Source organism: Candidatus Poriferisocius sp. (assembly GCF_965208475.1).
Lineage (GTDB): Bacteria > Actinomycetota > Acidimicrobiia > Acidimicrobiales > Bin134 > Poriferisocius.
This window is the reverse complement of sequence record NZ_OZ242338.1, coordinates 3,140,822-3,371,507: the sequence shown is the minus strand read 5'-3', so window position 1 is coordinate 3,371,507 and position 230,686 is coordinate 3,140,822. Positions and strand designations below refer to the sequence as shown.

Sequence of the window (230,686 nt, the reverse complement as noted above, 5' to 3'; positions counted from 1 at the left end):
ACGCCATTGCCGCCCTGGTCCGCAGCGCCGCCCCCTCACTGGCCGAGCGAGGCATCAGCCTCAACGCCATTTGCCCGGCCACCGTCGGTACTGGATTCTTGGGCGGCAATAGAGACCGTCTAGAGGCCGCGGGCATGATCATCATGGACTCCGAAGAGGTGGCCGAGGCCGCCATGGCGATCCTCGATTCGGGCCTCACCGGCGAGTGCTTCGCCCTGTTCAAGGGCCGAGAGCCCGAACCCTTCCCGTTCGCCACCGTCCCCGGCAGCGACTACCGATCGCGCCGCTGACTTCCCATGCCCACTCAATCGTCGCTAAGCACCAATATCGGCCTGACCGTCGCAGAGTCCACGCCCCGCCCCCCGGAATTGCCCCGGGCCCCTGAGGGGGCGCCCAACGTGCTGGTGATCCTGCTGGACGACACCGGGTTCGCCCAACTGGGCTGTTTTGGCGCCGATTTCGCCACCCCCAACATCGACCGGCTGGCCGCTGGCGGCCTGGCCTACAACCGATTCCACGTGATCGCCCTGTGCTCGCCCACCCGGGCCGCCCTCCTAACCGGGCGCAACCACCACGCGGTGGGCATGGGCTTTCTGTCCGACATGACCATGGGTTTCCCCGGCTACACCGCCCGCATCCCCCCCTCAGCCGCCATGCTTCCCCGCATCCTGCGAGACGCCGGGTGGGGAACCATGGCCATAGGCAAATGGCACCTCGCCCCCCGAGGCGAGCGCAGCGCGGCCGGGCCGTTCACCCTGTGGCCCACCGGGGTGGGCTTCGAGCGCTACTACGGGGTGCTCCATGGCGGCGCCAACTGCTGGACCCCCAACCTGGTGCGCGACCAGCACTACATCGACCCCCCGGCCCATTACGACGACGGCTACCACCTCAGCGCCGATCTGGCCGATCAGGTGATCGCCACCATCACCGACCAAAAGCACGCCGCCCCCGACAAGCCGTTCTTCTGCTACTACGCCGAGGTGGCCACCCACGCCCCCCACCACGTGTCCCCTGAGTGGGTGGAGCCTTATCGGGGAAAGTTCGATGACGGGTGGGACCGATGGCGGGAGCGGGCTTTCGAGCGCCAGCTGGCCTCGGGCATCGCGCCTAAGGGCACCACGCTCACCGAACGGCCCTCCTGGGTGCAGCCCTGGGAGGACCTCGATGAAGATGCCCGACGGCTGTTCGCCCGCATGCACGAGGTGTACGCCGGGTTCGTCACCCACACCGACGCCCAGATCGGTCGGGTGATCGACCACCTCGAGGCCATCGGCGAACTGGACAACACCGTGGTGATCCTGTGCTCCGACAACGGGGCCAGCGCCGAGGGGGGCCACGTGGGCTCGGTGAACGAGCACCGTTTCACCAAGGGCCTGCCCGAGTCGGTGGCCGCCAACCTGGAGTGGTTCGACGAGTTGGGCGGTCCCCGCACCTACAACCACTACGCCTGGGGCTGGGCGTGGGCCGGCAACACCCCGTTTCGGCTGTGGAAGCGCTATGCGTGGCTGGGCGGCACCCGCACCCCGCTGGTGGTGTACTGGCCCGCGGGCATCGCCGCCCAAGGCGAGGTGCGCTCCCAGTTCTGCCATGCCATCGACTTGGCCCCCACCGTGCTAGAGCTGTGCGGGGTAGACGCCCCCGAGGCGGTGGACGGGGTGGCCCAGATGCCGATGCACGGGGCCAGCCTGGCCTCCACGTTCGACGACGCCGATGCCCCCTCCCCCCGATCCGAGCAGTACTTCGAGGTTCAGGGGTCGCGGGCCGTGTACGTGGACGGCTGGAAGGCCACCACCGACCACGTGGGCCAGGCCCACGGCGACGAGGTCGCTCTGATGGAGGGAAGCCGCTCGTTTGACGACGACACCTGGGCGCTGTTCTGCCTCGACGACGACTTCTCCGAAGCCCGCGACCTGGCCGCCGAGCATCCCGAGAAGCTGGCCGAGCTCGAAGCAGCCTGGTGGGCGGCGGCCGAGCGCTACGGCGTCCTGCCCCTCGACGACGGCTACACCGGAAGGATGCCGGCCATCTACCCGCCGGCCTATCCGCCCCCCACCCAGGCCCGGTACCGCCCTGGCGCCGGCCGGGTGGCCGACGAGGTCATGCCGGTGCTGGTGCGGGGGTTCACCATCGACGCCGCAGTGTCTTTGGGCCCCGCCGGCGCCGAGGGCATCGTGTGGGCCATGGGCGACTGGACCAGCGGCTTGGCCCTCTACGGGTTGAACGGCGAACTGGTGCTCGGGCTGTGCCTTTCGGGCGACCAATTCCGGCTGGCCACCCCGCCGGTTCCCGCGGATGCCACCAGCCTGGGATGCCGCTATCAGCCCACGTCACCGGCCTCGAGCCTGGTGGAGCTGCTGGTGGACGGCGAGGTGGCTGTCCGCCTGGAGTTGGACCGCACGCTGCCCAACTCCTGGCAAAACGGCGGTACCGGCCTCATCATCGGCCACGACACCGGCTTCCCGGTCAACGACGACTACCAGCCCCCGTTCCCGTGGACCGGCACCATCGCTCACGTCGATGTCATCACCCCCAGCGCCGCTCCACCCAACCCCGCCCAAATCGCCCGGGAATCCCTCAACGCCGACTGACCGTTGTGACCGTTGGGCTGGCCGTGAAAAAACTGCTAAACCTCAGCCGTCAGCCATCACAGGAGGCACCATGAGCAGCGACACCCCATCTGAGCGTCTCGACGTCAACGGCATGGTGGCGGTGGTCACCGGCGGGGCCGGCGGCATCGGCAAAGGCATCGTGACCGCTCTCTTGCAGCGGGGCGCCACCGTGGTGGTCGCCGACATCGAGGCCGACACCACAGAGGCCACCGTGGCCGAGTTGTCGGGGCTGGGACCGGTGTCGGGCTGCCCCACCGACGTGGCCGCCGAGGATTCGGTGGCCGCGCTGGCCGATTACGTCTACGACGCCCACGGCCGCTGCAACCTGCTCTTCAACAACGCCGGGGTGACCTCGGGAGGGGGCGGCAAGCCCTGGGAGCAGGAGCCCAACGACTGGCGGTGGTGCTTCAGCGTGAACGTGTTCGGCGTGGCCATCTGCACCACCGAGTTCGTGCCCCGGATGCTGGCCGGCGGCCTACCCGGCCAGATCATCAACACCTCCTCGGGCGACGGCGGGTTCGCCCCCGTTCCCACCGCCTCGGTGTACGCCGCCTCCAAGGCCGCGGTGAGCTGCTTCACTGAGACCGTTCACACCAACCTGATCCGCGAGGGCAGCGACCTGCGGGCCTCGGTGCTCTACCCGTCAGGCGGCATGCTGGACACCGGCCTGTTCACCGCTCAGCGCAACCGCCCCGCCCACTTCGCCCGAGTGGGCGACGCCACCGGGCGGCGCAGCATGACCTTCCAAGAGCTCAAGGACATCATGACGGAGATCCGGGGCTACGAGCCCGAGTTGGCCGACCTGCTAGAACATGGCAACTTCGTAGTCGACTGCGTCGAGGAGCGCCGGTTCATCATCGGCCGCAACATCGAAGACACCGTTGCTCTCCTCCACCGCCGAGCCGAAGCCATCAGCCGCTACGAAATGCCCGACTACCACGACATGGGCCTCTGATCGCACAAATCGTCGCTCAGAGGCCGAAGCACCTTTGGGCATTGAGCCCCAAGATCTTGTCTTTGCGGACGTCGCTCAGGTCTTCCCGTTCGGCCAGTGCCTTCACGACACCGGGGAAAACGCCGTCGGGGTGAGGGTAGTCGGTGGCGAACACCACGCAGTCGTCGCCCAGGCTGTCCATCACGGCGGGAACGGTCCGCTCCTCGGGGTCACAGGAGATGAAGCACTGCCGCTGGAAATACTCGGTGGCGCTCAGCTCCAGCGGGGCCGAGGCGTGACCCCAGGAGTCCAGGTGGTCGTCGATGCGCTCCAGCCAGTGGGCGGCCCAGCCGCAGCCCGACTCCAAGAACACCACCCGCAACTCGGGGTGGCGCTCCAGCACCCCTCCGGCGATCAGCTCCAGACAGCCCATCTGCTGCTCGTGGGGATGGGAGCACACGTGGCGGAACATGAAGTTGTCGTAGCGGTCTAACCCCGACTGGGGCACGTTCTGGGTGGTGCCCTCGTGCAGGGCGGCGGGCACGCCCCGGTCGGCCAAGAGCGACCACAGCCCGTCGTAGGCCGGGTGGTCGAGGGTCCGGCCGGCGATGACGTTGGGCCGCAGCATCACGGCCGCGAACCCCAAATCGTCGATGGCCCGCCGGGCCTCGGCCAACATCAGTGCCGGATCCACCTGGGGCACCACCGCCACCCCCAGCAGCCGGGAAGCGTCGGTGTCGCAGTAGGTGCGGAGCCAGTCGTTGTAGGCCCGGCACAGGGCGTTCTTCACCGCGGCGTCGGCGATGCCCCCGAACATGAGCCCGGTGGTGGGGAAGATCACCGAGATGTCCATGCCCTCGCTGTCCATGTCGGCCAATCGAGCGTGGGGATCGACGCCCCCTTTGGGGCGCTCCTTGTCGTAGGCCTCAGAGTCGAACGGGATGTAGGGCGCCATCTCCCCGCCCACGAAAGTGCGGGGCCGACCCTGGCTGTCCAGCACCCGCCGGGGGGCGAACGCCAGGAACTCGGGATCGCAGAACTCCTCCCACAGCTCAGGCGGCTCGCTGATATGCCCGTCGGCGTCGATCACCAATCTGCTCATGGAAATTCTCCCCCTCTGCTGCTCACCGCAGCGTGGCCCGGCCTTTGTCGAAGACGGTGGTGCCCCGGTTGGAGACCACTCGGAACAGCACCCCGTTCTCTTCAGCGGGATTGTGCCAGATCTGGGTGGTGAGCACGTCGCCGTTGTAGCCGGGGGAGGCGAAACGACCGGCCATCGAACCCAGGGCCAACGGGTCGCCCCCGCATACCGTCTCTACTAGGGCTCGGCAGGCGAAGCCGTAGGTGTTGAGTCCCATCAAGATGGGTTCTTCGAACCCGGCCGCCGCAGCCACCGCAGGGTCATAGTGGATGAGGTTGGGGTCGTTGCCCCCGTGCCGGTATAGGAGCGATTGCATCGGAAGCGTCTGCCAGTCCACGGTGGCATCGGGCGGAGCGTCGCCCACGTCCCAAACCGGGGCCCTCGGGCCGGGATCGCCGCCGAAACCCCCTTCACCCATCACGAACAGCTTGGAACCGGTGGTGAACAACGGCTCACCGGTGGCGGAGTCCACCGACTCGCTCTCGGAATGGACCACCGCGCCAGAGCCCTTGTCGTAGATGCCCACCACCGTCGACGTGCTCACCACTGACCCCTTCGGGGCGATCTCGCCGTGAACGGTCAGCTCTTGCTCACCGTGAACCAGTTGGTGTACCTGGTAGTCGCCGAACTGGAACATGGGATTCCCACCGCTGCTGGGCTTGTCCGACCGGCCCCCCGAGCACACGAAGCTGGGGTACACCTGCTGGGGGTGCCCGGCGGCCTGCTCGCCCACGAAGGCCAGGTCGTCGAACCCCGCCCCCACGCTGAGGGCATACAGGGTGCAGTCCCGGGGCAGCCACCCCCGCTGATGCGGCTCTCCGCGGTGCCCGATCATGTCCAAATTCATCGCCATGGGTGCCATTGTGTCCCAAATCGGCCCCATTCTTCCCGCCGTTGCGCAGGGGGATACGGTGAGGCCATGGCCGACGAACGAGTACAGCTCACGAGGGACGGGCACATCGCCGTCATCACCAACAACAACCCTGCAAAGCACAACGCCTTCGACGACGAGATGGATTTCGCCCTGTTCGAGATCCTCGACGAGATCAAAGCCGACAAGTCCATACGGGCCGTGGTGTGGCGGGGTGAGGGGAAATCGTGGTCGTCGGGGCGCGATGTGGCCGCCATCGGCGGAAAGCAGGTGGAAATGGCCCACCACGCCCTCATGGAGCGGGGCCAAAGGGGCATCCAACAGCTTTGGGAAATCGATGCCCCGGTGATCGTGGCCATACAGGGATGGGCCATCGGTGGCTCCTTCCAGCGGGCCCTTTTGTGCGATATCCGGGTGGCTGCCGAGGGTGCCCGATTCATGCTCCCCGAGGTGACCCACGGGGTGATCCCCGACACCGGCGGGGTGGGCCGCCTGTTCGAGATATGCGGTTCGGGCCTGGTCAGCGACATGGTGCTCACCGGCCGGATCCTCAGCGTCGAGGAGGCCCTGACCCATGGCATCGTGTCCCGCATCGTGGCCCCCGAGGAGCTGGACGACACCGTGATGGAGATGGCCGCCAAGGTCGCCGCCGCCTCGCCCTACACGGTGCAACTCGCCCGCCGGGTGATCCGCAACCTGGCCGACGAGAACCTGCGCCGCTCCATGAACGACGAGTACGCCTACCAGACGCTGATCAACCGCTCCGACGACTACAACGAGTTCCGCGCCGCCCGAGCCGAACAGCGCGAACCCGAATACCAGCGATCTTGAGGCGCGACAGTGCCCAACCCCCAACACCAGCGATCTTGAGAATCGACCCGAAGGAGGACTTGAGCCATGGCTGAGATCATCGGACTGCCCGAACCCGCCCCCGAGGGCGCCACCGCCCTGGTGCCCGGCGCCTACGAAGGCCAAACGGTGTTCGTCACCGGCGGGGGCACTGGCCTGGGCAAGGCCATCGCCACGGAGTTCGCTCGGCTGGGGGCCAACCTGGTTATCGCCAGCCGCAAGCCCGAGCACCTGGAAGCCGGCCAAGCGGCCATCGAGGCGGTCGGCGCCGAGGTGCTGGTGGTGGGCTGCGACATTCGCCAGCCCGAGCAGGTCGCCGCGGCCTTCGATGAGGCGGCCGAGCGGTTCGGCCTGCCCAATGTGCTCATCAACAACGCGGCGGCCAACTTCCCGGTGCCGGCCGAGGACATGTCGCCCAACGCCTGGCGCACGGTGGTGGACATCACCCTCAACGGCACGTTCTTCTGCGCCCGGGAGTTCGCCCGCCGCCATCTGGCCGCGGGAACACCGGGATCGATCGTCAACATCGGGGCGTCCTACGCCTGGACCGGCGGCCCCGGCTTCGCCCATTCGGCCGCGGCCAAAGCCGGCGTCAAGTCGATGACCGAAAGCCTGGCCGTGGAATGGGGGCCCTACGGAATCCAGGTGAACGGCCTGGTGCCGGGGCTGTTTCCCCACGAGGACATGACCGCCGATATCCGCTCCAGCCTCGACCGGACCCACGAGAAGGATCCCTGCCAGCCGGCCATGAGGGTGGGGCGGCTGCGGGAGTTGGGCTGGGCGGCCACCTTTCTGGCCTCCCCCTTCGCCCAGTTCATCAGCGGCCACACCATGGTGGTGGACGGGGCCAACTGGCAGCGCCGCTCCATGACCAACCCGGCGGTGACCACCATCCGCGACCAGATGGGCAAGGGTCCCTTCGAGCCCTGATCGGTGCTCTGAATGCCATGGATATCGCCCCATTGAGCACCGGCAACCGGCCTTCTGATCCCATTGCACTAGAGGTGGTCAAGAACGCCCTGGCGGCCATCGCCGAGGAGATGGGGCTGACCACGGTGCGTTCGGCCTACTCCTCGGTGGTCAAAGAAGGCGGGGACTCCACCGCGGCGATCTTCGACCACCAGGGCCGGTTCATCGCCCAGTCGATGGGCGCGCCGCTCATGCACTTGTCCAGCTTGCGGCCGTCTCTTCGCTCCCTGCTCGACGACTTCCCGCCCGAGTCGATGGCCGACGGCGACGTGTACGCCTCCAACGACCCCTACCGGGGCGGCATCCACTCCAACGACGTGATGGTGTTCCGCCCGGTGTTCATCGACGCAACTCTGGCGTTCTTCACCTGCGCGCTGCTGCATGTGGCCGACTTAGGGGGCATGGCCGCCGGCGGTCTGCCGGCCAACGCCACCGACATGTTCCAGGAGGGCCTGGTGCTGCCCCCGGTGCCGCTGGCCACGGCCGGCCAGCCCAACCAGCCCATCCTGGATGTGATCGCGGCCAACAGCCGCACTCCCGAGAAGGTACTGGGCGACATCCGGGCCATGATCGCCGCCACCAACCTGGGCGCCGACCGGCTGGCCGACCTGGCCGGTCGCTACGGCTTGGAAAAGCTGCATCAGATCACCGGCGAGCTGTTGGACTACACCGAGCGCCGGACTCGGGCGGGCATCGAGGCCCTGGCCGACGGCACCTACACCGGCTCGTTCATCATCGACGACGACGGCGTGAACCCCGGCGCCGACCACGAGGTGCAGGTTGCCCTCACCGTAAGCGGCTCGACCATCACCGCCGATTTCGAGGGCACCTCACCCCAAGCGCCCGGACCCATCAACGCCGCGGTATCTCAGACCACATCCGGTGTGCTGTTCGCCGTCCGCTGCCTGTTGGCCCCCGACATCCCGGTTAACGACGGCGCCTTCCGCCCCCTGGAGCTTCGCCTGCCCCGGGGCACGCTGGTGAATCCAAATCCGCCCGCCGCACTCAACGCCCGCATGGCCACCGTCATGGCCGTGGTGGAGGCCATGTTGGGGGCATTCTCGCAGCTAGACCCGGCCCGAGCGATGGCCGCCTCGTGCAACGTCCATGTCTACATCATGAACGGCGTCGGATCCGATGGCCGGCCGTGGGCGTTCATGGACCCCCAGTTCGGCGGATCGGGCGCCCGCTCCGACCGCGACGGCGTGGACGTGACCGGCCCGCTGGTGCTCGGCGCCGGAGGAGCGTTCCACACCGTGGAGGCCTACGAGCAAGAGCACCCGGTGCGCTTCGAGCGATTCGAACTGTGGACCGACTCGGGCGGGCCGGGCCAGTGGCGGGGCGGCACCGGGGCGCGCCGCGACATCCGCATCCTGACCGACGGCCAATTCACCGGGCGGGCCACCGACCGCTGCCGTCGCCCGCCCCCGGGCATCTGTGGGGGCTCTTCTGGCGCGGGCGGGGGCTGGGTGCTCAACCACGGCACCCCCGATGAACAGCCGCTGCCGGCCAAGGTCACCGCCCACCAGCTTCGAGCCGGCGACATGATCACCATGCTCACCTCGGCCGGCGGCGGATTCGGCGACCCGTATGAGCGCGACCCCGCGTTGGTGGTTGCCGATGTGCGCGATGGCCGAGTGTCGCCCGAGGCCGCCCGCCGGGATTACGGCGTGGTGGTCGACCTAGAAACCGGGGAGGTGGACCTAGCGGCCACCGAGGCGTTGAGAAGCCGATGACCGTCGCCCTGGGGATCGACATCGGCGGGACGTTCACCGACGTGGTGTTGATCGACCGCACCGACGGCAGCATCTGCGCGGCCAAGGTGCTCACCACCCCCGACGACCCCGCAACCGGGGTGCTGGCCGGAGTCGCCGAGCTGTTGGGTGACGCCGGGCGCGACCCACAAGAGGTGTCCCAGGTAGTCCACGCCACCACCCTGGCCACCAACTTGATCTTGGAGCGCAAGGGGGGTCCGGTGGCCTACGTCACCACCGCCGGGTTCGGCGACATCTTGATCATCGGCAACGAGCGCAAGGGCGACGCCGAGAAGTACGACCTCTTCTACACCAAACAGGCGCCCATCGTCCCCCGGCGGCGCACCGTGGACGTGGTGGAGCGCACCGCAGCCGACGGCTCGGTGGTGGTGCCGCTCAACCTCGACCAAGCCCGTACCGCTCTGGCCGATCTTTTGGCCCGCGAGCCGGTGGAAGCCGTGGCGGTGTGCTTCCTGCACTCCTATGCCAATGGGGAGCACGAGCGCCGGGTGGCCGACATCATCGCCGAGCTGAACTCCGACCTCTATGTGGCGGTTTCCAGCGAGGTGTGGCCCGAGTACCGGGAACTGCCCCGAGCGTGTACCACGGTGATGTCGGCCTACGTGGGCCCCACCGTCACCCGCTATATAGCCCGGCTGGACGAAGAACTGGCCCAACAGGGCATCGGTGCCCGGCTTCAGATTATGGGATCGTCAGGCGGCATCATCTCGGCGGCCACCGTGGCCCGGCGGCCGGTGCAGCTGGTGGAGTCGGGTCCGGCCGCCGGGGTGATGGCCGCCGCCCATATCAGCCGCCTCAGCGGCATCGACAACCTGATCTCCTTCGACATGGGCGGCACCACCGCCAAAGCGGGGCTGGTGCGCAACGGCCAATCGGCCATCGCCCACGAGTTCTTCGTGGGGGGCACGGCTTCTTCGGGCGTGAAGCAGATCAACACCGGCTATCCCATCAAGATCCCGGTGATCGACTTGGCCGAGGTGGGCGCCGGCGGCGGATCGATCGCCTACCTCGACAGCGGCGGTGCATTGCGGGTGGGGCCGGACTCCGCCGGGGCCGAGCCGGGACCAGCCTGCTATGACCGGGGCGGCACTCGACCGACGGTGACTGACGCCGACCTGGTGCTGGGCTACCTGAACCCGAACTTCTTTCTCGGGGGCCGCATGACCATCCGAGCCGACCTGGCCCATGGCACCCTGGCTGAGCTGGCCGAGCCCATGGATCTGAGCCCGGAGGAGACCGCCGCGGGGGTGTACGAGGTGGTCAACGCCACCATGGCCGCCGCAGTGCGGGTGGTGACCCTGGAGCGGGGCATCGACCCCCGCGACTTCACCCTTTTGGCCTCAGGCGGCGCCGCCGGTGCGCATGTGGCCCGCTTGGCCGAGGAGTTCGGCATCGCTGAGGTGGTCATTCCGGCCAACCCCGGTGTGGGCTCGGCGGTGGGCCTGCTGGCTTCCGACGTGGTGACCGATCATGTCCGTACTCAGGTGATCGACTCGGTGGGCGTCGATGCCAGCGTCATCGAGGCCATCTACATCGAACTGGAAGCCGTGGCCACCGCCGAGATCGGCGCGGAGGGGTTCGCCGCCGACGAGATCGTGCTCGAGCGCGAGATCGACGTCCGCTACCGCCACCAAGCCCACGAGCTGACCGTCCCCCTCCACGGCGGCGACATCGACGGGGCCGCCACGGCCTTCGGCGATCTCTACGAACAGCTCTACGGCATCCGCCAAGACGACCCGGTGGAGTTCGTCAACTATAGGGTGAGGGTCATCGGCCCAGTCCCGAAACCCGACTGGTCAACCGACGAAGTAGCGACCCGACCCCCCGTGCCCCTCTCCTACCGCCCCGCCTGGTTCAACGGCAAAATGGCCGACACCCCCGTCTACCGCCGCCACACCCTCCTGCCCGGCCCCACCATCGCCGGCCCCGCCATCATCGAAGAGACCTCCTCCACCGTCGTCGTGCCACCCGGCTGGGCCGTGTCAACCGATCGCCGCCTCAGCCTGGCGCTGCGGCCCGACTAGTGCCATTGGACGCGGCGGTGTTCGTGGCCCATGGAGCGCCAGGAAGCGGCGATCGGCGATCCCTCCTCCACATCACAGTGGCCGCCCCTTTGGGCTGCTAAGTTCGCCAAGCCCTATAACAGCCTTTATCTCACTTGGAAATCCGATCTTCTATGCCCAAGAGGCCTTCTTCCCTTCGACCCCTGTGCCTGGGCCTGGCCATGCTCGCCTTGCTGGCATCAGGCTGCGCCTCAGAGAGCGAATCCGCCGGTTCTCCCCCGGTGGTCGAACCTTCCCCCGAGCTGCCCGCCCCAGACAGCCCGCCGACTACCGCCGCTGCGCCCGAACCTGAACCCGCAACCGAACCCGAACCCGCAACGCCGCCCCCAACCGAACCCGCAACCGAACCCGCAACCGAACGCGAAACTGAACCCGCATCCCCAACCGAACCCACCGCAACGCCTGCAACCACCGCAACGCCTGCAACCACCGCAGCGCCAGCCGAACCCACCGCAACGCCCGTAACCACCGCAGCGCCAGCCGAACCCACCGCGCCGCCAATCCCACCGGTCACGGCTAACACCCCGACTTCGACCACGGCGCAAACATCAGGAAGCGGCCTGGCAACCCTGGCGGAAATGCTCGAACTCGCCACAATCGCCGACGAGGTGGCGGCCGGTTACAGCCGCGACGACTGGAACCACTGGATCGACCAAGACGGAGACGGCCTAGACACCCGCCAGGAGGTGCTCGCCGCCGAATCTCTGCAAACCCCGGAAATTTCCGAGAATCGCGTGCGAGACGGCCAATGGGCGAGCTTCTACGACGGTCGGCAAACCAGTTCGGCCAGCGATTTCGACGTGGACCACGTTGTCCCCCTCAACGAGGCCCACCAGTCGGGGGGCTGGGCCTGGGATGCCCTCACCCGGCAGCTATACGCCAACGACCTCACCTTTCCCGACCATCTCATTGCCGTGTCGGCCAGCTCCAATCGCAGTAAGGGGGCCCGCGACCCGGCCGAATGGCTTCCTTCCAATCCCGAAGCACTCTGTACGTATCTGGCCTGGTGGACTGCGATCAAGGTCCGATGGGAACTGTCTATGGACCCTGCTGAGCATCAGACCATCTCCCGTTACGCCGACAACCAATGCGCTGGTACCCGCATCGACCTAGCCGCCGCCGACGCGGGCACCGTCCAAATCACGGTGGCCGCCCAGACGCCGCCCACCGACGCCCAAACCCCTTCGGATGGCTCCGACTGCCACCCGGCCTACGACCCCTGCCTGCCGATCGTCGACGACCTCAACTGCTCCGACGTGAAGGAACTGGGCCAAGCCCCAGTGACCATCATCAACATTGGCCAAGATCCCTACCGCCTCGACGGAAACCGAGACGGCGTCGCCTGCACATAGGGCACCGACGCCATCGGGCTGGCCGGTCAGCCGACACCCAACCCCGGCGAGTTCCTCCGCCGATTGCCCGCTAGCGGGGCAAGACAGGCCAGGTGATCTCAGTGACCGGACCACCAGCCGACTGTATTGCCTGCCACACCCGCTCGGGAGTGAGCGGCAGGTCGATCGATGAGCCCAGGCAGTAGTAAGCGCGCAGGCCGAAGCCGTTGTGCTGGCTGACGTCGCGGGTGAGATCCAGCCGGTCAGGCTCGGCAAACGCCTCGGGATCCCGATTGCACGCCCCCAGCATCACCACACACAGGTCGCCCCCGGGAATGGTTTGGCCGGCCACCTCCACTTCGCTGGCGAGGACCCGGCGGTTGATCTGCACTGAGCTGTCGTAGCGCAGGAGTTCCTCGAAGCCGTCGTCGATCATCTCGGGGGCAGCCTGCAACTGTTCCAGCTAGCCGGGGTTCTCCAACAGCGCCTTGGTGGCGTTACCGATGATGTCGGCGGTGGTCTCGTGGCCGGCTTGGAGCAGGATTATGCAGGTGGGGACGATCTCCTGGTCGGTGAGCGGCCCCCGCTCGTCTTCCACTGTGACCAGCTTGGTCATGAGGTCGTCACCGGGGTTGGCCCGGCGCTCGGCGGCCAACGGCGATGATTTTCTCAGGATTGGCGCTCATAGTGAGAGCCAAGCAATGGCCGGCTCGGGATCACCCGCCGACTGGATGGCCTGCCATATCCGACGAGCCTCGGCTTGCCTACGATCCGACCGAATTGGCAGTAGGCTTGACGGGCTGGATTCCCAATTCCGCGCATCCGTCGAGATAGGCATCTACTGAGAAGCAGAACTCCTGCTCGATCCCCTCCATATCAGCCGCCTCGGCGTTCGCTATTGGGTATGGGCCGCTGTTGATAACCCTGGCATGCAGAATCTTGGCCTCATCATCGTATACCACCTCGCCGACGTAGCCCTTGTGCTCCAGCATCAGCTTTATCCTATGCGCTCCATAAACTTGACAATGTCACGAACAGTATCGCGCCTGGTCACAGGCCGGGGGTGGGGTCTGTGGACGACAATCGAATCTGATCCCTTTACCAGCTGAACCCTGGAGCCAGCCCGTTCAACCACGGCGACTCCAAGCGCTCCCAGCAACGACTCGATATCCACCCAACGGATGTCCGTCGGCGTAGGCACGGTTCGCATCCGTTCCAGCGTTCGACGGTGACGCTTTCTCATTTCTCGGATTCTCTGCCACTCCTTCGCCTACCCCGACAAGTATAATCATTAACATTGATATTAGATAAATATAGTTGAAATATAATAGAACTGCTCTACAGGGTGGGCCAGGTGATCTCAGTGACCGGACCACCAGCCGACTGTATTGCCTGCCACACCCGCTCGGGAGTGAGCGGCAAGTCGATGTGGCTGATGCCGAGGTCGCTCAAGGCGTCGATCACCGCGTTCTGCACGGCCGGGGTGGCACCGATGGTGGCCGCCTCACCGATGCCCTTTACCCCCAGGGGATTGAGTGGGGTCGGGGTGATCGTGCTCTCAACGGTGAAGTCGCAGAACTCAGCGGCCGACCCCATGGCGTAGTCGGCCAATCCGGTGGTGAGCGGGTTGCCGGCGTCGTCGTACACCACGTGCTCGTACAACGCCTGGCCGATGCCCGAAGCCACCCCGCCGTGCTGCTGGCCGGCCACGATCAGCGGATTGAGCAGGTTGCCGGCGTCATCCACCGCCACGAAGCGCAGCAGGGTGACCCTGCCGGTATCGGCGTCCACCTCCACCACGCAGATGTGGGTGCCGAACGGGAAGGTGGGGCCGTCGGTCGCGTGGTCCAGTTCAGCTCTCAGCGGCTCGTCGGACGCCGCAGCTACCTCGGCCCAGCTCACCGATGCGGAGGGCACACCCGCCACCGCCAAACCGCCGTTATCGCCAACCACGATGTCGTCTGCGCTGGCCTCCAGCAGCCCAGCAGCCCGCAGGCGGGCGGAATCCAGCACCTCGCCGCAAGCGGCATGAATGGCGCTGCCCCCGAGCTGCGCACTTCGGGAGCCGCCGGTGCCGTCGCCGCGGGCCACCAGGGCGGTGTCGGACTGCACGTAGGCGATTCGATCCATGTCGATGCCCAGCCGGTCGGCAGCGATCATGGTGAAGGCGGTCTCGTGGCCCTGCCCGTGCGAAGCCGTGCCCACCGCCACAGTGGCCGACCCATCGCGGTGAACCTCTACCACGGCATGCTCAGACTGCCCAACCGGTGCGGTCACCTCCACATAGCTCGACACCCCTATCCCCAGCCGACGGGGGTCGCCCGCGACCCGGCGCTCAGCCTGCTCGGCCCGCATCTCCCGGTAGCCGACCAGATCGCAGGCCCGATCCAGCGCCTTTTCATAATCGCCGCTGTCGTAGGCGCCGCCAGTAGGGGTCACCAGCGGAAAGCTCTCAGGGGCCAGATAGTTGCGCCGCCGCAATTCCACCGGGTCGATGCCCAGTTCCGCGGCGGCCAAGTCGGCCATGCGCTCGATAGTGAGGGTGGCCTGAGGCCGCCCCGCTCCTCTGAACGCCCCAAGCGGCGCCCGGTTGGTGGCCGCCACCGCATAGTCGAACTGCACCTTGTCGATGCCGTAGACCCCCGGCGCCATGAGCCGGGTGGCAAACGGCAGCACACCTCCCATCCCCGGGTAGGCACCGGCGTCCACCACCGCCACCACCTCCAGCGAAACCATGCGCCCACCATCGGTGACGCCCAGCCTGGCGTAGTGGACATGGTCGCGGGCGTGCATGGAGAGGAGATTCTCGGCCCTGGTCTCGTTCCACACCACCGGTCGGCCCAGGTGCCTGGCCGCAGCTACTACCGCGACGTGCTCAGGGCTCCATCCGCCCTTGGCCCCGAAACCGCCTCCCACCCAGGGGGCGATAACCCGGATCTCATCTTGGGCCAGACCCAGCGATTCGGCCAAGCCCCCTCGGGTGGCGTGTACGCCCTGGGTGGATACCCACACTGTGAGCTGATCCCCGGTCGGATCAGCCAGCAACGCGTGGGGTTCCATCGGGACGACCGCCATCCGATTGTGGACGATTCGAGCCTCCACAACCCGGTCGGCGCCGTCGTGGAGGCCGTCGACCGGGCCGAACACCCGTACCATCGTGTCTGATCCCCGCTCGGGGAACAGCGTTGCGCTGCCGGCGCAGACAGCCGCCTCCGCGTCCATCGACACCGGTAGCGGCTGATAGTCGACCATCACCAGATCGGCGGCGTCTTGGGCGGCCGCCGCCGACTCGGCCACCACCATCGCCACCGCCTCGCCCGCGAAGCGAACCCGCTCTGAGGCGAGGGCTTCCCTCTCGAAGTGGGGGTCGAGCGACATGCGAGATTTCACCTTGCCCACGCCCAGCGAGGCCGCGGTGTGTACCGCCACCACGCCGGGATGGTCGACAGCCTCGCCGGTGTCGATACCGACCACCTCCGCATGAGCCGCCGCCGAGCGCACAAAGCAGGCGGTCAGCAACCCATCGGGCCTAATGTCGCCGGTGTAGCGTCCCTCTCCCGTGAGCAGGGTGCCGTCCTCCCGGCGTACAACTTCAGTCCCCAGAATCGATCCAGCCATAGAGTGCCAATTATGGTGGACGGTTTGGACATTCTCTCGTTCCTAGCCGCCTGCTCGAATACAGGAATCCTGGCCCGCGCCTAGTTGGTGAGGGCCCAACACAAGGCAAGGCGGTTATGAAACTGCGTGAGATAGTCGATCCGGCGACCACTGCTTTGGTGCTTCAGGAGTGCCAGAACGGGGTGATCGGGGAGCTGTCGGCCCTGCCCGCGCTGGCCGAGGCAGCCAAGAAGGAGCTGATCCCCAACGCAGCGGCATTGGCGGCCGCGGCCCGGACCGCCGGCGTGCGGGTGATTCACTGCACGGCCCAGCACCGGACCGACGGGTGGGGCGGCAACCGCAACGCACGCCTCTTCCGAGCCATGCCCAAGATCCCGGTGCAGTTGCACGTGGGCACCCCGGCGGTGGAGGTGGTTCCCGAGATCGGGGTGGCCGACGCCGATGTTGTGCTGCCCCGCCACCACGGCCTGTCGCCGTTCGAGGGTACCGAGCTCGACTCGCTGCTACGCAACGAGGGGATCCGCACCATCGTGGCGGTGGGGGTGTCGGTGAACGTGGCCATCACCAACCTGGCCTTCGACGCCGTCAACACCGGCTACGTGGTGGTGATCCCCCGCGACGCGGTGGCCGGCACCCCGCCCGACTACGTGGATGCCGTGTTCGAGCACACCTTGGGCATCGTAGCCACCGTCACCACCACCGCCGAAGTGGTCAGCGCCTGGACCAGCTAGAAGGCCCTTTCAGGATCAGCCCAACCCGCCTCGAACGTAGGCCACCACTGCGGCGATCTCGACATTGTTGAGTTTGGAGGCGAACTCGGGCATCTCGCCAAGGCCGTAGCGCACCAACACCTCCATCGCCTCGGCCGACGCGTACTTGTCCAAGACCTTGCCGGGGCGGATGTCGGGGCCGACGATGCCGCTCCCATCGACGGCGTGGCACCCCACGCAGCGCTGCAAATACACGCTCTTGCCGACGGAGATATCCCCGGGGGCTGCTGGCTCGGTGACCTGGAGAACCGTCGGAGCAGCTGCCTGTTCAGGGTCTGCCCCTCCGCTGCACCCCGACGCCATCAACGCCAAACAGCCGCTCAGCAGCAGGGCTCCCAGTCTCCTCCACCACCGGGGGCGAGACAGGCTCAACCTCCCATCGGGGCGCTGGGGGTGAACGTCACCGGCATTCCCTCGGGGCCCACGATGAAGTTGGATGCCCGCCAAGGCAGCGGCTCCTCATTGGCCAGCTGCAAGTCGGGCATCCGCTCGGCCAGTCGCTGGAACATGATCTTGAGCTCCAGGCGGGCCAGGGACGACCCGAGGCAGAAGTGGGTTCCCCAGCCGAAGGCCAAGTGGTGGTTGGGGTCCCGCTCCAAGTCGAACTTGTAGGGATCGTCGAACACGGTTTCGTCACGGTTGGCCGACGGATAGAGCAGGATGACCTGATCGCCTTCCCCGATGGTTTCGCCGTGCATCTCCACGTCCCGAGTGGCGCTGCGGGACATGTTCTTGATGGGGGTAACCCAGCGCAGCATCTCCTCCACCGCCCGCTCCATCCAGGCATCGTCTGCGGCCTGCTGGTTGAACAGCGCCTTCTGGTCAGGATGCTCCATCAGCGCCAGCATCCCCCCGCTGATCACATGGCGGGTGGTTTCGTCGCCCCCGATAAGGATGAGCAGCGTCTCTTGCACCAGCGACTCATCGTCCAGCTTCTCGCCGTCTACTTCGGCGTGGCACAGCACGCTTACCAAATCGGATTGGGGCGGACGCGACCTGCGGTCGGCGATCACTTCAAGCTGGAACTCCCGAAAGGCGATGCCGGCCAGCATCCCCTTCTCCGCCGCAGCCGGGTCGGTTTTGGTGGTCGCCCGGATCATGTCGTCGGACCACTCGAGCAGGTCGTCGTAGCTTTCCCGGGGAAAGCCCAGCATGTCGCCGATCAACATCAAAGGCAGGGGGGCGGCGATGTCCCAGACAAAGTCGCATTCGCCCCGCTCGCACACTTTGTCGAGGATCTCGTCGCAGATGGCCGCCACCTCGGCAGTGCGATCCCTCACCCGCTTGGGGGTGAAGCCTCGATTCACCAGTTTCCGGCGCTGCTTGTGCAACGGGTCGTCCATGGAGATCATCATCGGCAGCGGGTCGCCATGGGGGCGGGGGCTGCGCCAAGAGGAGAACGTGCTGGGGTCCTTCTCGACCTCCAGGATGTCGTGGTAGCGGGTGATTCCCCACACGTCGCTGTCGGCGTCGTAGTACACCGGCGCGTTCTCCCGCATCCACTTCCAAGTGTCGTGGGGTTCGTGCTGGTACCAATACCCGTCGAGGAAATCGATGTCGTCTCGGGTGGGGTGATTGGGCATGGTTCGCCTCCTGTTGTCGGATTGCCCGCGGCTGGGCTACGCCTCGCCCATGAGCCGGGCAATCATCCTGTCGCCCTGCTCGGCATCGTACGCCGCCACCATGTCGTCGATCCCCTCCTCCCACGAAACCGTGCATGGACCCGTGATGGAGATGCGCTTGGCGCTGTCGAATGCCCGGCTGTGGGTGCCCACCGGGAAGTACTGGAAGTCGGGGGCCACCCCGACCTGTTCTCCCATACGCCGGCACATGTCCTCGATGCTCACGTTCTGGTCGCCGCCCCAGTTGACAACGGTGGCCGGCACGGTGGCCGCCTCCAAGAACGCCTCGGCGTGGGCGCACATGTCTTTCTCATGCACCGGGGCGAACATGTTGGGCTCTGCGTCTTTGAGCATCACCGGCATGCCGTTGGTCATCATGGCCAACAGGATGGCCGGCAGCCCCCCGTTGCGGCCGTAGGCCACGTTGATGCGGCCGATCACGGTGGGCAGTTCATAGAGCCGGCACATGGTCCGGGCCACCGCCTCAGCGGCCAGCTTCGACACCGCGTAGGTCTCCGAATAGGGCTGTTCGCTGTCGCCCAGCGGATCACCCTCGGTATAGGCGTGGGTGTGATCGGGGTTGTTCTTGTAGGAGGCCGCGGTGGCCGCATGCAAGAAGCCCTTGGCCTTGCGGCAATGGGCCATCAACAGGCCAGTGGCCTCGGCGTTCTGGGTGAGGGCGAAGTCGTAGTCGGGGCTCGCGGCCATGAACGCGGCCATATGGATCACGTAGTCGAAGTCGTCGGGCAGCCCGTTCAAATCGCCGGCGGCGAGGTCGGCGGCGTGGGGAGTGGCCCCGGCCTCCTCCACCTGCTCCCGCGATCCCGGCTGGCTGAACCGGGCCAGCCCCCACACCTCGTTGCTCTGGGCGAAATGACGGGTCATGGGCAGGGCGATCTGGCCTGCGGTCCCGGTGATAAGAATCTTCTGGCCTTCCACAGTCATTCCTCCTAAACCATTGCTGACCCTGTACTAGCACGGCGAGCGTGCAGCGTTGACATGATAGGGATAGAGACATGATTCGCACCGAGCCCATCGATGCCCCCCTGGGTGCGCTGGCCACCGGCTGGAATCCGGGCACCCCCTTGTCCAACGACGACCTAGCGACGCTGCGCCAGGCGCTGGCCGACCGGTTGGTGGTGGTGCTTCGGGGCCAGCGGGAGTGCGACGCCGATGAACTGGCCGCGCTGGCCCACCAGTTGGGCGAGCCCTTCCCCGCCGATGAGCTCTACAACATCCCCACCGAGGTACCTGAGGTGCTGGCTGTGTCCAACGAGTTGAACGACGGTGGCCACGAGATCGGCACGGCCGGCAGCGGTCCCCTGCCGTGGCACACCGACTATGCCTTCTTGGACACCATCGCCCGGGAGTCGCTGCTCAACGCCCAGCGGGTGCCCGCCGACGGCGGGGCCGACACCTCGTACTGCGACATGTACACCGCCCATGAGACCCTGCCCAGCCATCTGGCTGAGAAGCTGGCCGGGCGCATCGGGCACTACACCATTACCTCGGAGAACAACACTCGGCTGCGCCAGAACCACCACGACGAAGATCCCGCTGCGACGGCCGCCCGCCGGCGGCGGGCCAACCCCGACATCGTCTATCCCGGATCGGGGGAAGTGGTCGAGCATCCTGTCGAGATGCCCCACCCCGACACCGGGCGGGTGGCGCTGTACGTCTCATCGTTCTCGTGCGGCTTCGAGGGCATCGACGACCCCGAGGAGGCCTTCGCCCTCACCCAAGCGGCCATGGACCACGCCATAGTCCCCGAGCACACCTACACCCACCGCTGGCGCCAAGGCGACGTGGTGATCTTCGACACCGTGGGCACCGTCCACCGCCGGGAGATGCCCCACAGCCCCGGCCCCCGCTCCCTTCGCCAGTTGTCCATCAAATACCGTTGACCTGCATTGGCTCGAAGCGGCAGCGGCGCGGTCGAGTGTCGTTAGTCTGACGCCATGCCCGAAACCGTGCTGTATGAGCAATCCGGCCATGTGACCACCATCACCTACAACCGCCCCGAGGCGCTCAACGCGGTCAACGGCGAGCTGCGCCAAGACTTGAACGCGGCCTGGGACCGGTTCCGGGGCGACAATGACGCCTGGGTGGCCATCCTCACCGGAGCGGGCCGGGCGTTCTGTGCCGGGGCCGACATGCGCGACGGCGCCGGGTCGGTGGGGGTGTTCAAGGGCACGTTCTGGGAGAAGCCCACCATCAATTCCTTCGAATCGGGCTTGGAGTTGTTTAAACCCACCATCGCCGCGGTGAACGGCCACTGCCTCGGCTACGGACTGACCGCCGCTTTGTCCTGCGATTTCCTCATCGCCAGCGACCGGGCCACGTTTGGCTTCCCCGAGGTGCGCTTGGGGGTGCCCACCATTGTTGGCGCCATCATGCTGCCCCGACGGGTGGAGTGGGCCGACGCCATGGAGCTGCTGTTGACCGGCGAGCGGGTTGACGCCGAGCGGGCCCGACAAATGGGATTGGTATGGCGGGTGGTGCCCCACGACCAGCTCATGGACGAAGCCGGGGCCCTCGCCGAGCGGCTCGTCGCCTCGGCGCCGCTGGCCGTGCGGGCCACCAAAGAGGTGGCCACCCGCACCCGGTCAATGTCCTGGGTGGAGGCCGTGCGCTTCGGAGAGACCATGCGACTTGTGGCCGGGGCCACCGAGGATGCCACCGAAGGCCTGACCGCCCGGGCCGAGGGCCGTCGCCCCGACTGGCAGGCCCGCTAGATGGGCATTCGGGCCATCGTGTTTTGCGTGGCAGTGGCCGGTTTGGCCTTCGTCGCTCTTTCCTTGGCCGGCATCGTGTCCACGTGGGGGTTCGACTGGGTAACCATCGAGTCGGAGGAGCCTGAGCCAGACTCAACCCCCGAGGCAGCCCCCACTGCCACCGCGGAACCCCTGCCCGAGCCGGTCGTGGCAGCCGAATTGGAGATCGACCCCCGCTATCCCCCCGACACCCAGTGGAGGGTGTTCGATGTCCCCTCGGCCCTCAACGTGCGGGCCGGCCCCAACACCGCCCACGAGGTGCTGGGAACAGCCAGTTTGGATTCAACCGTCACCCTCACCGGACAAGTGGTGGAGTCGCCCACCAGCGGCACCTGGGTGCAAGTCCGCACCAACACCGTCACCGGCTGGGTCTTCGCCGCCTACCTAGCCCCCGCCGGCTGATACCCATTGCCCCCCAGATGGGGGCTATGAGGTCCCCAGGGAGCCGACAACGGGAATCTGGTCGTCGGGGATGGGCGCCATGGGGGTGCGGCGGGCCAGGGCGGCGCCGATGTGGGGGGCGAGGCGGTCGGCCTTGGCTGCTTCCCGCTCGTCCTCGCCCTCTTTGAGGACGGGCATGACCTCTTTGGCGAACATCTCCAGCGACTGACAGATGTGCTCATGGCGGTTGCGGCCCGACTGCTGGATGAACATCACCTGGTCGACACCGGCTTCGGCGTAGCCCTGGAGTTGCTTGGTGACCTGCTCAGGAGTGCCGATGCCCAGCGTCTCGCCCAAGCCATCAAATGATTCCTTGGATTCCTGGAAATTTTCCCAAACATTGGTCCGGCCCGGTCGGTGCTGGCCGACCGCGTAGTAGTGCAGCAGGCCGTGGCCGAAGAACTGGAACCCCTCAAGGCCCCGGCGCTCGGCCTCGTCTCGGTCGTGATGCATCGACAGGCCCACCACCATGGCGATGTTGGGGTTAACGGTGTGGCCGATGGGCACGCACTCGGTCGACAGGATCCGGTAGTAGTCGTCCACCCACTGGGCGGCCTCGTCGGGATCGACGAAGGCGAACGTCAAAGCGCCCATGCCCAGGCGGGCAGCCAGCTTGATGGTGTCCCGGTTGGAGCATGCCACCCACAGCGGCGGGTGGGGCTTCTGCGCCGGCTTGGGCACCACGTTGCGGCACGGCATGGAGAAGTACTCGCCCTCGAACCCCGGATAGGGGTCCATCACCATCATGTTGCAGCACTGCTCGGTGGCCTCGGCCCACGCCGGGCGCTTATCGGCGTGCTCGATGTTGAACCCGCCCAACTCCACCGCGGCCGACGACTCCCCGGTGCCGAAGTCCACCCGACCGTTGGAGATCAGATCGAGGGTGGCAATGCGCTCGGCCACCCGGGCCGGGTGATTGTACTTGGGGGGCATCTGCACGATGCCGTGTCCCAGCCTGATCCGCTCGGTTCGCTGGCTGGCCGCGGCCAAGAACACCTCGGGGGCCGACGAGTGGGAGTACTCCTCCAAGAAGTGGTGCTCCACCTCCCAGGCGTAGTCGTAGCCCAGCCGATCGGCCAGCTCCACCTGCTCGAGGGCCTCGTGCAGCAGCCGCTGCTCATCGCCCTCTTGCCACGGACGAGGCAACTGATGCTCATAGAAAACGCCGAACTTCACGGTTTGAGCCTATGCCCTGCCCGCCCCGGGAGCGTCACCCGCCCTCAGATGCAGTCAACCGCCACTTCCAATGCGGCGCACACTTCGCGCATGCGCTCATCGCTCAAGCGGCCCAGCCGCTGCACCAGCAGCGCCAGCGGCGCATTCTCAACCGAATCGAGATTCACCGCCGACACGGCCGGCACCGGATCATCGCCAGGCTCAAGCAACACCTCGCTCGGCAGACCCCTGATGGTGGTGGTGCAGGGGGCGACGATTGCCATCTTGCGCCGATCCGTCGCCGCATCCCGCGACAAGACCACAACCGGTCGCCGGCCCGTATGGGGCGCCTCCCACCACCACACCTCGCCCCGCCGAGCCGAATCAGCCATCAACGTGGCACGCCAGCGGTGCGCGGTCGGTCGTCTGCAACTCCCGCCTCTTGGCGGGCCGCCCGGTTGGCCCCGTGGAACGACGCCAGATCGCCCCACTCATCGGGCTCGTCGAGGGGATGGCGGTCGTAAGCCTCGTAGGCGGCATCGATCACCGCCTCTCGATAGCGGGCCACGAGCGCTTCGAGAGCGGCATCCAGCATCGCCGCATCGTTGGGCCACGGCTCAAGATGGCGGGCCCGGTCGAGCAGAATGCCGTCCACCGTGGTGCTTACCCGCTGTCGACCCATGCCATAACTATACCACGACTATGCTATAACAGCTCCCCACTACCACAGAATGCCGTTCTCCAACCCATTGACCGCAGGGACGGGTGGCCTAGCATCGCCGCGGTGGGAATTGACGGGGCGAGCGATCGGGCACCGGTGATAGTGGGCGTGGCCCAGTATGTGGGGCGGGAGACCGGCCCCACAGCCGCGCCCGATCCGGTGACCATGCTGGCCGACGTGGCCGTCCGGGCCGCCGGCGATGCCGGAGTCGGCCGCCGGCTGTTCGACCATGTGGACGCCTACTTTCAGATTCCAATGGCCCACTGGCGCCCCGCCAACGGCGCCCGACTAACCGCCGAGCGCCTGGGCATCGACCGCCGGGCCCGGGTGCAGAACACCGGCGGGGGCGGAGAGATCGGCGTTCTGGCCGCCAACCATCTGGCCGGCGAGATCATGGCCGGGCGCATCGAGGCCGCTGTGGTGGCCGGCGGCAATATCTGGAAGACGGCCGAGCGGGCCGGCAAGGCCGGCATCAAGCTGGAATGGCCTGCCGGGGGCGATCCCGAAGGGGCCGACGACCGCTTCGGCCAACCGGCCAAGGCAATGGTGTCCGACGTCGAGAAGCGCCACGGGCTCACCGATCCCATCCAGGCCTACCCCCTGTTCGAGAACGCCCTGAGAGCAGCCCAGGGGATGACCCTGGCCGACCACGCTCTGCGGCTGGGCGAGGTGATGACCGACTTCACCACGGTGGCCGCGGCCAATCCCTACGCCTGGTTCCCCACCGAGCGCAGCGCCGAAGAACTGGCCGCCCCCACGCCTGAGAACCGGATGATCGGATTCCCCTACACCAAGTACCTGAACGCGGTCATCAACACCGACCAGGCCGGGGCCTACGTGATTGCATCCGCAAACAAGGCCCGTGAACTGGGGATCCCGACTGACCGGTGGGTTTACTGGTGGGGCGGCCACCACGCCGCCGAGGAGGCCTGGTTCGTCAGCACCCGGCCCAACTTCGCCGAGTGCCCGTCGATGAAGGACTCGTCAGTGGGGGCGCTCGACCAGGCCGGTGTGGGAGTGGACGACATCGCCATGTTCGACTTCTACTCCTGCTTCCCCGTGGCGGTGCGAATGGCCTGCACCATGCTCGGCATCGACGAGCTCGACCCCCGTCCCTTCACCGTCACCGGCGGCCTGCCCTACGCCGGCGGGCCGGGCTCGGCCTACACCCTGAACTCGATAGCCGCCATGGTGGAGCGGCTGCGCGACGACGACAACTCAATTGGGCTGGTCACCGGCAACGGCTTCATTCTGACCAAACACGCCGCCGCGGTGCTGTCTAACAAGCCCAAACAAGGCGGCTGGGACCGCCCCGACGGCCCGCCTCCCTCCGCAGACATGGACACCGCCCCGGCCAACCCCGACGAATCGGCCACCGGCCCCGGCACCATAGAGGCCTACACCGTCATGCACAACCGCGACGGCCAGCCGACCACCGGCTACATCTGCGGACGCCTAGACGGCAACATCACCGACGGCCGCCGCTTCCTGGCCAACACCCCCGAAGACCCCGACCTGCTCCACGACCTGCTGGCCTCCGAGGCCATCGGCCGGACCGGCAGCGTTCGTCAGGACAACGCCACAAACCGCGGCATCTTCACCCCGGCCTAAGAAGTTTCAGAATCGGTTCAGAAATTCCTACTACACACACCTATGATGTAGTCATGTGTGTGATGTCGCTCCGCTTCCCCGATGAGTCGACTCTCGACCGGCTTAGGGATCATGCCCACCGACGCGACTCTTCGATGTCATCACTGGCTGCGCGCCTGATCGAAGAAGGTCTCCGAATGGAAGAGCACCCTGCCATCTGCTTTCGAGATGGACCTGCTGGCCGCCGTGCCATATTGGTCGGAGGTCCCGAAGTGGCCGATGTGGTGTCTGCCCTTATTGGCGGAGACGTGCCAGTCGAGCAACGCCGATCCAGAGTTGCCGAGATGATGTGCCTGCGCCAATCCCTGGTGGATGCCGCTCTGGCCTACTACGCCGAGCACACTGCGGAGATCGACGCCGAGATCGACGCTCAGGAGGAGGCCGCCGAAAGGCATCAGGCGCTTTGGGAGCGCCAACAAACGCTGCTTGCCCGGTGAAGCTGCTGCTTGACGAAATGCACAGCCCGACGGTTGCTCGGGTACTGCAAGAGGCTGGTCACGATGTCCATGCGGTATCGAGCGATCCACTGCTGCGAGGTATGGACGACGCGAATCTCCTCCAATTTGCTGCTGATACAAACCGAGCCATCGTCACCGAAAACGTGCGCGACTTTGCCATATTGATTTCACGGTGGGCGACCGGCGATACTCCCCATCCCAATGTTATCTTCACCGGTCAAAACAGATTCAACCGCCGCACAGTTGCCTACCCCGCCAACCTCATCGCCGCCCTCGATCAATTCCTACGGCAACCACCCGTCAAGGGCCACAGCTGGGTGTGGTGGCTCCAGCCACCTCCCTAGTCAGTCGGCTACCAGGCCGACGGGGCAGGACACGCCGGTGCCGCCTAAGCCGCAGTAGCCGTTGGGGACTTTGGCCAGGTACTGCTGGTGGTAGTCCTCGGCGTAGTAGAAGGGCGGGGCGGCGATGACCTCGGTGGTGATCTCACCGTAGCCCGCCTGTTGCAGCCGTGCGCCGAACCGCTCCCGTGACGCCTCGGCGGCCACCTTCTGGTCGTCATCGAAGTAATAGATGCCGGAACGGTACTGGGTGCCCACGTCGTTGCCCTGGCGCATTCCCTGGGTGGGGTCGTGGTTCTCCCAGAAAAGGGCCAGCATCTGCTCATAGCTGGTGGCCTCGGGGTCGAACACGGCCAGCACCACCTCGTTGTGGCCGGTGAGGCCGGTGCACACTTCTTGGTAGGAGGGGTTAGGGGTGAACCCGGCGGCGTAGCCCACCGCGGTGGTGAACACGCCGGACGCCGACCAGAACACCCGCTCGGCCCCCCAGAAGCAGCCCATGCCCACCATGATCTGCTGCATGCCGTCGGGAAACGGCGGCTTCAGCGGGTTGCCGTTCACGAAGTGCGATTCCGGCACCGGCATCTCTTCGTCCCGGCCGGGCAGCGCGCCAGCAGGCTCAACCATCATCGTCTTCTTCATCCCGAACAATGCCATGCCTCGAAGTGTAGAGGGTGTTGGCGGCGTTCCCATCCGGGCATCGATCCTCTCGGTGACAGCGCCCAATCCGAGCCATCACGCAGTTCCAGTGGTTGCGCTGTCACTGATGCCGAATATTCTTGTCACCGCGTCTAGAACCACAACCGGGTTCGATGGCAATTGGCCGACAGGGAGAACCACAGTGAAGCGAGCAACAGCGGGAACGCGGGCAGTGACAACGGCTGGCGTGGCCGTCGCCCTAGTGGCCGGACTACTGGCCTTGGTGGGGGCGGGAACCGCCTCGGCCCAGGAACCGGTTCCAATCCAAGCCGAGGTGACCACCCAAGAAGAAGCAACTGCTGAAGAAGGGGCGAACTGCGAGGCCGTCGATCTGGGCATGCTGGACAGCACCCCGGGCAGCGCGCTTCGGGCGAGCGGGCGCTGGAGCGCCGAAGACTGCGACTCGCGATTTCGGAGCAACAGCGATGCCCACACCTTTCGGTTCGAGATAGCCGAAACGGGGCGGATCAGAATCGCCCTTACATCGTCCGATGCCGATTCCTACCTCTACCTGCTCGATGGGGAAGGGCGCCGGATCACCGAGAGCGATGACGGCGGTGTGGGGGGCCTAGATGCACGCATTGAAAGAGAGCTTGAGGCGGGGGTATACCAAGTGGAGGCCACGACCACCGCGGGCCGTGCCCGGGGAGCGGCTGACTTCGAGGTTGTAGTGTCGCAGGTGGCCACCTGCGACCCGCAGGCGCTGGGCACCTTGACGCCCGAGGAAGACATCGAGGTGACGGGCTTTTGGACACCCGAGTCCTGCCAGTCGGTCTTCCTGACCGGCCACCCTTCCCACTACTTCGTGTTCACCCTGTCCGAAGGCGCCCGGGTGCGCGTCGACCTCGAATCTGAAGCTGGCGATCCCGTGCTCATCGTCGCCCCTCTCGTGGCACTGCGGTCGGTGGTTCCGGGCCAGGTCGCCCACAACGATGACGCCGGGGGCACCCGCAACTCCCGCATCGAGCAGTACCTTCCGCCCGACGCCTACGGAATAGAGGCAACCACCTTCCGCAACAGAGACCTGCAAGGGCCCCAGATCGATTTCACCCTCACCCTCACCATCGTGGAGGAGGAGGCATACCAAAGCAGTCCCCTGCTGAAAATCGAGGAGATCGACATCCCCACCGAGGTCGTGGCCGGCGATCCCCTCCCCATCAACTACCGAATCGGCAACCTGGGCGGAGACCTCCCCGACGAGGCCAGTAGCGCCATCTTGTACACCACTGGTCCCGGGGTGTTCGACCGGATCGGACCATTGTCCTCGCAATTCTGGCCGGCTGGGGTCGCTTATCACACCAATGAGGAGACAGCCAGCGCCACGAGCACGACGACGGCGCAGGTAGCCCCGCACTCGGTGACATTCCACAGACCTGGTCCCACATGGGTGTTTACCGCCGTCATCACGTTCGACGGCAACGGCGGAGAGCTTGGATTCCACGGCCTGTGGCACGACCTCTTGGTGCTGAGCAATCCGACCTACGACTCCGTGCCGGTGGATGTCGACGGTGTGGTCTATTTGGTCTCGGCAGAACTCGCCGAGGTGGTTCTAGGCGATGAAGATGAAGAAGGAGTTGAAGAGGGAACGGTAATCACCACCGTGTCCTCCGTGGCCGACCCAGAAGCTGAAATCGACCTCGAGACACGGGAGAGGGCTCAATTCGCCGCGGGGGTGCGCACCCAGCTGCTCGACGGCATCTTCGACCGACCGGCGATCGCCGGGCTGCCGGAATCGGCCGAGCCGGTTTCGGTCACGGTGGCCGGCCCCTCGTCGAGCGGGCTCCTTCAGACGGCCGCGCCGCGGTACCAGTCCCTGGTCCAGGCTTCGGGACTGCTCGAAACTCTGGCCGCCGGAGAGGCGATCAGCCCCGTAGCCGTTGAGAATCTGGTGCTCGCCTTTGCCGAAGGGGCGTCAGGGGCCTATGCGTCTCTGGCTGAGTCTTGGCGGGGGCTCTTGGAGCGGATCGACAACGGCGGAACGCTGTCGTTCGACGAGGCATCAGCCGTCCAAGCCGAGTTGGCCTACGTCGAGCACGTCATCGCCCCAATAGTGTCGGCTGGAGAGATCGTGGCCTCGGCCCGGGCTGCCGAGCTGGGCTGGGATGATCCAGAAGTCCGGGCAATGCTGTCTGCCCAGCCGAGCTGCCACACCGGCGATGATCCGCTGAGCGAACCGCTGGCGCTTGCCGGCATCGAAGACGGCGACTCCCTCAGGGAACTCGATGCCGAAATGAGGGCCGCCCTGTTCGCCTACATCGTTGCCATCGACAATGTGCTCTGCGGGATGGAGAACGCCGATGCCGCCAACTCCCGATTCCTCGAGCGCCTGGGCCTCGATCACAGCGAGCAGCTTCTGGCATTGATCGAACCCGAGTCGCTACCCGAGCCCGAGCCCGCGCCCGAAGCGGATCCGACTCACCGTCTGCGCATCATGGCCCGGCTCGGCGAAGACGGGCGCATCGAGCACGGTGCGGAGCTCTTCAGCGGCCTCCAGATCCTGCCCGAGGGGCGCTTCTTGCCCACTGAGACACAGATTGGGAGGTGGCACTCCACCCAAAACGTGGAGCTGGACGGCAGTTCGCTCGGCCGGATCCGGGCCCGTCGTCTGGGCGACGGTCGGATCGAACTTGGGTTCCGCAACGTCGACGGCGACGACGCATCCCCCGACATCGCCTACCTGCCCGCCGACCTCGACGAAGGGGTCTGGTACCGCAGCAGCCTGATCGAAGTGCCGCAGCCCCCCACAACACAAGAAGCAACCGACTCCTCTGCCCCAAGCCAATAGCCCCGGCCATCTTCAGCCAACACCGAAGACCTCCCTATGCCCGCCATCATCAACACTGCGGGGCCCACGGGCCATCCCCGGCCAATTTCCAACACCCCTCATGGGATCGAGCCCGCGGTTGGCGGTAGGCTCAGCGGCCTACTGCTGAGAGAACCCAGAATCCATTAGGGGGATGTCGATGGCTATCGCACCGGAGAAGATCCGCAATGTCGCGCTGGTGGGGTCGCAGGGGTCGGGAAAGACAACACTGGCTGAGGCGCTGCTGTACCGGGCCGGCGTCATCGACCGCACCGGCCGGGTGGAAGAGGGCACCACGGTGTGCGACTTCAGCCCCGAGGAGAGGGCCGCCACCCACAGCCAGTCGCTGTCGCTGGCCAGCTTCGAGTGGCACGGGCACAAGATCAACCTGCTCGACACCCCCGGCGCCCCCGACTACGCCGGCGAGCTGCACGCCGCCCTCCAAGTGGCCGACCTGCTGGTTTTTGTGATTGACGCCTCCAGCGGCGTGGACCACCGCACCACCGCCATCTGGCGCCAGGCGGCCGACGCCGGCCTGCCCCGCATCGTGTTCGTAAACAAGCTCGACCGGGAGCACGCCAGCTTCGACAACGTGCTCTCCGATCTGCAAGACGCCTTCGGCACCGGGGTGGCCCCCCTGGAACTGCCCATCGGCACCGGGCCGGGCTTCCACGGCATCGCCGATCTGCTCACCGACAAGGCCTACATCTACGACAGCGGCGCCGCGGAGGAAACCGACATCCCCTCGGAGATGGAGGACCAGGAGTCTGAGGTCCACGAACATCTGGTGGAGAACATCGTGGTGGCCGACGACGACATGCTGGAGCAGTATTTCGAGGGCAACATCCCCAGCCCGGCCGAACTCGAGGTGGTGCTCGGCCGGGGCGTGGCCGACGGCTCGGTGTTCCCCGTGGTATGCGGTTCGGCCACCGGTCCCATCGCGGTGGACCGACTGGCCAACTTCCTGGTGGAGATCGGACCTCCCCCCACCACCCGCGCCATGACGGTGACCATGAGCGACATCGACTCCGAGCCGGCCTGCGATCCCGACGGCGACCAGCTTGCCTGCGTTTTCAAGACCATCAGCGACGACTACGTGGGCCAGATCTCCCTGTTCCGGGTGCTGTCGGGCACCATCCGCCGAGACGACAACCTCACCAACTCCACATCCGGCGACAGCGAGCGGCTACGCGGCCTTGTGAACCTGGTGGGAGGCAAGCAGGACGACATCGACGGCATCTCTGCCGGCGACATCGGAGGGGTCACCAAGCTCCAGCACACCCGCACCGGCGACACCCTCACCAACGCCGGGCGGGCCGTCGTCCAGCTCGAGCCCTGGCCGGATCCTGTTCTGGCCTATGGACTGCTTCCCAAGACCCGGGCCGCCGAAGACAAGCTGGGCACCGGTCTGCGGAGGCTCACCGATGAAGACCCGTCCCTGCAACTGGAGCGCAGCGAGGAGACCCACCAGACATTGCTGCGGGGTCTGGGCGAAGCCCACCTGCGGCTGGCCATCGCCCGCCTCGACCGCATGGGCATCGAAGTGGAGACCGAAGACCTGCGGGTTCCCTATCGCCAAACAGTCACCGGCACCGGCGACGCTGAAGGCAAGCACAAAAAGCAGTCCGGCGGGCACGGGCAGTTCGGGGTGGCCTATGTGCGCATCGAGCCCCTGCCTCGGGGCAGCGGATTCGAGTTTGTGGACGCCATCAGCGGCGGCGCCATCCCCCGTTCGTACATTCCGGCCGTGGAGGCCGGCATCCGTGACGCCATGGCCGACGGCGGCGATTTGGGCTTCCCCATCGTGGACATCAAGGCCACCGTGTACGACGGCAAACACCATTCGGTGGACTCTTCGGAGTTCAGCTTCAACATGGCCGGCAAGCTGGCGTTCAACGCCGCCTTCGCCCAGGCCAACCCGGTGGTTCTGGAGCCCATGGCCCGAGTGGAGATAACCGTGGCCCCCGAATATCAGGGTGACGTGATGGGCGACTTGTCGTCCCGGCGGGGCCAGGTGCAGGGCACCGACGCAGGACCATGGGGCGAGCAGGTCATCCACGCCATCGTCCCCGAGGCGGAACTGGTGCGCTACGCCATAGAGCTGCGGTCGCTCACCGGCGGCCGGGCCCGGTTCAAGTCTGAGCGGGTGTCCTACGAGATTCTGAGCGGCGCCCTCCCAGAAGCAGCCACGGCATAGCCCGGTAAACTGCAACGATGCCCGAGTCGGAGGAAGCCGAGGATCTGGAGACGAGACTGGGGCAGGAGGAAGCCGGATCCGAGGATCTGGAGTTCCAGTGGAGTGATCCCCGGGACTACCAGCCTCCAGAGGGAATGATGCGCAAAGCCGCCGGAACCTCAGCCGGCTCCGCTGTGGGCGCGGCCATGGTGGCGCTGGGCGAGATCTTGGAGCCAGAGAAGACCCGGGTGGAGATCCAGCAGGAAGACGACGAGCCCGAGCCCGACCTTCCCTTCACCATCGACTTCGGCGACCTGCCCCCGCTCACCTAGGAGTCATCAGCTTCAACGACCACCGGGCAGCGATGCAGAACCGGCGCTGGGTCCGAGCTTGGCCCTGAGATCGTCTTCGACGGCCTTGATCAACTCGCCGGCGTGCTGGTCGCGCAGTTCGGCCAACCGGGGCGCCCCGGCAGCCGACTCGGCATCCCACTCGTCGGCGAACCGGCCCGAGGTGATGTCCTCGGCCAGCTCCTGCATGGTGGTGGTCACGTCCACATTGTCGAACCGGCCCCGCCGGGAGAGCTGGCCGTACTGGCTGGCCGGGGAGTGGTGGTCGAGTTGGGCCACAAAGCCCTCCTCCCGCAGCAGCCGGTAGTTGCGCTCCACCTCGCCGGAGTAGAACAGCTCGGTGGTGATGGCCTCCAGCGGGATGCCCAGCTCCAGCATCACCATCACAAACGACGTGTTCACGTGGGTCAGCACCGGCGACAGGAGCTGCTCCACCGCCAAGTCCAGCACCGCCTCCTGACGGGGGGTCATCACGATGGCCCCCTGCTTCAGGCCGCCCACTGCCTGGGCCACGGCCAGCATCCGGGCCTCGGCGGTTCCGGTGGCGTCATGGTGTACCCCCACCGCGGTGATGAACCCCACTCCCTCCTCGTAACAGCGACGCACCTCGGGGCCCAGCATCCGGGGAGCGATCATGGCGATGTCGCCTTCCGGGGTGAACCGGTCGAAGGCCAGGGTGTAACCGCTGGCCACGATGGTGAGCGAGTCCGGTCGGGGGGCCAGTCCCAGCCCGGGTATGGAGTCGTCGGGAATCAGCACACAGATGACGTCGGCCGACGAGGCGTCGGCGATTGCCCCCGCTTCGAAGCCGTCCGCTATGGCCTGCTCCCGGGTCTGGTCGGCCCGCACATGCACCGACACCGGCAGTCCCGAGTCCCGCAGGTTGAGCGCCCACGGCCTCCCCTGGTTCCCGTAGCCGACTACGGCCACCCGCTGGCCGTCGAGAGCGGCGAGATCGGCATCGTGCTCATAGAAAAATCCGGTCATGGCTCCACTCTCCCAAATCGACGGTCAACCAGCCGAGGCGGGCCGGTGCCTTCGCCGGGCCTGTGCCACTATTTGGCATGGACGCTGCTGCCACTTCCGCCATTGCCCTGGAAGCTTCAACGGTGATCGATCCGGATGTCTGGGCCGATCCCTACCCGTTCTACCAGAGGCTCCGCCAAGAACATCCGGTGTGGCTGGTGCCGGGACTCGATTTGGCCTTTGTGGCCACCCACGATCTCATCGTGGACGCCCTCCGCCGGATCGACGACTTCTCCAACCACCTCGACGTGCTGGTGATCACCGGCGACGACGGCAATCCCGCGCTCTTTCGCACCGATGAGTTCGGCGAGGGCACGACCACCCTGGCCACCGCCGACCCTCCTGAGCACACCGTTCACCGCAGCGTGGTGTTCCCCGAGCTGGTGGCCAAGCGCATGGAGGCCATGCGACCGGAGATCGAGGCCTTCATCGACGAGCAGTTCACGGTGGCCCGCGCCCAGGGAGCCAAGCTCGGCGCGACAAGTGCGCCTGGGGCCAAGACAATCCAGTCGGCATCCCATACCTCCCGAGTGGAGTGGGCCAGCACCGTGGCCCATCCCGTTCCCGCCCGGGTTATCGGCCGGCTGATCGGGCTGCCCGACGAAGACTGGCCCAACGTGATGAAGTGGGCGCTTCATGGCGGGCTGCTGCTGGCCGGCTTCCCCACCCGGGCGAACTTGGCCGCCATCACCGAGGAATCGATCGAGGCGGGTGGCTATTTGTTCACCAAGCTGATGGAATCTGGCCGCGAACCGGGTGACGACTTGGTGGGGGTGTGCGCCAAGGCGGTGGCCAACGGCGACCTCGATGTGGGCGATGCCATCGGCACCCTCACGGTGCTGCTCGGCGCCGGCGGCGAGTCCACCGCTTCGCTGATCGGCAACGCGGTGCGAATGCTGGCCGACGATCCCGCCCTCCAAGCCCAGATTCGGGCCGACCACAGCCTCTTGGGGAACTTCATCGAAGAGGCTGTGCGGCTGGAGTCGCCCTTCCGGGGCCACTACCGGCAGGTCAAGCGCGACTGCGAGCTGGGAGGAGTGGCCCTCAAGGCCGGCACCACCGCCTTCTTGCTGTGGTCGTCGGCCAATCGTGATCCCGCGGAACACGACCGGCCCGACGAGGTGGTGCTGAACCGCCGCATCCCCCGCAGCCACCTGGCCTTCGGCCGGGGCATCCATCACTGCGTGGGCGCGCCGCTGGCCCGATTGGAAACCCTCTGCTCGCTCGAGCGGCTTCTCCAAGAGAGCTCTTGGTTCACCCTGGCCGACGACGACCCGCCCCGGTGGGAGAACAGCATCTTCGTCCGCCGCCACGAGCACCTGCCGCTGGACGTGACCTGGAACTAGCCGACCACACAGCTTGCGGCCCTAGGGTTGCAAGCTATGAGTGATTTCTCAGGCCGGGCCGGCGGGGCGCTGGTCACCGGGGGCAGCGGCGGCATCGGCGCGGCCATCTCGGTGATGCTGGCCCAGCAGGGCAGCCCGGTGGCATTCACCTACCGGTCCAATTCAGAGACCGCCGAGGAGGTGGCCGCCACGGTGCGCGCCGCCGGCATGGATGCCCACATCGGAAATCCGGCACTGGAGGACGCCGACGCCATGCAGGCATTTGCCGACGAGGCTGCCGAGCGGCTCGGCGGGCTGCACACCGTGGTTAGCGCGGCCGGGCCCCATGTGCCCCAGATGTACTTGTCGCAGACCGACCCCGCCCTGTTCGCCAGCCAGATCGAGGCCGACGTGATCGGTGCGTTCAACCTGACCACCGCCACCCTCCCCCATTTGCGGGTTTCGGGCGGCAGCATCGTGTACATCACCACCGCGGCCACCACCGTCTTCCCCAAGCGCGATGCCCTGTCGTCGATCCCCAAGGGCGCAGTGGAGTCGCTCATGCGGGCCGTGGCCGTTGAGGAGGGCCGCTTCGGTGTGCGGGCCAACTGCGTGGGGCCGGGAATGCTGGAAGACGGCATGGCCGCCCGGCTCATGGCCGATGGCGATCTGGACGAGCGGGCGCTGGAGGTGGCCCGAGCCAACATCCCCCTGGGCCGCTTCGGCAAGGCGGTGGACGTCGCCGAGGCCGCCTGCTTCTTGGCCTCCGACGCCGCCAACTACATCAGCGGCCAAAAGCTCGACATCGACGGCGCGTTCACCATCTAACGCTGAGCGCCTAGTCCCACTCCTCCACGGTTACCCGGTGCATGACGCGGCGCTCGGTGTAGTCGGGGACGGCAAAGTGCTGGACGGCGCGGTTGTCCCAGAAGGCGATGGAGTCGACAGCCCATCGGAATCGGCACTGGAACTCAGGGGAGCGAACGTGGTTCAACAAGAACGGCAGGAGCGCGTTGCTCTCGGCCTCGGTCACCCCCACTAGGCGGGTGGTGAAGTTGCTGTTCACGAACAACGCCCGCCGCCCCGTCTCGGGATGCACCCGAACCACCGGGCGGATCAGCTCCGGGTATTCGGCCTGCATGGTGTCGAGGTGCTCGCGGGCCAGTCCCTCGTCGATGGCCCGGGTGAGGGTGTAGGTCAGGTCGTGGGCCGCGTCCAGCCCGTCGACCAGCGCCCGCATCGGCTCAGAGAGCTCATCATAGGCCTTGTACATGTTGGCGAAGCAGGTGTCGCCCCCCACATCGGGCATCTCCACCGCCCGGAGAACGGAGCCCAGCGGCGGGTTGGGCATGTAGGTGTTGTCGCTGTGCCACCGTGCGGCCAGTCCCCCCACCGGCGCCACTTGATCGAGCACGGTGATGGCCGGGTGGGTGTCTAGCTTGGGGCCGAACGGGGCCACGTTGATGGGGCCGAAGCGCTGGGCGAAGGCCAGATGCTGGTCGGGGGTGATGGCCTGGGACCGGAAGAACACCACCAAGTGGTCGAGCAGTGCCTGGCGGATGGCGGCCACCACGGTGTTGTCGAGCTCTTCGCGCAGATCCACTCCGTATATCTCAGCCCCGATATCGGAGGTCAGCGGGCGGATATCCAGGCTCGACATGTTGCTACTCGACAAAGTCTGCCACTTCTCGGCGCAGCGCACGGATATCCAAGGCAGCCATGGTTGAGTTACTCGGCAAAATCCCCTGCGTCGCGGCGGAGCGTGCGAATGGCGTCGTCCAGGGCCCTGAGGGTATCGGCCGACAGCCTGGCCAGACCGAACTCGATGTCGGCCAACGCGTCGGCGGCTTTGGCCACCACCCCGCGGCCCGCTTCGGTGATCTCGGCCAGCACGGTGCGGCGGTCGCCGGTGTGGGGCACACGGCGAACCAGCCCGTCGCGCTCCAAGCGGTCGATGGCGTTGGTGACGCTGGTGGGATGCACCATCAACCGATCGCCCATCTTTCCCAGAGGCAGTGAGCCGCTGCGGGAGAACTGAAGCAGGGCCAGCGCTTCAAACCGGGAGAAAGTCAGGTCGAACGGCACCAAAGCTTCGTTGATCCGCCCGATCACCAATTGGTTGGCGCGGGTAATGGACGTCGCCGCCGACATGGCGTCAACTGCTCGCCAGTCGTTGGCCTCCCAGTTTCGCCGGGCCTCGCCGATGGGATCGAACGGCAGCATTCGACCGCTACTCTAGGTGACCATTGATCGGCCCACGGTTGTCGGCGGGCGATCCGTCCACCAGCCTCCCCTATGGCTACTCTTTGGCCGGTTGCCACACCAAAAGGAGCTTCCATGATCGTTGTCGCCGGTTCTGTTTCCGTCCCGCCCGAGCACTCGGAGGCATTCACGGCCGCCGCCACGGAAGTGTCCGCAGCGTCGCGAACTTTGGACGGCAACATCGACTACTGCATCTCGATGCAGACCCCTGGTGTCTTCCGCTTCTTCGAGTGCTGGGAGACCGAGGAAGCCATGATGGCTCAGTTCGCCGCTCCCCCCTTCGGGGCATTCCAGGCCGCGGTCAGCGATCTGGGCATGGCCGGGATGGATGGCAAGAAGTACGAAGTCTCCTCGGTCGGCCCGCTGTTCGGTTAGCGGCTAAGGCAGCCAGCCCGATCCCGGTTCCCACCGTCCCTGTGGCTACGCTGTGACCGCTCATTGCAACTTTGAGGAGATCCCATGATCGTTATAGCCGGCACCGGCACCCTTCCCCCCGAGAACACCGAGGCGTTCATGGCGGCCGCCAACGAGATGGCCGCCGCGTCCCGGGCTGAGGACGGCAACATCGAGTACGTATTCTCGGTGGAAGCGCCGGGCAAGATCCGCTTCTTCGAAATCTGGGAGGGCGAGGAGGCACTGGGCGCTCACTTCACCGCCCCGCATATCGCGGCATTCGGCGCGGCCATCACCGAATTGGGCATCACCGGGATGGACGGGAAGAAGTACCAGGTATCCTCGGTCAGCCCGCTGTTCGGTTAGCCCGCTCGGCCACCCGTCGTCCCGGGTGGCATGAAGAACCAACTGAAGACGGGCAGACTGGACACGGTGGAGGACTATTTCCAGCACCTAGTGCGCTCTTGGCGCAGCGTCACCTCTCGGACGGTGCGCGAGGCCGTGTCGGTGCTGTTGCTGCTGATAGTGGTGTTCGGCTCGGGGTTCTCCGCGCTCACCACCTACGCCCATCTGGTGGTGTTCGACGAAAACCGCTTCACCGAGGAGCTCGCCGGGATCTTCGATAACGAAGATGTCCACAATGTGGTGGCCGCTTCATTCACCGACACCACCGTGGAGATGGCCGAGCTGCCGGTCACGCCCGCCGGCGCCGCCGGCGCCCAGCAGACCATCCAGCAGGAGATTCCCGAGGTGGTCGCCGAACTGCTCACCGATGAGGCCAACAGCCGGCTGCTCGAGCGGGCTATTCGACAGACCCACGGCGATGTGCTGGCCGCGGTGGGCGGCACCCGGGTGGCCAACCCGCCCGTCCGCAGCGTCGAAGTCGATCTGGAGCCGATCTTCAGCCAGATGCTGGCCAGGATCGCCGCCAACGAGGATCTGGCCTTTTTGGACAGCGTGACCCCTCCGTCCGACGCGGGGACGGTGACCGTGCTCCAGCGGGCCCAACCCGGCGACCGATTCTGGGAGTTCCTGGGCCAACTCCAAGATCGGCGGTCGTCCACCATCACCCTGATCCTGCTGTGCGGCATCGGGGCGCTTTTGATATCGCCGTCTCGCTCTCGAGTGGTGTGGAGCATCGGCACCGGCATCGTGGCCATGGCCGGCATTCTGGGGGTGGGCATCTACGGCTCTCGGGCGCTGCTGGCCGTGCTGATCGACAGCACCGACACCGTTCGGTCCGCCCAGTCGATCCACGAGGCCCTGTTGGACGATCTGGGCGGTCGGCTGTTGGACATGGCCCTCATCGGGGTGCTGATGATCGTGATCGGCGCGGTAGTCGGCTGGGGGTGGCGCCGCTTCGGCCCCACCCCCCCCGAGGAGAAGGCCCAGGCCGTCCCCGAGAACAACCCCGTTGTCTGAAAGACAGGCAGCCCCGGCCCGATGACCAGGCGGCGGTGCCCAGTCATCGCCGGCGCATCCATCCCGCTCAGCAGACGCCCAGCCATCGCCGACCCATCTCGAAGTGGCACACTCAGGAGATGTGGGCCGCAACCATCGGGGCGTCGGGCCGGCGGTTCTCTGACCGTCCGGCCCTGGTGGCAGAGGAGGGTTGGAGGATCAGCTTCTCCGACTTCGACCGGCTGACCGACGAGGTTGCGGTGGGCCTGTCCCGTCGAGGCGTGAGCCACGGCGAGGTGGTCGCCCTGCTGGTGCCGTCGTCGGTGGATTACATCGTTCTCTACGGGGCGCTGGCCAAGCTGGGGGCCATCACCGCGGGGGTAAGCAGTCGTCTGCCCGCTCCCGAGCGCACCGTGCTGGTAAGCGAAGTGGCCGGCGCCGACCGGGCCATCGCCACCGCGGCGATGGCCGACGGGATGGCACTCGACGCCAGCACCATCGAGGTATCCCTCGCCGACGGACCGGGTTCACTGTGCGCCGATCTCCGGGTGCGCGACGAGGCGCCGCCGCCCCTGCCCCCCGACGGCGACCGGACGGTGGCGGTGGTGTTCACGTCGGGAACCACCGGCGTGCCCAAGGGGGCAACGTTCACCGACCAGATCTTGGCCGACATCGCCGTCGTCGACACCGGCAACGGCTGGGGGGAGGGCGGCCCCATCACGTCCAACACCCAGATGTCTCACATCGGGGTGATGGGCAAGGTGCCGGCCCAGTTCGCAGTGGGCACCACCCTGCATGTGATCGACAAATGGAGCGCCACCTCGGTGTTGCAAGCCGTGTCCCGCTACCGGATGCCCGCCATTGGCGGGGTAGCCCCACAGATCGCGCTCATGCTTCGTCACCCCGACTTCGATCAGTACGACTTCTCGGCGGTCAAGCTCGTCGTCACCGGGGGAGCGCCATCTCCCCCCAACGTCATCGCCGAAGCCCGAGAGCGGTTCGGGGCCGACTGGACCCAGCGGTACGCCTGCACCGAGGCCGGCGGGGTCGGAACCTTCACCTGGATCGACGCCCCCATGGAGGAGATGCTCTACACCGTGGGGCGGCCTCGGCCCGGTATCGAGGTTGAGGTGCGCGACCCCGACCGCGACGGTGCCGTGCCCGCTGGGACAGTGGGAGAGGTGTGCTTCCGGTCCCCCACAGTGATGGCCGGGTACTGGCGCAACCCGTCGGCCACCGCTGAGGCGCTGCGGGGCGGCTGGCTCCACACTGGCGATGAAGGCTGGATCGACGACACTGGCAGCCTGCGGCTGGTGGGCCGTCGGGGAGAGGGCTTTCACCGGGGCGGCTACGTGGTGTTCCCCGTGGAGGCCGAGAAGGTGCTGGCCTGGCACCCCAAAGTGGCCGGGGTGTGCGTGGTGCCCCGGCCCGACGACGTGATGGGCGCCGTCGGTGTGGCCGTGGTCATCCCCGCCGACCCCGCCGAACCGCCCACCTTGGAGGAGCTGCGAGCCTTCGGCCAGCAGCACATCGCCGCCCACAAGCTCCCCGAGCACCTCCGTCTCACCACCGCCTTCCCCATGACCCCAATGTCCAAGATCGACCGCAAGGCCCTAGAGCAATCAGAATTGGACTGACCTCTAGTTGGTGATGGTGGCTGTGGCTTTGGCGGTGTTGTTGGCGGCGCCTATGAGGTACACGATGTGGAACTCGATGTCCGCGTCGATGCCCGCGGTGGGGACGTTGACGGTTGCGCCGGTTTCGCCGCTTTCGATGGTGATGGTGATGACGCTGCCGAGGCGGCGGTCGTGGGCGACGGCGTAGTAGACGGTGACGTCGCCCGTTGAGCGGCAACTCAGGCTGATCTCGAAGTGGAGGTCTTCGCCTTGTTGGGCGGCGGCGTCGGCCACCGACACGTTGGGGTTGCCGGCGCAGTCGGCGATGGCGGGCTCGGGGGGCGGGTCGTCGTCGTCAGCGATGGGCGCGGCCCGCGACGCCTGGGAGCCGATGGTGTAGCCGCTGCCCGCTGCGATGGTGGCGGTGATCGACCCGTCGGGCTCGTCCGCGCTGTCGTCGACGGTAGCAACGGTGAGGGTCGCCTGCGTGGCGCCTTTGAGGATCATCACTGTTCGCGTGCCGACGGTTGCGCCCCACTCGCCGGTTGAGGCTATGTCCACGCCCACGTCGAGATCGGCCGCGGTCGGCGACGACGCGGTGATGGTGAACACAGCATCTGTGCCTTCGGTGCCGCCTGCGGCGGCGGTGATGTCGATCTGCGGCGGCGGCTCGTCGCTGTCGATAATGACGACGGTGGTGGAACCGTCGGCGCGCTCGACGCCGTCGGGGCCCCACGAGATGCCCAACGTCACCCCCTCGGTGCTGCCGTTCAGCGTCGGCGCCCGACTGCCGGTCCCATAGGACACAGTGATCTCCTGATCGACCCAGTCGCTGTCAGCCACAGCCGTCAACACCAACTCAGCACGCTGATCACCCGGCTCCAACACAACACCGTGATCACCCGGCCCGAACCTCACCTCGAACTCATTCGCGAACACCGCATCGGGATCGTTCAGGTCGCGCATCGTCCAATGCGTGCCCTCATCGCCGCCGACCACGCTCAACGGCACCGTGAGCGTCTCCCAAGACCGCAAAGCGCGCGTCGGGGCGATTCTCAGGTGCGCCTGATTGCCATCGCCGGTGCCGTCCTCAGCGATCGACCTCGAAAAGAAAATCATGTACACCGTCAACGGATCCACATCATCATCGGACACCGCGACGGTGGCCTCTCCCTGGGCGGACGAAACCTCATAACCAGCGTCCGCACCCGGCGCGTCCAACGTGGCGGTGACAGAGCCGTCGACCTCGTCTGTGCTGTCGCCCGTGGTGGCGATGGTGAGCGTCGCGCTGCCGCCCGCAGGCACGTCTACGGTGCGCGCCCCGGCCGTGGCCCCATAGTCGCCCGCCGCGGTCACCGTCACCGCCACCTGCACCGCCGCCGCGGGGGTGGCGGTAACCGTGAACACCGCGTCGGCCCCCTCGGTGACGTCGCCTGCCGCCGCGATGCTGATCTCGGGGATCACCAGCGGCGGGTCGTCATCGTCGAGAACCTGCACCGTCTCCGACGACGACGGGCCGACGGTGTATCCGCTTCCCGCAACCAAAGTCGCGGTCACCGACCCGTCAGGCTCGTCGTCGCCGTCATCGACCGTGGCGATGGTCAGGGTCGCCTGAGTGGTGCCCGACAAGATCATCACCGACCGCGACCCGGCGGTGACACCGAAATCGCCCGACACCGAAATGGCCACGCCCACAATCAGATCGGACGCCGGCTGTGACGCCGCGGTGATGGTGAACACCACATCTGTGCCCTCGGTCCCCCCCGAACCGGCAGTGATGTCCACCTGCGGCGGGGGGTCGTCATCGTCAGCCACATTCACCGTCGCCGACTTGGCCGCGCCCAGCTCATAGCCGGCGCCGTCGACCAGCGTGGCGGTGACCGACCCGTCGGCCTCGTCGGCCGAGTCGTCAGCGGTCGCGACCGAAAGGGTCGCCGACCCGCCGCTCAACACCACCGTCCGCTGCTGCGCGGACACCGCGAAATCACCGACCTGCGAGACATCCACCGTGACAGAGACCGGGCTCGCCGGCACCGGAACCGCAGTCAAAGTGAACGCCGCGGCGGAGCCCTCGGTAATGTCGCCGCCTGAGGCGACGCTCACCACCGGCAACGCCTCCACGATGACACCAGTCGCTTCAGGCACCCTGAACGCGTTCGCCGCGCCCGGGGCCCACGCCACGGTGAGCGACACCTCAGACGAACCCGCAACAGGCACGCTCACCGACACCGACGTCACCCCCGCAACGAAACGAGCCGACGCGGTATTCCCGTCGATCTCGCCGTCACGCACGAGGTAGTAATGCGCCACCACCGAACCAGACGCACGACAACTCAAACTGAACCTGAACACCAAAGCCCCGCCCCGCCCCGCGCTCGCATCAGCCACCGACAACGTCGGCCTTCCCACACACGCAGGCAGCAGATCGTTGTTGGTGATGGTGACGGTGAGCGGCGAGCCGAGCGTGATGCCGGCAATCACGCCGGTGTGGGAGGGGGCGCGGGCGCCGGTGCCGAACGCGAACGTGATCGGCCGGTCGACGGTCGCGTCGTCGTCGACGGCCTCGAAGCGCAGCACCGCTGTGCGCCCGCCCGGGCCGAACTCTACCGCGGTGGTTTTGCCGTAGCCCGTGCGGGTCACGCCCGGACCTGTCGGGTCGCCCAGGGTCCAGTCGCTGCCCGGCGTCCCGGTCACCGTGGTCGGCACGCTGACCGTCTCGCCGGCCAAGAGCGTCCGGCTCAAAGCGATCTCCACATCAGTCCAGCCGCCGTTCTCGGAAACCGACGCGTCCGCCGACGACAGCGAGACCCTCACCGGCACCGAGCCGCCGTCGTCATCCCTGACTCCGACCGTCGCGGCCGCCGACGGGGCGAGGTTGTAGTCGAGGCCGTCAACCAGCGTGACGGTGATGGTCCCGTTGGGCTCGCTGATCGAATCGCCGGCGGTCGCGACCGACAGCACCGCGCGGCCCGACGCGGGAATCGTGACCGTCCGCGCGCCCACCGAGACGCCGAACGCCCCCTGTTGGGCCACCGTCACGCTCACCGCCAGATCATCCGAAGGCGTCGGGCTGGCGGTGAGGGTGAACTGCGCGGCAGAACCCTCCGCGACGGCGGGGCCCGCCGCGATGGAGACCACCGGGGCGGACTCGTCGTCGTCGATCCTCACCGTGATCGCCGCGGGGTCGGCTACGCCGTTGCCGCCGCGGACAGCGGTGGACACCTCGAATGTCTTGGCCGCCGACCCGGCCAACTCGTACACGTTGTTCTGTGATGCCGTGAACGCCACTGACCCCGAACTCTCCGTCGAGCCCGCCGAGATCGTCAACACAGCAGGCGAGCTGAGCCAACCATCGCCGGCGACCGCCGGTGCCACCGCGGCCGCGGACAGGTTGGCGGTCACATCCTTCGATGACAAGCCGCTGAGGCGCGCCGTGACATCCACTGAGCCGCCCTCGGCCACCGACGCGCTCGCGGCGTGCAACGACATCACCGGCAGCGGATCGTCGTCGGTGATCGTCACCACCACCAGCCCCGATTCGGGACGATACCCCAGCGGCAGACCGCGCAGCCCGACCGCGAACGTCTCGAGGCCCTCGTACACGCTGTCCTGGGCGATAGATATCGTCGCGGTCGCCGACGACGAACCCGCTCGCACCGTCATCGACGCGGGCGCCGAGTAATCGGTGCCGGCCTCAGCACTCACACCGACGAACGCCAGCGGCACCACCAGATCGGTGGCCGGGGCGGGGCCGCCCACCGACACCGTCACATCCACACTCCCGCCCTCAGCGACGCTCGCCGCCGCGACCGACAGCGAAACCGGCTCCGTGGGCACGCCCGTGTGCCCCGTCACCACGACGCTCCATGAGCTGAGGATCTCCCTGAAGCCGTCGACGCAGTACAAGTCGTACCAACTCCTTGCCAAGCTGCGCGTGAAAGTGGCAAGACTGGTGCAGTCGGGCAGCGTAGGCATGTGCTGGATTCTCAGCTTCCATGTTCCCCCCGGGTTCTCGCCCAGATGGCGCGACGACCCGAAATCGAACGAGCCCCGCAACGAGCACGCATGCGCGCGGCACCCGTCAGTCGCCGGCAACAGGAGGGATTCGGTGCCTGTCGGCGACACCAGGGTCCACCGGTAGGCGCGGACGTCAGATATGTCGCCGGCGACTGTGACCTTGACGTGCTCTGTGAAATCGATGGCCGTCTGCACATCAAGGGTCAACTCGATCTCCGCTCCGCGCCCCGGCAGCGACACATCGCCGGTGTGCGAAGCCGTGTAAGTCTGCATCGGAGGCAGCAGCGCCCAGGCGGCCGCGGCATCGACCGCGGCATCAGCGTCGACCAGACCGAAGCCGTACTTGTAGCTGAACGAGTACGACTGCGGCACCGGCCCCGTCGAGGTGTATTTCTGGGCGCCGCCCATCCAGCCCGAGTCCTGCGGGTCGACCTTGCGCGCGGTGTCGGCCAAGATCACCTTCACGTCCCGCCATGTCAAATCGGCGTTCACGCTGCGCATCAACGCGATCACCCCCGACACCATCGGCGCAGCGAAGCTGGTGCCCTTGAGGTCGTCGCGGTAGTGATTGTCGCCCACGGGCGCCAAGACCCCCGCCTCGCCGTAGTCCCCTGCGAGTCCGCACACCCACGTACTGGGGCCTTCTTCGGAGTAACTTGCCAATAGCCCCGAGGGTGCCACCGCGCACGCCAAAATGATGCCGCGATAATTGTTGGCAGCCTCCAGGCCCGACCAAACACGTCGGGAGTTAGCAACGCGGCCGTTGCCGGCTGACTTCACATGGGGAGTCCCCTTACCGCCGAATCCCTGTTCGAGGCTGGTCTCCAGTGCCCGCTGCCAAATGGAGCCCGCCCGATCAAGTCCTCGTTTCTGAGGGGTGCCCCAGCTGTGGTTGGCCACCGCCACCGTGCCTATGTTGAAAGTCAGTGCCTCGGCTTTTCGAGCTGCGGAGTAGTTGTCCAGGAGGTTGTAGTTCACCAGCGTGGCCCGGGGGGCGACGCCGCGCCCGCCCACGGTGTTGTCGCGTGCCCCCACAGTCCCGGCAACCATGGTGCCGTGAGGTCCGCCACTCCACCCCTCGACTTCTGAGGTGTAGCCGCCCCAGTTCGTGCTCCGGCTGGTGTCCGCGTTGTCGCGGAGATCCTCGTGGGCCGGATTCCAAGTGTGGTCCACCACCGCCACCGTCACCCCGGCCCCCATCGTCGTGGACCACGCATCGCCGAGGTTGATGTCGACCACAGGATCCCGCCGACGGAGATCATTGGTCTCGTCATACCGGTAGTCGCCGGACGCGTCCAAGTGCCACAAGCAGCTCGACAGCTCGTCGGGCCAAAGGCTCGCGTACTTGGTACACCGCCGCCTCGCAGCCGCCGTGTCCGAGGCAACGCCGTCCGCGGATATCAGCGAGTCCTGCCCCACCTCGAGCGGCGTGAACGTGTTGGGAACCGCGGCCTCGACACCCGGCTCGGCCGACAACGCGTCGGCCAGACGCAGCGACTCCGCGTCCGACACCGTCTTCACCAAGAACCCGTTGGGCAACCCGCCCAGCGGCGACACCCGCCCCGGCGCGACACCATGGCGGCCCCACACCTCATCGACCGCCGCTCGGCCCACCTGCGGACCGAACAGCACCATCACACCGCCCACCAACAGATGCGGCTGCCCGGTATCGGACACGAACCAGGTATCGGGCTTCTGAGGCCCCCCCCCCCCCGACGCATTCCCTGCCGCTCCCGGTGCATAGGCGGTCGCCGCCACAGATGCTGCCAACGACCGCTCTTCGCCCAGCGTCTCGACCTCCCCCTCGTCCAGCAGACGCAGCGGTACCTCGCGGCCGCCGTCGCGCATGATCCAAACGCCGTCAGGGCCCACCAAATCCAAGACGCCCAACTCCTGCACCGCCTCACCCAGTTCTGGACCGCCCAACCCGTCCTCTGGCGCCAGCCCGTCCCCTAACCCAAGCTCCCCGCCAGCCGCCGCCGGGGCGATGGGCAGCACCGCGCCCAAAAGCGTCAGCACCAAACCCACAGCCCCCACCCGCAATGCCAAAACAGAGCCGAGGCCACGCCGAATCCTCACCGCAAACACCCTAGGCCAACCACAAAACACGGGGTGATTCAAACGCTGTTCAGAGACTGCCTGGGTTCGCACCCACCTGGTACATCTCGAAATGGCACACTCGTGAGAGGTGGGTGACCTCGCTCCTAGCGAGGTGTCGGGCGCCCGCGGTGCCGAGCCAATAGAGGTTAGGGGGTGATGGTGGCTTTGGCTTTGGCGGTGTTGTTGGCGGCGCCTATGAGGTACACGATGTGGAACTCGATGTCCGCGTCGATGCCTTGGGTGGGGACGTTGACGGTTGCGCCGGTTTCGCCGCTTTCGATGGTGATGGTGATGACGTTGCCGAGGCGGCGGTCGTGGGCGACGGCGTAGTAGACGGTGACGTCGCGCGTTGAGCGGCAGCTGAGGCTGATCTCGAATTGGAGGTCTTCGCCTTGTGTGGCTGTGGCGTCGGCGACGGTGACGGTCGGCTTGCCAGTGCAGGCCGCGATGGCGGGCTCGGGGGGCGGGTCGTCGTCGTCGGCGATCGGCGCGGCCCGCAACGCCTGGGAGCCGATGGTGTAGCCGCTGCCCGCCACCAGGGTGGCGGTGATCGACCCGTCGGGCTCGTCGGCGCTGTCGTCGACCGTGGCGACGGTCAGGGTGGCCTCAGTGGCGCCTTGGGGAATCGTCACCGTCTGCGTGCCTGCTGTGACACCCCAGTCGCCCGCTGACGCGATGTCCACGCCCACGTCGAGGTCGGCTGCGACCGGCGCAGACGCGGTGATCGTGAAGGTCGCGTCGGTTCCCTCGGTTCCGCCCGTGGCGGCGGTGACGTTCACCTCGGGCGGCGGCTCGTCGCTGTCGATAATGACGACGGTGGTCGAACCGTCAGCGCGCTCAACTCCGTCGGGCCCCCACGAGATGCCCAAAGTCACACCTTCGGTACTGCCGTTCAGCGTCGGCGCCCGGGTGCCGGTGCCGTAGAACACGGTGATCTCGTGATCGTCCCAGTCGCTGTCGGCCACAGCCGTCAACACCAACTCAACACGCTGATCACCCGGCTCCAACACAACACCGTCAACACCCGGCCCGAACGTCACCTCGAACTCATTCGCGAACACCGCATCGGGATCGTTGAGGTCGCGCATCGTCCACTGGACGCCCTCATCGCCGCCGGTCACGCTCAACGGCACCGTGAGCGTCTCCCAAGACCGCAAAACGCGCGTCGGCGCGATGTTCAACCCCGCCTGATTGTCATAGCCGGTGCCGTCCTCCGCGATCGACCTCGAAAAGAAAATCATGTACACCGTCAACGGATCCACATCATCATCAGACACCGCCACCGACGCCTCTCCGCCGCTCGCCGACACCGTGTACCCCGCATCCGCGGCCGGCGCGTCCAACGACACCGTGACACTGCCGTCGGCCTCGTCGACGCTGTCGTCGACGGTTGGGATGGTGAGCGTCGCCGTCGCCGCGTCCGCCGCGAAGCTCACCGTCCGCGAGCCCGCAGCCACACCCCACTCGCCGGACGCCGACACCGTCACGCTGACATCGAAAGCCGCAGGTTTCGGCTGGCTCGCGGTCACCGTGAACACCGCACCAGAACCCTCGGTCACATCCCCAGCAGCGGTAACGGAGATCTCGGGGATGACCGGGGCCGGGTCGTCGTCGTCGGTTATCGGCGCGGACTGCGACGCCTGCGGGCCGACGGTATAGCCGCTGCCCGCAACCAGTGTGGCGGTGACTCTGCCGTCGGGCTCGTCGTCGCCGTCGTCGACCGTGGCGACAGTGAGGGTCGCCTGGGTGGCGCCCGACAAGATCGTCACCGTCCGCGTTCCGGCGGTGACGCCGAAATCGCCCGAAGCGGTGATGGCCACGGCCACATCGAGGTCGGCTGCCGGTTGCGGCGCCGCGGTGATCGTGAACACCGCATCTGTGCCCTCGGTGCCCCCCGAACTAGCAGTGATGTCCACCTGCGGCGCCGGGTCGTCATCGTCAGCCACATTCACCGTCGCCGACTTGGCCGCGCCCAACTCGTAGCCGGCCCCGTCCACCACAGTCGCTGTGACCGACCCGTCGGCCTCGTCTGCGCTGTCGTTGGAGGTCGCAACCACGAACGTCGCCGACCCCGAGGTCGGCACCGTCACCGTGCGTGCGCCGGTCGCCGCGCCGAAGTCCCCGACCGCCGACACCGTCACATCGACCGCCATCGGGCTCGCCGGCGCGGGAGCCGCGGTGACGGTGAACGCCGCGCTGTGGCCCTCGGTGACGTCGGTACCGGCCGCGATGGTGACCACCGGCAGCGGGTCGTCGTCGTCGGCGACGATCACCGTGGCGGTGCTGCTGGTGCCCAGGTCGTAGCCGGCGCCGTCGACCAGCGTGGCGGTGACCGACCCGTCCGGCTCGTCGACCGCGTCGTCTCGGGTCGCAACTGAGAAGGTCGCGGATCCGCCGGTGAAGCCGAGGATTTGACGCCCGGTATAGGAGGCGAAGTCGCCGGTCTGAGCGATGTTGATGGTGACGGTGATCGGTCTTGTGGGTGCGGGAGCCGCGGTGACGGTGAAGGTCGCGCTGTGGCCTTCGGTGACGTTTCCGAAGGCGGCGATGCTGACTAGGGGGGAGGTTCCGGTGACGGTGCCGGTGGCCGCGGGCACACTGAGGGCGTTCGCGGCGCCCGGCGCGTAGGCCACCTTAAATTTCACCTTGTCGGAGTCCTTGGTGGGCACGCGCACCGTCACCGATGTGTCGCCGGGCCCGAACGTGACGCTCCGGGTCGACCCGTCGATCTCGCTGCCGCGACCGATGTAGTAGTGGGCCACCAAGGCACGGCTGAATCGGCAGCTGAGGGTGACGCGGAACTCGAGGTCCTCGCCCCGCAGCGCGGTGGCGTCGGCCACCGACACCGTCGGCCGGCCGGCGCACACCGGCGGGAGGTCGTTGTCGGCGATGGTGATGGTGACCGGCCCGCCTGCCGTGACGCCGCCGGCGACGCCGACATGGGTGGGCGCGCGGGCACCGGTGGCGAACGCGAACGTGATGGGCCGGTCGAATTCCGCGTCGTCGTCGATCGCCTCGAAGCGCATCACCGCGGCGCGCCCGCCCGCGGTGAACTCCACCGCGGTGGTGCTGCCGTAGCCGGTGCGCTTCACGCCCGGCCCGGCCGGGTCGCCCAGCCGCCAGTCGCTGCCCGGCACACCCGACACCGTTATCGGCACGCTCACCACCTCGCCGGCCACCAGCACCCGGCTCAAAGCGATCTCGAAATCGGTCGCGCCCCCGTTCTCAGAAATCGAGGCGTCCCCCGCCGACATAGAGATATCCACCGGCACCGGCCCGCCGTCGTCGTCAGCCACCACGACCGTCGCGGCCGCGGCCGCGGCGAGGTCGTAGTCGAGGCCGTCTACCAGCGCAACGGTGACCGAACCGTCGGGCTCGCCGAACGAGTCATCTGTTGTCGCCACCGGCAGCACAACCCGGCCCGAGGCGGGGACCGTCACCGCCCGCGAACCGGTCACGGCGCCGAAGGCGCCCCGCTGGGCCACCATCACGCCCACCGCCAGATCGGCCGACGGCGCCGGGAACGCGGCGAGGGTGAACTCCGCCACCGAGCCCTCCGCTACGGCGGGGCCCGCGGCGATCGAGACCCGTGGCCTCGGACTGTCGTCGTCGAACACAGCTACGCTCGCTGTCGGCGGCGTCGGCGGCGTGTAATCGGCGCCCGCGGTGACCGTGACGGTGACCGACCCATCGGTTTCCACCGCCGAGTCGTCAGTGGTCCTGATGGCCAGCGCGGCGCGACCCGTAGCAGGGATCGTGACCGTCCGCGAACCGGTTGTGACGCCGAAGGCACCCTGCTGGGCCACGGTCACGCTGACCGCCAGATTGGCCGACGGCCTCGGAAACGCGGTGAGGGTGAACTCCGCCACCGAGCCCTCCGCTACGGCGGGGCCCGCAGCGACAGAGATGAGGGGCGCGGGGTCGTCGTCGTCGATCCTCACCGTGATCGCCGCCGGGTCGGCCACGCCGTTGCCGCCGCTAGCGGCAGCGGACAGCTCGAACGTCTTGGCCGCTGACCCGGACAGCTCGTACACGTCGTTCTGCGACGCCGCGAACGGCACCGACCCCGAACTCGCCGTCGAGCCCGCCGGGATCGCCAACACCGCCGGCGAGCTGAGCCACCCATCGCTGGCCACCGCCGGCGCGACAGCAGCCGCGGACAGGTTGGCGGTCACATCCTTTGACGACGCGCCGCTGAGGCGCGCCGTGACCGCCACCGAGCCGCCTTCGGCCACCGACGCGCTCGCGGCGTGCAACGACACCACCGGCAGCGGATCGTCGTCGTCAATCGCCACCACCGCCAGCCCCGACGCTGGCCGGTACCCCAGCGGCAAAACGCCCATCCTGACCGCGAACATCTCCTCCCCCTCGTGCACGCTGTCCTGGGCGATCGAAATATGGGCGGTCGCCGAAGACGACCCCTTGGGAACCGTGATCGACGTCGTCGCCGAGAAGTCGGTGCCCGCCTCAGCGGTCACGCCGGCGAACGCCAGCGGGACCACCAGGTCCTCAGTCGGCGCCGGGCCGCCCACCGACACCGTCACATCCACGCTCCCGCCCTCGGCGACGCTCGCCGCCGAAACCGACAAAGAAACCGGCTCAGTCGGCGCGCCCGTGTGCCCCGTCACCTCGACGCTCCACGAGACGACCTCCCTGAAGCCAGTGCCGCAGTACACGTCGTACCAAAGCCGGCTCCTGAAGTTCGAAGGGCTGGAGCAGTCGGGATACGTCGGCATGCGCTGGATTCTCAGCTTCCAGGTGCCCCTCGGGTTCTCGCCCAGATGGCGCGACGACCCGAAATCGAACGAGCCCCGCAACGAGCACCAGCCCGCTATGCACTGGTTGCCCTCCGGGGCCAGAAGAGACTCGGTGCCCGTAGGCGACACCAGCGTCCACCGGTAGTCGCGGAAGTCCGATATGTCGCCGGCGACGGTGACCTTGACGTGCTCCGTAAAATCGATGGCCGTCACCAAATCCAGGGCCAACTCGATCTCCCCGCCGCTTCCCGGCAGCGACACGTCGCCGGCGTGCGAAGCCGTGAAGGTCTGCATCGGGGGCAACAGCACCCAACGCGCCGCGGCAGCTACCGCTGCCTCGGCGTCCACCAAACCGAAACCGTACTGGTAGTTGAACGAGTAGGACTCGGCCACCGGCCCCGTCGAACTGTACTTCCGAGCGCCGCTCATCCAGCCTGAGTCCCCCGGGTCGACCTTGCGCGCCGTGTCGGCCAGGATCACCTTCACATCCCGCCACGTCAACTCGGCGTTCACGCTGCGCATCAATGCGATAACACCCGACACCATCGGCGCAGCCGCGCTGGTCCCGCCGAAGGTGTCGCGGTAGTGATTGTCGCCCACGGGCGCCAAGATCCCGGCATGGCCCGCGTACCTTGATAGCCCGCACACCCACAGATTCGGGCCCTCCTCGGAGAACCTCGCCGATGTCCCCGCCGAGTTCACCGCGCATGCCGAGATGATGGCGCGATAGTTGTTCGCGGCCTCCAAGGCCGACCAGTAGCGCCGTGAACCAAAAGAGCGGCCGTTGCCGGCCGCCTTCACATAGGAAGTCCCCTTGCCGCTGAACCCCTGCTCGAGGCCGGTCTCCAAAGCCCGCTGAAAAATCGAGCCCCCCGGCGAGAGCCCCGACCGAGGCCGAACGCCATAGCTCATGTTGGCCACCGCCACGGTCCCTATGTTGAGCGTCAGCGCCTCGGCTTCTCGCGCGGTGGAGAAGTCGTCCAACAGGTTGTAGTTCACCAGCGTGGCCCGGGGCGCGACGCCGCGCCCGCCCACCGCGTTGTCGCGGGCGCCCACAACCCCGGCAACCGCAGTGCCGTGATAGGCGCCGCTCCTAGAGGTCTCCGAGGTGAAACCGCCCCAGTTCGTGCTCCGGCTGGTGTCCGCGTTGTCCCTGAGATCCTCGTGGTTCGGATTCCAGGTACGGTCCACCACCGCCACCGTCACCCCGGCCCCCATCGTCGTGGACCACGCATCGCCCATGTTGAGGTCGGCCACCGGATCCCTCACCTGCCAGCTGGGATTGGTGGCCTCGTCATACCGGTAGTCGCCCGACGCGTCCAAGTGCCACTGGCAACTCGACAACTCGTCGGCCCAAAGGTCGCCATATGCGTTGCACCGCCGCCTCGCAGCCGCCGTCTGCGAGGCATAGTCAGAAGCCTCCACATCCACGGCGACCTGACCTACCTCGAACGGCGTGAACGTGTTGAGAACCGCGGCCTCGACACCCGGCTCCGCCGACAACGCGTCCGCCAGACGCAGCGACTCCGCGTCCGATACCGTCTTCACCAAGAACCCGTTCGGCAACCCGCCCAGCGGCGACACCCGCCCCGGCGCGACACCATGGCGGCCCCACACCGCCTCGATCGCCGGCCCGCCCACCTCCGGACCGAACAGCACATTCACACCGCCCACCAACAAATGCGGCTGCCCGGTGTCAGACACGAACCAGGTGTCCGGCTTCGCCGCCGCACCCGCCCCCGACGCCGAAGCACCCGACGCGTTCCCAACCGCCCCAGGCGCATACGCGCTCGCCGCCGCCGACGCCGCCAACGACCGGGCATCACCCAGCTCCGCTATCTCGGCAGTATCCAACAGGCGCAGCGGTACCTCACGCCCACCGTCATGCATTATCCACACGCCGTCGGGCCCCACCAGATCCGTGACCCCCAACTCCTGCACCGCCACGCCCAGCTCCGGAACGCCCAAACCGTCCTCAGGCACCAAACCGTCCCCCGCACCCGGCGCGGGTTCCGTCGGCGCAGGATCGTCGTTGGACGCTGAGGGCCCAACACCTGACGCGGACGGCCCCCGATTCGCCGCCGACTCGGCGGTTCGGAGGGCGGCGCTGTTCGGCTTGCTGTCGGCGTCAAGCGGGGTCCACAGCTGCGGTGCCAATGTGGACTGCGGTGACGCGCCCGCCGCGGGCACGCCAGCGAGCACCCCGCCCAACAGCGCCAACACCAAGCAGAATATGTTGAATCGCACAGCCCGGGCCTTGACCACCATGATCCCTCAACCCTAATTCACTCACGGCTGCGGACTGACAGTTCTACCCGCCGCGCGGTTCGGCCGACGGGCCCCCACGCCGAGTCAGTCGGTGATGGTGGATGTGGCTTTGGCTGTGTTGTTGGCGGCGCCGATGGTGTACAGAATGTGGAGTCCGATGGTGCTGGTGACCCCGTCGGTGGGGACGGTGACGGTGGTGTCGATGTCGCCGCTGTCGATGGTGATGATGTCGCCTGCGCTGAAGCTGCCGCCGTGGGAGATGAAGTAGTAGACGGTGACCGCACTCGTCGAGCGGCAGCTCAGGCTGATCACGAACTCGAGGTCGTCGCCTCGTGCGGCTGTCGCGTCGGCGACGGTGACCGTCGGCTTGCCGGTGCAGGCTGGGACGGCGGGCTCGGGCGGCGGGTCGTCGTCGTCGGTGATGTGAGCGGTCTGTGTTGCTTGCTGGCCGATGGTGTAGCCGCTGCCCGCCACCAGGGTGGCGGTGATCGACCCGTCGGGCTCGTCGGCGCTGTCGTCGACCGTGGCGACGGTGAGGGTCGCCTGGGTGGCGCCTTTGGGCACCGTCACCGTCTGCGTGCCGACGGTTGCGCCCCAGTCGCCCGCTGACGCGATGTCCACGGTCACGTCGAGATCGGCTGTTGTGGGTTTCGACGCGGTGACCGTGAACGTCGCAGCCGTGCCCTCGGCGCCGCCGGTCGCGGCGGTGATGTTCACCTCGGGGGGCGGCTCGTCGCTGTCGATAATGACGACGGTGGTCGAACCGTCGGCGCGCTCAACGCCGTCGGGACCCCACGAGATGCCCAAAGTCACCCCCTCGGTGCTGCCGTTCAGCGACGGCGCCCGGGTGCCGGTCCCATAGGACACAGTGATCGCCTGATCGTCCCAGTCGCTGTCGGCCACAGCCGTCAACACCAACTCGACACGCTGATCACCCGGCTCCAACACAACACCGTCAACACCCGGCCCGAACGTCACCTCGAACTCATTCGCGAACACCGCATCGGGATCGTTGAGGTCGCGCATCGTCCACTGGACGCCCTCATCGCCGCCGGTCACGCTCAACGGCACCGTGAGCGTCTCCCAAGACCGCAAAACGCGCGTCGGCGCGATGTTCAACCCCGCCTGATTGTCATAGCCGGTGCCGTCCTCCGCGATCGACCTCGAAAAGAAAATCATGTACACCGTCAACGGATCCACATCATCATCAGACACCGCCACCGACGCCTCTCCGCCGCTCGCCGACACCGTGTACCCCGCATCCGCGGCCGGCGCGTCCAACGACACCGTGACACTGCCGTCGGCCTCGTCGACGCTGTCGTCGACGGTTGGGATGGTGAGCGTCGCCGTCGCCGCGTCCGCCGCGAAGCTCACCGTCCGCGAGCCCGCAGCCACACCCCAATCGCCGGACGCCGACACCGTCACGCTGACATCGAAAGCCGCAGGTTTCGGCTGGCTCGCGGTCACCGTGAACACCGCACCAGAACCCTCGGTCACATCCCCAGCAGCGGTAACGGAGATCTCGGGGATCACCACCGGCGGATCGTCGTCGTCGAGAACCGGCACCGTCCGCGACGCCAGCGAACCGACCGTGTAACCGCTGCCCGCCGCCAACAACGCGGTGACGCTGCCGTCGGGCTCGTCGACGCTGTCGTCAGTGGTGGCGATGGTCAGGGTCGCCTGGGAGGTGCCCGACAAGATCGTCGCGGTGCGTGTTCCGGTAGTGACCCCGAAATCGCCCGAAGCGGTGATCGCCACGGCCACATCGAGGTCTGCCGCCGGCGCCGACGACGCCGTGATAGTGAACACTGCGCTTGTGCCCTCGGTCCCCCCTGAACTGGCCGTGATGTCCACCACCGGCGGCGGCTCGTCGTCATCGGCGACGCTCACCGTCGCAGTGCTGCTCGTACCCATGTCATAGCTTGCGCCGTCGACGAGCGTGACTGTCACCGACCCGTCGGCCTCGTCGGCACTGTCATTGGAGGTCGCGACCGAAAGGGTCGCCGGCCCTGCCGTCGGGATCGTCACCGTCCGGGCGCCGGTCGCCGCGCCGAAGTCCCCGACCGCCGACACTGCTACATCGACCGCCATCGGGCTCGCCGGCGCCGGCGCCGCCGTCACCGTGAACACGGCATCCGCGCCCTCGCTCACACCGGCGCCCGCCGACACGCTCACCACCGGCACTATCTTCACGATCCGGCCCGTCGCCTTAGGCACCCTGAAAAGGTTCGCCGCACCCGGGGCCCACGCCACATTGAGCGTCACTTCAGAAGACTGCGCAGCAGGCACGCTCACAGACATCAGCGTCACCCCTGGGGCGAATCTCACCGACCGTGCATTCCCGTCGATATCGCCGTCGCGCACGATGTAGTAATGCGCCACCACCGAACCAGACGCACGACAGTTCAGACTGAGCCTGAACACCAAAGTCCCACCCCGCACCGCACTCGCATCAGCCACCGACAACGTCGGCCTGCCAGTACACGCAGGCATCTGGTCGTGGTCGGTGATGGTGACAGTGAGCCCCGCACCGAGCGTGATGCCGGCGATCACACCGGTGTGGGAGGGGGCGCGGGCGCCGGTGCCGAACGCGAACGTGATGGGCCGGTCGACGGTTGCGTCGTCGTCGACGGCCTTGAAGCGCATCACCGCGGTGCGCCCGCCGGGGCCGAACTTCACCGCGGTGGCCGTGCCCTGGCCCGTGCGCGTGACGCCCGGTTCTGCCGGGTCACCCAGTGTCCAATCGCTGCCCGGCGTCCCGGTCACCGTGATCGGCACGCTGACCGTCTCGCCGTCCAACAGCGCCCGGCTCAAAGCGATCTTCACATCCGTCCAGCCGCCATTCTCAGACACCGACGCATCCGTCGACGACAACGAGACGTTCACCGGCACGACAGCGTGGACATCATCCACGACAGCGACCGTCGCGGAGGCCGACGGGGCGAGGTCGTAGCGGAAGCCGTCAGCCAGCGTGACGGTGATGGTCCCGTTGGGCTCTCTGATCGAATCAGCGGTGGTCGCGATCGCGAGCTCCGTGCTGCCCGACGCTGGGATCGTGACCGTCCGCACGCCGGTTGTGACACCGAACGCCCCCTGCTGGGCCACCGTCACGCCCACCGCCAGATCAGCCGACGGCACCGGGCTGGCGCTGACCGTGAATTTCGCCGACGAACCCTCAACGACGGTGCTGCCCGCAACGATTGACACCAACGGCCTCGCGGTGTCGTCGTCGAACACCTCCACGGTCTTCGACGACGACGGCGGCGGTGTGTAATCGGTGCCTGCGGTGACTGTCACGGTGATCGACCCGTCGGCTTCCGCGTCGGAGTCGTCAGTCGTGCTCAGCGCCAACACCGCGCTGCCCGACGCGGGGATGGTGACCGTCCGCACGCCGGTTGTGACACCGAACGCCCCCTGCTGGGCCACCGTCACGCCCACCGCCAGATCAGCCGACGGCACCGGGACTGCGGTGAGCGTGAACTCCGCCGCCGAACCCTCGGTGACCGCCGGTCCCGCGGTGATGGAGATGCTCGGGACAGGGTCGTCGTCGTCGATCCCCACCCTTATCGCAGCCGGATTGGCGACGCCGTTGCCGCCCGCCGCGATCCCCGTCACCATGAACGTCTTCGCCGGCGCCCCCGAGAGCTCGTACACCTCGTTCTGCGACGCCGCGAACGCCACCGACCCCGAGCTCGCCGTCGACCCCGCTGGGATCCTCAATACGGCCGGCGAACCGAGCTGCCCGTCCGACGCCACAGCCGGCGCGACCGGCGTCGCAGACAGATCCACAGCCACATCCTTCGACGACATGCCGCTCAGGCGTGCCGACAGCGCCACCGAGCCGCCCTCGGCCACCGAAGCGCTTGCCGCATGCAAGGTCAGCACCGGCAGCGGATCGTCATCGGCGATGGCCACCGTCACCGGCTCCGACGCGGGCCGGTATCCCTGCGGAACAGGCCCCAGTCTCACCGCGAACGTCTCGGGGCCCTCATGGATGCTGTCCTGGGCGATAGAGATCGTCGCAGTCGCCGACGTCGACCCCGCCGGCACCGTCACCGACGCGGGCACCGAGTAATCGGTGCCCGCTTGCGCACTCACACCTGATGACGCCAGCTGAACCACCAAGTCCTGGGTCGGCGCAGCACCGCCCACCGACACCGTCGCATCCACGCTCCCGCCCTCGGCAGCACTCGGCGAAGCCACCGACAGGGAAATCGGCCTCGTCGTCGTGGTCGAGTGCCCAGTCACCTCCACGCTTAACGAGCGAAGGACCTCCCTGAAGCCGGCGTCGCAGAATTCGTCGTAGCGGGAATGAGTCTTGAAGACGGGGTCGGCACAGTCAGGGTCCGTCGGCATGTGCTGAATTTTCAGCTTCCACGTACCCCGCGCGTTCTCGCCCAGATGACGCGACGTCCCGAAATCGAACAAGCCCCGCATCGAGCACGATCTCACATCGCAGGTTTCGGCTTCTGGCGCCAGGAGAGATTCGGTGCCTGTCGGAGACACCAAGGTCCACCGGTAGTCGCGGACATCGGCTGTGTCGAGTGACACGGAGACCTTGACGTGCTCAGTGAACTCGATGGCGGTCTGCAGGTCGAGCGCCACTTCCACCGTCTGGCCGCGCGCCGGCAGCGACACCTCGTTGTTGTGTGCAGCCGTGAAGGTCTGCATCGGAGGCAACAGCGTCCATCCGACCGCGGCATCCACAGCAGCCTTGGCATCCACCAGTCCGAAGCCGTACTTGTAGCTGAACGAGTACGTCTGGGCCACCGGACCCGTCGAACTGTACTTCTGGGCGCCGCTCATCCAGCCCGAGTCCTGCGCGTCGACCTTGCGCGCAGTGTCGGCCAAGATCACCTTCACATCCCGCCACGTCAACTCGGCGTTCGCGCTGCGCATCAACGCGATCACGCCCGACACCATCGGCGCAGCCGCGCTGGTTCCGCCGAAATGGGCGTAGTAGACGTCCTGGCCCACGGTCGTCAAGATTCCCGCCTGGCCCGCGTCTCTTGCCAGCCCGCACACCCACAGATTGGAGCCTTCCTCAGAGAAACTTCCCGAGAGCCCCGAAGACGCCACCGCGCACACCGAGATGATGCCGCGGTAGTTGTTCCCGGCCTCCAAGGCTGACCAGTAGCGCCGGGAATCAGGGTCGCGGCCATTGCCGGCCGACTTCACGTGAGAAGTCCCCTTGCCGCCGAACCCCTGCGCGAGGCTTGTCTCCAGTGCTCGCTGCCAAATCGACGGCTCCGGAGCAAGCCCCGACCGAGGCCGAGTGCCATAGCTGTGGTTGGCCACGGCCACGGTTGCCTTGTTGAGCGTCAGCGCCTCGATTTCCCTCGCGAGGGAGTAGTTGTCCAACAGGTCGTAGTTCACCAAGGTGACGCGAGGCGCGACGCCGCGCCCGCCCACGGTGTTGTCGCGGGCGCCCACAACGCCGGCAACCGCGGTGCCGTGATAGTGGTGCCGCCGGTCCGCCTCTGAGGTGAATCCGGCCCAGTTCGTGCTGCGGCCGGTGTCCGCATTGTCCCTGAGATCTTCGTGACTCGCTGTCCAGTTGCGATCCACCACCGCCACCGTCACCCCGGCCCCCATAGTCGTGGACCACACATCGCCGATGTTGATGTCGATCACCGGGTCGCTGACCCGCACCGCCTCCGAACGCCTGGAGAACCTGTAGTCGCCAGACGCGTCGAGGTGCCACGAGCAACTCGACAGCTCGTCGGCCCAGAGGTCGTCGTAGAGGTTGCATCGCTGCCTGGCATCGGCCAACGTCGACGATGAGCTGTCCGGCGCCTTCAACGGGGTCTGCCCCTCCTCGAACGGCGTGAAGGTGTTGGGAACCGCGGTCTCGACATCGGGCTCGGCCGACAACGCGTCCGCCAAGCGCAGCGACTCGGCGTCCGACACCGTCCTCACCAAGTACGCGTTGGGCAGCTCGCCCAGCGGCGACACCCGCCCCGGCGCGACCCCGTGGCGCTCCCACGCCGCATCGATGTCGAGAGCGCTCACCTGCAATCCGAACAGCACATTCACACCGCCGACCAGCAGGAGCAGCTCACCGGCATCGGACACGAACCATGTGTCCGGCTTCGCCGCCGAACCTGCCGCGGGCCCGGACGCATTCAAGTCGCCCGCACCGGGCGCGTACGCAGTCGCCGCCACAGACGCCGCCAACGAACGCTCCTCGCCCAGCTCCGCTATCTCGGCCGCGTCCAACAAGCGCAGCGGAGTCTCGCCCCCACCGTCACGCATGATCCAAACGCCGTCAGGGCCCACCAAATCCAAGACGCCCAACTCCTGCACCGCCTCGCCCAGTTCTGGACCGCCCAACCCGTCCTCTGGCGCCAGCCCGTCCCCTAAGCCGAACTCCCCGCCCTCGCCATCCAGCCCGTCCCCTAAGCCAAGCTCCCCGCCATCCACAGGCGGCGCCTCAACCCCCGCCACCACAACCTCACCCCCAGCAGCAAGAGCCGACTCCAACTGCACAGGCTCGCCCGCGGCGAGCGCGGCGGACAACAACACGCCCAACAGTGCCAACACCATGCCGGCTGCTGTGAATCGAACAGTCCTGCCCGCGTTTCTCACGATCCCCATATCATAGTTAACGCCTGCGGGGGCGCGGGCCTGCTGGGAGCTCGATATTTCCGATCGACCCTCGGCGCGCCTTCAGTTGGTGATGGTGGCTTTGGCTCGGGCTGTGTAGTTGGCGGCGCCGATGAGGTACACGATGTGGAACTCGATGTCCGCGTCGATGCCTTGGGTGGGAACGTTCACGATTGCGCCGGTTTCGCCGCTTTCTATGGTGATGATGACGACGTCATCCAGGTCGTCGTCGTAGGCGACTGCGTAGTACACGGTGACATCACCCGTCGAGCGGCAACTCAAGCTGATCTCGAAGTGGAGGTCTTCGCCTTGGCGGGCGGCGGCGTCAGCCACCGACACGCTGGGGTTGCCAGCGCAGTCAGCGACGGCGGGCTCGGGGGGCGGGTCGTCGTCGTCGGAGATCGGCGCGGCCCGCGACGCGTGGGAGCCGATGGTGTAGCCGCTGCGCGGGGCGAGGCTGGCGGTGATCGACCCGTCGGGCTCGTCGACGCTGTCGTCGACGGTGGCGACGGTCAGGGTGGCCTGGGTGGCGCCTTGGGGGATCGTCGCGGTGCGGGTGCCGGTGGTTGCGCCCCAGTCGCCGGTTGAGGCGATGTCCACGGCAACTACGAGATCTGCTGCGGTCGGCGCCGACGCGGTGATCGTGAACGTCGCGTCCGCGCCCTCGGTACCGCCGGTCGCGGCGGTGATGTCGATCTGCGGCGGCGGCTCGTCGCTGTCGATAATGACAACGGTGGTGGAACCGTCGGCGCGCTCGACGCCGTCGGGGCCCCACGAGATGCCCAACGTCACCCCCTCGGTGCTGCCGTTCAGCGTCGGCGCCCGAGCGCCGGTGCCGTACCACACAGTGATCTCCTGATCGTCCCAGTCGCTGTCATCCACAGCCGTCAACACCAACTCAGCACGCTGATCACCCGGCTCCAACACAACACCGTGATCACCCGGCCCGAACGTCACCTCGAACTCATTCGCGAACACCGCATCGGGATCGTTGAGGTCGCGCATCGTCCAATGCGTGCCCTCATCGCCGCCGGTCACGCTCAACGGCACCGTGAGCGTCTCCCAAGACCGCAAAGCGCGCGTCGGGGCGATTCTCAGGTGCGCCTGATTGTCATCGCCGGTGCCGTCCTCAGCGATCGACCTCGCAAAGAAGATCATGTACACCGTCAACGGATCCACATCATCATCAGACACCCCCACCGACGCAGCGCTCTGGGTCGCCGACACCGTGTACCCCGCGTCCGCACCCGGCGCGTCCAACGACACCGACACACTGCCGTCGGCCTCGTCAACGGAGTCGCCAACGGTCGGGACAGTGAGCGTCGCCGTCGCCGCGCCCGCCGCGAAGCTCACCGTTTGCGAACCCCCAGCCACACCCCACTCACCGGACGCGGAGACCGACACAGCGACATCGAACGCCGCAGACTTCGGCTCGCTCGCAGTCACCGTGAACACCGCACCAGAACCCTCGGTCACAGCGCCACCAGCAGTGACCGAAATCTCGGGAATCACCGGCGGCGGGTCGTCGTCATCTGCGACTTGCACCGTCCGCGACGCGACCGGACCGACCGTGTAACCGCTGCCCGCCACCAACGACGCCGTCACACTGCCATCAGGCTCATCGACGCTGTCATCTGCCGTTGCGATGGTCAGCGTCGCCCCGGAGGTGCCCGACAAGATCGTCGCAGTACGCGTCCCGGTAATGACCCCGAAATCGCCCGCAGCGGTGACCGCCACGGCCACATCAAGGTCCGCCGCCGGCTGCGGCGTCGCAGTGACGGTGAACACCGCGCTGGTGCCCTCAGTGCCCCCTGAACCGGCCGTGATGTCCACCTGCGGCGGCGGGTCGTCGTCATCGGCCACAGCGACCGTGGCGGTTTTGTCAGCACCCAGGTCGTAACCGATTCCGTCCACCACCGTCGCGGTGACCGACCCGTCGGCCTCGTCGGCAGCGTCGTTGGAAGTCGCGACCGAAAGCGTCGCCGACCCCGACGTCGGGACCGTCACCGTCCGGGCGCCGGTCGTCGCGCCGAAGTCCCCGACGGACGACACCGTCACATCGACTGCTATCGCGCTCGCCGGCGCAGGAACCGCGGTGACGGTGAAGTTCGCGCTGCCACCCTCGGTGACGTCGCCGCCGGCCGCGATGGTGACCACCGATGACGGGTCGTCATCATCGGCGACTGAGACCGTCGCAGTGCTGCTGGTGCCCAGGTCGTAGCCGGCGCCGTCGACCAGCGTGGCGGTGACCGACCCGTCGGCCTCGTCGACACTGTCATCCCGGGTCGCAACGGGGTAGACCGCGGCACCGTTGCTCAAGACCAGGGTTCGCTGTCCCGACCGATAGGCGAAGTCGCCGCTTTCGGAGATGTCCATGGTGATGGTGATCGGGCTCGCCGGTGCAGGGACCACGGTCACGGTGAACGCCGCGGCGGCGCCCTCGGTGATGTCGCCGCCGGCGACGATGCTGACCACCGGCAGGGTGGTGATGATGGTGCCGATGGCCGCGGGCACACGGAAGGCGTTCGCTGTACCGGGGGCCCATGCGACCGTCAATTCCACCTTGTCGGAGTCTTTGGTGGGCACGCTCGCCGTCGCGCGTGTGTCGCCGGGCTCGAAGGTGACCGTTTGGGTATTCCCGTCGATCTCGCTGTCGCGAGCGGTGTAGCGAGCGATGTAGTAGTGAGCCGCCACCGAACCAGACGCACGACAACTCAAACTGAACTCGAACACCAACGTCCCACCCCGCGCCGCACTCGCATCAGCCACCGACACCGTCGGGCGGCCGTCGCACACCGGCGGGAGGTCGTGGTCGGTGATGGTGACGGTGAGCGGCCCGCCGAGCGTGATGCCGCCGGCGACGCCGACATGGGTCGGCGCTGTAGTCCCGGTGCCGAACGAGAACGTAATGGGCCGGTCGAACGTCTCGTCGTCGTCGACAGCCTCGAAGCGCATCACCGCGGCGCGCCCGCCGGCGGTGAACTCCACCGCGGTGGTCGTGCCGTAGCCGGTGCGCGTCACCCCCGGCCCGGCCGGATCGCCCAACAACCAGTCACTGCCCGGCACACCTGTCACCGTTATCGGCACGCTGACCGTCTCGCCTGCTCTGAGCGCCCGGCTCAAAGCGATCCTGAAGTCTGTCGCGCCGCCGTTCTCAGACACCGAGGCGTCCGCCGCCGACAGCGTGATCGCGACGCTCGCCGGGCCGCCGTCGTCGTCGGCCACCGCGACGGTCGCGGTCGCGGCCGCGCCGAGGTCGTACTCGAGGCCGTCTGCCACAGTCACGGTGACCGATCCGTCGACCTCGCCGGCCGAGTCGTCGGCCGTCGCGACCGACATCACAACGCGGCCCGAAGCGGGGACCGTGACCGTCCGCGTGCCGACAGTGACGCCGAAGGCGCCCTGCTGGGCCACCGTCACGCTCACCGCCAGATCAGCCGAAGGCACCGGGTCGGCGGTGAGGGTGAACTGCGCGGCGGAACCCTCGGTGACCGCGGGGCCCGCCGCTATGGAAACCCGAATCCTCGAAGCGTCGTCGTCGAACACGGCCACGGTCGCCGACGGAACCGGCGGCGGCGTGTAGTCGGTGCCTGGGGTGACTGTGACGGTGACCGAACCGTCGGCTTCCGCATCGCTGTCGTCTGTCGTGCTCAGCGCCAACACCGCGCTGCCCGACGCGGGGATGGTGACCGTCCGCACGCCAGTGACTACGCCGAAGGCGCCCTGCTGGGCCACCGTGACGCTCACCGCCAGATCAGCCGATGGCGCCGGGTCGGCGGTGAGGGTGTACTGCACGGCGGAACCCTCGGTGACCGCGGGGCCCGCCGCTATGGAGACCAACGGGGCGGACTCGTCGTCGTCGATCCTCACCGTGATCGCGGCGGGGTCGGCCACGCCGTTGCCTCCGCGGGCGGTCGCCGACACCTCGAAGGTCTTCGCTGCCTGCCCCGAGAGCTCGTACACGTCGTTCTGAGACGCGGCGAACGCCATAGACCCCGAGTTCGCGGTCGAGCCTGCCGGGATCGTCAACACCGCCGGCGAGCTGAGCCACCCATCGCTGGCCACCGCCGGAGCAACAGCAGACGCGGACAGGTCGACGGTCACATCCTCGGACGACAAGCCGCTGAGCCGCGCGGTGACCTCCACCGAACCGCCCTCGACCACCGACCCCGGGGCGTGCAACGCCAGCGTGGGCAGCGGATCGTCGTCGGCGATCGCCACCACCACCAGCCGCGACGCGGCCCGGTACCCCACCGGCAAAGAGTGCAGCCTGCCCGCGAACGTCTCGGGGCCCTCGTGGACGGTGTCTTGGTTGATCGAAATCTGGGCGGTGGCTGACGACGACCCCTTGGGCACCGTGATCGACGTCGGCGCCGAGAAGTCGGCGCCCGCTTCAGCCGTCACGCCCCCGAACGCCAGCGGGACCACCAGATCCTTCTCCAGCGCCGGGCCGCCCACAGCCACGGTCACATCCACACTCCCGCCCTCAGCGACGCTTGCCGCCCCGACTGACAGCGAAACCGGCTCCGTGGGCACGCTCGTGTGCCCCGTCACCTCGACGCTCCACGAGCTGACAACCTGCCTGAAGCCAGTGCCGCAATACGCGATGTACCAAAACGGGTTCGAGAGGAAGAAGGAGCGGTCAGAGCAATCCGGCCAAGTCGGCATGTGCTGGATTCTCAGCTTCCAAGTGCCCCTCGGGTTCTCGCCCAGATGGCGCGACGACCCGAAGTCGAACGAGCCCCGAAACGAGCACGCGGCCGCAAAGCACGAGTCCCTCTCCGGCGAAAGGAGCGACTCGGTGCCCGTCGGCGACACCAGCGTCCACCGGTAGGCGCGGAAGTCCGACATGTCGCCGGCGACGGTTACCTTGACGTGCTCTGTGAAATCGATGGCCGTCTGCAAGTCCAGGGCCAACTCGATTTCATCGCCGCGCCCCGGCAGCGACACATCGCCGGCGTGCGAAGCCGTGAAGGTCTGCATCGAGGGCAGCAGCGTCCAGCCCGCCGCGGCATCCACGGCGGCCTCAGCATCCACCAAACCGAAGCCGTACTTGTGGTTGAACGGGTACACCTCGGCCACCAGCTCCGTCGAGCTGTACTTCCTCGCACCGCTCAGCCAGCCCGAGTCCCGCGGGTCGACCTTTTGCGCCGTGTCGGCCAAGATCACCTTCACATCCCGCCATGTCAACTCGGCGTTCAAGCTGCGCATCAGCGCAATCACGCCCGACACCATCGGCGCTGCCGCGCTGGTGCCCCCGAAGGCGTCGCTGTAATAGTTCTGGCCCACCGGCGCCAAGATCCCCGCTCGACCCGGAGGGCCGTTCGACAGCCCGCACACCCACAGATTGGGACCCTTCTCGGAGTACCACGCCAATTTCCCCGTCATGTCCACCGCGCACGCCGAGATGATGGCTCGATAGTTGTTCCCAGCCTCCAAGCCTGACCAACCGAGCGGGCCGCCGTTGCCGGCCGCCGTCACGTAGGAAGTCCCCTTGCCGCCGAACCCCTGCTGAATGCCGGTCTCCAATGCCCGCTGATAAATCGAGCCCTTCTTCGAGAGCCCCGGCCAATTGATGGCGCCGTAGCTCATGTTGACCACCGCCACCGTCGCCATGTTGAGCGTCAGCGCCTCGGCTTCTCGCGCGGCCGAGGAGTTGTCCAACAGGTTGTAGTTCACCAGCGTGGCCCGGGGCGCGACGCCGCGCCCGCCCACCGCGTTGTCGCGGGCGCCCACAACCCCAGCAACCGCAGTGCCGTGAAAGGCAGCGTCTCGGGTGGTCTCCGAGGTGAAACCGCCCCAGTTCGTGCTCCGGCTGGCATCCGCGTTGTCCCTGAGATCCTCGTGGTTCGGATTCCAGGTACGGTCCACCACCGCCACCGTCACCCCGGCCCCCATCGTCGCGGACCACGCATCGCCGAGGTTGATGTCGATAAGCGGTTCCCTGGCCCCATAGTAGAAACCGGCAGCGTCGTCATACCGGAAGTCGCCAGACGCGTCCAGATACCACTGGCAGCTCGACAGCTCGTCGGCCCAAAGGTCGGTGTATGCGTTGCACCGCCGCCTCGCAGCCGCGGTCTGCGAAACGTAGTCGTCCGAGGCGTCCAACAGGTCCTGCCCCACCTCGAACGGGGTGAACGTGTTGGGAACCGCGGTGTCGACACCGGGCTCGGCCGACAACGCGTCCGCCAGACGCAGCGACTCAGCATCCGACACCGTCCTCACCAAGAACCCGTTCGGCAACTCGCCCAGCGGCGACACCTGCCCCGGCGCGACGCCATGGCGGCCCCACGCCGCATCGATTGCCGATCCGCCCACATGTGGACCGAACAGCACATTCACGCCGCCCACCAAGAGATGCGGCTCGCCGGTGTCGGACACGAACCATGTGCCCGGCTTCGCCGCCGAACCCGCCGCGGACGCAGACGCATTCGAGGTTCCCGCGCCGGGCGCGTACGCAGTCGCCGCCACCGACGCCGCCAACGAACGCGCCTCGCCCAGCTCCGCGACCTCGGCCGCGTCCAACAAACGCAGCGGAGTCTCGCGCACACCGTCACGCATGACCCACACGCCGTCGGGCCCCACCAGGTCCAAGACACCCAACTCCTGCACGGCCTCGCCCAGTTCCGGACCTCCGAGCCCGTCCTCTGGGGCCAGCCCGTCCTCTGGGGCCAGCCCGTCCTCTGGGGCCAGCCCGTCCTCGACGCCGAGCGGGGTCTGCTGCTGCGGCACCGACGAAAACCGCTGTGACGCGCCCACCCCAGGCACACCGGCCAGCACTCCGCCTAACAGCGCCAACACCACGCCAACCGCCGTGAATCGCACAACCCGAACTGCGTCTCTCACGGTCCTCAAATCATGATTCATACCTGCGGTCCCGCCGGCCTGTTTGGCACCCGATATTTCCGATAGATCATGGGCGGGAGATTAGTTGGTGATGGTGGCTGTGGCTTTGGCTGTGTTGTTGGCGGCGCCGATGAGGTACACGATGTGGAACTCGATGTCCGCGTCGATGCCCGCGGTGGGCACGTTGACGGTTGCGGCGGTTTCGCCGCCTTTGATGGTGATGGTGATGACGCTGCCGAGGCGGCGGTCGTGGGCGACGGCGTAGTAGACGGTGACGTCGCGTTTTGAGCGGCAGCTCAGGCTGATCTCGAATTGGAGGTCTTGGCCTTGGCGGGCTGTGGCGTCGGCCACCGACACCCTGGGGCTGCCGGCGCAGTCTGGGATAGCGGGTTCGGGCGGCGGGTCGTCGTCGTCTGCGATCGGCGCGGCCCGCGACGCGTGGGTGCCGATGGTGTAGCCGCTGCCCGCCACCAGGGTGGCGGTGATCGACCCGTCGGGCTCATCCGCGCCGTCGTCTGTGGTGGCCACCGTCAGGGCGGCCTGGGTGGCACCTTGGGGGATCGTCACCGTCTGCGTGCCTGCTGTGACACCCCAGTCGCCTGATGAGGCGATGTCCACGGTGATGTCGAGAGCGACTGCGGCCGGCGACGACGCGGTGATGGTGAACACGGCGTCTGCGCCCTCGGTCCCGCCTGTGGCGGCGGTGATGTCGATCTCGGGGGGCGGGTCGTCGCTGTCGATGATGACGACGGTGGTGGACCCGTCGGCGCGCTCAACGCCGTCGGGACCCCACGAGATGCCCAGCGTGACCCCGGTTGTGCTGCCGTTCAGCGTCGGCGCCCGGGCGCCGGTCCCAAAAGACACAGTGATCTCGTGATCGTCCCAGTCGCTGTCGGCCAAAGCAGTCAACGCCAACTCGACGCGCTGGTCGCCGGGGCCGAAGACCACCTCGAAGTCGTTCGCGAACACCGCGTCTGGATCGTTGAGATCGCGCATCGTCCAATGCGTGCCCTCGTCGCCGCCGGTCACGCTCAACGGCACCGTAAGCGTCTCCCAGTCGCGCATCGTCCGCGTCAGACCGATGTTCAGCCCGGCCTGGTTGTCATAGCCGGTGCCGTCTTCCTCGATCGACCTCGAGAAGAAGATCATGTACACCGTCAACGGATCCACATCATCATCAGACACCCCCACCGACGCAGTTCCCTGCGCGGCAGAGACCGTGTACCCCGCATCCGCGCCCGGCGCGTCCAACGACACCGTGACAGAACCGTCGGCCTCGTCCACGGAGTCGCCGGTCGTGGCGACGGTGAGAGTCACCGTGCCGCCCGCAGGCACGTTCACGGTGCGCTGGCCGACCGTGGCCCCGTAATCGCCCGCCGCGGTTACCGTCACCGCCACCTGCACCGCCGCCGCAGGAGTGGCGGTAACCGTGAACACCGCGTCGGCCCCCTCAGTCACATCCCCAACAGCAGCGATGCTGACCTCGGGGATCACCAACGGCGGGTCGTCATCGTCGAGAACCTGCACCGTCTCCGACGCCAGCGGGCCGACCGTGTAACCGCTGCCCGCAACCAAAGCCGCGGTGACCGACCCATCGGGCTCGTCGACGCTGTCGCTCGCGGTAGCGATGGTCAGCGTCGCCGCTGAGGCACCCGATTGGATCGTCACGGTGCGCGTTCCAGGAGTGACGCCGAAATCGCCCGATGCGGTGATGGCCACGGCCACATCGAGGTCGGCCGTCGGCTGCGGCGCAGCGGTGATGGTGAACACCACATCAGTGCCCTCGGTCCCCCCTGAACTGGCCGTGATGTCCACCTGCGGCGGCGGATCGTCGTCGTCGGCCACGGCGACCGTGGCGGTCTTTTCAGCTCCTAGGTCGTAGCCGGCGCCGTCCACCACAGTCGCGGTGACCGACCCGTCCGGCTCGTCGACATTGTCATCCCGGGTCGCGACCGAGTAGACCGTGGCCGCGCCGCTCAGCACGACGGCTCGCCGCCCTACGCCATAGGCGTAGTCGCCGCTTTGGGAGACGTCCATGGTGACGGTGATCGGTCTTGTAGGTGCGGGGACCACGGTGACGATGAACGTCGCGGCGGCGCCCTCAGTGATGTCGCCGTCGGCGCCGATGCTGACCACCGGAAGGGTTTCGGTAACGGTGCCGGTGGCCGCGGGCACACGGAGGGCGTTCGCGGCGCCGGGGGCGTATGCCACCTGAAATTTCACCTTGTCGGAGTCCTTGGTGGGCACGCGCACCGTCGCGGATGTGTCGCCGGGCCCGAACGTGACGCTCCGGGTCGACCCGTCGATCTCGCTGCCGCGACCGATGTAATAGTGAGCCACCAAGGCACGGCTGAATCGGCAGCTGAGCGTGATGCGGAATTCGAGGTCCTCGCCCCGCGCCGCGGTGGCGTCGGCCACCGACACCGTCGGCCGGCCTTCGCACACCGGCGGGAGGTCGTTGTCGGCGATGGTGACGGTGACCGGCCCGCCCAACCCGAGGACGCCGGCGACGCCGGAATGGGTCGGTGCCCGGTCGCCGGTACCGAACGCGAACGTGATGGGCCGGTCGAACATGGCGTCGTCGTCTATCGCCTCGAAACGCATCACCGCGACGCGCCCGCCCGCTGTGAAATCAACCGCAGTGGCGCTGCCATAGCCGGCGCGCGTCACGCCCGGCCCGGCCGGATCGCCCAACAACCAGTCGCTGCCCGGCACACCCGTCACCGTGATCGGCACGCTGACCACCTCGCCGGCTACCAGCGCCCGGCTCAAAGCGATCTCCAAATCGGTCGCGCCCCCATTCTCAGAAATCGAGGCGTCCCCCGCCGACAAAGACACCGCCACCGGCACCAGGCCGCCGTCGTCGTCGGCCACCGCGACCGTCGCCGTGCTGCTGGTGCCCAGGTCGTAGGCGAGGCCGTCGACCACACTCACGATGACCTTCCCGTCGGGCTCGCCGAGCGAGTCATCTGTTGTCGCCACCGACAGCACAACTCGGCCCGAAGCGGGGACCGTCACCACCCGCGGGCCTTCAGCGACGCCGAACGCGCCTCGCTGGGCCACCATCACGCCCACCGCCAGATCAGCCGCCGGCGCCGGGTCGGCGGTGAGGGTGAATTCCGCCACCGAGCCCTCGGCGACGGCGTCGCCCGCGGCGATCGACACCCGAAGCCTCGCAGCGTCGTCGTCGAACACAGCCACGCTTGCTCTCGGCGGCGTCGGCGGCGTGTAATCAGCCCCCGCTGCGACCGTCACGGTGACCGACCCATCGGGCTCCGCAGCCGAGTCGCCGGTCGTCCTCACCGACAGAACGGCGTTGCCCGAAGCGGGAATGGTCACCGTCCGCACGCCGGTGGTGACACCGAAGGCACCCTGCTGGGCCACCGTCACGCCCACCGCCAGACCAGCCGACGGCACCGGAACGGCAGTGAGGGTGAACTCCGCCGCGGAACCCTCCGCCACGGCTGGGCCCCCGACGATGGAGACCACCGGGGCGGACTCGTCGTCGTCGATCCTCAACGAGATCGCTGCCGGGTCGGCCACGCCGTTGCCGCCGCCGCCGGTCGCGGACACCTCGAACGTCTTCGCCGCCGACCCGGAAAGCTCATACACATCGTTCTGCGACGCCGCGAACGCCACCGACCCCGAACTCGCCGTCGACCCCGCCGGAACCCTCAACACCGCCAGCGAGGCCAGCCACCCATCGCTGGCCACCGCCGGGGCGACAGCAGACGCAGACAGGTCGGCGGTCACATCCTCAGACGACAAGCCGCTGAGCTGTGCGGTAATCGCCGCCGAACCGCCCTCGACCACCGACGCGGCAGCATGCAGAGTCAATGTCGGCAGCGGATCGTCGTCGTCGATCGTCACTACAACCGGCTGCGACGCGGACCGGTACCCCCGCGGCAAAGCGCCCAGCATGACCGCGAACACCTCCTCCCCCTCGTGCACGACGTCTTGGGCGATCGAAATCTGGGCGGTCGCCGAAGACAACCCCTTCGGCACCGTGATCGACGCCGGCACTGTGTAGTCGGCGCCCGCCTCAGCGGTCACGCCAGCGAACGCCAGCGGGACCACCAGATCCTCAGTCGGCGCCGGGCCGCCCACCGACACCGCCACATCCACGCTCTTGCCCTCCGCAACGCTCGCCCCCGCAACCGTCAAAGTGACCGGCTCCGTCGGCCCGCGCGTGTGCCCCGTCACCTCGACGCCCCACAAGCTGATGACCTCCCCGAAGCCAGTGCCGCAGTACGGGCGGTTCCAGGATGGGAAACGGCCGCAGTCCGGCCAAGTCGGCATGTGCTGGACTCTCAGCTTCCACGCGCCCCTCGCGTTCTCGCCCAGATGGCGCGACGACCCGAAATCGAACGAGCCCCGCAACGAGCACCCGCCCGCCAAGCAATAGCTGGCTTCCGGCGCCAGGAGCGACTCGGCGCCCGACGGGGACACCAGCGTCCACCGGTAGTCGCGGACGTCCGCTATGTCGCCGGCGACGGTGACCTTGACGTGCTCGGTGAAATCGATGCTCGTCTGCAAATCCAACGTCAGCTCGATCTCCCCGCCGCGCCCCGGCAGCGGCACATCGCCGATGTGCGAAGCCGCGAAGGTCTGCATCGGGGGCAAAAGCGCCCAGGCGGCCGCGGCATCAACCGCGGCCTCGGCGTCAACCAAACCGAAGCCGTACCGGTGGCTGAACGAGTAGGACTCGGCCACCGGCCCCATAGAGCTGTACTTTCGAGCGCCGCTCAGCCAGTGGGAGTCCTGCGGGTCTACCTTGCGCGCCGTGTCGGCCAAGATCACCTTCACATCCCGCCACGTCAACTCGGCGTTCACGCTGCGCATCAGCGCGATCACCCCCGACACCATCGGCGCAGCCGCGCTGGTGCCCCCGAAGGTGTCGCTGTAGTGATTGTTGCCCACCGGCGCCAAGACCCCTGCTTGGCCGTCATCCCTTGACAACCCGCACACCCACAGATTGGGACCCTCCTCGGAGTAACTCGCCAATCTGCCCGTGGACGCCACCGCGCACACCGTGATCATGCCGCGATAGTTGTTCGCGGCCTCGAAGGCCGACCAGACGCGTCGTGTGTTAGCTTCGCGGCCGTTGCCGGCCGACTTCACATGGGGAGTCCCCTTGCCGCCGAACCCCAGTTCGAGGCTGGTCTCCAAAGCCCGCTGAAAGATCAAGCCCTCCGGAGCGAGCCCCTGCTGAGATCTCTTGCCGTAGCTGTGGTTGGCCACCGCCACCGTCTCCATGTTGAGTGTCAGCGCTTCGGCTTGCCTCGCGTCGGAATAGCTCCTCAACAGGCCGTAGTTCACCAGCGTGGCCCGGGGGGCGACGCCGCGCCCGCCCACCGCGTTGTCGCGGGCGCCCACAACCCCGGCAACCGCAGTGCCGTGAGAAATACCCCCTTCGCCTGGGGTGCAGCAGCCCCAGTTAGTGCTCCTCTGGGTGTCCACGTTGTCCCTGAGGTCCTCGTGGTCCGCATTCCAAGTGCCGTCCACCACCGCCACCGTCACCCCGGCCCCCATCGTCGTGGACCACACATCGCCGATGTTGATATCGATCACCGGATCCCAGGCCTGTAAACGGCGATCGGCAACGTCGTCATACCGGTAGTCGCCAGACGCGTCCAGATACCACTGGCAGCTCGACAGCTCGTCGGCCCAAAGGTCGGTGTACGCGTTGCACCGTCGCCTCGCAATCGCCGTCTTCGCGCGATGTCTGAACGAGTAACCCGACGAGACCTGCCCCACCTCGAATGGCGTGAACGTGTTGGGAACCGCGGCCTCGACACCCGGCTCGGCCGACAATGCGTCCGCCAGACGCAGCGATTCGGCGTCCGACACCGTCTTCACCAAGAAGGCGTTCGGCAGCTCGCCCAGCGGCGACACCTGCCCCGACGCGACACCGTGGCGGCCCCACACCGCCTCGATATCCGGCCCGCCCACCTCCGGAGCGAACAGCACGTTCACGCCGCCCACCAACAGATGCGGCTGTCCGGTGTCGGACACAAACCAGGTGCCCGGCGTCGCCGCCGCTGCGGCCCCCGCCGCCGAAGCCCCCGACGCGTTCCCGACCGCCCCCGGCGCATACGCGCTCGCCGCCGACGAAGCCGCCAACGACCGGGCATCGCCCAGCTCCGCTATCTCGGCCGCGTCCAACAGACGCAGCGGAGTCTCACGCCCGCCGTCGCGCATGACCCACACGCCGTCGGGCCCCACCAGGTCCAAGACACCCAACTCCTGCACGGCCTCGCCCAGTTCCGGACCGTCCAACCCGTCCTCAGGCGCCAAACCGTCCTCCAGAGCCAGCCCGTCCCCCGCACCCGGCGCGGCTTCCCGCGGCGCAACATCGCCGTCACGCGCTGAGAGCTCACCACCTGACGCGGGCGGCCCCGGCTCGACGGACCAGAGCGCGGCGCTGTACGACTCGCCCTCGGCGGCAAGCGGAACACGCGGCTGCTGCGCCGACGCCGATTGCGGTGACGCGCCCGCCGCGGGCACGGCCAACACCCCGCCCAACAGCGCCAACACCAAGCACAAGGCGTTGAATCGCACAACCCGGGCCTTGACCACCATGGTCCCTCAACCCTAATTCACTCACCGCAGCGAACCCGCAGACCACGCCCGCCAGACAACCAACGGCACTCTGACGCTCACGGCTTGACACGACAGCATCTGACAGGCCCCGCGGCGAGGAAGCCCGTGAGCAGGCAGCGGCCAAGCCGCTGCATGACCGCGGACGCCGGCGGAGCGGCACCCGTCGCCGACGGATCAGTCGGTGATGGTGGACGTCGCCTTGGCCGTGTTGTTGGCGGCGCCGATCGTGTACAGCACATGAAACCCGATGGCCTTGTCCACCCCGGCGGTGGGCACGCTCACGGCGGCGTCGGTGTCGCCGCCGGCGATGGTGACGATGTCGCCCGCGCTGAAGCTGCCGCCGTGGGAGATGAAGTAGTAGACGGTGACCGCACCACTCGAGCGGCAGCTCAGGCTGATCACGAACTCGAGGTCATCGCCTCGTGCGGCTGTCGCGTCGGCGACCGAGACCGTCGGCTTGCCGGTGCAGTCGGCGACGGCGGGCTCGGGCGGCGGATCGTCGTCATCAGCGATCTGCGCTGTCTGCGTCGATTGCCGGCCGACGGTGTAGCCGCTGCCCGCCCTCAGCGTCGCGGTGATCGACCCGTCCGGCTCGTCGACGCTGTCATCGGTCGTGGCCACCGTCAGGGTGGCCTGGATGGCGCCTTGGGGGATCGTCGCGGTGCGCGTGCCGGTGGTTGCGCCCCAGTCGCCGGTTGAGGCGATGTCCACGGTGATGTCGAGAGCGGCTGTTGCGGGCGCCGACGCGGTGACCGTGAACGTCGCAGCCGTGCCCTCGGTGCCGCCCGTCGCGGCGGTGACGTTGATCTCCGGCGGCGGCTCGTCGCTGTCGATGATGACCACGGTGGTGGACCCGTCGGCGCGCTCGACGCCGTCGGGACCCCACGAGATCCCCAAGATCACACCCTCGGTGCTGCCGTTCAGCGTCGCCGCCCGGCTGCCGGTGCCATACCACACAGTGATCTCCTGATCGACCCAGTCGCTGTCATCCACAGCCGTCAACGCCAACTCGACGCGCTGATCGCCCGGCCCGAAGGTCACCTCGAAGTCGTTCGCGAACACCGCGTCGGGATCATGGAGATCACGCATCGTCCAATGCGTGCCCTCATCGCCGCCAGTCACCCGCAACGGCACCGTGACCGTCTCCCACGACCGCAACGTGCGCGTCAAACCGATGTTCAGCCCCGCCTGATTGTCATAGCCGGTGCCGTCCTCGTCGATCGACCTCGAAAAGAAGATCATGTACACCGTCAACGGATCCACATCATCATCGGACACCGCCACCGTGGCTGTGCCCTGTACAGCGGAAATCGTGTAGCCCGCATCCACCGCGGGCGCGTCCAAAGAGACCGACACCGATCCGTCGGCCTCGTCGACGCCGTCGTCGACAGTTGGGATGGTGAGCGTCGCCGTCGCCGCGTCCGCCGCGAAGCTCACCGTCTGCGAACCGACCGCGGCACCCCAGTCGCCCTGCGACGACACCATGACAGCCACATCGAGCCCTGCGGTCGGCGGCGGATCAGCGATCAGCGTGAACACCGCGCCGCCGCCCTCGCTCACATCGCCGCCCGCCGCGACGGAGACCACAGGCACCACCACCGGCACCGGCACATCCGGCGGCACCGGAACGTCCTGCGGGGTCGCCGGGGCATCGTCCGGCGGCACCGGAACATCCTGCGGCATCGCCGGGGCATCGTCCGGCGTCGTCGGGGCCTGCGCGGCTTCGAGCGCGGTGAGCTCGACGACTACCTCGTCCCACACCGGGCTGCTGTGAGTGTCAGCCATCTGCTGGGCCTGGGCGGCGGTCATCGCGCCACCCGCAACGCCAGCTGCGTCGAGCACCCCGAACGCGACCAGCACCCGCTGCCAGCGATTCACATGCGCCGAGCCGTGATGGGTCTGCGAAGCCAGGTACTCCACCTTCGCTACCACACCGGGATCGACCGTGTAACCCTGCGGCGCCGCGTCGCCTTCGCCGTCGCCGCTGTCGTCGAGGGACCCGGTCGGCTCGTCGTCGTCGACAATGTCCGCGCTCAGCGACGACACCGCGCCCACCGTGTACCCGTCGCCGGGCTGCACGCTCACGGTGACCAACCCGTCCGCCTCATCGACATCATCGTCTGTGGTCGCGACCGTCACCGTCGCAGAGCCGCCAGCGCCGATCGTGACCGTACGCGACCCGACCGCCGCGCCGAAATCGCCCGAACCGGTCACCTCGACAGTCACATCGAGATCGGCCTGAGGCGCCGGGACAGCCGACAGCGTGAACACCGCATCAGTGCCCTCGGTGCCGCCCGACGCCGCAGACACCGACACCGCCGGCTCCGGCGTGTCCGCGTCGCTGGTGATCCCCCCCGCCCGCTGCCCGGCCGGATCCAGAGGGCAATACGGCTCACCGTCAGCAGTGTCGATCCCCGACTTGTCCCCACAATACTTCAACACCGGATACTGCGACGACGACCCGAAATCCCACGGATCATCACCGGGGCCGATCTCGTCCCAGTCCGCGTAGATGCCCGTATAACCCGTGGGGGCCTGCAACTGCGCCGTCGTGTAGCCCACCCCCAACCCCGGGCTAGCCGCCTGACCGGATGTCTCCACATCCCAGTAATTCGAACCCTCACCAGACGGGATGGGCGAGTGGATGATCTGACCGCCCAGCCCGCCGACGTTGATGGCTCCCTGCGGCGCCGAGACCTGCCCGATCGCGTAGCTGGCACGCGGCCAGTCGACCAGAGCGGGTGCCCACATCGATCCGAGCAAGCCGCCGACAGATCTCACGAACACGCCGTCCACCGTGCATCTGCTTGTTCCGGTGGCGGTCACCGAACCGGTGGCATAGGCCGCCCGGATGTGGCCGTCGATCCGCCGCCCGATGAGCCCTCCCCCTACGCAGTGTGCCGTCACGTCGCCGGTGGCGTAGCTCGCAATAGCACCGGGTCCCGCGTTGAGGATCCCGATCAAGCCGCCCACAAGCGCCATGCCGGTCACGTCGCCGGTGGCGTAGCTCTCGACCACAGCGCTGAAGTTCCAGCTCGCCCCGACCAGGCCCCCGACTTCGGTCCTGCTGCCGGTCACGTCGACATCGGACCACACACCGCTGACAATGCCCCCCTCCACCGTGCCTGCCAACGCCCCCACATGACGGTTGCCGCGCACCCCGCTGTCGGAGTTGGGGGCCGGCAGCCCCACATTGCGCACATGCCCGCCAGGGCCGACATAGCCGAACAGCCCCACATACCGCCGATCAGGATCGTCGATGAACAAATTCGAGATCGTGCGGCCGTTGCCCTCGAACACCGCAGTGAACATGCGAGCACGCGAATTTGGCCCGCTAGTACCCGCGTAGTCCATAAAACGCCAATCCGTATCCCAATCGCGGATCGCCTCGCCGCCCATCAACGGGAACCAGCCCAGGCCGCCGTTCCAGAAGGCGTCACCCGCGTCGGCCTGCCCGTTGGCGTTGGTGTCGAAGTCCAAGTCCGCGGCCAGCTCATAGCCGACACACCCATCAGACGTGCAGCCCATGCCCGCCACCGCGTTCGGGAACGCTGCCGCATGCTTCGTAGCGCCGTCGGGGTCATGACCGGTGCGGCCCGCACTATCGGGCGGATACACGTCGGCTGCGCCGTCGCCGTCGAGATCCCACCGGATCGCGTTCAACTGCGCCAAGCTCGACACCTCGATCAAACCGTCATCATCAACGTCGTAATCCACCGCCGGAGGGGGATTCTGCGCCCACGCCGGACCCGCCGACACTGGCACCACCAACCCAGCCGCCAACACCACAGCCGCCAAACCCTTGGCAACCACACCGCCGATCCTCATTAACAACCTCATTAACAACCTCTCTTCGATTAGGGGGACTTCAGTCAGGGGGTGATGGTGGCTTTGGCTTGGGCGGTGTAGTTGGCGGCGCCGATGAGGTACACGATGTGGAACTCGATGTCCGCGTCGATGCCCGCGGTGGGCACGTTGACGGTGGCACCGGTTTCACCGCCTTTGATGGTGATGGTGATGACGCTGCCGAGGCGGCGGTCGTGGGCGACGGCGTAGTAGACGGTGACGTCGCCCGTCGAGCGGCAGCTCAAGCTGATCACGAACTGGAGGTCTTCATCTTGTTGTGCGGTGGCGTCGGCCACGGTCACGGTGGGCTTGCCGGCGCAATCGGCGATTTCGGGCTCAGGGGGCGGGTCGTCGTCAGCCACTGCCGCGGTGGCGGTGTTCTGGGTGGGCGACACGGTGTATCCCGCGTCGGCGGCGGGCGCGTCGAGGGTGGCGGTGACAGAGCCGTCGGCCTCGTCGACGCCGTCGCCGGTGGTGGCCACGGTGAATGTCGCGGTTCCGCCGGCGGGGATGTCGATGGTGCGCGGCCCGGTTGTGGCGCCGTAGTCGCCGGTCGCGGTGACCGTGACCGCTACCTGTGTCGCCGCGGCGGGATCAGCGGTGACAGTGAACGCGGCTGCGGCGCCCTCGGTTATGGCGCCAGCGGAGGTGATGGAGATCACGGGAATGACGGGGGGCGGGTCGTCGTCGTCGGCGATCGGCGCGGCCCGCGACGCCTGTTGTCCGATGGTGTAGCCGCTGCCCGCCACCAGGGTGGCGCTGATGGAGCCGTCGGGCTCGTCGGCGCCGTCGTCGACCGTGGCGACGGTGAGGATGGCCTCGGTGGCGCCGGATGGGATCGTGGCGGTGCGCGCTCCGGTGGTTGCGCCCCAGTCGCCGGTTGAGGCTATGTCCACGCTCACGTCGAGGTCGGCTGTTGTGGGTGCCGACGCGGTGATGGTGAACACAGCGTCGGTTCCCTCGATCCCGCCCACGGCGGCGGTGATGTCGACCTGCGGGGGCGGTTCGTCGCTGTCGATGATCACCACCGTGGTGGAACCGTCGGCACGCTCGACGCCGTCGGGACCCCACGAGATCCCCAACGTCACCCCCTCGGTGCTGCCGTTCAGCGTCGGCGCCCGACTGCCGGTCCCATAGGACACAGTGATCTCTTGGTCGACCCAGTCGCTGTCAGCCACAGCCGTCAACACCAACTCAGCACGCTGATCACCCGGCTCCAACACAACACCGTCGACACCCGGCCCGAACCTCACCTCGAACTCATTCGCGAACACCGCATCGGGATCGTTCAGATCGCGCATCGTCCAATGCGTGCCCTCATCGCCGCCGGTCACGCTCAACGGCACCGTGAGCGTCTCCCAAGACCGCAAAGCACGCGTCGGGGCGATTCTCAGGTGCGCCTGATTGTCATCGCCGGCGCCGTCCTCGGCGATCGACCTCGCAAAGAAAATCATGTACACCGTCAACGGATCCACATCATCATCGGACACCGCCACGGTGGCCTCGCCCTGGGAAGCCGACACCTCATAACCAGCGTCCGCGCCCGGCGCGTCCAGCGCGGCGGTGACCGAGCCGTCGGCCTCGTCTGTGCTGTCGCCCGCAGTGGCGATGGTGAGCGTCGCGCTGCCGCCCGCAGGCACGTTTACGGTGCGCGCCCCGGCCGTGGCCCCGTAGTCGCCCGCCGCGGTCACCGTCACCGCCACCTGCACCGCCGCCGCGGGGGTGGCGGTAACCGTGAACACCGCGTCGGCCCCCTCGGTGACGCCGCCTGCCGCCGCGATGCTGATCTCGGGGATCACCAGCGGCGGGTCGTCATCGTCGAGAACCTGCACCGTCTGCGACGCCAGCGGGCCGACCGTGTAGCCGGTGCCAGCGGTCAGCGTGGCAGTGACGCTGCCGTCGGGCTCGTCGTCGCCGTCGTCTGCGGTGGCGATGTTCAGCGTCGCCTGGGTGGTGCCCGACAAGATCACTGCGGTGCGCATTCCGGCGGTGACGCCGAAATCGCCCGATGCGGTGATCTCCACGGCCACATCGAGGTTGGCCGCCGGCTGCGGCGTCGCGGTGAAGGTGAACACCACATCAGTGCCCTCGGTTCCCCCCGAGCTGGCCGTGATGTCCACCTGCGGCGGCGGGTCGTCGTCGTCGGCCACGCTGACCGTCGCAGTGCTGCTAGTGCCCACGTCGTAGCCGGGGCCGTCTGCCAGTGTCGCCTTCACTGACCCATCTGCCTCAACTATCGCATCGTTGGAGGTCGCAACCGCAAACGTCGCCGACCCCTGGGTCGGGACCGTCACCGTCCGGGCGCCTGTCGTCGCACCGAAGTCCCCGACGGCTGACACCGACACCGACACCGCGACCGGACTCGCCGGCACGGGAACCATGGTCACAGTGAACGACGCTTTGTGGCCCTCGGTGATGTCTGCACCGGCTGCGATGGTCACCACCGGCGGGGGATCGTCGTCGTCGGCGACGCTGACCGTCGCGGTGCTGCTGGTGCCCAGGTCGTAGCCTGCGCCGTCGACCAGCGTGGCGGTGATCGAGCCGTCGGCCTCGTCGATGCTGTCGTCGCGGGTCGGGACGGAGAAAGTCGCCGTGCCGCCGCTCAGCACGACGGTCCGCTGTTGCGTGGAAGCAGCGAAATCGCCGGTCTGCGCGATGTCCACGGTGACGGTGAGCGGGCTCGCCGGCGCGGGAACCGCGGTGACGGTGAACGACGCGCTGGCACCCTCGGTGATGTCGGCACCGGGGGCGATGCTTACCACCGGCACGCTGTCTTCCGACGCTGTGTCTGCCGTAGAAGTGTCGGTGACGGTGCCGGTGGCCGCGGGCACACTGAGGGCGTTCGCGGCGCCCGGCGCGTATGCCACCTGAAATTTCACCTTGTCGGAGTCTTTGGTGGGCACGCTCACCGTCGCGTGCGTGTCGCCGGGCCCGAATGTGACGCTTCGGGTCGACCCGTCGATCTCGCTGCCGCGACCGATGTAGTAGTGGGCCACCACGGCACGGCTGGACCGGCAACTGAGGGTGATGTGGAATTCGAGGTCTTCGCCCCGCACCGCCGTGGCGTCGGCCACCGACACCGTCGGCCTTCCGTCGCACACCGGCGGGAGGTCGTTGTCGGCGATAGTGATGGTGACCGGCCCGCCTACTGTGAGGCCGCCGGCGACGCCGACATGGGTCACAGCTCTGGTTCCGGTGCCGAACGCGAACGTGATGGGCCGGTCGAACTCAGCGTCGTCGTCTATCGCCTCGAAGCGCATCACCGCTGTCCGCCCGCCGGCGCTGAACTCCACCGCGGTGGCCTTGCCGTAACCCGTGCGCACCACGCCCGGCCCGGCCGGGTCGCCCAACAACCAGTCGCTGCCCGGCACACCCGACACCGTTATCGGCACGCTCACCGTCTCGCCGGCCCTTAACGCCCGGCTCAAAGCGATCTCCACATCGGTGGCGCCGCCGTTCTCAGACACCGACGCGTCCGCCGCCGACAACGACACCGCCACCGGCACCGGGCCACCGTCATCGTCGGCGACGGCGACGGTTGCGGCCGCTTCCTCGACGGTCGCGGACGCGGCAAGGTCGCCGTCGGCCCCGACGGTTGCGGTCGCGGAAGCATCGATGTCGTAGGCGAGGCCGTCGAAAACCGTGACGGTGACCGACCCGTCGGGCTCGCCGAACGAGTCGCCGGTTGTCGCGACCAAAAGCACAACGCGGCCCGAAGCGGGAATGGTGACCATCCGGTTGCCTTCTACAACGCCGAACGAGCCCTGCTGGTACACCTCCACGCTCACCGCCAGATCGGCCAATGGCACCGGGTCAGCGGTGAGGGTGAACTCCGCGGCGGAACCCTCGCTGACGGCATCGCCGGCGGTGATCGAGACCCGCGGCCTCGGACTTTCGTCGTCGAACACGGCCACGCTCGCCGACGCCGACGCCGACGGCGTGTAATCGGCACCGGCGACAACCGTCACGGTGACCGACCCGTCGGGCTCTGCTGTCGAGTCGTCAGTGGTCATCACAGCCAGAACGGCGCGGCCCGATGCGGGGATCGTGACCGTCCGCGCCCCGACGACGACGCCGAATGCTCCCCCTTGAGCCACCATCACGCTCACCGCCAGATCGGCCGACGGCACTGGGTCAGCGGTGAAGGTGAACTCCGCCGTGGAACCCTCGGAGACGGCGGGGCCCGCCGCCATGGAGACCACCGGGGCGGACTCGTCGTCGTCGATCCTTATGGTGATCGGCGCCGGGTCGGCGACGCCGTGGCCGACGCTGGCGGCGGACGCGGACACCTCGAACGTCTTCGCCGTCGACCCGGCGACCTCGTACTCATCGTTCTGCGACGCGGTGAACACCACCGATCCCGAACTGGCAGTCGAGCCCGCCGGGATCGTCAACACAGCCGGCGAGCCCAGCAGCGACCCATCGCCGGCGACCGCCGGCGCCACTGCCGCCGCAAACAGGTTGGCGGTCACGTCGGTGGACGACACACTGCTGAGCTGCGCGGTGACATCCACCGAGCCGCCCTCGGCCACCGACGCGGCGGCGAGCAGAGTCATCACCGGCGGCGGATCGTCATCGTCGATCGTCACCACCACTGGCTTCGACGAGGAGTGGTGCGTGCGCGGCAAGGAGCCCAACCCGACCTTGAACGTCTCGGGGCCCTCGTGGACGGTGTCTTGGGTGATCGAAATCTGGGCGGTCGCCGAAGACGACCCCTTCGGCACTGTGATCGAAGCGGGCGCCGAGAAATCGACGCCCGTCTCAGCAGTCACGCCGGTGAGCACCAGCGGGACCACCAGATCCTCGGTCGGCGCCGGGCCGCCCACAGACACCGTCACATCGACGCTCCCGCCCTCTGAGGCGCTCGGCGCCGAGACCGACAGCGTGACCGGCTCCGACGGGGCGGTGGAGTGCCCGGTCACCTCGATGCTCCACGCGCTGATGACCTCCCTGTAGCTGTCGTCGCAGTACCTTTTATACCGAGCCTGGAGATCCAAATTGGGATAGTACGGGTTGAACAATGCAGCAGGGCCCCCGGCGCAATTCGGCCTGTTCGGCTCATTCCGGATTCTCAGCTTCCACGTGCCCTCCGGGTTCTCGCCAAGATGGCGCGACGACCCGAAATCGAACGAGCCTCGCAACGAGCACTTACCGGCGTCGCACCAGTTGGTCGGCACCGACAGGATCGACTCGGCGCCCGACGGCGACACCAGCGTCACCCGGTAGTCGCGGATATTGGACACGTCGCCAGCGACGGCGACCTTGACGTGCTCTGTGAAGTCGATGGCCGAAGACACGCCCAGGGCCAGCTCGATCTCCTCGCCTCGCGCCGGCAGCGCCACATCGCCGGTATGCGACGCGGTGGCGGTCCGCATCGGGGGCAAAAGCGTCCAGCCCGACGCGGCGTCCACGGCGGCCTTGGCATCCACCAGGCCGAAGCCGTAGCTGTGGCTGAACGAGTACGGATCTGCCTCAGGCCCCGTCGAGCTGTACTTCTGAGCGCCGCTGAGCCAGCTCGAGTGCTCCGGGTCGTTCTTCTGCGCGGTGTCGGCCAAGATCACCTTCACGTCGCGCCAGGTGAGGTTGGCGTTCACGCTGCGCATCAGCGCGATCACCCCCGACACGATCGGCGCAGCCGCGCTGGTCCCGCCGAAATGGGCGGTGTAGTGATCATCGCCATCCTCGCCTATCGGCGCCAGGATCCCCGCCTGGCCCCTATCGCTCGTCGGCGCGCACACCCACAGGCTGGGGCCCTTCTCGGAGTAATACGCCAAACTGCCCGCCGAGTTCACCGCGCACGCCGAGATCACGCCGCGGTAGTTGTTCGCGGCGTCAAGGCTCGCCCATTGCCAATCGCTTATGCCGCCGTTGCCGGCTGCCTGCACGTGGGAAGTCCCCTTGCCGCCGAACCCCTGTTCGAGGCTGGTCTCCAAGGCCGCCTGCCACAACCTGTCCCTCGGAGCTAATCCCCGGCGGTGCATGCCGTAGCTGTGGTTGGACACTGCCACGGTCTCCATGTTGAGCGTCTTCGCCGCGACTGCATTCGCCGAGGATATGCAGTCCATGAAATTGTAGTTGACCAACGTGGCACGGGGCGCGACGCCGCGCCCGCCCACCGTGTTGTCGCGGGCGCCCACAACCCCGGCAACCGAGGTTCCGTGACTATTGCGTATCCGCTGCCCGGTGTAGCCGCACCAGTACTGGCTCCTCGCAGAGTCCACATTGTCGACGAGATCCTCGTGGGCCCGATTCCAAGTTGTGTCCACCACAGCAACTGTGACTCCAGCCCCCATCGTCGTGGACCACACGTCGCCGAGGTTGATGTCGATGCTGGGATCGCTGACTTTCAATGTCTCCCGATGCCGGTAAAATCTGAAGTCGCCGGACGCGTCGAGGTGCCACTGGCAGCTCGACAGCTCGTCGGCCCAAAGGTCGGGAGATGCGTTGCACCGCCGCTCCGCATCCGCCGTCAGCTCAGCACCGCTCGGGAAGGGCCCTAGCGAGCCCGACGAGAACGGCGTGAACGTATTGGGAACCGCGGTGTCCACACCGGGCTCGGCCGACAACGCGTCGGCCAGACGCAGCGACTCGGCGTCCGACACCGTCTTCACCAAGAACCCGTTGGGCAACTGGCCCAGCGGCGACACCTGCCCCGGCGCGACACCGTGGCGATCCCACACCGCATCGATCGCCGGCCCGGCCATATGCGAACCGAACAGCACATTCACACCGCCCACCAACAGATGCGGCTGCCCGGTGTCGGACACGAACCAGGTGCCCGGATTCGCCGCCGAACCCGCCCCCGACGCCGAAGCCCCCGACGCGTTCCCAGCCGCCCCCGGCGCATACGCCGTCGCGGCGGTAGACGCCGCCAACGACCGGGCATCGCCCAGCTCCGCAACCTCCGACTCGTCCAACAAGCGCAACGGAACCCCACGGCCACCGTCATCCATGGTCCAAACGCCGTCGGGACCCACCAAATCCAAGACGCCCAACTCCGCGACAGCCTCGCCCAGCCCCGGACCGTCCAACCCGTCCTCAGGAGCCAGACCGTCCCCAGCGCCAAGCTCCCCGCCCTCGCCTTCCAACCCATCCCCGGCACTGAACTCCCCGCCCTCCGGCGGCGGCGCCTCAGCCCCGACCACGACGGAGTCGCCCCCCGTGGCAAACGCCGACTCGAACTGTGCCGCCGGCGGGTGCGGCCCCGGCTCCGCGCCTTCGGCGAGCGCGCCGTTCAGCACCCCGCCCAAAAGCGCCAACACCAAGCCCACTGCCCCTAACCGCAGCACCATAAACCTACCGACTCCCCGCCTTTTCCTCACCAGGATTACCTTAACCCACAAGCAAGCTAGCAGCGCAAATACCGTTTTTCTAGTCACCCAGCCGGTTGCGGTGACGCCGGGTTGAGCTTGCCTCCGCGCCCAGCCTGCACGCTCCTAGCGCGGCTCCTTCGGCAAACCCAAAACCGCTTCTCCTACGCCATTTTTCATGACCTCGTCGGTGCCGCCGCCTATGCGGATGGCGCACGCTCCCAACAGCAGCTGCTTCCAGGCGTAGGTGCCCCATTCGCCGGTGTCGGCGCAGATGCAGGGGCCAAGCAGGCGAGCGATCATTGACGCCGCCCAGTTCATGTGCCGGGCGGTGGCGTACTTGGCCGCTGCCGGGGCCAGCGGAGGCCGCCGGTTGGCGTTCCACTCCACCAGTCGGTAGCCGATGTAGAGGCGGGCCAGGTCTTGGCGCACCACCGGGTCGTCGGCCAACCCGAAGTGCTGGGCCATCTGGACGACTTTCTCCGGGGCGACCAGTCCCACCAGCCCGCTGCCGCCGTAGCCCGCACCCCTCGACCCGATCGAGGCCCGCTCCGATTGCAGCGTGGTGCGGAACACCGACCAGCCCGCGTTGATGTCGCCCACCCGGTAGCGGTCGCTGATGCGGGCGTCGTCAAGGAAGACCTCGTTGAACTCCGATCCACCGGTCATCTGCCGCAGGGGGCGCACATCGGTTCCCGGCGTGTCCATCGGATAGATGAAGGCGGTTATTCCCTGGTGCTTGGGGGCGTTCGGGTCGGTGCGGGCCAGCAGCAGGCCTATGTCGGAGTAGTGGGCCCGGGAGCTCCACACTTTTTGGCCGCTTATCACCCACTCGTCGCCGTCGGCAGCGGCCCGGGTGCTGAGGGAGGCCAAATCCGACCCGGCGCCCGGCTCGCTCAAAAGCTGGCAGGCCAGGACCTCCCCCCCGTGCAGCCGGGTCAGGTACCGCTCTTTCAGCCAATCGGAGCCGTGGGCCAAGATGGTGGGGGCTACCACCCCCAAGGCGGTACCGAACATCGTCTGCGACGGCACCCGATAGCCGGCCTCCAGATCGAGATAGGCCCGCTCGTACTCCGGGTCGAGGCCTCGTCCGCCATACTGCGGAGGCCCGGTGATCCACCCAAAACCCGCCTCCCACATCTTGGCCCGCCACTGCTGGGCGGCTTTGACCGCGGCCTCCTCCTCTGCTGCGCTCTTCTCGGCATAAACGGTGATCTCGTCGGAGCCGACACCCCAGGTGAACTTGTCGCGCACAGCCCGCTCGGCGTTGGCGTCCAAGAACGCTTGAGCTTCGGCGGCAAACTCGTCCAGAGTTGGCTTCACATCCCCATTCTGCACTGATGAGATGCTAAGCAAGACCCCGTGACACCGCTGATCTCCATCAACCTCCGCACTTTCGCCGCCGCCGATCCCGGTCCGGGAGGCTGGCAACCCGTGCTGGATCTGGCCAAAGCGGCCGATGCCGCCGGAGTGGACAAGGTGGTGGTCAGCGACCATGTGGTGTTCGGCGACCGCTTGGAGGCCTACGGCCAGCCCGAACTGGGAGGCATGGCCGGTGGTCGCCAGCCCACCGGCCCCGACGGCCACTGGCTGGAGCCCACCACCGTGTTGACGGCGCTGGGTGCCATCACCAGCAACCTCCGGCTGGGCAACAACATCTTGTTGGCCGCCCTGCGGCGTCCGGTGATCCTGGCCAAGTCTCTAGCCACCCTCGACGTGCTCACCGGCGGCCGGGTTGACCTCGGCGTGGGCGTGGGCTGGCAGGCCGAGGAATACGAGGCCGCCGGGCTGGATTTCGCCGAGCGGGGCCACCAGCTCGACCACACCCTGGCAGTGTGCCAAGCCCTGTGGGGCGCCTGTCCAGCCGACTTCAGCGACGACCAGCTCGAGTTCTCCCGCATCTACATGCAACCCCAGCCGGTGCAGCCCGGCGGGGTGCCCATCTGGGTGAGCGGCACGGTGAACCCCCGGGCCATGCGCCGACTGGCCCGCTTCGGCGCCGGCTGGATCCCCTGGGGCGACTACATGGGCGGCGACATGGCTTCCCACATCGACCAGATGCGGGAGGCGGTGGCCGGTTTCGACCGCGACCCGACGGGCCTCGGCGTAGTGGGCACCCTGCCCATCGTGCGCACCGACGACGGCGTAGACCTGGCCGCCACCATGGACGCCGTGCCCGCCCTGGTAGAAGCCGGCGTCACCGACTTCCGAGCCCACCTCCCCATCCCCTCCGACGCCGCTGAGGCCCACGACTACCTAGCCGAGGTAGTCACCGCCTTCCGCCCCGCCGCCGGCCGCTAAGGGAACCGCGCAGGCACCCGGGGATGACAGAATCAGCTGCTATGGCCAAAATGGATCGGCTCGCAGTGTTCATCGATCATCAGAACGTCTACAGGGGGGCACGAGATGCTCTTGGCGCCACAGATGCTGATCATCACACCGTAGGTCAATATGACCCGATCAAGCTCGCCAATCTGATCGCGGAGCGCCACCCGAGCTACCGGGGGGCGAATCTACGCAAGCTTGTACAGGTCAATATCTACAGTGGTTTGCCAGGTTCGTCGAGAAACCCAAAGGGATACGCGGCCTCTCGAAAGCAGTTCAAGCGCTGGGAAAGCGCAACCAGTGGGTCCGACCCCAAGGTTGAGGTCTGTACTCGGCCGCTGGACTATCGAACTGGATACCCCCGCGAAAAAGGCATCGACGTGTTGTTGGCCCTGGATCTCGCATTTGGCGCAGCCGACAAAGACTTCGATGTCGTTGTGCTGTTTTCGGGCGATTCTGACCTCCTGCCGGCACTAGAAAGAGTCCACGCCGTTGGGGTCATGTGTGAGGTCGCGGCATGGAAGGGGGGCGGTCGACAGCTCCCCAAGAAGGACTACATCAAATGGGAACATCGCCTCTACAAGCGTGACTACGAACAGGTTCACGATTCCTGCAACTATCTCTAGGAGTTGCGCTCGTCGCTTCTAGCGCTACACTTTGGACCAATCCTCCCCGCCGTCCACCACGGCTTGTCTGTGGTGCACTGGCGGGGCTTTTTTGTGCCCTATAGGCAGTGATCCCCGGATTCTCGGTGGTTGTCACTCCCAATTCCCTGTAACTGTGCCTAGCCAGATGTTCTTGCCGAAGGTGGCGAGGACAGTCTTGTGGGTTTCGTAGGCGGGCATGAGGCGGGCGACGGTGGACCAAAATCCGGAGGTGTGGTTGGTTTCGTGGAGGTGGGCGAGTTCGTGGACAACGATGTAGTCGATGAGGCTGGGCGGGAGCTGGAGGGCGGCCCAGTGGACGTTGATGCGCTGAGGGCCTTCGGTGGGACGGGCTGAGCCCCAGCGGTAGCCGAGGTCCCGAACGGTGACATCGATGGAGTCCTCTCCCATCCGGGCGGTCCAAGGACGAATTCTCTTTCGGAGCCATTGAGTGCCGGTGCTGGTGTACCAGCGGCGCATAGCGGCCGCACCCTGATCGACCTGAGATGGGTTCATGTGGAAGCGGCCTCGTTCAAGGCGAACGCCGGCAACCTGGTCAGTGAGGGTGAGGCGGTAGCTGCGACCGAGATAGGCAAAGCCCTCCCCTTCGACGAATTGCTTCGTGATCGGTGGGCCAGTCAAGGCATCCTTCTCAGCCAGTTTGCGGTACACCCACTGGCGCTTGTCGATCACAAACTGGGTCGCCCGTTCGATGGTTGTGCCATCAGGAGCTTTGAGCACTAGCGAGGCATCGCGCTCAACGGTGATCTCAATGGTGGTGCGGTCGCTGGAGGGAGCGATCGCCAATGCAAGGTCGCCCACAACAAGCTCAGGAAGCTCGTGGAGCGGGACGACGGCAGCGGCCGTCATGCCAGCCGCTGCTGGTTGGCCTTGGCCAGGTCGACGAGCTCAACGGCCAACTCGTCGAGGCTGTTGTAGTCGAACAGGTCGCTGCTGTCGAGCTTGCGCTTCACAGCCTTGCGGAGTTCGTCCTGCTTGGTGGGGTTGTCCCAAAATCCAACGGTCTTTATGGTGCGGCGGATATCGGAGACGATCTCGCGGGTCTGCGCGATGAGCTGTTCGGAAGCGTCGGGATCGGAGCTGGCCACTTTCTCAGCCATCTGCCCGTGGAAGGGCAGTTCGGTAGTCGGGTCGAGCCCGGTGTTGTCCTCATCAGTTCGTCCGGCGTTGATCTCGGCGATCAGCTCTTCGAATTCAAGGGCAATCTGATCCCACCGGCCTTCAAGCCGCTCAAGAATCTCGTCGATGCGCTTGGAGAGCTTGCCGTAGTAGGCGGGGTCTTCGTCAAGGTGCTCACGGATGTGGTGGCGGGTCGCGTGCTCCATCTCGGACGCCTTGGCCCGATCAGAGTTGAATTCCTTGATTCGGCTTCGGAAATCGGGGTCGGTGATCCTCAAAGGCGCGATCTTCTGAGACAGGTCGAGCACCGTGACGTGCTCGTCGATCAGCCGACGGACCTTCTCCTTGTACTTGAGCGGGTCGAAGTCGCCATCGGGCGTGTCCCGGTAGCGGCGCCGGGTGGCAACCTGGATCTCGCCGAAGAGGTTGGCGTCGTCCACGAACCGAAGAGCTTCGGGCCGGGGCAGCACGGTGTCGAAGGTGGTAAGGAACATCCGCAGCGCCACATCGAATTCGGCTCGGAGCCGCTCATCACCAAGAAGGTGGACGCAGTCTTCGATGGCATCGACGGTTGCAGCCGGCTCGATCCCTCGCTGTACGAAGATCTGGCGAACCCGTTGGCGCTGCGGCTCCAGCTTTTCGATCTCAGCGGCCAGCGGACGAAGCGCACCTTCCACATCCGGATCGATCTCGCCATCGTCACCGGCGTAAGCGGACAGTGCCTGGGTGAGCTGAGAAGACACCCCGTAGTAGTCCACCACCAGTCCGTAGGTCTTCTTCGGTGCCGTCCGATTGACCCGAGCGACTGCTTGGAGCAATTCGGCCTCTTGGATCATCCGGTCGAGATACAGAACTTGAGCCCAAGGTGCGTCGAATCCTGTGAGCAGCATCGACTTCACAATCAACAGCGACAGTGGACTGCGATTGTCGCCCTCATGTCCCAACGGCAACTTGAAGCTGTTGATTCGGGCCTCTTGGCCCGGCTTGTCGGTCCACTCCGCATAATGCGGAGGATCGTTGTGATCGCCCGAGATCACCGGCGCGAATTCCAGAGCACGGATCAAATCCACCCCACCTACTGCTGCCCGCAGAAACGACTCCTCAGGATCGAGGTGGCGAGAGTCGCTTGAACGGTCCAGCAAGTCGTTCCGGCGCTGGTCGAGCTCTATGACCAACTCGTCTCTGGCTGTGTTCAGCGCGTCGTAGTACCGCAGACACGCCTTCCGGCTGGTGGCCACGATCATGCCCTTGAACCCGTCGGGCATCACCGTGGATAAGTAGTGGCGCAAGACGTCTTTCGCCTTGGCCGCAATCAACTCCGGCGCCTCCAGCACTTGGGCAGTGGTGGCGTACTTACTCTGGAGCACTTCGCGCTGGTGATCGGTGAGATTGCGGAACCAGCGGAAGAACACCTCGTCCATCCTCGACGCACCGCTGACCGCCGCGTCGGTGGTGCGTCCCTCGTAGAAGATAGGCACCGTCGATTCATCGGCCTCCGATTGGGCCAGTGTGTAGCGGTCGATGTAGCCGCCGAAGATCTCCAGCGTCTTTTTCCGCTTGCCCATGATGATCGGTGTGCCGGTGAATCCAATCCGGGCCGCGTTGGGAACCGCACTCATCAAGTTGGCATGCAGCGTGGACGCCTGAGAGCGGTGGGCCTCGTCCACCATCACCAGAATCGACTCAGAGTCGTTCAGCACCCCGAACGTCTCTTCAGCACCCAAACCATCACCGCTCCCACCGTTGGTGTCGCGATACTTCTGGATCATCGCCATCACCACACCTGGACCGGGCTGGGACAGAAGTTCACGCACCTGAGCCGCGCTCTTGGCCACCTTCACTGTCTCACCAGCAAGCGCCGCCGTGTCGCGAAGCTGAATCTCCAAATCGGTCCGGTCGGTGACCAGCACAATCTTGAATTTCCGCAGCTCAGGATGGCTCCGCATGGCACGAATCAAGAACACCATGGTCAAGCTCTTGCCCGATCCCTGGGTGTGCCAGATGATACCGCCTCGGCGATCCACATGGCCGTCCTCTGCGCGAGTGGCCCCAGTCAGTAGCCGCTGCAACGCTTTCTGTACACCTCGATACTGCTGGTACCGGCTCACCAGCTTGACCGTCCGGCCTGAGCCGGTCTCCTTGAAGAGCGTGAAATGCCGAACGATGTCCAGCAACCGCTCCGGCGCCAACATCCCAGCAGTCAAGACCTCCTGCTGGGTAACCGCCTCAACCAACATCCCCAATGACGCGGCAATCTCTTCCCTTGACGTCGGGTACGGGTCCTTCCAAGCCAGATAGTGCTCAGGCAAGGCAGAGAATGTGCCTGCTTCAGCCCTCTCCCCAGTCGTGGCCACCGTGAATTGATTCGTCCAGAACAATTGCTCCGCGCCCTCGACTGATTCGCTGCCTCTCTGGTTGGCATAGCGACGCAACTGATCAATGGCATCAGTGAGACCACTCTCCGTCCCTGGCGGCTTGGCCTCGATCACAACAAGCGGGATGCCATTCACAAACAGCGTCACATCCGGCCGAATGTCCGGCCGGCTCCCCGGTGTAGCCACCGGAAACTGCGACACCGCCAGAAAGTCATTGGCCGACCAGTCGCCCCAGCAGATGTAGTCAACCGTCTGCTCCCGACCCCCATCCCACCCTTCCAATCCCGAAACCGAGAACCCGCCCAACAACAGCTCGGTCGCCTGCTGGTTGGCTTCCAAAAGCCCAGGTCCCGCTGGCACCGTTCGTAACTCCGCTATCGCCGACTTGACCCGACCCTCATCCAGCCAGGCCTGCCCACTCGGCCCTACATTAATCCGCCCCAGCGCCTCACCCAACCGCTGCTCCAACAACACGTCCCGTTCCGAGACCCGAATTACGGCATCAGCCTCCTGGCGTTCTTTCCAGATCAGTGCCTCCCATCCCATAGAACTCAGGTGCTCAAGTAGCGGCCTCTCAACCCGCTCCCACTCCGGTCCTGAGTTCACGCAGCCACCGTTCGAACCCGCCCAGACAGCAGATCAGCAGCAACGCCAGCACGTAGCATCTTCAGTTTCTCTAGCCCTGATTGTTCATGAGTATTGGTGGTTCGCTTTGGCCGGGTGTTCTGTGTGTGGGTCGGGCGGGGTTCGGGGTTGGGGTTCGGGTGTTGGGGGTGGTTGGGGGTTTGGGGGCGGTTGCTGTGGGGTGTCGGGGTCGGGTTGGGGCGCGCTGGGTCGGGGGTCGGGGGGCGTCGGGGTTGGCGGGCGGGACAGCGGGCGGTGTTATGGGGCGTGGGGCTGGCAGGCGTGGAGGAGTTGCGGGGTTGTGGGCCACCAGTCGAGGAGGCGCAGGGTCTGTTTGCGGGAGGAGCGGACGAGGCGGGCGGGTGCGTGCCATAGCTGCCATCTGAGGCGTTTGGGGGCGGCTTGGGCGAGGGGTCCGGTGAGGCGGAGTTGTTGGAACCATCTAACGAGCGCCAGGCTGAGCGCGACGAGCTGCGCCCATGCGGCGTTGGCTTCGTAGTCGGTGAAGGGCATGCGTTTTAGGCCGGAGTCTTTGAGGTCTGCGATGGTGTTCTCGATGCGGGCGTGGGCTCTCATGTGGGCGTCGAGTTCGGCGGGGCCGCCTTCGGCGTCGGTGTAGAACCCGCGGTAGCGCCGGTTGCCGGAGTCGAACAGGGTGCGCTGCGCGCCGGGGTGCAGCGGCTCGCGGCGGGCGATGAAGCGGGTGCCGGCGGGCCAGCCGGAGAGGTCGACGCTGTCGGTGAGGTCGGCCACCTGGGCCCGCCTCGAGGGCTCGCCTCCGGCGCCGAGCGCCGGCTGCCATGCGCCGGCGTCGAAGCGGTTATGGTCTATGGCCGCTTCGACCTGGTGGTTCGAGCGGGCTGTCATGAAGAACCCGATGTTGCGGGCCCGGCAGGCCTCGGCGATGCCGACAGAGCAGCCCGCCGCGTCGACCCGCAGGTGCACCTCGCGCAAGGGCGCCTGCCCGTCGCCTTCGCGGTGGCCCCCGGCGACGGCGGCGGGGAGCTGCGCGATGGCGGCGTCCAGGACCTCTATGTGGTCGCAGATGTCGTTGGCCGCGGCGTTTCCCGCCCGCAGCTTGATCGACAACGGCTCGCCCTCTGAGGTGGCGCACAGCATCGGGTGGAACCCGAACCCGCCCTTGAAGTGCGCAGCCGCGCCCTGCTTGTTCTCAGAGTGCACCTCCACCAAAGTCGAGTCGATGTCCAAAACCACCGGACCGGACCCCTCGCCGCGGCGCTCCCACACCCCGGCCCGCACACCGGCCACCGCCCCCAACAGGCCCTCCACCACATCAGGGCCCAAACCGCGCAGCGTGCGGTACAGGGTCGAGTCAGACGCCACCTCGCCGAACAGCACCGGCTGCGCCCTCAGATGCTCGATGTCGCTGCACGCCTCCCCGCCACCGGCCAACATCAACAGCAAATGCGCCAGCACCTTGCCCCGGTCGTGCGACGGCGCCCGCTCGCCGCCCGGCGGCACCGCCGCCGACAACGCCTCCCCCAGCCCCAAACCGTCGGCGAAACGCCCCAAAGCGAACAAACCAGAATGCGCCGCCACCTGACCGCCGCCGCCTTCCACCCTCACATCGCAAGTGCTGCTAGCCTGCATCTCGGAGATGCCCCTCCCTGTGGAGCCGATACGTGCCCATCAACACACATCGTCCCACACCAGAGGGGCTTTTCCGCGGACGCGCACCCCCCAAACACCACACCCCATGAACAATCAGGGCTAGCTCTTTCTCCCTAGTAGCCCACGCTGCACGTCCAACTTCATGTCTGCGGACTACTTCCTGCTGCCTAGAAATGTCTGGGCAAGAAATGCGAAGGCTTGCTATGCGATGTAGTGCAAGCTTTGGCACACCACTACCAGTCCCAATCTCAGCTCTAATCTGAGAAACAACCTCTGCGGAGTTCATATGCAAGGCCAAATACTCTGGAACGAATGACTTAGACGGCACAATTTTAGCAGCGTTCTCCGTCAGAATCGTCTTGAGACCTACTGGTGGACAATTGATTCCTACATATCCAATCGATCCGGCAATCGACATGAACAAGTCACCATATTCAATTTCGTACCGCTTCAAAATATCAAATGTAGCATAACTGAGGGAACGTAAATCACTGTAGTTCACACTCTTCTGGAAAAAGTCTTCGACTCTTAGATAACGATATTGTGTCTCATGAGAGACATATGAATGTCCACCTGGAAGACGCTTTCCTCCAAACACCTTGCACATTTCGCCTAATCGAACAGCTTTGCTGTCCACAATATTGGCCATTTGTTCCTGAACATACGCCTGGTTAACCGCCTTCAATTTGAAGACGACTCGTTCGGTGGCCTGAATGGCCTCATCAATCGTGTCGAGGACCTCTGCAATCCTGAACTGTTCCTCCAATGGCGGCACCCAAACTAGAGCCTGCGATACCGCGAGCCAAGATGTCCTCGGCATACCTGTACCGATGGAATTACGTTCAGCGTGTCGAAAAACAGTTTCACTGGCTACGGCATGACTTGCATACCGGGGATCAACACCAGCCTTGGGACGCAGGATGAGGAAGTCGGTTGAGCAGTAGCCTTCGCAATCAACCTGGACAGCTTTGCGCAAGTTTGGTCGCAGCTTCCCAAACAGTATGTCTCCTCTTGCGAAGACCCCATTTGTGCTCTCTGACGCGGATGAGGGCGCGACACCCATCAACGTCCGAGCACTAGCCCTGATTGTTCATGAGAATTGAATAGTCCCGGGTTTCGTGGGGGCTCTGTTCTTTGGGCGGGTGGGGTTTGTGTGTTTTCGTGTGGTTTCGGTGTTGGGGTTGGGGGGTTGGTGAATTCCTCTGGTGGTCGGGGGGTCTGGTGGGGGGTTTGGGGCGCGTCGGGTCGGGGTTTGGGGCCGGGGTCGGGGTGGGAGCGGGGCGTGGGGCTATGGGCCGTGGGGTTGGCAGGCGTGGAGGAGTTGGGGGGTTGTGGGCCACCAGTCGAGCAGGCGCAGGGTCCATTTGCGGGAGGAGCGGACGAGGCGGGCGGGTGCGTGCCATAGCTGCCATCTGAGGCGTTTGGGGGCTGCTTGGGCTAGGGGTCCGGTGAGGCGGAGTTGTTGGAACCATCTCACGAGAGCCAGGCTGAGCGCGACGAGCTGTGTCCAGGCGGCGTTGGCGTCGAAGTCGGTGAAGGGCATGCGTTTGAGGCCGGAGTCTTTGAGGTCTGAGATGGTGTTCTCAATGCGGGCGTGGCCTCTCATGTGGGCGTCGAGTTGGGCGGGGTCGCCTGCGGCGTCGGTGTAGAACCCGCGGTAGCGCCAGTTGCCGGAGTCGAACAGGGTGCGCTGCGCTCCGGGGTGCAGCGGCTCTCGGCGGGCGATGAAGCGGGTGCGCTCGGGCCAGCCGGCCAGATCGACGCTGCCGGTGAGGTCGGCGACCTGGGCCCGCCTCGAGGGCTCGCCGTCGGCGCCGAGCGCCGGCTGCCACTTCCCGGCGTCGAAGCGGACGCGGTCTATCGCCGCTGTGACCTCGAAGTTTGAGCGGGCTGTCATGAAGAACCCGATGTTGCGGTCCCGGCAGGCCTCGGCGATGCCGACAGAGCAGCCCGCCGCGTCGACCCGCAGGTGCACCTCCCCCAAGGGCGCATGCCCGTCGCCTGGGCGATGGCCCCTGGCGACGGCGGCGGGCAGCTGCGCGATGGCGGCGTCCATGACCTCTATGTGGTCCAAGATGTGGTTGGCCGCGGCGTTGCCCGCCCGCAGCTTTATCGACAAAGGCTCCCCCTCGTCTGTGGCGCACAGCATCGGGTGGAACCCGAACCCGCCCTTGAAGTGCGCAGCCGCTTGCTGCTTGTTCTCGGAGTGGACCTCCACCAAAGTCGAGTCGATGTCCAAAACCACCGGGCCCGCAGCGTCGCCGCGGCGCTCCCACACACCGGCCCGCACACCGGCCACCGCCCCCAACACAGCCTCTGTCGCGCCGGGGCCCAAACCGCGCAGCGTCCGGTACAGAGTCGAGTCAGAAGCCACCTCGCCGAACAGCACCGGCTGCGCCCGCAGATGCTCGATGTCGCTGCAAGCCTCACCGCCACCGGCCAACATCAACAACGAATGCGCCAGCACCTTGCCCCGGTCATGAACCGGCGCCCGCTCCCCGCCCCGGGGCACCGCCGCCGACAACGCCTCCCCCAGACCCAAACCATCGGCGAAACGCCCCAAAGCGAACAAACCCGAATGCGCCGCCACCTGACCGCCGCCGCCTGCCACCCTCACATCGCGCGTGCTGCTAACCTGCATCCCGGAGATGCCCCTCTCTGTGGAACCAAAACGTGCCTAACAACACACATCGTCCCACACCAGAGGGGCTTTTCCGCGGACGCGCACCCCCCAACACCACACCCCCATGAACAATCAGGGCTAGGAGCAATGTGCTCAAGACCCACGTAAGGGAATCCAGCTGGCTTTCGGCCAGTCGTCTTCGCGGTGACCTGATCCACCAGGTCATCAAGTCGGCCCCTATCCATACCCTAGCTCCTCAAGGAGCTGGTTCAGCCGTGTGGCAGAGGTGTTTCGATCGGCTTGGAACTCACTGAGGGTGATGCCGTACTTGCTGACGAGGTTGTCGTACCAAGAGAGCATGCCTCGCTCTATTGCGGCGTAGTGGTCGGCTGCGAGTGCTTCAATCCGACTACGTAGCACTGCAACGGCATCGGCAGGGGCATCATCTGCCTGCATGGCCTGGAGGGCTTGACGAGCTTGCGTGATCAGCGCGTTGTCGACAGATTTGAGCGCCTTCTTGACTCTCGTGCGCTCAGCCTTCAATTGCCTTATCTTCGATGAGTTGACTTTGTCGACGCCGGGACCTTCATCGTCTTCTGGGGTTTCGGCAGCATTGATCTCAATGACCAAGCGGGCGTGTTTGAGCACAAGGTCGACCCGCTCGGCGAGTTGGTGGCCCGCGAGCAGTTTGATAGCGGTCTGATCAGCCAGATCGGGGGCGTTCTTCTCGCTCTGGCTGGCTTCAGCAGTAGTGAACCATGCTTCGATCGCTGCCTTCCACCCTCGATTGGCAGCGGTCTGAATCTCGTTGATGCTCTGTTGCCACCACTCTGCGACCATCCCCGCAGCCTTAAAACGGTCCAATCCAGCAGACGTCATGCAGATGGTGAAATTGTCCACAAAATGGCGACGCAGACCAGCGAGGTCGTCGGCGGCATGTAAGGCCAAAAGCCTTGGCTCAACGGTCTCGGACCACCACTGAGGCCAGGGACTTGCGGCAGCCTGTTTCGAGACGGCATACCTGATTGCGCTTCGGGCAGCCTCCCGTCCATTGTCGGAGGCGATGTTGTGGCACCACTCGGCATAACCGTCGCCCCTGTCGGCAAAGAGGATCTCAGCATCCAATCCTGCTCTTTGCAGCAGGTCCTTGGCGGCGTCGATCTCGGCCATGGGCACCCCGCCGTGGATGTGGGCTCGCACATCTTGCGGCTCCGGCGGCGGGGCGTTGTCGGCGTAGCGGCGGATGTTGCAGTTGAAGTCGTTGTCGGCCAGTTCGTCGATGGTGACGACCTTGGCAAACCCCTCTACATCTAGGAAGTCGTGATAGGTGACGGCGATCTTCTCTTCATCTTGAGGTCGCAAGTAGTTCTGGGCCCTACCCTCCCCAAATTCGCGATCGGCGTTGATGAACAGCACCTTGCCCAATCGCTCCCGAGGCTTCGAGCCTTTGGCTCGCAAGATCAAGATGGCTGCGGGTATGCCAGTGCCGTAGAACAGGTTCGGACCCAGCCCGATGACTGTGTCGAGCAAGTCGTCCTCGATGACCTTCCTGCGGATCTCGCCCTCTGCCCCGCCCCGGAACAACACACCGTGGGGCATGACGGTCGCGACAACGCCATCCACCTTCAGTACGGCCAACATGTGCTGCAAGAACATGAGGTCGGCCTTCTTGCCACCCTCGGGGGTGTAGCCGTAGCGGAACCGCTCGGTATGGGTCAGGGAGTCCTTGTCATAGTTCTGGCTGAACGGCGGATTGGTGATCACGCAGTCAAACCGCTTCAGCTCCCCACCCTTGGTGTGCTCCGGTGTGGTCAGGGTGTCGTTGTTGCGCATATCGGCGTCCCGGATGCCGTGCAGGAGCATGTTCATCTTCGAGATTGACCATGTCGTGCCGTTGTTCTCCTGGCCAGCGAGTTCAAGGTTGTCAGGATTACCGCCGTTGTCGGCCACATGGTTGCGGGCGTAGATCAACATGCCGCCCGACCCCGAGCACGGATCGTACACCGACATCCCCTCCTGGGGGTCCACAAGCCTCACCATCAGTTGCACCACTTGGCGGGGTGTATAGAACTCGCCACCCTTCTTGCCAGCCGAGTCCGCGAAGTCTCGGATCAGGTACTCGTAGGCCGCACCCAGCAGATCGGGAAACTCGAAATCCTCGTTGCGGAGCCGGAACTTCGAGAAGTGGTCGATCAGGTCACGCCACTTCTTGTCTGTCACGGTCGTGTTGCCCACTCGCCGGTTGAAGTCGATGTGCTGCAACACCCCCTCCAGCACTGGATTCCACTCCTCCAGCGCTGCGAGCGCCTTGTTCAACCCATCACCCACCTGATGATGCAGCTCGTCCCGCAGGTACTCCCACCGAGCCACCTCAGGCACAAAGAACGCGTCTTCATAGAAGTCAGAATCATCAGCCCGCCTCTCCGCCTCCTCCTGCGAACGCCCCCGATCCAGCTCCCTCTCAACAACGCGCCGTCGCTCCTGCTCGAACACATCGCTCGCCCGCTTCAAGAACAGAGCCCCGAAGATGTACTCCTTGAACTCCGACGCATCCATCTTCCCCCGCAAGATGTCCGCCGCCGCAAACAAATGCCTCTCAAGCTGGGGCAACGTAAGCATGCGGTTACACTAGACGGCCCCACCATGCGAAGCCCTAGAAGTAGCTCTGGAAGCAAGGGCCCTATTCGCGCACTGGTAGGGGCTTGAGTCCGCCCATCCCAAGTCTCCCCACGCATTCGGGGCACACGGTGTCTTGGCGGGGAAGCTCGATTGCCGGCTGGGGGTCCAGTGGGCGGCACTTCGTCCATGTGACCATTTGGTCCGCATCTAGCAATCCCAAGACAGCAAAGAGGTAGTCGTTTACGGCATGGGCTACTGCTACAGCGTTGAGGGTTATGACGCTCGGAGCGGGAACTTCGTCTACGTAGCGCTGAGCTTGGCGTTGCTCAGGTGATGCTGCTTCCTCAGCAAGCCTGGTCGAGTCGATCAGCTCATTGCACCAAAGGCATGTCTCACCAGGTACGAGCTGGCGTACGACTGAGAAGACATCTTGGATCTTGCCTGTCGGTGGGTCGACTTGCACCTTGGCTCCGACCTGCCATGTTGGAATCAGATACTGATGGCAGAGCGCATTGACCACCAAGCGTGCCTGCATCGTGTCAGCAGCCAGGAAAATGGCGTCGCAGTCAACCAACCGCTGGGCCACTGCTGAATCAGTTATGTCTCCAGCAATCGCCTCGAACTGAATTCGGGGATTTGCTTCTTGAGCCACTCGCTTGGCTATGTCTACCTTGTGCTTTGCCTTGTAGCGCAGCAGTCGGGCAATTGGAGCTGGAAGCCATTTTGGCCGAAGGTCGCTTCGCTTTGCCCCCACAACCCTCGGGAGGTTCGTAGCATCGAGCCGATCGAAGTCGACGACGACAAGGTGGCCAATACCCAGACGAGCAAGGTATTCGCTGATCAGCGAGCCAGCGCCTCCCGCTCCAATGATGCCGACCTTTTGAGCCGAGAGGATGTCTTGGCCGCGTTCGCCTAGTAGCCGCACCTGACGGTCATACTGCGGATCAGTTCCGCTAAGTGTCCTAGGGGATGGGTACATCGTTTCTTGGGTTCTGCCAACCACCACGGCGTGATCAAGCTCAAGTTGATTCTGTTTTGAGAGCCAGATGTCGCCGGCCACAGCCTGGTGGGCAAAGACCAGGGCACCGACCGGCGACCCGTCGAGGATGTCGAGAAGCGCTGGGTAACCCCGGCGGTGTGATGCCATGTCATCACCAGATAACGCGACGCTGTCGGTTCCAGGGTGATTGTGGACAGCCATGTAGGCGAGGCCGTCATCTGCGCATGCAAGAGCGCACTGCCTCACAAAGTCGGCTGTGAGCATGCGGTAGCCCCGGTGGCCTGGTAGGTAGTCCACACCATCGACGGCGAGAAAGAGGCGACGCCCCAGAAACCGGAGTCCACGAGCCGTCGCTACAGCCGAAGCTCCAATAACCGCTCCATGCTCATCCCCGTCGCCCTGAAAGAGATGGGCACGCAACTCAGACATCATGGCTTTAGGCAGTCGAATGCTGATCGGACCCTTCATTGCGCTCTCATCCATGCCAGCACCTTGTTGACCTTGAGGCACGCGGTATCGATTGCAGGGTTCAGGCGATTGCTCCGCCGAGACAGTTGCAGTGCCGCCTCCCCGTTGAACTCTGCTCTTGAGAATCCCTCCCCATGCTCCCCATCATCCACCCGAGCCAAATCAGGACGGACGAACAATGGGTAGACGTCGGCGGAGGGGTATTGGAAGCTGATGGCAAACTTGAGCCACGTCTCCTGTTGGACGTATGCCGGGCCTGGGTCAACAGGATCTATCGAAACGAAGACACCACCGTCTTCGATCCCGACAGAGACCACCTCCGAATCGGGAAAGCACTCCTTGAGCTCCTCGAGTGCCTCCTCTATCTCAGGCTTCACAGTCCATGCTCCCAGTAGGAGTTGTCGTCAGAGGCAGTGGCAAAGAACTCCGACTTGTCGCTCACCTCAACGACGTCGTTGTCGCCAATGATCTTTTGCTTCCCCTCAGGGTCAAGCATGGCTAGCTGAAAATCCAGAGCAATGTCCACGCCCTGCTCAATCGCAGCTTCCTTGATCTCCAGACCACTGTCTCCTGGGCCATCGATTTCGATGTCCTGACGGTTGACTGTGATATGCACCTGCCCTCTCCGTCTGTCTCCACCCTTGCTGGTTTCTGGCTCATTCATCAGTTATCCTCACCTTCGTGATTGTTCTTCCGACGCTCAGTTGCTACTGAGCGATTGCATAGTAGCATGTCAATTTCATTATCGCAATCATCGGAGAGGGCCGTGACCGAAAAAATTGGGTGGTTCGACATCGAAGCATTCTTCGATGCTCTCGACATGACCCGGCAGACGAGAAGCCTGAACTGGAAGCAGGTGGCGGCCGAGTCAGGCGTCAGCGCTTCAACCCTCACCCGAATGGCACAGGGCAAGCGCCCCGATGTTGATGGTCTCGCAGCCCTGGTCACATGGTCAGGACTCCAGACAAACGACTTCGTGCGGTCCGACTCTGCTCTGCCTGACCCTGAACCCCTAGCTGCAATTTCTACCTACCTGCGATCAGACAAGAACCTCACGCCAGAGGCAGCGAGCGCCCTCAACCAAGTCATCCAGGTGACCTACGAACAGCTACGAACGCAGGGGTAATTTGTGCAACTTCGACGAGGCTTCAAGGCGGAGGCTGCGGATCTTGCTAGCGAGATTCGGGGCGAACTGGAACTTGGCCCATTTGACCGCCTCGACCCACACGCCCTCGCCCAACACCTCGCGATCCCCACTCTCCGACTTAGCACCCTAGAAGATCAGTGCAATGGCGCCTACTACCTCCTCTTCAAAGAACCAAGAGCATTCTCTGCCTGCACAGTTTTTGACGGCCGCCGCAGGATCATCGTGTACAACGATTCGCACTCCAAGGCACGGCAGAACAGCAGCTTGGCCCATGAGTTGAGTCATGGCCTCCTCCTCCACGAGCCGACTCCTGCACTTGACGGAATGACAGGATGCAGGATTTGGGACCCCACCAAAGAAGATGAGGCTGGCTGGCTGGCTGGAGTAATGCTCGTCACCGAAGACATGGCCCTCGCCGTTGCGCGTGGGCGATTTACAAAGCAAGATGCACAAGAACGGTGGGGGGTCAGCAAACAAATGTTGACTTGGCGCCTCAATATGACCGGCGCCTACAAGAGAGTCCAACGGGCTCGCGCTGGCTGACAGCCAAGTCGGTTGACTGCCAAGCAACAACTTGCGGGCATAGTTTCACGTCGTTGCCCCATCCTTCGGGGCCTCGTGCAATTGCCGCCCTAAGCCCCGGAACCGTCCCTGCTTCGGCAAACGGCCGGGGTTACGCCTTTGTGGGGGACTTCTTGCCCGCTGCGGCAAGTGTGTTGGATTCTGCTTCGAAGAGCCAGCCCACGCTGCGGGTGGGAGATCATCCTCAGTAAGCACATCACCCCATACCAGCCAAAGGTCACGAGGCAAGGGATCGTCGAGGCGATCTTCCTTGCCAAGCTCGTAAAACCTGCGCAAGCCAAGCCCGGTCGCTTCCGCATTCCTCTTCAATATCTCAACGATGTCCTCTCGTGGAGCAGTCAAACTGGCCATGGGGTCTCCTCGGCGTCTCCCCAGGTTGTGGCACTTGGGGAGCATCTGCTTAGAGTTTGCTAGCGGTAGCCGCAGCCAGTACCACCGCTTGTAGAGCGAGGATCCGTCCTGAATTGAACCGAGGTCCGAGACCGGGGAGTCGGCTGATGGCGTCGCTGCCTTCCAGCCCTCTGCTGGTTGCTAGTGGTGTGTCGCGGGTTTGTTTGCGCGGTTGAGGGCTGTTTGTGCTCGGCGGGTTTTGGCGATGATGGGTTCGGCGGTTTTGGTCCAGCGCAGGGGTTTGGGGTTCTGGTTCCAGTGTGATGTCCAGGTGTCGATGGTGTCCTCGAGGTCTTTGACCGAGGTGTGGGTCCGGTGTTTGAGGGCTTTGCGGGTGAGTATGGAGAACCATGTTTCGACGAGGTTGAGCCATGACGCGGATGTGGGGGTGAAGTGCAGGTGCCAGCGGGCTCGTTTGGGGTGGGCGAGCCAGTCTTTGACGGGTTTGGACTTGTGGGCTGAGAGGTTGTCCAACACGATGTGGATGTCGAGGTGGCGCGGTGTGTGCAGGTCGATCCATTTGAAGAACGCGAGCACGTCTTTGCCGGTGTGGCGCTTTCGGGTCTGGTGGAGCACCTCGCCGGTTGAGACGTTGAGGGCGGCGAACAGGTCGAGGGTGCCGCGTCTTTTGTAGTCGTGGGTGAGGGTGCGGGCCCGGCCGGGTACCATCGGCAAAGACGGCTGGGTGCGGTCTATGGCCTGGACCTGGGTCTTCTCGTCGAACGCGAACACCGCGGCGGCCTCGGGCGGGTCCAGATACAGGCCGACGACGTCGACGAGCTTGGCCTCGAAGCAGGGGTCTCGCGACAGCTTGAACACGTCTGAGCGCCACGGGCGCAGACCGTTCTCGCGCCACACGCGCGCCACGATGTCCTTGCCGACGCCGTGGCGCTCGCCCATAGAGCGCGTCGACCAGCACGCCGACCCGTCCGGGGGCTCCTCGAACAGCGTGTCGGACACGATCTCCGACTCCCGGGCCGCGCCCAGCGACCGGGCAGGCCCCCGGCCGCCCGCAACAGTGCCCAGCCACCCCAGCCCCCCGGCCTCGAACCCGCGCCGCCACGCCCGCACCGTGTTCGGAGCCACCCCGCAACGCCGCGCGATCTCCTCATTGGCCAAACCATCGCAAGCCGCCAGCAACACCCGCGCCTGGCGGGCCACCCGATGCGACACACACCCCGAGCGCGCCCAGCGCTCCAACACCTCCCGATCCGCATCCGAGACCCCCAACGCAACCGCAGCCGAAACCATCCCCCCACACTACACCACCCCGCAACACAACCAACGACACACCACTAGTGCCGAATCGGCCTCCGCCGCCGATAGCCTCAATTCGGCTGCCCGATGGCGCCAACAGCGGCCTCCCGGTCGCCCTCACTTCCCCCACCAAGACGTAACCCCGGCCGTTTGCCGAAGCAGGGACGGTTCCGGGATTTAGGCAAGTGAGGATACCGCCCGATGTCCAACCCGTCAACATTCGATCCCGCGATCATCATGAATCGCCTGAACCCAGACCGACTGAGGTCGTACCTCGAGGACTGCGACGACGACCTAGGCCGGGCACTCGACCTCTACGCTTGGAACGCGCAGATTGCTGCCGCCTTCCTCGAAGACCTTGGGCGGCTCGAGGTCGTACTTCGCAACCGCTTCGACGATGCCCTAACCGGGTACGTCTCATCGGCTGGTCACGCATCCCACTGGTTCGACCAAGCTGCCCTGTTCCCTGGAAAAGCAGCGGGCACATTCTCAAGGTGATCGAGAAAGCAAAACGAAGAGCTACAAGAGACGAACGGCAACCCATATCTCATGCCAAGGTGATCTCCGAACTCGGATTCGGATTCTGGAGATTCCTCTGTTCACCGCGTTATCACACCACTATGTGGGTTCCTGCTCTTGCTGCGCAGTTTCCGAACCATCCATCAACCGGACACGCGGCTCAAGTACGGGTTGACGTGGAATCTAGAATGAGGCCACTCCACTTCCTCAGAAACCGGGTGGCTCATCACAAGCCCATCCACCGCCGTGCGTTGGCAGATGACGCCGCAATGATCTTCGAACTCGCTCAATGGATGTGCTTCGACACCCACGCCTGGATGACTGGTCTTTCCCACATCCCCGGCGTTCTGGCCTCCAGACCATCCTGAAATCGACCAAAGCTCAGACCACCGGCGCAAAGAGCGTTGACCCAGGCAACAGTGCCTCGTACAGTGGTAGGTCAAGACCCCGGAACCGTCCCTGCCTCGGCAAACGGCCGGGGTTACGCCTTTGTGAGGGACTTCTTGCCCGCTGCGACAAGTGTGTCCGATTCTGCTTCGAGGAATTCGCTCACGCAGTGGGTGGTAGGTCTTCCTCGGTTAGCAAGTCACCCCAGATCAGCCACAGGTCACGAAGCAAGGGATTGTCGAGGCGATCTTCCTTGCCAAGCTCGCAGAACCTGCGCAAGCCCAGCCCGGTCGCTTCCGCATTCCTCTTCAACATCTCAACGATGTCCTCTCGTGGAACAGTCAAACTGGCCATGAGGTCTCCTCAGCGTCTCCCCAGAGTGTGGCATCTGGAGCGCCTTCGTTTGGAGCCTATCGACGGCAGCGACAACCAGCGCCACTGCTCTTTCAACGAGATCTTGAGCTGAACTGGGGTTCATGGTCAAGGAGTCTGCTGATGGCGTCGCCTCCTTGTGGTCCGCCGCTGGGTGCTCGTGCCGAATCGGCCTTCGCCCCCGGTAGCCTCCATTCGGCTGCCGAAGGGTACCTATCGCGACTTTGAGTCGCCCTCACTTCCCCCTAAAGGCGTAACCCCGGCCGTTTGCCGAAGCAGTGACGGTTCCGGGGTTTTCACAAGTGAGGATACCGGCCGATGCCCGCATCGTCAACGTTCAATCCCCAGGTCATCCTAAGTCGCCTGACCATCGACCGAATGAGGTCGTACCTCGAGGACTGCGACGACGACCTAGATCTGGCACTCGACCTCTACGCTTGGAACGCGCAGATTGCTGCCGCCTTCCTCGAAGACCTTGGACGGCTCGAGGTGGTACTCCGCAATCGATTCGACGAGGCCCTAACCGCCCTGGCCGCATCGGACGGCTTGCCTCACCCCTGGTACGACCACCGCACGCTCTTCCCCGGCCGCGGCAGCAAGCATATTCTCAAGGTGATCGCGAAGGCGAAAGGGCGGGCTACCCGACATGGGCAGCCACATCCACCCCAAAGCAATGTGATCGCCGAGTTGGGATTCGGGTTCTGGCGCTTCCTATGCACAGAGCGCTATCTCACTTCACTGTGGAGCCCGGCCTTGGCCTCAAGATTCCCGCACCATCCCACACCAAACAACGCTGTTCAGATTCAGGTCGACGTTGAGTCACGGATGGATCGTCTCCACTTCTTGAGAAACCGTGTCGCCCATCACGAGCCCTTACACCGTCGGGAATTGGCAGCTGACGCTGCGTTGATCTTGGAGCTCATACGATGGATGTGCTCCGACATGTATGCCTGGATGGCTGGCTTGTCCCGCATCCCTGCCGTATTGGCGTCCAGACCTGCCTGACAATCTGCTCAGCCTAAGAAAGTCGTTGCCCCAAACTTCTGCGCCTCGTAAACTTGGTGCCCTAAACCCCGGAACCGTCCCTGCCTCGGCAAACGGCCGGGGTTACGCCTTTCTCCGGGAAAGTACCTGCTCAGGTCGCTGTAGATCGAAGCCCGGGGTCGCGGTCGATGTAGGTGCGGACGAGGGTGATGAAGATGAGCATGACGGCGGAGAGGGCGGCGCCGGACCAGAGGACTAGGCGGGTGTCGCCGACAGCTAGCAGGCCGGCTACGACGGCGGGGCCGCTGACCTGGCCGATGCGGATGGCGGTGCCCCAGGCGGCCACCATGACCGCTCGGTGCTCCTCGGGGGCCAGGGAGGCGGCTCGGCTTTGCAGGGGGACCACCACCAGTTGGTCGGCGGCGCCCAGCACCAGCACGGGGGCGATTATCACCGCCAGCGAGGGCGACAGCGCCATTCCGGTGAGGCAGATGACGAACCCGATGTAGCCGACCCGCACCATCGTCGAAATGGAATGGCGACCGGCGATTCTTCCCATGCTGAGGGCAATCAATCCCGCTGTCACCGCAGGGAGCGATTGGATCACGCCACGGATCCCGACCGAGGCTCCGAACTCGTTCTCCAGGTGGATGGGCATGGTGGTGATTCCCACGGCGAAGAACACCAGGAACGTGAACGGTGCCACCAGTAGAAGCACTCCGACTTCGGGCTGCATCAGGTGGGGGCGGGCCTGGCGGAGTTGGTGGCGCAGCGGCTGGGGAGTCCGGCGCTCGTCGGGGGGCAACAAGGTGGCTGCGAACAGGGCCAGCACGATGGTGGCGGCGTGCATCGCGAACGGTCCCCGCCAGCCGAACAGCTCGGTGAGCAAGCCCCCGGCGGCGGGCAGCAGCGCCACGCTGAGGTTCATGGCCAGGGCGTTCTGCCCGATGATCCGGGTGCGCTCCACCCCCTCGTAGTTGTCGCCGATGATGACCAACGCCAGGCTCAGAAAGCCCGAGGAGCCCAGCCCCTGGATGAACCGGAAGGTCAACAGCATGGCCAGGTTGGTCGACGCCATAATGACCAGTCCGGCCAGCCCGAACAGCATCAAGCAGGGCACGATGATGCGCCGGCGGCCGTAGCGGTCGGCGGCCACCCCGATCACCGAGGCCATGAACAGGCCGGGGGCGTGGGCGGTCATCAAGATGAACACCGAGGTCTGGTCGGAGATGTCGAAGGCGTCGGCAATTTCGGGAATGGCAGGAGCGATAGAGGCGTTGGGAAGTATCACCGCGGCGCCGATCAGCCACACCACCATGAGCTGTGACCGCCGGAGTCCCACGACTCGACGGTATTGCCCTGCTCCGGCCAGTGGCATGATCTGGGGATGGAGATGGCGACGACCCGGGCCGAGGAGTCGTGAGCTTCCGCCGAATCGCGCTGCTAGTGGTATTGGTGCTGTTGGCCGCGGGCTGTACTACCAAGACCAAAGAGCTTCCCCAGGGGCCGCCCCGAGAGATTCGCATCATCAACAACGTGGAGGTGGCTGACGACGACCGCACCCTCACCGTCCGCTACTGGGGCACCGAGTGCGAGGAGTTCAGCGACGCCGAGATCGACTACGGCATCACCCAGATAGAGATCGCCGTCTACGCCCTAGTCACCACCGAAGAGTGCCAACGCTCCGGTCTCCAACAATCCGCCACCATCACCCTCGACCAGCCGCTGGATAACCGCATAATCATCGACGCCAACACCGACACCGTGGTCTGGGAGTTCTGAGAACCCGTCTAGGTAGGAATCAGCTCAATGCTGTCACCGTGAAGCGCGGCCAGTCCCCTGTCGAGCGTCACAAGCGATCCATCGAAATGCGAAGCCAGTTCAACCAAGTACGCATCCGTTACCTGCCGATGGCCGATAACACCGGTCATCATCGAAGCGCCATAGCCGATCTCATCGGGCCAAAAGACATGCTGGGGAAGTTCAACGATCTGATGTAGCGCCCCGAGCGCTACTTGAGCCGTCTCTCCGGCACGCATGAGATACCGCAGAAGAGTTACCTGGGTCATCGGGCAGGTCGCGAATCGGTCGTTTCTGGGGTCGAACCAACCCCACGCCTGACCGTGATGGACATGTTCTGAAACCGTCAGAGCAATGAGGACGTTGCCGTCGAGCAATGCAGTTGTCATTCATCTTCCAGCGAACGGACATCTTCGGCGGTAACAGGACGGCCCACGCTTATGATCGGCCAGCCTGACCGAGCAGTTTCAGGAGCAGCCTGGGACGAGATGCCCTGGCGGATGAACTCAGTCAGCACCTCGCTCATGGTTTTTTGCTGTTGGTGGGCCAATTCACTGGCAAGGGTGTGAACGTCATCAGGGAGATCAACCGTCGTTCGCATCATTGCATCATAACATCAGTACATCATTGTTCGCTCAGGTTGAGGTCTACAGCGATCGGACTTTGGGGCGATAGGAGGCAACAGCCTTCGGCAACGGGCGGTGTCTCGGCGATGTCTCGGGTGAAGAGACCGGGGGTTACGGCGCCGTGGACTTGTGGGGGTCCGGGGAGGGCGGCGGCAACGCTCAGGGCGGCGTGTTGGCCGATGGCGGAGTCTAGGTAGTTGGTGACGACGACCTTGCGGCCTTGGTCTGTCCAGCGGCGGGCGGCGGCGTAGGCGGTACGGGGGCCGCCCAGGGCCATGGGCTTTACCACCACGACGGCGATTGCTTCGGGAACTTGGTCTTGGGCTGCACTCAGGCTGTCGTCCACCGCCACAGGTACCGGGGACTGCTCGGCTATTTTGGCTAGAGCCTCAATGCCAACCACCGGCTCCTCGACGTATTCGATGTCGTACTGTTCGAGCTGGGTCAAGACGGTGACCGCTTGCGCCATGGTCCACGCTCCATTGGCATCAAGGCGCAGTCGAGCGGCGGTGCCGATAGCGCCGCGCACCGCGGCCACCGCGGCCATTTCCTCATCCAGATCAGACGCACCTACCTTCAGCTTCACCGTGCGATACCCATCGACTACCGCAGCAGCCGCGCCATGGGCGTCGCTGACCAGGGCGTTCAACTCCACCGAGCCGGATACCGGTCGGCCGGCAGCCAACACCTCAGACTGCCTTCGACCGGCGCGCTGGGCCTCCAAATCAAGCAGAGCCAGCTCGACAGCACCGTGGGCGAACCGTTCGCCGGGCAGAATGGATGATTCGGGTCCCGCCGCCCATGCTTCCAACGCTCGTCGAGTTGCCGATAGGTCGGCGCCTGGCCATCCGGGCAAGGGCATGGCCTCTCCCCAACCGCTGAGGCCGCCATCGAAAATCTGCACCAGGATCCCATCTCTTCGAGTGATCGCTCCCCGGCTTGTAATCACCGGATGGCGCAGCTCTAAGGAAACCTCGGTCAGCTCGACACGCATTGGATTACCGCGGCTGCGGTTGCGTCGGGGGCTTCAAGGTGGGTGGCATGGCCGGCGTCGGGAATCACACAGACATCAGCCTGGGGTATAGCTGCGGCCATGTCACGGGCGATGGCCGCGAACTTGGTGTCGTCTTCGCCGACGATGAGGGTGCAGGACATGGACAGCTCCCGCAGGTGGCACCCGATGGGCTCGACCGCTCCGGCTCCCATGCCCCGCAGGCTGAGGGCCAAGCCTCGGGGGTCGCAAGCCAGCCGCTGTATCCGAAGCCCGGCTCGCTGGACGACTGACAGCCGATGGCGCTGGGTGGCGAACAGGGGGCGGTCGGCCCAGTAGTCGGCGAACCACTCGACACCCTCCGATTCGATTCGGCTGGCCAATGCCTCGTCGGCGGCTATGCGCTCGGCTCGCTCGGCGGGATCGTCGATACCGGCTCGAGCGCCGATGAGGGCCAGCGCCACAACCCGGTCGGGACAAGCCAGCGCGATGTGGAGCGCCACCCGGCCCCCCATCGAGTAGCCCACCAGGGCGAACCGCTCCAGGTCGGAGGCTGAGGCAAGTACCCCGCTTACCGCAGCGGCCATGGTGTAGTCGGCTGGGTCGTTGGAAATCAGCCCTGGTCCGTGGCCGGGAAGATCGAGGACCACAACTGGATCGGGCAAGCGACTGGCGAGCGGGGCCATTGCCGCCGCCGATCCGGTGAATCCGTGCAGGACCACGGTGGCCGTCTCGGTCATATCGACAAGTCGGCAAGCAGACGGCGTTGACTCATGGCCGCCTTGTGATCGACCGGTACCTCGATCACGGTCACCCCGGTGGCCTTGGCCACCGCGCCGGATAGGTCATCAGCGCGCTCGGCCCGGCAGTAGTTGACGCCCATGCCTCGCACCAGTTCGCCCAGATCGACTCCATGGGGGGTATGGAACAGTTCTTCGAAGTGGACCTCGCGGCTGCCACTGGCCACCGGCAAGAGCGAGAAGATGCCGCCGCCGTCGTTGTTGGGCACCACCATGGTGAGGTCGGCATCAGTTAGGGACGCGGCCAGCAGCCCGCCGATGTCGTGCAGCAGCGCCACATCGCCGACCAGGGCAGCAACGGGCTGGCCGAGGGCCAGGGCTGCCCCCAAAGCCGACGACACCACGCCGTCTATGCCGTTGGCCCCACGATTGGCCAGCACCCGGCGGGGCAGGGCGTCTGGGGGCCAAAAGGTGGTCGCGTCCCGCACCGGCATGCTGCTGGACACATACAGCGCCACCTCCGGTGGCAGAGCCCGCAGCAAGGTGGCGGCCAGCAGCGGCTCCAGCAGATCAGAGGAGCCCAAGACCTCCGCCACCCCATCCCATGCTTCGGCGGCCGCTTCGATCCAGCTCGCGGCCCAGGCATCATCGGCAGAGCCCATTCGGGCCGAGGCCGCACCCAGCAGCGCCACCGGATCAGAGGGCAGTGCTTGCGTCCATCCGAACGACGGGTCCTCCCATCGACGGCGAGGGTCCACCAACAGCCGATCAGACGCCGGGCAGGAATCCACAACATCGACGACCGCCCGGTTGCTGGGCGGTCCGCCGAGGCGAACCAGCACATCAGGAGCCAGATCAGCGCGGCCTAGCACCCACTCGGCTCCGTCCAAGACCAGCGGCCTTCGACCTCGGAGCTGGGATCCGACATCGGCCACCACCGGCCATCCGGCCGCTTCAGCAAAGCCGACAATGGCCGCCGCGCCGGCGTCGTCCACGTCCAGCGCCCCAGAAACGATCAGCCCCCGACGACCGGCCAGGCGGCTCACTGCCTCCACGTCGGCGTCGACCAGGGGGCGGACGGGAACGACCGGTCGGCCCACCGTTGACGACAAGCGGGGAATCGGACCCTGGGGCTCCAACGGCTTGCGGAACGGCCAGTTCAGGTGCACCGGGCCGGGGTTGGGCCCCGCGCCAGCGGTGGTGGCCGCCCGCACGGCCAGGCGGGCAAAGTAGTCGGGCTGGTCGAGATCGCAGGGCGCTTCGGCGAACCAGCGAACGTGGTCGCCGTACAGCTTCACCTGGTCGATGGTCTGGCCCGCTCCGGCGTCTCGGTGCTCAGGCGGGCGATCGGCGGTACACACCACCAGCGGCACTCCGCTGTGATGGGCCTCCACCACCGCGGGTAGATAGTTGGCTGCCGCGGTGCCCGACGTACACACCAGGGCCACCGGACGGCCCGAAGCCTTGGCCATCCCCAAGGCGCAGAACCCGGCCACCCGCTCGTCGAGCAGCACGGTGATCCGGAGGCCGTCCTGGTTGCGGGCGGCAACCGCCAGCGGGGTGGAACGGGATCCAGGCGAGATCACCACGTCGGTCACCCCGCTGGCCGCCAGCTCGGCCCAGAATCGGCCGGTGGCCCGGTAGGCGAGATCGGTCATGTGACCACATCCAATATCGCAGCCAGCTTGATGTCGGTCTCGGCCAGTTCTTGCTCGGGGTCGGACCCGGCCACGATTCCGGCCCCGGCGATAAGCCGCATTCCGCCGGGACTGATCAGCGCCGATCGCAGGGCCACGTAGAACGAGCCGCAGCCCCGATGGTCGATCCACCCCACCGGGCCGGCGTACCACCCTCGGTCGAGCCCTTCATTCTCTGCGATCCACTGTTGGGCGAACGTGCTCGGCGTGCCCCCCACTGCGGGAGAGGGGTGCAGGGCGCCCACCAACCGCAGGGCCATGCCTGGCTCAGGAGCGATCCGCCCAGAAACCATCGTGCTCAGGTGGTGAATGCCGGGCAGGGTCAGGACCTCGGTTTCGCCGGTGGGATCCAGTTCCACGCCAGCCAAGGCCAGCCGCGTCCGCAGATATTCCACCACATAGTGGTGCTCGGCCTGCTCCTTGGGATCAGACGCCAACCGCTGGGCGTTGGCGTCATCACCAGCCGGAGTCGAGCCCCGGGGAGCGGTACCGGCCACCGCGAAAGTTGTGACCACATCGTCGTCAAGCTCCACCAGCACCTCGGGGCTAGCCCCCACAAAACACGGCGCCCCCCGACCGAAGCCGAACACAGCACACGAATCGAAGCGGCTCGACAACCGGGCCAAGACCGCCGCGGGGTCGATGCTGCCAACCGCCTCCACCTCCCGAGCCACCACTACCTTGGCCAACTCTCCGGCATCGATGGCACCGGTGGCCTGCTTCACTGCATCCCGATATGAGGGGCGGGTACCGTCCTCAACCCGAAGCGCACCGCCTGGCCAGATGTCATCAGTGCCCGGTTCCGTCCCCCGTACCAACCGCTCCGGTACCACCAGTCTCCCGCTGGGAAATCCGGCCCACGCTCCCGATGCCGGCTTGTCGGCGAACCCGAATCCGGCAAACGCGATCTCCCCCTCATCCAACAAATCAGCAGCGGCCCCGGCTGCGGCATCAAACCGCCAAGCACCATCCACCTCAACGGCCCGGGCCGCCCCCAAACCGGCCATCGCCTCATCCCCAGGAGCACGCCAATACACCCGGTCGCCGCCCGCCCAGTGGGCGAACTCATCCAGAGGCGTCATTGCACCCGCTCCGCCAAGCGGGCCGCGGCCCTGCTCAGCAAGGTCCGGCGGAAGTGCTCGCCCACCAAAGCCACCACCTGGGGCACCAGCGCCTCCACCAACGGGGTCAGGTTCTCCAAGTCGTCGCTGTCCAAGTTCTCGGTACCCATAGCGGCCAAAAACAAATCAACCGCCTCGTCCACCACTGCCTCCACGTTGCGGGCATGGCGAACAGCCAGACGAGCCAGGTCCGGCACGCTCACCCCAACCGAGACGAGAGCGGCTCCGGCTTGCAGCATGGTGACCGCGTCTTCTTTGAACCGACCAAAACCGTCGGGGATCACCAGTCCGGCATCAATGGCCAAGTCCACCTGCTCGGACATCAAGCCCGACACTTCGATCAACTCAGCCCGGCTGAGCCCCTCTTCTGCCATCCCCAAAGCGTAAACCCAACAGAACCAATAGCCATCTCGCAGCAAGAGATCACCATCGCCGAAGAGCCGCCACTGTGAGCCGATGTTGGCGGCTCTGGTGTGGGTTATCGTCAAAACGCCATGAGCTTCGCATCGCTCCTTCTGGAGCCCGAACTGCCCGTCGGGCCGGACACGCCCGGGGTGATAGTTGCCCGGCCCGACGGCGACGAGGTGACCTCCTACTTCGATCTGGTGGAAGCAGCCCGGCGACTGGTGGCCACCCTGGTCGATGCCGGAGTCGCTCCCCGCACGCCGGTGGCCTGTCTGCTTCCGCCCAGCGCCGACGTGGTGGCTGCTTTTTTCGGCACGTGGGCAGCCGACGGGGTGTACGTGCCGGTGAACCCCCGCCTTTCCGACCCCGAGATCGACCACATCCTCAACGATGTGAGCCCCGCCGCGGTGATCGGGCAGCCCGAGCAGCTCCAACGGGTGAAGGCGCCCATCACCCGGATCGCAGCCGATGGCGAAATGGGATGGTCTGTGGCGGAGCGCCGGACCACCAATCCGGCCTTCCATGATCCGGGCATCGCCACAGTATCGTTCACCTCAGGCACCACCGGCAGGCCCAAGCCCATCGAGCTGCAATCCGACGCGGTGCTGCGACTGATGGACACGATCGTCTCCACGGTGCGCAAAGGCCGAGAACCCACCGAGCGGCCGACCATGCCAAACGTCATCCCGGTGTCCACCTCGCTGTGGGCCGGGATCTACAACGTGATCTTCGCCGTCCGCACCGGAAGCCCAGTGCTGCTGATGCCCACCTTCGACGCCTTGGAATACGCCCGAATCGTGAGCCAATACCAGATCGCCTCCACCGTGCTGCCGCCGGCGGCCATCACCATGCTCAACGACGAGCCAAGCATCGACAGCCTCGAACCGCTGAAGATCGTCCGCTCCATCACCGCACCCCTGTCCCCCTTGCAGGCCCGCCGCTTCTTCGGGCGGTTTGGCGTGATGGTGCTAAACGGTTATGGGCAGACCGAAGTGGGCGGCGAGATCGTGGGCTGGACCGCCCGGGACTTTCGGGAGCATCCCGAGAAGCTAGGCGCCGTTGGCCGTCCCCACGACGGAGTGGAGCTGCGGTTCGGCGAAAACGACGAGCTGTGGGTCCGCACCGCCTACACCGCATCTTTGGACAAGAAGGGGCGAATGGGCGACCGCCTCGATGACGAGGGCTTCTTTCGCACCGGCGACATCGCCCGCCTCGACGCCGACGGCTTCTTGTGGATCGAGGGCCGGGAGTCGGACATGATCAACCGGGGAGGGCTCAAGGTATTCCCCGCCGAGGTGGAGGAGGTGCTGCTGCTGTCAGAGGCGGTGTCCGACGCCTCGGTAGTGGGAGTGCCCGACGACCGGTTGGGCGAGGTTCCCCACGCCTACGTGGTGCCCGCCAGCGGCCGCGCCGCCCCCAGCGGCGACGACCTGAAACAGCTGTGCCGCCAGCACTTGGCCCCCTACAAGGTGCCGGTGGCCTTCGAGGCGCTAGAAGCCCTGCCCCGCAACGAGGTGGGCAAAGTGCTGCGCCGAGTCCTCATCGACCAAGCCGTCGGCCTCCCATACTGAGCTGAGGCTTCAATGCCCATTTCAGTCGATTGAGCCTTCACTGATTTCTTTTTCTTCACTGATTTCACTGTCTTCACTGTTTTCTTTTTCTTCCACAATGGCCCAACAGACCCCGAAGCCCCCTCAACCTGGCCCGCCCTTGGGTTCTATGGGCCAGTTATCAGGTCAACCACGATTATCTGGCCAAGCAACTCAGACAATGGGGCACGAGCCATACGAGCGTCAAGGGTCAGCAGGGGAGCGGCAAGCACAGCGGCGAGCGCAACGAAAGCAGCGTCATATGCCGTGAGGTTGCTGCGAAGCCTCCAGATCAGAGGCAGTAGCAACTCGTGGGTGTACCGCACGGCGTCCAGGTCGGCGAGGGCGCTCAGGGCACGCTCGCCCGTCTGTGCCGTAATCTCGCCCGAAGCTGTATAGCGGCGCACTACTTGGGCCACCTCCACGTCGAGCAATGCTGGAGCATGCAAGGAGTCGGTCGCCATGATCCGATCACCGACCTGATCAGCGAGGGAAAGGCCGAGAAGCCACTCCACTGCGGCCGAGGAGTCGAGGACGATCACCTCGCGTCGCGCTCAGCCCGAACGGCGTCGGCCGCCGATTCGGTGACGGTTATGCGCTCGAATGCGGCCACCCGCTCGACCATCTCGCGGCGAGTGGGCCGCTGCATGGCCCGACTCAGCTCACTGAGCGCATATTCGGAGAGTGACTGGCCCTCAAGGGCGGCCCGGGCCTTCAAACCCCGGTGGAGGTCGTCGGGTACATTGCGGATCTGAAGCGATGCCATGCAATCAGCATACTTGCATGCAGTCTGCTGATCGAGAGTGTGGCCCACGCAGTCCCGGCAGCCTCACGAAGTCTTGGGCGAGGGGGTGTAGTTCTCTAGTTCGGGGATGATCTCTTTGCCCAGAAGCTCGATGGTGCGCATGATCGACTCGTGGGAGTGGTAGCCGAACTGCACGTAGCAGATGAGCTGGTCGACGCCGAGGTCGGCGTAGTGCTTCATCTTCTCGTAGCAGGTGTCCACGTCGCCCACCACGATCATGTCGGCCTCGTCGAAGTGGTGGATTAGATCGTCGATCCCCTCCTCCATCAGCGGCTTGAGCAGCGGGAAGGTGGCGTCGCGCTCCTCTTGTGACAGCTCGGGCAGCTCCCAGTCCAAGGTGAACTGGGCCAGGTTGGTGTACCACCACTCCACCGACTTCCACACCTCGTTGTCCAGCACCTGCTGGGGGGAGTCGGCGCAGTGAACCAGGGTGTAGGCCGCAGTGGCGTTGGTGGTCACGTCGGTGATGGGCTCGGGATTCTCGGCCGCGGCCCGGTAGTTGCGGATGTGGCGGCCCATGGCCTCCAGCGGCTGCATGATGGAGAACGACAGCATGCCCATGCCCGCCTTGCCGGCTACTGCCGCGGAGTTCTCCGAGGCGCACGCCATCCACGCCGGCGGGTGGGGGTACTGCATCGGCTTGGGCGTCACCATTCGCTTGGGGAACTTGAACCGGGGCGAGTCGTACTCGAAGTACTCCTCCCGCCACATCCCGCACACGATCTCGATGGCCTCTTTCCAGTCGTCGCGAGACTTCTCCCGGTCGACGCCGAAGGCGATCTGCTCCATGGGGGTGGACCGACCGGTGCCCCACACCGCCCGGCCGTTGGACAAAATGTCGACGGTGGCCACCTTCTCGGCGATTCGCTGCGGCGGGATGAACCCGAACGGGGTCAGGGTCACGCCGAAGCCCATCTTGATGTTCTCGGTCACCATCGACAGGGCACCGAGGAACACCTCGGAAGCAGGGCAGTGCGAGCGTCCCTCACGGAAGTGATGCTCCACCGCCCAGATGGTGTTGAACCCGAAGGAGTCAGCCAACTTGATCTGCTCGACGGCGTCCTTGTAGGCCTTCTGCTCCCGCTCCCTTTGACCCCAGGGATGGGGCTTTCCCCATGGCTTGGGCGCATCAACCTCGTACAGCAAGTCCAACTTCATGGCGGTGACGTTACCGACCAGCCTCCGATCAGCGCATCTTGGAGCCGACACTGGGGCCGACCTCGGCCTCGGCGTCGGCGGCCAGCCGGAATCCCATGTGCCCGGTGGTGGAATCGGGGCCGTTGGCGTGGCGGGCGGCCACCCGATACCGGTTGCAGTAGGAATCGTGGCACAGGTACGACCCGCCCCGGATGGCCCTGACCCGGCCCTGGGGAGGTCCCATCGGATCGACTAGCGGCCTCTCGGAGGGGAACCGGTTTTCGAACCAGTCAGCGCACCACTCCCACACGTTGCCCGAGCAGTTATAGAGGCCGAACCCGTTGGGCTGGTACTCGTCCACCGGGGCAGTGCCCACGTAGCCGTCCTCGGCGGTGTTGTGGCTGGGGAACTCGCCCTCCCAGATGTTCAGCCGGGGCACCCCGTCGGGACACAGCTCGTCGCCCCAAGGCAGCCGGGCCTGCTCCAGCCCGCCCCGAGCGGCATGCTCCCACTCGGCCTCGGTGGGCAGCCGGGCCCCGTACCAACCCGCGCACGCGGCGGCGTCAAACCACGACACATGGACCGCCGGGTGGTCGCCCCGTTCCTCCACCGCCGACTGTGGCCCTTCGGGCCGGGACCAACAGGCCCCTTCCACCTGCCGCCACCACTCGGCACCCACCACCCCTCGGGTGGGCTGGAAGTCGTCGGGCAGCAACCCGCCGAACACGAACGACCATCCCTCCCGCTCGGCGATGGTCACGTGCGCGGTGGCTTCCACGAAGGCGGCAAACTCGGCGTTGGTCACCGCGGTGGCCGCGATCTGGTAGGGCCTCAGCACCACCTCGCGCACCGGTCCCTCGCCATCGCCTTCGAACCACACCTCGTCGGTGCCCATCAGGAACGACCCGCCGGCCAGCGCTACAAACTCCACCTCAGGGTCATACCATGAATCCATGAAGACAACCGGAATCATCTTCGCCGGCCTCGACTGCGACGCCGACGCCATCGAGGGCTGGAACCGCTGGTACGACCTCGAGCATCTGCCTCCCAACATCGCCCTCCCCGATGTGATGCACGGTCGCCGCTATGTGGCCCCGCCCAGCCACCAGGCGCTGCGACCCGACGGCTGCGACGAGGCCTTCTCGGAGGGCCGAAGCGCATTTCTCACGGTCTACTGGCTGTGCGGAGACGTGGACGGGGTGATGGCCACCATGACCGAGTACCGAGAAGTGCTGGTAGAAGCCGACCGGATGTTCCCCGACGAGAAGAAGGCCGTGAGGCTGGGCGACGCCCTGGCCCTCGATTGGGCGGTGGCTGATCCGGCCCTGAAGGCCGACCCCGGCGACATCCCCCACATGTCCCACACCAACCTCCACATGGTGCTGCGCCGAGGCCTGGGCGACCAGAATTGGCACCGCGACGTATACGCCCCTGCCGCGGTGGCTGTCGACGGTGTGCATGCGGTGGTGTCGTTCACCTCCCGATTCGCCCCCGACACCGCTATCGACCTGCACATGATCGAGGGCGATCCCAACGAGGTGGTACCCGCACTGCGGGCCGCCACCCCCTCCCGGCCCGCCACCACCGATGTCGGCATGGACGGGCCGTTCCAACTCATCGAGCCGCTGCGCTACCCGTGGGCTGAGCAGATCCGCGGGTCATGGATGCCCCAAACGGTCGCCTGAGCGACCCGGCCTCCCATAGGGGAACCAAGCGGCGGGCCACCGGGGACTCCCCGTCGCTTCGCCGCGCCAAGCGCCGGGCCACCGGCCTACTGCTAGCGGCCGCCGCCCTATTCGTGGTCATTCGCCTGCTCACCGACGGCAACGGCTGGGCCGGCTACGTGGAAGCTGCCGCCGAGGCCGCCATGATCGGCGGGTTGGCCGACTGGTTTGCAGTGACCGCCCTGTTCAAACACCCCCTGGGCATCCCCATCCCCCACACCGCCATCATCCCCCGGCGCAAAGACGCCATCGGCGCCAGCCTGGGCGAGTTCGTGCAGGACAACTTCTTCGACCCCGACGACCTGGCCCGCTGGGTGGCCGATCGGGCGCCCGCCGAGGCTCTGGGGCGATGGCTAGCTGCCGAGGGAGACACTGGGCTGGTATCGGCTCCCGCCGTGGGCCGCCTGCTGGAATCGCTGGTGGACGGCGGGCACCACCGCTCCATGGTGGACGCCGCCGTGGAGCGGGCCGACCGCTTCCTGGTGGACAACCACGACGTACTGAGGGACCGCATCGTCGAAGAAGCCCCCATCTATACCCCCAAGGTGCTCGACCACCACATCTTCAACCGACTCCATCGGGGGGTGCGCGGAGTGCTGGCCGATATGGCCGACGATCCCGAGCACGAGTTGCGCCTGCGCATCGACGCCGGACTGCGAAGCTACAGCCAACGACTCCAAGCAAATTCGGCACTAGGCACCCGGGTAGAGGCCGCCCTGGTCCGAGTCGGACAGTCGTTGCAATCCGAATCCACCCTTCAGAACCGGGTCGACAGGTGGCTCGTCTCGGCAATGAGCTTGCTGGCCCGTCATGCCCAAGCCGAGGTGGCCAACGTGATCGGCACCACCGTGGCCCGCTGGGACGCCGACGACACCAGCACCCGCATCGAACGCCGAGTAGGCCGCGACCTCCAGTTCATCCGCATCAACGGCACTCTCATAGGCGCCCTAGCCGGCCTAACCATCCACGGAATCAAGCAGGTGCTCTAGTCGCTGAACTGAGCCCGCAGCTCGTGCTTCAGCACCTTCCCGGTCGCATTGCGGGGCAGCGAGTCCACGATCTCTAGCTGCTCGGGGATCTTCTGGGGCATGATCCCTGACGACCGGAAGTGGCCCCCCACCTCGGCCAAAGTAAGGCCGTCTGCTCCAGTAGCCAGCTCCACTACCGCGCACACTCGCTCGCCTCGCTCTTCGTCGGGCAGGCCGATCACCCCGGCGTCCAACACCTTGGGGTGGGCGAACAGCAGGTCCTCGATCTCGGTGGCCGAGATGTTCTCCCCTTTGCGGATGATGATGTCTTTCACTCGGCCGGTGAGCGTCACGTACCCGTCGGCGTCCAGACGACCCACATCGCCGGTGTGGAACCAGTCCCCGTCGAACGAGGCGGCGGTCAGCGCCTCGTCCATGTAGCCCCGACACACCATGGGCCCCCTGATCCACAACTCCCCCTCTACGCCGACCTCGGCCGGGCCGCCGTCGAAGCCCACCACCTTGATCTCCGCCCCGGCCAGCGGTCGGCCCTCGGTCTCCGCCAGCTTCTCGTCGGGGTCGTCAGGAGTGTTCTGGGCGATGATCGGCGCCTCGGTCATACCCCAGGCGTGGCCGCACCCCTGCCCGCCCATCTCGGCCATCACCTCGTAATGCTGAGACCCAGGCATAGGGGCTCCTCCCCCCGAGCAGAGCCGGAGCTGAGGCAGGATCGGCTCACCGGGCTGCTTGCGCTGCTCGGCCAAGAACGCCATGAAAAAGGCCGGACCCCCGCCCACCAGGGTGACGCCGTGGCGGGCGAACAACGCAGTGGTCCCCGCCGGGTCGAACGTCTCGGCGATCACCAGGGTGCAGCCCGAGCTCAACGACACCGACAGGTTGGACACTCCGCCGATGTGGGCAAACGGAAAGGCCAGCCCGAACTTGTCGTCGGCCGTGACGTGCTGGCGCTCCACCATGGCAATCCCCGACGCCATCACCGAGGTATCGCAATGACGAGCACCCTTGGGGTTCGACGTTGTGCCCGACGTGTAATACACCCACCGGATTTCCTCGGCGTCCTGCGGGGCAGGAATGTCGTCCAGCACCGACGGATCCCCGGTGGGCAGTTCTCCATCGCACACCACAACGTCCAGCCCGTCGACCTCGATGGCAATCCCCTCCGCCATGGCCTGGTAGTCGAACCCCCGCCACACCGACGGCACCAAGAACAACTGCGCCCCCGTCTGCCGAATGCAAAACCCCACCTCTCGCTCCCGATAAACCGGGATGATCGGATTCTGCACCGCCCCCAACCGGGCCAACGCCGCCTGCAACACCAGCGTCGAAGTCCAAGTCGGCAACTGCCAAGAAACCGAAACCCCCGCCCCCGCCCCCAACTCAACCAACCCCGCCGCCACCCACAACGCCGATTCCCGATACCCCCCAAACGAAAGCACCCGATCCCGATCATCAACAATCATCGGAGCGTCGGGCGTCAACTCCGCCCGCCTCTCCACCATCCCCCAAAACGTCCCGCCTGTGAGCATTCGATCAGAATAAGGGCATGGCCACGCTGTCAGTAACCCTTCCGTCGTTCGGCCCCATCTTCCGAGACAACAACTTTCACCAGATCGCCGACCTCGCCCAGATGGCCGAACAAGCCGGAGTCGACCGCATAATGCTCACCGACCACGTAGTCATGGGCGAACACACCGACCGCTACCCCTACGGCCCCTTCCCCTTCCCCCCCGACACTGCCTGGCTCGAACCCCTGGCCTCCATAGCCCACATGGCCGCCGTCACCTCACAGCTTCGGTTCAGCACCAAGATCCTCATCGCTCCCCTGCGCCCTGCCGCGGTGCTGGCCAAGACTCTGGCAACCATGGACGTGCTGTCGCAGGGCCGCATGGAGGTGGGCGTGGGCACCGGCTGGCAGCGCGAGGAGTACGAAGCCGCCGGCATCCCCTGGAACCAGCGGGGCCAGCGCCTCACCGACACCATCGCGGCTTGCCAATCGCTGTGGCGAGACTCCCCCGCCTCGTATCACTCAGCCACCGTCAACTTCGACAACATCTGGTGCGAGCCCAAGCCCGCCCAGCCCGGTGGCATCCCCATCTGGGTGGCCGGTGCCCTGCACCCCAACAATCTGGCCCGTCTCGTCCAGCACGCCGACGGCTGGATCCCGCCCCCCTATGCCGACCTCCAAGAGTTGGCCGACGGAGTACACACACTCCAAGACGCCCTAGCCGCCGCCGGCCGCAACCTCGACGGGTTCGGCATCCAGGGCGACATCGACGCCGTGACCGACGAAAACGGCCGCCCGTCAATCCGGCCCAGCATGGACGCCGCCCCCCGATGGGTTGCTGCCGGCGCCACCACCATCAACGTGGTCATGTCCCTGTTCTGCTGGCGCATGGACCGAGCCCAAGGTTGGTTCGACGATCTCGCCCAGAGCTGGGAACACCTCGCACTCCGCTGACCTCGGAGGCATTGTCCATTCCCACCCTTATGCTCCGATCATGAAGTTCCTAAACGCCCGGGAGCTTGATCGGATCCACTTCGAGGCCGCCCTGGAACTTCAGCAGAGGCTGGACTGCGCCCGCGACCCGGGGATTCCCGTAACCCCAGCCGGCGAGTTGCGGGCCACGTTTGACGACAACGCCAGCGAGAACGCCCGCCACGAGCGCATTGTGGCGTTCGACGACGTAGGAGCCGTCGCCATTGGCCACTTGGAACTTCCCTGCGATCCCGCCAACGCGACATTGGCAATCGTGGAGATAACTCCAGTCCACAGCGACGCGTCAACGACGGTGTTGAGCGAACTGCTGAAAATGGCACTAGCCGATGGCCGAGCCTCGGTCATCGCCTGGGGCGACTGCACGCCCGAAGCTGATGCATTCTGGACCGGGCTGGGAGCCGAGTTGCGCTCCACCGAGCAGGAGTCCGATTTGGACCTGGCCTCGGTGGACGCCGACCTGATGAGCCATTGGATCGACGCCGCTCCCGACGACTACGGACTAGTGCACTGGAAGGGCCGCTGCCCCGACGAGCACATCGACGCGCTCGTTGCCACCGCCAACGCTATGAACGATGCCCCCACCGACGACCTCGAGATCGCAGATACCGTCTACGACGCGGTCACTCTTCGAGCCGACTTCGACGCCCGCGACGCCTCAGGTATCGACTATCTGGGCATATTGGCCGTCTGTGCTGACGGGTCGGCCGCGGGCGCCACCGAGATTTTCTTCAACCGCTTCCGACCTGCCTTCGCATGGCAGTGGAACACGGTCGTGCTGCCCGCCTACCGGGGCCGGGGCATCGGACGCTGGATGAAGGCGGCAATGTGGAGGCGGCTGCGCGCCGAAGCCCCCGAAGTAGCCACACTGCGCACCGGCAACGCCGAGAGCAACGCCGCCATGCTGGCCATCAACACTGAGATGGGCTTCCAACAGTCACACCTAATGGGGTGCTGGCAAGCCGACGTTCAAATGTTGAATCAGGGGATGTCGCCATCCGCTCGGAAACGCTCCACCGCTTCGGCAGGACGGCCGGCGATGACACCGTCCACCGGCAAATCGATGAGCTCGGCGTAGTAGTCGGGGTGTTCTTGATAGTCCTCGTTGGGCCACACCCATACCGCTAGGCCTTCGTCGGCGGCTTTGCCCAGCAGGTCGGGGGTTAGCACGTCGAGGCCACTGAAGGAGGGGGGCACCTGCAAGATGAGGTCGTTGGGGTGTAGGGGGACCGACGCAAAGGCCCACGCCGGCAGGGCATCCTGGCCGGGGCTGGTAACCACCTCGGGGGCCAGCTCTCGGAACCCGACCAGCGCCTCGTCCCTGAACGAGACCACCACCACCGAGTCGGTGCGGCCCAACTCCTCTATATCGGCGGCCAGCACTGCTGCCATCTCGAGAATGAAGTCGATGTCGTCTTCACCGTCGTCGCCTGCGGGGGTCTTGATCTCCACGTCCAGCACGTGCTCGGGAAACGCCTCTGCTACCGCTCGGAATGTCTCGATCCGGAAGTCGTCGGGGCCATACCCGTCGGGCGCAGCAATGTCACCAGTGCGAATGCCCCGATAGGTGTAGGCCTCGGGAGCAAGGTCGTGGCTGGGCCACTCCTCCGACCACCAATAGCCGTTGTCGAGCGCCTGAAGCTCCTCATAGGTCATGTCCCTGACCCGTCCGGTTCCCTCGGTCGTGCGATCGACCGTGTCGTCGTGATGAACCACCAACACTCGGTCGGCCGTCATCTGCAAGTCCATCTCCAGCACGTCCACACCCGCGTAGGCCGCCTGGGAGAAGGCATACATGGTGGAGTGGGGCCATGAGCGGTCACCGCCGGCGTGGCCGATTACCAGGGGACGCCCCAATGCCAGCAGCTCGCTAACCGTGCTGGCCGCCGGAGTCGGGACTGGCGGGAGCAAGGCTGTTTCCTCGCTTTCAGACTCCTGCACGTCATCGGCAACCGGCGTCGGTTTGCTAGTCGGCTGCTCAGCCGGGATGGCGACCACCGTGGGTTCTGGGGTCGGCTCCGGTTCGGCGCGATCCCCCACCACAGCCTCAGGTGTGGCCGACATCGTCGCAGTAGGAACCACCTCAGTCGGGGAAGAAGCAGGTGGAGCAGTAGCCACTTCTGCGCTCGGAACAGACTCGTCCCCTCCGCCGCACGCAGTCAACAACGCTCCCACCATGATCAACGCCAACAATGCGAGAGCAGGTGACAACGACGCCGCTGTACTCGGCAACCGATGCACGCAGAAATCCTAGGCGTTCTCCAGGAGACTCGCCGCGACTAGCGAGCCTCTAGTACTGAGGGGCTACTACCACCCCGTCGCGCATAGAGCCGGTGACGCCGGTGCGGGCGGCGCAGCAGTGGCCGGTCTCGTTCATGCTCATCAGCATTCGGCGGTCGTCGTCCACCCACAATCGGCAGATGCCGGTGTAGGACACATGGAGGTGGACCCGCTCCGACGCCATCACCAGCTCTGACACCACCCGGTTGATCACCCCGCCGTGGCAGGCCACCGCTATGTGCTGGCCGGGGTGGGCCTCGCACAATCGCTCGAAGGCGGCCATCACCCGCTTGTGGAACTCCTCGGGAGTATCCCAGCCGATGGCGGCATGGTCCCCGGCCCGGATGGCCTCGTAGTACTCCCCGCCCTCAGTGGCCAGCAGCTCGGTGGGGAGGTACACCTTGGAGTTGCGGTCGATCTCGGTGAAGTCCTCTTCGAGCTCGATGCCCATGCCCAAACGGGCGGCCAGCGGCTCGATGGTCTCGATGGCCCGCCGTTTGGTGCTGGAGATGATGTGATCGAAGGGCTCGTGCTCCAGCCAGTCGGCCAGCCGCTCGGCCTGCCACTTACCCAGCTCGCTGAGGCCGGGATTGGCAACCTTGTCGGTATTCCACTCTCGTTCGGGCTGCCCGTGGCGGATGAAGGCGATCTGCACCGCGACAGCCTACGCTGCCCTGATGGACAACAAAGAAGCCGATCGTGTCGCCTGGAACAACATCATGCTGGACGATCCCCCCGACCACGACGACCTGTATCTCCGGTTCACCAAGCGGGTGTTCTCCGACGTGTGGGCCCGTCCCCGCCTAGGACGCAGGGAGCGTCGCCTCACCACGCTGACCGCCATCGCCGCCACCGGCAACGGCGCCATCCTGCCCTTCCACATGAAGCCGGCCCTCGAAGCGGGCGATCTCACCACCGACGAGCTGGCCGAGTGGGTAGTACACCTAGCCCACTACGCCGGCTGGCCGGCCAGCGCCCAGGCCTACACCGCGCTTCGCACCGTTGCCGCCGAACTCGGCCTTGAGTTCGAAGACGAGTAATAGGCCGGCCGAGGCAACCCGGCAGAAGCGGCCGCGGCCTAGCCCGCGCTATTCCAACTCCACTTCGGTGCAGCGTGAAGGCGCGTCTTGCGGGGTGTATATCCGGGGCTGTGATTTGACCTCGGTACCGGTCCGGGTGGTGTTCAGATATGCCTCGATGGCGTTGGCCGTGGCCTTGGCGGACACGCTGTTGTACTCGGCGGTGGCAAATAGTGCGGCTTCGGAGGGGTTGGTCAGATATCCGTATTCCACCAGCACGGAGGGCAGATTGGGGCGGCGGATGATCCCGTAGGCGTCACGGCCGGCAGGCACCAGCACCCGCAGCACACCTGCGTTGGACACACGGCTCCATCGCACGTTCTTGAATCGGCTCAGGGCCTCGGTTATCTCGGCGTGCAGCAGCCCTCCCAGGCGGGCGGAGTCGACGCGGGCCACATGCTGCGAGTCCGATTGCACAAACACCTCGGTGCCCGGAGTTGATCCGGTGGCGTAGGTGGGGCCGTTGTGGTGGAGCGAGACCAGAGCCTCGGCTCCCAGTGCGTCGGCAAAATCAGCGCGAACCGAGAGCTGGGTGTCGTAGTCGCCGGTTCGGGTTGTTGAGGCCATAATGCCGCGGCCGGCCAGCTCGTCCAGCACCGCCTGGCTGAGGGTCAAGTTGAGATCCTTTTCTGCCAATCCGTTCGGCCCGTAAGAGCCGATGTCGAAAGCACCCCCATGGCCGGGGTCGATCACCACCCTCACGCCCCGCAGAGGCTGCCCATTGCCGACGGTGGCCAAGTTCCCGCAGGGAGTGACCACCCTGTAGCTGTCGCCGTCACGCCCAACCACCGAAACGGTCACACCGGTTGGGGTGATGATCCCCCTAGGAAGGCCTCCGGCGGCAATGGCCTCGCTGGCCGACATGAGCTCGCCGGGAGATTGAGAAGCCGAAGCCCCCTTGGCATGGTGCTCGCAACCCCCTGGCACTGCAAGGGTATCTATGCCGTAGCGACAGCGGTACGTGTTGAGCACTGATTCTTGGACTGCGATCAGCTCGTCGCGCACCTCGATGTCCACCAGGCTGGGGGCGCCTTCGAACGGCCCGGGCCGGGAAATCCCCTCGATGGGATGATCGCCGGCACAGCCGCCCCGCACTGCCATCAGATCTACGCCGAATCGGCAGCGAGCCACGTTGAGCAGCGATTCCTGGGCGGCAATCAGATTGTCGCGCACCTCGATGTCTGCCGGGGTAAACGCGGTATCAGCGGGGCTCTGCGCGCTCAATCCGCCAATGCCAAGGGCCAGCGTCAGCAGGCCGGCCGCAACCATTGCTATCACCTTGCCAGCGCGGTTCAACGCGCCTCCGCAAAGGCTGGAATCAGGCACCGCAAGAAAATATACGAATCAGCACCCATAAGAAATGCCGAAAGCAGCCCCGATTCAGACGAAGGCGATCTCACCGGCGGCATCCAGACCGGCGGTGGCGGTAGAGCCCTCGGCGATCGTCCCGCTGAGAACGGCCTCGGCCAAGCGGTCGGCCAGCTCCCGCTGGACCAACCGTTTGAGGGGGCGGGCCCCAAAAGCCGGGTCGTAGCCGTCGGCAGCCAGCTTGGCCCTCACCTCGTGGGCCACCTCCAGATGGATGCGCCGGTCGGCCAAGCGATCGGCCAAGCGATCGATTTGGAGATCGACGATCTGGCCCAAGTGCTCGGGCCTCAGCTCGCCGAACGTCACGATGTCGTCGATGCGGTTCACGAACTCGGGGCGGAAGTACTCCTTGGGGTCAACCGCGAGGTTGGACGTCATGATCAGCACCGCGTTGGTGAAGTTCACCGTGCGCCCCTGCCCGTCGGTCAGCCGGCCGTCGTCCATCAGTTGCAGGAGAACGTTGAATACTTCTGGATGGGCCTTTTCGATCTCGTCCAGCAGCACCACCGCGTAGGGGCGCCGCCGCACCGCTTCGGTGAGCTGGCCCCCTTCGTCGAACCCGACATAGCCGGGGGGTGCGCCGATGAGGCGGGACACGCTATGGCGCTCCATGTACTCCGACATGTCGATGCGGACCATGGCCCGCTCATCGTCGAACAAGAAGTCGGCCAGCGTGCGGGCCAGCTCGGTTTTCCCCACTCCGGTGGGGCCGATGAACAGGAACGTTCCGATGGGCCGGTTGGGGTCAGACAGCCCGGCCCGGCTGCGGCGGATGGCCGAGGCCACCAGATGCACCGGCTCGGCTTGGCCGACAACCCGCTGGCCGAGCACCGATTCCAGGCGCAGCAGCTTCTCGGTCTCGCCTTCCATCAGGCGGGCAGCCGGCACTCCGGTCCAGCGGGACACCACCTCGGCCACGTCGTCGGGGTCGACTTCCTCCTTCAGCATCCGTCGGTCGGCCTGAAGCTCCGCCAGCCGCTCGTCGGCTTTGGCGATCTGGCGCTCCAAGTCGGGAAGCTTGCCGAAGCGGATCTCGGCGGCCCGCTCCAGGTCGGTTTCCCGATCAAGGGCGGTGCTAAGGGCGTCATGCTCTTCTTTCAGCGCTCGGATGGCGCCGATGGCCTCCTTCTCCGACTGCCAGTGGGCCTGCATGCCGGCCAGTTCCTCTCGCAGGTTGGCCAATTCCTCTTCCAGAGCCCCCAAACGCTCGGCCGATGCCGCGTCGGACTCCTTGGCCAGCGCCACCTGCTCGATCTCCAGCTGGCGGATGCGGCGGTCCACCACGTCGATCTCGGTGGGCATGGAGTCGATCTCGATGCGGAGCATGGACGCAGCCTCGTCCACTAGGTCGATGGCCTTGTCGGGCAGGAACCGCCCGCTCACATAGCGGTCGGAGAGCACGGCAGCCGAGACCAAAGCGGCGTCTTGGATGCGAACCCCATGATGGACTTCGTAGCGCTCCTTGAGCCCACGCAAGATGGCCACTGCGTCCTCCACCGACGGCTCGCCCACGTACACCTGTTGGAAGCGGCGCTCCAGGGCGGCGTCCTTCTCGATGTGGGTGCGGAACTCGTCCAGCGTGGTGGCGCCGATCATGCGCAGCTCGCCTCGGGCCAGCATGGGCTTGATCATGTTGCCAGCGTCCATGGCCCCCTCAGCCGCGCCGGCGCCCACGATGGTGTGGAGTTCGTCCATGAACGTGACCACCTCGCCATCGGCATCGGTGATCTCCTTCAGCACCGCCTTGAGCCGCTCCTCGAACTCACCTCGGTACTTGGCCCCGGCCACCATGGCCGACATGTCCAGCGCCACCAGCCGCTTGTTCTTAAGCCCCTCGGGCACGTCTCCATCGGCGATCCGCAGGGCCAGTCCCTCCACGATGGCGGTCTTGCCCACGCCGGGCTCGCCGATCAGCACCGGGTTGTTCTTGGTGCGGCGGCTCAGCACCTGAATGGTGCGGCGGATCTCCTCGTCTCGGCCGATCACCGGGTCGAGCTTGCCGTCGCGGGCCAATACCGTGAGGTCGCGCCCGTACTTCTCCAGCGCTTGGTAGGAATCCTCGGGGGTGGTCGAAGTCACTCGGTGCGATCCCCGCACTTCGGCCACCGCCTCCAGCAAGCGGTTGCGGCCCACCCCCACCCGGTCGGCCATGGCCAAAATCAGGTGCTCGGTTGACAGGTACTCGTCACCCAATTCGGTTCGGGCGGCGTCGGCGGTCTCCATGGTCTTGACCAGATCCCGGGCGGTGCGCACCTCGGTTCCATAGGCCGACGGCAACTGGCCGAGAGCTGCCTCCGTCTGGTCCCGCAGGTCGGGTAGCGCCACCCCTGTGCGCTGCAACACCGGCAGCACCACGCCGTCGGTTTGGCCGATGAGGGCCAGCAGCAGGTGGTTTGGGGTCACCTCAGGATGGCTCTTCGACTGGGCCATGGCGGTGGCGTCGTTGAAGGCCTCCCTGGTCTTCAACGTCCAACGGTTGGGGTCAAGCATGGGCGTGCTCCTCGCTCTGCCTCAATTCTCTATCTCTTCTATGGACAACCGCCAAAAGTTGAGGGTATTCCACTCAATTTTCTTTATTGCCCGTTGCCATGCCTAATGCGGCCATACCGGCCAGTCCTGCTGAGGCGGCTAGGAAAATGAAGAACGTGTCATAGTCATCGAAATCCCCACCCCCGACCACAGCCACCCCCACGGCCACTCCCACCGCACCACCGATGCGGATGACGGTTTGCACGGTGCCGGCCGCCAGTCCGAGTTGACCGGGGGCGAGGCCGTGGGCGATGGCGCTGTTGACCCCAGGAAAAACAGTCCCAATCCCCAGCCCCATCACCAAAACCGCGGGAAACCACACCAGGGCCAACTCCCGGTCCAACCCGGCCATCGCTGCCATCCACACACAACCCGCGGTAATGCAACCCGCCGCGGGCACCATCACCACCCGGTGGCCAAATCGCTCCATCAACCGGCCGGAGGCGTAGCCCATAATGCTGGTCACCGCGGTGAGCGGAGTGAGCAGCAGTCCAGCCGCCAACGTGGAGTATTCCCAAGGTCCTCGCAGAAACTGCACCAGCGACAGGAACAGCCCGTAGAACGCCAAACCGACCAACGCGGCCGCCGCCGCGGTGGATGCGAACACTCGATTTCGGAACAACGCAAGGTCGATTACCGGCGCCGGATGTCGATGACATCGGACCAAGAAGAGGGCCAGCCCTGCCGCCGCGGCCGCCAGCGCCCCGATCACCCGGGGGTCATCCGACCCCCACTCGTTGAACTGCACGATGCCCAGCACCAGCGCGGCGGTGCTGAGACCGGCCAGCACCACCCCGACCATGTCGGGCAACTCGACATCGGCGTCCACCGCCGACTCGGGAATGAGGTTGCGACGGACCAGTGTCGCCGCCCCTACCGGGATCATGATGAAAAACCCTGCCCGCCAAGAGACGAACTCAATGGCCACCGCTCCTAGCGAGGGGGCCAGCGAGGCCACCACCCCGGCCACCGTGGCCCACACCCCCACCGCCACCGCCCGGCGCTGCGGGCCGAGGGTGGTCATCACCAAGGCCAATCCCGAGGTGATGAGGCTGGAGCCGCCGAAGGCCTGGTAGCACCGGGCCGCAATCATGAACGGAGCGTTGGGCGCCAGGCCCACCGCCATTGAACCGGTCATGAAGATGGCGATGGCCCACAAGAACACCCTCCGGTGGCCGAAACGGTCGGCCAGTCGCCCGGCCGGAATGAGCAGGGCGGCCACCATGATGTTGTATCCGCTGATGACCCACGACACCTGGGTGGCCGGGGTGTCGTTGAACGTGTCGAGGATCTCCGGATAGGCCACGAACATCAAAGTCACGTCCAGGGAACTGGCCGCTGAAGCCAGCGACACCAGCCACAACGCCTTCCATTCCCGGCTCACTGGTCCAGACCGATCATCCGATTGCCGCTCGGCATCTGTCGGCGTCGCTAGTCTCCCCCACTGGTCACGACGGTACTCTCAGGCCATGGACACCAAGCCCGTCATCATCGAAGTGGCCCTGAACGGCACCACCACCCGGGACCGCAACCCCCATGTGCCCATCAGCCGGGAGGAGCTGATCGACGAGGGGTTGGCCTGCATCGAAGCTGGGGCCACCATCATCCACTGCCACATCGCCAACATGCGGGTGCCGGCCGCCGAGGCCGCCGCCGAGTACCGGGCCACCTTCGAGCCGTGGGCAGCCGCCGACCCCGACGTGCTGGTGCTGCCCACGCTGGGCTGGGGCCAGAACATGGCAGAGAAGCTCGGCCACTTGGACTACCTGGCCGAAGGGGGATTGCAACGTCTGGGGTTCATCGACCCCGGTTCCATGATTTTGGGCAAGGCCGGCGCCAACGGGCTGCCCGACCCCGACAGCTTCGTTTATGTCAACTCTTTCGCCGACATGGAAGTGGCCATCGAGCAGTGCAACCGGCTGGGCCTGGGCATGCACTTCGCCATCTTCGAGCCCGGATTCCTCCGCAACGTGCTATCGTATTGGCGCTACGGCCAGCTCACCCCCGGTTCGTTCGTGAAGTTCTACTTCGGCGGGCCGGGCGGCTACTTCGCTATCGGCGACAGCGTCAGCTTCGGTCTGCCCCCCACCGAGAAGGCGCTGGACGCCTATCTGGAGATGCTGGAACTGGTCGGCTGCGACCTGCCCTGGTTCGCCGCGGTGGTGGGCGGCGACCTCATCGAATCCCCGATCCCCCAGCTCGCTCTGGAACACGGCGGCCACCTCCGAGTGGGCCACGAGGACTACGCCGGCGACCGCCCCCGGCCTAACCACGTCTTGGTGGCCGAAGTCGCCGCCCTAGCCGCCGACATGGGCCGCCCCGTGGCCACCTCCACCCAAGCCGTAGAGATTCTCGGCCTCCCCACCCGCCAAACCGCCGGCGTCTAGCCAAGAGCGGAGTTTTACGACGGTTTACAAAACTATACGCACTTTTATTCTGTTTTTCTAATTCGTAAAGACTGCGTTATAGTTTCTCTGTGGGGCCCAGCGACCTAGAGAAAATTATCGCAGCAGGAGAGACATACACCGTCGAATTCAAGAGCGACGCAAACGACGACGAACTCGTTGAGGCCGTCGTTTGCCTTGCCAACGGCGACGGTGGATGGCTCCTCATCGGCGTCAGTGACAACCGGGATGTCATCGGTGCCCAACCCCGACATGGCAATACGACGCATAGCCAGCGGATTGTGGCCCTCGTCTCCAACAAGACCACGCCTTCTCTTGGAGTCGAGGTCAGCGTTGTACAGCTCGGCAGCAACGATGTCGTGGCTATAAACGTGCCCAAGGCGTCAAGGGTTGTCGCGACGACCTCGGGCCGCTATTTGCGCAGGGCTACCGATGTGCACGGAAAACCCGAATGCCTGCCCATGTCCCCTCATGAGATCCAGACCCGAGCCAGTGCGCTGGGGGCGCATGACATTTCGACCTTCCCTCTCGCCAATCTCTCTGTTGAAGATCTGGACCCCGCGGAACTTGACCGCTTTCGCAACCTTGCAGCAAGCGGCGGAGATTCGGTCCTCGCAAACCTCTCCGCCAACGATCTGTTGTCTGCCCTTGGGTTTCTATCTGTCAGCGATACTCCGACACTAGGTGCAGCCCTCTTGTTCGGCACTCCAACCGTGCTTGATGCTTTTGCTCCCACCCACGCTGCCATCTTCCAGGCGCTTGACTCCCATGACGCCGTTCTGGCCAACCGCAACCTGCGAGCACCACTGATCAGAGCCATGCTCGAGTTGGTCGAAGCGGTGATGCCCTATAACCCTGAAGAAGAAGTTCAAGACGGGCTTTTCCGGCTAGGCCTTCCCCGATTCTCCGAGGTCGCGATCCGAGAGCTGATTGCCAACGCCCTCGTTCACCGCGACTACTCCCAAAACGGTCAAATCCGCGTAGCCGTTGAAGACACAACGCTCTCAATCAGCAGCCCGGGTGGATTTCCCGAAGGCATCACAATCAACAACCTCCTCACCGCGCCACCGCAAGCACGAAACCCCCTGATCGCCGACGCCTTCAAGCGAGCCGGACTCGTTGAACGCACTAGCCGGGGCATCAATCGCGTCTACCGCCACCAGCTAGTTCTCGGGCGACCACAACCCGACTACTCACGTTCAAATCGAGCATGGGTTGAGGTACGGGTTCCGGGCGGGGCTGCTGATCGAGAACTCGCAGTCTTCGCAGCGGCCGCGGCGCGTGATGACAACGTCCTAGACCTTCGAACTCTCCAAGTTCTCCATGAAGTGCGCTCTGAAAGTCGGATTGCTTCAGAGCGCGCTGCCGAGCTATTGCATATCGCAGTCGCCGAAGCACGAGCAGCACTAAACAATCTGGTCGAGCGAGGACTGCTCGAGGCCCGCGGCGAGGGCAGAGGGCGCACCTATCACCTGGCTGCTGAGCTCTATCGAGAAATCGGTGAGCCAGCCGCATATGTGCGCAGTCGCGGATTCACGCCAATCCAACAAGAACAAATGGTGCTGACCCACACCGCTGAGCACGGGTCTATCGGGAGGAGTGAAGCGGCCGAGCTCTGTAGACTTTCCCCAGACCAAGCCTCTCGCCTGCTACGACGATTGGCCGCTGAAGGCGCACTCCGCATGACTGGCCAACGCCGAACCGCCCGCTACCTCCTTGCATCTGACACCTCCGCATAGCAGCATCGACGTCCCCTGACCTTCCACGGGGTACGCAAAACCCCGAGCTCTGAAACGACGGTGAAATGGCGGTCGAGACGGACGGCACTGGAATTGAACTCGTTCAGGCATCGATCGGCATCGGCAGTCATCAAACGCGGCTACCGGTCAAAGCTGGATGGGTCGATTCGGGCTCGGCCCCGCTTGGTCTCGGCTCGACGGCGCTTTTCGTCGAGGCGTCGCCGTCGAGCCCGTCGTGACGGGCGGGTCGCCTTGCGGGGCTTGGCGGTCACCATCCCGCGGCGAAGGCGCTCCTCCAGTCGGTCGAGGGCGATCTCGCGGTTGCGGGCCTGAGATCGGGTTTCGTCAACCACCACTCGCAATTCGTTGCCCAGTCGGTCGATCAGCTGCTGGCGGACTTCGGGAGCCATGTCGCCAGCCGCGCCAAGATCGATCGTCGCCTCTACCCGGGTATTCGCCCGATTGGCATGCTGGCCCCCCGGTCCACCCGAAGGATCAAAGCGCCAGGCGATCTCCGACACCGGCACCGTCCCGCCCGAAAACGAGAGCACCCGGTCCACCCCACCGACCCTACCGCCAAGCTCTTCTCTGTTCAGCGAGCAATCGTGCGATAGTCGCCAGCGAGATCGGCCATTGCCGCCCGAATGCCCGGGCCGTCATCTCCAACCCAAACACAGAGTGGACCCCCAAAATGCTCCGCGGCTGCCACCGCCTCAGCTCCAAGGCTTGAAAGTCGGTGGGCGTCGGCAAGCTCGGCCATCCGGAAGGCAAGGCTTCGCATTGGGACGACCTCGATGTCTTCGGGAAGGGCGAGGAGCTGTTGGCCCAGTGCCCGACGGGCGCTGGCCGACCATGAGCCTGTGAGCGTCCCACCGGCAGCAGACACCACGCTCCGGCACAGCCGCAGGAGGTACATGTTGGTCGTCGCCGGCTGATGGTCGGCCAGCATCTGATGCAACTCGCCGCTTGCCTCACCCGCCAGCAGATCCCGGAGGAGATGGTCGTCGAGAACCGTATTGGTCATGTAGTGGCAAGGTCGGGATCATCATCCAGCGATCGCACAAAGGCCGCGTGCTCATCGCGGCTAAGCAAGTCACCAAGCAGGTGCCGCCCCTCTCCCTGAGGCACAGTGAGCACACCGAATCCGAGATCGAGCACATCGACCGGGCCTCCCTCGTTGAGGTTCCAGCGGCGGCGGACCTGAGCGGGGAGAGACATCTGTCCCGATGACGACACAAGGAATTCCAACACGGTGGCCATGTTCGGCAGTGTACTTGGTAAAAGAGTCTCTTTCACCAAGCAACGGACCCGGGATGATGCTGAGGTTGCTCATGTGTTTTCTGCGGGTTCCCCTGTGCTGGCCTTGGCTTCTAGGGTTTGAGGCATGGCCAGCGTTTACCTTGACCGTGCTCGGGAGCTGCGCTCGTTAATCGACGAGAACGCGGCCAAGACCGACGGGCTGCCCATACCCCAGGAGACGGTCAGCGCCTTGGAGGATGCTGAGCTGCACAAGGTGATGGTGCCCGATGCGGTGGGCGGGCTCGAGTTGCCGGTCAACGAGTGCATCGACATCTGGGCCGAGATCTCCCGGGCCGACGGCTCGGTGGGGTGGTGCCTGATGGCTAGCTGTGCGGCCACGGCTTATTTCGCGGCCTGGTGCCCCGACGAGCACATCGAACGCATGTTCTCCGACGGGGTGCCCATGTCGGCCGGGCAGTTCGCCCCCAACGGCACCGCCACCCCCGACGGCGACGGCTTCCGCCTCAACGGCCGCTACTCGTTCGGCAGCGGCATCAACCACGCCCAGTGGGCCGGCGCCGGGGTTTTCACCACCGAGCCCGAGGGCGTCGACCCCCGCTTCCTGTTCGCCATCTACCCGGTGGAGAAGGCCCAGATCACCGGCAATTGGGACGTGATGGGCCTCCAGGCCACCGCCAGCTACGACTACACCCTCGAAGACGTGTACGTGCCGGCCACCTCCACCTTCGACATGTTCGATCTCACCGTGTACCGGGGCGGACCCCTCTACAAACTGGGCGTGATGCCGCTCACCGCCGCCGGCCACGCCGGATTCGCCATCGGAGTGGTGCAGCGGGGACTCGACGAACTGCTCTCGGTGGCCCGCTCCAAGCACCGCATGGGCGACGCCACCCCGCTGGCCCAAAATGACCGTTTTATCCATGAGATCGGAGAGTTGGAGTCCCGCTTCCGGGCTGCCCGGGGCTGGCTCCACGAGACGTTCGCCACCGCCGAGCGCAACGTGGCTGAAACCGGCAGCGTCGATCCTATGGACGTGATCCTCACCCGTCAGGCCACCGTGTTCGTCACCCAGGAAGGCGCCGACATCCTGCGCCGGGCCTACCTCCTGGCCGGCACCGACGCCCTCCGCTCCGGCGGCCTGCAACGGGCGTTCCGCGACATCCACGCCGGCACCCAGCACGTCTTCGCCGGCCCCGGTCCCGCCCTAGAACTCGGCCGCGCCCTCCTAGACGCCGCCCCCGACAACCCCCTCGACGCCTGAACTGACCCAAACAGAACGCTCGCCGGTACGCTGAGCCGATGGTTCCCGTCGTCCCTGCCGCCACCGTGACCGATGCTTGCGGCCCCGATCCAGGCTTTTTCTGCGAGTTGGTTTTCGACAACACCGAGAACGAGCGGCTGGCCGAGATCATCGGGTGGGTGGTGGAGCGGCCCCTGCGGATCATCCTCATCCTGCTGGTGGCCTGGATCGCAAAGAAGATCGCCCACAAGGTGATCGACCGGGCGGTGGCCCGGTTGGGGCGACAACACGAGACCGACACCGAGGAGCAGCTCGAGAGCGCCGGCAAGCTTGACTTCGGCGCCCGGGCGACCAAAGCCATCAGCAGGATCCAGGAGCGCCAAGCCCGCAGCGCCCAGAGAATCGAAACCATCGCCGCGGTACTTAAAAGTCTTGCTACCGCGCTCATCCTGGCGGTGGCCGCGCTGTTGTGCCTGAGCGAGCTCAGCATCGACTTGGCGCCCCTGATCGCCGGTGCCGGTATCGCCGGCCTAGCGGTGGGTTTCGGGGCCCAATCGCTGGTGAAGGACTTCCTGGCCGGAATGTTCATCTTGGTCGAAGACCAGTTCGGGGTGGGCGACGTGGTGGACGTGGGCGACACGTCGGGCACCATCGAGAAAGTCAGCCTGCGCACCACCACCCTGCGGGACGTGAGCGGCGTGGTGTGGACCGTGCCCAACGGGGAGATCCACCGCACTGCCAACCACTCCCAGCTTTGGTCGAGGGCCATCTTGGACATCGGGGTTAGCTACGACACCGACATCGATGAGGCCAGCGAGATCATGAAGGCGGCGGCCGACGAGCTTTGGCGCGAGAACAACCCCGACGCCACCATCTTGGAGGAGCCCTCGGTGTGGGGCGTTCAAGAACTGGGCAACGATGCCGTGGTCATCCGGTTGGTGGTCAAAACCGATCCCAGCGAGCAGTGGGGAGTCGGTCGCATCCTGCGAGCCCGCATCAAGAAAGCCTTCGACGAAGCCGGCATCGAGATCCCCTTCCCCCAGCGCACTGTGTGGATCCGCAACGAGAACGATGCCGGCGACAACGCTGAGCAGAGCCCACCCGGCTCAGTCGATCGGCGTGAAAGATCCGCCAGCACCGGCGATGACGAAGCGCCCGCAGAACTCTCGGGAGACGGCGGCGGCCATGACAGCGGGGGCGGCGGAGACGAGTAGCGTCCGGGCGCCGTCGGGGAACTCGCCGATGACCACCGCTCGCTCGGGGCCCTCCCGGCCCCAGATCACGGTATAGGACACCACAGTGGCCTGCTCCCCGTCGCCGGTCCGGTAGGGCTTGGGATGAAGCTCGGCGGCCACCGCGTCGGTCACGTCCAAGTTGGCGAACGGCTGGGCGGGTGGGTCGGCTGACCACAGGCTGGCCCCCTGCTTGGTGATCATGCCGCTGATCGAGGTCAGCAGCCCGGTCGATCCGGGATCGGCTCGCAGCACCTGGGCCATCTTCACCGCGGCCTGGATCACATAGTTGTTGAGCGGCCCGCCGGCCCAGGTCATGCCCCCGGTCACGGTCAGGTCCCGGTCTAAGCCGAGGCCCAGCTCCAGAGCCTGAGTGCGCACTGCAATGGGGAAACAGGAGTAGAGGTCGATGTGGTCGGCCTGGTTGGGGCCCATGCCCGCGTGCTCGGCCAGGGCCCGGCCGGCATGGGCGAAGCCCGGGCTGCGATGCAGTTCAGGTCGTTCGGTCACCGGCACCATGTGGTTGGACTCGGCCGCGGCCCAGGGGAATACCCAACGATCGGTGGGTATGCCCAGCGATCGGGCTGCGCCCGCTGAGCAGAGGATCAGCGCGGCGGCCTGGTCCACGTTCCACTGGGAGTTGTGCCACTTGGTGTAGGGCCAGGCCAGCATCCGGTTGCCGTTTTCTGGAGTGGCGATGGCGGTGGCATCTAGGCCATCTTGCAACCAGGCGTCGGGATTGGCCGCGGCCACCTGGGCGAATCGGGCCCACAGCCCAGCCACCTCGTCGCGGTGCTCATCTATGGTCTGGCCGTCGGCGAACCGGCGGGCGTTCTCGATCATGGAGTAGTGGTGGGTGGCCATCACCAGCCCGGTGTCGATCTCAGGGCGACTGATGATCATCCCGTGGGGAGTCACGAAGTCGTCAGGCTCGGCCCCGGCTTGGTCGGTGTCGGGAGCGTCGATACCGGTGATCGACGCCCGCAGACCCCGGTACTTGGCCTCACCGCCCACCACCGCCACCGCGTCAACCGCCCCCGACGCAATGGCCGCGGCCGCATCGCCCATAACCGCGGTCTGCAATATGCCCACATCAGCCAGATAACTGCGGGCCTGGGTCGCCCCGGCCGCGTCGGCCACCCAGCGGGCCGGATCGCTATAGCCCCACGTCCCCTTGGTGACCCTCACCTGGTCGAGCCGTCCCAACAGCCCTCTGGCACCGGCGTCGTCAGCCGCCGCGACCAGCGCCTGAGCCATCAGCGCTACCGCCTCTTTGGCCTCGGTGGGATCGTCTACCCGTTGAGCAGCCGTCGCCACCCCCACCAGCACCGGCGTCATGTCATCGATATTCACGCCCGCACCCTAATGGCCCGCTTGCCGGAAAGAAGATGTACCGTCGGGTCATGGAGCAGTGGGAATTGATCGCTCGGGAATCGATCCGGGATCTGATAGCCCGGTACAACGCCAACGGCGACTCGGGCCGCTTCGATCAGGTGATGGATCTGTTCGCCCCCGAGGCGGTCATGCGAACTCCGACGCAGCCCGACAAGCACGGAATCGACCAGATCCGCACCATCTTCACCGGAGCGCAAAGCACCCTGTCAGACATCGGCGGCGGCACCCCCAAATACATACGCCACCACACCGCCACCCACCAGATCGACGTGCTCTCGCCCACTGAGGCCAAAGGCCGCTGCTACTACCATGTGATCATGGAGCACGGCCTCGACCACTGGGGCCGCTACATCGACTGCTACGGGGTGGTGGACGGCCGCTGGCTGTTCACCGAGCGGTCGGTGACCATGGACGGCCGCATCCCCGGCGGCTGGGGCGACCACAACGCCTCCAAGGGCCAGGACTACTGAGCAGGCTGTTTCCCCTCAAGATGGCAGCCGCGCCGCAGCTCAGGGCGCCGGGGTGTTGGCGTCGAGAACAGAGCCGGGATTGGCGCCGGTGAGCGAGCCATCCACCTGGGTGAGCACTCCGTTGACCGCGGTGGCCCGGTAGCCGCCTGCCGGGCGGCGCAGGCGGGGAGCGCCCGACGGCAGGTCGGACACAAAGCCGTCGGCGTCCCACGAGAGCTCGTCCAAGTCGAACACCGCCACGTCGCCGGCATAGCCGGGCAAAAGGCGGCCCCGGTCGTTGAATCCCATGATCTCGGCTTGGCGGCCGGTGATCTCGTACACCGCGTGCTCCAACTCGAGGTCGCCCCGGTCGCGCACGTGGCGGGTCAAAAGCAGGGTGGTGTCACCCGCCGCGCACATCATCTGCACATGGGCCCCAGCGTCGGAGGCGCTGATGAGACAGCGGTCGTCGGAGATCATCTCGGCCACCCCGTCGGTATCGCTGTTGCTCACCCCCATGGCCACCACTCCGGGCGCCAGGTCGTTCTCCAGGATCCAGTCGGCGAATACGTCGGAGGGGTGGCCGCCCCGGGCCGCGGTCAAGTCGGCCAGAGATCGCCCCAACCAGTGCTCGTTGTCGGGCCGGGTCACCGATGTGAACCGCACGTAGTCGGGCCGGTGGATGGGGAACAGCGACTTCTCGGTTTCATCCCACTCGGCGCGGGCGATATCCCTCCAGCCGGGATCGGCCAGCATCTCCCGTCGGGCCTCACCGGTTGCCCCCATGATCTGGTTCCACCCCTTGGGCAGCATCATGAACACCATGGTCTGCTCCCAGCTCACGTTGAAGTCCACGGTGCGGGGAGAGGCGATGGGCCACATGTCGCAGCCCTCATCTCGGATCCCCTGGGTCAGCGCCATGAACTCCTCAGAGCGTGTGGGGTTGAGATCGGTGTGCAGCAGTCCATTCCAGATGGAGGTCACGCCTCGGGGGCCAAAGATTTCGGCCATGCGGCGGATATCGCCGTGGGGATCGTCACCGGTGAGGTTGGGGATGAACTCCACCAAGCCATGTCCTGCTGCGGCCAGCGCGTCGGCCAGCGCAGCCAGCTCGGCATCGCAGGCCAGCCGGCTGGGAACCGGTCGGCTGCGGCGGTCCAAGTCGAAAAAGGAGGTGCTGAAGCCGTAGCAGCCCGCGGCCATGGCATCGGCCATCTCCGCGGCCATGGCCGAAATCTCTTCGGCAGTGGCCTCCCGGGTCCAGGCGTCGTCACCCATCACATATATCCGCAGCATGGAATGGCCGATCAGCGAGGCCATGTTCAGGGCGATTCCTCCTTCGTTCATGGCGTCGCGGTACTGGCGCCACGACCCCCAAGACCAAGGAATGCCCGACTCGAAGTCGGCCACCGGCATGTCTTCGATGTAGCAGAACACATCGATGAGCTCGTCGAGGCTCTCGGGCTTGGCCGGGGCCAGCGACAGCGAGCAGTTGCCGATAAGCGCGGTGGTCACCCCGTGCTGGGGCATGGGATCGCAACCCCGGTCCCAGAACATGGACGGATCCAGGTGGGTATGGGAGTCGATGAAACCAGGAGTCACGTAACAGCCGCCCGCGTCCAGCTCAGCCTCGCCGTCTCGGGCCAGACCAGGCCCAACCTCGGCCACGATGCCGCCGGTAATGCGCACATCAGCGGGGCGGGCCGGCGACCCGGTGCCGTCGATCAGGTTGCCGCCGCGGATTATCAGATCAGACATGGGCCAAACGATAAACAACCGGGCCGCCACTGGTCTCATCAGCACCGAGGCACCCGCGCGATAGACAATAGGGCCATGAGCGACTCCATCAGCACCGGCGCACTAGAGGCGCTAGTGGCCAAGCAGGCCATTACCGAGGTGATCTACGGCTATTGCCGAGCACTCGACCGAATGGACAAGGACGCGGCCTACGAGGTGTGGCACGCCGACGGAACCGCCGACTACGGCGAGGACATCTTCAAGGGAACCGGCCGAAGGTTCGTGGACTGGGTGTGGACGGCCCACGCCGCCATGTCCACCCACAGCCATCAGATCACCAACGTGTTGATCCAGGTGGACGGCAGCCGAGCCGCCAGCGAGGCCTATGTGACCGTTGCGCTGCGGACGCTGCCCTTCGGGGACGCGGCCGAGGTGGCCGATATCTTTGCGCGCGGCCGCTACCTAGACCAGTGGTCCAGGCGTGATGGCAGATGGGCCATCGATCACCGGGATTTCATCACCGACCACTCCGTTACCGTGCCCAACTCCAATCCCGACTCCCACGATCCCCGGTCGATCCGCGGCCCAGAAGACCTCTCTGTCGCCTTGTTCGGCTAATGGCTGAAACGCTTTCGGCAGACGTAGCGTACCGACAAGTTGAAACGATATAGCGAATCGATATAATCGCGAGTCCATGTTGGATCTCGCGGTGCTCGGACTGCTGAAGGAGGGCGACCTCCACGGCTATGAGCTGAACAAGCGGCTCAAGTCGCTGGTCGGCGGATACTCCACCTCTTTCGGCGCACTGTACCCCGCCTTGGCCCGGCTTGAGCGGCGCGGTTGGGTGAGCTCGGACGCGGTGGCCCCGGACCTCATCGCCGACGAGCAGACTTCTGAGGGCCACGCTCGTCGCAGCCGGAAGCGCAGCACCAAGTCCAAATCAGGGCGGACCCGCAAGGTGTACCACATCACCGAGGCGGGCGAGTTCTACCTGTTGGAGCTGCTCCAAGAAGACGCCAACAACGAGCGCCGATTCCGCTTGCAGCTGGCCTTCTGCCGTTTCTTGCCCTCCGACCGGCGGCTGGCGCTGTTCGAGTTGCGCCGGGCCCATTTGGTCAGCCTGCAAGCCATGGCCCGCCGCGACCCCGTGCAATCCACCGATCCCTATGTGCGCTCCTTGTTCCAGAGAGACCAGGAGCGCCTTGTACACGACTTGGCCTGGCTCGACCGGCTGATCGCCGACGAGCGCAACAACCGGACGAGTCCCGAATCAAGCGACCGATGATCAAAACAGATCGATCCGACTTCCCCCAGGGAGGGCAATCACAATGAGCAATCCCATCCGAATCGCCATCGCCGGTATCGGCAACTGCGCCAGCTCTTTGGTGCAGGGGCTGTACTACTACGCCGACGCCGAGCCCGACGACCATGTTCCCGGCCTCATGCACGTGGTGCTCGGGGGCTACCACATCAACGACGTCGAGCCGGTGGCGGCTTTCGACGTGGACGCCTCCAAGGTCGGGCTGGATCTGGGCAAGGCCATCGCCGCCGCTCCCAACAACACCGTGCAGTTCTGCGATGTTCCCGAGCTGGGAGTGCGGGTGCAGCGGGCCCCCACCTTCGACGGATTCGGCGAGTTCTACCGGACCCAGTGCGAGGAGTCCCCGGCTGCGCCGGTGGACGTGGCCGAGGCCCTGCGGGAGTCCGGGGCCGACGTGCTCATCTCCTATCTGCCGGTGGGCTCTGAGGAGGCCCAGCGCTACTACGCCGAGTGCTGCCTAGAAGCCGGTGTGGCCTTTGTTAACGCCATCCCGGTGTTCATTGCCTCTGATCCAGAGTGGGCCCAGCGCTTCAGTGACGCCGGTGTGCCGGTGGTGGGCGACGACATCAAGAGCCAGGTGGGAGCCACCATCGTACACCGCACCCTGGCCCGGCTCTACGAAGATCGCGGGGTGGAGCTCGACCGCACCTACCAGCTCAACTTCGGCGGGAACATGGACTTCATGAACATGCTGGAGCGCTCCCGGCTGGTGTCCAAGAAAATCTCCAAAACCCAGTCGGTAACCAGCCAGCTCGACAAGGGCATCGCCGCCGATGACGTACACATCGGCCCCAGCGACCACGTCCCCTGGCTGAACGACCGCAAGTGGGCCCACATCCGCCTCGAGGGCCGGGGCTTCGGCGACGTGCCCCTCAACATCGACCTCAAGCTGGAAGTGGTGGACTCCCCCAACTCCGCCGGCGTCATCATCGACGCCCTGCGCTGCGCCAAGCTCGGCTTGGACCACGGCATCGGCGGCCCCCTGCTCGGCCCCTCGGCCTACTTCATGAAGAGCCCCCCCATCCAGTACCGCGACGAGGCCGCCCGCGAGATGGTCGAGGCCTACGCCCGCGGCGAAGTCAGCTAGAACGCCACCGCAACAAGTGGTTACGGGCCTCTTCCGGGGTGTGGGGGCCGGAGTCGAGGCGGTGGCGGCGGAGTTCTTCCACGGCTGCGCCCACATTGGGGCCGGGATCGAGGCTGAGCAGGGCCATGATCTCCTGGCCGTCGAGCACGGGAGGCCCGAGTAGGTCGGGCTCGGCTTCCAACAGGGCGGCCACATCGGCGGCCAGCGTGCCCAATGCGCCCAAGACCGACGCCACAGCCAGTGCTTGATCTAGGTGAGATCCGGCGTCGACCACCCAGCGCCGCAGCAGGGGCAGGGTTCGGGGCGGCTGGCCGACAGCCTGGTGAGCCGCAGACAAAACCGCGGACACTGCCCGGCTGACCGCGGTGGTCGCCCGCCGCTCTGACAACACGGCCTGCACTTCGGCGGGGGTTCCCACGTCGGCCAATAGCACGGCTAGGCGGGGGATCGGATCATCACCAGCCCGCTCAAGGCGCCCCAATGCAGCATTGCCGTCGGTCACTGGGCCCAGAACTCGCTCGGCAACACCGGTCTCGAACACCAATCCAAACCCGGGCACCGGGTTGGGCAGGGCCAAGAGCCGATCTAGCTCATCGCGTATCCGCTCGTCAGCCACGATGGCGAGACGGTCGGCCATCACCTTCATGGCGGCCACCAGCGGCGGCTCAGCAGTCAGCTCGAACTGGGCCGTGAACCGGGCCGCCCGCAGCATGCGCAAGGGGTCGTCGCTGAAGGTTTCCGCGGGGTCCAGGGGAGTGAGGAGGCGGCGGGCGGCCAAGTCGTCTGCCCCACCGAAGGGGTCGATCAGCTCCCCGTCGGGCAGTTCGACGGCCATGGCATTGATGGTGAAGTCGCGGCGGGAGAGGTCGGCCTCAATGGCATCGGCGAAGGCCACGTCGGGCTTGCGGGAGTCGGGCAAGTACCGCTCGGTGCGGTGGGTGGTGATCTCCACCCGGCGATCGCCCCGGCGGGCGCCGATGGTGCCGAATCGCTCCCCTTGGGTCCACAGGGTGTCGGCCCAGCCCTCCAAGATCGACTTCACCGCGGTCGGCTGGGCATCGGTGGTGAGATCGAGGTCCAAAGCTGTGTCCAGCGGCAGGCCCAGCATCGCATCGCGCACAATTCCGCCCACCAGATAGATCCGGTAACCAGCGGCAACAAATAGCTCGGCCAGCTCGCGGGCTTCGTCACGAACAGGCGCCAAACGTTCCAGGCTCACGGCAACAACGCAGCCGCCGCGGCCGCCACCTCCGCACCCGGCCCTCCGCCTGTAGCCGCTTCCGGTCGCCAGGTCACACCGGCCAAGACGGCCACTGCGGCCCCGGCGCAATCGGCCAGCGCGTCCAAGTCGTACCCGCCCTCTAGAAAAGCAACGCGCCGGCCCGGCGGCACCACATCGATGATCGCGCTGGTGAGGTCGGCGAAATCCCCGGCGGCCAACCCCAGGCTGGTCAGCGGATCGGCCCGATGGGCGTCGAATCCGGCCGACAGCACCAGCCACCCAGGATCGAATTCCTCCACCGCGGGCAGCACGGCATCATCCCAGCCCTGGCGATACGCGTCGCCGGTGGCCCCTGCGGGCATGGGCAGGTTGATGGTGGTGCCCGCCCCGGCCCCCTCTCCCCGCTCCAACAGCCCGCCGGTGCCCGGATAAAGCGGGTACTGGTGCCACGACACGAACATCACCCGGTTGTCCTCCCAGAACACGTCCTGGGTGCCGTTGCCGTGGTGGGCGTCGTAGTCCACCACCAGCACCCGCTCGCCCCGGTCGGCCAGCGCCTGGGCGCAGACCGCCGCGCTGTTGAACATGCAGAAACCCATCGACCGCGCCGGCGTGGCGTGGTGGCCCGGCGGGCGCACCGCGCAGAACGCGGCATCGGCCTCCCCGCCGTCCAAGCATTCGATGGCCGCCAGACCTGCCCCTGCGGCCAGGCGAGCCGCCGTCTCCGATTCGGCGGACAGCACCGTGTCGGGGTCGAGCCGGCCACCACCGTCTTGTGCTACCCGACGCACCGAGTCGAGCACCGCTGGATCGTGGACGGCCAACAGCTCGGCATCGGTGGCCAACCGGGGCTCGGTCGGAACCAGGGCATCGGCCAGTCCCGCCTGCTGCACTCCGTCGATGACGGCGCTCAGCCGGGCCGGCCGCTCCGGGTGGGAGCGCCCGGTGTCGTGGTCGAGAAAGCGCTCGTCGGTGATCCACAGAACCGACACGGCCCCACGGTACCCCGCTGCCCCAGCCTCCCCCTCAAATATCCATGAAGGGCCATCGTTCCTACACACCACTAGCCTCGCTGAGATGTTGGGCCGACGGTCGGAGGTGCTCCGGCTCGGGGGAGATCGCCTGCGGCTTAGGCCCTGGGCCGGCGAGGCCGGGACTGGCCTGCTCATACAGCTGACTCCCGGCTCGGCGGTGTCCGATGATGCCACAGCCGCGGCGGTTGAGTCCGCGATTTCCCGGGGCTACCACCGGCTGAGAACCTCAGCGCTGTCGCACATCGAATCGGAGCCGTTCCTGCGGGCCGGTTTCAAGCCGTGTCGGCAGCTCGCCTTGTTGACCCGTCCCATCCAAAACCGCCTCCCCGGTATCACCGGCAACATCGCCATCCGAAAGGCTCGCCGCCGCGACCACCCAGCGGTACTGGCCATAGACCGCGATGCTTTCGAGCCCTTTTGGCAATTCGACCGACATGGGTTGCACGACGCCCTGCGGGCCACCCATTTCCGACGTTTTCGGGTCGCCTGCAAAGACAACGACACAGGGCTGGCCGGGTACGCCATCTGTGGGCGCAGCGGCCCTGTCGGCTATCTCCAGCGCTTGGCCATCTCTCCCAACCAGCAGGGCCAAGGCGCCGGGGCCTTCCTGGTGATCGACGGGCTGAAGTGGATGGCCCGCTGGGGCGTTGCCCAAGCCTGGGTCAACACTCCCCAGAACAACACGGGGGCGCTGCGCCTGTATGAGCGGCTGGGCTTCGAGCAGGTCCCCCCCGGCCTGCAAGTTCTGGAGGCAGTCCTTGCGCCCTGAGCCCCGATCGGGCCGCCGAATCTGGGCCCATGGCCTGATGATGGCTGTGGTGCTCGTTGCCGCTCCCGCCATCGCGCTTCCGGCGGCATCGGCCCAGGACGACGACGGCTCCTCGGCACAAGCCACTCCCGCCATCGAGCTGGTCGGCCAGAGCATGTGGCTCGCCGCTGAGGATTCCTTCCAGATCTCCTTCCGGCTCCTCGATGCTCCGGGTGAATCCACCGTTGACATCATCATCGGGGTGCCCGTCCGGTCTCGCTCCGCTTTCCTGGATCGGCTGGCCGAGCCCTCCACCGGGCTGGTTCTGCACCAGATTTCCCGGTTGGCCGTCCCCGAGCCTGATGCCAACGGGGTCGCGTCGCTGCAAATCGCCACTACCAGCAGCGAAGGGCGGGAAGAGGATGGACCGCTGCTCTCACTGCCAGCCGAAGGGGTGTATCCGGTGAGCCTTGTTCTTCGGGGTTCCAACGGCATTCGACTCCACACCATCAACACTGTTGTGGTCCGCACCCCTCCGCCTGACTCCAACCAGCCCCCCCTGCTGGTGGGCACTGTGCTGTCGGTGAGCGGGGCCCCAGCGGTCGACCCCGGAGGCAACGTGGATCTGGGGCCCGCTGGCCCGAGCCTGCAAGCGCTGGCCGATGTCCTCGACCCCCGGGTTCGCCCCCATCTCCTGGCCACAGTCGCGCTCGACCCTCACCTGATCGACGCCCTGGCCATCAGCGATCAACCCGAGCACGCCCAATTGCTGGCCCGACTCCAGCAAGCCACGATCAACCGTCCGATTGCCAGCAACACCTACGTCCCCCTGGACAGCGACGCGTGGATCGGCCAAGACCTCAGTCTCGAGATCGGCTGGCAGATCGAGGCAGGGGCGGCGGTGCTGGACGAGCATCTCGGCTCTCAACCCGATCGCACCATCATGGTGCTGACAACGTCGGCCTCCCCTGAGTTGCTCCAACGGCTCCAACGAGAACAGGTGGAGCTGGTGCTGGTTCCCGACTCCCTGCTCCATCCGGCTGATGAACTGGTCAGCACATCGGCAAGAACGTCGTTCCTGCTGCCCGCATTCGACCAACCGGCTCAAGCGGTGGCTATCGACGGCAGCGCGACCGCCCACTTCACCCGGTCCAGCAGTGCCGACGCCGCGCCCTATCTGGTGCTGGCCGATCTGGCCGTCCGCTGGTTTGAAGACCCCCAGAGGCTCCGGGGGGTCGTTCTAGCGCCACCCCTGGCCTCGCTGCCGGACTCGACCGGGCTGGGGGTGCTGCTAGACGAGATCAGCGCCAGCCCCATCCTTTCGCCCATCGACCCCGCCGCCATTGTTGAGAGGCTCGAGCCCGACACCCTCCGAGAAGTGCGCCCCGCCGAGGAGAACGGATTCGGGGAGGACTACAAGGCCGCCTTGAGCGACGGGCAGCGCATCGCCCGGTCGTACCAGAACATGGTTGACCCGATAGCCACCGTGGGCACCCCCGAGCGGCGGTTGATTGAGACCTTGGAGCGGGCACTGCTGCTGTCGGGCGCCTATGGCCTGACCGAGACCCAGCGAGATGCCTATCTGGCCGTGGTGGCCCAGACCGTGCGCGACACTGTGGCTGCCATCCAGCCTCCGAGCCAGCAGCGGATCACCCTGACCAGCCGGTCGGGAAGCATTCCGATGCTCATTCGCAACAGCCTCGACCACGATGTCATCGTTCGCTTGGACCTCAACAGCGACAAACTGGACTTCCCCGACGGGGATTCCCGGCTCTGGCGGCTGTATCCCGGCGTCAACCAGGTCCAGGTAGCGGTGCGGGCCAAGACCTCGGGCGACGCCGTGTTGGAGATCAGGGTAAACTCCCCCACCGGCCTGCTGGCTCTAGGCGAATCCCAGCTGACGGTGCGGGCAACCTCTTTGTCGGGCACCGGGGTGGGGATCGCGGCGGCCGCACTGGCCATCTTGACGGTGTGGTGGGCTCGAAGCTGGTGGTCTCGCCATCGCCCCGCAACCGCGCTTGCCGACAGCGACGGCGATAGACCTCCGAGCGAACCGTCGAGGCCGCCCGGCTTCAACTCCTCCAAGTAGGGTCGAGACATGACCGTTCGCATCGTGACCGACAGTTCTTGCGATCTCAGCGCCGCTGAAATCGAGCGTTTCAAGATCACCGTGGTCCCCCTCACCATCCGCTTCGGCGACGAGGAGTTCACCGACGGCCAAGGCCTTTCGGCTGAAGGCTTCTACAAGATGATGGCGGCCCGCGGCGATCTGCCCTCAACTGCCGCCCCCGCACCGGGTGCTTTTGAGGCTGTGTTCCGAAGTCTCGCCGACCGAGGCGCCGACGCAGTGGTGTGCATCAACCTGTCGTTCGCACTGTCGGCCACCGGGGAGTCGGCCCAGAATGCGGCCCGGGCCCTAGAGGGCGAGGTGGACGTGAGGGTGGTGGACTCCGGCAAGGTTTCAGTGGGCCTGGGCCTCATGGTGAAGGCGGCAGCCATCGCCGCCGAGGCCGGGCGGAGTGCCGATGAGATTGAAGCCCATCTGGCTCAGCTCAAAGACCGGGTGATCATCTATGCCGCACTGGACACCCTTGACAATCTCAAGAAAGGCGGGCGCATCGGCACCGCCCAGGCCCTTTTGGGCAGCGCCCTGTCCATCAAGCCCTGCCTCGATCTCACTACCGGCGTCGTTGAAGAGGCCGGCAAGCAGCGAACCCGGGGCAAAGCCCGCGCCTGGCTGGCCAAACAGGTGGCCGCCGCCGGTGAGTTGGAGGAATTGGCCCTGGCTCACGGCGCGGCCGACGACATCGACGCGTTCGCGGCCAGCCTGGGCGACGCCCCCGCCCACAACCCCATGACGGTGACCCTCATCGGCCCGGTGGTAGGCACCCACGCCGGGCCTGGGGTTATCGCCGCCGCCTTTATTCCCGCCCCCTAAGTACGTCTTGGCCCGCAGAAAACGCCATCGGTAACCTTCGGGCCGTGTCGGAGTTCCTCCGCGACTACCTCCTTGTCGTCTTGTTCGTTGCGCTGGCCGGCGCGTTGGTGTTCGGTATGCTGGGGCTCGGAAGCCTGCTGCGGCCCACCCGCCCGCAACCCCAGAAGTACCTCACCTACGAGAGCGGCGTCGATCCCGTGGGGCTGGGCTGGTCGCAGAGCAACATCCGGTACTACGTGTTCGCCCTTCTCTTTGTGATGTTCGACGTCGAGGCGGTGTTCATCTTCCCGTGGGCCACCCGGCTGGAGGCCTACGGCACATTCGGACTGGTCGAGATGGCCATCTTCATCTTCATACTCGCCCTGGGCTTGGTGTACGCCTGGCGGAAGGGCGTTCTCCGGTGGATCTAGAGCCCACATTGCGATTGAGCGGCCAATCCACGCCCGGCTACGCAGCGACGCGCCCCGGGAGTTAGGCAATGGGACTGGTCGCCAGTGGGAAGGCTCCAAAACCCCTTACCATGCTGCTCAATCTCGGGCGGAAGTACTCCATCTGGATGTACCAGTGGGGCCTGGCCTGCTGCGCCATCGAGATGGGCGCGGTGATCGGCTCCCCCCGCTACGACGTCATGCGCCTCGGCGTGATCCCGTTTCCCGCCAGCCCCCGCCAAGCCGACCTGGTGGTGATCTCGGGCACGGTCACCGACAAGATGGTCCCTTCGATCCTCCGCCTCTACGAGCAGATGCCCGACCCCAAATACGTGATCTCCATGGGCTCCTGCGCCAACTGCGGAGGCCCCTACTGGGACTCCTATTCGGTGACCAAGGGCGTCGACCAGATCATCCCGGTGGATGTGTACGTGCCCGGCTGTCCACCTCGTCCTGAGGCCTTGCTGGAGGGCATCGTCCTGCTCCAAGAGCGCATCGGCAACGAGGATCCGGCATTGCGGTGGCGAGGTGACCCGATTGTCGTCGACTGAGACCGAAGCGGCTGTCGATGCCGGACAACGGTCCGACCAGAGCCGGGAAGCCTGGGCTGCCCAGCTGGGCGACGCGCTGGGCGACGGCTACGTGGAACACCACATCATTCCGGGCAGCGACCTGTGGGTGCGGGTCAGCCGGGACTCATGGGCCGATGCAGCCGCCGCCGCCCGCGACCAACTCGGCTGCCGGTTCTTCGACTGGCTGTCGGCCATCGACTGGCTGCCCTCCCCCTACGGGCGGGACATGGACGCCCAAGAGGACAACCCCCAGCCCAAGGCAGCCGACCCCATAGAGCAGGGCCACGCCGGGGGCCAGACTCGGCTCCAGATGGTGGTCCGCCTCTACTCCCTGGCCGAGCGCATGGGCGTCACCATCAAGGCCGACCTGCCCAATGACGACCTCAGCATCGACACCTTGATCCCGGTGTACGCCGGGGCCAACTGGCATGAGCGGGAGGCCTGGGAGATGTTCGGGATCCACTTCAACGGCCACCCCGACCTCCGCCACATCTATCTGCCCGGAGAGTTCGAGGGGAACCCCCTCCGCAAGGACTTCCCACTGCTCGCCCGGCGGGTGAAACCGTGGCCTGGCATCGTGGACGTGGAGTTGTTCCCCGGCGAGGACGGCTCATGACCGCCGCGAGCACCGACCGGCGCCAGCAATTGGCCTACGTGGCCACCCAAGCCGCAGATGCCCGCCTCAACGTGGAGATCGAGACCGAGGGCATGACCCTCAACATCGGCCCCCAGCACCCGGCCACCCACGGAACGCTCCGGCTGGTGGCCCGCCTCGACGGCGAGCAGGTGGTGGAGGCCGAGCCCATCATGGGCTACATGCACCGGGGCTACGAGAAGCTGGCCGAGGTGCGGACCTACCCCCAGATAACCACGCTCATAAACCGCATCGATTGGCTGGGGAGCTTCGCCAACGAGGTGCCGTTCATCCTGGCCGCCGAGAAGCTCATGGAGGTCGAAGCCCCGCCTCGAGCCCAATGGATCCGCACGGTGCTGTTCGAGCTGAGCCGGATCGCCAACATCACCCTGTTCTTGGGCGACATGGCGGTTCAGCTCGGGGCCATCACCCCGGTGTTCATGGCCTTTCGCGACCGCGAGTTTGTGCTCAACCAGATCGAGGCCGTCACCGGTGGACGCTTCCATCCCAACTTCGACCGCATCGGCGGCGTCAAAGACGACCTGCCCAAGGGCTGGATCGACGACACCAAGAAGACCATGGAGAAGATCCGGGACTTCTGCGACGAGTTCGAGGATTTGGTGCTGGGCAACGAGATCTTCCAATCCCGCTCCCGGGGCATCGGCATCGTGCCCCCGGCCATCGGCCTCTCCTACGGGCTGTCGGGGGCCAATATCCGGGCCAGCGGGGTTGACTGGGATCTGCGCCGCGACGGCCATGAGGCCCTGGTCTACGACCAGCTCGACTGGAAGGTGTGGACCCACCCCGACGGCGATTCCTTCGCCCGCTACTGGGTGCGGCTCCAGGAGACCCGGGAGGCCACCCACATGGTGGACCAGCTCTTGGACGGGCTTCCCGCCGGGCCGATCATGGCCAAGGTGCCCCGCATCATCAAGGTGCCGGCGGGAGAGGCCTACGCCGCCACCGAGAACCCGCTGGGCGAGATGGGCTACTACATCGTCAGCAAGGGCGATCTGGTGCCATTCCGGGTTAAGATCCGATCGGCCAGCTTCTCCAACATCTCCATCACCCCGTGGCTGCTGAAGGGCGTTTACGTGCCCGACATCATCACGATCTTGGCCAGCCTGTACTTCATCCTGGGAGACATCGACCGATGACCGCAGGCCGACGACCCAAAACCGAGGCGCTTCGATGACCGCGGCACCGGTGTTGTCCGGCCTGCTGGCCGTAGAGGTGCCCTATTGGGCGACGGCCATCATCAAGATGGGCGTGATCGCCCTGGTAATCCCCACCGCCGCTCTGGTGCTGGGCTATGTGTTCCTGCTGAAGGTAATGAGCTTCATGCAGAGCCGCCTGGGCCCCATGGAGGCCGGCCCCTACGGCACCTTGCAGCTTTTGGCCGACGGCGTGAAGTTCTTGCAGAAAGAGGACATCTTCCCGGAGAAGGCCGACCGAACGGTGTTCGCCCTGGCGCCGCTGGTGGTGCTGATCTCCACGTTCTTGATCTACGTGGTCATCCCCACCGGCCCCGACGCGGTGGTGGCCCAGTTGGACGTGGGCATATTCTACGCCCTGGCGGTGTCGTCGCTGTCGGTGGTGGGCATTTTGATGGCGGGGTGGGCGTCGGCCAACAAGTACGCCCTCATGGGCGGTCTGCGGGCGGCCGGCCAGCTCATCGCCTACGAGCTCCCGCTGGTGCTGGCGGTCATGGGCGTGGTCATCCAAGCCGGCACCCTCGACCTGCAAAAGATCGTCGCCGCCCAAGCCACCGGGGAGATCTTCGGCTGGGACGGCATCGGCAACCCGTTCATCCTCACCCAGTTCGTGGGCTTCTTCATCTTCCTGGTGGCCGTGCAGGCCGAGCTCACCCAGCCCCCGTTCGACATGCCGGTGGCCGAATCCGAGATCGTGGGCGGCTACCAGGTGGAGTACACCGGCTTTCGGTTCCTGTTCTTCTTCATGGGCGAGTTCGGCACCGCCTTCGCCTTCGCCGCGCTGGCCGCGGTCTTGTTCTTGGGCGGCTGGGCGCTGCCGTGGGGCGACCTCGAGCACTGGGCGTTCAACATCGCCGGGCCGGTCATCATGCTGGTGAAGGTGCTGGCCGTTGCCGCGCTGATCTTCTGGTTCCGCTTCACCTATCCGCGCCTGAGAGAGGATCAGCTCCAGCGCCTAGCCTGGAAGTTCCTGATCCCGTTGTCACTGGTCAACATCGTTGTCACCGGTGTGTTCAAGGTCATTTTGTAGGAGTTTGCCATGGCACTGGTACCAGGATTGATCACGGGGCTGAAGGTCACCGCCCGAACGATGTTTCGAACCCTGTTCGGCGACGGCCCCCCGGTGGTCCCCGCCCCATCCAAGCACTCCCACACCGTGCAGTACCCCCACATAAAGGAGATGCCCGCCGACCGGGCCCGGGGGGTGATCGCGCTCCACGAGGAGAACTGCACCGCCTGCATGCTGTGCGCCCGGGAGTGCCCCGACTGGTGCATCTACATCGAGGGCCACAAGTACCTGGCCCCTCCCCGCCGGGAGGGGGGCAAGCCCCGCCAGAAGAACGCCCTCGACCGCTTCGACATCGACTACAGCCTGTGCATGTACTGCGGCATCTGCGTGGAGGTGTGCCCGTTCGAGGCGCTGTTCTGGAGCCCCGAGTACGAGTACTCCGAGCCCCGCATCGCCGACCTCCTCCACGACAAGGAGCGCCTCAGCGAGTGGATGGACACCGTTCCCGACTTCGAGCCCTATGAGCCCGGTTCCGAGCAGAAGGTGTTGAAGGTTCCCCGGTGATCGCCGAGCACGTCGCCTTCGGGATCATCGCCGCGGTGATGGTGGCCTCCGCCCTGCGGGTGGTGACCACCCGCGACATCGTTCACGCCGCCCTGTATCTGGTGATCGTGCTGGCCGGGGTGGCCGCCCTGTTCCTGCTGGTGGGCGCCGAGTTCACCGGCATAACCCAGGTGCTCATCTACATCGGCGCGGTGATCGTGCTGTTCTTGTTCGGCATAATGCTCACCCGGTCCGACTTCGACCAGGACACCGAGCCCGATCACAAGCGCAAGTTCCCTGCGATTTTGACCGCCCTTTTGCTTTCGGCCGTGATGATCGGCGCGCTGGTGGACCGATTCGAAGATGTGAAGCTCGATGCCAACCTGCCCGGCGGCCTGACCCCCCAGACCACCGCGCAGGTGTCCGACGAGCTCTTCTCCCAGTACATCGTGCCCTTCGAAGCGGTGTCGGTGCTGTTGTTGGCCGCCCTCATCGGCGCCATCGTGATCGCCCGACGAGAGGAGGGCGGCTGATGCTCCTTTCTGCGAATCACGGGACTTCCGCAAAGGGACACCGCTGATGTATCTCAACGAGATGCTCCTTTTGGGCGCGGTGTTGTTCTGCATCGGGGTCTACGGCGTGCTGGCCCGCCGCAACGGGGTGCTGGTGCTCATGTCCATCGAGCTCATTTTGAACGCGGTGAACATCAACCTGGTGGCCTTCGGGGCGTTCCACGGCACGGTCACGGGGCAGATCTTCGCCCTGTTCGTGATCACCGTGGCCGCCGCCGAAGTGGGCGTCGGCCTGGCCATCGTGCTGCTGCTGTACCGGAACCGGCGATCCATCGACTTGGACCAGGTCGATCTGATGAAGGGGTGATGAGCCGGTGCTGAGTGCGATCATGGCCGCTGCGGAATCCAGCGGCCAGGCGGTAGCCGCAGAGGGCTGGTTCCTGGAGAACGCCTGGCTGGTATGGCTGTTCCCGGCAGTGTCGTTCCTTTTAATTCTGCTGTTCGGCAAGCGGTTCCCCCGGGGGGGCTCCGAGATCGGCATCGCCGCGGTAGGGGCCTCTTTCGTGTTCGGCCTGCTCACCGCCATCCAGTGGATCAGCGAGGTGGAAGGCGCCGGCGGTGGCGGCGGTGCCGAGGGCGAGCACGCCCTAGGAGCAGACGGGCTGGTTGCCGCGGCCGAAGGCGAGGCTTCCGGCGGGGTGGGGGCGCTCACCCGGTCGATCACCTGGCTCACCAATGGGGCCGAGGCCATCGGTGCGGGCATCATGATCGACGGGCTGGCCGTGATGATGATCTTCGTGGTCACCGTGGTGTCGCTGCTGGTACACGTCTACTCCACCGACTACGTGGCCGGCGACCGCCGCTACACCCACTTCTTCGCCTTCTTGAGCCTGTTCACCGCGTCGATGCTCTTCTTCGTCACCGCCTCCACCACCATTCAGATGCTGGTGGGCTGGGAGTTGGTCGGGGTGTGCTCCTTCGTGCTCATCGGCCACTGGTGGGAGGACAAGGACAACTCCGACGCTGCTCTCAAGGCCTTCTTCACCAACCGGGTGGGCGACGTGGGCCTCATCATCGGGGTGTCGATTCTGTTCTTCGGCGCGGGCACCTTCGACGTGATCGGAGTGAACGAGGCCGCCATAGCCGGCACCATGAGCCACACCGTCACTCTGGCGGCTGCGCTTTGCCTGACCGCCGCGGTGATGTCCAAGTCTGGGCAGTTCTTCCTCCACACCTGGCTGCCCGACGCCATGGCCGGCCCCACCCCGGTATCGGCCCTCATCCACGCCGCCACCATGGTTGTGGCCGGCATATTCATGGTGGCCCGGCTCTACGGGGTGTTCTTCGAGGGCTACTCCATCGGCGGCTCCAGCATCAACCTGCTGGCCCTGATCGGCGGGGTAACCACGCTGGTTGGGGCCACCCTGGCCTTCGTCCAGAACGACATCAAGCGGGTGCTGGCGTATTCCACCGTCTCCCAACTCGGCTACATGGTGCTGGCCCTGGGGGTGGGGGCGTGGACCGCAGCCCTGTTCCACCTGTTCACCCACGCCTTCTTCAAGGCCTGCCTGTTCTTGGGCTCGGGCTCGGTCAGCCATGCCGTCCACTCCTTCGACATGAAGGAGGACATGGGGGGCTTGCGCAAGCACATGCCCCACACCTACCGAACGTTCATGATCGCCACGGTGGCGCTGGCCGGACTGCCCATTTTGTCGGGGTTCTGGTCGAAGGACGAGATCTTGGCCGGCACCGGCGGATGGGGTCTGTTCGGAGGCACCGGGGGCAACGGGGCCTACACCGTGATGCTGGCCATGGGCATGATCACCGCCGCTCTCACCGGGGCCTACATGACCCGGGTGGTGTACCTCACCTTCTTCGGGGAGTTTCGGGGCCATGGCGCCCCGCATGAGTCCGGGCCCCGGATCACCGTGCCGCTGTGGATCCTGGGGGGCCTAGCTGTGGTGGCTGGGTTCATCAACCTCCCGGCCGGCTTTCAGCTAGTCCCGGCCAGTTGGGAGGAGAAGTTCCTCCAGTGGGTGGAGCCCGTGGGGGTTAGCTATTTCCCCGCCATCAGCCACGCCACCCCGTCGTGGACGCTGGCCATCGTGTCGGTCATCGTGGCCCTAGTCGGCATCGGGGCCGCCTACTACTACTACTTCGTCCGGGTGCGGGCGGTGAGCCCGGCAGCCACAGAGCTGCCCGACGGGCTCACCACCAAGTCATCGCTGGCCCGCGTCGGCCATCGGATCCTGGTGAACAAGTACTACCTCGACTGGCTGTACACCACCGTGATCGTCGGCTTCGTAAAGGGGCCGCTGGCCCGCGCCGCCTATTGGACCAACCAGAACATCATCGACCGAGTGGTCAACGAGGCCGGAACCCGCTCGGTTCAGGCCGGCGAAATCGTCTACCACAAGGTGGACCAGATGGTGGTGGACGGCATCGTCAACGCCACCGGGAAGATCTCCGACAGCTCGGGAGAGGAACTGCGGCGCATCCAAACCGGAAAGGTGCAGCAGTACGCCGCCATCATGTTCGCCGCCGCCACCATCCTGGCCGGCATCTTCATCATCGTCATCTAGGGAGCACACGAACCAATGGAGTCATTGTCGACCAACCCAACCGCCTCGGTCAGGCACAAAGGGAGGGCACGAACGCATGAGTGACTTTCTCAACGACTGGGGGCTGAGCATCCCAACGTTCTTGCCGATCTTCGGCGCGGCCGTCATGATGCTCATTCCCAAGGATCGAGAGCAGCTCCACAAGCTGATCGCCCTAGCCACCACCGTGGCGGTGGCCGTTTTCGGCTTGCTGCTGTTGATCCAGTTCATCGACAACGACGACTACGGCGCCCTCAACTTCGTGGTCGACAAGGGGTGGATCGACGTCATCGACTCCCGCTACATCATGGGCGTCGACGGCATCTCGCTGCCGCTGATGTTGATGACCATGCTGATCGTGCCCCTGTGCGTGATCTACTCCTGGAACCACTTCCCCGAGCCGCACAATCCCAAGGCCTTCTTGATGCTGATCCTCATCCTGGAGACCGGGATGATCGGCACATTCGCCGCCCAAGACCTGATCTTGTTCTTCGTGTTCTTCGAGGTTGTGCTTTTGCCCATGTACTTCATGATCGGGGTGTGGGGCGGCGAGAACCGGCGTTACGCCGCCATCAAGTTCTTCCTGTTCACCCTGTTCGGCTCGGCGCTGATGCTGGTCAGCTTCTTGGCCCTGTATTTCCTGGCCGACGCCGGCACCTTCGATATGCGGCTGCTACCCGAAGCCGCCGCCGGGATCGCCAAGTCGTCGCAGGTCTGGGTGTTCGGCGGCATGTTCCTGGGGTTCGGGGTCAAGGTGCCCATGTTCCCGTTCCACACCTGGCTGCCCGATGCCCACACCGAGGCCCCCACCGTGGGCTCGGTGATCCTGGCCGCGGTGCTGTTGAAGCTGGGCACCTACGGGTTCGTGCGCATCGCCATCCCAATCCTGCCCGAGGCGGCCGCCGAGTGGGCCCCGTTCATCGGGCTCTTGGCGGTGATCGGGATCATCTACGGCGCCTTGGGCTGTCTGGCCCAGCGCGACCTGAAACGGCTGGTGGCGTTCTCGTCGGTGGCCCACATGGGCTTCGTGATGCTGGGCATCGCCACCCTCACCGATTTCGGCATCAACGCCGCGGTGTTCGGCATGGTGGCCCACGGCCTCATCACCGGGATGCTCTTCTTCTTGGCCGGTTCAGTGAAGGAGCGTTACCACACCCTCGACATGACCCGGCTGGGGGGCCTTCTGGTGCAAGCCCCCCGCATGGGCTGGATCCTGGGGTTCTGCGCCATGGCCTCGCTGGGTCTGCCCGGCCTGGCCGGGTTCTGGGGCGAGTTCCCCGCCATCTTGGCCTCCTACAACCCCGCCGAGGTGCTGGCCGAGGAGACCTTCCGGTCGTACATGGTGATCGCCGCGCTGGGCACGGTGCTGGCCGCCGGCTATCTGCTGTGGATGCTCCAGAAGACCGCCTTTGGCGAACCCCGAGAAGAGTTCGCCAACGATCCCCATGTACACGACGCCACCTTCTCCGAGTACCTGGCCTGGGCACCGCTGCTCATCCTCATCGTGGTGCTGGGCGTGTACCCCCAACTGCTGTTCGGGGCCACCGATCCCGCAGTGGTCAACTCGATCAGCGAATGCCTCGACTCCGTGACCAGCGGGTCGTGTTTCGACGCGGCGGCTGGTAGGTAGGCCCTCCGATGCTCTCGTCGCTGCCCTCGATCGCCGGCTTCGTCCGGCCGGACATCGACTGGCACGCGGTCGCGCCCGAGCTCACCCTGCTGGGGGTGGGCGCGGTGGTCACCCTGCTCGACATCGTGCTGTTGGAGCGGGGACGGCCCTACACCTCGGCGCTGGCCGGCATCGGCCTGCTGGTGGCGCTGATACCCATCGTGACCTTGGCCGCGGCTGGCGACACCCGGGAGATGTTCGGCGGGGCCTTCGTGGTGGACGACTTCGCCCTCATTTTGAAGGCCATGTTCATCGTGGTGGCCTACATCGTGGTGCTGTTGTCCACCAACTACATCGCCGAGGGCGACTATTGGGAAAACGAGTACTACGGCCTTCTCTTGGCATCGGTGTTGGGCATGGTGCTGATGGCCTCGGCCCGCGATCTGGTCACCATTTTCGTGGCCCTGGAGCTGCTGTCCATTCCTGCCTACCTCATGGCCGCGTGGCGAAAGGGCGATCTCAAGAGCACCGAGGCCGGGCTCAAGTACTACCTGATGGGAGTGTTCGCCTCGGCCATCATGTTGTACGGCATGTCGCTGCTGTTCGGCCTGGCCGGCGACACCCGCCTGTCGGTCATCTCCGAGACGGTGTCGAGCGGCAGTACCAATCCGGTGATCACGCTGGGCATCATCTTCGTGATCATCGGCTTCGCCTTCAAGGTGTCGGGCTTCCCGTTCCACACCTGGGCCCCCGACACCTACGAGGGCGCGCCCACCCCGGTGACCGCCTTTTTGGCCGTGGCTTCCAAAGCCGCCGGGTTCGTGGCCCTCATGCAGTTGGTGCATGCCGGTTTCCCCGGCCGAGACGACGTCTATCAGCCGCTGTTGTGGATCCTGGCCGTGGGCTCGATGACCGCGGGCAACCTGATCGCTTTGCGCCAGGAGAACATCGTTCGGCTCATGGCCTACTCCGGGGTGTCGCAAGCCGGCTTCATGCTGGCCCCCCTGGCGGTGGCCGGCGATATCGGCGACGAGGCCCTCTCCGCGGTGATCACCTACGTGCTGATCTACGCGGCCATGAACCTGGGCGCCTTTGCGGTGGTCATCGCCGTGGCCCGCCGCACCGCCTCCGGGGAGATCCGCTCCTATGCCGGGTTGTTCAAGTACGCCCCCGGCATGACCGTGCTCATGTCGGTCTTCCTGTTCTCCCTGGCCGGGATCCCCCCGCTGGGCGGCTGGTTCGCCAAGTTCGCCGTGTTCCGGGCCGTGTTGGAAGCCGACACCGGCTGGGGCTATTCCCTGGCCGTCATCGCCGCGGTCAACTCAGTGATCGCGCTCTTCTACTACGCCAAAGTAGCCCGCATGATGTGGTTCGAGGACACCCCCGAAGAGGCCGACACCACATCCCTGCGGGTGCCCCCCTCCCTGGTAGCCGCCCTCGGCCTCACCGCCGCGGCCACCCTCCTGTTCGGCATCTACCCCGCCGTAATCACCCACTTCACCGACGGCACCCTCATCGCCCTGCCCTAGTTGCCTTCTGACGGGCAGCAAGTGCGTTTCGTTATCGAACCAGCTAGGCGTCAATCAGAATTCGGTAGTTGTCGAATACTGCGGCGATCTCAATCTCGCCGCCAAGTTGGCGGACGATCGACCTTAGGGTTTCCAGCGACAGGCCGATCTCGCCATGCTCGAATTGGGACACCGCTGACTGCGACTTACCGATCATCTCGGCCAACTCCAACTGCGTGACGCCGAGCGCCTTGCGAAGCTCGGCAAGACGACAGGAGGCAATCTCAGCCAATGCGCGGTCCCTGGCGTCATCGATACGACGACTGCGTTCAGGATCCCGCCGGGCCTCATCACGTAATTCACTAAATTTGTGGGTCTTCGGCATCAGATCAAACCTTCCTCCCGTAACTCTTCAAGATGGGTGTCATAGAGATCATCGGCAATTGGTGTGTAGGGGTCGTACCAGCGGTTCCAATTCGGGCTGCCCGGATCGTTGGGGCTCTTGTCACCGCCAATCAACAAGATGGCCGTTCGAAGCGGATCAAAGGCGAAAATAACCCGGATTGCACGTTCCGCCCGCAGTTCCTTCATATTGGGGTGACGCGAACGATGAATGTTGTCGACGACAGGCCGGCCGAGCCCCGGACCAGCAGACTCCAACAACTCCACCCGGGCAATCACTGCATCCTGCTCCTCCTTGGCCAGCGTGTGGTACCAGTCCCCAAATTGGTCTGTGTCCTCGACCTCCCACACAGTCATCAGTATAGCTAATATCAGCACAACTGGTACTTTGCCAAGCCACCGCTGTCCCCTCACCGCGGCGGCCACCCTCCTGTTCGGCATCTACCCCGCCGTCATCACCCACTTCACCGACGGTACCCTCATCGCTTTGCCTTACTGAGTCCACCAAAATCGAGGGACAACTTGGTGTATTGATGGTGTATGGTTTGTGAATGGCGCGGACAAACATCGACATCGACGAGGAGGCTTGCGCTGAAGTCATGCGGCAATACCAGCTGCGCACCAAGCGGGAAGCCGTCAACTTTGCCCTGAACCAGCTGGCCATCAAGCCTTTCACGGTAGAAGAGGCACTCCAGATGCAGGGGACCGGCTGGGACGGTGACCTCGACGAGATGAGGACCTACGAGGTCTGGTGATTCTCGTCGACACCTCGGTATGGGTCGAGTACCTCCGCAATACGGGGAGAGATTCACACATCCGACTCAGGTTGTTGATCACAACCGAGGCCGAACTGGCGATCACCGATGCAGTAAGACTGGAACTCCTAGCCGGCGCTCGGGATGACATCCACGAACAGAAACTCAGACGTCTCTTGGCCCGCGCGGTGACCCTGCCCACCCATTCCTCACACTACGACTACGCCGCCTCTGTCTACCGGTCCTGTCGCAGGAGGGGCGAGACAATTCGCAAGCTGCTGGACTGCTTGATCGCCGCGGTGGCCATTCACTCCGGGGTTCCGGTTCTTCATGCCGACGCCGACTTCGATGTCATGGCCCAGCACACCGACTTGGAAGTCGTGGCCCTGTCATAGCCTCTTGGCGTGATCGCTAGTGGAAGGAACCGCTTTCGTGCCCGAGCTGCCTGATGTGGTGGTCTATCTGGAAGCGCTGGACCGGTTCGTGGTGGGGCGGGAATTGCGCAAGATCCGAGTGATCGGCATCAGCCTGCTCCAGTCGTTTGACCCTCCGATCAGCGAAGTTGAAGGGCGGACCGTGGTCGGCACCCGGCGGCTGGGCAAGCGGCTGGTGCTGGAAATGGACGGTGCCGACGAGTTGTTCCTGGTTATCCACCTCATGGTGGCGGGGCGGCTGCGGTGGCGCGACCAGCCAGGCGCCAAGCCGCCGGGGAGGATTGGGTTGGCCGCATTCGACTTCGACCACGGCACGCTGATGCTCACCGAGGCCAGCAAGCGCAAGAGGGCATCGCTGTGGCTAGTGAACGGTGGCGACGCCCTGGCTGAGGATCATGACCGGGGTGGAGCGGAACCGCTGGAGGTAAACGAGGCCGGTTTCCGCGACGCCCTGACATTCCACAACCGGACCCTCGAGCGAGCCCTGTGCGACCCCACTGTGTTCAGTGGCATCGGCAACGCCTACAGCGACGAGATCCTGTTCCACGCTGGGCTGTCCCCGGTCCAGCGCACTGGCAACCTTGCCGACGGTGAGATCGCCCGCCTCTACCTGGCCACCCGCGACACCCTGGACGACTGGACTGAGCGCCACCGCCAAGCTGTGGGCGACGGCTTTCCCGACAAGGTGACCGCCTTTCACGACGACATGGCCGTCCACGGCAAGTTCGGCCAGCCTTGTCCCGTGTGCGGGGTTCCCGTTCAGCGCATCGTCTATGCCGACAACGAGGTGAACTACTGCCCCCAGTGCCAAACCGAAGGCCGGGTGTTGGCCGACCGATCCCTGTCCCGCCTCCTCAAGGACGACTGGCCTCGCAGCATCGAAGACCTCGAGGACTGATCGGCAGCTTCTCCTTCAGCGAACTATCTTCCCGATGTCAATGAGGAGGCCACAGCATGAGTTCGTTCAGTCGAGAGTCCACCGCCGAAGAGGTCGTTGACGGGCTCGACCTGTCGGGGCAGGTTTTCGTCATCACGGGAACGACAAGCGGTTTGGGCGAGGAGTCGGCTCGGGTGCTCGCGGCCCGCGGCGCCCAGGTGGCCATGCTGGCCCGCGATCCCCAAAAGAACCAGGAGGCTGCCGAGCGCATCCGCTCATCAGTGCCCGATGCCGATCTGTCGACCCACCAACTCGACCTCTCCGATCTCGGCAGCGTGGCCCGCTTCGCAGCCGAGGCCGCCGACCAGTTCGACCGCATCGACGTGCTGATGAACAACGCCGGGGTGATGTGCTGCCCATTCGACCACACGGCCGACGGCTTCGAGATGCAATTCGGCACCAACCATCTCGGACACTTCGCTCTCACCGTCCAGTTGTTGCCGCTGCTGCAACAGGGCGACCAACCCCGCGTGGTCACCCTCTCTTCGGGCGGACACCGCATCTCCGACGTCGACCTCGACGACCCCAACTTCGAGCACACCCCCTACGACCCCTGGGTGGCCTATGGCCGGTCTAAGACTGCCAACGTCCACTTCGCCGCCGAGCTGGCCCGACGCTTCGGCGATGAAATGCTGTCGCTGTCGGTCCATCCCGGCGCGATCCCCACCAAGCTGGGCCGTCACATGACCAAGGAAATGATCGACGGCATGAGGGAACGAGCCAAAGCCAGTTCGTCCTCAGGCCAAGGCCTCCAATACAAGACCCTGGAGTCTGGCGCTGCCACCCAGGTATGGGCCGCTACCGCTCCCGAACTGGCCGAGAACAACGGCAAATACCTAGCCGACTGCAACGTGGCCGAGCCCGGAACAGGCGAAATCGGCTACGCCCCCCACATCTACAACCCGGCCACCGAGGCCGCGCTGTGGGAGCTGAGCGAACGCCTCGTCGGATTGACGGCCTAGAACCCCCTACTTGCGGGGGCCGCCCCGGGTGCCGGGCCAGCGGGAGCCGCCGATGACATCGGCCATGGGCCAGAACGCATCGGGATCGAGCGGTCCGGCGTTGGTGATCTGTCGGTCTTTCATCTTGTTGGTCACCAACCGGGCCGAGAGCTGCTCGACGATCGGGAAGTACCGGGCTACCGGATCCCAAGGGCTGTCCAACAACCGCAGCTCTCCGTCGATGTCCTCAATGTGGACCTGCTCAAACGTGGTGGCCACGTCTACAACGTGGGGCGCGAAGTCGTATTCCTTCTCTGCCCCGCCGATGGCCCGGGAGTACTTGGTCCACCACTCGTGCTCGGTAAAGTCACCGTCGGCCGGCGCCGGAGTGCCGGTCACATCACCCTCGAATTCGATGAAGGTGTAACCCTGGTGGATGGTCCGGGCCTCCACTCGGTTGCCGAGGCGATAGAAGCGGATGTCACACGGGTACTTGGGTTGTCCATTGGTCTCGCCGCTGATGAAGATGGCGGCTTCCTGATCGATGCCCAAGCCCAGGCTGTACTGACCGCTGGTGCCCTGCCAACTGGCCGGAACCTTCACGCTCACGCCGTACTCCGGTTCGCCCAGCACCGGCACGCAGTACACCCCTACTGTGACAATCGGCTCCCCCGGTGTGAGCCCCGGCGGGAGAATCTGCTCGATGCCAGCCGGGTCGGTCCGGTACTCAACGGTCAGCTTGGGCCAGCCGGCTACTTCACCAGGTCGGTTCATCGGTGTTTCAGTCACAGTTCCTCCAGTGCTGAATACTGCGAAACCTCGAGGTTTCGCCCGTTCATTTCCCGACAGTGTATTTGCCGTGCAAAAGCTGTGCACCAGTGAGGTGTCCGAGCGACGGTGTCGCCATACTGGACTCATGGGGTTCGCCGAGTTCATGGAGCGAGCGCTGTACGACTCCGAGCACGGGTTCTTTATGTCGGGCCAGGCCGGTCGGCGCGGCGGACACTTCATCACCAGCCCCGAAGTCGGGCCGCTTTTCGGCGCGGTGGTGGGCCGGATGCTGGACCAACGCTGGGCCGAGATGGGCAGACCAGACCCGCTCACCGTGGTAGACGCGGGGGCCGGGCCGGGAACTCTGGCCCGCACAGTGGCCAAGGCCGATCCTCAATGCACATCTGCTCTGCGTTGGATCAACGTGGAACGAAGCTCCGCCGGGCGCGCCGCCCACACCGTTGGAGAATCCCGGGCCGACATGCCCCACGGGCCGATCAAGGGGGTGATCCTGGCCAACGAACTGCTCGACAACCTGCCGCTCCGCCTTTTCGACGCCGGCGGCCATGAGGTTGGCGACCGCCGACCCAAACCCGAGACCCCACTGACCCCCCGCCAAGACCAGGCCTGCAAATGGCTGTCCCACGCCCTTTCGATCATGAGCCAGGGAACCGTGGTGGTAATCGACTACATGAGCACCACCGAGGAGATGGCCGCCCGACCCTGGCCCGAGTGGCTGCGGACCTATCGGGGCCACGAGCGGGGCGATGATCCGTGGTCGGCCCCCGGAACCCAGGACATCACCTGCGAGGTGGCCCTCGATCAGCTCGCCGCGGTTTGCCACCCCACCCGGGTCGCCGGTCAGGCGGCCTGGTTGCGAGCCCACAGCCTCGACGAACTCGTGGCCGCGGGCAACGCCGCCTGGCGAGCCGGTGCCGCCCACGGCGATCTCGTCGCACTGGCCGGACGCAGCCGGGCCATCGAAGCCGAAGCCCTGCTCGATCCCGCCGGTCTGGGCGGCTTCACCGTGGCCGAATGGGACGTGTCCGCCCCGCTATGAGGCCGATCAGGAGTCGTTGCGAACCGCGGCCCGAAAACCCAGGGCAACCGGGTTGGCCCCATCGGTGTCGGGCTGAATGGCCACCTGATACCGACCCGGCGTGGGCAGCTTCATCGCCCGGAAATCAGCCACGAACGGCACATTGACCAGCTCGCCGGGGTCATGGCCCGATCCCAGCTTGACTTGAACTTCGCCCGTCATCTCGGCCAGCTTCTGTCCGTCGGCGTCCTCCACTCGCACTCTGATCTTGTGGGGCTCCATCGCCTCCACCGGGGACATCTCCAGCACCAGCGCCAACATGACCCCGACCGGCGCGGGGAACGCCTCCCGATACACCCGAGTGATGCCCGCCGAGCTCACAAACAGCAGCCCCTCCCGCACCTGGGCGAAATCACACAGCGTCGCTACCCGAATGTCCATAACCGCCGATCAGCTCCCGACCTGAAGTAGCTCCACTACCTGACCATAACCTCTATAGGACTACAGAATGTAGGCTCGCCGCGCCGTTCCATTAGAGCATCGGAAAGGATTGAGCAATGTCCGACGCCACCATTGAGGACTATTACGTCGAAGACCGCACCTTCGCCCCAGCCGCCGACTTCGCCACCGCCGCCCTAGCCAACGACCGCTCGCTCTACGACGAGGCCGATGCCGATTACGAGTCGTTCTGGGCTCGCCAGGCCCGCGAGCTGCTGAGCTGGGACACCGATTTCCACACCGTGTTGGAGTGGGACCTGCCCTTTTCCCGGTGGTTCGTCGGCGGCGCCCTCAACGTGTCGTACAACTGCCTCGACCGCCACGTCGAAGCGGGCAAGGGCCACAAGATCGCCTTCCACTGGGAGGGGGAGCCGGGCGACACCCTCACCATTACCTATGCCGACCTGCTGACCAAGGTGTCCAAGTTCGCCAACGTTCTCAAAGGCCTGGGACTGGGGGCAGGCGACCGGGTGGCCATCTACATGCCGATGATCCCCGAGCTGCCGGTGGCCATGCTGGCCTGCACCCGCATCGGAGTGGCCCACTCGGTGATATTCGGCGGCTTCTCCCCCGACGCCATCGTCGACCGCTGCGAGGATGCCGAGGCCCGCCTCATCATCACCGCCGACGCCGGCTACCGCCGCGGCACCCCGTCGCTGCTGAAGCCCAATGTGGACACCGCCCTCAGCCAGGGAGCAGCCTCGGTGGAGCACGTGGTGGTGGTCAACCGCTGCGACACTGACGTCGGCATGGCCGAGGGCCGCGACCTGTGGTGGCACGACCTCATGGCCGGCACCTCAGCCGACTGCCCGCCCGAGCCCATGGACTCCGAGGCGCTCCTCTATCTGCTGTACACGTCGGGCACCACCGCCAAGCCCAAGGGCATCATGCACACCACCGGCGGCTATCTCACGCAAGTGGCGTTCACCCACAAGTACGTGTTCGACCTGAAGCCCGATACCGACGTGTACTGGTGCGCGGCCGACATCGGCTGGGTCACCGGCCACAGCTACATCGTGTACGGCCCGCTGGCCAACGGCGCCACCTCGGTCATCTACGAGGGCACCCCCGACACCCCGGGCCGAGATCGGCTGTGGGACATCGTGGAGCGCTACGGCGTCACCCAGCTCTACACCGCCCCCACCGCCATCCGCACCTTCATGAAGTGGGGCGCCCAGGAGCCGGCCAAACACGACCTGTCCAGCTTGCGGGTGCTGGGCACGGTGGGCGAGCCCATCAACCCCGAGGCGTGGATGTGGTACCACACCAACATCGGCGGGGGGAGCTGTCCCATAGTGGACACCTGGTGGCAGACCGAGACCGGCGGCCACATGATCTCCCCGCTGCCCGGCGTCACCACCACCAAGCCGGGGTCGGCCACCCACCCCATCCCCGGAGTGTTCGCCGAGTTGGTGGACGACGACGGCCGGCCGGTGGAGCGGGGCGGTGGCTACCTCACCATCACCCGCCCGTGGCCGTCGATGCTGCGGGGCATCTGGGGCGACCCCGAGCGCTACCGGGAGACGTATTGGAGCCGGTTCGAGGGCCGCTATTTCGCGGGCGACGGGGCCAAAGTGGACGATGACGGCTACCTGTGGCTGCTGGGCCGGGTGGACGACGTGATGAACATCTCCGGCCACCGCATCTCCACCACCGAGGTGGAATCGGCCCTGGTGGACCACGCCGCGGTGGCTGAGGCCGCGGTGGTGGGCGCGGCTGACGACACCACCGGCCAGGCCATCATCGGCTACGTGATCTTGCGGGGCAGCCACGACGCCACCGACGAGTTGGGTGAGGAGGTCCGCCAGCACGTGGCCACCAAGCTCGGTCCAATTGCCCGACCCAAGACAGTGGTGCTGGTTCCCGACCTGCCCAAGACCCGCTCGGGCAAGATCATGCGCCGCCTGCTGCGGGATGTGGCCGAGGGCCGCAGCCTGGGCGACACCACCACACTGGCCGACCAGTCGGTGGTGGACGAGATCCGCACCCGAGCCGCCGAATCCCCCCAAGAAGATTGACCGAACGAGCCGGACCCGCCCACTGGACCTGGCGGGGCGCGCCCATCGACGGCGGCCCCGCGGTGATCGTCGATGTCGACGGAGTGATCTCCGACGGCAGCGGCCGCCAGCATTTGGCCCAAGCCCGCCGATGGGATGAGTTCTTCGCCGGCTGCCCTGACGACCCTCCTCTGGAAGCAGCGGTGGCCTTGGTCAACTCGCTGGCCCCCGAGATCACGGTCATTCTGCTCACCGCCCGCCCCTGGCCGCTGCTCGACGACACGGTGACTTGGCTACAAGCCCACCGTGTCCGCTGGGATCTCCTTATCTTGCGACCCCCCCACAGCGGCGACCGGTCGCGCGCTTACAAGGCCACCGAAGTCGACAATCTCCGTCAGCACGGTTTCGAATTGCTGTGCGCACTCGAAGACGACCCCCGCAACGTGGAGATGTACACCGAGGCCGACGTCCCCTGCGTGTACGTCTACTCCGGCTACTACGACCGCTGACGAGCGAAAATTGCCGTCGGCCGATAGCCTGACCTCCAGAATCTGATCTTCAATTTGGAGTGATCCTGGGCATGAACACGATCAAGACAATCCTCCTGCTGGTGCTGATGGCGGCGCTGTTCGTGGCCGTCGGCGGGCTGTTGGGCGGCAGCGGCGGACTGGCCATCGGCATCGTCTTCGCGGTGGTCGTGGTGGGCGGTTCGTACTGGTTCAGCGACAAGCTGGCCATCGCCTCGGCCCGGGCCGTGCCGGTCACCCCAGAGCAGCTCCCCCAGTATCACGCCATCATGGAGGAGCTCACCGCCAAGGCTCAGATGCCAATGCCCAAGCTATATGTGAGCCCCAATCCCCAGCCCAACGCCTTCGCCACCGGCCGCAACCCCAAACATGCTGCGGTGGCTGTTACCGAAGGGCTCATCAACCACCTGAGCTGGGATGAGATCCGTGGCGTGCTGGCCCACGAACTAGCCCACATCCGCAATCGCGACATCCTCATCGGATCGGTGGCCGCCGCTATCGCCATGGCCATCACCTTCGCATCTCGCATCGCAATCTGGGGCATGATCTTCTTCGGCGGCCGAGGCCGCGACCGGGGAGCGGGCGACCTCATCGGCGTATTGATCGCCGCCGTCTTGGCCCCCATTGCCGCCAGCCTGATCCAAATGGCCATCAGCCGCACCCGGGAGTACCAGGCCGACGCCTCAGCCGCTCGGCTCATCGGCGACGGCGAGCCCTTGGCCCGGGCCTTGGAGAAGCTGAACTCCGCCTCCCAGCGCATCCCGGTCAACGTGCCGGTGGAGCAGGCGTCGCACTACATCGTCAACCCCCTCACCGGCCGGGCCAACTTCCGCAGCCTGTTCAGCACCCACCCCCCCGCCGAAGAGCGCATCCGCCGCCTCCGCGCCGGCGAGTGGGTCCCCCAGGCGTACTAAGCCGCCGCCCTGCCCCCCGGAAAACCCTAAGAAACCAGAGCGACGGCGTTGGGTTAGGGTTTTTTCAAGAGAAAACCCTAACGGAGGTGGCCACAAGGACCGAACTCATGGGAGCGCTGTTCGCCAACCTTGCGGCTGACCCTTCGAACATGCCGTCGCAGACGCCTGTCAACTCGATCGCACCGTCTGCCATGGAGACGCTTCGAGGCCGGCTGTCAGACGATGATTCCCCCAAAGCGGAACTGCCCAAGCGCGACCTGCTGGGCAGACTCGGGCTCGTCGCAGAGGACGGCGAACATCTGAACAAGGCAGGCGAGATGCTGCTAGCGGTGCGTCGGGAGCCGGCCATCGACTACTCGTACCGGCACGTTCCCGGCGGGCCTTCCATCTTGCGGATCTTGGAGGGTGGCCGCTCGCTGCTGGAAGAGGTTCTGGCAGTTGAGGTACGGGCCAACGATCACAATTTCGTGACAGAGATAACCATCGGGCTTCAGGTCCACAAGGTGTGGGCCATCCCGCGGCGGTCGCTGCGGGAGGCGCTGTTGAATGCGGTCTGCCACCGGGAGTGGAGCTTGCCGGACCCCACGGTGGTGGAGCATATCGGCAATCACTTCCGCGTCACCTCGCCCGGCGGACTCATCGGCGGCATCACCGAGAGCAATATCATTACCCACCACTCCGTGCCCCGCTATCGGACACTCATGAATGCGCTGCGGCTGATCGGCCTCGTGGAGCAGGAGGGAGTTGGAGTGGACATGATGTTCGCGGAGATGATCCGCATCGGCAGTCGGCCCCCTGCCATCACAACCCTGCCCGACCCGGCCGTCCGCATAGACCTCTACGGGCAAACGGTGAACGAAAACTGGTACAGGTTGTTTGCCGACTTGGAGCCACCGGGTGGCCGTGACGATGTGGACGCCGCGCTGCTCGTCTGGCGGGGGGCGCAGCCACAATCGCCGTTCCTCACCAGTGAATCTTGTGCTCCGCTGCTGCAACGCTCCCGGGGCGACGCCGAAGCAGCGCTGCGACGGGTGGCCGAATACAGGCTGGCCACGCCGGGGGCACCCTTGCTGTCACCCATCGCCGTGCCCCATGACACTCCTGCTGCCTGGCAGCTCAGCCCGCAGGCAAAAGCAGCCCTCGGCCTGCAACCCGGTACCGAGTCCGGTGAGTGGGCGCTGGCTTGGGCCCGCGAGCGCGGGCGGATCTCCTCTGGCGAGTATCGCGAGTTGGCCGGGGTATCGGCCGCCACCGCCACAAACCGGTTGAAGGAAATGGCTCGACAGGGCTGGCTCGTGCCGAGCTCAGACGTAGGGCGGGGAAGAGGTTTCCACTATCTGCCCACCCGGTGAGCGCCGATCAGTCTCGGAAGTTCCCGAACTGGAGGGGGATGGCGAAGTCGGCTTCTTTGAGGGCGGCGATCACCTCTTGGAGCATGTCTCGCTTCTTGCCGCTCACCCGGAGCTGGCCACCCTGGGTCTGCGACGACACACCTTTCATGCCCAGGTTCTTTATGAACTTGTTCAGCTCCCGGGCCTTGTCCGCCGAGATCCCCGCAGCCAGCGCCGCCTCCTGGCGAACAGTGCCGCCCGCGGCATCCTCCACCGCCCCGTAGGTCACCCCCTTCAGCGAAACCTTGCGCCGCACCAGCTTCTCCTCCAGCACCTGGCGGGCCGCCGCCAGCCGGTCCTCGCTGGACGACCGCAGCGAAATCACACCGTCGCCCAACTCCACCTCGCTGCCCGTGTTCTTGAAGTCGTATCGGCTGTGGATCTCCCGAGCCGCCTGGTCCACCGCATTGCGGACCTCCTGCATGTCCAGCTCAGAAGAAACATCAAACGTCGGCATCACCCGAACCTACCGCACCGCCACCAACGCTATTCGTGCCGTCAACAGAAGACGATCTGAGATAATGACGTCTGTTCCAAGGCCGTTTTCGAGCAGCGTCACCAAGGAGAGAAGGCCATGACTGCCATTCCTGAATCCGAGGTACATCACATCACCGAAGAGGAGCTAGACGTGCTCATCGAGAAGACCCTGCAAGAGGCCGGGGTCGAGCTAGAAGAACTCCGCCGCCAGTACATCCTCGGGAGATTCGAGTCCGAAAAACTCCGCCGGACATGGTTCGTAGTCTCGGGCCTCGGTCGCGCCTGAAATGAGTAGGGCAACGCCCTCGCCGCCCGGTAGGGTTGTCCTCCGTTGGGTCGGTGCCCGAGTGGCCAAAGGGAACGGGCTGTAAACCCGTCGGCATAGCCTTCGGAGGTTCAAATCCTCCCCGGCCCACAACATGACGGCTTCATTCAGGGAGCCTCGCTACGGATGCCATATGCCATTGTCCATGGCGAACTTTTTGAGCTGCTTGGCTTTCCTGTCCATTTCGCGTCTGCCACAGATTCGTAGGTCGATATAGGCGTGGCCGTACGGCACACCAGCGACAGCAGAATCGTCAACAGCGCGAAGCCCGCAGCCTTCAATCTCGGAAACTGTAACGAAGCAGCTGCCGATTGTCGGGTTCGAATAGCGGGAATGAGCCTCCCCTGGCGACAAAAGGGCATCCCTCGTCGTGGACGCCATCTTGTTTCGGGGCTTGAATGCCTCAGATGTGATCGTTCCGTCGTCGCGTGCCCAATTTGGGTGTATCTGACGCCTGAGTTGTTCAGCGAGATCGGTGATTTCGGCTTCTCCAGCCGCCAGTGGGGGCCAGCTCACCGCACTTGTGTGCCTGTGAGACCATCCAACCAATCCCTCATGTACTTCCTATCAACTAGGACGTTTTCCTCATACCGGTGTTCGTCAGTTGTCGCGTCCCAAGAGGCAACTGTTGCGTATCCGAATGAGTCGCCGAATTCGATGGAGGCTTCGATCTCACCCAGCGTCCATTCCATGGATACGCCGCCATCGACGCGCGGGAACACATGCGGGCGAGGCAGCCCGTAAGACCGTATAGCTGACGCCAGCTTCCAGACTCCTTGGATCGCTTCATCATGCGGCGCCGTCCCTGCCTCGCCGTCGGTGTCGTACCAGCCGTCTTCGAGTTCCTTGAGTTTTTCGATCTCTTCATACAAGGCGCTGATGGACTCCGGGGGGATCGGCCTCCTCACCAAAGCATCTCCGCGGCTTCTCCTGGTCATGGCGAAGGGAAACCACAAATTGAACGCCGCAGGGGCCACAACTCTCAAAGGGCCAGAAATGGTTTCTAGGCCCCACGGAAAGAACCCGCTCGCACAGTCGTCAACGGGGTGCGTTTCGACGAGGAGACCTGCTGCTCGGCTGTTCATCGTTTTCGCCCCCAAGTCTTGTGTGCTGATGGTGTGGTGAATGAAGCAAACCCTCGAACGATCCACTCGTGTGCGAGGTCCATAAACTCGAGCGCGCCTTCCAGATCGGGCGAGGACGCTAGTCCCCTAGCTGCTAGATAGACCGCGAGGACGCTTTGGTCGTCGACGCCGACTGGGCCTGCCTGAATGTCGAGCCACTCTCCCGGATCAGGTATGTGGAAGTGCAGGTAGGTGGCTGCGACCCCGGGTTCGGGAAGAAAATCGTCGCTCATGACGCCACCCCAAGGAGCCAGAATCTCGGGAGTGTCCTCGGGCCCCTGCCAGCCGCTCTCCGCGCCGATGTGGTTCACATAGAGAACTTGGCAGATGCCTGGCACCAGCTGATCGCCGACAGCACCGTCGAGTTTGTGCCATGCGTCTACGAAGGACTCCCGCAACGAAGCAAACCGAGGATAAGCCTCTTCCGATTCGTCTTGAGTCCAATGAACGGCGAGCCGATCATGCTGTATCTGAACTACGCGGCTCCCGCCGGGATTGGACAGCCACAGCCTAAGGTCGGCCGCTTCATCGTCTTGTCGATCGAACGCACCCGGTTCTAGACCCATCGTTGTCAGCACTGGACGCATTTCGAGGTCGTAGCCAGGCCACGCAGCAGCCAGCGCATCCTCACCCGAAGCCTGGATGTCCAACGACTCTTCGAACTGAACCGAGAGCGCTACCTCGATAACTGGTGGCCGCTCAAAGTCTGGCAGCTCAGACAACGCCAAGGCAGTGTCCTTTCGCTGCACGAACTGCGCACATGCGCTGAAATGCTCGCACAGAGTCGTTCACGGAAGGTGGATTTACTAATAGATGCTACCACTCTCTGCCAAGATGCGGCCCGGAAGACAAGCAGCCGGATCTGCGGTCTGAGTACTGGCATTTGCCCCTGCCGAATGGTGTCCGGCGTTCTTCGTGGGCGTAGTGTCAACCTTCGGAAAGTTACGGAGGACCGCGTGAATGCCAGCACGCACCAGCAGCTAGCCAGCTTCATTTGGAAGATATGCAATCTGCTGCGAGGGCCGTACAAGCGGAACGAGTATCGGAAGGTGATTCTGCCGCTGACGGTGCTGCGGCGGTTCGATTGCGTTCTCGCGGACACCAAACAGGCGGTGCTCGACGCCCACGAGCAGCACGCTGGCCAGCCCGATACCATCCGGGAGCCACTCTTGGAGGCGGCCTCGGGCCTGCCGTTCTACAACACGTCAAGGCTGGATTTCGACAGGCTCCTGGACGACCCGAATCTGCTGGCCCAGAACCTTAACGCCTATATCAGCGGCTTCTCCGAGAACGTCCGGGAGGTCATTGACCGCTTCGGGTTTGCCGACCACATCGCCCGAATGGACGAAAAGAACCTGCTGTACGAAGTGATCAAGGCATTCGCCGGGGTTGATCTGTCGGTGGAGCGCGTCGACAACATGCAGATGGGCTACGTCTTCGAGGAGCTCATCCGCATCGGGGCCGAGCAGTCCAACGAGGAGGCCGGAGAGCACTTCACGCCCCGCGAGGTGATCCGTCTAGCCCTGATTGTTCATGAGAATTGAATAGTCCCGGGTTTCGTGGGGGCTCTGTTCTTTGGGCGGGTGGGGTTTGTGTGTTTTCGTGTGGTTTCGGTGTTGGGGTTGGGGGGTTGGTGAATTCCTCTGGTGGTCGGGGGGTCTGGTGGGGGGTTTGGGGCGCGTCGGGTCGGGGTTTGGGGCCGGGGTCGGGGTGGGAGCGGGGCGTGGGGCTATGGGCCGTGGGGTTGGCAGGCGTGGAGGAGTTGGGGGGTTGTGGGCCACCAGTCGAGCAGGCGCAGGGTCCATTTGCGGGAGGAGCGGACGAGGCGGGCGGGTGCGTGCCATAGCTGCCATCTGAGGCGTTTGGGGGCTGCTTGGGCTAGGGGTCCGGTGAGGCGGAGTTGTTGGAACCATCTCACGAGAGCCAGGCTGAGCGCGACGAGCTGTGTCCAGGCGGCGTTGGCGTCGAAGTCGGTGAAGGGCATGCGTTTGAGGCCGGAGTCTTTGAGGTCTGAGATGGTGTTCTCAATGCGGGCGTGGCCTCTCATGTGGGCGTCGAGTTGGGCGGGGTCGCCTGCGGCGTCGGTGTAGAACCCGCGGTAGCGCCAGTTGCCGGAGTCGAACAGGGTGCGCTGCGCTCCGGGGTGCAGCGGCTCTCGGCGGGCGATGAAGCGGGTGCGCTCGGGCCAGCCGGCCAGATCGACGCTGCCGGTGAGGTCGGCGACCTGGGCCCGCCTCGAGGGCTCGCCGTCGGCGCCGAGCGCCGGCTGCCACTTCCCGGCGTCGAAGCGGACGCGGTCTATCGCCGCTGTGACCTCGAAGTTTGAGCGGGCTGTCATGAAGAACCCGATGTTGCGGTCCCGGCAGGCCTCGGCGATGCCGACAGAGCAGCCCGCCGCGTCGACCCGCAGGTGCACCTCCCCCAAGGGCGCATGCCCGTCGCCTGGGCGATGGCCCCTGGCGACGGCGGCGGGCAGCTGCGCGATGGCGGCGTCCATGACCTCTATGTGGTCCAAGATGTGGTTGGCCGCGGCGTTGCCCGCCCGCAGCTTTATCGACAAAGGCTCCCCCTCGTCTGTGGCGCACAGCATCGGGTGGAACCCGAACCCGCCCTTGAAGTGCGCAGCCGCTTGCTGCTTGTTCTCGGAGTGGACCTCCACCAAAGTCGAGTCGATGTCCAAAACCACCGGGCCCGCAGCGTCGCCGCGGCGCTCCCACACACCGGCCCGCACACCGGCCACCGCCCCCAACACAGCCTCTGTCGCGCCGGGGCCCAAACCGCGCAGCGTCCGGTACAGAGTCGAGTCAGAAGCCACCTCGCCGAACAGCACCGGCTGCGCCCGCAGATGCTCGATGTCGCTGCAAGCCTCACCGCCACCGGCCAACATCAACAACGAATGCGCCAGCACCTTGCCCCGGTCATGAACCGGCGCCCGCTCCCCGCCCCGGGGCACCGCCGCCGACAACGCCTCCCCCAGACCCAAACCATCGGCGAAACGCCCCAAAGCGAACAAACCCGAATGCGCCGCCACCTGACCGCCGCCGCCCGCCACCCTCACATCGCGCGTGCTGCTAACCTGCATCCCGGAGATGCCCCTCTCTGTGGAACCAAAACGTGCCTAACAACACACATCGTCCCACACCAGAGGGGCTTTTCCGCGGACGCGCACCCCCCAACACCACACCCCCATGAACAATCAGGGCTAATGGTTAGCCTCTTGCTGTCACCTGAGCCTGACCTGGGCAAGAGCCATGTCGTCAAGACGATCTACGACCCAGCCTGCGGCACCGGCGGGATGCTGTCGGTGGCCGAAGAGCACCTGCTGGAGCACAACCGGGAGTCGCGCCCGATCCTGTACGGGCAGGACTACAACGACGAAGCCTGGGCGGTGTGCAAATCCGACATGCTTCTCAAAGGCCAGGACGCTGACAACATCATTCGTGGAGACTCGTTCACCAGCGATGGATTCCAACGGCACCCCAACGGGCAGCCCTGGACCTTCGACTACATGCTGGCCAACCCGCCCTTCGGCGTGGAATGGAAGCAGCAGCGCCAGCACATTGAGCGCGAGCACAACACCCTCGGCTACGACGGCCGCTTCGGCGCCGGCACACCGAGGATCAACGACGGATCGCTGCTGTTCCTCCAGCACATGCTGTCCAAGATGCAGCCTGTCGACCAGGACGACCAGGCCGACAGTGGCGGCAGCCGCATCGCCATCGTGTTCAACGGGTCACCGCTGTTCACCGGCGACGCCGGCAGTGGCGAGAGCGAAATCCGCCGGTGGATCATCGAGAACGACTGGCTGGAGGCGATAGTGGCGCTGCCCGACCAGATGTTCTACAACACCGGCATCGCCACCTACATCTGGGTGCTCACCAACCGCAAGGAACCGCACCGCACCGGCAAGGTGCAACTCATCGACGCTCGCCAGATGTTCGAGAAGATGCGAAAGAGCCTCGGCAACAAGCGCAACGAACTCTCGCAAGCCCAAATCGACGACATAACGAGAATCCACGGCAACTTCGCGCACGGCGAAACCCGCGACTTCACCGATGAAAACCCCGTGACCCACCTGCCTCGCACCCGGCCCCTTATTGTGAGCAAAGTGTTCGACAACCGCGATTTCGGCTTCCAGAAGATCACCGTCGAACGGCCCCTGCGGCTGAGGTTCCCCCCCCCCCCCCCCCCCCGATTGCGACAGCCGCTTAGAAGATCAAAAGGCGTTTGCCAACCTGGCCAAGAGCAAGAAGCGCCCTGGCCCTCAGCACGATGCCGAGGTAGCCGCGGGCAAACGGCGCCAGGAGTTGCTTCGAGCATTCGTGGATGCGGTCGCAGACGAGATGGGTGGCGAGCCCATCAACGACCGCGACGCTTTCATCAGCACTCTCCGAGACACGGCGAAAGCCGCTGGAGTGCAGCTGACGGCGCCGGAGCAGAAGGCCCTCGTGGCCGCACTTGGAGAACGCGACTCCGACGCGTCGATTTGTAACGACAAGACCGGCAACCCAGAACCTGATCCGGAGCTGCGCGACACCGAAACCGTACCGCTGGGCGAGGCCATAGACGACTACATGGCCCGAGAAGTGCTGCCCCACGCGTCCGACGCCTGGGTAGACCACACCAAGACCAAAATCGGCTACGAAATCCCCCTCAACCGCCACTTCTACGTCTACGAACCACCCCGCCCCTTAGACGAGATAGAAGCCGACCTGAAAACGCTTGAACACGAGATCGCTGTGCTGCTCGGCGAGGTCACCGGATGAAACACGCCCCCTACCTGAGCTACAGGCCGTCAGGGGTGGAATGGCTGGGAGATATGCCGGAGCACTGGGAATTGGTACGACTTGGGCGTTTGGGTGCATTTTTCAAAGGCGGCGGGGGCACAAAGGAAGATGAAGTCGAGGGAGGCGTGCCTTGTATCCGCTATGGAGACCTCTACACGCAGCACCAATTTCTGATTAGACAAAGTCGAGCTGGCATAGCTGAGGCGAGCATTAGCAGGTACAAGCAGTTGCGATACGGAGACCTCCTGTTCGCCGGATCGGGAGAGACCATTGAGGAGATCGGCAAGTCGGCGGTAAACCTCATCGGAGGCCCCGCTTACTGCGGTGGGGATGTAATCGGACTTCGACCAGATATAGAGATCGACGCGACCTTCTTGGGTTACGCCGCAGACTGTTCTCCAGCCATTTACCAGAAAGCATGTATGGGGCGCGGGGTCACCGTCATGCACATCTATGGCAGCGAACTCAAACACCTACTTGTATCCCTCCCACCTTTCCAAGAGCAACGTGCCATCGCCGCGTTTCTCGACCATGAGACCGCCAAGGTGGACACCCTCGTGGCGAAGAATCGCCAGTTGATCGAACGGCTTGCCGAGTACCGGACAGCGCTCATCACCCGCACGGTGACCAAGGGCCTCCCGCCCGATGTAGCCAAGGCTGAGGGCTTCAACCCGTCCCCGCGGCTCAAACCGTCAGGGGTGGAGTGGATCGGGGACGTTCCTGACCACTGGGACGTTATGAGGTTGGAACACGTCGCGACCTATCGCACGAGCAGCGTGGACAAGAAGACCGCGGACAACGAGTTGCCCGTGAGGCTCTGCAACTACACCGATGTCTACTACCAGGATCGAATCCGAGCCAGCGAGGGCGACTTCATGTCAGCGACCGCTTCACCGCAGGAAATCGCGCGGTTCGGATTGCACGTTGGGGATGTGGTCATCACGAAGGACTCTGAAGACTGGACGGATATCGCAGTCCCATCACTAATCGAGGAAGTCGCCGACGATTTCGTATGTGGCTACCACTTGGGCATTATCCGGCCTGAAGTAGCAACAGACTCCGCTTTCATCTTTCGTGCGATGCAATCGGTAGCCGTGAATCGGCAGCTTCAAGTCTCTGCGTCTGGTGTCACTCGATACGGGCTGCCAAATCCCGCTGTTGGTGATGCACTAATTCCCATGCCACCTCTTCCAGAGCAACAAGCCATCTCTGCCTATCTTGACCTTCAGACAAAACGAATCACCTCTCTGTCCTCTCGGGTCGAGACAGCCATCGAGCGCCTCCAGGAATACCGTACAGCGCTCATCACGGCTGCGGTGATTGGGAAGATCGACGTGAGGGACTATGCCGCAGTCGAGGCAGGAGGCAGCGCGGCGTGACCAGCCAGACGAGCGAGAGGGCGTTCGAGGCGACGGTTGAGTCGATGCTGGTCGAGGGCGGCTGGCGCGAGGGCGATGTTGCCGAATGGGATGTGGAGCGGGGCTTGTTCCCTGCCCGGGTGGTCGCGTTCTTGGAGGTTGCACAATCGGAGTTGTGGGGGCAGTTGGCTGCTCAGCACGGAGCGAGCCTTGATGCGATGGTTGTGGATCAGTTGGTGAAGCAGCTTGAGATCAAGGGGACTCTCGGGGTTTTGCGCCAGGGGTTCAAGTTCCAGGGCAAAACGCTGCGTCTGGCGTTCTTCCAGCCGGCCCACGGCCTCAACCCCGACGCTGTGGCACAGTTCGCCCTGAACGAGCTCACGGTGACGCGCCAGGTTCGATGCCATCCCGGCAAAGGCGACACCGTGGACATGGTGTTCGCTCTCAACGGCGTGCCGGTGGCGACCTGTGAACTCAAGAACCCGATGACCGGCCAAACCTGGCGGAACGCCGTCCGCCAGTACAAGGAAGACCGCGACCCCAACGCTCCGCTGTTCAAGTTCTCAAAGCGCGCCCTGGTGCATTTCGCTGCCGACACTGACGAGGTTCACATGGCCACTCGGCTGTCGAAGAACAAGACCAGGTTCTTGCCGTTCAACCGGGGCAGCTCCCCCGACCACATCAAGTGCGGCGCGGGCAACCCGGAGCACCCCTCCGGCTATCGCAGCGGCTACTTCTGGGAGGAGGTTCTTGAGCCGACCCGCTTCCTCGACATCTTGGGCCACTACCTGTTCGTCGAGCGCCGCGACGAGAAGGTCTACGGCGACAGCGGTGCCCGCACCGTGCGGCGGGAGACATTGGTGTTCCCCCGCTACCACCAGCTCGACGCGGTGAACAGCCTGGTGGAGACAGCGCGAGCAGAAGGGGCTGGCAACAACTACCTGATCCAGCATTCGGCGGGCAGCGGGAAGACCAACAACATCTCGTGGCTGTCACACCGGCTGGCGAGCCTGCACACCGACACCGACCACAAGGTGTTCGACTGCGTTCTGGTCATCACCGATCGCCGCGTCCTCGACCGGCAGCTTCAAGACGCCATCTACCAGATCGAGCACGCCCAAGGTGTCGTGCAGGCCATCGACGAAAGCTCAACACAACTAGCCCAAGCCCTGGTGGACGGGACGAAGATCGTCATCACCACATTGCAGAAGTTCCCGTTCGTCATGCGGGGCCTGCTTTCCATCGCCGGTGCTGTCTCTCCCGACGAACCCGCCCAATTCGAGCAGGCCCAGGTAAAGGACTGGCGCCAGAAGATCGCTGAGCGGCGTTATGCGGTGATCGTCGACGAGGCGCACTCCAGCCAGACCGGGGAGAGCGCCCGCGACATGAAGGCGATCCTCGGTGAGCGCTCGCGGGCCGCTTCGGAGAGCCTTGAAAACTGGGAGGACGGATTGAACGCCGTGGTGGAGTCGCGCGGCCCGCAGCCGAACCTGTCGTTCTTCGCGTTCACCGCCACCCCCAAGGGCAAAACCATCGAGCTCTTCGGGCACCGGGGCGCCGGCGGAATCCCTGAGGCGTTCCACATTTACAGCATGCGCCAGGCCATTGAGGAGGGTTTCATCCTCGACGTGCTGGCGAACTACACCGACTACGACACCTATTACAAAATTGCCCGTCAGGCCGCCGACGACCCCGAGTACCCGCAGCGGCGCGCCGCCCGGGCCCTCAGCAAGTACGCGTCGATCCACCCCCACAACCTGGCCCAGAAGACCGAGGTCATAATCGAGCACTTCCGCGCCAAAGTGAGGCGCCATATGGGCGGCAAGGCCAAGGCGATGGTGGTCACATCGTCGCGGCTCCACGCCGTGCGCTACATGCAGGCCTTCGAGGAATACATCAACCAAAAGGGATACACCGACATTCGCCCCCTGGTTGCGTTCAGCGGAACCGTCACCGACCCCGACACCGGCGAGGACTTCACCGAACCGGGCATGAACACCAACATCGTGAGCGGCAAGCCGATCAGCGAGTCGGCGCTGCCGGGCCGCTTCGACTCGCCCGACTACCAGATACTCCTCGTGGCCGAGAAGTACCAGACCGGCTTCGACCAGCCATTGCTCCAGGCGATGTACGTCGACAAGCGCCTCGATGGGGTTCAGGCCGTGCAAACGCTGTCGCGCCTCAACCGGATCGCCCCCGGCAAGGGCGACCCGTTCGTGCTGGATTTCGTCAACCACCCCGAAGACATCGGCGCGGCCTTCGCCCCCTACTACGACCAGACCCAGCTCGAAGCCCAATCAGACCCGAATCAGCTCGATGGCCTCAAGCACGAGCTCGACGAGATGCAGGTCTACCACCACGACGAAGTGGAGCGATTCGCCCAGGTGTACTTTCAGCCATTCGACAAGCGCCAACAGAGTGACCATTCGCTGTTGGTGTTGGAGCTTCAGCCCGCTGTTGACCGGTTCAGGCACCTCGAAGAAGACGACCAGGCGAGGTTCCGCGACCGGCTCGGCGCATTCGTGAGGCTCCACTCGTTCATCAGCCAGATCATCCCCTATGGCGACAGCGACCTCGAACAGCTCGCAGCATTCGCCAGAGGTCTGATTCCCAGCCTTCGCGACGACATGGTGGAACAGCTGCGCCTTGAAGACGATGTCGAGTTGGAGTACTACCGCTTACAACATGTGTCCACCGGAGCCATCGACCTCGACGACGATGGCCCAACCGTGAGGAGTCCGACCGAAGTGGGCACAGGCCGCACCGAGGAGGATGAGGCCCCACTCTCCGAGATCATCGCCAACCTCAACGACCGATTCGGCACAGCATTCAACGAATCAGACCGGCTGTTCTTCGAGCAGATCCAAGAAGACGGTGCAAACGACGAGAACATCAGCCAGACCGCCGCAGCCAACCCCTTCGAGAAATTCGAACTCGCCATCCGCCAAGAACTGCCCAAGTTGATGATCGATCGCATGGCCGACAACGACGAAATCGTCAAACGCTGCCTCAACGACCCCGACTTCCAAGAAATCGTGTTCGCCGGCCTCGCCAAAGGCATCTACAAAACAGTCACCGCCCAGTAATCACAGGCACCCGAGCGGCCAGTGGGAACGGGCCACAACCCCAATCGGATAGATGCTGTCACAGGGGTCGGTATACTTGTATGCATGGAGTTTAGGCCCCTTGAACAGGGGAAACGGGCTGATTGCAAGCCTTCTGGGCCGGTGTGGCCGGAGGCAGTTGACGTCTCCAGGATGTCGCTGCCGGAGCTGCGGGAGCGGTTGGGGTTGATCAAAAGGGCCGAGGCCCGGCTGGCCGCAATGAAGACGGCAGCGCTGGCCGCCTATGCCGACCGTGGAGGCGAGGGATTGGCCCGCCGGATGGCACTGGAAGAGCTTCAGGCCTCCAAGCAGCAGGCCCGCCGGGAGGTGGAAACGGCCTCCCAGCTTTCGCAGGTTGCCGAGACTCTCGATGCGTTGGGCGCGGGGGAGATTCCCGAGGCCCATGCCAAGCAGATCGCCAAGGCCGCTTCTCAGGGGCCGGTTGACGAGGCCGTGCTGGTGGAGGCGGCCCGACACGAAGATTTCGGCACCTTCTCCAAGACGCTGCGTGACCACCAGCATGAGCAGTCGGGCGATGACGGCAAGTCGTTGATGGCCAAGCAGCGGGAGCGCCGTTCATTTCGTTTTTTCAAGTCTCCTGACGACGGTATGTTCGTTGTGAACGGGCGGTTCGATCCGGTTGCGGGGAATCGTATGGAGGCTGCGCTGGCCGATGAGGTGCGCCGCCTGGCCAACAGCAGCAACGACGGCGACCAGACGGCGTTCGACCAGCGGATGGCCGACGCCTTGGAGAATCTGGTCTGCGCCGACGCCAAAGACCGCAAGCCTCAGGGCACTACGTTGATCTTGACCGCCGACTGGGACGCGCTGAACCAGAAGCTGGCTGATGCCCGCTTGCTCGACGGCACGCCCCTGCCTGTGTCTGAGGCGCTGCGGCTGGCCTGCAACGCCGACATCGTGCCTTCGGTGTTTGACACCAAGAACCAGGAACTGTGGGTGGGGCGCAAATACCGCCTAGCCACCGAAGCCCAGCGGGCTGCGCTGATCATCCGCGACAAGCACTGCATCGGTTGCGGACGATCAGCCGTATGGTGCGAGGCCCACCACATCGAAGAATGGCTGACAGGCGGCCGCACCGACATCGACAACCTCGTGCTGGTCTGCAAGAGCTGCCACCACAACATCCACGACGACGGCTGGACAGTCAATCGAAACCGAAACGGCACTTACGAACTTCGACCGCCACCAGCGCCTTATTCCGACTCCCAGTCGGTGCACGCTCGCTGCGGGCCATCTCCCCCAACCGCAGAAGCCGCCTATCCACGATCAGGTGGGAAGCTCAAAACCCAAGCTAGGGGCAATTCCAATCTCGCAGCATGAGCTGCATCATGGTCACGTCTATCCAGCGGCCGAATTTGCGGCCCACTTCGCGCTCGGTGCCCGCTACTTGGAATCCCACGGAGCGGTGGACGGCTATCGAGGTCTCATTGCCCCCGGAGATGCGGGCGATCACGGTGTGAAAACCGTGGCTTTGGGCCAGGGCGATGATCTCCACCAGCAAAGCCCGTCCGATGCCCTTGCCTCGGTGGTCCTGGTGGACATACACCGAGTTCTCCACCGTGGTGTTGTAGGCCGGCCGGGTATGGAAGGGCGAAAGCGACGAGAAGCCCAGCACGGTGTCGTCATCGTCATCGGGGGTGGCCACCAGCACCGCGTGAACCCCGCTGCGGTCCTGCAACCAAGTGCGCTGGGCGGCCAAAGTTCGAGGCTCCAACTCAAAGATGCTGGTCCCGTTCAGAATCTCGTGGTTGATGATCTCGCGGATGCCCTCGGCATCGGTCAGCCTTGCCGCTCGAATCGCCACCGGCTGCACCGTACCGCCCGGCGGCGCTCAATTCTGGCTTTCCCGCCGCAAGCACGGGGTGGCAATATTGGCGTCGCAAAGGGGTAAAATCCCCAGCCCGCCTCCTTAGCTCAGTCGGCAGAGCGTTTCCATGGTAAGGAAAAGGTCGAGAGTTCGATTCTCTCAGGAGGCTCAGAGTCTCAAGAGCGGCAAACCGCTGCTCAGGGGCTCCGGGGCGGCGTAGCTCAGTTGGTAAGAGCGCTCGACTCATAATCGAGAGGTCGCCAGTTCGAGTCTGGCCGCCGCTACCGCCCCGATCGCAATGGCCGCCGAGCGCCGCGAGAGCGCCGAGTCGGCACTGCCGGCGCTGAGCAGCCGTCGGACAGGGCTTTTCGCCCCGCAGGGGAGACGGCTATAGACTGGCCCCATCGAACCCGCAGCATCTCGCCAGCCGATCATCGAAGACGCCGATCTGTTGGAAGCCGCCCGGAGGGGCGACCGCGACGCGTTCAACGAACTGGTTCGAACTACCTATCGAGACACCTACTCCCTGGCCTATCGCCTCACCGGCAACCGGGATGACGCAGCAGATGTGGTGCAAGACGCCTATGTCCGGGCCTACCGGGCCATTCGCCGCTTTCGGGGCGACTCCAGCTTCTCCACCTGGATGTACCGCATCACCAGCAACTGCGCGTCTACCCATTTGAGCCGCCGCACTCGCCAGCGCACCGAGGAGCTTAGCAACGACGCTCCCATCGTCGATCTGCGCCCCGAGCAAGATCCGAGCCTGCGGGCTGAGGCGGCTGTTCTGCGCCACAACATCGACCGGGCGGTCCGGTCGCTGCCCGAGCGACTGCGCCAGGTGGTGATACTGCGCGACAGGCACGATCTCTCCCACAGCGAGATCGCCGCCGAACTGGGCATCACCACCTCAGCGGCCAAAGTCCGGCTGCACCGGGCCCGACAGCGGCTTCGCACCGTGTTGCAGCGCACCACCGAACTCGAAGACGGCCAAGCCACGCCCTCAATCCCAGAACATCCCTCAATCCCAGAAGACGCAGCCTCATGATCAATGACGCCTCCCGGTCTCTTGATCCCCGTGTCCCGGCCGAGGCGCCCCCCACGCTGGTATGGAAAGTTATGGCCCGCCTCGACCAGTACGACCGGCGCCGACAACTCATCAGGCGTTTCCTGGCCGCTACCACCCTGGCGGTGCTTACCGTGGTTTTCCGACGCCGCGTTCGCCGGTAGCTGGGCCCCAGCCCCGGTTTTGCGTTGCGGGTTGCAACCCCTGGCACGGTAGCCTTGGACAACCCCTGACAAAGGGCAGTGGCTCAATTGGTAGAGCACCGGTCTCCAAAACCGGCGGTTGGGGGTTCGAGTCCCTCCTGCCCTGCGCAAGCAGTTCCGTCTCCGCAGTGCCGGGTGTACTGGAGTCCCAATGAGCGACCTGAACAGACAACAGAAGCGGATGGCCAAGAAGCAGGGCTTCGTGGACGAGCAAGGCGACCCCGTCCGCGAGCGCCGCCAGCAGCGGAACCAGCCTCGTCCCGGCGAAGAGCGGGTGGGTCCAGTGCAGTTCACCCGCGAGGTCCGCGGCGAGCTCCGCAAAGTTTCGTGGCCGCGGCGCGACGAGGTCGTCAACTACTCGATAGTGGTTCTTGTGGTCCTCGTGCTGCTCACCGGGGCCATCGGCCTGCTCGATTGGGGATTCAGCGAAGCCATCTTGAAGTTGTTCGACCGATGAACTCTGAAGTAGACGGGAGCGAGATGACAGACCTCTTCCCCGCAAGCGCAGCCCCAGAGGCAACCGAGCCCGATGCAGCCCAAGCTGTCGATGCGGGCGAAGCCGTCGATGCTGCGGAGGCCGCCGCGGCGCTGCTGCCCACCGGACCAGTTGCCCAGCCCGCCCCCCGCACCAGCGATCAGCCGGAAGAGCTCGCCCTGCCCGGCGATGCCGCCGCAGCCGACGACGCCGACACGCTCATCGACGCCGACGAGTTGGTTTACGAGAAGGCCGAAGAGGAAACCGAGACCGTCAGCCCCTACGACATGCCCGGCAAGTGGTACGTGGTCCACACCCAATCGGGCTACGAGAACAAGGTCCAGCAGAACATCGAGGCCCGCCGCAAGACAATGGACACCGCGGGCCACATTCATGACACGGTCATCCCCATGGAAGACGTGGTGGAGTTCAAGGGCGGCAAGAAGGTCACCGCAAAAAAGAAGATGTTCCCCGGCTATCTGCTGGTGCGGGCCGAGATTAACGATGTCTCCTGGGACGTGATCCGCAATACCCCGGGCGTGACCGGATTCGTGGGGCACGGCCAGCGGGGCAGCAAGCCGACGGCCCTCAAGCGCAAGGATGTGGAGAACTTCCTCCAGGTCAAAACGGATGGCGAGCAGACCGTGCGGCGCACCAAGCCCCGACTGCTGTACGAGGTGGGCGAGACCATCCGGGTCAAAGAGGGCCCGTTCGCCGACTTCTCCGGCGAGGTGGCTGAGATCAACGAGGACCAGCTCAAGGTGAAGGTCTTGGTCAATATCTTTGGCCGGGAGACGCCAGTCGAACTCGAGTTCTCCCAAGTAGCCAAGCTCTAAACACCGAGCTCTAACGAGGAAGTTCCATGGCCCAGAAGAAGGTAGCCACCACAATCAAGATCCAGATTCCCGCGGGGCAGGCCACGCCGGCGCCTCCGGTGGGCACCGCGCTCGGTCCCCACGGCGTGGCCATCATGGACTTCTGCCGGGACTACAACGCCAAGACCGAGGACAAGCGGGGTCAGATCATCCCGGTTGAGATCACCATCTATGAAGACCGCACGTTCTCGTTCATCACCAAGACCCCGCCCACCTCGTTCCTCATCCGGGAGGCAGCCGGTTTGGAGAAGGGATCCACCGAGCCCGGCCGCGACGAGGTCGGGGCCATCACCGACGCCCAGTGCGCCGACATCGCCAAGGTCAAGATGCCCGATCTCAACACCGACGACCTCGAGCAGGCCAAGCTGCAAGTGGCCGGAACGGCCCGCAGCATGGGTATCCGGGTGGAATAGCCGAGCAATACATCAGTCATATCCAACCGCTCGACGGGACGACCTCGCCCGGCGGGCCTACAACCCCGAGGGAGCCGACATGGCGAAAAATGGCAAGCGATACCACGACGGCGCCCAGCGCTACGACAAGCAGCACCCGCACACCGCCGATGAGGGGGTTGAGATTGTGAAGAGCTTGACCGCCGCGAAATTCGACGAGACCTTGGAGCTCGCAGCCCGGCTGGGGGTCGACCCCCGCAAGGCGGACCAGATGATCCGGGGCACGGTCAACCTGCCGTCGGGCACCGGGACCGACGTTCGGGTGGCGGTGTTCGCCCAGGGCGAGGCGGCCGCTAAGGCAAGCGAGGCCGGTGCCGACGTGGTGGGCGCCGACGACCTCGCCGAGCAGGTGCAGGCGGGCAAAATGGACTTCGATGTGGCCATCGCCACCCCCGACATGATGCCGGTGGTCGGCAAGCTCGGCAAGATCCTGGGCCCCCGAGGGCTCATGCCCAACCCCAAAACAGGCACCGTCACCGATGATGTGGCCAAAGCAGTGGGCGAGTTCAAGGGCGGAAAGGTGGAGTACCGCACCGACCGGCAGGGGAACATCCATGTGCCGGTGGGCAAGATCAGCTTTGAGGCCGATGCCTTGGTGGCCAACATCCGGGCGGTCATGGAAGAGCTGAACCGGGCCAAGCCCGCTGCGCTCAAGGGCCGCTATATCCGCAAGGTCATCATCTCCTCCACCATGGGGCCCGGAGTGCGGCTGGACCCCGCCGACTTGGGTGCCACCAACTGATCTGGTAGCTTTCTTCGGCTTACAACTAATCGATTTGCCGCAGACATCAGGCGCAGTGCCCGGCACCGCTTAATCGGCTGAAGCTGGCCTGACGAGGTGAACCCTCCCGAAACTCTTGGGGCGTTCGCATGTCGGCGGTGCCCCATTGCTGGTTCTCACGGAGGGTTCGGCGATCTGATGGAAAATCCCCGCCCTGAAAAAGTGGCCGTCGTGGACGAGGTGCGCGAGCGCATCTCTGCGGCCGAGGCGGTGGTCATCACCGACTACCGCGGCCTGGACGTTACGGGCTTGGCCGACCTCCGCCACCAGCTGCGCGAGGTCGGCGGCGAGTACAAGGTGTACAAGAACACGCTGACCCGCTTCGCCGCCCAAGAGCTGAAGCTGGATCTTGATGACGTCTTGGTGGGCCCAACCGCCCTGGCTTTCACGGGCACCCGTGCCGACGGCACCCCCGGCGACGCAGTGTCGTTGGCGAAAGCCCTGTGCCGGTACTCCGAGGGCTCCGATTTCCTGTCGATCAAAGGGGGCGTGCTCGACGGGCAGGTGCTCTCAGCCGACGAGGTTGGCACCTTGTCCAAGCTCGGGACCCGATCCGAGATCCTGGCCGAGTTCCTGGGGCTGCTGGAAGCCCCCCTGGCCGAGCTGGCCGGGCTGCTGGAAGCACCGCTCGTGGAGTTGGCCGGCCTCCTCGACGCCCCGCTGGTCGAGACCGCAGGGCTGCTGGAAGCGCTGAGCGAAAAGAGCGGCGCAGCGGCATGACCCGCTCAGCGACACAGGCGCGGGCTGCCGACAACACCTGACCACTCGCCGACAAGCAACAAATCACCGACAAACAACAAGCCAAAGACAAACAACAAGCCATAGATAAAAGGAATGAGGAACTGCCATGACCAAGGTTGACGAGGTTCTGGACTCCATCGGGTCCATGACCGTGCTCGAGCTGTCCGAGCTCAAAGAGGCGTTCAAAGAGCGCTTCAACGTAGAGGCGGCGGCCCCCGCGGCGGCCATGCCCATGATGATGGCCCCGCCCAGCGCCGATGGCGGCGGTGACGACGCCGCTGAGGAGCAGAGCGAGTTCGACGTGGTCCTGACCAGCGCGGGCGAGAAGAAGATCCAGGTCATCAAAGAGGTGCGCACCCTCACCAACCTGGGCCTCAAAGACGCCAAGGAACTGGTGGACAACGCTCCCAACCCGGTCTTGGAGAAGGCCTCCAAAGAAGACGCTGAGAAGGCCAAGGAGCTCATCGAAGCGGCTGGCGGCGCTGTCGAGCTCAAGTAGCTCCCTGCCGGCGAACTCCGACCGGGCATGGTTTGTAAACCATGCCCGCGCCGCGTAACATTCCTAGCTACGTGCTCGCTCGTCTTCCTGGCTACGCTTTCTCTATTGTCGCGGCCGCGTTTTCGGGATTCCGCCTTCCCGATGACGTCTAGGGGTTCGAGCAGCCTACCGGCGTTGCCCGTCCACCACACCACCTCAGGAGCTCACCTTGGCCCCCCGTTTGGCGACCCGCGACCGCTACTCCTTCGGAAACCTGGAGGAGGTGCTTGCTCTACCCGACCTCATCGCAGTGCAGAAGGACTCCTTCCAGTGGTTCATCCGCCACGGCTTGGCCGATGCATTCCGCGACATCAGCCCCATCAAGGATTTCTCAGAGAACCTCCAGCTCGAACTGGAGTTCGACCCCGACGATGAAGACCTGAACCCCGGCCCCCGTTGGGGCACCTCGGTGGAAGAGTGCAAAGAGAAGGACATGACCTACTCGGCGCCCATCCTGGTGCAGGCCCGGTTCTCAAACCGCCTCACCGGCGAGATCATCGAGCAGATCGTGTTCTTGGGCGACTTCCCCGTCATGACCGACAAGGGGACGTTCATCGTAAACGGGACCGAGCGCGTCGTGGTGTCCCAGCTCGTTCGCTCGCCAGGGGTGATCTTCCAGCCCGGCGAGCGGTTCCGGCTCCGCAACTTGAGCAAGCACCAGCTGGTCACCGGCACCATCCACCCGTACCGGGGAGAGTGGATCGAGTTCGACGTCGAGCACAAGCCGGGCCGCAACCCCACCGCGGGCGCCCGAGTGGCCCGCAAGCGCCGCATGAGCCTGTTCACGCTGCTGCGGGCTCTGGGCTACGACGAGGAGAACGCACCCGGCTTCCTCGACCGATTCGTGGCCCACTTCGACTTCCTCGCCGACCAGTGGGAGAGCGACAAGCACCAGCACACCACCCGAGACGAAGCCCTGCTGGAGATCTACAAGCGAGCCCGCCCCGGCGAGCCCCAATCGGTGGAGGCCGCCCGCAACTACTTCCGCAACGCCTTCTTCGAGAACCGCCGCTACGACCTGTCCCGGGTGGGCCGCTACAAGCTCGATCGCAAGCTGGGATCGGAGCTGGACCGCATCGAAGAGCTGTTCGGCTTGACGTTGGATCGCCCCGATCCCGACCAGCCGGTGCTCTCGGAGGCTGAGGTGCTGGCCACCTGCACCTACCTCCTGCACTTGGTGAAGTTCGAGCCCGGCTACCGCCTCGACGATCAGGACCACTTCGCCAACCGCCGCATCCGCTCGATAGGCGAGCTGATCCAAAACCAGGTGCGCATCGGCCTCTCCCGCATGGAACGGGTGGTGCGAGAGCGCATGACCACACAGGATGTGGAGGCCATCACCCCCACTTCCCTCATCAACAACCGGCCGGTGGCCGCCGCTATCAAAGAGTTCTTCGGCACCAGCCAGCTCTCCCAGTTCATGGATCAGGTGAACCCGCTGTCGGGGCTCACCCACCGCCGCCGTCTGTCGGCTCTGGGCCCGGGCGGGCTGTCCCGGGAGCGGGCCGGTTTCGAGGTGCGCGACGTCCACTTCTCCCATTACGGCCGGATGTGCCCCATCGAGACCCCCGAGGGTCCCAACATCGGCCTGATCGGCGCGCTGGCCTCTTACGGCCGGGTCAACGAATTCGGATTCATCGAGTCTCCCTACCGGAAGGTGATCGACGGTCAGGTGACCGATGAGATCGTCTGGCTGGCCGCCGACGACGAGGAGGAATACGTGGTGGCCCAGGCCAACGCCCCCCTCGACAGCCAGAACCGGTTCGTCAACGACCGGGTACTGGTTCGGCGCTCTCCCCAGGCGGCCACCATGAAGGGGTTGCAGGCCCAGCTCGAGCAAGAGGTGTTCTTCGGGGCCACCACCGAGATCTCCTCGGTGCCGCCCGACGAGGTCCAGCTCATGGACGTCTCCCCCAAGCAGATCGTCTCGGTGGCCACCGCGCTCATCCCGTTCCTTGAGCACGACGACGCCAACCGTGCCCTCATGGGGGCCAACATGCAGCGTCAGGCCGTGCCTCTCGTCCGGTCGGAGGCGCCCTATGTGGGAACCGGCATCGAAGCCAAGGCCGCTCACGATGCCGCCGACATGATCATCGCCGAAGAGGACGGCACGATCACCGACGTCGCCGGCGAGAGCATCACGGTCGACTACAAGAAATCCGGCCCGTCCAAGTACAAGCTCATGAAATTCGAGCGCTCCAACCAGGACACCTGCATCAACCAGAAGCCGCTTGTCCAGGTGGGCGACCGATTCAAAAAGGGCGACATCTTGGCCGACGGGCCGTCCACCGACAACGGCGAGATAGCCCTGGGCAAGAACCTTCTGGTGGCGTTCATGGCCTGGGAGGGCTACAACTTCGAAGACGCCATCATCCTGAGCGACCGGCTGGTGCGCGACGACGTGCTGACCTCCATCCACATCCACGAGCACGAGATCGATGCCCGGGACACCAAACTCGGCCCCGAGGAGATCACCCGAGACATCCCGAACCTGTCGGAGGAGATCTTGGCCAACCTCGACGAGGAGGGCATCATCCTCCCCGGCGCCGAGGTCGGCCCCGGCGACGTGCTGGTGGGCAAGGTCACTCCCAAGGGAGAGACGGAGCTGACCCCCGAGGAGCGCCTGCTGCGGGCCATCTTCGGGGAGAAGGCCCGCGAGGTGCGCGACACCAGCCTCAAGGTGCCCCACGGCGAGAACGGCAAAGTCATCGACGTCAAGAAGTTCAACCGCTATGCCGGCGATGAACTCCCTCCCGGCGTCAACCAGCTAGTCAGGGTGTACGTGGCCCAGAAGCGGAAGATCTCCGTCGGCGACAAGCTGGCCGGACGCCACGGCAACAAGGGGGTCATCTCCAAGATCTTGCCCATGGAGGACATGCCCTATCTAGCCGACGGCACCCCCGTGGACATCATTTTGAACCCGCTGGGGGTTCCCTCCCGCATGAACGTGGGCCAGGTGCTGGAAGCCCACTTGGGCTATGCGGCCCGCTGGGGATGGGATGTGAACGGCACAGTGGGAGCCGAGCCCGAACGGGGCGAAGGGCGCAAGACCCGTCCCGCCACCCGAGCTGCCACCCTGGTGGCGACTCCGGTGTTCGACGGCGCCCATTGGGATGAGGCCGGCCACTCTGGGCAGCACCCCACCATCCAGCAGCTCTTGCGCAACATCAAGCCCGAGACCGTAGACGGGGAGCGCCTTGTCGGCGCCGACGGCAAGGCCGAGCTCTACAACGGACGCACCGGCTATCCCTACGACAACCGGATCATGGTCGGCTACATGTACATGCTGAAGCTGGCCCATCTGGTGGACGACAAGATCCACGCCCGCTCCACCGGCCCCTACTCGATGATCACCCAGCAGCCCCTGGGCGGCAAGGCCCAGTTCGGCGGCCAGCGCTTCGGCGAGATGGAAGTCTGGGCGCTGGAAGCCTACGGCGCGGCCTACTGCCTCCAAGAACTGCTCACCATCAAGTCCGATGATGTGCTCGGTCGAGTGCGGGTATACGAGGCCATTGTCAAAGGCGACAACATCCCCGAGCCGGGCATTCCGGAGAGCTTCAAGGTGCTCATCAAGGAAATGCAGGCTCTTTGCCTCAACGTGGAGGTCAGGGACACCGCTGGACAGCAAGTGGAGATCACGGAGCTGGACGACGACGCCTTCCGCACTTCCGAAGAGCTGGGCATCGATATTTCGCGCCCCGAACGGGGATCAGATGATGAAGACGAGCGCCGCGTCGCAGGGAGGCCGTTCTAGATGTTGGATGTCAACGCTTTCGACCAACTCGCCATAGGGCTGGCCACCGCCGATGCCATTCGGACTTGGTCCAATGGCGAGGTGAAGAAGCCCGAGACCATCAACTATCGGACGCTCCGTCCGGAAAAAGACGGGCTGTTCTGCGAGAAGATCTTCGGGCCCACCAAGGACTGGGAGTGCTACTGCGGCAAGTACAAGCGCATCCGCTTCAAGGGCATCATCTGCGAGCGCTGCGGTGTGGAGGTGACCCGCTCCAAGGTCCGCCGGGATCGGATGGGGCACATCGAGCTCGCGGCCCCGGCCGTGCATATCTGGTATCTGCGGGGCACGAGGTCGTGGCTGGCCTATCTGCTGATGGGCACCGAGCCCAAGGAGGAGCTCAAGGCCAAGCAGCTTGAGAAGGTCATCTATTTCGCGGCCAACCTGGTCACCGAGGTGGACGAGGATGAGCGCCACCAGCAGCTTCCCAGGCTCGAGCAGGAGATGCACGAGGAAGTGGAGGCTGTCCGCGAAGAGCACCAGGAGCGCCGAAACGAGCGTTTGGCCGAGCTGGAGGCCGAGCTGGCCGAGCTGGAGGCCGCCGAGGCCAAGGAGTCGGAGAAGAACTCCCGGCAGAAGGCGGCCGAAAAAGACCTGCTGGCCATCGACGAGGAATACGAGGAGGAGATCGACCTGGTAGAGCGGGCATTCGAGGAGTTCTCCAGCCTGTTCCCCCGCAAGATCGTCGAGGATGAAGATCTGTGGCGGGAGATGGAGGAGCGCTACGGCGATCTGTTCTCCGGGGGCATGGGCGCGGCGGTCATCGCCACGCTTATCGACAGCGTCGACCTCGATGAGGAGGAGCGCAAGCTCCGGGAGCAGCTCGACCCCCCCGAGGGCCAAAAGAAGCTGTCCCAGCAGAGGGAGCAGAAGGCCATCAAGCGGTTGAAGATCGTGTCGGCCTTCAATCGCCGCGACCAGCACAACCGGCGGGTCAACGACCCCCGGGCCATGATCTTGGACGCCGTTCCGGTCATCCCCCCGGAGCTGCGCCCCATGGTGCAGTTGGACGGCGGCCGGTTCGCCACCTCTGATTTGAACGATCTCTACCGGCGGGTGATCAACCGCAACAACCGCCTCAAGCGGCTGCTCGATCTGGGCGCGCCCGAGATCATCGTCAACAACGAAAAGCGGATGCTGCAAGAAGCGGTGGACGCCCTGTTCGACAACGGCCGCCGGGGACGTCCGGTGACCGGTCCGGGCAACCGCCCGCTCAAGTCGCTGTCGGACATGCTCAAGGGCAAGCAGGGGCGGTTCCGCCAGAACCTTCTGGGCAAGCGGGTCGACTACTCGGGTCGCTCGGTAATCGTGGTCGGCCCCACCCTAAAGCTGCACCAGTGCGGCCTGCCCAAGCTCATGGCTCTGGAGTTGTTCAAGCCCTTCGTGATGAAGAAGCTGGTAGAAGAGGACTTGGCCCAGAACATCAAGTCGGCCAAGCGGATGGTGGAGCGCCGCCGACCCCAGGTTTGGGACGTGCTCGACGAGGTCATCCAAGAGCACCCCGTGCTGCTGAACCGGGCCCCCACCCTGCACCGTTTGGGCATCCAGGCGTTCGAGCCGGTGCTGGTGGAGGGCAAGGCCATCCAGATCCACCCGCTGGTGTGCACCGCTTTCAACGCCGACTTCGACGGCGACCAGATGGCAGTCCACCTGCCCCTGTCCGCTCAGGCCCAAGCCGAGGCTCGGGTGCTGATGCTGTCGGCCAACAATGTGCTCAGCCCTGCTCACGGCCGGCCCCTGGTCACTCCCGGCCAGGACATGATCATCGGGGCCTACTACCTCACCGAGGAAGTGGAGGGCGCTCGCGGCGAGGGGCGGGCTTTCCGCCATCAGCACCAGATCGAACGGGCCTACGAATCCGGCGAGGTCGAACTGCACGCCCGCATCGAGTACCGCATCCCCGAGCTTGTGGACACCCCCGCCAATGGCGACGCGGCCACCTACACGCCCACCACGGTGGGCAGAGCGTTCTTCAACAGCACCCTGCCCGAGGACTTCCCGTATGTGAACCATGTGGCCACCAAGCGGGACATAACCGCGATCGTGGACAGGCTGGCCCAGCAATACAGCAAAGAGGTGGTGGCTCGCAGCCTCGACGCCCTGAAGAACCTGAGCTTCGAGTTCTCCAGCCAATCCGGGCTCACCGTGTCGGTTGACGACATCAAAGTCCCCCACGACAAAAAGAGCATCCTGGACCGATACGAGAAGGAAGCAGACAAGGTAGAGAACCAGTTCCGGCGGGGGATCATCACCGACGGTGAGCGCCGCCAGAAAGAGGTTGAGATATGGACCGAGGCCACCGAGATGGTGCGCCAGAGCATGGAGGCGGTTCTCAAGTCCGAGAAGTTCAACCCCATCGACATGATGGTGGGCTCTGGCGCTAGGGGCAACATGATGCAGGTCCGCCAGATCGCGGGCATGCGGGGCCTGGTGGCCAACCCCCGGGGGGACATGATTCCCCGTCCCATCAAGAGCAACTTCCGCGAGGGCCTGGCGATGCTGGAGTACTTCATCGCCACCCCCGGCGCCCGCAAGGGTTTGGTGGACACCGCCCTGCGCACCGCGGACTCCGGATATCTCACGCGTCGCCTGGTTGACGTGGCCCAGGAGGTCATCATCAACGACCGCGACCCCTTCGAATCCGGAGGGCCCGTCCGGGGCATCTGGATCGACGAAGTGGTGCCCGACGAGCCGGGCCGGCGATCCTATTTGGAGACCCGCCTGTTCAGCCGCACCCTGGTCGACGACGTGGCCTTGGGCGACGGCACCGTGCTGAAGAAGGGCACCATCGTCGAAGACGAGGAACTGGCCCTCTTGCGCGACGACCCGACCGTGAGCCGCGTGCGCGTCCTGTCCCCCCTCACCGACGACTCCGAGGTGGGCATCAGCCGGGCTTCCTACGGGCTCTCCCTGGCCACCGGCCAGACCATCGAAGTGGGTGAGGCCGTCGGGGTTATCGCTGCTCAGTCGATCGGCGAGCCGGGCACGCAGCTCACTATGCGCACCTTCCACACCGGCGGCGTGGCCGGCAAGGACATCGCCGGCGGCCTGCCCCGGGTGGTGGAGCTGTTCGAAGCCCGCACCCCCAAGGGCAAAGCCGAGCTCACCCGGATTTCCGGCGTGGTACGCATCAGCGAGGATGATGGCAAGGTAAGCAGGCTGTCTGTGGTGGGCGACGACGGATCCGAGTGGTCCACCGTCATCGACCCGGCATGGAAGCTGGCCGTGAACGAGGGCCAGGAGGTGGCCGCCGGCGATCCGGTGGCCCAGGCCGATGGGCCTCGCGACCCCAAGGAGCTCCTCGAGATCCGAGGGGTGCGGGAGACCCAGCAGTATCTGGTGGACGAGGTCCAGCGGGTTTACCGAGACCAGGGCGTGTCCATCCACGACAAGCACATCGAGCTGATCGTGCGCCAGATGACCCGCCGGGTGGCCATCCAGGAGCCGGGAGACTCCGATTTCCTGCCCGGCGAGCGGGTGGACTCCCAGGTGTTCACCAACGTGAACCGCTCGCTTGCCCAAGAGGGCCAGCGGCCCGCCGAAGGCCGTCCCGAGCTCATGGGGATAACCAAGGCCTCCTTGGCCACCGACTCCTGGCTGTCGGCGGCTTCATTCCAGGAGACCACCCGGGTGCTCACCGAAGCGGCCATCGAGTCGCGCCATGACGGACTCATCGGCTTGAAGGAGAACATCATCATCGGCAAGCTGATTCCCGCCGGGACGGGCATGGAGCTGTACCGGGAGATAGCCACCCATGCCCCCGACTACACGCCGATGGAGTACTACACCTCCACTGATGACGACATTGACCTGGCCGATCAGTTTGCGCATTGGGACGCTCCGACCAATGCCGAGGAAGCCGACGTGTTGCCGATGGGAACAATAGGGGCGTAGACTTCCCATCGGAGCGTGGATTTTTCTGCGCTCTCAATCTTGTCCCAATCAGCCCTAGGATGTGCTGTGCCCACGATTCAGCAGCTGGTGCGCAAGGGCCGCCAGTCCAAATTTCGCAAAGAGAAGACGCCGGCTCTCAAGGGCGCGCCCCAGAGGCGGGGGGTATGCACCCGCGTCTACACCACCACTCCGAAAAAGCCGAACTCGGCACTGCGAAGAGTGGCCCGCGTCCGCCTGACCAGCGGCATGGAGGTTACCGCCTACATCCCCGGCGAGGGGCACAACCTCCAAGAGCACTCCATCGTGTTGGTGCGCGGCGGTCGGGTGCGGGATCTGCCAGGGGTGCGCTACAAGATCATCCGCGGCACGCTCGACACGTCGGGGGTGGCCGAACGGCGCCAGGCCCGCAGCCGGTACGGCGCCAAGAAAGAGGGCTAGCGATGCCGGGCAGCTTCACCACCGCTGGAAGAGAGTCATAACGATGCCTCGCAAGGGCTCGCCGGGGCGACGCGATCTCCCAAGGGATCCGGTTTATGGCGAGTTGCTGGTAACCCAGTTCGTCAACAAAGTGCTGCAACGGGGCAAGCGCTCCACTGCGGAGCGCATCGTTTACGGCGCGCTCGGCATCGTCGAGCAGAAGACCACCGCCGAGCCGATCGGAACCCTCAAGCGGGCCGTGGACAACGTGCGGCCCCAACTCGAGGTCCGCAGCCGACGCGTCGGCGGCGCCACCTACCAGGTTCCCGTGGACGTGCGCCCCCGGCGAGCCAACACGCTGGCTATCCGCTGGATCGTCAACCACGCCCGAGAGCGGCGCGAGCGCACCATGATCGACCGTCTGGCCAATGAAATCCTAGACGCCTCCAATGGTCTGGGGGCGTCGGTGAAACGGCGCGACGACCTGCACAAGATGGCTGAGTCGAACCGGGCCTTTGCTCATTACCGCTGGTAAGCGGTCCACCCCAGATGACCATGTCTCGTCACCCCCTGGAAAAAACCCGCAACATTGGCATCATGGCCCACATCGATGCCGGAAAAACCACCTGCACCGAGCGCATCCTCTACTACACCGGCAAGGCCTACAAGCTCGGAGAGGTTCACGACGGCGCCGCCACCATGGACTGGATGGAGCAAGAGCAGGAGCGGGGCATCACCATCACCTCGGCCGCCACCACTGCGGAGTGGGCGGGACACCGCATCAACATCATTGACACCCCCGGCCACGTGGACTTCACCATGGAGGTGGAGCGCTCCCTGCGGGTGCTCGACGGGGCGGTCGCACTGTTCGATGGCGTCGCCGGCGTTGAACCCCAGTCGGAAACGGTTTGGCGCCAGGCCAACAAGTACGGAGTCCCCCGGATCTGCTTCGTCAACAAGCTCGACCGCACCGGCGCCAGCTTCGAGCACGCCGTGCTCACCATCCAAGAGCGGCTGCGGGCCAACACCGCGGTGGTGCAGTTGCCCATCGGGATCGAAGCCGGCCTGCTCGGCGTGGTGGACCTGGTGGAAATGCGGGGCCTGGTGTGGCGAGGCGACGACTTGGGGGCAACCTGGGATGTCACCGAGATTCCCGAAAACCTCAAGGACAAGGCCGAAGAGGCCCGCCTGGAGCTCATCGACCAGCTCACCCAATTCGACGAGTACCTGCTTGAGAAGTACGTCGAGGACGAGGATTCGATTACCCCTGCCGACCTTCGTTCCGCACTCCGGGCCGGCACCCTGGCGCTGGACATCGTGCCGGTGCTGTGCGGGTCGGCCTTCAAGAACAAGGGCATACAGCCCTTGCTGGACGCGGTTATCGAGTACCTGCCCTCGCCGCTGGACATCCCCGCGGTGAAGGGCACCCACAAGGGAGAGGCCTGCGAGCGGCCCGCCGACGACAACGCTCCCTTCAGCGCGCTGGCGTTCAAGATCATGAGCGATCCCCACGTGGGCAAGCTGACCTATTTCCGGGTCTACAGCGGCAACTTGGAGAAGGGCAGCCAGGTGGTCAATCCCCGCACCGGCCGCAAGGAGCGGGTGGGGCGCATTCTGGAGATGCACGCCAACGACCGGGAAGACCTCGACGTCGTCCGGGCGGGCGACATCGTGGCCGGCATCGGCTTCAAGGACGTGCGCACCGGCGACACCTTGGCCCAGCCCAACCACCCCCTCGAATTGGAGCAGATGGACTTCCCCGACCCGGTCATCCAGGTGGCGGTGGAGCCCCGCACCAAGGCCGACCAAGACAAGCTGGGCAAGGCCATGTCCGCTCTGGCCGAAGAGGATCCGACGTTCCAGGTCCGCACCGATGAGGAGACCGCTCAGACCCTCATCGCCGGCATGGGGGAGCTGCACTTGGAAGTGCTGGTGGAGCGGATGCTGCGCGAGTTCAACGTGGACGCCTCGGTGGGCAAGCCCCAAGTGGCCTACCGGGAGACCATCTCCGCTCCGGTGATCAAGTTCACCCACACCCACAAGAAGCAGACTGGCGGCTCCGGCCAGTACGCCGAGATCACCTTCGATTTGGAGCCCAACGCCCCCGGCAAGGGCTACGAGTTCGCCAGCGAAGTCTCCGGGGGGCGGATTCCCCGGGAGTACATCCCCGCGGTGGACAGCGGCATGCAGGACGCCATGACCACCGGCCCCCTCGCCGGCTTCCCGGTCGTGGATCTCAAGGTGACCCTCACCGACGGCAAGCACCACGATGTGGACTCGTCGGACATGGCCTTCAAGATCGCGGCCACCGCCGCCTTCCGGGGTGCCGCCCGTCGGGCCAAGCCCATCTTGTTGGAGCCGATCATGGCCGTCGATGTCGTTACGCCCGAGGAGTACATGGGCGATGTCATCGGTGACTTGAACGGTCGACGGGGCAAGATCGACAGCATGGAACAGCGGGGCCGCGAACAAATTGTCAAGGCCCATGTGCCACTTTCGGAAATGTTCGGATACGCTACCGAACTCCGTTCGCGGACACAGGGCCGCGCAACGCACACCATGCAATTCGACACCTATCGGCAGGCGCCGGCCAAGGTGCAGGAGGAAATCGTCGCCCGCATTCGGGGCGAATAACCATGGGGAAACAACCCACCCTCGGAGGTTGAGAGAAAATGGCAAAGGAAACATTCGAGCGAACCAAGCCGCACTTGAACGTGGGCACGATGGGCCACATCGACCATGGCAAGACAACGCTCACCGCGGCGATCACCCGGGTGCTGTCGGAAGCTGATCCTTCTTCAACTCAGTTCACTGAGTTTGACAACATCGACAAGGCCCCCGAGGAGCGGGAGCGGGGCATCACCATCAACGTGGCCCACGTCGAGTACGAGACTCCCAACCGGCACTACGCCCACGTGGATATGCCCGGCCACGCCGATTACATCAAGAACATGATCACCGGGGCCGCCCAGGTCGACGGCGCCATCCTGGTGGTGTCGGCCGCCGACGGCCCCATGCCCCAGACCCGAGAGCACGTCCTGCTGGCCCGCCAGGTCGGCGTGCCGGCCATCGTGGTGGCCCTGAACAAGGTCGACATGGTGGATGATGATGAGCTGTTGGAGCTGGTCGAGCTCGAGGTTCGGGAGCTGCTCAGCGAGTACGACTTCCCCGGTGACGACATCCCGGTGATACCGGTTTCCGCGCTCAAGGCCCTCGACGGCGACGGCGACTCGGCCCAGCAGGTTCTGGACCTGATGGAGCAGGTGGACTCCTATATCGAAGAGCCCGAGCGCGACGTGGACAAGCCGTTCCTGATGCCGATCGAAGACGTCTTCTCCATCACCGGGCGGGGCACCGTGGTCACCGGCCGGGTAGAGCAGGGCATCGTCAACACTGGCGACAAGGTGGAGATCGTCGGCATCCGGGATACGGCTGAGACGGTCTGCACCGGCGTGGAGATGTTCCGCAAACTGCTGGACGAGGGCCGCGCCGGCGACAACATCGGCGCCCTGCTGAGGGGTACCGGCAAAGACGAGGTGCAGCGAGGCCAGGTGCTGGCCAAGCCCGGCTCCATCAACCCCCATACCAACTTCGAGGCGCAGGTCTACGTGTTGACCAAAGAAGAGGGCGGGCGCCACAAGCCATTCTTCAGCAACTACCGGCCCCAGTTCTACTTCCGCACCACCGATGTCACCGGCACCATCGCCCTGCCTGAGGGCACCGAGATGTGCATGCCCGGCGACAACACGGAGATGATCGTGGAGCTGATCGCACCGATCGCCATGGATGAAGGCCTCCGCTTCGCCATCCGCGAGGGCGGCCGCACCGTGGGCGCGGGCACCGTCACCAAGATCCTCAAGTAGCGCACATGGCCACAGGACAGAAAATCCGCATTCGGCTGAAGGCCTACGATCACGAGATCATCGACCAGTCCACCAAGAAGATCGTGGAGACGGTCAAGCGCACCCAGGCCGACCTGCGGGGACCTGTCCCGCTGCCCACCGAGAAGCACCGCTTCACGGTTATCCGCTCACCCCACAAGGACAAGGACAGCCGCGAGCACTTCGAGATCCGCATCCACAAGCGCCTGCTCGACATCGTGGACCCTGGTCCCAAGACCGTGGACTCCCTCCAGCGGTTGGACTTGCCCGCGGGCGTGGACATCGAGATCAAACTCCAGCACGGCTGAGCATGGGCTGAGGCAACGGACCGAGTCCGGGCTGGCCATGGCCTCTTCGCAAGTAATCCTGCTCCGGGTCTCCGGACCAGATCGCCCCGGCTTGTTCGCCACGCTGCTCGACGTTCTGACCAGCGGCGGGGCACGCATCCAGGACGTGGAGCAGGTGGTGATCCGCCGCCAGCTCACCCTGGGCATCGTGATGGAGGTTCCCCCCGGGCAAGACCTGCTCAAAGACCTGTTGCTGTTCGGATGGGAGCAAGAGGTCGCCGTCGAGTTCGACGTGGTCGACCCCACGCCCTCTTCCCACACCGGCGCCTACGCCGTGACCGTGCTGGGCCGGGAGTTGACCCCGGCGATGCTGGCCGCCACCGCCTCTGCCATCGCCGACGGCGCAGGCAACATCAACCGCATCGTGCGCCTCTCCCGCTATCCCATCTACAGCTACGAGTTGCTGGTGGAGGGGGGCGATGCCGACGCCATCCGGCGCAACCTGCTGTCGGTGGCCGGCGCCAACCCCGAATTCGACGTGGCCATCCAGCGGGAAGGACTGGCTCGGCGGGCCAAGCGGGTCGCCCTGCTCGATGTCGACTCCACCCTCATCCAAGATGAGATGATCGATCTGCTGGCCGCCGAGGCGGGATACCGCGAGGTGTGCCGGAAGCTAACCGACCAGGCCATGCGAGGCGAGATCGACTTCGAAACTGCCCTGCGGGAACGAGTCCGCCTCTTGGCCGGTTTGGACGAGGCCGCGCTGGAGCGGGTATGGGACCAGGTCATCCTCACCCAAGGAGCCCGGACATTCGTGACCACCCTTCAACGGCTGGGCTATGCCATTGCCATCGTTAGCGGCGGCTTCACCCGCTTCTGCAACCGGCTCAAGCAGAGCTTCGACCTCGACTACGCCTTCGCCAACACCTTGGAGATGGCTGATGGCAAGCTCACCGGCAACCTCGAAGGCCCAATCGTGGACCGCGGCCGCAAAGCCGAGATTCTCCACGAAGTGGCCGCCGCCGAAGGGGTGTCGCCCGAGCAGGTGGTAGCAGTGGGCGACGGCGCCAACGACATCGACATGCTCACCGCCGCCGGTCTGGGCATCGCCTTCAACGCCAAACCCAAGGTGCGCCAAGAAGTCGAGACCTCGGTCAGCGTCCCCTACCTGGACGCGGTGCTGTTCCTCCTGGGCGTAAGCCGCGAAGAAGTCGAAGCCGAGGGAATCTAGCCGTCGCCGAGATGACTCCCGATCCCCCGCCGATCCGCAGCCTGCCGGCCGCCAACAGAACCTGACCGATGCCCGCAGCAGAATCAGACCCTCCCCCGATCCGCAGCCTGCTGTTCGTCCCGGCCAACCGGGCCGACCGGATGCAAAAGGCGCTGGCCACGCAGGCCGATGGGGTGGTGTTCGATCTGGAAAGCGCCATCACCCGAGCAACAGCCGCTGAAGCCCGGGCCAACGTCCGCCACGCCTTGGAAGCCCACACCCCAGGGCAGCCTGCGGTGTTTGTGCGGGTTTCTGCGGTAGGCACTCCCGACTTCGCCCCCGACACCGACGCCTGCCGCCACCCGTCGCTCACCGCTCTGATGCTTCCCCAGATCGCCGAGCCCAGCGAAGTAGCCGCCGCTTCCGATGCCTTGGAGGGCACCGCGGCCCGCATCATGCCGCTGGTGGAGACCGCGTCGGCCGTCCGCTTGGCCTACGAGCTGGCCACCGCCTCCGACCGAGTGGCCTACATGGGCGGCGCCACCGGCCGCCACGGTGACCTGGGCCGCTCGGTGGGCTTCCAATGGACTCCCGAAGGCATCGAGACCTTGTACCTCCGCCAAAAGGTGCTCATTGACGTGCGCGCCGCGGGCGTGTTGAACCCGCTGTCGGGGCTATGGGGCCACGTCGACGACCTCGACGGTCTCACCGGGTTCGCCCAGCAGACTCGCCAGCTCGGCTATGAGGGAATGATGATCATCCACCCCAGCCATATACCCATCGTCAACCAGACCTTCTCCCCCACCCCCGAAGAGGTAGAGGGATGGCGCAGCCTCATCGCCGCAATCCAAGAGGCGCAGGCCCAAGGCATCGGCGCATTCAGATACCAAGGCCGCCTCATCGACCATGCCCACCTCCTCACCGCCCAGCAAAACCTCTCCCGCGCCGAGCGACTGGGACTTGGCTAGCGCAAGCCGCCGCTCCCGCCGATGTCAGGGACGAGTTTTCTTGTTGCCGTGGACCGAGGGCTCGGCACACCATTGCAACCGCAGGGTGCCGAGGGGTTCCCGGATAGACTCGGGCAGTCCAAGCACACCGCACAGCACCCGTTCGTCCAGTTGTTGGCGGGTTTCGTCTCGATAAGACTCATTGGCCGGCAACATGGGGCTGCGCTCAAACTCGTCGAACACCATGGCCAATTCTTGCACCTGCTCATCCGGGATCTCCTTCAGATTCAGCACTGGGATATTCCCCATCGTGGTCACCGTCAGGTTGGCGCGGCCCTTCTGCTGCCGGTTCGACATCCACCACCGGCCCACCAATCCGAGGGTGCTGTTCAACCACACGCAGAGTGCCTTTTCCCAGATCTCGACGTCAAACTTATCATCGGGCGTCGGGTGGAATGAGGGCCAGGCTCGGCCGCCTATGGCCAGGCAGGGCGTCATGCAGGCCGCCATCGGTTGCGAGTTCACCTGGAAGTCTCTGTTGAGGTGTAGCCGCGTGGCACCGGCAATAGAGAGTTTGCCCAGATTCGAACGCCCTTCCCAAACGACAAGGGCGAATTCCCTCAACTCGTGGCGCTCGACACCCTGCGAACAGGGCAGTACGCGCATGGCGGTCTCTGCTCTGTGGTTGTGGGACCAAAGCACAGGCCAACTCGCCTGGGCAAAATCCGCTCGGTTGGGCAGCTTGAAGATGTCGAACGGCCCACGGGGAAAACCGTTTGGCATATGTCCAGAGATATCGCGATCCACCCACCCTCGACATCCCAAATGGCCAAGCGTCGTTATAGGGATTTCAATAACTGGAGAATGGGGCAGTGTCAGTCGGCCAGCTGCCAGTTCCGTAGCTGATACCATCACCCCGACATTGGACACCCCAATAGGTTGACCCTTCATTTCGGCACCAAACATCGAGTTGGCGATCAACCCCATGTCTTCTTCACCAACTGCCAGCAAGCCAGAACTGCCCAGTTTGGCGTTGACTGCTCGAGCCACTTCCACCCCGGCAATTGGTGAGATTGGAATTCCGTTCAAAATCGCATAGGCGATTTCCAACTCTGTACTGGTTGCCGGTTCCTCCTTTTTTGTAGCAACAAAGATTACTTCAGCCATACCGGTGTCGGCTGAAAAGGCCCGGCCTTCGGAGCCACCGTCTCCTTGGTCAGATATAGAGACCGCAACAATGTCCATGTACCTCTTGGTCAGGAGTTCCCGCGCTCCACCCCACGCTGCCCCTGACACCACCGACGCTGGCAAGACCAAGGCCAATACTCCACCCGGTTTGAGCTTGGCATGGGCCAAGTCGATGAAGTTGGAGGCGATCCCGGCGTTGCCGTGACTCGCCTTCGTGCCCCTGATGCCTTTCGTGTTCGCTGCTAGTGCATCCGACATCACTTTCTGCGCCTTCGAGTCATTGCCCAGTCCGGCGAAAGCTGGGTTGGGCACATCGGCGTGGTGGCCCTCGTGGTTGGTCGGTCGAGTGAACGGCGGATTCATGATGACAATGTCAAGAGACTCGGCAGGAACATCAGCGACGGCCATGACCTCGTCTCCCTGAGCGGTTGCGGCCATCGTCCCATCGCCCCACAGGGCGGCACGGGTGTTGGAATGAAGCAAGTCGAGTGCACCGATTCGATATGCCGACACCCCCATAGCATCGGACACCTCCCCGTAGGGCATGACCCATGTCTTGGTACCGGTGTAATCGACATCGGGCCTCTCACCCGACAGTCGGGCTGCGGTAAGATGCACGGCCGCAGGCATTATGTCGCATCCGATCATCACGTTCTCAATAAGCGCCCGGTGGGCTGCGGCGTCATCACCTCCCTCAACCCTGTGCCGCTCCATGATGCGGCGATAGGCCGCGGTAAGAAGCGCTCCTGTTCCACAGGCCATATCGCCCACCCGCAATCCGCCTATAGCCTCCACATCCGACCAGTCCGCCTCCAAACGGCCAACGGCCAACTCGGCCAGCAAGGCAGCAGAGGCAGGCTGCGTGTAGAAGGTGGCCAAGAACTTCCGATCACCGATCAATTCCCCGAAGAGCCGGCCCACAAAACCCGAGGCATCTGGAGTCTCAAGAATCGCGGCTGCGGTGCGGCACAGGATTCGCAAGGCCTCAGCGGCGTGCCTGGCCCCAGCAATCGACCACACAAGCTTTCGGCTCACTCCGAAGATCGGCCAGTAGTCGACAGCCAAGATCTCATCCCAGACTTCCAGGATGCGCAGCTGATGGAAGTCATTCTCAGCCATCATTAGAGATGGAGAAGGGATGTGGGGATGATGTTCGGAAACGTGAAAATGAAACAGCACGGCGTTGAACACCACCGCCATGGCCATCCGATTGGTCTGCTCGCCAGGCTCTTGGGTCAGCACATCCCCAAAGGCCTCGGCCACCCCGGCTCCTTGGATGGCAACTTCCGCTGCCGCGGCCAATCTCATCTGCACCAAGTCGGCCATCGCGGTGGTTTCAGCTCCATCGGCTCCTGCTCGGTCGATGAACGCGGCCAATTCTGAGATTCTGCCCTCCAACCATCCTGACTCAGGAAACCTCATTGGCTCGCCGTCGCCATTCACCGACCACATGGCCCACTGGAATGTGATCTCGGTGAACGCTCCTTGGGCTAGCTCCTCGTCGGAGAAGTCATTGAGACGCTCCGGGCTCCTCACGCCCACCACCACTCGGACCGGGCGATCGTCTTGCGCCCAACGCATTCCGAAGTGCTCCAAGCACTGCTGCTCCAACTGTCGAGCGGGCACATTGGCGTACTTGTTCTCCACCAGAACCCGTTCCCGGCCCGGAGCATCCACGGTGATGTCGGGCTGCTTCGCTGAGCCGACCAGTTTGCGGGCCCGCTCTGCCTCCACCACCGACTGCGAATGACAGCGACCTACGGCCGCGGCAATGGCCGCATTCAGAGCCTTTTCGTCGCGGTGGCCGGAGGTTGGCATTCTTCGATTGTACGAGCGTGATATGACAGATTGGCTGCAATCCCAACCTCGAAACAGGTCTCCCGACAATGAAGCCAGCACAATCACCTTCCCCGGCAACGAGTGCATGCCGCCGGGGTGGTACAAAACGGCTATGGCACAGACCACTTTCCGAGACACGACAGTCAATACCGGCGGCGACCTCCCTGCGGTGGGAGCGGCGGCGCCAGCATTCACACTGACGGGCGGCGATCTGGCCCCGGTCACGCTGGAGGGCCTGGCCGGTCGCAATGTGGTGCTCAACATCTTCCCCAGCATCGACACCGGGGTGTGCGCCAGCAGCGTGAGAGCTTTCAACGAGCGGGCCGCCGGGCTGGACAACACCACCGTGGTCTGCGCCTCGATGGACCTGCCTTTCGCCGGTTCCCGGTTCTGCGGCGCCGAGGGCATCGAGAACGTGACCATCGGCTCCATCTTCCGCAATAGGGAGTTCTTGGACGACTACGGCGTGGAGATGATCGACGGCCCCCTGTCGGGCCTCACCGCCCGGGCCGTGGTGGTCATCGCCCCCGACGGCACCGTGGCCCACTCCGAGTTGGTGGAAGCCATCGCCTCTGAACCCGACTACGACGCCGCCCTCGCCGCCTGCTCCTGAGCAAAGCCAGCCCGTTACTCCAGCCCGCTACTTGGGAGTGAACACCCGCCGCGCCACCTCGCGGATGCGCTGAGCCAGGGGTTCGCGATCGGGATGCTGGGCTGCTTCGGCATCCTCAAGCTCCTGCACCACGTCAACCCGGTCGAGGTAGCTGGACATGAACGCCTGGACGGTGGCCGCGGCCGGCAGAGCCAGCACCGCCCCCACCGCGCCCAATAGCAGGCTTCCGGCGATCACCGATCCGAATGCCACGGTCACGTGGATCTCCATGGTGTGGGCGGTCACCTTGGGCTGAAGCAGGTAGTTCTCCACCTGCTGATAAACCGCAATGCCGATCAATATGGCCAGCCCGACCGACGGGCTGTCCAGCAGCCCGATGAGCACCGGCAGCGCTCCGGCGATGTAGGTGCCGATCACCGGAACGAACTGCGACACCAGCCCCACCCACATCGCCATCGGCACCGGGAAGGGGGCGCCCACCAGCCAGAACACCAGCCAGTGGACCAAGAACGAGATCGCGGCCAAGATCAGCCGGCTGTAGATGTAGCCCCCGGTCTTGTCGATCGCCAGATTCCAGATGCTCAGCACCAGCCGCTGACGCTCAGGGGGTAGCAACGAGCAAATGTTGCGCCGCAGCTTGGGCCCCTCGGCAACCAGATAGAACGTGAACAGCACAATGGTCAGAATCTGAAAGAGCACTTGCAAGACGGTGGCCCCCAGGTTGACAAGATTGTCGGCCAGCCGGGTGGCCAGGTTGGCGACCGCCCCACCCTCCTGGAACTCGTCGAGCAACCCTTGGGCATCGATCTCGATGTCGAAGGCGTCCTCTACCCAGTCCTCAATGTCGTTGATGTAGCCGGGAGCGTCGTCGGCGAACTCGCCTATCTGGTCGGCCAGCACCGTGCCGATGGCCCAAAGAAACAGCCCCAGGGCGATCAGCAGAAACAGGAACATCATCCCGGTGCCCAAGCCTCGCCGGATTCCCCCCCGCTCCATCCGGTTCACCGCGGGTTCCAGCGCGAAGGAGGCGAAAAACGACACCAGCACGATCACCAGCAGCGTTTTCAGCTCCGCGATCAGCCAGCCCAACACGTACAGCCCGCCGAGAGCCGCGGCCCCGGCCATAATGGCCCGAAACAGCCAGGGTGGAATCTTCGGGGACAGTGTATCCTCGGACGAAGTTTCGTCCACGATTTCACGCTAACCGTAGCCCCTTGCTCAATTGGGGATTTGGCCGAGCCACCGCCAGCCGGTATCATTTGAGACTCGTGTCGGCTCCGGCCGGCAATGTCCGTATCAAACGACGTCCGTCTAGGCCTGCAAGGTGTATTCACCCTGTTCGGGGAACCGGACGGCACAACCTAAGCCCGCTCCGCCGGAACGCCCCACACGATGGGGCTGCACCCGTGCGGAGCGTTCGCATGAAGGCAGGTTCGCGATGGTTGCCAAGGCGATTGTCGGCGAAAAACTAGGAATGACCCAGGTTTGGGACGAGGACGACCGCGTCGTGCCCGTCACCGTGCTGCGGGTGGAGCCCTGCCGCGTCGTGCAGGTGAAACGGCCCGAGACCGATGGTTATTCCGCCTTGCAGGTGACCTTCGGAACCCAGAATCCCGATCGGCTGACCCAGCCCGAACGCGGCCACCTGGCCAAGGCCGGGGTTGCCCCTGGCCGCACGCTGGTGGAGTTGCGCCTCGACGACGTGGGCGCCTACGAGGCCGGCCAGGAGATCGGGGTAGAGGTGTTCGACGGCGGAGAGTTGGTGGACGTCACCGGAGTCAGCAAGGGCAAGGGCTTCACCGGCGTTATGAAACGGCACAACTTCAGCGGTCAAAAGGCCAGCCACGGGGCCCACAAAGTCCACCGCAAGCCCGGCGCGGTGGGCCAGTGCGCCACCCCGTCGAGGATTTTCCGCGGCAAGAAGATGCCGGGACGAGCGGGCGCCGAAAAGGTCACCACGCTGAATCTCCAGGTGGTGAGGGTGGACAGCGAGAACGACTTGATCCTGGTGAAGGGCTCGGTTCCCGGCCGACGCGGCTCAACCGTGCTGATCCGCAGCGCCGTGAAGAACGGTGCGAAATGACCGCCGTGGCCGTTCGCGATACCACCGGCACCGAGACCGGTTCGGTGGACTTGGACCCCGAGGTGTTCGATATCAAGCCCAACGTGGCCGTCATGCACCAAGTGGTCACCGCCCAACTGGCGGCCCGGCGCCGGGGAACCCAGAGCACCAAGACCAAAGCCGAGGTCAAAGGGGGCCCCGGCAAGCCGTGGCGCCAAAAGGGCACTGGCCGGGCCCGCCACGGCTCGATACGCAATCCCCAGTGGCGGGGAGGGGGCGTGGCCCTCGGCCCCAAGCCTCGGAGCTACCGCCAGCGCACGCCCAAGAAAATGGTCCGCTTGGCGCTGCGGTCGGCGCTTTCTGATCGCGCTCGCGAAGAGAAGGTTGTCGTGGTCGACCGCTGGCAGTTCGAATCCCCCCGCACCAAGGATGCGGTGGCCGCGCTCGACGCCTTGCAGGTTGAGGGTCGCGTGCTGTTGGTAGCTGACGGCGATGAGCCTGAGGTGTGGAAGAGCTTCCGCAATCTGCCCCGGGTTCACCTCATCACCCCCGGTGAGCTGAACGCCTACGACGTGCTGGTGTCCGATGTGGTGGTGTTCACCCTCGGCACCCTGCCCTCCACCACTGCCGCCGGACAGGATTCCGACGAGGCCGACGCGAGCGAAGGAGACGAAGCGTGAAAGACCCCCGCGACGTTGTGCTGGCCCCGGTGGTCTCAGAGAAGTCCTACGAACTGCTGGAATCCAATGTCTACACCTTTCGGGTTCACCCCGACGCGTCCAAGCCCGAGATCAAAGACGCGGTGGAGTCGTTGTTCGACGTCACCGTTCTCAAAGTCAACACCATGAACCGCAAGGGCAAGCGCCGCCGCAACCGGCGCAGCCCCACCTTCGGCCGCCGACCCGACGTCAAGCGGGCGCTGATCACGCTGGCCGAAGGCGACCAAATCGAGTTGTTCGATGTTTGAGGCACACCATGGCAGTTCGTAGACGAAATCCCACCAGCCCCGGTCGCCGCTTCCAAACGGTTTCGGACTTCTCCAGCGTCACCGCCACGAAACCCGAGAAGTCGCTGGTGGCCAAGAAGACCAGCACCGGTGGGCGCAACAACCACGGACGCAAGACCGCCCGTCATCGGGGTGGAGGCCACAAGCAGCGCTACCGCGTCATAGACTTCAAGCGGGCTAAGGACGGCGTTCCCGCCACAGTGGCATCGGTGGAATACGACCCCAACCGCAACTGCCGCATCCTGCTGCTGCATTTCCACGACGGCGAGAAGCGTTATGTCTTGGCCCCTGAGGGCGTGGGCGTGGGCGACATCCTGCAAAACGGACCCACCTCCGAGATCAGGCTGGGCAACGCCCTGCCGCTGCGCTACATACCAGTGGGAACCACCGTCCATGCCGTTGAGTTGAAACCCGGCGGCGGGGCCCGCATGGCTCGTTCCGCCGGCGCCAGTGCCCAGCTCGTGGCCAAAGAAGGCAGCTTTGCCACCCTCCGGCTTCCCAGCACCGAGATGCGACGAGTGCCCATAGACTGCCGGGCCACTGTGGGAGCGGTGGGCAACGCCGAGGCCGAGCTGGTCAAGCTGGGCAAGGCCGGTAGATCCCGCTGGAAGGGAGTACGGCCGCAGACCCGGGGTGTGGCCATGAACCCGGTTGACCACCCATTGGGCGGAGGCGAGGGCAAATCCTCCGGCGGACGCCACCCCGTGTCTCCGTGGGGCCAGTCCGAGGGCCGCACCCGCAACAAGAAGAAGAAGTCGCAGCAAATGATCATCCGACGACGTCGCACCCGCGGCGGCCGTCGCTAGGACGAGACACCGAAAGGAGGGACCGCCGATGCCCAGGAGTTTGAAGAAGGGCCCGTTCGTCGACGGCCACCTGTTGCGCAAGGTAGACGCGCTCAACGACCAGAACACCAAGCAGGTCATCCGCACCTGGTCCCGCCGCTCCACCATCATCCCCGACATGGTGGGCCACACCATTGCGGTCCACGACGGCCGCAAGCATGTGCCGGTCTACATCACCGAGTCGATGGTGGGCCACAAACTGGGCGAGTTCGCGCCCACTCGAACGTTCCGGGCCCACGCAGGCCAAGAGCGAGGAGCCCGGCGCTGATGACCGCGGTCACCGTGGGCGCCGAGACCCGGCCGGGCAGTCGGGCAGTGGCCAAGTACGTGAGGTCCTCGGCCTACAAGGCCCGGGAAGTGCTCGACTTGGTGCGAGGGAAGTCGTATTCCGAAGCTCGGGAGATTCTGACCTTCTCGGAACGGCGCATCTCCGACACGATCGCCAAGTGCCTCGACTCCGCGGTGGCCAACGCCGAGCACAACGATGAGCTCGACGGCGACGAGTTGTTCGTCGCCGCCTGTTATGCCGACGAGGGCCCCACGCTCAAGCGCTGGCGGCCCCGGGCCCGAGGGCGGGCCACCCGCATTCGCAAGCGGACCTGCCACATCACCGTGGTGGTGGCCCGATACACCGACGAGGAATTGGCCGATTTCGACGCCCGCATGGCCCTCAAAGGCACTGGCCGGCGCACTTCGGCAGCCGAAACCCGTCGGCGGCGGGTGGCGGCCAGCCGCGAGCGCGACGCCAGTCGAGCCGAAGACCACGACCACGATGAGGACGACATCGAAGCCCCGGATGACGCCGAGGCCGAGGCCGAAGCTGTATCCGAGGCCGAAGCTGTATCCGAGGCCGACGACTCCGATGCTGTATCCGAGGCCGACCAGGCCGAGGCCGAATCCGAAGAAGACGAGAAGGAATCCTGATGGGCCAGAAGATCAATCCTTACGGGTTCCGACTGGGGGTCACCACCGATTGGAAATCGCGCTGGTTCGCCAACCGGCGGGAATACGGCGACTTCATCATCGAGGACTGGAAAGTGCGCGACTACCTGATGTCGGAGTTGCCCCACGCAGCAATCAGCCGCATCGAGATCGAGCGCACCCGAGACCGGCTGCGGGTAGACGTCCACACCGCCCGGCCGGGAATCGTCATCGGTCGCCGGGGCAGCGAGGCCGACCGGCTCCGCAATGGCCTGGCCAAGATCACCGGCAACAACCGGGTGCAACTCAACATCCAGGAGATCAAGCAGCCTGAGCTGGACGCCGCTCTCATCTCCCAGGGAGTTGCCGACCAGCTCGCAAACCGGGTGGCCTTTCGCCGGGCCATGAAGCGGGCGGTGCAAAATGCCCAGAAAGCCGGAGCTCTCGGCATTCGAGTGCAGTGCTCGGGCCGCTTGGGCGGCTCGGAGATGGCCCGCACCGAGTGGTACCGAGAAGGCCGGGTTCCCCTTCACACGCTGCGGGCCGACATCGATTACGGCTTCCGAGAGGCTCACACCACCTACGGGCGCATCGGAGTGAAGGTGTGGATCTACAAAGGCGACATCCTGCCCTACAAGACTCAGGCCGAGGACAAGATCAGCCGCGAGGCGGCCATGGCGGTCGGGGAGGCCTCCGGCTCGCAGAGACCGCGAACCGTGGTGTCGTCGGCCGCGGCCCGGCGGCAGGGCGAGGTGGATCGCCCTGAAGAAGCCGAAGAGCCCGCACCGTTGATCAAAGAAGCCGACCCCGAGTTCGAGAAGCTGCTCGAAGAGGAGGAGGACATCCTCCGCACCACTCGCGAACACCGCGAGACGCCGCACTTCCGCCCCGGCGATGGAGACTGACCTGCCATGTTGATGCCCAAGAAGGTCAAGCACCGCAAACACCATCGCGGCCGGACCAAAGGCCGCGCCAAAGGGGCTACCAGCGTGAACTTTGGCGAGTACGGCATCCAGGCCCTCGAACCGGGGTGGATCACCGCCCGCCAGATCGAGGCCACCCGCATCGCCATCACCCGGCACATCCGTCGAGGCGGCAAGGTTTGGATCAACGTCTTCCCCGACAAGCCGGTTACCGAGAAGCCCGCTGAAACCCGCATGGGCTCAGGCAAGGGCAACCCGGAGCGCTGGGTGGCCGTGGTGAAACCCGGCCGCATCCTGTTCGAGCTCTCCTACCATGACCCTGAGATGGCCCGCACCGCCATTGAGCGGGGCATCCAGAAGCTCCCTGTCAAGGCCCGCTTCGTCGAGCGCCGGGAAGGGTGGTAGCGATGGCCCGCAAAGCAACCTGGACCGGCCTCAGTGACGCTGAGCTCATTGAGCGGCTGGACGAGGCCAAAGACGAGGTGTTCAAGCTCCGCTTCCAAATCGTCACCAGCCGTCTGGACAACACCGCCCGCCTGAAGCAGGCCAAAAAGGAGGTGGCTCGAGCCATGACCGAGCTGCGAATGCGGGAGATTCAAGCCGCCGAGGCCCTGGAGGCAGAGAATGTCTGATCCCTCGATTGAAGTGCCCCCCACTCCCCGGCCCAACGGCCGCAAAGTGCGGGAGGGGATGGTGGTGTCCGCCGCAATGGACAAGACCGCAGTGGTGGCATCCACCGATCGTGTCCGCCACCGCCGCTACAACAAGACCGTGCAGCGCACCACCCGCCTGTACGTCCACGACGAGACCAACCAGCTCGCGGTGGGCGACCGGGTGCGGGTGCAGGAAACCCGTCCGCTGTCCAAGAACAAGCGGTGGCGGCTCCTCGAAGTGGTGGAGCGGGCCCGATGATCCAGCAGGAGACCCGGGTCAAAGTGGCCGACAACTCCGGGGCCAAAGAGGTGCTGTGCATTCGGGTCCTGGGCTCCTCCCGAAAGCGCTACGCCACCATCGGCGACGTGTTCGTGGCTACCGTCAAAGACGCCATGCCCGGTGCCGCGGTCCGCAAGGGCGACGTGGTGCGCTGCGTTTTGGTCCGGGCCAAGAAGGAGAAGCGGCGCAAGGACGGCTCCTACATCCGCTTCGACGAGAACGCCGCCGTGCTCATCAACGACCAGCAGCAGCCTCGGGGAACCCGTATCTTCGGCCCGGTGGGGCGAGAGCTGCGGGACAAGCGGTTCATGCGCATCGTGTCGCTAGCACCGGAGGTGCTGTAGCTGCCATGAAGATTCGCAAAGGAGACCGAGTCCGGATGCTCAGCGGGAAAGACCGGGGCAAGGAGGGTGAGGTCATGTTCGCCTTCCCGGCCCAGGGAACGGTGATCGTGGACGGCGTGAACGTCGCCACCAAACACCAAGGTCCCCGCCAGGGGATTATGCAGACCGGCATCATCGACAAGGAGATGCCCGTCAAGGCCTCCACCGTGGCCGTGATCAGCCCAGCCGACGGCCGCCCCACCCGAGTGGGATACCGGTTCGACACCGACGGCCGAAAGGTCCGCATATGCCGCCGCACCGGGGTGGACCTGTAATGGCCGCCACTATTTCTGCCCCCCGACTGCAAGCCCTGTACCGGGAAGAGGTCCGCGACCAGCTCAAGGAGCATCTGGATCTGAACAACGTCATGCAGGTGCCCCGCTTCGAGAAGGTCGTTTTGAACATGGGCGTGGGCGAGGCCGTGGCCCAGGCCAAACTGCTCGATGGCGCGGTGGCCGACCTGACCACCATCGCCGGCCAACAGCCCGTCATCACTCGGGCCAAGAAGTCCATCGCCAACTTCAAGATCCGCGAGGGGAACCCCATTGGGGCCAAGGTCACCCTTAGGGGGCCCCGCATGTGGGAGTTCCTGGATCGGCTCATCAACCTGGCCATTCCCCGCATCCGGGACTTCCGGGGCCTGTCGCCCCGAGCCTTCGACGGGAACGGCAACTACTCGTTCGGGGTCACCGAGCAGCTCATCTTCCCGGAGGTCGACTACGACTCCATCGACACCGTCAGGGGCATGGACATCACGATCGTCACCACCGCAACCACCGACGAGGAGGGCCGAGCTCTGCTCGAGGCCTTCTCCTTTCCATTCCGAGCCGAGGGACAGTAATTCAATGGCAAAAAAAGCGCTTGTCCAAAAGCAGCAGAAAACGCCGAAGTTCAAGGTGCGGGGCTACACCCGCTGCCGCCGCTGCGGCCGACCCCGGGCCGTGTACCGCAAATTCGGCCTGTGCCGAGTGTGCCTTAGGGAGCTGGCCCACGCGGGCGAGATCCCCGGCCTGACCAAGGCGAGCTGGTGAGGTGATCGTGAGTATGACCGACCCCAAAGAGGTGATGCGACTGTGAGTATGACCGACCCCATCGCCGACATGCTGACCCGCATCCGCAACGCCAACACCGCCATGCGCGACGAGGTGAAGATGCCGTCCTCCAAGATGAAGGTGGCGCTGGCCGGCGTCCTGAAGCAGGAGGGCTACATCGACAACTTCGAGGTGGCCAACGCCGAGCGCGGCCCCGGGCAAACCCTCACCATCGACATGAAGTACTCCGACCAGCGGGAGCGGGTCATCTCCGGTATCACCCGGGTGTCCAAGCCCGGCCTGCGGGTGTACTCCAAGTCGGACGGGATCCCTCGAGTGCTCGGTGGGCTGGGGGTGGCCATCGTGTCCACCAGCAAGGGATTGATGAGCGACCGCGAGGCTCGCCGCCGCCGCATGGGCGGCGAGGTCGTCTGCGTGGTTTGGTAGGAGGGCTGCGGTGTCAAGAGTTGGAATGAACCCCATACCGGTGCCAGACGGCGTGGACGTGGCCATCAACGGCGCCCATGTGACCGTTACCGGCCAACGCGGCTCGCTGGAGCACAACCTGCCTGAGGCCATCTCGGCTCGAATCGAAAACGGGTTGGTGCTCGTCGAGCGGGCCGACGAGCAGCGCAACACCAAGGCCCTGCACGGGTTGAGCCGGTCGCTGTTGGCCAACATGGTCACCGGGGTCAGCGAGGGCTACCGCAAAGAACTGGAGATCGTGGGGGTGGGCTATCGGGCCATCGCCCAAGGCGCAGGCAAGATCGAGTTGCAGTTGGGGTTCAGCCACCCTGTACACGTCGAGGCGCCCGACGGGGTGACGTTCGAGGTGCCCAACCAGACGAGCATCCACGTTCTGGGCTTCGACAAGCAAGCAGTCGGCCAAGTGGCCGCCGACATCCGAGCCATCCGCAAGCCCGAGCCCTACCGGGGCAAGGGCATTCGCTATGCCGGTGAGCGGATCATCCGCAAGGCCGGGAAGGCCGCGAAGTAGGGCACCGGAAAGAGATATGAGCAGCGTCAAACACAAGCACCACAGCCGGGTCCGGCGCCATCGCCGGGTCCGCAAGAAGGTCCAGGGCACCACCGAGCGCCCCCGCCTCGCCGTGTACCGGTCAAACCGCCACATCATCGCCCAGCTCATCGACGACACCGCGGGCCACACCATCGCGTCGGCCTCCACCACCGAGTCGGGGCTGCGATCCGGTCCTACCGGCAACGTGGCCGGTGCCGCCGCGGTGGGCAAGCTCATCGCTGAGCGGGCCAAGGAGAAGAACATCACCGCGGTCGTATTCGACCGGGGCGGCTTCCGCTACCACGGACGAGTGGCCGCCCTAGCTGATTCAGCTAGAGAAGCTGGACTGGAGTTCTAGTGACCACCATCAACGCATCCCAAAATACCTCGCGTCGGGAACGGCCATGACTGACACCTCAACCTCGACGCCAGCCGGCGACGCCCAGCTGCGCGACTCCCGGGTCATCAACATCAACCGGGTGGCCAAAGTGGTCAAGGGCGGACGGCGGTTCTCCTTCACCGCGCTGGTAGTGATCGGCGACGGCGCAGGACGGGTCGGGCTGGGCTACGGAAAGGCCAAGGAGGTGCCCCTGGCCATTCAGAAGGGCACCGAGGAAGCCCGCCGCAACCTGTTCCGGGTACCGCTGGCCTCCTCTACCATCACCCACCCCGTTATCGGCGAGATGGGCGCCGGTCGGGTTCTGCTCAAGCCGGCTGCCCCCGGCACCGGCGTGATTGCCGGCGGCGCGGCTCGGGCCATCCTGGAAGAAGCCGGCATCGGCGACGTTTTGTGCAAGTCACTGGGATCGCCCAACCACATCAATGTGGCCCGGGCCACCATCGCCGGACTCAAGGCCCTCAAGCGCCCCGACGAGGTGGCCCGCCACCGGGGCATTCCCGCCGATGAGTTCGTTCCCGCCGGACTGCTGGCCGCCTACCGGGAATCGGAGCGCATGTCCGCCACCGCCTCGGCCGGCGACGAGGAGTAGCCGCCATGGCGATCAAGGTCACCCAGACCCGATCTCAGATCGGCACCCGGCCCAAGCAGCGGGGCACGCTGCGGGCGCTGGGGTTGCGGGGCATCGGGCAGACCAACACCCTGCCGGACGCCCCTGAAATCAGGGGGATGATCGACAAGGTGGACCACCTGATCTCCTGGGAGGAGACCGACGAATCATGAAGGTCCACGATCTGAAACCAGCTCCCGGCTCTCGCAAGCAGCCGCAGCGCAAGGCCCGGGGCATCGCCGGCAAGGGCGGGAAGACCGCGGGCCGGGGCATGAAGGGCCAGCGGGCCCGCAGCAAGATCCCCGTCGGATTCGAGGGCGGCCAGATGCCTCTGGCCCGCCGCGTGCCCAAGCTTCGGGGGTTCAAGAACCCCTTCCGAGTGGAGTACCAGGCCATCAACCTAGACGTGATCGAGGCCACCGGGCTCGATGAGGTCACTCCTGAAGTCCTGCACGAGCACGGGCTTCTGCACAAGGGCGCTTTGGCCAAGGTGCTGGGCCGGGGCGAGCTGACCCGAGCGGTCACCGTCAAGGCCCACGGTTTCTCCGAGTCCGCCAAAGCGGCCATCACCGCCGCAGGCGGTAGCGTGGAGGTGTTGCCCAAGCCCTTCACCGGGCGACCCCCGGCCAAGGGCAACGCCCTAACCAACCGCTAGCCACGACCCCCAGGGTCAAAGGAGAGATATAGCCGTGCTCACCAGGGTGACGAACATGTTCCGAGTGGCCGATCTGCGGAACAAGATCCTGTTCACCCTGTCGATGCTGGTCGTCTTCCGCCTCGGTGTCGCCATCCCCTCCCCCGGCGTCGACCTCGACGCCGTCGAACAGCTCCGCAACCAGGCCGATGCCGGCGGTGTCACCGGGTTGTTGAACTTCTTCTCCGGCGGGGCCTTGTCGCAGTTCGCCATCTTCGCCCTGGGCATCTTCCCCTACATCACCGCATCCATCATCATGCAGGTGCTGGGCGTGGTGATCCCCCGCATCGAGCAGTGGCAGAACCAGGGTGCGGTGGGCCAGCGCAAGATCACCCAGTGGACCCGGTACCTGACCATCGCAATCGCCATCATCCAGGCCACTTCCTTCTCCTTCCTGTTCCACAACGGCGGCGGCGGGCTCAGCCTCACCGGAGGCAACGCCAACCAGGCCATCGACCTGCTGCCCAACTTCACCGCCCCCCGGGTGTTCCTGGTGGTGCTCACCCTCACCGCGGGCACCGCCCTGCTGATGTGGATGGGCGAGCTCATCACCCAGAAGGGCATCGGCAACGGCATGTCGCTGATCATCTTCGCCTCGGTGGTGTCCACCATCCCCAACCAGTTCTCCCTCGTGAAGGCGTCGGAGGGTTGGGGCGCGGTGTTCGTCATCGCCCTCATGTACCTGGCCCTTTTGGTGGCCATCGTGTTCGTGGAGAACGGCCAGCGCCAGATCCCGGTGCAGTTCGCCAAGCGTGTGGTGGGCCGGCGCATGGCCGGCGGCCAGAGCACCTACATCCCGCTGAAGGTGAACCAGTCGGGGGTGATCCCCATCATCTTCGCCAGCTCGGTTCTGTACCTGCCCATCTTGCTCTCCGCGGTGCTCCCCTCTGATTCCAACCCCGACCACAACACTTGGGGGGAGAGCGTCCAGAGCTGGGTGAACACCCACTTGGGTGATCCGGCCGACACGGTGTACCTGATCGTCTTCGCCCTGATGATCGTGGGGTTCGCCTACTTCTACACCGCCATCACCTTCGACCCGGTCAAGCAGGCCGACCAGATCCGCAAGCAGGGCGGTTTCATCCCCGGCATCCGGCCCGGCCGCCAAACCGAGCGCTACCTGGGCCGCATCCTGTCGCGCATCACTTTGCCCGGGGCGCTGTTCATCGCCGCGGTGGCCGTCATTCCCGCCATTGCCCTCTCCCAGTACATCCCCAGCGAGAGCGCAACCGCCTATAGCTTCAGCGGCATCTCCGTGCTCATCGCGGTGGGCGTGGCCCTGGAAACCATGAAACAGATCGACAGCCAGCTCATGATGAGAAACTACGAGGGCTTCCTGAAGTAATGCCTCAAGTCCTCGTGATTCTGGGGCGTCAGGGGTCGGGCAAGGGGACCCAGGCCGCGTTGTTGGCTGAACGCTACGGGGTTGTCCACGTGTCCACCGGCGACATGCTCCGGGCCGCGGTGGAGGCGGGCACCGAACTGGGTCTGCGGGCCAAGGCGGTGATGGATGCCGGCGACCTCGTGGGCGACGACATCATGATCGGCATTGTCGATGAACGGTTGGGCGACGCCGACATCCAAGCCCGCGGTGTGCTGTTGGACGGCTTTCCCCGCACCACCGCGCAGGCCGACGCTCTGGCCGAGATCGCGGGCGGAACCGGGGCCGATCTGGCCATCAACCTCGACGTGCCCATTGCCGAGGTCACCGAGCGGATGCTGGCCCGGGGCCGGGCTGACGACACTGCCGAGACCATCGCCCGCCGGCTGGAGCTCTACGAGGCCGAAACCGCCCCGCTGCTGGCCTGGTTCGAGGAGCGGGGGTGCTTGGCCGTGGTCGACGGCCTCGGCGCCGAAGACGAGGTGTTCGCCCGCATGGCCGAAGTCATCGACGGGCTCTAGTGCCGCTCGAGCCTGCTAGCCGGTTTGTTCCCATCAGAAGCGCCCGATAGCATGGCTCGTCGGCTCACGTAGTGGGCCATTATTCGCGCCGTTAGCCGCATCAGCTTGCCAAGACGTCAGGAGAGGTCGCCCTTGGCGAAAAACAAGGAAGACGCCATCATCATGGAGGGGACGGTTACCGAATCCCTTCCCAATGCCATGTTCCGGGTTGAACTCGAGAACGGGCACAAGGTGCTGACCCACATCTCTGGCAAGATGCGGATGCACTACATCAGAATCCTCCCCGGCGACCGGGTCCAAGTGGAATTGACCCCTTACGACCTCCAGCGGGGCCGGATCACCTACCGATACAAATAGCCCCCACGAAAACAGCCCCCTATGAGAACAGCCACAGCGCACAACGGATCATCGAAAGGCACACCGTGAAAGTCCGTCCCAGCGTCAAGAGAATCTGCGACAAGTGCAGGGTCATACGCCGACATGGGCGAGTGCGGGTGATCTGCACCAACCCCCGACACAAGCAGAGGCAGGGCTGAGCTGTGGCCCGTATCGCCGGCGTCGACATCCCCCGGGAAAAGCGCACCGTGGTCTCCCTGACCTACATCTACGGCATCGGGCCGTCTTTGGCCCGCGGGATCTGCTCCGAGACGGGGATCAGCGAGAGCACCCGATTGCGCGACCTCACCGATGAAGAGGTGGCCCGATTGCGCAACTACATCGAGGGCAGTCTGCGGGTGGAAGGCGACCTTCGCCGGGAGACCAGCCAAGACGTCAAGCGCAAGATGGAGATCGGCTGCTACCAGGGACTGCGCCACCGCCGGGGGCTCCCCGTGCGCGGCCAGCGCACCCATACCAACGCTCGAACCCGCAAGGGACCGAAAAAGACAGTCGCCGGAAAGAAGAAAGTGATGAAGAAGTGAGACGAGAAGGGATTTTCCGCTAATGGCCAAGCCATCAGCCGGAGGGCGCCGGCCCCGGCGCCGAGAGCGCAAGAACATCTCCTACGGGGTGGCTCACATCAAGAGCTCCTTCAACAACACCATCGTGACCATCGCCGACCAGCAGGGCAATGTCATCTCTTGGGCTTCAGCCGGCAACGTCGGATTCAAGGGATCTCGCAAGTCCACCCCGTTCGCCGCCCAGATGGCCGCCGAGCAGGCCGGCCGCAAGGCCATGGAGCACGGTGTGCGCAAGGTTGACGTGCAAGTCCGCGGGCCGGGCTCGGGCCGTGAGACCGCCATCCGCTCGCTTCAGGGAGTGGGCATCGAGATAACCGGCATAAAAGACGTCACCCCCATTCCCCACAACGGTTGCCGACCGGCCAAGCGGCGGAGGGTCTGACATGTCCCGCTACACCGGCCCGCGATCCCGCGTATCCCGGCGACTCGGCGTGAACGTATGGGGCACCAAGGGCGAGACCATCGCCCTAGAGCGGCGCCCCTACCCTCCGGGCGAACACGGAAGGTCCCGACGACGGGGCAACGTGTCCGAGTACCTGCTCCAGCTTCAGGAGAAGCAGAAGGCCAGGTACACCTACGGCCTCAACGAGCGCCAGTTCCGCAACGTCTTCAAGGAGGCGGCCCGCCACAAAGGGGTCACCGGCGAGAACATGCTGCGGTTCTTAGAGCTGCGCCTCGACAACGTGGTGTACCGCCTCGGTTGGGCGGCCACCCGCCCCCAGGCCCGGCAGTTCGTCTCGCACGGCCACATCAGCGTGAACGGCCGCCGGGTCAACATCCCCAGCTACCGACTCCGCAAGGACGATGTGCTGTCGCTGCGAGACAAGGCCAAGGAGATGATCGTGGTGACTTGGAACCTGGATGTGCTCGATCGCACTCCTCCCGCCTGGCTGAGCCGGAGCGACGACGGCTTCGAGGCCTCCGTGCGAGACGCCCCGCTGCGCGAGCAGATCGATGTGCCAGTCAGAGAACAGCTCATAGTCGAGCTCTACAGCAAATAAGCCCAACCCAACCACCATTCCAAGACCTGAGGGAGCCGGATCATGCTGGTAATGCAACGACCCACCGTGGAACCTGTCACCGAACTGGAAGGCAATCGCCAGAAGTTCGCCATCGGCCCACTGGAGCCTGGCTTCGGGCACACCCTCGGCAACTCCCTGCGCCGAGCGCTGCTGTCGTCGATCCCCGGCGCGGCCGTGATCAGGGTGCGCTTCGACGACGCCCTCCACGAGTTCGACACCATCAGCGGTGTGGCCGAGGACGTGACCGACATCATCTTGAACCTGAAGGATCTCGTGTTTCGGTGCTACAGCGAAGAACCGGTTGAACTCCGCATCGACCAGCGAGGCCCCGGCGAACTCTCCGGTGCGAGCTTGGCCGTCACCCCCGACGTCGAAGTGCTCAACCCCGATCTGATCGTCGCCCGGTTGAACGACAAGGCCCGATTGGCCATGGACGTCACCGTCTCTCGGGGGCGGGGCTATGTATCGGCCGAGAGCAACAAGGAAGACTCCACCATCGGGGTCATCCCCATCGACTCCATCTTCTCCCCCGTGCGCCGGGTGACCTATACCGTTGACCCCACCAGAGTGGAGCAGTCCACCGAGTTCGACCGTCTGGTGCTGGACATCGAGACCGACAGCTCCATCACCCCCCGAGATGCCCTTGCCTCGGCTGGCGCCACCTTGCGGACCCTGGTGCAGTTGGTCGAGGAGATGAGCGATGAACCCCAGGGGCTGAGCATGGCCGAGGCGGGCAGTGCTCTCGCCGGGGCCCCCGACCTGGATTTGCCCATCGAAGACCTGGAGCTTTCCGAACGGCCCCGCAACTGCCTCAAGCGGGCCCAGATCAACATGATCGGCGAGTTGCTGGCCCGCACCGAGGACGAGTTGCTGGCCATCACCAACTTTGGACAGAAATCGCTGGACGAGGTCAACGAGAAGTTGGACGAGCGGGGTCTCGCCCTCGCTGGGCCCCGGTCCTAGAGCGGGGAACACCATGCCCGGACGACCCCGCAAAGGACGCCGCTTCGGCGGAAGCTCGCAGCATCAGAAGCTGATGATGGCCAACTTGGTCGCCTCGCTGATCGCGGCCGAGGCCATCACCACCACCGAGGCCAAAGCCAAGGCCATGCGCCCGGTGGCCGAGAAGCTCATCACCAAGGCCAAAAAGGGCGGGCAGCACAACCACCGCCAAATCCTGGCCCACCTGGGAGACCCGGAGATCGCCGACAAGCTCATAGTGGATATCGGTCCCCGCTACGCCAACCGGCCCGGCGGCTACACCCGCATCCTGAAGCTGGGGCCGCGCTACGGCGACAACGCCCCCATGGCCCGCATCGAGTTGGTCTAGCCCCCCGACGACCGTGCGAGTCCGCGCCACGGTCGCCTACAACGGCGGGTCGTTCCATGGGTTCGCAGTCAACGAGGGGGTCCGAACGGTCGGCGGTGAGCTGACCGAAGCCCTCACCCGGTACTTGCGCCAACCGGTGGAGTTGGCCTGTGCCGGCCGCACCGACGCCGGTGTCCATGCCAGAGGTCAAGTGGTGAGCTTCGATGCGGCCGACAGCGCCGACCTGCTGGGCCTGCGCACTGCGGTGAACCGCATGTTGGCCCCGGCCATCGCCATCTTGGATCTGGAGGCTGCGCCTTGCGGCTTTGACGCCCGCTTCGCCGCCACCAGCCGCACCTACCACTACACGGTGCTGAACCGCGAGGTGCCCGATCCGTTCCTGGCCGCAACCGCTTGGCACCATCCCCGTCCGCTCGACACCGCCGCCATGAACGCGGCGGCCGCGGCCATCGTGGGCGAACACGACTTCTCCTCCTTCTGCCGCCGGCAGCGCAATGCCGATGGCACCGAAAAATCCCGGGTGCGCGTCGTCAAGCGGGCCAACTGGCTCGTCGCCGATCAAGGCCTGTTGCGCTTCGAGATCGAGGCCTCCTCCTTCTGCCACCAGATGGTCCGCTCCATCACCGGCGCCCTGGTGGACATCGGCACCGCCCGCTGCCCTCCCGAGTCCATGGCCGAAATCCTGGTCGCCAGGGACCGCGCGGGCGTCGGTAGGCTGGCCCCACCCCATGGCCTGTGCCTGTGGTCGGTCTCCTATTCGCAAGCCCCATAAGCCGATGCCCGCTGGGCCAGTTGTCACCCCCCTGGTTCGGGCCGTATCATTGCCGTTCCGGGATCGCGTCCGAAAGAAAGCCGATGCCCACCTACACTCCGAAAATCAGAGACATCGAACGCGCGTGGCACCTCGTGGATGCCGAAGGGCTCGTCCTCGGTCGCATGGCCACCGAAGTGGCCAGCGTGCTGCGAGGCAAGCACAAGCCCGGCTTCACGCCCCACCTCGACACCGGCGACCACGTGATCATCGTGAACGCCGAAAAAGTGGTGCTCACCGGCACCAAAACCACTGACAAGCAGGTGTACCGCCACTCCGGCTATCCCGGCGGCCTGCGCCAGAGCAGCTACGGACACCTCCTGGAAACCCAGCCGGCCGAGGCGGTGCGCCGAACGGTGCGGGGAATGCTCCCCAAGAATCGTCTCGGCCGCCAGATGCTCCGCAAGCTCAAGGTCTACGCCGGACCGCTCCATCCCCACCAAGCCCAGCAGCCCCAGCCCATGGAGATCAACGGGGCCCGATCCAAGACCGGAGACTCTTGATGCCCTCCCCTCTGACCCAGGCCACCGGACGCCGCAAACGAGCTGTCGCCCGCGTCCGGCTACGCCCCGGCGCCGGGCAGGTGACCGTCAACGGGCGCCAAGCCGAGGACTACTTCCCATCCCGGAGCCACCGGATGGCGTTCATGGCCCCCCTCCGGGTCACCAACACCGCCGAGATGTACGACATCGATGTGAACATGCACGGCGGCGGGGCCAACGGCCAGGCCGGAGCTCTGCGGTTGGGCATTGCCCGGGCGCTGGTGGCCTTGGATCCTGAGATGAGGGAAGTTCTCAAGCAGGAAGGCTTCCTGACCCGCGACGACCGCAAGAAGGAGTCCAAGAAGTACGGCCTGAAGAAAGCCCGCAAGGCGCCTCAGTACTCCAAGCGCTAAGAGACGGCGCGAATGGGCACTGCGTCTAGCGGCAAGGCGGCGATTGAGCAGCGATGCTGGAAGTCGCGGCTCGCCTGTCCCCGCCAGCGCTAAGCCCAGCCCGTGCTCCGCTTCGGTACCGACGGTGTTCGGGGCCGAGCCTACGACGAGCTACTTCCCGATGATGTCGTCCGACTGGCCCACGCCGCGGCCGAAGTCTTGGCCCCATCCGGCCCGGTTGTCATCGGCCGCGACACCCGGGCATCGAGTCCCGATTTCGCTGATGCCCTGATCACCGGGTTCAGTGCAGTCGGGGTTCCCACTCTGGACATGGGGGTGGCCCCTACCCCAGCAGTGGCTTGGGCCGCGGCCCGAGAGCACATCCCCGGTGCCGTGGTCTCGGCTTCCCACAACCCGTGGCAGGACAACGGTGTCAAGCTGTTCGGCCCCGGTGGCCGAAAACTGGACGACGAACTACAGGCTGCTCTGGAGTCGGTTCTCGCCGATCCCGACCGGGGTCGGCCACCCGATCCCGCCGGTGCTCGACTGACCACCGATGCCTCCGCGCTGGTGCGCGGCTATCAGACCGCGGTGGCCGCCTCCGCCGACTTCGACGGACAAGGACTCCGAGTGGTTGTGGACGCGGCCCACGGCTCGGCTACCGCCGCGCTCCCCGGCCCGCTCCAGGCCCATGGCGTAGCCGTCACCGTGATCAACGCGCGACCCGACGGTCGCAATATCAACAGCCGGTGCGGCTCCACCCACCCTGAGGCCGTGGCGCAGGCGGTCTGTGCACAAGGCGCCGATTTGGGGCTCACCTTCGACGGCGATGCCGACCGGGTGCTGGCCGTGGACCACACCGGCGATCTGGTGGACGGCGATGAGATAATCGCCATCTGCGCGACCGATCGCCATCGACAGGGTCGGCTGCCCGGCAATACCGTGGTGGTAACGGTGATGACCAACCTGGGCTTCCATCGGGCCATGGCCCGGCAGGGAATCAACGTGGTAACCACTCCGGTGGGCGACCGCCATGTTTGGGCCGCCCTCCAAGACGGCGACTGGGCGCTGGGAGGCGAGCAGTCGGGCCATGTGATATTCCCCGCCCTAGCCAGCACCGGCGACGGCCTTCTCACCGCCTTGCAACTCCTCGAAGTGGTCGCCCGACGCGGCCTGCGGTTGCGCGACCTCACCGCCGACACCATGACCAAGATGCCCCAGGTGCTCCAGAACGTGTCCATCGGCTCAACCTCTGTTGACGAAGACCGCCTGTCGGCCGCGGTCGCCGCCGCCGAACAGGCATTGGGCGCCAACGGCCGAATCCTGGTCCGCCCCTCCGGCACCGAACCCGTCGTGCGAGTCATGGTCGAGGCCGAAACCCCTGAAGTCGCCAGATCCATCGCCGCCGACGTCGCCGATGCGATAGGCCCCTGAGCCCGTCAGCCCTGGGCGAGTCATCCGGCAAGCAGCCCACTAACCTCGGGGGAGATGTGTGGCATTGTCGCGGTGGTACGGCGCTACTCGCAGCGGGTTCCCCCGACCTCGGCCGAGGTCCTCGACCTTTTGAGCCCGGTGGTCGGGCATTTGCGCGACCTTGGCTGTGCCGATGATTTGGCGGGGCGTATCGGGGCTGCGGCCGACAACCTGACCCGAGCAGACCGCCTGCTCCACGGCACTGCCGGGCTCCAGTCGTTGCTGCGCGAGAAGCCCCTGCGGGCAACGATCCGCAGCGCGCTCAACGAGATTGAGCGGCTGATCGCCGGTTTGGAAACCGATCTCGACCTTTCCGGGGGTGAGCGGGCCTCCGAGGCGGTCAACGCTGCGCTGATCGACTTGAAGGATGCGGTGTGGGCCATCGGCAATGACCGGCTCAATACCGCTGACGCCGTGGCCAAGTTGGCCGGGCCCGCCCCCAGCAACGCTGCGTTGGCCTCCTTCAGCTCGGTGCAGATCGCCCTGTCGGCACTGGACCGGCTGGAAGTTCGGGGGCGGGACTCTGCGGGACTCCACATCATGGTCAGCGGCCATGGTCTGGACGCCTCGACGCCGGCGGTGGCCGCGGCGGTGGCCGAGCGGGCTGCCGATCCCCTCTTTCGCACCGGCTCAGTGCGCTGGGCCGACAACGCCCTGAGCTTCGTTTACAAAGCCGCCGCCGAAATCGGCGAACTGGGCGACAATACCGCTGCCCTGCGAAATGCCATCGCCGACGACGAGCTGCTGGCCGCCGCAGTTGACTCAAACGAGTCTTCAGCGGTGGTCGTCGGACACACTCGCTGGGCCAGCGTGGGCATGGTGACCGAGGCCAACGCCCACCCCCTCAACTCCGAAGTGGTCGACGGCCCCCCTCGGCCCTATGCCATCGGGGCCCTGAACGGCGACGTCGACAACCACACCGATCTGGTGGCCCGGCATGGCTTGACCCTAGACCCCGGCATCACCACCGATGCCAAGGTCATCCCCGCCCTGTGGTCTGCCCGCCTGAACGACTCATCTGGCCCGAATGCGACCGTGGACTCCTTCCGCCGCACAGTGGCCACCCTAAGCGGCTCGGTGGCCATCGCCGGGCAGACCGCCGCCCACCCCGGCCAACTCCTGCTGGCCCTGCGGGGGAGCGGCCAGGCCTTGTACATCGGTGCCGCCGAGGACGCCTATGTCGTGGCCAGTGAGCCATATGGCCTCGTGGAGCAGGCCGGCCGCTATCTGCGGATGGACGGCGAGACGCCATCCGACCCAGAAAACGCGGCCTCCAGCCGCGGTCAGATGGTGGTCCTCGACCGCCGCCACGCCGGGAACTTGGCCGCCGTCCAGCGCTTCTCCTATGACGGCACGCCGCTGCCGGTTGCCGATGAAGAAATCACCCGACCGGAGACGACCACTCGCGATGTCGACCGCCGGGGCTTCCGCCACTATTTGCTCAAGGAGATCACCGAGTCTCCCGAATCGTTCCAAAAGACCCTGCGAGGCCGGATCACCAGCACTCACGACGGCCGGCACCCACCGATCTTGACGGTGAAGCTGACCCCCGAGACACTTCCCGCTCCCCTGGTGCGGCGGCTGGCCGACGGCAAGATCGGCAACTTCGTGGTGATCGGCCAGGGGACCGCCGCAGTGGCCGCCCAAAGCCTGGCCCATTTCCTGCGCAAAGAACTGCCGGATCGACAAGTCAGCGCTGTTCAGGCCACCGAGCTGTCGGGGTTCGGGATGAAAGCCGACATGAGCGACACCCTGGTCATCGCCATCAGCCAATCGGGAACCACCACCGACACCAACCGCACCGTTGATCTGGTGCGGCGGCGGGGCGCAGCCGTCATTGCCATCGTCAACCGACGCGATAGCGACCTCTGCGACAAAGCCGACGGCGTGCTCTACACCTCTGACGGGCGAGATGTGGAGATGAGCGTGGCCTCCACCAAGGCGTTCTACGCCCAAGTGGCCGCCGGCGTGCTGCTGTCGGTGGCCTTGGGCGATGCCACCGGCGGAGGCAGGACCGCTGATTCCCTCCGTCACGAGCGAGGCCAGCAACTGCTGGCCTCACTGCGAGACCTGCCATCGGCAATGGCCGAAGTGCTCAACCTGCATCACCGCATCGCTGACATTGTCCGCCGCCACGCCTTGGGCCGCACATATTGGGCCGTGGTGGGCAACGGGCTCAACCGGGTGGCCGCTGAGGAAGTGCGGATCAAGCTGTCCGAGCTGTGCTACAAGTCGATCGCCTGTGACACCACCGAGGACAAAAAGCACATCGATTTGTCCTCAGAACCGCTGATCTTGGTGTGTGCGGCCGGACTGTTCGACTCCACGGTTGACGACGTGGCCAAAGAAGTGGCCATCTTCCGAGCCCACAAGGCCGCTCCCATCGTCATAACCAGCGGCACCGAAGCCCGATTCGACGCCGCCGCCGAAGTGATCGCCACCCCGACCACTGCCTCGCCCGAATTGGCCTTTGTTCTGGCCACGATGGTCGGCCACCTGTTCGGCTATGAAGCGGCGCTGGCCATCGACGAACTGGCCCAACCCTTGCGGGAGACCCGGGCGGCCATCGAAGCCGAGGTCGCCGCTAGCGACGCCGACATCGACAGCCAGGAGATGCTGGCCAAACTCCGCCCCCAATTCGCCCCCGCGGCCCAGCGGTTCTTTCAAGACCTCCGCCACGGCCGCTACAACGGGTGCCTAGAGGCGGGCACCGCCGCCGAATTGGCCTCCATGTACCGCTACGCCATGGGCATCGCTCCACTGGATGCCTACCAATTGGAGCGAGGACGAGTGGGCACTCCCGCAGTGGTGCTGGAAGACCTCACCGCCATGCTCACCGTGGCCGTCGGCGAGCTGACCCGACCAGTTGACGCCATCCGCCATCAGGCCAAGACCGTCACCGTTGGGATTTCCCGGGCTGAGGAGTCGTTGCTCGAACTGCCTCTGGTCCGAGCCGCCCTGAATGCCGGTGCCCCCCGCCACTACCTCAGCTACCAGACCCTGCGCACGCTGACTGCTCTGAGCCCCGCAGTCGCCGAGGTCACCGGGCATATCCGCTACATCATCAACGGCGATCCTGAGGCTTCCAGCACCACCATCCATGTGATCGACCGGGGCGGCATCACCGTTGGGCTGGCTTCCCGCACCGACCGCGACCCCACTCTGCGGGGCAGCAAGCACCTTGTGGCGGTTGAGCGGCAGGTGCGAACCGCCCGGGGTCGCTCCGACGGGCGGACCATTGTGCTGATTCCCGAGGTCAAGGATCGCCAGACCATCGGCCTGACCCTCTTGCACGTGCGACTCCAGCCCAGCCTCTCTCCAGAGGTGGCCCAGCAAGTGCTGGAGGGTTATCGAAACCGATTCGCCGCCCTGCGCGACGAGGTGACCGAGACCGAGCCCGACTTCCGCCTCGACCGGCTGGGCGACATCACCACAGAAGATCTCCTGCTGGAGCCGGTGGCCGATCTCGCCGATCGCTGGCGACCGTGATCCCCATCGCCACCCCAGATGAGATGGCCGCCATAGACGAGGCTGCCCCTGAGCCAGTCGAGGAGTTGATCGAGCGGGCCGGCGGCGCATTGGCCCGAACCGCGCTCAACATGTTGAGAGGAAGCTACGGACGACGGGTCACGGTGTTGGCCGGCAAGGGAAATAACGGTGCCGACGGACGCGCCGCAGCCCGACGCCTGCGACGTCGAGGCGTTCGGGTGGCGGTGGTCGACGCCGCCGACGGGCCTGAAATGCTGCCTGCGGCCCACTTGGCCATCGACGCCGCCTATGGCACCGGTCTGCGGAGGCCGTATTCCCCCCCTTCGCCGCCGCCCGCGCTCGGCAGACCCGACCGCATCGCTCCGATACTGGCCGCCGACATCCCCTCGGGAGTGGATGGATTGACTGGAGAAATCCATGGCCGCGCCTGGTCTGCCGACCACACCGTCACATTCGGCGCCCTCAAGCCGGGATTGATCCTCCACCCCGGAGCACAACGCTGCGGCCAAGTCACGGTGGCCTCCATCGGACTCGACGTCGCCGCGGCCCGAGCCCATCTGGTCACCGCTGAAGACGTGTCCAATTGGCTGCCAGCCCGGCCGGCCGAGTCCCACAAGTGGCATACGGCTACCTGGGTCATCGCGGGATCGCCGGGCATGACTGGTGCCGCCCGCCTGGCCGCCTCCGCTGCCCTGCGAGGCGGATCGGGATACGTCCGCCTGAGCACCCCCGGGCTCGACGCTGCTCACCTTCTGTCTGGCCCTGCTGCGCCCATCGAGGCCGTGGGCTGCCCCCTCCCGGCCAAGCACTGGGGCACGGCGGCCGTTGGTGCCGAGGACATCTCCCGCTTCAAGTCGATGCTGGTGGGGCCCGGGCTGGGACGACGGCCCGACACCGTTCAAGCAGTACGCGACCTCGTCGCCAAATCCCCTCTTCCCCTGGTAATCGACGGCGACGGCCTGGCCGCCTTGGGCACCGATGCGCCCAATCTGCTGGCCCATCGCAGCAGTCCCACCGTGTTGACCCCCCATGACGGCGAGTACCGCGTTTTGACCGGCGCCGCCCCGCCCTCCGACCGATTCGCCGCCGCCCGATCGCTGGCCGATGCCACCGGCGCGATCGTGCTGCTCAAAGGCCCCACCACTGTGGTGGCCAATGCCGCCGGCACGGCGATGGCCATAGCCAACGGCGACGCCCGGCTGGCCACCGCAGGCACCGGCGATGTGCTGGCCGGGCTGATCTGCGGCTTGCTGAGTGCCGGGGCGGCGCCCATGAACGCCGCCGCGGCGGCGGCTTGGCTTCACGGAGAAGCAGGCAACACTCGTCCGTCTGGAGCAATGGCGGCATCTGATCTGCTGATTGCTCTGCCTGAAGTGTGGTCGTCCATCGACAATCGGCCGCCGGCGTCGGCCCTTCCCACCGCTTGGGAACCTGCTGCGGCGCCGACGGCAGCCCCATGAGGCCGACCTGGGCCGACATCAGCCTGACGGCAGTCGCCCACAATGTTGGCCTATTGGCCGAACTGGCCCGCCCGGCCGAGCTGTGCGCGGTGGTCAAAGCCGACGCCTACGGGCACGGCATGATCCCAGTTGCCCGAACCGCAGTGGACGCGGGCGCCGCGATGCTGGCCGTGGCTCTGGTAGACGAGGGTCGCCGGCTTCGCGAGGATGGAATCGAAACCCCCATCCTCCTGTTGTCTGAGCCCCGGCCCAATGAGTTCGCCGAAGTGGTTGAGCACCGGCTGATCCCCACCGTATATCAGGGCGCGGGGCTGGCGGGCGCGGCGGCCGCCGCGGCCGCCGC

198 protein-coding genes, 4 tRNA genes and 4 pseudogenes (2 of these 206 cut by a window edge) are annotated in these 230,686 nt (G+C 65.6%); 133 read left to right on the top strand and 73 right to left on the bottom strand.

Annotated elements, in window-relative coordinates:
* The 3 genes from ACOGXA_RS15715 to ACOGXA_RS15705 form a co-directional block, all read left to right on the top strand.
* On the top strand, positions 1-290 hold the 3' end of the coding sequence (locus ACOGXA_RS15715; RefSeq protein ID WP_419924792.1) for an SDR family oxidoreductase. 463 nt of this gene lie to the left of the window's left edge; the window shows 290 of its 753 coding nt (coding positions 464-753); the start codon falls outside the window, past its left edge; it ends in the stop codon at positions 288-290.
* 6 nt (positions 291-296) lie between these two features.
* Complete coding sequence (locus ACOGXA_RS15710) at positions 297-2,588, top strand: arylsulfatase (protein WP_419924791.1); 2,292 nt, start codon at positions 297-299, stop codon at positions 2,586-2,588.
* Between the two features lie 70 nt (positions 2,589-2,658).
* Complete coding sequence (locus tag ACOGXA_RS15705) at positions 2,659-3,564, top strand: SDR family NAD(P)-dependent oxidoreductase (RefSeq protein WP_419924790.1); 906 nt, start codon at positions 2,659-2,661, stop codon at positions 3,562-3,564.
* A 16-nt stretch (positions 3,565-3,580) separates the two neighbouring features.
* Here ACOGXA_RS15705 and ACOGXA_RS15700 read toward each other — a convergent pair whose 3' ends face one another.
* On the bottom strand, positions 3,581-4,645 hold the full coding sequence (locus ACOGXA_RS15700) for an amidohydrolase family protein (protein ID WP_419924789.1): 1,065 nt from the start codon (positions 4,643-4,645) through the stop codon (positions 3,581-3,583).
* A 22-nt stretch (positions 4,646-4,667) separates the two neighbouring features.
* Positions 4,668-5,537, bottom strand: coding sequence for a MaoC/PaaZ C-terminal domain-containing protein (locus tag ACOGXA_RS15695; RefSeq protein WP_419924788.1), 870 nt, complete (start codon positions 5,535-5,537; stop codon positions 4,668-4,670).
* A gap of 66 nt (positions 5,538-5,603) precedes the next feature.
* Between ACOGXA_RS15695 and ACOGXA_RS15690 the strand changes: the two genes are divergently transcribed.
* From ACOGXA_RS15690 to ACOGXA_RS15670, 5 genes are all read left to right on the top strand, one after another.
* Positions 5,604-6,386, top strand: coding sequence for an enoyl-CoA hydratase/isomerase family protein (locus ACOGXA_RS15690; protein ID WP_419924787.1), 783 nt, complete (start codon positions 5,604-5,606; stop codon positions 6,384-6,386).
* Between the two features lie 66 nt (positions 6,387-6,452).
* The gene (locus tag ACOGXA_RS15685; protein WP_419924786.1) at positions 6,453-7,334 is read left to right on the top strand and encodes an SDR family oxidoreductase; all 882 of its coding nucleotides are present in this window, start codon (positions 6,453-6,455) and stop codon (positions 7,332-7,334) included.
* Between the two features lie 17 nt (positions 7,335-7,351).
* The gene (locus ACOGXA_RS15680; protein ID WP_419924785.1) at positions 7,352-9,109 is read left to right on the top strand and encodes a hydantoinase B/oxoprolinase family protein; all 1,758 of its coding nucleotides are present in this window, start codon (positions 7,352-7,354) and stop codon (positions 9,107-9,109) included.
* Entirely contained in the window at positions 9,106-11,172 is a 2,067-nt protein-coding gene (locus ACOGXA_RS15675; RefSeq protein WP_419924784.1) for a hydantoinase/oxoprolinase family protein, read from the top strand. The genes ACOGXA_RS15680 and ACOGXA_RS15675 overlap by 4 nt, the downstream gene beginning before the upstream one ends.
* A 617-nt stretch (positions 11,173-11,789) precedes the next feature.
* Positions 11,790-12,563, top strand: a complete 774-nt coding sequence (locus tag ACOGXA_RS15670) for a GmrSD restriction endonuclease domain-containing protein (RefSeq protein ID WP_419924783.1) — start codon at positions 11,790-11,792, stop codon at positions 12,561-12,563.
* A gap of 70 nt (positions 12,564-12,633) precedes the next feature.
* Here ACOGXA_RS15670 and ACOGXA_RS15665 read toward each other — a convergent pair whose 3' ends face one another.
* From ACOGXA_RS15665 to ACOGXA_RS15645, 5 genes are all read right to left on the bottom strand, one after another.
* Entirely contained in the window at positions 12,634-12,996 is a 363-nt protein-coding gene (locus ACOGXA_RS15665; protein WP_419924782.1) for a cytochrome P450, read from the bottom strand.
* Between the two features lie 9 nt (positions 12,997-13,005).
* Entirely contained in the window at positions 13,006-13,197 is a 192-nt protein-coding gene (locus ACOGXA_RS15660) for a hypothetical protein (protein ID WP_419924781.1), read from the bottom strand.
* Positions 13,198-13,306: 109 nt separating this feature from the next.
* On the bottom strand, positions 13,307-13,534 hold the full coding sequence (locus ACOGXA_RS15655) for a hypothetical protein (RefSeq protein WP_419924780.1): 228 nt from the start codon (positions 13,532-13,534) through the stop codon (positions 13,307-13,309).
* Positions 13,535-13,539: 5 nt separating this feature from the next.
* Complete coding sequence (locus ACOGXA_RS15650; RefSeq protein ID WP_419926996.1) at positions 13,540-13,752, bottom strand: type II toxin-antitoxin system HicA family toxin; 213 nt, start codon at positions 13,750-13,752, stop codon at positions 13,540-13,542.
* 128 nt (positions 13,753-13,880) lie between these two features.
* Positions 13,881-16,160 carry a xanthine dehydrogenase family protein molybdopterin-binding subunit gene (locus tag ACOGXA_RS15645; protein WP_419924779.1) on the bottom strand — a complete coding sequence of 760 codons (2,280 nt, stop codon included), beginning with the start codon at positions 16,158-16,160 and terminating at the stop codon, positions 13,881-13,883.
* A 116-nt stretch (positions 16,161-16,276) separates the two neighbouring features.
* Between ACOGXA_RS15645 and ACOGXA_RS15640 the strand changes: the two genes are divergently transcribed.
* Entirely contained in the window at positions 16,277-16,891 is a 615-nt protein-coding gene (locus tag ACOGXA_RS15640; protein ID WP_419924778.1) for a cysteine hydrolase, read from the top strand.
* A gap of 15 nt (positions 16,892-16,906) precedes the next feature.
* On the opposite strand, the gene ACOGXA_RS15635 is transcribed toward ACOGXA_RS15640, so the two are convergent.
* The 3 genes from ACOGXA_RS15635 to ACOGXA_RS15625 are packed head-to-tail and all read right to left on the bottom strand — an operon-like array spanning position 16,907 to position 19,497.
* Positions 16,907-17,302 (bottom strand): c-type cytochrome, encoded by a 396-nt coding sequence (locus ACOGXA_RS15635; RefSeq protein ID WP_419924777.1) that lies wholly within the window; start codon positions 17,300-17,302, stop codon positions 16,907-16,909.
* Positions 17,299-18,513: a cytochrome P450 gene (locus ACOGXA_RS15630; protein ID WP_419924776.1), complete on the bottom strand. Its 1,215-nt coding sequence runs from the start codon at positions 18,511-18,513 to the stop codon at positions 17,299-17,301. Before ACOGXA_RS15630 ends, ACOGXA_RS15635 begins: the two co-directional genes overlap by 4 nt.
* A gap of 36 nt (positions 18,514-18,549) precedes the next feature.
* Complete coding sequence (locus ACOGXA_RS15625) at positions 18,550-19,497, bottom strand: NAD-dependent epimerase/dehydratase family protein (RefSeq protein ID WP_419924775.1); 948 nt, start codon at positions 19,495-19,497, stop codon at positions 18,550-18,552.
* A 71-nt stretch (positions 19,498-19,568) separates the two neighbouring features.
* Here ACOGXA_RS15625 and ACOGXA_RS15620 point away from each other — a divergent pair, with 71 nt between their 5' ends.
* From ACOGXA_RS15620 to ACOGXA_RS15610, 3 genes are read left to right on the top strand one after another with little or no spacing between them, the layout of a single operon-like run.
* Positions 19,569-20,456: a TauD/TfdA dioxygenase family protein gene (locus ACOGXA_RS15620; RefSeq protein ID WP_419924774.1), complete on the top strand. Its 888-nt coding sequence runs from the start codon at positions 19,569-19,571 to the stop codon at positions 20,454-20,456.
* A gap of 54 nt (positions 20,457-20,510) precedes the next feature.
* Complete coding sequence (locus tag ACOGXA_RS15615) at positions 20,511-21,287, top strand: enoyl-CoA hydratase/isomerase family protein (RefSeq protein WP_419924773.1); 777 nt, start codon at positions 20,511-20,513, stop codon at positions 21,285-21,287.
* The gene (locus tag ACOGXA_RS15610) at positions 21,288-21,728 is read left to right on the top strand and encodes an SH3 domain-containing protein (protein WP_419924772.1); all 441 of its coding nucleotides are present in this window, start codon (positions 21,288-21,290) and stop codon (positions 21,726-21,728) included.
* Positions 21,729-21,752: 24 nt separating this feature from the next.
* Here ACOGXA_RS15610 and ACOGXA_RS15605 read toward each other — a convergent pair whose 3' ends face one another.
* The 3 genes from ACOGXA_RS15605 to ACOGXA_RS15595 are packed head-to-tail and all read right to left on the bottom strand — an operon-like array spanning position 21,753 to position 23,604.
* Positions 21,753-22,943 carry an LLM class flavin-dependent oxidoreductase gene (locus ACOGXA_RS15605; RefSeq protein ID WP_419924771.1) on the bottom strand — a complete coding sequence of 397 codons (1,191 nt, stop codon included), beginning with the start codon at positions 22,941-22,943 and terminating at the stop codon, positions 21,753-21,755.
* Positions 22,944-22,987: 44 nt separating this feature from the next.
* Positions 22,988-23,314, bottom strand: coding sequence for a type II toxin-antitoxin system PemK/MazF family toxin (locus ACOGXA_RS15600; protein WP_419924770.1), 327 nt, complete (start codon positions 23,312-23,314; stop codon positions 22,988-22,990).
* Positions 23,314-23,604: a DUF2191 domain-containing protein gene (locus tag ACOGXA_RS15595; RefSeq protein ID WP_419924769.1), complete on the bottom strand. Its 291-nt coding sequence runs from the start codon at positions 23,602-23,604 to the stop codon at positions 23,314-23,316. Before ACOGXA_RS15595 ends, ACOGXA_RS15600 begins: the two co-directional genes overlap by 1 nt.
* A 102-nt stretch (positions 23,605-23,706) precedes the next feature.
* On the opposite strand from ACOGXA_RS15595, the gene ACOGXA_RS15590 reads away from it, so the two are divergent.
* Genes ACOGXA_RS15590 through ACOGXA_RS15580 form a run of 3 tightly spaced genes read left to right on the top strand, consistent with a single transcriptional unit; the run spans position 23,707 to position 26,095 of the window.
* Complete coding sequence (locus ACOGXA_RS15590; RefSeq protein ID WP_419924768.1) at positions 23,707-25,254, top strand: acetyl-CoA acetyltransferase; 1,548 nt, start codon at positions 23,707-23,709, stop codon at positions 25,252-25,254.
* A 53-nt stretch (positions 25,255-25,307) separates the two neighbouring features.
* Positions 25,308-25,730 (top strand): CopG family transcriptional regulator, encoded by a 423-nt coding sequence (locus tag ACOGXA_RS15585; protein WP_419924767.1) that lies wholly within the window; start codon positions 25,308-25,310, stop codon positions 25,728-25,730.
* Positions 25,727-26,095 (top strand): DUF5615 family PIN-like protein, encoded by a 369-nt coding sequence (locus tag ACOGXA_RS15580; RefSeq protein WP_419924766.1) that lies wholly within the window; start codon positions 25,727-25,729, stop codon positions 26,093-26,095. The genes ACOGXA_RS15585 and ACOGXA_RS15580 overlap by 4 nt, the downstream gene beginning before the upstream one ends.
* Here the strand turns inward: ACOGXA_RS15580 and msrA are convergent, their stop codons facing one another.
* Positions 26,096-26,749: a peptide-methionine (S)-S-oxide reductase MsrA gene (gene msrA / locus ACOGXA_RS15575; RefSeq protein ID WP_419924765.1), complete on the bottom strand. Its 654-nt coding sequence runs from the start codon at positions 26,747-26,749 to the stop codon at positions 26,096-26,098.
* 214 nt (positions 26,750-26,963) lie between these two features.
* Here msrA and ACOGXA_RS15570 point away from each other — a divergent pair, with 214 nt between their 5' ends.
* The 3 genes from ACOGXA_RS15570 to ACOGXA_RS15560 all read left to right on the top strand — a co-directional run bounded on the left by ACOGXA_RS15570 (position 26,964) and on the right by ACOGXA_RS15560 (position 32,102).
* Positions 26,964-29,576, top strand: coding sequence for a PPC domain-containing protein (locus tag ACOGXA_RS15570; protein WP_419924764.1), 2,613 nt, complete (start codon positions 26,964-26,966; stop codon positions 29,574-29,576).
* Between the two features lie 178 nt (positions 29,577-29,754).
* Positions 29,755-31,791 (top strand): elongation factor G, encoded by a 2,037-nt coding sequence (fusA, locus tag ACOGXA_RS15565; RefSeq protein ID WP_419924763.1) that lies wholly within the window; start codon positions 29,755-29,757, stop codon positions 31,789-31,791.
* A 17-nt stretch (positions 31,792-31,808) separates the two neighbouring features.
* Positions 31,809-32,102: a hypothetical protein gene (locus ACOGXA_RS15560; protein ID WP_419924762.1), complete on the top strand. Its 294-nt coding sequence runs from the start codon at positions 31,809-31,811 to the stop codon at positions 32,100-32,102.
* A 12-nt stretch (positions 32,103-32,114) separates the two neighbouring features.
* On the opposite strand, the gene ACOGXA_RS15555 is transcribed toward ACOGXA_RS15560, so the two are convergent.
* Entirely contained in the window at positions 32,115-33,107 is a 993-nt protein-coding gene (locus tag ACOGXA_RS15555; protein ID WP_419924761.1) for an NAD(P)-binding domain-containing protein, read from the bottom strand.
* A gap of 77 nt (positions 33,108-33,184) precedes the next feature.
* On the opposite strand from ACOGXA_RS15555, the gene ACOGXA_RS15550 reads away from it, so the two are divergent.
* Together ACOGXA_RS15550 and ACOGXA_RS15545 are read left to right on the top strand one after the other, a co-directional pair.
* Positions 33,185-34,492, top strand: coding sequence for a cytochrome P450 (locus ACOGXA_RS15550; protein ID WP_419924760.1), 1,308 nt, complete (start codon positions 33,185-33,187; stop codon positions 34,490-34,492).
* 36 nt (positions 34,493-34,528) lie between these two features.
* Complete coding sequence (locus ACOGXA_RS15545) at positions 34,529-35,299, top strand: SDR family NAD(P)-dependent oxidoreductase (RefSeq protein WP_419924759.1); 771 nt, start codon at positions 34,529-34,531, stop codon at positions 35,297-35,299.
* Positions 35,300-35,309: 10 nt separating this feature from the next.
* Here the strand turns inward: ACOGXA_RS15545 and ACOGXA_RS15540 are convergent, their stop codons facing one another.
* Both ACOGXA_RS15540 and ACOGXA_RS15535 read right to left on the bottom strand, forming a co-directional pair.
* A complete protein-coding gene (locus ACOGXA_RS15540; RefSeq protein ID WP_419924758.1) occupies positions 35,310-36,131 on the bottom strand; it encodes a TauD/TfdA dioxygenase family protein in 822 nt (273 codons plus the stop codon).
* 68 nt (positions 36,132-36,199) lie between these two features.
* Positions 36,200-36,694: a MarR family transcriptional regulator gene (locus tag ACOGXA_RS15535; protein WP_419924757.1), complete on the bottom strand. Its 495-nt coding sequence runs from the start codon at positions 36,692-36,694 to the stop codon at positions 36,200-36,202.
* Positions 36,695-36,808: 114 nt separating this feature from the next.
* Here ACOGXA_RS15535 and ACOGXA_RS15530 point away from each other — a divergent pair, with 114 nt between their 5' ends.
* The 4 genes from ACOGXA_RS15530 (at position 36,809) to ACOGXA_RS15515 (ending at position 40,164) form a co-directional block, all read left to right on the top strand.
* Positions 36,809-37,108: a putative quinol monooxygenase gene (locus ACOGXA_RS15530; RefSeq protein ID WP_419924756.1), complete on the top strand. Its 300-nt coding sequence runs from the start codon at positions 36,809-36,811 to the stop codon at positions 37,106-37,108.
* Between the two features lie 84 nt (positions 37,109-37,192).
* Entirely contained in the window at positions 37,193-37,492 is a 300-nt protein-coding gene (locus ACOGXA_RS15525; protein ID WP_419924755.1) for a putative quinol monooxygenase, read from the top strand.
* Between the two features lie 66 nt (positions 37,493-37,558).
* Positions 37,559-38,548 carry a hypothetical protein gene (locus ACOGXA_RS15520; protein WP_419924754.1) on the top strand — a complete coding sequence of 330 codons (990 nt, stop codon included), beginning with the start codon at positions 37,559-37,561 and terminating at the stop codon, positions 38,546-38,548.
* Between the two features lie 119 nt (positions 38,549-38,667).
* Positions 38,668-40,164 carry a class I adenylate-forming enzyme family protein gene (locus ACOGXA_RS15515; RefSeq protein WP_419924753.1) on the top strand — a complete coding sequence of 499 codons (1,497 nt, stop codon included), beginning with the start codon at positions 38,668-38,670 and terminating at the stop codon, positions 40,162-40,164.
* A gap of 3 nt (positions 40,165-40,167) precedes the next feature.
* Here ACOGXA_RS15515 and ACOGXA_RS15510 read toward each other — a convergent pair whose 3' ends face one another.
* From ACOGXA_RS15510 to ACOGXA_RS15475, 8 genes are all read right to left on the bottom strand, one after another.
* The gene (locus tag ACOGXA_RS15510; RefSeq protein ID WP_419924752.1) at positions 40,168-46,239 is read right to left on the bottom strand and encodes a S8 family serine peptidase; all 6,072 of its coding nucleotides are present in this window, start codon (positions 46,237-46,239) and stop codon (positions 40,168-40,170) included.
* A 167-nt stretch (positions 46,240-46,406) separates the two neighbouring features.
* A complete protein-coding gene (locus tag ACOGXA_RS15505) occupies positions 46,407-53,285 on the bottom strand; it encodes a S8 family serine peptidase (protein WP_419924751.1) in 6,879 nt (2,292 codons plus the stop codon).
* A gap of 84 nt (positions 53,286-53,369) precedes the next feature.
* Positions 53,370-59,873, bottom strand: a complete 6,504-nt coding sequence (locus ACOGXA_RS15500; protein ID WP_419924750.1) for a S8 family serine peptidase — start codon at positions 59,871-59,873, stop codon at positions 53,370-53,372.
* A gap of 81 nt (positions 59,874-59,954) precedes the next feature.
* Positions 59,955-66,737 (bottom strand): S8 family serine peptidase, encoded by a 6,783-nt coding sequence (locus ACOGXA_RS15495; RefSeq protein WP_419924749.1) that lies wholly within the window; start codon positions 66,735-66,737, stop codon positions 59,955-59,957.
* Positions 66,738-66,818: 81 nt separating this feature from the next.
* A complete protein-coding gene (locus tag ACOGXA_RS15490; protein ID WP_419924748.1) occupies positions 66,819-73,319 on the bottom strand; it encodes a S8 family serine peptidase in 6,501 nt (2,166 codons plus the stop codon).
* Between the two features lie 195 nt (positions 73,320-73,514).
* Complete coding sequence (locus ACOGXA_RS15485) at positions 73,515-77,168, bottom strand: hypothetical protein (protein WP_419924747.1); 3,654 nt, start codon at positions 77,166-77,168, stop codon at positions 73,515-73,517.
* Between the two features lie 44 nt (positions 77,169-77,212).
* Positions 77,213-84,457, bottom strand: coding sequence for a S8 family serine peptidase (locus ACOGXA_RS15480; protein ID WP_419924746.1), 7,245 nt, complete (start codon positions 84,455-84,457; stop codon positions 77,213-77,215).
* A 165-nt stretch (positions 84,458-84,622) separates the two neighbouring features.
* A complete protein-coding gene (locus tag ACOGXA_RS15475) occupies positions 84,623-85,819 on the bottom strand; it encodes an acyl-CoA dehydrogenase family protein (protein WP_419924745.1) in 1,197 nt (398 codons plus the stop codon).
* Between the two features lie 39 nt (positions 85,820-85,858).
* Between ACOGXA_RS15475 and ACOGXA_RS15470 the strand changes: the two genes are divergently transcribed.
* Both ACOGXA_RS15470 and ACOGXA_RS15465 read left to right on the top strand, forming a co-directional pair.
* Positions 85,859-86,797, top strand: a complete 939-nt coding sequence (locus ACOGXA_RS15470; RefSeq protein WP_419924744.1) for a TIGR03619 family F420-dependent LLM class oxidoreductase — start codon at positions 85,859-85,861, stop codon at positions 86,795-86,797.
* A gap of 41 nt (positions 86,798-86,838) precedes the next feature.
* Complete coding sequence (locus ACOGXA_RS15465; RefSeq protein WP_419924743.1) at positions 86,839-87,447, top strand: NYN domain-containing protein; 609 nt, start codon at positions 86,839-86,841, stop codon at positions 87,445-87,447.
* A gap of 132 nt (positions 87,448-87,579) precedes the next feature.
* Here the strand turns inward: ACOGXA_RS15465 and ACOGXA_RS15460 are convergent, their stop codons facing one another.
* The 9 genes from ACOGXA_RS15460 to ACOGXA_RS15420 all read right to left on the bottom strand — a co-directional run bounded on the left by ACOGXA_RS15460 (position 87,580) and on the right by ACOGXA_RS15420 (position 100,610).
* Complete coding sequence (locus tag ACOGXA_RS15460; RefSeq protein ID WP_419924742.1) at positions 87,580-88,335, bottom strand: M48 family metallopeptidase; 756 nt, start codon at positions 88,333-88,335, stop codon at positions 87,580-87,582.
* Complete coding sequence (locus ACOGXA_RS15455) at positions 88,332-91,586, bottom strand: type I restriction endonuclease subunit R (RefSeq protein WP_419924741.1); 3,255 nt, start codon at positions 91,584-91,586, stop codon at positions 88,332-88,334. The genes ACOGXA_RS15460 and ACOGXA_RS15455 overlap by 4 nt, the downstream gene beginning before the upstream one ends.
* 276 nt (positions 91,587-91,862) lie before the next feature.
* A complete protein-coding gene (locus ACOGXA_RS15450; protein ID WP_419924740.1) occupies positions 91,863-93,215 on the bottom strand; it encodes an IS1380 family transposase in 1,353 nt (450 codons plus the stop codon).
* Positions 93,205-94,002 (bottom strand): restriction endonuclease subunit S, encoded by a 798-nt coding sequence (locus tag ACOGXA_RS15445; protein WP_419924739.1) that lies wholly within the window; start codon positions 94,000-94,002, stop codon positions 93,205-93,207. Before ACOGXA_RS15445 ends, ACOGXA_RS15450 begins: the two co-directional genes overlap by 11 nt.
* Before the next feature lie 522 nt (positions 94,003-94,524).
* Complete coding sequence (locus ACOGXA_RS15440; protein WP_419924313.1) at positions 94,525-95,877, bottom strand: IS1380 family transposase; 1,353 nt, start codon at positions 95,875-95,877, stop codon at positions 94,525-94,527.
* A 219-nt stretch (positions 95,878-96,096) separates the two neighbouring features.
* Positions 96,097-98,478, bottom strand: a complete 2,382-nt coding sequence (locus tag ACOGXA_RS15435; protein ID WP_419924738.1) for an N-6 DNA methylase — start codon at positions 98,476-98,478, stop codon at positions 96,097-96,099.
* A 61-nt stretch (positions 98,479-98,539) separates the two neighbouring features.
* Positions 98,540-99,961 (bottom strand): HesA/MoeB/ThiF family protein, encoded by a 1,422-nt coding sequence (locus ACOGXA_RS15430; protein WP_419924737.1) that lies wholly within the window; start codon positions 99,959-99,961, stop codon positions 98,540-98,542.
* Positions 99,943-100,323, bottom strand: a complete 381-nt coding sequence (locus tag ACOGXA_RS15425) for a hypothetical protein (protein ID WP_419924736.1) — start codon at positions 100,321-100,323, stop codon at positions 99,943-99,945. The genes ACOGXA_RS15430 and ACOGXA_RS15425 overlap by 19 nt, the downstream gene beginning before the upstream one ends.
* A complete protein-coding gene (locus ACOGXA_RS15420; protein ID WP_419924735.1) occupies positions 100,320-100,610 on the bottom strand; it encodes a multiubiquitin domain-containing protein in 291 nt (96 codons plus the stop codon). The genes ACOGXA_RS15425 and ACOGXA_RS15420 overlap by 4 nt, the downstream gene beginning before the upstream one ends.
* A gap of 66 nt (positions 100,611-100,676) precedes the next feature.
* Here ACOGXA_RS15420 and ACOGXA_RS15415 point away from each other — a divergent pair, with 66 nt between their 5' ends.
* Together ACOGXA_RS15415 and ACOGXA_RS15410 are read left to right on the top strand one after the other, a co-directional pair.
* Positions 100,677-101,072: a hypothetical protein gene (locus tag ACOGXA_RS15415; protein ID WP_419924734.1), complete on the top strand. Its 396-nt coding sequence runs from the start codon at positions 100,677-100,679 to the stop codon at positions 101,070-101,072.
* Positions 101,073-101,075: 3 nt separating this feature from the next.
* Positions 101,076-101,636, top strand: coding sequence for an ImmA/IrrE family metallo-endopeptidase (locus tag ACOGXA_RS15410; RefSeq protein WP_419924733.1), 561 nt, complete (start codon positions 101,076-101,078; stop codon positions 101,634-101,636).
* Positions 101,637-102,206: 570 nt separating this feature from the next.
* Here ACOGXA_RS15410 and ACOGXA_RS15405 read toward each other — a convergent pair.
* Positions 102,207-103,316, bottom strand: coding sequence for an IS630 family transposase (locus ACOGXA_RS15405; protein WP_419924512.1), 1,110 nt, complete (start codon positions 103,314-103,316; stop codon positions 102,207-102,209).
* Positions 103,317-103,523: 207 nt separating this feature from the next.
* Between ACOGXA_RS15405 and ACOGXA_RS15400 the strand changes: the two genes are divergently transcribed.
* Complete coding sequence (locus ACOGXA_RS15400) at positions 103,524-103,820, top strand: hypothetical protein (protein WP_419924732.1); 297 nt, start codon at positions 103,524-103,526, stop codon at positions 103,818-103,820.
* Between the two features lie 570 nt (positions 103,821-104,390).
* Here the strand turns inward: ACOGXA_RS15400 and ACOGXA_RS15395 are convergent.
* Positions 104,391-104,582 carry a hypothetical protein gene (locus tag ACOGXA_RS15395; RefSeq protein ID WP_419924731.1) on the bottom strand — a complete coding sequence of 64 codons (192 nt, stop codon included), beginning with the start codon at positions 104,580-104,582 and terminating at the stop codon, positions 104,391-104,393.
* Between the two features lie 336 nt (positions 104,583-104,918).
* Between ACOGXA_RS15395 and ACOGXA_RS15390 the strand changes: the two genes are divergently transcribed.
* A complete protein-coding gene (locus ACOGXA_RS15390) occupies positions 104,919-105,605 on the top strand; it encodes a hypothetical protein (protein ID WP_419924730.1) in 687 nt (228 codons plus the stop codon).
* A gap of 130 nt (positions 105,606-105,735) precedes the next feature.
* On the opposite strand, the gene ACOGXA_RS15385 is transcribed toward ACOGXA_RS15390, so the two are convergent.
* The gene (locus tag ACOGXA_RS15385; RefSeq protein WP_419924729.1) at positions 105,736-106,926 is read right to left on the bottom strand and encodes an MFS transporter; all 1,191 of its coding nucleotides are present in this window, start codon (positions 106,924-106,926) and stop codon (positions 105,736-105,738) included.
* A 77-nt stretch (positions 106,927-107,003) separates the two neighbouring features.
* Here ACOGXA_RS15385 and ACOGXA_RS15380 point away from each other — a divergent pair, with 77 nt between their 5' ends.
* Entirely contained in the window at positions 107,004-107,366 is a 363-nt protein-coding gene (locus ACOGXA_RS15380; RefSeq protein WP_419924728.1) for a hypothetical protein, read from the top strand.
* An 8-nt stretch (positions 107,367-107,374) separates the two neighbouring features.
* Here the strand turns inward: ACOGXA_RS15380 and ACOGXA_RS15375 are convergent, their stop codons facing one another.
* The 7 genes from ACOGXA_RS15375 to ACOGXA_RS15345 form a co-directional block, all read right to left on the bottom strand.
* Positions 107,375-107,773, bottom strand: coding sequence for a TA system VapC family ribonuclease toxin (locus ACOGXA_RS15375; RefSeq protein WP_419924727.1), 399 nt, complete (start codon positions 107,771-107,773; stop codon positions 107,375-107,377).
* Entirely contained in the window at positions 107,770-107,985 is a 216-nt protein-coding gene (locus ACOGXA_RS15370; RefSeq protein WP_419924726.1) for an antitoxin, read from the bottom strand. The genes ACOGXA_RS15375 and ACOGXA_RS15370 overlap by 4 nt, the downstream gene beginning before the upstream one ends.
* A 23-nt stretch (positions 107,986-108,008) precedes the next feature.
* Positions 108,009-108,914: a mandelate racemase/muconate lactonizing enzyme family protein gene (locus ACOGXA_RS15365; RefSeq protein ID WP_419924725.1), complete on the bottom strand. Its 906-nt coding sequence runs from the start codon at positions 108,912-108,914 to the stop codon at positions 108,009-108,011.
* Positions 108,915-108,988: 74 nt separating this feature from the next.
* Positions 108,989-109,741 carry a 2-succinyl-6-hydroxy-2,4-cyclohexadiene-1-carboxylate synthase gene (menH, locus tag ACOGXA_RS15360; protein ID WP_419924724.1) on the bottom strand — a complete coding sequence of 251 codons (753 nt, stop codon included), beginning with the start codon at positions 109,739-109,741 and terminating at the stop codon, positions 108,989-108,991.
* Positions 109,738-111,399: a 2-succinyl-5-enolpyruvyl-6-hydroxy-3-cyclohexene-1-carboxylic-acid synthase gene (gene menD / locus ACOGXA_RS15355; protein ID WP_419924723.1), complete on the bottom strand. Its 1,662-nt coding sequence runs from the start codon at positions 111,397-111,399 to the stop codon at positions 109,738-109,740. Before menD ends, menH begins: the two co-directional genes overlap by 4 nt.
* Positions 111,396-112,520 carry an isochorismate synthase gene (locus ACOGXA_RS15350; RefSeq protein WP_419924722.1) on the bottom strand — a complete coding sequence of 375 codons (1,125 nt, stop codon included), beginning with the start codon at positions 112,518-112,520 and terminating at the stop codon, positions 111,396-111,398. The genes menD and ACOGXA_RS15350 overlap by 4 nt, the downstream gene beginning before the upstream one ends.
* Positions 112,517-112,933 (bottom strand): hypothetical protein, encoded by a 417-nt coding sequence (locus ACOGXA_RS15345; RefSeq protein WP_419924721.1) that lies wholly within the window; start codon positions 112,931-112,933, stop codon positions 112,517-112,519. The genes ACOGXA_RS15350 and ACOGXA_RS15345 overlap by 4 nt, the downstream gene beginning before the upstream one ends.
* Positions 112,934-113,053: 120 nt before the next feature.
* Between ACOGXA_RS15345 and ACOGXA_RS15340 the strand changes: the two genes are divergently transcribed.
* The gene (locus tag ACOGXA_RS15340; protein WP_419924720.1) at positions 113,054-114,535 is read left to right on the top strand and encodes a class I adenylate-forming enzyme family protein; all 1,482 of its coding nucleotides are present in this window, start codon (positions 113,054-113,056) and stop codon (positions 114,533-114,535) included.
* 146 nt (positions 114,536-114,681) lie between these two features.
* Here ACOGXA_RS15340 and ACOGXA_RS15335 read toward each other — a convergent pair whose 3' ends face one another.
* The 4 genes from ACOGXA_RS15335 to ACOGXA_RS15320 form a co-directional block, all read right to left on the bottom strand.
* Complete coding sequence (locus ACOGXA_RS15335; RefSeq protein WP_419924719.1) at positions 114,682-115,095, bottom strand: type II toxin-antitoxin system VapC family toxin; 414 nt, start codon at positions 115,093-115,095, stop codon at positions 114,682-114,684.
* A complete protein-coding gene (locus ACOGXA_RS15330) occupies positions 115,092-115,319 on the bottom strand; it encodes a FitA-like ribbon-helix-helix domain-containing protein (protein ID WP_419924718.1) in 228 nt (75 codons plus the stop codon). Before ACOGXA_RS15330 ends, ACOGXA_RS15335 begins: the two co-directional genes overlap by 4 nt.
* Positions 115,320-115,382: 63 nt before the next feature.
* Positions 115,383-116,516, bottom strand: coding sequence for an LLM class flavin-dependent oxidoreductase (locus ACOGXA_RS15325; RefSeq protein ID WP_419924717.1), 1,134 nt, complete (start codon positions 116,514-116,516; stop codon positions 115,383-115,385).
* 28 nt (positions 116,517-116,544) lie between these two features.
* The gene (locus ACOGXA_RS15320; protein WP_419924716.1) at positions 116,545-117,450 is read right to left on the bottom strand and encodes a formylglycine-generating enzyme family protein; all 906 of its coding nucleotides are present in this window, start codon (positions 117,448-117,450) and stop codon (positions 116,545-116,547) included.
* On the opposite strand from ACOGXA_RS15320, the gene ACOGXA_RS15315 reads away from it, so the two are divergent.
* The gene (locus ACOGXA_RS15315; protein WP_419924715.1) at positions 117,449-118,180 is read left to right on the top strand and encodes a hypothetical protein; all 732 of its coding nucleotides are present in this window, start codon (positions 117,449-117,451) and stop codon (positions 118,178-118,180) included. The two genes, ACOGXA_RS15320 and ACOGXA_RS15315, sit on opposite strands and share 2 nt — an antisense overlap.
* Entirely contained in the window at positions 118,156-119,208 is a 1,053-nt protein-coding gene (locus tag ACOGXA_RS15310) for a DUF445 domain-containing protein (RefSeq protein ID WP_419924714.1), read from the top strand. The genes ACOGXA_RS15315 and ACOGXA_RS15310 overlap by 25 nt, the downstream gene beginning before the upstream one ends.
* On the opposite strand, the gene ACOGXA_RS15305 is transcribed toward ACOGXA_RS15310, so the two are convergent.
* Positions 119,205-120,734: a class I adenylate-forming enzyme family protein gene (locus tag ACOGXA_RS15305; protein ID WP_419924713.1), complete on the bottom strand. Its 1,530-nt coding sequence runs from the start codon at positions 120,732-120,734 to the stop codon at positions 119,205-119,207. The genes ACOGXA_RS15310 and ACOGXA_RS15305 overlap by 4 nt on opposite strands.
* Before the next feature lie 17 nt (positions 120,735-120,751).
* On the opposite strand from ACOGXA_RS15305, the gene ACOGXA_RS15300 reads away from it, so the two are divergent.
* Both ACOGXA_RS15300 and ACOGXA_RS15295 read left to right on the top strand, forming a co-directional pair.
* A complete protein-coding gene (locus tag ACOGXA_RS15300; RefSeq protein ID WP_419924712.1) occupies positions 120,752-121,666 on the top strand; it encodes a TIGR03619 family F420-dependent LLM class oxidoreductase in 915 nt (304 codons plus the stop codon).
* Between the two features lie 40 nt (positions 121,667-121,706).
* Positions 121,707-122,561: pseudogene (locus tag ACOGXA_RS15295) on the top strand (GNAT family N-acetyltransferase); the annotation flags it as partial.
* A gap of 122 nt (positions 122,562-122,683) precedes the next feature.
* On the opposite strand, the gene ACOGXA_RS15290 reads toward ACOGXA_RS15295, so the two are convergent.
* Together ACOGXA_RS15290 and ACOGXA_RS15285 are read right to left on the bottom strand one after the other, a co-directional pair.
* Complete coding sequence (locus ACOGXA_RS15290; protein WP_419924711.1) at positions 122,684-123,766, bottom strand: glycerophosphodiester phosphodiesterase family protein; 1,083 nt, start codon at positions 123,764-123,766, stop codon at positions 122,684-122,686.
* A 226-nt stretch (positions 123,767-123,992) separates the two neighbouring features.
* Positions 123,993-124,637: a histidine phosphatase family protein gene (locus tag ACOGXA_RS15285; RefSeq protein ID WP_419924710.1), complete on the bottom strand. Its 645-nt coding sequence runs from the start codon at positions 124,635-124,637 to the stop codon at positions 123,993-123,995.
* 22 nt (positions 124,638-124,659) lie between these two features.
* On the opposite strand from ACOGXA_RS15285, the gene ACOGXA_RS15280 reads away from it, so the two are divergent.
* Positions 124,660-125,022, top strand: a complete 363-nt coding sequence (locus tag ACOGXA_RS15280; RefSeq protein WP_419924709.1) for a carboxymuconolactone decarboxylase family protein — start codon at positions 124,660-124,662, stop codon at positions 125,020-125,022.
* A 48-nt stretch (positions 125,023-125,070) separates the two neighbouring features.
* Here the strand turns inward: ACOGXA_RS15280 and ACOGXA_RS15275 are convergent, their stop codons facing one another.
* From ACOGXA_RS15275 to ACOGXA_RS15265, 3 genes are all read right to left on the bottom strand, one after another.
* The gene (locus tag ACOGXA_RS15275) at positions 125,071-126,330 is read right to left on the bottom strand and encodes an N-acetylmuramoyl-L-alanine amidase family protein (RefSeq protein ID WP_419924708.1); all 1,260 of its coding nucleotides are present in this window, start codon (positions 126,328-126,330) and stop codon (positions 125,071-125,073) included.
* Positions 126,331-126,441: 111 nt separating this feature from the next.
* Positions 126,442-128,919, bottom strand: coding sequence for an ATP-dependent Clp protease ATP-binding subunit (locus ACOGXA_RS15270; protein ID WP_419924707.1), 2,478 nt, complete (start codon positions 128,917-128,919; stop codon positions 126,442-126,444).
* Positions 128,920-128,992: 73 nt separating this feature from the next.
* Positions 128,993-130,342 carry an MFS transporter gene (locus ACOGXA_RS15265; RefSeq protein ID WP_419924706.1) on the bottom strand — a complete coding sequence of 450 codons (1,350 nt, stop codon included), beginning with the start codon at positions 130,340-130,342 and terminating at the stop codon, positions 128,993-128,995.
* Positions 130,343-130,427: 85 nt separating this feature from the next.
* Between ACOGXA_RS15265 and ACOGXA_RS15260 the strand changes: the two genes are divergently transcribed.
* Together ACOGXA_RS15260 and ACOGXA_RS15255 are read left to right on the top strand one after the other, a co-directional pair.
* Positions 130,428-131,345 (top strand): 3-keto-5-aminohexanoate cleavage protein, encoded by a 918-nt coding sequence (locus tag ACOGXA_RS15260; protein WP_419924705.1) that lies wholly within the window; start codon positions 130,428-130,430, stop codon positions 131,343-131,345.
* A gap of 89 nt (positions 131,346-131,434) precedes the next feature.
* Positions 131,435-133,102 (top strand): RNA-binding domain-containing protein, encoded by a 1,668-nt coding sequence (locus ACOGXA_RS15255; RefSeq protein WP_419924704.1) that lies wholly within the window; start codon positions 131,435-131,437, stop codon positions 133,100-133,102.
* A 140-nt stretch (positions 133,103-133,242) separates the two neighbouring features.
* Here ACOGXA_RS15255 and ACOGXA_RS15250 read toward each other — a convergent pair whose 3' ends face one another.
* Genes ACOGXA_RS15250 through ACOGXA_RS15240 form a run of 3 tightly spaced genes read right to left on the bottom strand, consistent with a single transcriptional unit; the run spans position 133,243 to position 134,362 of the window.
* Positions 133,243-133,662, bottom strand: coding sequence for a peptide chain release factor-like protein (locus ACOGXA_RS15250; RefSeq protein WP_419924703.1), 420 nt, complete (start codon positions 133,660-133,662; stop codon positions 133,243-133,245).
* Between the two features lie 32 nt (positions 133,663-133,694).
* Positions 133,695-134,126: a hypothetical protein gene (locus ACOGXA_RS15245; RefSeq protein WP_419924702.1), complete on the bottom strand. Its 432-nt coding sequence runs from the start codon at positions 134,124-134,126 to the stop codon at positions 133,695-133,697.
* Complete coding sequence (locus ACOGXA_RS15240) at positions 134,123-134,362, bottom strand: AbrB/MazE/SpoVT family DNA-binding domain-containing protein (RefSeq protein ID WP_419924701.1); 240 nt, start codon at positions 134,360-134,362, stop codon at positions 134,123-134,125. The genes ACOGXA_RS15245 and ACOGXA_RS15240 overlap by 4 nt, the downstream gene beginning before the upstream one ends.
* Positions 134,363-134,486: 124 nt before the next feature.
* On the opposite strand from ACOGXA_RS15240, the gene ACOGXA_RS15235 reads away from it, so the two are divergent.
* Both ACOGXA_RS15235 and ACOGXA_RS15230 read left to right on the top strand, forming a co-directional pair.
* On the top strand, positions 134,487-135,623 hold the full coding sequence (locus ACOGXA_RS15235; protein ID WP_419924700.1) for an acyl-CoA dehydrogenase family protein: 1,137 nt from the start codon (positions 134,487-134,489) through the stop codon (positions 135,621-135,623).
* 38 nt (positions 135,624-135,661) lie between these two features.
* On the top strand, positions 135,662-136,816 hold the full coding sequence (locus tag ACOGXA_RS15230) for a mechanosensitive ion channel family protein (protein WP_419924699.1): 1,155 nt from the start codon (positions 135,662-135,664) through the stop codon (positions 136,814-136,816).
* On the opposite strand, the gene ACOGXA_RS15225 is transcribed toward ACOGXA_RS15230, so the two are convergent.
* A complete protein-coding gene (locus ACOGXA_RS15225) occupies positions 136,709-138,187 on the bottom strand; it encodes an acetyl-CoA acetyltransferase (protein ID WP_419924698.1) in 1,479 nt (492 codons plus the stop codon). The genes ACOGXA_RS15230 and ACOGXA_RS15225 overlap by 108 nt on opposite strands.
* Before the next feature lie 50 nt (positions 138,188-138,237).
* Here ACOGXA_RS15225 and ACOGXA_RS15220 point away from each other — a divergent pair, with 50 nt between their 5' ends.
* Positions 138,238-138,699 carry a nuclear transport factor 2 family protein gene (locus ACOGXA_RS15220; protein ID WP_419924697.1) on the top strand — a complete coding sequence of 154 codons (462 nt, stop codon included), beginning with the start codon at positions 138,238-138,240 and terminating at the stop codon, positions 138,697-138,699.
* A 39-nt stretch (positions 138,700-138,738) separates the two neighbouring features.
* On the opposite strand, the gene ACOGXA_RS15215 is transcribed toward ACOGXA_RS15220, so the two are convergent.
* Positions 138,739-140,436 (bottom strand): N-acyl-D-amino-acid deacylase family protein, encoded by a 1,698-nt coding sequence (locus tag ACOGXA_RS15215; protein ID WP_419924696.1) that lies wholly within the window; start codon positions 140,434-140,436, stop codon positions 138,739-138,741.
* A gap of 75 nt (positions 140,437-140,511) precedes the next feature.
* Here ACOGXA_RS15215 and ACOGXA_RS15210 point away from each other — a divergent pair, with 75 nt between their 5' ends.
* The 3 genes from ACOGXA_RS15210 (at position 140,512) to ACOGXA_RS15200 (ending at position 142,823) form a co-directional block, all read left to right on the top strand.
* Positions 140,512-141,033, top strand: a complete 522-nt coding sequence (locus ACOGXA_RS15210; protein ID WP_419924695.1) for a nuclear transport factor 2 family protein — start codon at positions 140,512-140,514, stop codon at positions 141,031-141,033.
* Positions 141,034-141,109: 76 nt separating this feature from the next.
* Positions 141,110-141,700: a PadR family transcriptional regulator gene (locus ACOGXA_RS15205; RefSeq protein WP_419924694.1), complete on the top strand. Its 591-nt coding sequence runs from the start codon at positions 141,110-141,112 to the stop codon at positions 141,698-141,700.
* A 43-nt stretch (positions 141,701-141,743) separates the two neighbouring features.
* Entirely contained in the window at positions 141,744-142,823 is a 1,080-nt protein-coding gene (locus tag ACOGXA_RS15200; protein ID WP_419924693.1) for an inositol-3-phosphate synthase, read from the top strand.
* On the opposite strand, the gene ACOGXA_RS15195 is transcribed toward ACOGXA_RS15200, so the two are convergent.
* Both ACOGXA_RS15195 and ACOGXA_RS15190 read right to left on the bottom strand, forming a co-directional pair.
* On the bottom strand, positions 142,816-144,027 hold the full coding sequence (locus tag ACOGXA_RS15195) for a CCA tRNA nucleotidyltransferase (RefSeq protein WP_419924692.1): 1,212 nt from the start codon (positions 144,025-144,027) through the stop codon (positions 142,816-142,818). The two genes, ACOGXA_RS15200 and ACOGXA_RS15195, sit on opposite strands and share 8 nt — an antisense overlap.
* Positions 144,028-144,038: 11 nt before the next feature.
* Positions 144,039-145,037 carry a histone deacetylase gene (locus ACOGXA_RS15190; protein ID WP_419924691.1) on the bottom strand — a complete coding sequence of 333 codons (999 nt, stop codon included), beginning with the start codon at positions 145,035-145,037 and terminating at the stop codon, positions 144,039-144,041.
* An 85-nt stretch (positions 145,038-145,122) separates the two neighbouring features.
* On the opposite strand from ACOGXA_RS15190, the gene ACOGXA_RS15185 reads away from it, so the two are divergent.
* From ACOGXA_RS15185 to ACOGXA_RS15120, 14 genes are all read left to right on the top strand, one after another.
* Positions 145,123-145,848 carry a GNAT family N-acetyltransferase gene (locus tag ACOGXA_RS15185; protein ID WP_419924690.1) on the top strand — a complete coding sequence of 242 codons (726 nt, stop codon included), beginning with the start codon at positions 145,123-145,125 and terminating at the stop codon, positions 145,846-145,848.
* Positions 145,849-145,885: 37 nt separating this feature from the next.
* Positions 145,886-147,916 (top strand): DUF6049 family protein, encoded by a 2,031-nt coding sequence (locus tag ACOGXA_RS15180; RefSeq protein WP_419924689.1) that lies wholly within the window; start codon positions 145,886-145,888, stop codon positions 147,914-147,916.
* A 9-nt stretch (positions 147,917-147,925) separates the two neighbouring features.
* The gene (locus tag ACOGXA_RS15175) at positions 147,926-148,765 is read left to right on the top strand and encodes a DegV family protein (RefSeq protein ID WP_419924688.1); all 840 of its coding nucleotides are present in this window, start codon (positions 147,926-147,928) and stop codon (positions 148,763-148,765) included.
* A 44-nt stretch (positions 148,766-148,809) separates the two neighbouring features.
* Positions 148,810-149,175, top strand: a complete 366-nt coding sequence (locus ACOGXA_RS15170; protein ID WP_419924687.1) for an NADH-quinone oxidoreductase subunit A — start codon at positions 148,810-148,812, stop codon at positions 149,173-149,175.
* A 68-nt stretch (positions 149,176-149,243) separates the two neighbouring features.
* On the top strand, positions 149,244-149,744 hold the full coding sequence (locus tag ACOGXA_RS15165) for an NADH-quinone oxidoreductase subunit B (protein WP_419924686.1): 501 nt from the start codon (positions 149,244-149,246) through the stop codon (positions 149,742-149,744).
* On the top strand, positions 149,722-150,381 hold the full coding sequence (locus ACOGXA_RS15160; RefSeq protein WP_419924685.1) for an NADH-quinone oxidoreductase subunit C: 660 nt from the start codon (positions 149,722-149,724) through the stop codon (positions 150,379-150,381). The genes ACOGXA_RS15165 and ACOGXA_RS15160 overlap by 23 nt, the downstream gene beginning before the upstream one ends.
* A 92-nt stretch (positions 150,382-150,473) precedes the next feature.
* Positions 150,474-151,556, top strand: coding sequence for an NADH-quinone oxidoreductase subunit D (locus tag ACOGXA_RS15155; RefSeq protein WP_419926995.1), 1,083 nt, complete (start codon positions 150,474-150,476; stop codon positions 151,554-151,556).
* A gap of 34 nt (positions 151,557-151,590) precedes the next feature.
* Positions 151,591-152,643: an NADH-quinone oxidoreductase subunit NuoH gene (gene nuoH / locus ACOGXA_RS15150; RefSeq protein ID WP_419924684.1), complete on the top strand. Its 1,053-nt coding sequence runs from the start codon at positions 151,591-151,593 to the stop codon at positions 152,641-152,643.
* 9 nt (positions 152,644-152,652) lie between these two features.
* A complete protein-coding gene (locus ACOGXA_RS15145) occupies positions 152,653-153,186 on the top strand; it encodes a NuoI/complex I 23 kDa subunit family protein (RefSeq protein WP_419924683.1) in 534 nt (177 codons plus the stop codon).
* A complete protein-coding gene (locus ACOGXA_RS15140; protein WP_419924682.1) occupies positions 153,183-153,698 on the top strand; it encodes an NADH-quinone oxidoreductase subunit J in 516 nt (171 codons plus the stop codon). Before ACOGXA_RS15145 ends, ACOGXA_RS15140 begins: the two co-directional genes overlap by 4 nt.
* A gap of 46 nt (positions 153,699-153,744) precedes the next feature.
* The gene (gene nuoK / locus ACOGXA_RS15135) at positions 153,745-154,044 is read left to right on the top strand and encodes an NADH-quinone oxidoreductase subunit NuoK (RefSeq protein ID WP_419924681.1); all 300 of its coding nucleotides are present in this window, start codon (positions 153,745-153,747) and stop codon (positions 154,042-154,044) included.
* Between the two features lie 7 nt (positions 154,045-154,051).
* Positions 154,052-156,259 carry an NADH-quinone oxidoreductase subunit L gene (locus tag ACOGXA_RS15130; protein WP_419924680.1) on the top strand — a complete coding sequence of 736 codons (2,208 nt, stop codon included), beginning with the start codon at positions 154,052-154,054 and terminating at the stop codon, positions 156,257-156,259.
* Positions 156,260-156,335: 76 nt separating this feature from the next.
* Positions 156,336-157,907 carry a complex I subunit 4 family protein gene (locus ACOGXA_RS15125; protein WP_419924679.1) on the top strand — a complete coding sequence of 524 codons (1,572 nt, stop codon included), beginning with the start codon at positions 156,336-156,338 and terminating at the stop codon, positions 157,905-157,907.
* A gap of 8 nt (positions 157,908-157,915) precedes the next feature.
* Positions 157,916-159,415, top strand: a complete 1,500-nt coding sequence (locus ACOGXA_RS15120) for an NADH-quinone oxidoreductase subunit N (protein ID WP_419924678.1) — start codon at positions 157,916-157,918, stop codon at positions 159,413-159,415.
* Between the two features lie 43 nt (positions 159,416-159,458).
* Here ACOGXA_RS15120 and ACOGXA_RS15115 read toward each other — a convergent pair whose 3' ends face one another.
* Together ACOGXA_RS15115 and ACOGXA_RS15110 are read right to left on the bottom strand one after the other, a co-directional pair.
* The gene (locus tag ACOGXA_RS15115; protein WP_419924677.1) at positions 159,459-159,779 is read right to left on the bottom strand and encodes a helix-turn-helix domain-containing protein; all 321 of its coding nucleotides are present in this window, start codon (positions 159,777-159,779) and stop codon (positions 159,459-159,461) included.
* Positions 159,779-160,153 (bottom strand): type II toxin-antitoxin system RelE/ParE family toxin, encoded by a 375-nt coding sequence (locus ACOGXA_RS15110; protein WP_419924676.1) that lies wholly within the window; start codon positions 160,151-160,153, stop codon positions 159,779-159,781. The genes ACOGXA_RS15115 and ACOGXA_RS15110 overlap by 1 nt, the downstream gene beginning before the upstream one ends.
* A 194-nt stretch (positions 160,154-160,347) precedes the next feature.
* Between ACOGXA_RS15110 and ACOGXA_RS15105 the strand changes: the two genes are divergently transcribed.
* Genes ACOGXA_RS15105 through ACOGXA_RS15090 form a run of 4 tightly spaced genes read left to right on the top strand, consistent with a single transcriptional unit; the run spans position 160,348 to position 162,884 of the window.
* Positions 160,348-160,551 (top strand): type II toxin-antitoxin system VapB family antitoxin, encoded by a 204-nt coding sequence (locus ACOGXA_RS15105; protein WP_419924675.1) that lies wholly within the window; start codon positions 160,348-160,350, stop codon positions 160,549-160,551.
* Entirely contained in the window at positions 160,548-160,946 is a 399-nt protein-coding gene (locus ACOGXA_RS15100; RefSeq protein WP_419924674.1) for a PIN domain nuclease, read from the top strand. The genes ACOGXA_RS15105 and ACOGXA_RS15100 overlap by 4 nt, the downstream gene beginning before the upstream one ends.
* Positions 160,947-160,965: 19 nt before the next feature.
* On the top strand, positions 160,966-161,883 hold the full coding sequence (locus ACOGXA_RS15095; protein ID WP_419924673.1) for an Fpg/Nei family DNA glycosylase: 918 nt from the start codon (positions 160,966-160,968) through the stop codon (positions 161,881-161,883).
* Positions 161,884-161,939: 56 nt separating this feature from the next.
* Entirely contained in the window at positions 161,940-162,884 is a 945-nt protein-coding gene (locus ACOGXA_RS15090) for an SDR family NAD(P)-dependent oxidoreductase (RefSeq protein ID WP_419924672.1), read from the top strand.
* Between the two features lie 6 nt (positions 162,885-162,890).
* Here ACOGXA_RS15090 and ACOGXA_RS15085 read toward each other — a convergent pair whose 3' ends face one another.
* Positions 162,891-163,637, bottom strand: coding sequence for an acetoacetate decarboxylase family protein (locus ACOGXA_RS15085; RefSeq protein ID WP_419924671.1), 747 nt, complete (start codon positions 163,635-163,637; stop codon positions 162,891-162,893).
* Between the two features lie 142 nt (positions 163,638-163,779).
* Between ACOGXA_RS15085 and ACOGXA_RS15080 the strand changes: the two genes are divergently transcribed.
* Positions 163,780-164,694 (top strand): SAM-dependent methyltransferase, encoded by a 915-nt coding sequence (locus ACOGXA_RS15080; protein ID WP_419924670.1) that lies wholly within the window; start codon positions 163,780-163,782, stop codon positions 164,692-164,694.
* 6 nt (positions 164,695-164,700) lie between these two features.
* Here ACOGXA_RS15080 and ACOGXA_RS15075 read toward each other — a convergent pair whose 3' ends face one another.
* Complete coding sequence (locus tag ACOGXA_RS15075) at positions 164,701-165,114, bottom strand: DUF6941 family protein (protein WP_419924669.1); 414 nt, start codon at positions 165,112-165,114, stop codon at positions 164,701-164,703.
* Positions 165,115-165,230: 116 nt separating this feature from the next.
* Between ACOGXA_RS15075 and acs the strand changes: the two genes are divergently transcribed.
* The 4 genes from acs to ACOGXA_RS15055 all read left to right on the top strand — a co-directional run bounded on the left by acs (position 165,231) and on the right by ACOGXA_RS15055 (position 169,961).
* Entirely contained in the window at positions 165,231-167,189 is a 1,959-nt protein-coding gene (gene acs / locus ACOGXA_RS15070; protein WP_419924668.1) for an acetate--CoA ligase, read from the top strand.
* Complete coding sequence (locus ACOGXA_RS15065) at positions 167,186-167,677, top strand: hypothetical protein (RefSeq protein ID WP_419924667.1); 492 nt, start codon at positions 167,186-167,188, stop codon at positions 167,675-167,677. Before acs ends, ACOGXA_RS15065 begins: the two co-directional genes overlap by 4 nt.
* A 71-nt stretch (positions 167,678-167,748) precedes the next feature.
* A complete protein-coding gene (locus tag ACOGXA_RS15060) occupies positions 167,749-168,609 on the top strand; it encodes a zinc metalloprotease HtpX (RefSeq protein ID WP_419924666.1) in 861 nt (286 codons plus the stop codon).
* A gap of 86 nt (positions 168,610-168,695) precedes the next feature.
* Positions 168,696-169,961, top strand: a complete 1,266-nt coding sequence (locus ACOGXA_RS15055; protein WP_419924665.1) for an ATP-binding protein — start codon at positions 168,696-168,698, stop codon at positions 169,959-169,961.
* A gap of 7 nt (positions 169,962-169,968) precedes the next feature.
* On the opposite strand, the gene ACOGXA_RS15050 is transcribed toward ACOGXA_RS15055, so the two are convergent.
* Positions 169,969-170,457: a YajQ family cyclic di-GMP-binding protein gene (locus tag ACOGXA_RS15050; RefSeq protein ID WP_419924664.1), complete on the bottom strand. Its 489-nt coding sequence runs from the start codon at positions 170,455-170,457 to the stop codon at positions 169,969-169,971.
* A gap of 117 nt (positions 170,458-170,574) precedes the next feature.
* Here ACOGXA_RS15050 and ACOGXA_RS15045 point away from each other — a divergent pair, with 117 nt between their 5' ends.
* The gene (locus tag ACOGXA_RS15045; RefSeq protein ID WP_419924663.1) at positions 170,575-170,763 is read left to right on the top strand and encodes a hypothetical protein; all 189 of its coding nucleotides are present in this window, start codon (positions 170,575-170,577) and stop codon (positions 170,761-170,763) included.
* Positions 170,764-170,810: 47 nt separating this feature from the next.
* Positions 170,811-170,892: transfer RNA gene (locus tag ACOGXA_RS15040), tRNA-Tyr, on the top strand.
* Between the two features lie 422 nt (positions 170,893-171,314).
* On the opposite strand, the gene ACOGXA_RS15035 is transcribed toward ACOGXA_RS15040, so the two are convergent.
* Together ACOGXA_RS15035 and ACOGXA_RS15030 are read right to left on the bottom strand one after the other, a co-directional pair.
* The gene (locus tag ACOGXA_RS15035; protein ID WP_419924662.1) at positions 171,315-171,887 is read right to left on the bottom strand and encodes a hypothetical protein; all 573 of its coding nucleotides are present in this window, start codon (positions 171,885-171,887) and stop codon (positions 171,315-171,317) included.
* Positions 171,884-172,654 carry a TIGR04255 family protein gene (locus ACOGXA_RS15030; RefSeq protein WP_419924661.1) on the bottom strand — a complete coding sequence of 257 codons (771 nt, stop codon included), beginning with the start codon at positions 172,652-172,654 and terminating at the stop codon, positions 171,884-171,886. Before ACOGXA_RS15030 ends, ACOGXA_RS15035 begins: the two co-directional genes overlap by 4 nt.
* Positions 172,655-172,882: 228 nt before the next feature.
* On the opposite strand from ACOGXA_RS15030, the pseudogene ACOGXA_RS15025 reads away from it, so the two are divergent.
* Positions 172,883-173,446, top strand: a pseudogene (locus tag ACOGXA_RS15025) (type I restriction-modification system subunit M N-terminal domain-containing protein); the annotation flags it as partial.
* Between the two features lie 209 nt (positions 173,447-173,655).
* Here ACOGXA_RS15025 and ACOGXA_RS15020 read toward each other — a convergent pair.
* Positions 173,656-175,008, bottom strand: a complete 1,353-nt coding sequence (locus tag ACOGXA_RS15020) for an IS1380 family transposase (RefSeq protein ID WP_419924313.1) — start codon at positions 175,006-175,008, stop codon at positions 173,656-173,658.
* A gap of 123 nt (positions 175,009-175,131) precedes the next feature.
* Between ACOGXA_RS15020 and ACOGXA_RS15015 the strand changes: the two genes are divergently transcribed.
* The 4 genes and pseudogenes from ACOGXA_RS15015 to ACOGXA_RS15000 all read left to right on the top strand — a co-directional run.
* Positions 175,132-176,418: an HsdM family class I SAM-dependent methyltransferase gene (locus ACOGXA_RS15015; RefSeq protein WP_419924660.1), complete on the top strand. Its 1,287-nt coding sequence runs from the start codon at positions 175,132-175,134 to the stop codon at positions 176,416-176,418.
* On the top strand, positions 176,375-176,692 hold the full coding sequence (locus ACOGXA_RS15010; RefSeq protein WP_419924659.1) for a hypothetical protein: 318 nt from the start codon (positions 176,375-176,377) through the stop codon (positions 176,690-176,692). The genes ACOGXA_RS15015 and ACOGXA_RS15010 overlap by 44 nt, the downstream gene beginning before the upstream one ends.
* Positions 176,689-178,092 (top strand): restriction endonuclease subunit S, encoded by a 1,404-nt coding sequence (locus ACOGXA_RS15005; RefSeq protein WP_419924658.1) that lies wholly within the window; start codon positions 176,689-176,691, stop codon positions 178,090-178,092. The genes ACOGXA_RS15010 and ACOGXA_RS15005 overlap by 4 nt, the downstream gene beginning before the upstream one ends.
* Positions 178,093-178,136: 44 nt before the next feature.
* A pseudogene (locus ACOGXA_RS15000) lies at positions 178,137-180,257 on the top strand (type I restriction endonuclease subunit R); the annotation flags it as partial.
* 492 nt (positions 180,258-180,749) lie between these two features.
* Here the strand turns inward: ACOGXA_RS15000 and ACOGXA_RS14995 are convergent.
* Entirely contained in the window at positions 180,750-180,845 is a 96-nt protein-coding gene (locus ACOGXA_RS14995) for a hypothetical protein (RefSeq protein WP_419926994.1), read from the bottom strand.
* Positions 180,846-181,241: 396 nt separating this feature from the next.
* Here ACOGXA_RS14995 and ACOGXA_RS14990 point away from each other — a divergent pair, with 396 nt between their 5' ends.
* Positions 181,242-182,516 carry a DUF222 domain-containing protein gene (locus ACOGXA_RS14990; RefSeq protein WP_419924657.1) on the top strand — a complete coding sequence of 425 codons (1,275 nt, stop codon included), beginning with the start codon at positions 181,242-181,244 and terminating at the stop codon, positions 182,514-182,516.
* Here ACOGXA_RS14990 and ACOGXA_RS14985 read toward each other — a convergent pair.
* Entirely contained in the window at positions 182,488-183,000 is a 513-nt protein-coding gene (locus tag ACOGXA_RS14985; protein ID WP_419924656.1) for an N-acetyltransferase family protein, read from the bottom strand. The genes ACOGXA_RS14990 and ACOGXA_RS14985 overlap by 29 nt on opposite strands.
* Before the next feature lie 99 nt (positions 183,001-183,099).
* On the opposite strand from ACOGXA_RS14985, the gene ACOGXA_RS14980 reads away from it, so the two are divergent.
* The 20 genes from ACOGXA_RS14980 (at position 183,100) to ACOGXA_RS14885 (ending at position 202,581) form a co-directional block, all read left to right on the top strand.
* A tRNA-Thr gene (locus tag ACOGXA_RS14980) sits at positions 183,100-183,172 on the top strand.
* A gap of 41 nt (positions 183,173-183,213) precedes the next feature.
* Positions 183,214-183,287: transfer RNA gene (locus tag ACOGXA_RS14975), tRNA-Met, on the top strand.
* 167 nt (positions 183,288-183,454) lie between these two features.
* Positions 183,455-184,048, top strand: a complete 594-nt coding sequence (locus ACOGXA_RS14970; RefSeq protein WP_419924655.1) for an RNA polymerase sigma factor — start codon at positions 183,455-183,457, stop codon at positions 184,046-184,048.
* Positions 184,045-184,230, top strand: coding sequence for a hypothetical protein (locus tag ACOGXA_RS14965; protein WP_419924654.1), 186 nt, complete (start codon positions 184,045-184,047; stop codon positions 184,228-184,230). Before ACOGXA_RS14970 ends, ACOGXA_RS14965 begins: the two co-directional genes overlap by 4 nt.
* A 72-nt stretch (positions 184,231-184,302) precedes the next feature.
* A tRNA-Trp gene (locus ACOGXA_RS14960) sits at positions 184,303-184,375 on the top strand.
* A gap of 45 nt (positions 184,376-184,420) precedes the next feature.
* Positions 184,421-184,726: a preprotein translocase subunit SecE gene (gene secE / locus ACOGXA_RS14955; RefSeq protein WP_419924653.1), complete on the top strand. Its 306-nt coding sequence runs from the start codon at positions 184,421-184,423 to the stop codon at positions 184,724-184,726.
* Positions 184,723-185,580, top strand: a complete 858-nt coding sequence (gene nusG, locus ACOGXA_RS14950; RefSeq protein WP_419924652.1) for a transcription termination/antitermination protein NusG — start codon at positions 184,723-184,725, stop codon at positions 185,578-185,580. Before secE ends, nusG begins: the two co-directional genes overlap by 4 nt.
* 26 nt (positions 185,581-185,606) lie before the next feature.
* A complete protein-coding gene (gene rplK / locus ACOGXA_RS14945) occupies positions 185,607-186,032 on the top strand; it encodes a 50S ribosomal protein L11 (protein WP_419924651.1) in 426 nt (141 codons plus the stop codon).
* Between the two features lie 79 nt (positions 186,033-186,111).
* Positions 186,112-186,813: a 50S ribosomal protein L1 gene (gene rplA / locus ACOGXA_RS14940; protein ID WP_419924650.1), complete on the top strand. Its 702-nt coding sequence runs from the start codon at positions 186,112-186,114 to the stop codon at positions 186,811-186,813.
* A 177-nt stretch (positions 186,814-186,990) separates the two neighbouring features.
* The gene (rplJ, locus tag ACOGXA_RS14935) at positions 186,991-187,572 is read left to right on the top strand and encodes a 50S ribosomal protein L10 (RefSeq protein ID WP_419924649.1); all 582 of its coding nucleotides are present in this window, start codon (positions 186,991-186,993) and stop codon (positions 187,570-187,572) included.
* Between the two features lie 127 nt (positions 187,573-187,699).
* Positions 187,700-188,092 (top strand): 50S ribosomal protein L7/L12, encoded by a 393-nt coding sequence (rplL, locus tag ACOGXA_RS14930; RefSeq protein WP_419924648.1) that lies wholly within the window; start codon positions 187,700-187,702, stop codon positions 188,090-188,092.
* Between the two features lie 208 nt (positions 188,093-188,300).
* A complete protein-coding gene (locus tag ACOGXA_RS14925; RefSeq protein WP_419924647.1) occupies positions 188,301-191,885 on the top strand; it encodes a DNA-directed RNA polymerase subunit beta in 3,585 nt (1,194 codons plus the stop codon).
* Complete coding sequence (locus ACOGXA_RS14920; RefSeq protein ID WP_419924646.1) at positions 191,886-195,818, top strand: DNA-directed RNA polymerase subunit beta'; 3,933 nt, start codon at positions 191,886-191,888, stop codon at positions 195,816-195,818.
* Between the two features lie 66 nt (positions 195,819-195,884).
* Complete coding sequence (gene rpsL / locus ACOGXA_RS14915) at positions 195,885-196,256, top strand: 30S ribosomal protein S12 (RefSeq protein WP_419924645.1); 372 nt, start codon at positions 195,885-195,887, stop codon at positions 196,254-196,256.
* 43 nt (positions 196,257-196,299) lie between these two features.
* Positions 196,300-196,770 (top strand): 30S ribosomal protein S7, encoded by a 471-nt coding sequence (gene rpsG, locus ACOGXA_RS14910; RefSeq protein ID WP_419924644.1) that lies wholly within the window; start codon positions 196,300-196,302, stop codon positions 196,768-196,770.
* Positions 196,771-196,784: 14 nt separating this feature from the next.
* Entirely contained in the window at positions 196,785-198,869 is a 2,085-nt protein-coding gene (gene fusA / locus ACOGXA_RS14905; RefSeq protein WP_419924643.1) for an elongation factor G, read from the top strand.
* Between the two features lie 38 nt (positions 198,870-198,907).
* Entirely contained in the window at positions 198,908-200,098 is a 1,191-nt protein-coding gene (tuf, locus tag ACOGXA_RS14900) for an elongation factor Tu (protein ID WP_419924642.1), read from the top strand.
* Positions 200,099-200,103: 5 nt separating this feature from the next.
* The gene (gene rpsJ, locus ACOGXA_RS14895) at positions 200,104-200,424 is read left to right on the top strand and encodes a 30S ribosomal protein S10 (RefSeq protein WP_419924641.1); all 321 of its coding nucleotides are present in this window, start codon (positions 200,104-200,106) and stop codon (positions 200,422-200,424) included.
* Positions 200,425-200,461: 37 nt separating this feature from the next.
* On the top strand, positions 200,462-201,634 hold the full coding sequence (gene serB / locus ACOGXA_RS14890) for a phosphoserine phosphatase SerB (protein WP_419924640.1): 1,173 nt from the start codon (positions 200,462-200,464) through the stop codon (positions 201,632-201,634).
* Between the two features lie 68 nt (positions 201,635-201,702).
* Complete coding sequence (locus tag ACOGXA_RS14885; protein ID WP_419924639.1) at positions 201,703-202,581, top strand: HpcH/HpaI aldolase/citrate lyase family protein; 879 nt, start codon at positions 201,703-201,705, stop codon at positions 202,579-202,581.
* 24 nt (positions 202,582-202,605) lie between these two features.
* Here the strand turns inward: ACOGXA_RS14885 and ACOGXA_RS14880 are convergent, their stop codons facing one another.
* Positions 202,606-205,125, bottom strand: coding sequence for a hypothetical protein (locus tag ACOGXA_RS14880; protein ID WP_419924638.1), 2,520 nt, complete (start codon positions 205,123-205,125; stop codon positions 202,606-202,608).
* Positions 205,126-205,699: 574 nt separating this feature from the next.
* Here ACOGXA_RS14880 and tpx point away from each other — a divergent pair.
* Positions 205,700-206,200 (top strand): thiol peroxidase, encoded by a 501-nt coding sequence (gene tpx, locus ACOGXA_RS14875; RefSeq protein WP_419924637.1) that lies wholly within the window; start codon positions 205,700-205,702, stop codon positions 206,198-206,200.
* A gap of 27 nt (positions 206,201-206,227) precedes the next feature.
* Here the strand turns inward: tpx and ACOGXA_RS14870 are convergent, their stop codons facing one another.
* Positions 206,228-207,391 carry an AI-2E family transporter gene (locus ACOGXA_RS14870; protein ID WP_419924636.1) on the bottom strand — a complete coding sequence of 388 codons (1,164 nt, stop codon included), beginning with the start codon at positions 207,389-207,391 and terminating at the stop codon, positions 206,228-206,230.
* A 247-nt stretch (positions 207,392-207,638) separates the two neighbouring features.
* Between ACOGXA_RS14870 and rplC the strand changes: the two genes are divergently transcribed.
* The 36 genes and pseudogenes from rplC to alr all read left to right on the top strand — a co-directional run.
* Positions 207,639-208,283 carry a 50S ribosomal protein L3 gene (rplC, locus tag ACOGXA_RS14865; protein ID WP_419924635.1) on the top strand — a complete coding sequence of 215 codons (645 nt, stop codon included), beginning with the start codon at positions 207,639-207,641 and terminating at the stop codon, positions 208,281-208,283.
* Positions 208,280-208,942 carry a 50S ribosomal protein L4 gene (gene rplD, locus ACOGXA_RS14860; protein WP_419924634.1) on the top strand — a complete coding sequence of 221 codons (663 nt, stop codon included), beginning with the start codon at positions 208,280-208,282 and terminating at the stop codon, positions 208,940-208,942. The genes rplC and rplD overlap by 4 nt, the downstream gene beginning before the upstream one ends.
* The gene (gene rplW, locus ACOGXA_RS14855; protein WP_419924633.1) at positions 208,939-209,229 is read left to right on the top strand and encodes a 50S ribosomal protein L23; all 291 of its coding nucleotides are present in this window, start codon (positions 208,939-208,941) and stop codon (positions 209,227-209,229) included. Before rplD ends, rplW begins: the two co-directional genes overlap by 4 nt.
* 8 nt (positions 209,230-209,237) lie before the next feature.
* Entirely contained in the window at positions 209,238-210,074 is an 837-nt protein-coding gene (gene rplB / locus ACOGXA_RS14850) for a 50S ribosomal protein L2 (protein ID WP_419924632.1), read from the top strand.
* A 28-nt stretch (positions 210,075-210,102) separates the two neighbouring features.
* Positions 210,103-210,381, top strand: coding sequence for a 30S ribosomal protein S19 (gene rpsS, locus ACOGXA_RS14845; RefSeq protein WP_419924631.1), 279 nt, complete (start codon positions 210,103-210,105; stop codon positions 210,379-210,381).
* Positions 210,381-211,037, top strand: a complete 657-nt coding sequence (gene rplV, locus ACOGXA_RS14840; RefSeq protein ID WP_419924630.1) for a 50S ribosomal protein L22 — start codon at positions 210,381-210,383, stop codon at positions 211,035-211,037. Before rpsS ends, rplV begins: the two co-directional genes overlap by 1 nt.
* A complete protein-coding gene (gene rpsC, locus ACOGXA_RS14835) occupies positions 211,037-211,939 on the top strand; it encodes a 30S ribosomal protein S3 (protein WP_419924629.1) in 903 nt (300 codons plus the stop codon). Before rplV ends, rpsC begins: the two co-directional genes overlap by 1 nt.
* Before the next feature lie 6 nt (positions 211,940-211,945).
* Complete coding sequence (rplP, locus tag ACOGXA_RS14830; RefSeq protein WP_419924628.1) at positions 211,946-212,362, top strand: 50S ribosomal protein L16; 417 nt, start codon at positions 211,946-211,948, stop codon at positions 212,360-212,362.
* 2 nt (positions 212,363-212,364) lie between these two features.
* On the top strand, positions 212,365-212,589 hold the full coding sequence (rpmC, locus tag ACOGXA_RS14825; RefSeq protein WP_419924627.1) for a 50S ribosomal protein L29: 225 nt from the start codon (positions 212,365-212,367) through the stop codon (positions 212,587-212,589).
* Complete coding sequence (gene rpsQ, locus ACOGXA_RS14820; protein WP_419924626.1) at positions 212,582-212,869, top strand: 30S ribosomal protein S17; 288 nt, start codon at positions 212,582-212,584, stop codon at positions 212,867-212,869. Before rpmC ends, rpsQ begins: the two co-directional genes overlap by 8 nt.
* Entirely contained in the window at positions 212,866-213,234 is a 369-nt protein-coding gene (gene rplN, locus ACOGXA_RS14815) for a 50S ribosomal protein L14 (RefSeq protein WP_419924625.1), read from the top strand. The genes rpsQ and rplN overlap by 4 nt, the downstream gene beginning before the upstream one ends.
* A gap of 5 nt (positions 213,235-213,239) precedes the next feature.
* Positions 213,240-213,548, top strand: a complete 309-nt coding sequence (gene rplX / locus ACOGXA_RS14810) for a 50S ribosomal protein L24 (RefSeq protein ID WP_419924624.1) — start codon at positions 213,240-213,242, stop codon at positions 213,546-213,548.
* Positions 213,548-214,114 (top strand): 50S ribosomal protein L5, encoded by a 567-nt coding sequence (gene rplE, locus ACOGXA_RS14805; RefSeq protein WP_419924623.1) that lies wholly within the window; start codon positions 213,548-213,550, stop codon positions 214,112-214,114. The genes rplX and rplE overlap by 1 nt, the downstream gene beginning before the upstream one ends.
* Before the next feature lie 4 nt (positions 214,115-214,118).
* A complete protein-coding gene (locus tag ACOGXA_RS14800) occupies positions 214,119-214,304 on the top strand; it encodes a type Z 30S ribosomal protein S14 (protein ID WP_419924622.1) in 186 nt (61 codons plus the stop codon).
* Between the two features lie 42 nt (positions 214,305-214,346).
* The gene (gene rpsH, locus ACOGXA_RS14795; RefSeq protein ID WP_419924621.1) at positions 214,347-214,751 is read left to right on the top strand and encodes a 30S ribosomal protein S8; all 405 of its coding nucleotides are present in this window, start codon (positions 214,347-214,349) and stop codon (positions 214,749-214,751) included.
* A 10-nt stretch (positions 214,752-214,761) separates the two neighbouring features.
* Complete coding sequence (gene rplF / locus ACOGXA_RS14790) at positions 214,762-215,301, top strand: 50S ribosomal protein L6 (RefSeq protein ID WP_419924620.1); 540 nt, start codon at positions 214,762-214,764, stop codon at positions 215,299-215,301.
* A 16-nt stretch (positions 215,302-215,317) separates the two neighbouring features.
* Positions 215,318-215,680, top strand: coding sequence for a 50S ribosomal protein L18 (gene rplR / locus ACOGXA_RS14785; RefSeq protein ID WP_419924619.1), 363 nt, complete (start codon positions 215,318-215,320; stop codon positions 215,678-215,680).
* A 46-nt stretch (positions 215,681-215,726) separates the two neighbouring features.
* Complete coding sequence (gene rpsE / locus ACOGXA_RS14780) at positions 215,727-216,311, top strand: 30S ribosomal protein S5 (protein WP_419924618.1); 585 nt, start codon at positions 215,727-215,729, stop codon at positions 216,309-216,311.
* 5 nt (positions 216,312-216,316) lie between these two features.
* Positions 216,317-216,502: a 50S ribosomal protein L30 gene (gene rpmD, locus ACOGXA_RS14775; RefSeq protein WP_419924617.1), complete on the top strand. Its 186-nt coding sequence runs from the start codon at positions 216,317-216,319 to the stop codon at positions 216,500-216,502.
* A complete protein-coding gene (gene rplO / locus ACOGXA_RS14770) occupies positions 216,499-216,984 on the top strand; it encodes a 50S ribosomal protein L15 (protein WP_419924616.1) in 486 nt (161 codons plus the stop codon). Before rpmD ends, rplO begins: the two co-directional genes overlap by 4 nt.
* A 34-nt stretch (positions 216,985-217,018) precedes the next feature.
* On the top strand, positions 217,019-218,368 hold the full coding sequence (gene secY, locus ACOGXA_RS14765) for a preprotein translocase subunit SecY (RefSeq protein WP_419924615.1): 1,350 nt from the start codon (positions 217,019-217,021) through the stop codon (positions 218,366-218,368).
* Positions 218,368-218,925, top strand: a complete 558-nt coding sequence (locus ACOGXA_RS14760) for an adenylate kinase (protein ID WP_419924614.1) — start codon at positions 218,368-218,370, stop codon at positions 218,923-218,925. The genes secY and ACOGXA_RS14760 overlap by 1 nt, the downstream gene beginning before the upstream one ends.
* A 132-nt stretch (positions 218,926-219,057) precedes the next feature.
* Positions 219,058-219,282, top strand: a complete 225-nt coding sequence (gene infA, locus ACOGXA_RS14755; RefSeq protein WP_419845009.1) for a translation initiation factor IF-1 — start codon at positions 219,058-219,060, stop codon at positions 219,280-219,282.
* Between the two features lie 65 nt (positions 219,283-219,347).
* Positions 219,348-219,461, top strand: coding sequence for a 50S ribosomal protein L36 (gene rpmJ, locus ACOGXA_RS14750; RefSeq protein ID WP_419924613.1), 114 nt, complete (start codon positions 219,348-219,350; stop codon positions 219,459-219,461).
* 3 nt (positions 219,462-219,464) lie between these two features.
* Entirely contained in the window at positions 219,465-219,845 is a 381-nt protein-coding gene (rpsM, locus tag ACOGXA_RS14745) for a 30S ribosomal protein S13 (RefSeq protein ID WP_419924612.1), read from the top strand.
* Between the two features lie 22 nt (positions 219,846-219,867).
* A complete protein-coding gene (gene rpsK / locus ACOGXA_RS14740; protein WP_419924611.1) occupies positions 219,868-220,266 on the top strand; it encodes a 30S ribosomal protein S11 in 399 nt (132 codons plus the stop codon).
* A gap of 1 nt (position 220,267) precedes the next feature.
* The gene (rpsD, locus tag ACOGXA_RS14735) at positions 220,268-220,885 is read left to right on the top strand and encodes a 30S ribosomal protein S4 (protein ID WP_419924610.1); all 618 of its coding nucleotides are present in this window, start codon (positions 220,268-220,270) and stop codon (positions 220,883-220,885) included.
* 42 nt (positions 220,886-220,927) lie between these two features.
* Complete coding sequence (locus ACOGXA_RS14730; protein WP_419924609.1) at positions 220,928-221,869, top strand: DNA-directed RNA polymerase subunit alpha; 942 nt, start codon at positions 220,928-220,930, stop codon at positions 221,867-221,869.
* A gap of 13 nt (positions 221,870-221,882) precedes the next feature.
* Positions 221,883-222,233 (top strand): annotated as a pseudogene (gene rplQ, locus ACOGXA_RS14725) (50S ribosomal protein L17); the annotation flags it as partial.
* Positions 222,234-222,249: 16 nt separating this feature from the next.
* Positions 222,250-223,008 (top strand): tRNA pseudouridine(38-40) synthase TruA, encoded by a 759-nt coding sequence (gene truA, locus ACOGXA_RS14720; protein WP_419924608.1) that lies wholly within the window; start codon positions 222,250-222,252, stop codon positions 223,006-223,008.
* An 83-nt stretch (positions 223,009-223,091) separates the two neighbouring features.
* Positions 223,092-223,550 (top strand): 50S ribosomal protein L13, encoded by a 459-nt coding sequence (gene rplM, locus ACOGXA_RS14715; protein WP_419924607.1) that lies wholly within the window; start codon positions 223,092-223,094, stop codon positions 223,548-223,550.
* Positions 223,550-223,942 (top strand): 30S ribosomal protein S9, encoded by a 393-nt coding sequence (rpsI, locus tag ACOGXA_RS14710; protein WP_419924606.1) that lies wholly within the window; start codon positions 223,550-223,552, stop codon positions 223,940-223,942. The genes rplM and rpsI overlap by 1 nt, the downstream gene beginning before the upstream one ends.
* A 102-nt stretch (positions 223,943-224,044) precedes the next feature.
* On the top strand, positions 224,045-225,355 hold the full coding sequence (gene glmM / locus ACOGXA_RS14705; RefSeq protein ID WP_419924605.1) for a phosphoglucosamine mutase: 1,311 nt from the start codon (positions 224,045-224,047) through the stop codon (positions 225,353-225,355).
* Positions 225,356-225,409: 54 nt separating this feature from the next.
* Entirely contained in the window at positions 225,410-228,883 is a 3,474-nt protein-coding gene (locus ACOGXA_RS14700) for an SIS domain-containing protein (protein WP_419924604.1), read from the top strand.
* On the top strand, positions 228,880-230,343 hold the full coding sequence (locus ACOGXA_RS14695; protein ID WP_419924603.1) for an NAD(P)H-hydrate dehydratase: 1,464 nt from the start codon (positions 228,880-228,882) through the stop codon (positions 230,341-230,343). The genes ACOGXA_RS14700 and ACOGXA_RS14695 overlap by 4 nt, the downstream gene beginning before the upstream one ends.
* Positions 230,340-230,686, top strand: the 5' end (the start) of a protein-coding gene (alr, locus tag ACOGXA_RS14690) for an alanine racemase (protein ID WP_419924602.1). It continues 763 nt past the right edge of the window; only the first 347 of its 1,110 coding nucleotides appear in the window; its start codon is at positions 230,340-230,342; its stop codon lies beyond the right edge, outside the window. The genes ACOGXA_RS14695 and alr overlap by 4 nt, the downstream gene beginning before the upstream one ends.

What these genes read in the sequence shown, in the direction of transcription:
- ACOGXA_RS15710 (WP_419924791.1), top strand. Translation starts at nt 297, where the DNA reads ATGCCCACTCAATCGTCGCTAAGCACCAATATCGGCCTGACCGTCGCA.
- ACOGXA_RS15705 (WP_419924790.1), top strand. Translation starts at nt 2,659, where the DNA reads ATGAGCAGCGACACCCCATCTGAGCGTCTCGACGTCAACGGCATGGTG.
- ACOGXA_RS15700 (WP_419924789.1), bottom strand. Translation starts at nt 4,645, where the DNA reads ATGAGCAGATTGGTGATCGACGCCGACGGGCATATCAGCGAGCCGCCT.
- ACOGXA_RS15695 (WP_419924788.1), bottom strand. Translation starts at nt 5,537, where the DNA reads ATGGCGATGAATTTGGACATGATCGGGCACCGCGGAGAGCCGCATCAG.
- ACOGXA_RS15690 (WP_419924787.1), top strand. Translation starts at nt 5,604, where the DNA reads ATGGCCGACGAACGAGTACAGCTCACGAGGGACGGGCACATCGCCGTC.
- ACOGXA_RS15685 (WP_419924786.1), top strand. Translation starts at nt 6,453, where the DNA reads ATGGCTGAGATCATCGGACTGCCCGAACCCGCCCCCGAGGGCGCCACC.
- ACOGXA_RS15680 (WP_419924785.1), top strand. Translation starts at nt 7,352, where the DNA reads ATGGATATCGCCCCATTGAGCACCGGCAACCGGCCTTCTGATCCCATT.
- ACOGXA_RS15675 (WP_419924784.1), top strand. Translation starts at nt 9,106, where the DNA reads ATGACCGTCGCCCTGGGGATCGACATCGGCGGGACGTTCACCGACGTG.
- ACOGXA_RS15670 (WP_419924783.1), top strand. Translation starts at nt 11,790, where the DNA reads ATGCTCGAACTCGCCACAATCGCCGACGAGGTGGCGGCCGGTTACAGC.
- ACOGXA_RS15655 (WP_419924780.1), bottom strand. Translation starts at nt 13,534, where the DNA reads ATGCTGGAGCACAAGGGCTACGTCGGCGAGGTGGTATACGATGATGAG.
- ACOGXA_RS15650 (WP_419926996.1), bottom strand. Translation starts at nt 13,752, where the DNA reads ATGCGAACCGTGCCTACGCCGACGGACATCCGTTGGGTGGATATCGAG.
- ACOGXA_RS15645 (WP_419924779.1), bottom strand. Translation starts at nt 16,160, where the DNA reads ATGGCTGGATCGATTCTGGGGACTGAAGTTGTACGCCGGGAGGACGGC.
- ACOGXA_RS15640 (WP_419924778.1), top strand. Translation starts at nt 16,277, where the DNA reads ATGAAACTGCGTGAGATAGTCGATCCGGCGACCACTGCTTTGGTGCTT.
- ACOGXA_RS15630 (WP_419924776.1), bottom strand. Translation starts at nt 18,513, where the DNA reads ATGCCCAATCACCCCACCCGAGACGACATCGATTTCCTCGACGGGTAT.
- ACOGXA_RS15625 (WP_419924775.1), bottom strand. Translation starts at nt 19,497, where the DNA reads ATGACTGTGGAAGGCCAGAAGATTCTTATCACCGGGACCGCAGGCCAG.
- ACOGXA_RS15620 (WP_419924774.1), top strand. Translation starts at nt 19,569, where the DNA reads ATGATTCGCACCGAGCCCATCGATGCCCCCCTGGGTGCGCTGGCCACC.
- ACOGXA_RS15615 (WP_419924773.1), top strand. Translation starts at nt 20,511, where the DNA reads ATGCCCGAAACCGTGCTGTATGAGCAATCCGGCCATGTGACCACCATC.
- ACOGXA_RS15610 (WP_419924772.1), top strand. Translation starts at nt 21,288, where the DNA reads ATGGGCATTCGGGCCATCGTGTTTTGCGTGGCAGTGGCCGGTTTGGCC.
- ACOGXA_RS15600 (WP_419924770.1), bottom strand. Translation starts at nt 23,314, where the DNA reads ATGGCTGATTCGGCTCGGCGGGGCGAGGTGTGGTGGTGGGAGGCGCCC.
- ACOGXA_RS15595 (WP_419924769.1), bottom strand. Translation starts at nt 23,604, where the DNA reads ATGGGTCGACAGCGGGTAAGCACCACGGTGGACGGCATTCTGCTCGAC.
- ACOGXA_RS15585 (WP_419924767.1), top strand. Translation starts at nt 25,308, where the DNA reads ATGTGTGTGATGTCGCTCCGCTTCCCCGATGAGTCGACTCTCGACCGG.
- msrA (WP_419924765.1), bottom strand. Translation starts at nt 26,749, where the DNA reads ATGGCATTGTTCGGGATGAAGAAGACGATGATGGTTGAGCCTGCTGGC.
- fusA (WP_419924763.1), top strand. Translation starts at nt 29,755, where the DNA reads ATGGCTATCGCACCGGAGAAGATCCGCAATGTCGCGCTGGTGGGGTCG.
- ACOGXA_RS15560 (WP_419924762.1), top strand. Translation starts at nt 31,809, where the DNA reads ATGCCCGAGTCGGAGGAAGCCGAGGATCTGGAGACGAGACTGGGGCAG.
- ACOGXA_RS15555 (WP_419924761.1), bottom strand. Translation starts at nt 33,107, where the DNA reads ATGACCGGATTTTTCTATGAGCACGATGCCGATCTCGCCGCTCTCGAC.
- ACOGXA_RS15550 (WP_419924760.1), top strand. Translation starts at nt 33,185, where the DNA reads ATGGACGCTGCTGCCACTTCCGCCATTGCCCTGGAAGCTTCAACGGTG.
- ACOGXA_RS15545 (WP_419924759.1), top strand. Translation starts at nt 34,529, where the DNA reads ATGAGTGATTTCTCAGGCCGGGCCGGCGGGGCGCTGGTCACCGGGGGC.
- ACOGXA_RS15540 (WP_419924758.1), bottom strand. Translation starts at nt 36,131, where the DNA reads ATGTCGAGCCTGGATATCCGCCCGCTGACCTCCGATATCGGGGCTGAG.
- ACOGXA_RS15535 (WP_419924757.1), bottom strand. Translation starts at nt 36,694, where the DNA reads ATGCTGCCGTTCGATCCCATCGGCGAGGCCCGGCGAAACTGGGAGGCC.
- ACOGXA_RS15530 (WP_419924756.1), top strand. Translation starts at nt 36,809, where the DNA reads ATGATCGTTGTCGCCGGTTCTGTTTCCGTCCCGCCCGAGCACTCGGAG.
- ACOGXA_RS15525 (WP_419924755.1), top strand. Translation starts at nt 37,193, where the DNA reads ATGATCGTTATAGCCGGCACCGGCACCCTTCCCCCCGAGAACACCGAG.
- ACOGXA_RS15515 (WP_419924753.1), top strand. Translation starts at nt 38,668, where the DNA reads ATGTGGGCCGCAACCATCGGGGCGTCGGGCCGGCGGTTCTCTGACCGT.
- ACOGXA_RS15505 (WP_419924751.1), bottom strand. Translation starts at nt 53,285, where the DNA reads ATGGTGGTCAAGGCCCGGGCTGTGCGATTCAACATATTCTGCTTGGTG.
- ACOGXA_RS15490 (WP_419924748.1), bottom strand. Translation starts at nt 73,319, where the DNA reads ATGGTGGTCAAGGCCCGGGTTGTGCGATTCAACGCCTTGTGCTTGGTG.
- ACOGXA_RS15485 (WP_419924747.1), bottom strand. Translation starts at nt 77,168, where the DNA reads ATGAGGATCGGCGGTGTGGTTGCCAAGGGTTTGGCGGCTGTGGTGTTG.
- ACOGXA_RS15465 (WP_419924743.1), top strand. Translation starts at nt 86,839, where the DNA reads ATGGCCAAAATGGATCGGCTCGCAGTGTTCATCGATCATCAGAACGTC.
- ACOGXA_RS15460 (WP_419924742.1), bottom strand. Translation starts at nt 88,335, where the DNA reads ATGACGGCCGCTGCCGTCGTCCCGCTCCACGAGCTTCCTGAGCTTGTT.
- ACOGXA_RS15450 (WP_419924740.1), bottom strand. Translation starts at nt 93,215, where the DNA reads ATGCAGGCTAGCAGCACTTGCGATGTGAGGGTGGAAGGCGGCGGCGGT.
- ACOGXA_RS15440 (WP_419924313.1), bottom strand. Translation starts at nt 95,877, where the DNA reads ATGCAGGTTAGCAGCACGCGCGATGTGAGGGTGGCAGGCGGCGGCGGT.
- ACOGXA_RS15435 (WP_419924738.1), bottom strand. Translation starts at nt 98,478, where the DNA reads ATGCTTACGTTGCCCCAGCTTGAGAGGCATTTGTTTGCGGCGGCGGAC.
- ACOGXA_RS15430 (WP_419924737.1), bottom strand. Translation starts at nt 99,961, where the DNA reads ATGGATGAGAGCGCAATGAAGGGTCCGATCAGCATTCGACTGCCTAAA.
- ACOGXA_RS15420 (WP_419924735.1), bottom strand. Translation starts at nt 100,610, where the DNA reads ATGAATGAGCCAGAAACCAGCAAGGGTGGAGACAGACGGAGAGGGCAG.
- ACOGXA_RS15415 (WP_419924734.1), top strand. Translation starts at nt 100,677, where the DNA reads ATGTCAATTTCATTATCGCAATCATCGGAGAGGGCCGTGACCGAAAAA.
- ACOGXA_RS15405 (WP_419924512.1), bottom strand. Translation starts at nt 103,316, where the DNA reads ATGGTTTCGGCTGCGGTTGCGTTGGGGGTCTCGGATGCGGATCGGGAG.
- ACOGXA_RS15400 (WP_419924732.1), top strand. Translation starts at nt 103,524, where the DNA reads ATGTCCAACCCGTCAACATTCGATCCCGCGATCATCATGAATCGCCTG.
- ACOGXA_RS15395 (WP_419924731.1), bottom strand. Translation starts at nt 104,582, where the DNA reads ATGGCCAGTTTGACTGTTCCACGAGAGGACATCGTTGAGATGTTGAAG.
- ACOGXA_RS15390 (WP_419924730.1), top strand. Translation starts at nt 104,919, where the DNA reads ATGCCCGCATCGTCAACGTTCAATCCCCAGGTCATCCTAAGTCGCCTG.
- ACOGXA_RS15375 (WP_419924727.1), bottom strand. Translation starts at nt 107,773, where the DNA reads ATGACAACTGCATTGCTCGACGGCAACGTCCTCATTGCTCTGACGGTT.
- ACOGXA_RS15370 (WP_419924726.1), bottom strand. Translation starts at nt 107,985, where the DNA reads ATGCGAACGACGGTTGATCTCCCTGATGACGTTCACACCCTTGCCAGT.
- menH (WP_419924724.1), bottom strand. Translation starts at nt 109,741, where the DNA reads ATGACCGAGACGGCCACCGTGGTCCTGCACGGATTCACCGGATCGGCG.
- menD (WP_419924723.1), bottom strand. Translation starts at nt 111,399, where the DNA reads ATGACCGATCTCGCCTACCGGGCCACCGGCCGATTCTGGGCCGAGCTG.
- ACOGXA_RS15350 (WP_419924722.1), bottom strand. Translation starts at nt 112,520, where the DNA reads ATGACGCCTCTGGATGAGTTCGCCCACTGGGCGGGCGGCGACCGGGTG.
- ACOGXA_RS15345 (WP_419924721.1), bottom strand. Translation starts at nt 112,933, where the DNA reads ATGGCAGAAGAGGGGCTCAGCCGGGCTGAGTTGATCGAAGTGTCGGGC.
- ACOGXA_RS15340 (WP_419924720.1), top strand. Translation starts at nt 113,054, where the DNA reads ATGAGCTTCGCATCGCTCCTTCTGGAGCCCGAACTGCCCGTCGGGCCG.
- ACOGXA_RS15330 (WP_419924718.1), bottom strand. Translation starts at nt 115,319, where the DNA reads ATGGCATCGCTTCAGATCCGCAATGTACCCGACGACCTCCACCGGGGT.
- ACOGXA_RS15325 (WP_419924717.1), bottom strand. Translation starts at nt 116,516, where the DNA reads ATGAAGTTGGACTTGCTGTACGAGGTTGATGCGCCCAAGCCATGGGGA.
- ACOGXA_RS15315 (WP_419924715.1), top strand. Translation starts at nt 117,449, where the DNA reads ATGAAGACAACCGGAATCATCTTCGCCGGCCTCGACTGCGACGCCGAC.
- ACOGXA_RS15320 (WP_419924716.1), bottom strand. Translation starts at nt 117,450, where the DNA reads ATGGATTCATGGTATGACCCTGAGGTGGAGTTTGTAGCGCTGGCCGGC.
- ACOGXA_RS15310 (WP_419924714.1), top strand. Translation starts at nt 118,156, where the DNA reads ATGGATGCCCCAAACGGTCGCCTGAGCGACCCGGCCTCCCATAGGGGA.
- ACOGXA_RS15305 (WP_419924713.1), bottom strand. Translation starts at nt 120,734, where the DNA reads ATGCTCACAGGCGGGACGTTTTGGGGGATGGTGGAGAGGCGGGCGGAG.
- ACOGXA_RS15300 (WP_419924712.1), top strand. Translation starts at nt 120,752, where the DNA reads ATGGCCACGCTGTCAGTAACCCTTCCGTCGTTCGGCCCCATCTTCCGA.
- ACOGXA_RS15290 (WP_419924711.1), bottom strand. Translation starts at nt 123,766, where the DNA reads ATGTCGGCCACACCTGAGGCTGTGGTGGGGGATCGCGCCGAACCGGAG.
- ACOGXA_RS15280 (WP_419924709.1), top strand. Translation starts at nt 124,660, where the DNA reads ATGGACAACAAAGAAGCCGATCGTGTCGCCTGGAACAACATCATGCTG.
- ACOGXA_RS15275 (WP_419924708.1), bottom strand. Translation starts at nt 126,330, where the DNA reads ATGGTTGCGGCCGGCCTGCTGACGCTGGCCCTTGGCATTGGCGGATTG.
- ACOGXA_RS15270 (WP_419924707.1), bottom strand. Translation starts at nt 128,919, where the DNA reads ATGCTTGACCCCAACCGTTGGACGTTGAAGACCAGGGAGGCCTTCAAC.
- ACOGXA_RS15260 (WP_419924705.1), top strand. Translation starts at nt 130,428, where the DNA reads ATGGACACCAAGCCCGTCATCATCGAAGTGGCCCTGAACGGCACCACC.
- ACOGXA_RS15245 (WP_419924702.1), bottom strand. Translation starts at nt 134,126, where the DNA reads ATGACCAATACGGTTCTCGACGACCATCTCCTCCGGGATCTGCTGGCG.
- ACOGXA_RS15240 (WP_419924701.1), bottom strand. Translation starts at nt 134,362, where the DNA reads ATGGCCACCGTGTTGGAATTCCTTGTGTCGTCATCGGGACAGATGTCT.
- ACOGXA_RS15235 (WP_419924700.1), top strand. Translation starts at nt 134,487, where the DNA reads ATGGCCAGCGTTTACCTTGACCGTGCTCGGGAGCTGCGCTCGTTAATC.
- ACOGXA_RS15230 (WP_419924699.1), top strand. Translation starts at nt 135,662, where the DNA reads ATGGTTCCCGTCGTCCCTGCCGCCACCGTGACCGATGCTTGCGGCCCC.
- ACOGXA_RS15220 (WP_419924697.1), top strand. Translation starts at nt 138,238, where the DNA reads ATGGAGCAGTGGGAATTGATCGCTCGGGAATCGATCCGGGATCTGATA.
- ACOGXA_RS15215 (WP_419924696.1), bottom strand. Translation starts at nt 140,436, where the DNA reads ATGTCTGATCTGATAATCCGCGGCGGCAACCTGATCGACGGCACCGGG.
- ACOGXA_RS15210 (WP_419924695.1), top strand. Translation starts at nt 140,512, where the DNA reads ATGAGCGACTCCATCAGCACCGGCGCACTAGAGGCGCTAGTGGCCAAG.
- ACOGXA_RS15205 (WP_419924694.1), top strand. Translation starts at nt 141,110, where the DNA reads ATGTTGGATCTCGCGGTGCTCGGACTGCTGAAGGAGGGCGACCTCCAC.
- ACOGXA_RS15200 (WP_419924693.1), top strand. Translation starts at nt 141,744, where the DNA reads ATGAGCAATCCCATCCGAATCGCCATCGCCGGTATCGGCAACTGCGCC.
- ACOGXA_RS15185 (WP_419924690.1), top strand. Translation starts at nt 145,123, where the DNA reads ATGTTGGGCCGACGGTCGGAGGTGCTCCGGCTCGGGGGAGATCGCCTG.
- ACOGXA_RS15180 (WP_419924689.1), top strand. Translation starts at nt 145,886, where the DNA reads ATGATGGCTGTGGTGCTCGTTGCCGCTCCCGCCATCGCGCTTCCGGCG.
- ACOGXA_RS15175 (WP_419924688.1), top strand. Translation starts at nt 147,926, where the DNA reads ATGACCGTTCGCATCGTGACCGACAGTTCTTGCGATCTCAGCGCCGCT.
- ACOGXA_RS15165 (WP_419924686.1), top strand. Translation starts at nt 149,244, where the DNA reads ATGGGACTGGTCGCCAGTGGGAAGGCTCCAAAACCCCTTACCATGCTG.
- ACOGXA_RS15155 (WP_419926995.1), top strand. Translation starts at nt 150,474, where the DNA reads ATGACCCTCAACATCGGCCCCCAGCACCCGGCCACCCACGGAACGCTC.
- nuoH (WP_419924684.1), top strand. Translation starts at nt 151,591, where the DNA reads ATGACCGCGGCACCGGTGTTGTCCGGCCTGCTGGCCGTAGAGGTGCCC.
- ACOGXA_RS15145 (WP_419924683.1), top strand. Translation starts at nt 152,653, where the DNA reads ATGGCACTGGTACCAGGATTGATCACGGGGCTGAAGGTCACCGCCCGA.
- nuoK (WP_419924681.1), top strand. Translation starts at nt 153,745, where the DNA reads ATGTATCTCAACGAGATGCTCCTTTTGGGCGCGGTGTTGTTCTGCATC.
- ACOGXA_RS15125 (WP_419924679.1), top strand. Translation starts at nt 156,336, where the DNA reads ATGAGTGACTTTCTCAACGACTGGGGGCTGAGCATCCCAACGTTCTTG.
- ACOGXA_RS15120 (WP_419924678.1), top strand. Translation starts at nt 157,916, where the DNA reads ATGCTCTCGTCGCTGCCCTCGATCGCCGGCTTCGTCCGGCCGGACATC.
- ACOGXA_RS15115 (WP_419924677.1), bottom strand. Translation starts at nt 159,779, where the DNA reads ATGCCGAAGACCCACAAATTTAGTGAATTACGTGATGAGGCCCGGCGG.
- ACOGXA_RS15110 (WP_419924676.1), bottom strand. Translation starts at nt 160,153, where the DNA reads ATGACTGTGTGGGAGGTCGAGGACACAGACCAATTTGGGGACTGGTAC.
- ACOGXA_RS15105 (WP_419924675.1), top strand. Translation starts at nt 160,348, where the DNA reads ATGGCGCGGACAAACATCGACATCGACGAGGAGGCTTGCGCTGAAGTC.
- ACOGXA_RS15090 (WP_419924672.1), top strand. Translation starts at nt 161,940, where the DNA reads ATGAGTTCGTTCAGTCGAGAGTCCACCGCCGAAGAGGTCGTTGACGGG.
- ACOGXA_RS15085 (WP_419924671.1), bottom strand. Translation starts at nt 163,637, where the DNA reads ATGAACCGACCTGGTGAAGTAGCCGGCTGGCCCAAGCTGACCGTTGAG.
- ACOGXA_RS15080 (WP_419924670.1), top strand. Translation starts at nt 163,780, where the DNA reads ATGGGGTTCGCCGAGTTCATGGAGCGAGCGCTGTACGACTCCGAGCAC.
- ACOGXA_RS15075 (WP_419924669.1), bottom strand. Translation starts at nt 165,114, where the DNA reads ATGGACATTCGGGTAGCGACGCTGTGTGATTTCGCCCAGGTGCGGGAG.
- acs (WP_419924668.1), top strand. Translation starts at nt 165,231, where the DNA reads ATGTCCGACGCCACCATTGAGGACTATTACGTCGAAGACCGCACCTTC.
- ACOGXA_RS15060 (WP_419924666.1), top strand. Translation starts at nt 167,749, where the DNA reads ATGAACACGATCAAGACAATCCTCCTGCTGGTGCTGATGGCGGCGCTG.
- ACOGXA_RS15050 (WP_419924664.1), bottom strand. Translation starts at nt 170,457, where the DNA reads ATGCCGACGTTTGATGTTTCTTCTGAGCTGGACATGCAGGAGGTCCGC.
- ACOGXA_RS15045 (WP_419924663.1), top strand. Translation starts at nt 170,575, where the DNA reads ATGACTGCCATTCCTGAATCCGAGGTACATCACATCACCGAAGAGGAG.
- ACOGXA_RS15035 (WP_419924662.1), bottom strand. Translation starts at nt 171,887, where the DNA reads ATGAACAGCCGAGCAGCAGGTCTCCTCGTCGAAACGCACCCCGTTGAC.
- ACOGXA_RS15020 (WP_419924313.1), bottom strand. Translation starts at nt 175,008, where the DNA reads ATGCAGGTTAGCAGCACGCGCGATGTGAGGGTGGCGGGCGGCGGCGGT.
- ACOGXA_RS15015 (WP_419924660.1), top strand. Translation starts at nt 175,132, where the DNA reads ATGGTTAGCCTCTTGCTGTCACCTGAGCCTGACCTGGGCAAGAGCCAT.
- ACOGXA_RS15005 (WP_419924658.1), top strand. Translation starts at nt 176,689, where the DNA reads ATGAAACACGCCCCCTACCTGAGCTACAGGCCGTCAGGGGTGGAATGG.
- ACOGXA_RS14990 (WP_419924657.1), top strand. Translation starts at nt 181,242, where the DNA reads ATGGAGTTTAGGCCCCTTGAACAGGGGAAACGGGCTGATTGCAAGCCT.
- ACOGXA_RS14965 (WP_419924654.1), top strand. Translation starts at nt 184,045, where the DNA reads ATGATCAATGACGCCTCCCGGTCTCTTGATCCCCGTGTCCCGGCCGAG.
- secE (WP_419924653.1), top strand. Translation starts at nt 184,421, where the DNA reads ATGAGCGACCTGAACAGACAACAGAAGCGGATGGCCAAGAAGCAGGGC.
- nusG (WP_419924652.1), top strand. Translation starts at nt 184,723, where the DNA reads ATGAACTCTGAAGTAGACGGGAGCGAGATGACAGACCTCTTCCCCGCA.
- rplK (WP_419924651.1), top strand. Translation starts at nt 185,607, where the DNA reads ATGGCCCAGAAGAAGGTAGCCACCACAATCAAGATCCAGATTCCCGCG.
- rplA (WP_419924650.1), top strand. Translation starts at nt 186,112, where the DNA reads ATGGCGAAAAATGGCAAGCGATACCACGACGGCGCCCAGCGCTACGAC.
- rplJ (WP_419924649.1), top strand. Translation starts at nt 186,991, where the DNA reads ATGGAAAATCCCCGCCCTGAAAAAGTGGCCGTCGTGGACGAGGTGCGC.
- rplL (WP_419924648.1), top strand. Translation starts at nt 187,700, where the DNA reads ATGACCAAGGTTGACGAGGTTCTGGACTCCATCGGGTCCATGACCGTG.
- ACOGXA_RS14920 (WP_419924646.1), top strand. Translation starts at nt 191,886, where the DNA reads ATGTTGGATGTCAACGCTTTCGACCAACTCGCCATAGGGCTGGCCACC.
- rpsG (WP_419924644.1), top strand. Translation starts at nt 196,300, where the DNA reads ATGCCTCGCAAGGGCTCGCCGGGGCGACGCGATCTCCCAAGGGATCCG.
- fusA (WP_419924643.1), top strand. Translation starts at nt 196,785, where the DNA reads ATGACCATGTCTCGTCACCCCCTGGAAAAAACCCGCAACATTGGCATC.
- tuf (WP_419924642.1), top strand. Translation starts at nt 198,908, where the DNA reads ATGGCAAAGGAAACATTCGAGCGAACCAAGCCGCACTTGAACGTGGGC.
- rpsJ (WP_419924641.1), top strand. Translation starts at nt 200,104, where the DNA reads ATGGCCACAGGACAGAAAATCCGCATTCGGCTGAAGGCCTACGATCAC.
- serB (WP_419924640.1), top strand. Translation starts at nt 200,462, where the DNA reads ATGGCCTCTTCGCAAGTAATCCTGCTCCGGGTCTCCGGACCAGATCGC.
- ACOGXA_RS14885 (WP_419924639.1), top strand. Translation starts at nt 201,703, where the DNA reads ATGCCCGCAGCAGAATCAGACCCTCCCCCGATCCGCAGCCTGCTGTTC.
- tpx (WP_419924637.1), top strand. Translation starts at nt 205,700, where the DNA reads ATGGCACAGACCACTTTCCGAGACACGACAGTCAATACCGGCGGCGAC.
- rplC (WP_419924635.1), top strand. Translation starts at nt 207,639, where the DNA reads ATGGTTGCCAAGGCGATTGTCGGCGAAAAACTAGGAATGACCCAGGTT.
- rplD (WP_419924634.1), top strand. Translation starts at nt 208,280, where the DNA reads ATGACCGCCGTGGCCGTTCGCGATACCACCGGCACCGAGACCGGTTCG.
- rplB (WP_419924632.1), top strand. Translation starts at nt 209,238, where the DNA reads ATGGCAGTTCGTAGACGAAATCCCACCAGCCCCGGTCGCCGCTTCCAA.
- rpsS (WP_419924631.1), top strand. Translation starts at nt 210,103, where the DNA reads ATGCCCAGGAGTTTGAAGAAGGGCCCGTTCGTCGACGGCCACCTGTTG.
- rplV (WP_419924630.1), top strand. Translation starts at nt 210,381, where the DNA reads ATGACCGCGGTCACCGTGGGCGCCGAGACCCGGCCGGGCAGTCGGGCA.
- rpsC (WP_419924629.1), top strand. Translation starts at nt 211,037, where the DNA reads ATGGGCCAGAAGATCAATCCTTACGGGTTCCGACTGGGGGTCACCACC.
- rplP (WP_419924628.1), top strand. Translation starts at nt 211,946, where the DNA reads ATGTTGATGCCCAAGAAGGTCAAGCACCGCAAACACCATCGCGGCCGG.
- rpmC (WP_419924627.1), top strand. Translation starts at nt 212,365, where the DNA reads ATGGCCCGCAAAGCAACCTGGACCGGCCTCAGTGACGCTGAGCTCATT.
- rpsQ (WP_419924626.1), top strand. Translation starts at nt 212,582, where the DNA reads ATGTCTGATCCCTCGATTGAAGTGCCCCCCACTCCCCGGCCCAACGGC.
- rplN (WP_419924625.1), top strand. Translation starts at nt 212,866, where the DNA reads ATGATCCAGCAGGAGACCCGGGTCAAAGTGGCCGACAACTCCGGGGCC.
- rplX (WP_419924624.1), top strand. Translation starts at nt 213,240, where the DNA reads ATGAAGATTCGCAAAGGAGACCGAGTCCGGATGCTCAGCGGGAAAGAC.
- rplE (WP_419924623.1), top strand. Translation starts at nt 213,548, where the DNA reads ATGGCCGCCACTATTTCTGCCCCCCGACTGCAAGCCCTGTACCGGGAA.
- ACOGXA_RS14800 (WP_419924622.1), top strand. Translation starts at nt 214,119, where the DNA reads ATGGCAAAAAAAGCGCTTGTCCAAAAGCAGCAGAAAACGCCGAAGTTC.
- rplR (WP_419924619.1), top strand. Translation starts at nt 215,318, where the DNA reads ATGAGCAGCGTCAAACACAAGCACCACAGCCGGGTCCGGCGCCATCGC.
- rpsE (WP_419924618.1), top strand. Translation starts at nt 215,727, where the DNA reads ATGACTGACACCTCAACCTCGACGCCAGCCGGCGACGCCCAGCTGCGC.
- rpmD (WP_419924617.1), top strand. Translation starts at nt 216,317, where the DNA reads ATGGCGATCAAGGTCACCCAGACCCGATCTCAGATCGGCACCCGGCCC.
- rplO (WP_419924616.1), top strand. Translation starts at nt 216,499, where the DNA reads ATGAAGGTCCACGATCTGAAACCAGCTCCCGGCTCTCGCAAGCAGCCG.
- ACOGXA_RS14760 (WP_419924614.1), top strand. Translation starts at nt 218,368, where the DNA reads ATGCCTCAAGTCCTCGTGATTCTGGGGCGTCAGGGGTCGGGCAAGGGG.
- rpsK (WP_419924611.1), top strand. Translation starts at nt 219,868, where the DNA reads ATGGCCAAGCCATCAGCCGGAGGGCGCCGGCCCCGGCGCCGAGAGCGC.
- rpsD (WP_419924610.1), top strand. Translation starts at nt 220,268, where the DNA reads ATGTCCCGCTACACCGGCCCGCGATCCCGCGTATCCCGGCGACTCGGC.
- ACOGXA_RS14730 (WP_419924609.1), top strand. Translation starts at nt 220,928, where the DNA reads ATGCTGGTAATGCAACGACCCACCGTGGAACCTGTCACCGAACTGGAA.
- rplM (WP_419924607.1), top strand. Translation starts at nt 223,092, where the DNA reads ATGCCCACCTACACTCCGAAAATCAGAGACATCGAACGCGCGTGGCAC.
- rpsI (WP_419924606.1), top strand. Translation starts at nt 223,550, where the DNA reads ATGCCCTCCCCTCTGACCCAGGCCACCGGACGCCGCAAACGAGCTGTC.
- ACOGXA_RS14700 (WP_419924604.1), top strand. Translation starts at nt 225,410, where the DNA reads ATGTGTGGCATTGTCGCGGTGGTACGGCGCTACTCGCAGCGGGTTCCC.